Source organism: Hymenobacter artigasi, from assembly GCF_012275535.1.
In the GTDB taxonomy this organism is placed as follows: Bacteria; Bacteroidota; Bacteroidia; order Cytophagales; family Hymenobacteraceae; genus Hymenobacter; species Hymenobacter artigasi.
This window is the reverse complement of the sequence record NZ_JAAVTK010000009.1, coordinates 1-228,689: the sequence shown is the minus strand read 5'-3', so window position 1 is coordinate 228,689 and position 228,689 is coordinate 1. Positions and strand designations below refer to the sequence as shown.

The 228,689-nt window shown below is 61.4% G+C and carries 187 protein-coding genes and 3 tRNA genes; 95 read left to right on the top strand and 95 right to left on the bottom strand.

What is annotated here, in order from left to right; all coding sequences use genetic code 11:
• The first annotated feature begins 98 nt into the window (after positions 1–98).
• Complete coding sequence (locus HBN54_RS15650; RefSeq protein WP_168674154.1) at positions 99–3,782, top strand: C25 family cysteine peptidase; 3,684 nt, start codon at positions 99–101, stop codon at positions 3,780–3,782.
• A gap of 97 nt (positions 3,783–3,879) precedes the next feature.
• Here HBN54_RS15650 and HBN54_RS15645 read toward each other — a convergent pair whose 3' ends face one another.
• From HBN54_RS15645 to HBN54_RS15635, 3 genes are all read right to left on the bottom strand, one after another.
• Positions 3,880–4,368, bottom strand: a complete 489-nt coding sequence (locus tag HBN54_RS15645; RefSeq protein ID WP_168674153.1) for a dihydrofolate reductase — start codon at positions 4,366–4,368, stop codon at positions 3,880–3,882.
• Between the two features lie 181 nt (positions 4,369–4,549).
• Positions 4,550–5,491 (bottom strand): methionyl-tRNA formyltransferase, encoded by a 942-nt coding sequence (fmt, locus tag HBN54_RS15640; protein ID WP_210428079.1) that lies wholly within the window; start codon positions 5,489–5,491, stop codon positions 4,550–4,552.
• A gap of 168 nt (positions 5,492–5,659) precedes the next feature.
• Positions 5,660–6,895 (bottom strand): exo-beta-N-acetylmuramidase NamZ family protein, encoded by a 1,236-nt coding sequence (locus HBN54_RS15635; RefSeq protein WP_168674152.1) that lies wholly within the window; start codon positions 6,893–6,895, stop codon positions 5,660–5,662.
• Positions 6,896–7,004: 109 nt separating this feature from the next.
• On the opposite strand from HBN54_RS15635, the gene HBN54_RS15630 reads away from it, so the two are divergent.
• Positions 7,005–8,228: an ABC transporter permease gene (locus HBN54_RS15630; protein ID WP_168674151.1), complete on the top strand. Its 1,224-nt coding sequence runs from the start codon at positions 7,005–7,007 to the stop codon at positions 8,226–8,228.
• 169 nt (positions 8,229–8,397) lie between these two features.
• On the opposite strand, the gene HBN54_RS15625 is transcribed toward HBN54_RS15630, so the two are convergent.
• Positions 8,398–9,084 carry a peptidoglycan DD-metalloendopeptidase family protein gene (locus HBN54_RS15625; protein WP_168674150.1) on the bottom strand — a complete coding sequence of 229 codons (687 nt, stop codon included), beginning with the start codon at positions 9,082–9,084 and terminating at the stop codon, positions 8,398–8,400.
• A 197-nt stretch (positions 9,085–9,281) separates the two neighbouring features.
• On the opposite strand from HBN54_RS15625, the gene HBN54_RS15620 reads away from it, so the two are divergent.
• On the top strand, positions 9,282–10,382 hold the full coding sequence (locus tag HBN54_RS15620) for a ferredoxin--NADP reductase (protein ID WP_168674149.1): 1,101 nt from the start codon (positions 9,282–9,284) through the stop codon (positions 10,380–10,382).
• Between the two features lie 213 nt (positions 10,383–10,595).
• Positions 10,596–12,338, top strand: a complete 1,743-nt coding sequence (locus HBN54_RS15615; protein WP_235955549.1) for a M3 family oligoendopeptidase — start codon at positions 10,596–10,598, stop codon at positions 12,336–12,338.
• A 77-nt stretch (positions 12,339–12,415) separates the two neighbouring features.
• On the opposite strand, the gene HBN54_RS15610 is transcribed toward HBN54_RS15615, so the two are convergent.
• Positions 12,416–12,583, bottom strand: a complete 168-nt coding sequence (locus tag HBN54_RS15610; protein WP_168674148.1) for a hypothetical protein — start codon at positions 12,581–12,583, stop codon at positions 12,416–12,418.
• 103 nt (positions 12,584–12,686) lie between these two features.
• The gene (locus HBN54_RS15605) at positions 12,687–13,307 is read right to left on the bottom strand and encodes a hypothetical protein (RefSeq protein WP_168674147.1); all 621 of its coding nucleotides are present in this window, start codon (positions 13,305–13,307) and stop codon (positions 12,687–12,689) included.
• Between the two features lie 301 nt (positions 13,308–13,608).
• Here HBN54_RS15605 and HBN54_RS15600 point away from each other — a divergent pair, with 301 nt between their 5' ends.
• From HBN54_RS15600 to HBN54_RS15580, 5 genes are all read left to right on the top strand, one after another.
• Positions 13,609–14,742 (top strand): T9SS type A sorting domain-containing protein, encoded by a 1,134-nt coding sequence (locus HBN54_RS15600; protein ID WP_168674146.1) that lies wholly within the window; start codon positions 13,609–13,611, stop codon positions 14,740–14,742.
• 165 nt (positions 14,743–14,907) lie between these two features.
• Positions 14,908–15,939, top strand: a complete 1,032-nt coding sequence (thiL, locus tag HBN54_RS15595; RefSeq protein ID WP_168674145.1) for a thiamine-phosphate kinase — start codon at positions 14,908–14,910, stop codon at positions 15,937–15,939.
• Positions 15,940–16,172: 233 nt separating this feature from the next.
• On the top strand, positions 16,173–16,694 hold the full coding sequence (locus HBN54_RS15590) for a glycine zipper domain-containing protein (RefSeq protein WP_168674144.1): 522 nt from the start codon (positions 16,173–16,175) through the stop codon (positions 16,692–16,694).
• Positions 16,695–16,816: 122 nt separating this feature from the next.
• Positions 16,817–17,281 (top strand): YybH family protein, encoded by a 465-nt coding sequence (locus HBN54_RS15585; protein ID WP_168674143.1) that lies wholly within the window; start codon positions 16,817–16,819, stop codon positions 17,279–17,281.
• A gap of 229 nt (positions 17,282–17,510) precedes the next feature.
• Positions 17,511–18,548: an LLM class flavin-dependent oxidoreductase gene (locus HBN54_RS15580; RefSeq protein ID WP_168674142.1), complete on the top strand. Its 1,038-nt coding sequence runs from the start codon at positions 17,511–17,513 to the stop codon at positions 18,546–18,548.
• Between the two features lie 170 nt (positions 18,549–18,718).
• Here HBN54_RS15580 and HBN54_RS15575 read toward each other — a convergent pair whose 3' ends face one another.
• From HBN54_RS15575 to HBN54_RS24035, 4 genes are all read right to left on the bottom strand, one after another.
• Positions 18,719–19,093: a hypothetical protein gene (locus tag HBN54_RS15575; RefSeq protein ID WP_168674141.1), complete on the bottom strand. Its 375-nt coding sequence runs from the start codon at positions 19,091–19,093 to the stop codon at positions 18,719–18,721.
• A gap of 628 nt (positions 19,094–19,721) precedes the next feature.
• Positions 19,722–21,134: a 23S rRNA (uracil(1939)-C(5))-methyltransferase RlmD gene (rlmD, locus tag HBN54_RS15570; protein ID WP_168674140.1), complete on the bottom strand. Its 1,413-nt coding sequence runs from the start codon at positions 21,132–21,134 to the stop codon at positions 19,722–19,724.
• 231 nt (positions 21,135–21,365) lie between these two features.
• Positions 21,366–26,912: a T9SS type B sorting domain-containing protein gene (locus tag HBN54_RS15565; RefSeq protein WP_168674139.1), complete on the bottom strand. Its 5,547-nt coding sequence runs from the start codon at positions 26,910–26,912 to the stop codon at positions 21,366–21,368.
• A 111-nt stretch (positions 26,913–27,023) separates the two neighbouring features.
• Positions 27,024–29,225 carry a GEVED domain-containing protein gene (locus tag HBN54_RS24035; RefSeq protein ID WP_168674138.1) on the bottom strand — a complete coding sequence of 734 codons (2,202 nt, stop codon included), beginning with the start codon at positions 29,223–29,225 and terminating at the stop codon, positions 27,024–27,026.
• Between the two features lie 342 nt (positions 29,226–29,567).
• On the opposite strand from HBN54_RS24035, the gene HBN54_RS15555 reads away from it, so the two are divergent.
• Entirely contained in the window at positions 29,568–30,377 is an 810-nt protein-coding gene (locus tag HBN54_RS15555) for an SDR family oxidoreductase (protein ID WP_168674137.1), read from the top strand.
• A gap of 192 nt (positions 30,378–30,569) precedes the next feature.
• Here HBN54_RS15555 and HBN54_RS15550 read toward each other — a convergent pair whose 3' ends face one another.
• Complete coding sequence (locus tag HBN54_RS15550) at positions 30,570–32,225, bottom strand: S8 family peptidase (RefSeq protein ID WP_235955548.1); 1,656 nt, start codon at positions 32,223–32,225, stop codon at positions 30,570–30,572.
• A gap of 354 nt (positions 32,226–32,579) precedes the next feature.
• Here HBN54_RS15550 and HBN54_RS24030 point away from each other — a divergent pair, with 354 nt between their 5' ends.
• The 6 genes from HBN54_RS24030 (at position 32,580) to HBN54_RS15520 (ending at position 41,781) form a co-directional block, all read left to right on the top strand.
• Entirely contained in the window at positions 32,580–35,264 is a 2,685-nt protein-coding gene (locus tag HBN54_RS24030; protein WP_168674136.1) for a PIG-L family deacetylase, read from the top strand.
• 166 nt (positions 35,265–35,430) lie between these two features.
• Positions 35,431–36,807 carry an aspartate kinase gene (locus HBN54_RS15540; protein WP_168674135.1) on the top strand — a complete coding sequence of 459 codons (1,377 nt, stop codon included), beginning with the start codon at positions 35,431–35,433 and terminating at the stop codon, positions 36,805–36,807.
• A 110-nt stretch (positions 36,808–36,917) separates the two neighbouring features.
• Complete coding sequence (locus HBN54_RS15535) at positions 36,918–37,562, top strand: phosphatase PAP2 family protein (protein ID WP_168674134.1); 645 nt, start codon at positions 36,918–36,920, stop codon at positions 37,560–37,562.
• A gap of 84 nt (positions 37,563–37,646) precedes the next feature.
• Entirely contained in the window at positions 37,647–38,537 is an 891-nt protein-coding gene (locus HBN54_RS15530; protein WP_168674133.1) for a glycerophosphodiester phosphodiesterase, read from the top strand.
• A gap of 115 nt (positions 38,538–38,652) precedes the next feature.
• Positions 38,653–40,593: a CocE/NonD family hydrolase gene (locus HBN54_RS15525; protein ID WP_168674132.1), complete on the top strand. Its 1,941-nt coding sequence runs from the start codon at positions 38,653–38,655 to the stop codon at positions 40,591–40,593.
• Between the two features lie 396 nt (positions 40,594–40,989).
• Complete coding sequence (locus HBN54_RS15520; RefSeq protein ID WP_168674131.1) at positions 40,990–41,781, top strand: SDR family NAD(P)-dependent oxidoreductase; 792 nt, start codon at positions 40,990–40,992, stop codon at positions 41,779–41,781.
• Between the two features lie 117 nt (positions 41,782–41,898).
• On the opposite strand, the gene HBN54_RS15515 is transcribed toward HBN54_RS15520, so the two are convergent.
• From HBN54_RS15515 to HBN54_RS15455, 13 genes are all read right to left on the bottom strand, one after another.
• Positions 41,899–42,783, bottom strand: coding sequence for a DUF2911 domain-containing protein (locus HBN54_RS15515; protein ID WP_168674130.1), 885 nt, complete (start codon positions 42,781–42,783; stop codon positions 41,899–41,901).
• Positions 42,784–42,892: 109 nt separating this feature from the next.
• Complete coding sequence (locus HBN54_RS15510; protein WP_168674129.1) at positions 42,893–43,495, bottom strand: hypothetical protein; 603 nt, start codon at positions 43,493–43,495, stop codon at positions 42,893–42,895.
• Positions 43,496–43,547: 52 nt separating this feature from the next.
• On the bottom strand, positions 43,548–43,736 hold the full coding sequence (locus tag HBN54_RS15505) for a type II toxin-antitoxin system HicA family toxin (RefSeq protein ID WP_168674128.1): 189 nt from the start codon (positions 43,734–43,736) through the stop codon (positions 43,548–43,550).
• The gene (locus HBN54_RS15500; protein ID WP_168674127.1) at positions 43,737–43,949 is read right to left on the bottom strand and encodes a type II toxin-antitoxin system HicB family antitoxin; all 213 of its coding nucleotides are present in this window, start codon (positions 43,947–43,949) and stop codon (positions 43,737–43,739) included.
• 32 nt (positions 43,950–43,981) lie between these two features.
• Entirely contained in the window at positions 43,982–45,826 is a 1,845-nt protein-coding gene (locus tag HBN54_RS15495) for an ABC transporter ATP-binding protein (protein ID WP_168674126.1), read from the bottom strand.
• 154 nt (positions 45,827–45,980) lie between these two features.
• The gene (locus HBN54_RS15490; RefSeq protein WP_168674125.1) at positions 45,981–46,472 is read right to left on the bottom strand and encodes an energy transducer TonB; all 492 of its coding nucleotides are present in this window, start codon (positions 46,470–46,472) and stop codon (positions 45,981–45,983) included.
• Between the two features lie 96 nt (positions 46,473–46,568).
• Complete coding sequence (locus HBN54_RS15485) at positions 46,569–48,074, bottom strand: sodium:solute symporter (protein ID WP_168674124.1); 1,506 nt, start codon at positions 48,072–48,074, stop codon at positions 46,569–46,571.
• Between the two features lie 135 nt (positions 48,075–48,209).
• Positions 48,210–49,223 (bottom strand): MBL fold metallo-hydrolase, encoded by a 1,014-nt coding sequence (locus HBN54_RS15480; protein ID WP_168674123.1) that lies wholly within the window; start codon positions 49,221–49,223, stop codon positions 48,210–48,212.
• Between the two features lie 201 nt (positions 49,224–49,424).
• Positions 49,425–50,426: a hypothetical protein gene (locus tag HBN54_RS15475; RefSeq protein ID WP_168674122.1), complete on the bottom strand. Its 1,002-nt coding sequence runs from the start codon at positions 50,424–50,426 to the stop codon at positions 49,425–49,427.
• An 87-nt stretch (positions 50,427–50,513) separates the two neighbouring features.
• Positions 50,514–51,509: a hypothetical protein gene (locus HBN54_RS15470; protein ID WP_168674121.1), complete on the bottom strand. Its 996-nt coding sequence runs from the start codon at positions 51,507–51,509 to the stop codon at positions 50,514–50,516.
• Between the two features lie 99 nt (positions 51,510–51,608).
• The gene (locus tag HBN54_RS15465) at positions 51,609–52,304 is read right to left on the bottom strand and encodes a hypothetical protein (RefSeq protein WP_168674120.1); all 696 of its coding nucleotides are present in this window, start codon (positions 52,302–52,304) and stop codon (positions 51,609–51,611) included.
• 206 nt (positions 52,305–52,510) lie between these two features.
• Positions 52,511–54,559 (bottom strand): M61 family metallopeptidase, encoded by a 2,049-nt coding sequence (locus tag HBN54_RS15460; RefSeq protein ID WP_168674119.1) that lies wholly within the window; start codon positions 54,557–54,559, stop codon positions 52,511–52,513.
• 163 nt (positions 54,560–54,722) lie between these two features.
• Positions 54,723–55,424, bottom strand: coding sequence for a class I SAM-dependent methyltransferase (locus HBN54_RS15455; protein ID WP_168674118.1), 702 nt, complete (start codon positions 55,422–55,424; stop codon positions 54,723–54,725).
• Positions 55,425–55,615: 191 nt separating this feature from the next.
• Here HBN54_RS15455 and HBN54_RS15450 point away from each other — a divergent pair.
• Together HBN54_RS15450 and HBN54_RS15445 are read left to right on the top strand one after the other, a co-directional pair.
• Positions 55,616–55,697: transfer RNA gene (locus HBN54_RS15450), tRNA-Leu, on the top strand.
• A 94-nt stretch (positions 55,698–55,791) separates the two neighbouring features.
• Positions 55,792–56,484, top strand: a complete 693-nt coding sequence (locus tag HBN54_RS15445; protein WP_168674117.1) for a phosphatase PAP2 family protein — start codon at positions 55,792–55,794, stop codon at positions 56,482–56,484.
• Positions 56,485–56,521: 37 nt separating this feature from the next.
• Here HBN54_RS15445 and HBN54_RS15440 read toward each other — a convergent pair whose 3' ends face one another.
• The 5 genes from HBN54_RS15440 to HBN54_RS15420 form a co-directional block, all read right to left on the bottom strand.
• A complete protein-coding gene (locus tag HBN54_RS15440) occupies positions 56,522–58,891 on the bottom strand; it encodes a GAF domain-containing protein (RefSeq protein WP_168674116.1) in 2,370 nt (789 codons plus the stop codon).
• A 74-nt stretch (positions 58,892–58,965) separates the two neighbouring features.
• Entirely contained in the window at positions 58,966–59,544 is a 579-nt protein-coding gene (locus HBN54_RS15435; protein WP_168674115.1) for a hypothetical protein, read from the bottom strand.
• Positions 59,545–59,656: 112 nt separating this feature from the next.
• Complete coding sequence (locus HBN54_RS15430) at positions 59,657–60,316, bottom strand: hypothetical protein (protein WP_168674114.1); 660 nt, start codon at positions 60,314–60,316, stop codon at positions 59,657–59,659.
• 220 nt (positions 60,317–60,536) lie between these two features.
• Positions 60,537–61,946 (bottom strand): dicarboxylate/amino acid:cation symporter, encoded by a 1,410-nt coding sequence (locus HBN54_RS15425; protein ID WP_168674113.1) that lies wholly within the window; start codon positions 61,944–61,946, stop codon positions 60,537–60,539.
• 158 nt (positions 61,947–62,104) lie between these two features.
• Positions 62,105–63,349 carry a DUF6799 domain-containing protein gene (locus HBN54_RS15420; protein WP_168674112.1) on the bottom strand — a complete coding sequence of 415 codons (1,245 nt, stop codon included), beginning with the start codon at positions 63,347–63,349 and terminating at the stop codon, positions 62,105–62,107.
• A 208-nt stretch (positions 63,350–63,557) separates the two neighbouring features.
• On the opposite strand from HBN54_RS15420, the gene HBN54_RS15415 reads away from it, so the two are divergent.
• Entirely contained in the window at positions 63,558–64,562 is a 1,005-nt protein-coding gene (locus HBN54_RS15415; protein WP_168674111.1) for an enolase C-terminal domain-like protein, read from the top strand.
• 88 nt (positions 64,563–64,650) lie between these two features.
• On the opposite strand, the gene HBN54_RS15410 is transcribed toward HBN54_RS15415, so the two are convergent.
• The gene (locus HBN54_RS15410) at positions 64,651–65,226 is read right to left on the bottom strand and encodes a DUF6799 domain-containing protein (RefSeq protein WP_168674110.1); all 576 of its coding nucleotides are present in this window, start codon (positions 65,224–65,226) and stop codon (positions 64,651–64,653) included.
• A 170-nt stretch (positions 65,227–65,396) separates the two neighbouring features.
• Here HBN54_RS15410 and HBN54_RS15405 point away from each other — a divergent pair, with 170 nt between their 5' ends.
• Both HBN54_RS15405 and HBN54_RS15400 read left to right on the top strand, forming a co-directional pair.
• Complete coding sequence (locus HBN54_RS15405) at positions 65,397–65,852, top strand: MarR family winged helix-turn-helix transcriptional regulator (RefSeq protein WP_168674109.1); 456 nt, start codon at positions 65,397–65,399, stop codon at positions 65,850–65,852.
• A 113-nt stretch (positions 65,853–65,965) separates the two neighbouring features.
• The gene (locus HBN54_RS15400; RefSeq protein WP_168674108.1) at positions 65,966–66,604 is read left to right on the top strand and encodes a YceI family protein; all 639 of its coding nucleotides are present in this window, start codon (positions 65,966–65,968) and stop codon (positions 66,602–66,604) included.
• 88 nt (positions 66,605–66,692) lie between these two features.
• Here the strand turns inward: HBN54_RS15400 and HBN54_RS15395 are convergent, their stop codons facing one another.
• Positions 66,693–67,250, bottom strand: a complete 558-nt coding sequence (locus HBN54_RS15395; protein ID WP_168674107.1) for a hypothetical protein — start codon at positions 67,248–67,250, stop codon at positions 66,693–66,695.
• 153 nt (positions 67,251–67,403) lie between these two features.
• On the opposite strand from HBN54_RS15395, the gene HBN54_RS15390 reads away from it, so the two are divergent.
• The 5 genes from HBN54_RS15390 to HBN54_RS15370 all read left to right on the top strand — a co-directional run bounded on the left by HBN54_RS15390 (position 67,404) and on the right by HBN54_RS15370 (position 73,064).
• The gene (locus tag HBN54_RS15390; protein ID WP_168674106.1) at positions 67,404–67,685 is read left to right on the top strand and encodes an ATP-dependent Clp protease adaptor ClpS; all 282 of its coding nucleotides are present in this window, start codon (positions 67,404–67,406) and stop codon (positions 67,683–67,685) included.
• A gap of 100 nt (positions 67,686–67,785) precedes the next feature.
• Positions 67,786–68,400 carry a recombination mediator RecR gene (gene recR / locus HBN54_RS15385; RefSeq protein WP_168674105.1) on the top strand — a complete coding sequence of 205 codons (615 nt, stop codon included), beginning with the start codon at positions 67,786–67,788 and terminating at the stop codon, positions 68,398–68,400.
• 111 nt (positions 68,401–68,511) lie between these two features.
• A complete protein-coding gene (locus HBN54_RS15380; RefSeq protein WP_168674104.1) occupies positions 68,512–70,524 on the top strand; it encodes a glycosyltransferase family 2 protein in 2,013 nt (670 codons plus the stop codon).
• A gap of 189 nt (positions 70,525–70,713) precedes the next feature.
• Entirely contained in the window at positions 70,714–71,934 is a 1,221-nt protein-coding gene (locus HBN54_RS15375) for a pyridoxal phosphate-dependent aminotransferase (protein WP_168674103.1), read from the top strand.
• 128 nt (positions 71,935–72,062) lie between these two features.
• A complete protein-coding gene (locus HBN54_RS15370) occupies positions 72,063–73,064 on the top strand; it encodes a bifunctional heptose 7-phosphate kinase/heptose 1-phosphate adenyltransferase (RefSeq protein ID WP_235955547.1) in 1,002 nt (333 codons plus the stop codon).
• Between the two features lie 611 nt (positions 73,065–73,675).
• Here HBN54_RS15370 and HBN54_RS15365 read toward each other — a convergent pair.
• Genes HBN54_RS15365 through HBN54_RS15350 form a run of 4 tightly spaced genes read right to left on the bottom strand, consistent with a single transcriptional unit; the run spans position 73,676 to position 75,794 of the window.
• Positions 73,676–73,885 carry a zinc ribbon domain-containing protein YjdM gene (locus HBN54_RS15365; RefSeq protein ID WP_035567109.1) on the bottom strand — a complete coding sequence of 70 codons (210 nt, stop codon included), beginning with the start codon at positions 73,883–73,885 and terminating at the stop codon, positions 73,676–73,678.
• Between the two features lie 16 nt (positions 73,886–73,901).
• Entirely contained in the window at positions 73,902–74,096 is a 195-nt protein-coding gene (locus tag HBN54_RS15360) for a hypothetical protein (RefSeq protein WP_168674102.1), read from the bottom strand.
• A 17-nt stretch (positions 74,097–74,113) separates the two neighbouring features.
• On the bottom strand, positions 74,114–75,139 hold the full coding sequence (hemE, locus tag HBN54_RS15355; RefSeq protein WP_168674101.1) for a uroporphyrinogen decarboxylase: 1,026 nt from the start codon (positions 75,137–75,139) through the stop codon (positions 74,114–74,116).
• A 34-nt stretch (positions 75,140–75,173) separates the two neighbouring features.
• Complete coding sequence (locus tag HBN54_RS15350; protein WP_168674100.1) at positions 75,174–75,794, bottom strand: MarC family protein; 621 nt, start codon at positions 75,792–75,794, stop codon at positions 75,174–75,176.
• Between the two features lie 207 nt (positions 75,795–76,001).
• Here HBN54_RS15350 and purE point away from each other — a divergent pair, with 207 nt between their 5' ends.
• Together purE and HBN54_RS15340 are read left to right on the top strand one after the other, a co-directional pair.
• Positions 76,002–76,487 (top strand): 5-(carboxyamino)imidazole ribonucleotide mutase, encoded by a 486-nt coding sequence (purE, locus tag HBN54_RS15345; RefSeq protein WP_235955552.1) that lies wholly within the window; start codon positions 76,002–76,004, stop codon positions 76,485–76,487.
• Positions 76,488–76,662: 175 nt separating this feature from the next.
• The gene (locus HBN54_RS15340; protein ID WP_168674098.1) at positions 76,663–77,781 is read left to right on the top strand and encodes an endonuclease/exonuclease/phosphatase family protein; all 1,119 of its coding nucleotides are present in this window, start codon (positions 76,663–76,665) and stop codon (positions 77,779–77,781) included.
• Positions 77,782–77,963: 182 nt separating this feature from the next.
• Here HBN54_RS15340 and HBN54_RS15335 read toward each other — a convergent pair whose 3' ends face one another.
• From HBN54_RS15335 to HBN54_RS15300, 8 genes are all read right to left on the bottom strand, one after another.
• Positions 77,964–78,629, bottom strand: a complete 666-nt coding sequence (locus HBN54_RS15335) for a hypothetical protein (protein WP_168674097.1) — start codon at positions 78,627–78,629, stop codon at positions 77,964–77,966.
• A 196-nt stretch (positions 78,630–78,825) separates the two neighbouring features.
• Entirely contained in the window at positions 78,826–80,760 is a 1,935-nt protein-coding gene (dnaK, locus tag HBN54_RS15330) for a molecular chaperone DnaK (protein WP_168674096.1), read from the bottom strand.
• A 237-nt stretch (positions 80,761–80,997) separates the two neighbouring features.
• Positions 80,998–81,612 (bottom strand): immunity 53 family protein, encoded by a 615-nt coding sequence (locus HBN54_RS15325; RefSeq protein WP_168674095.1) that lies wholly within the window; start codon positions 81,610–81,612, stop codon positions 80,998–81,000.
• A 27-nt stretch (positions 81,613–81,639) separates the two neighbouring features.
• Positions 81,640–82,620: an alpha/beta hydrolase gene (locus tag HBN54_RS15320; protein ID WP_168674094.1), complete on the bottom strand. Its 981-nt coding sequence runs from the start codon at positions 82,618–82,620 to the stop codon at positions 81,640–81,642.
• A gap of 15 nt (positions 82,621–82,635) precedes the next feature.
• Positions 82,636–83,223 (bottom strand): pseudouridine synthase, encoded by a 588-nt coding sequence (locus tag HBN54_RS15315; protein WP_168674093.1) that lies wholly within the window; start codon positions 83,221–83,223, stop codon positions 82,636–82,638.
• Positions 83,224–83,297: 74 nt separating this feature from the next.
• Positions 83,298–84,425 carry an MBL fold metallo-hydrolase gene (locus tag HBN54_RS15310; RefSeq protein ID WP_168674092.1) on the bottom strand — a complete coding sequence of 376 codons (1,128 nt, stop codon included), beginning with the start codon at positions 84,423–84,425 and terminating at the stop codon, positions 83,298–83,300.
• An 82-nt stretch (positions 84,426–84,507) separates the two neighbouring features.
• Positions 84,508–85,179, bottom strand: a complete 672-nt coding sequence (locus tag HBN54_RS15305) for an NAD-dependent epimerase/dehydratase family protein (RefSeq protein WP_168674091.1) — start codon at positions 85,177–85,179, stop codon at positions 84,508–84,510.
• Between the two features lie 131 nt (positions 85,180–85,310).
• Positions 85,311–87,392 carry a VWA domain-containing protein gene (locus tag HBN54_RS15300; RefSeq protein WP_235955546.1) on the bottom strand — a complete coding sequence of 694 codons (2,082 nt, stop codon included), beginning with the start codon at positions 87,390–87,392 and terminating at the stop codon, positions 85,311–85,313.
• A 912-nt stretch (positions 87,393–88,304) separates the two neighbouring features.
• Between HBN54_RS15300 and HBN54_RS15295 the strand changes: the two genes are divergently transcribed.
• Complete coding sequence (locus tag HBN54_RS15295; RefSeq protein WP_168674090.1) at positions 88,305–91,331, top strand: InlB B-repeat-containing protein; 3,027 nt, start codon at positions 88,305–88,307, stop codon at positions 91,329–91,331.
• Here HBN54_RS15295 and HBN54_RS15290 read toward each other — a convergent pair.
• Genes HBN54_RS15290 through fabG form a run of 3 tightly spaced genes read right to left on the bottom strand, consistent with a single transcriptional unit; the run spans position 91,328 to position 93,945 of the window.
• Entirely contained in the window at positions 91,328–92,002 is a 675-nt protein-coding gene (locus tag HBN54_RS15290) for a YiiX family permuted papain-like enzyme (protein WP_168674089.1), read from the bottom strand. The two genes, HBN54_RS15295 and HBN54_RS15290, sit on opposite strands and share 4 nt — an antisense overlap.
• Positions 91,999–93,135 carry a PD-(D/E)XK nuclease family protein gene (locus HBN54_RS15285; RefSeq protein ID WP_168674088.1) on the bottom strand — a complete coding sequence of 379 codons (1,137 nt, stop codon included), beginning with the start codon at positions 93,133–93,135 and terminating at the stop codon, positions 91,999–92,001. Before HBN54_RS15285 ends, HBN54_RS15290 begins: the two co-directional genes overlap by 4 nt.
• A 60-nt stretch (positions 93,136–93,195) precedes the next feature.
• On the bottom strand, positions 93,196–93,945 hold the full coding sequence (fabG, locus tag HBN54_RS15280; protein WP_168674087.1) for a 3-oxoacyl-[acyl-carrier-protein] reductase: 750 nt from the start codon (positions 93,943–93,945) through the stop codon (positions 93,196–93,198).
• Between the two features lie 94 nt (positions 93,946–94,039).
• Between fabG and HBN54_RS15275 the strand changes: the two genes are divergently transcribed.
• Complete coding sequence (locus tag HBN54_RS15275; RefSeq protein WP_168674086.1) at positions 94,040–95,275, top strand: NAD(P)/FAD-dependent oxidoreductase; 1,236 nt, start codon at positions 94,040–94,042, stop codon at positions 95,273–95,275.
• Between the two features lie 162 nt (positions 95,276–95,437).
• On the opposite strand, the gene HBN54_RS15270 is transcribed toward HBN54_RS15275, so the two are convergent.
• Positions 95,438–96,349 (bottom strand): tetratricopeptide repeat protein, encoded by a 912-nt coding sequence (locus tag HBN54_RS15270; protein ID WP_168674085.1) that lies wholly within the window; start codon positions 96,347–96,349, stop codon positions 95,438–95,440.
• Between the two features lie 219 nt (positions 96,350–96,568).
• Here HBN54_RS15270 and lpdA point away from each other — a divergent pair, with 219 nt between their 5' ends.
• Positions 96,569–97,963 carry a dihydrolipoyl dehydrogenase gene (gene lpdA, locus HBN54_RS15265; RefSeq protein ID WP_168674084.1) on the top strand — a complete coding sequence of 465 codons (1,395 nt, stop codon included), beginning with the start codon at positions 96,569–96,571 and terminating at the stop codon, positions 97,961–97,963.
• Between the two features lie 56 nt (positions 97,964–98,019).
• Here lpdA and HBN54_RS15260 read toward each other — a convergent pair whose 3' ends face one another.
• Positions 98,020–98,418 carry a hypothetical protein gene (locus tag HBN54_RS15260; protein ID WP_168674083.1) on the bottom strand — a complete coding sequence of 133 codons (399 nt, stop codon included), beginning with the start codon at positions 98,416–98,418 and terminating at the stop codon, positions 98,020–98,022.
• Positions 98,419–98,485: 67 nt separating this feature from the next.
• Between HBN54_RS15260 and HBN54_RS15255 the strand changes: the two genes are divergently transcribed.
• The 4 genes from HBN54_RS15255 to HBN54_RS15240 all read left to right on the top strand — a co-directional run bounded on the left by HBN54_RS15255 (position 98,486) and on the right by HBN54_RS15240 (position 104,317).
• Positions 98,486–98,638, top strand: a complete 153-nt coding sequence (locus tag HBN54_RS15255; RefSeq protein ID WP_168674082.1) for a hypothetical protein — start codon at positions 98,486–98,488, stop codon at positions 98,636–98,638.
• Positions 98,639–98,749: 111 nt separating this feature from the next.
• Positions 98,750–100,009, top strand: coding sequence for an exonuclease subunit SbcD (gene sbcD / locus HBN54_RS15250; RefSeq protein ID WP_168674081.1), 1,260 nt, complete (start codon positions 98,750–98,752; stop codon positions 100,007–100,009).
• Positions 100,010–100,063: 54 nt separating this feature from the next.
• On the top strand, positions 100,064–100,525 hold the full coding sequence (locus HBN54_RS15245) for a hypothetical protein (protein WP_168674080.1): 462 nt from the start codon (positions 100,064–100,066) through the stop codon (positions 100,523–100,525).
• A 78-nt stretch (positions 100,526–100,603) separates the two neighbouring features.
• Positions 100,604–104,317 carry an AAA family ATPase gene (locus HBN54_RS15240; protein WP_168674079.1) on the top strand — a complete coding sequence of 1,238 codons (3,714 nt, stop codon included), beginning with the start codon at positions 100,604–100,606 and terminating at the stop codon, positions 104,315–104,317.
• A gap of 61 nt (positions 104,318–104,378) precedes the next feature.
• Here the strand turns inward: HBN54_RS15240 and HBN54_RS15235 are convergent, their stop codons facing one another.
• Entirely contained in the window at positions 104,379–105,437 is a 1,059-nt protein-coding gene (locus HBN54_RS15235; RefSeq protein ID WP_168674078.1) for a DUF6687 family protein, read from the bottom strand.
• Positions 105,438–105,479: 42 nt separating this feature from the next.
• On the bottom strand, positions 105,480–105,764 hold the full coding sequence (locus HBN54_RS15230) for an HNH endonuclease (RefSeq protein ID WP_168674077.1): 285 nt from the start codon (positions 105,762–105,764) through the stop codon (positions 105,480–105,482).
• Between the two features lie 228 nt (positions 105,765–105,992).
• Here HBN54_RS15230 and HBN54_RS15225 point away from each other — a divergent pair, with 228 nt between their 5' ends.
• From HBN54_RS15225 to HBN54_RS15210, 4 genes are all read left to right on the top strand, one after another.
• Entirely contained in the window at positions 105,993–106,442 is a 450-nt protein-coding gene (locus HBN54_RS15225; RefSeq protein ID WP_168674076.1) for a hypothetical protein, read from the top strand.
• Between the two features lie 105 nt (positions 106,443–106,547).
• Complete coding sequence (gene trxA / locus HBN54_RS15220; RefSeq protein WP_168674075.1) at positions 106,548–106,859, top strand: thioredoxin; 312 nt, start codon at positions 106,548–106,550, stop codon at positions 106,857–106,859.
• Positions 106,860–106,945: 86 nt separating this feature from the next.
• Complete coding sequence (locus HBN54_RS15215) at positions 106,946–109,306, top strand: TonB-dependent receptor (protein ID WP_168674074.1); 2,361 nt, start codon at positions 106,946–106,948, stop codon at positions 109,304–109,306.
• A gap of 111 nt (positions 109,307–109,417) precedes the next feature.
• Positions 109,418–110,278: a DUF4249 domain-containing protein gene (locus HBN54_RS15210; RefSeq protein ID WP_168674073.1), complete on the top strand. Its 861-nt coding sequence runs from the start codon at positions 109,418–109,420 to the stop codon at positions 110,276–110,278.
• A gap of 82 nt (positions 110,279–110,360) precedes the next feature.
• Here HBN54_RS15210 and HBN54_RS15205 read toward each other — a convergent pair whose 3' ends face one another.
• Positions 110,361–111,182 (bottom strand): purine-nucleoside phosphorylase, encoded by an 822-nt coding sequence (locus HBN54_RS15205; RefSeq protein ID WP_168674072.1) that lies wholly within the window; start codon positions 111,180–111,182, stop codon positions 110,361–110,363.
• A gap of 185 nt (positions 111,183–111,367) precedes the next feature.
• On the opposite strand from HBN54_RS15205, the gene HBN54_RS15200 reads away from it, so the two are divergent.
• A complete protein-coding gene (locus HBN54_RS15200; RefSeq protein WP_168674071.1) occupies positions 111,368–111,718 on the top strand; it encodes a hypothetical protein in 351 nt (116 codons plus the stop codon).
• Positions 111,719–111,808: 90 nt separating this feature from the next.
• Positions 111,809–113,121, top strand: a protein-coding gene (locus HBN54_RS15195) for an IS3 family transposase (RefSeq protein WP_394353996.1) whose coding sequence is annotated in 2 segments (ribosomal slippage) — positions 111,809–112,195 and positions 112,198–113,121 — 1,311 coding nt in all. Because the reading frame shifts where the segments join, the coding sequence is not laid out codon by codon here.
• A 23-nt stretch (positions 113,122–113,144) separates the two neighbouring features.
• On the opposite strand, the gene sppA is transcribed toward HBN54_RS15195, so the two are convergent.
• The gene (gene sppA / locus HBN54_RS15190) at positions 113,145–114,914 is read right to left on the bottom strand and encodes a signal peptide peptidase SppA (RefSeq protein WP_168674070.1); all 1,770 of its coding nucleotides are present in this window, start codon (positions 114,912–114,914) and stop codon (positions 113,145–113,147) included.
• Positions 114,915–115,221: 307 nt separating this feature from the next.
• Complete coding sequence (locus tag HBN54_RS15185; protein WP_168674069.1) at positions 115,222–116,547, bottom strand: replication-associated recombination protein A; 1,326 nt, start codon at positions 116,545–116,547, stop codon at positions 115,222–115,224.
• 113 nt (positions 116,548–116,660) lie between these two features.
• On the opposite strand from HBN54_RS15185, the gene HBN54_RS15180 reads away from it, so the two are divergent.
• Entirely contained in the window at positions 116,661–117,593 is a 933-nt protein-coding gene (locus HBN54_RS15180) for a DMT family transporter (protein ID WP_168674068.1), read from the top strand.
• Between the two features lie 116 nt (positions 117,594–117,709).
• Here the strand turns inward: HBN54_RS15180 and HBN54_RS15175 are convergent, their stop codons facing one another.
• The 4 genes from HBN54_RS15175 to HBN54_RS15160 all read right to left on the bottom strand — a co-directional run bounded on the left by HBN54_RS15175 (position 117,710) and on the right by HBN54_RS15160 (position 121,844).
• On the bottom strand, positions 117,710–119,089 hold the full coding sequence (locus HBN54_RS15175) for an MBL fold metallo-hydrolase (protein ID WP_210428077.1): 1,380 nt from the start codon (positions 119,087–119,089) through the stop codon (positions 117,710–117,712).
• 97 nt (positions 119,090–119,186) lie between these two features.
• A complete protein-coding gene (locus HBN54_RS15170; RefSeq protein ID WP_168674067.1) occupies positions 119,187–120,602 on the bottom strand; it encodes a hypothetical protein in 1,416 nt (471 codons plus the stop codon).
• A gap of 185 nt (positions 120,603–120,787) precedes the next feature.
• Positions 120,788–121,237 (bottom strand): hypothetical protein, encoded by a 450-nt coding sequence (locus HBN54_RS15165; RefSeq protein ID WP_168674066.1) that lies wholly within the window; start codon positions 121,235–121,237, stop codon positions 120,788–120,790.
• A gap of 172 nt (positions 121,238–121,409) precedes the next feature.
• Positions 121,410–121,844 carry a hypothetical protein gene (locus HBN54_RS15160; protein WP_168674065.1) on the bottom strand — a complete coding sequence of 145 codons (435 nt, stop codon included), beginning with the start codon at positions 121,842–121,844 and terminating at the stop codon, positions 121,410–121,412.
• Positions 121,845–122,115: 271 nt separating this feature from the next.
• Between HBN54_RS15160 and HBN54_RS15155 the strand changes: the two genes are divergently transcribed.
• Entirely contained in the window at positions 122,116–123,696 is a 1,581-nt protein-coding gene (locus HBN54_RS15155) for an amino acid permease (protein ID WP_168674064.1), read from the top strand.
• A gap of 113 nt (positions 123,697–123,809) precedes the next feature.
• On the opposite strand, the gene HBN54_RS15150 is transcribed toward HBN54_RS15155, so the two are convergent.
• The gene (locus HBN54_RS15150; protein ID WP_168674063.1) at positions 123,810–124,037 is read right to left on the bottom strand and encodes a hypervirulence associated TUDOR domain-containing protein; all 228 of its coding nucleotides are present in this window, start codon (positions 124,035–124,037) and stop codon (positions 123,810–123,812) included.
• Between the two features lie 190 nt (positions 124,038–124,227).
• Here HBN54_RS15150 and HBN54_RS15145 point away from each other — a divergent pair, with 190 nt between their 5' ends.
• Positions 124,228–126,273 carry an RICIN domain-containing protein gene (locus HBN54_RS15145; protein ID WP_168674062.1) on the top strand — a complete coding sequence of 682 codons (2,046 nt, stop codon included), beginning with the start codon at positions 124,228–124,230 and terminating at the stop codon, positions 126,271–126,273.
• A 515-nt stretch (positions 126,274–126,788) separates the two neighbouring features.
• The gene (locus HBN54_RS15140; RefSeq protein ID WP_168674061.1) at positions 126,789–127,220 is read left to right on the top strand and encodes a hypothetical protein; all 432 of its coding nucleotides are present in this window, start codon (positions 126,789–126,791) and stop codon (positions 127,218–127,220) included.
• A 75-nt stretch (positions 127,221–127,295) separates the two neighbouring features.
• On the opposite strand, the gene HBN54_RS15135 is transcribed toward HBN54_RS15140, so the two are convergent.
• Together HBN54_RS15135 and HBN54_RS15130 are read right to left on the bottom strand one after the other, a co-directional pair.
• On the bottom strand, positions 127,296–128,447 hold the full coding sequence (locus HBN54_RS15135; RefSeq protein WP_168674060.1) for an AI-2E family transporter: 1,152 nt from the start codon (positions 128,445–128,447) through the stop codon (positions 127,296–127,298).
• A gap of 209 nt (positions 128,448–128,656) precedes the next feature.
• Positions 128,657–129,853: a lactonase family protein gene (locus HBN54_RS15130; protein ID WP_168674059.1), complete on the bottom strand. Its 1,197-nt coding sequence runs from the start codon at positions 129,851–129,853 to the stop codon at positions 128,657–128,659.
• A 270-nt stretch (positions 129,854–130,123) separates the two neighbouring features.
• Here HBN54_RS15130 and HBN54_RS15125 point away from each other — a divergent pair, with 270 nt between their 5' ends.
• Positions 130,124–130,453, top strand: a complete 330-nt coding sequence (locus tag HBN54_RS15125) for a hypothetical protein (protein WP_168674058.1) — start codon at positions 130,124–130,126, stop codon at positions 130,451–130,453.
• 51 nt (positions 130,454–130,504) lie between these two features.
• Complete coding sequence (locus HBN54_RS15120) at positions 130,505–130,708, top strand: hypothetical protein (RefSeq protein ID WP_168674057.1); 204 nt, start codon at positions 130,505–130,507, stop codon at positions 130,706–130,708.
• 157 nt (positions 130,709–130,865) lie between these two features.
• On the opposite strand, the gene HBN54_RS15115 is transcribed toward HBN54_RS15120, so the two are convergent.
• The 3 genes from HBN54_RS15115 to HBN54_RS15105 form a co-directional block, all read right to left on the bottom strand.
• A tRNA-Leu gene (locus tag HBN54_RS15115) sits at positions 130,866–130,947 on the bottom strand.
• A 36-nt stretch (positions 130,948–130,983) separates the two neighbouring features.
• The gene (locus HBN54_RS15110) at positions 130,984–131,523 is read right to left on the bottom strand and encodes an iron-sulfur cluster co-chaperone HscB C-terminal domain-containing protein (protein ID WP_168674056.1); all 540 of its coding nucleotides are present in this window, start codon (positions 131,521–131,523) and stop codon (positions 130,984–130,986) included.
• Positions 131,524–131,555: 32 nt separating this feature from the next.
• Entirely contained in the window at positions 131,556–131,843 is a 288-nt protein-coding gene (locus HBN54_RS15105) for a putative quinol monooxygenase (protein WP_168674055.1), read from the bottom strand.
• A 447-nt stretch (positions 131,844–132,290) separates the two neighbouring features.
• Between HBN54_RS15105 and HBN54_RS15100 the strand changes: the two genes are divergently transcribed.
• Entirely contained in the window at positions 132,291–133,460 is a 1,170-nt protein-coding gene (locus tag HBN54_RS15100) for an alpha/beta hydrolase (RefSeq protein ID WP_168674054.1), read from the top strand.
• 188 nt (positions 133,461–133,648) lie between these two features.
• On the opposite strand, the gene HBN54_RS15095 is transcribed toward HBN54_RS15100, so the two are convergent.
• Entirely contained in the window at positions 133,649–134,419 is a 771-nt protein-coding gene (locus tag HBN54_RS15095; protein WP_168674053.1) for an SAM hydrolase/SAM-dependent halogenase family protein, read from the bottom strand.
• 122 nt (positions 134,420–134,541) lie between these two features.
• Here HBN54_RS15095 and HBN54_RS15090 point away from each other — a divergent pair, with 122 nt between their 5' ends.
• Together HBN54_RS15090 and HBN54_RS15085 are read left to right on the top strand one after the other, a co-directional pair.
• Positions 134,542–135,639, top strand: coding sequence for a PhoH family protein (locus HBN54_RS15090; protein WP_168674052.1), 1,098 nt, complete (start codon positions 134,542–134,544; stop codon positions 135,637–135,639).
• Positions 135,640–135,765: 126 nt separating this feature from the next.
• A complete protein-coding gene (locus HBN54_RS15085; protein WP_168674051.1) occupies positions 135,766–136,200 on the top strand; it encodes a GNAT family N-acetyltransferase in 435 nt (144 codons plus the stop codon).
• Between the two features lie 135 nt (positions 136,201–136,335).
• On the opposite strand, the gene HBN54_RS15080 is transcribed toward HBN54_RS15085, so the two are convergent.
• Entirely contained in the window at positions 136,336–137,271 is a 936-nt protein-coding gene (locus HBN54_RS15080; protein ID WP_210428076.1) for a phytanoyl-CoA dioxygenase family protein, read from the bottom strand.
• A 127-nt stretch (positions 137,272–137,398) separates the two neighbouring features.
• On the opposite strand from HBN54_RS15080, the gene HBN54_RS15075 reads away from it, so the two are divergent.
• From HBN54_RS15075 to HBN54_RS15025, 11 genes are all read left to right on the top strand, one after another.
• Positions 137,399–139,678, top strand: a complete 2,280-nt coding sequence (locus HBN54_RS15075) for a ComEC/Rec2 family competence protein (RefSeq protein WP_168674050.1) — start codon at positions 137,399–137,401, stop codon at positions 139,676–139,678.
• A gap of 229 nt (positions 139,679–139,907) precedes the next feature.
• Positions 139,908–140,714, top strand: a complete 807-nt coding sequence (locus tag HBN54_RS15070) for an enoyl-CoA hydratase/isomerase family protein (RefSeq protein WP_168674049.1) — start codon at positions 139,908–139,910, stop codon at positions 140,712–140,714.
• A 138-nt stretch (positions 140,715–140,852) separates the two neighbouring features.
• Positions 140,853–141,326 carry a sterol desaturase family protein gene (locus HBN54_RS15065; protein ID WP_168674048.1) on the top strand — a complete coding sequence of 158 codons (474 nt, stop codon included), beginning with the start codon at positions 140,853–140,855 and terminating at the stop codon, positions 141,324–141,326.
• 108 nt (positions 141,327–141,434) lie between these two features.
• Complete coding sequence (locus tag HBN54_RS15060; protein ID WP_168674047.1) at positions 141,435–142,334, top strand: MerR family transcriptional regulator; 900 nt, start codon at positions 141,435–141,437, stop codon at positions 142,332–142,334.
• A gap of 225 nt (positions 142,335–142,559) precedes the next feature.
• Complete coding sequence (locus HBN54_RS15055) at positions 142,560–143,114, top strand: sigma-70 family RNA polymerase sigma factor (protein WP_168674046.1); 555 nt, start codon at positions 142,560–142,562, stop codon at positions 143,112–143,114.
• Positions 143,115–143,132: 18 nt separating this feature from the next.
• Positions 143,133–144,722 (top strand): phytoene desaturase family protein, encoded by a 1,590-nt coding sequence (locus HBN54_RS15050; protein WP_168674045.1) that lies wholly within the window; start codon positions 143,133–143,135, stop codon positions 144,720–144,722.
• Positions 144,723–144,809: 87 nt separating this feature from the next.
• Positions 144,810–145,652, top strand: a complete 843-nt coding sequence (locus HBN54_RS15045; protein ID WP_168674044.1) for a phytoene/squalene synthase family protein — start codon at positions 144,810–144,812, stop codon at positions 145,650–145,652.
• A gap of 206 nt (positions 145,653–145,858) precedes the next feature.
• On the top strand, positions 145,859–146,332 hold the full coding sequence (locus tag HBN54_RS15040) for a hypothetical protein (protein ID WP_168674043.1): 474 nt from the start codon (positions 145,859–145,861) through the stop codon (positions 146,330–146,332).
• Positions 146,333–146,558: 226 nt separating this feature from the next.
• Complete coding sequence (locus tag HBN54_RS15035; protein ID WP_168674042.1) at positions 146,559–147,410, top strand: 4-hydroxy-3-methylbut-2-enyl diphosphate reductase; 852 nt, start codon at positions 146,559–146,561, stop codon at positions 147,408–147,410.
• 18 nt (positions 147,411–147,428) lie between these two features.
• Positions 147,429–147,758 (top strand): DHCW motif cupin fold protein, encoded by a 330-nt coding sequence (locus tag HBN54_RS15030; protein WP_168674041.1) that lies wholly within the window; start codon positions 147,429–147,431, stop codon positions 147,756–147,758.
• Complete coding sequence (locus tag HBN54_RS15025) at positions 147,759–148,502, top strand: fatty acid desaturase (protein ID WP_168674040.1); 744 nt, start codon at positions 147,759–147,761, stop codon at positions 148,500–148,502.
• A 156-nt stretch (positions 148,503–148,658) separates the two neighbouring features.
• Here HBN54_RS15025 and HBN54_RS15020 read toward each other — a convergent pair whose 3' ends face one another.
• From HBN54_RS15020 to HBN54_RS15010, 3 genes are all read right to left on the bottom strand, one after another.
• A complete protein-coding gene (locus tag HBN54_RS15020) occupies positions 148,659–149,039 on the bottom strand; it encodes a heavy-metal-associated domain-containing protein (protein ID WP_168674039.1) in 381 nt (126 codons plus the stop codon).
• Between the two features lie 105 nt (positions 149,040–149,144).
• A complete protein-coding gene (locus HBN54_RS15015; protein WP_168674038.1) occupies positions 149,145–151,541 on the bottom strand; it encodes a TonB-dependent receptor in 2,397 nt (798 codons plus the stop codon).
• A 99-nt stretch (positions 151,542–151,640) separates the two neighbouring features.
• Positions 151,641–152,069: a hypothetical protein gene (locus HBN54_RS15010; RefSeq protein ID WP_168674037.1), complete on the bottom strand. Its 429-nt coding sequence runs from the start codon at positions 152,067–152,069 to the stop codon at positions 151,641–151,643.
• A 345-nt stretch (positions 152,070–152,414) separates the two neighbouring features.
• On the opposite strand from HBN54_RS15010, the gene mraZ reads away from it, so the two are divergent.
• From mraZ to ftsZ, 13 genes are all read left to right on the top strand, one after another.
• Positions 152,415–152,888, top strand: a complete 474-nt coding sequence (mraZ, locus tag HBN54_RS15005) for a division/cell wall cluster transcriptional repressor MraZ (RefSeq protein ID WP_168674036.1) — start codon at positions 152,415–152,417, stop codon at positions 152,886–152,888.
• Positions 152,889–152,890: 2 nt separating this feature from the next.
• A complete protein-coding gene (gene rsmH, locus HBN54_RS15000) occupies positions 152,891–153,820 on the top strand; it encodes a 16S rRNA (cytosine(1402)-N(4))-methyltransferase RsmH (RefSeq protein WP_168674157.1) in 930 nt (309 codons plus the stop codon).
• A 92-nt stretch (positions 153,821–153,912) separates the two neighbouring features.
• Positions 153,913–154,776 carry an FtsL-like putative cell division protein gene (locus HBN54_RS23260; RefSeq protein WP_210428075.1) on the top strand — a complete coding sequence of 288 codons (864 nt, stop codon included), beginning with the start codon at positions 153,913–153,915 and terminating at the stop codon, positions 154,774–154,776.
• Complete coding sequence (locus tag HBN54_RS14990) at positions 154,773–157,241, top strand: penicillin-binding protein (RefSeq protein ID WP_168674035.1); 2,469 nt, start codon at positions 154,773–154,775, stop codon at positions 157,239–157,241. Before HBN54_RS23260 ends, HBN54_RS14990 begins: the two co-directional genes overlap by 4 nt.
• Positions 157,242–157,447: 206 nt before the next feature.
• Positions 157,448–158,920, top strand: coding sequence for a UDP-N-acetylmuramoyl-L-alanyl-D-glutamate--2,6-diaminopimelate ligase (locus tag HBN54_RS14985; RefSeq protein WP_210428074.1), 1,473 nt, complete (start codon positions 157,448–157,450; stop codon positions 158,918–158,920).
• Between the two features lie 158 nt (positions 158,921–159,078).
• Entirely contained in the window at positions 159,079–160,299 is a 1,221-nt protein-coding gene (gene mraY, locus HBN54_RS14980) for a phospho-N-acetylmuramoyl-pentapeptide-transferase (RefSeq protein WP_168674034.1), read from the top strand.
• A 110-nt stretch (positions 160,300–160,409) separates the two neighbouring features.
• Positions 160,410–161,771: a UDP-N-acetylmuramoyl-L-alanine--D-glutamate ligase gene (murD, locus tag HBN54_RS14975; protein ID WP_168674033.1), complete on the top strand. Its 1,362-nt coding sequence runs from the start codon at positions 160,410–160,412 to the stop codon at positions 161,769–161,771.
• 97 nt (positions 161,772–161,868) lie between these two features.
• Positions 161,869–163,038, top strand: coding sequence for an FtsW/RodA/SpoVE family cell cycle protein (locus HBN54_RS14970; RefSeq protein ID WP_168674032.1), 1,170 nt, complete (start codon positions 161,869–161,871; stop codon positions 163,036–163,038).
• Positions 163,039–163,250: 212 nt separating this feature from the next.
• Positions 163,251–164,357 carry an undecaprenyldiphospho-muramoylpentapeptide beta-N-acetylglucosaminyltransferase gene (gene murG, locus HBN54_RS14965; RefSeq protein ID WP_168674031.1) on the top strand — a complete coding sequence of 369 codons (1,107 nt, stop codon included), beginning with the start codon at positions 163,251–163,253 and terminating at the stop codon, positions 164,355–164,357.
• A 95-nt stretch (positions 164,358–164,452) separates the two neighbouring features.
• Positions 164,453–165,940: a UDP-N-acetylmuramate--L-alanine ligase gene (locus HBN54_RS14960; protein WP_168674030.1), complete on the top strand. Its 1,488-nt coding sequence runs from the start codon at positions 164,453–164,455 to the stop codon at positions 165,938–165,940.
• A gap of 159 nt (positions 165,941–166,099) precedes the next feature.
• Positions 166,100–166,858, top strand: a complete 759-nt coding sequence (locus tag HBN54_RS14955) for a cell division protein FtsQ/DivIB (RefSeq protein ID WP_168674029.1) — start codon at positions 166,100–166,102, stop codon at positions 166,856–166,858.
• A gap of 84 nt (positions 166,859–166,942) precedes the next feature.
• A complete protein-coding gene (ftsA, locus tag HBN54_RS14950; protein ID WP_168674028.1) occupies positions 166,943–168,346 on the top strand; it encodes a cell division protein FtsA in 1,404 nt (467 codons plus the stop codon).
• 101 nt (positions 168,347–168,447) lie between these two features.
• Entirely contained in the window at positions 168,448–169,950 is a 1,503-nt protein-coding gene (gene ftsZ, locus HBN54_RS14945; RefSeq protein WP_168674027.1) for a cell division protein FtsZ, read from the top strand.
• A 325-nt stretch (positions 169,951–170,275) separates the two neighbouring features.
• On the opposite strand, the gene HBN54_RS14940 is transcribed toward ftsZ, so the two are convergent.
• From HBN54_RS14940 to HBN54_RS14925, 4 genes are all read right to left on the bottom strand, one after another.
• On the bottom strand, positions 170,276–171,109 hold the full coding sequence (locus tag HBN54_RS14940; RefSeq protein WP_168674026.1) for an FkbM family methyltransferase: 834 nt from the start codon (positions 171,107–171,109) through the stop codon (positions 170,276–170,278).
• A gap of 239 nt (positions 171,110–171,348) precedes the next feature.
• Positions 171,349–172,413, bottom strand: coding sequence for an acyltransferase family protein (locus HBN54_RS14935; RefSeq protein WP_168674025.1), 1,065 nt, complete (start codon positions 172,411–172,413; stop codon positions 171,349–171,351).
• A 118-nt stretch (positions 172,414–172,531) separates the two neighbouring features.
• The gene (locus HBN54_RS14930; RefSeq protein WP_168674024.1) at positions 172,532–173,266 is read right to left on the bottom strand and encodes a YebC/PmpR family DNA-binding transcriptional regulator; all 735 of its coding nucleotides are present in this window, start codon (positions 173,264–173,266) and stop codon (positions 172,532–172,534) included.
• A gap of 146 nt (positions 173,267–173,412) precedes the next feature.
• Complete coding sequence (locus HBN54_RS14925) at positions 173,413–173,919, bottom strand: hypothetical protein (protein ID WP_168674023.1); 507 nt, start codon at positions 173,917–173,919, stop codon at positions 173,413–173,415.
• Positions 173,920–174,217: 298 nt separating this feature from the next.
• Between HBN54_RS14925 and HBN54_RS14920 the strand changes: the two genes are divergently transcribed.
• Positions 174,218–175,138, top strand: a complete 921-nt coding sequence (locus HBN54_RS14920; RefSeq protein ID WP_168674022.1) for an arginase family protein — start codon at positions 174,218–174,220, stop codon at positions 175,136–175,138.
• Between the two features lie 68 nt (positions 175,139–175,206).
• Here HBN54_RS14920 and HBN54_RS14915 read toward each other — a convergent pair whose 3' ends face one another.
• From HBN54_RS14915 to HBN54_RS14900, 4 genes are all read right to left on the bottom strand, one after another.
• Positions 175,207–176,223: an MBL fold metallo-hydrolase gene (locus HBN54_RS14915; protein WP_168674021.1), complete on the bottom strand. Its 1,017-nt coding sequence runs from the start codon at positions 176,221–176,223 to the stop codon at positions 175,207–175,209.
• A gap of 60 nt (positions 176,224–176,283) precedes the next feature.
• Positions 176,284–177,660, bottom strand: coding sequence for a serine hydrolase (locus HBN54_RS14910; protein ID WP_168674020.1), 1,377 nt, complete (start codon positions 177,658–177,660; stop codon positions 176,284–176,286).
• A gap of 70 nt (positions 177,661–177,730) precedes the next feature.
• The gene (locus HBN54_RS14905) at positions 177,731–177,967 is read right to left on the bottom strand and encodes a helix-turn-helix domain-containing protein (protein ID WP_168674019.1); all 237 of its coding nucleotides are present in this window, start codon (positions 177,965–177,967) and stop codon (positions 177,731–177,733) included.
• A 35-nt stretch (positions 177,968–178,002) separates the two neighbouring features.
• On the bottom strand, positions 178,003–178,719 hold the full coding sequence (locus tag HBN54_RS14900) for a DUF2975 domain-containing protein (protein ID WP_210428073.1): 717 nt from the start codon (positions 178,717–178,719) through the stop codon (positions 178,003–178,005).
• A gap of 220 nt (positions 178,720–178,939) precedes the next feature.
• On the opposite strand from HBN54_RS14900, the gene HBN54_RS14895 reads away from it, so the two are divergent.
• Positions 178,940–179,755, top strand: a complete 816-nt coding sequence (locus HBN54_RS14895) for a DUF4097 family beta strand repeat-containing protein (protein ID WP_168674017.1) — start codon at positions 178,940–178,942, stop codon at positions 179,753–179,755.
• A gap of 152 nt (positions 179,756–179,907) precedes the next feature.
• Here the strand turns inward: HBN54_RS14895 and HBN54_RS14890 are convergent, their stop codons facing one another.
• Both HBN54_RS14890 and HBN54_RS14885 read right to left on the bottom strand, forming a co-directional pair.
• Entirely contained in the window at positions 179,908–180,180 is a 273-nt protein-coding gene (locus tag HBN54_RS14890) for a hypothetical protein (RefSeq protein WP_168674016.1), read from the bottom strand.
• 42 nt (positions 180,181–180,222) lie between these two features.
• The gene (locus tag HBN54_RS14885; protein ID WP_168674015.1) at positions 180,223–181,275 is read right to left on the bottom strand and encodes an alkane 1-monooxygenase; all 1,053 of its coding nucleotides are present in this window, start codon (positions 181,273–181,275) and stop codon (positions 180,223–180,225) included.
• A gap of 180 nt (positions 181,276–181,455) precedes the next feature.
• Between HBN54_RS14885 and hutU the strand changes: the two genes are divergently transcribed.
• The 5 genes from hutU (at position 181,456) to HBN54_RS14860 (ending at position 186,039) form a co-directional block, all read left to right on the top strand.
• On the top strand, positions 181,456–183,228 hold the full coding sequence (gene hutU / locus HBN54_RS14880) for a urocanate hydratase (protein ID WP_210428072.1): 1,773 nt from the start codon (positions 181,456–181,458) through the stop codon (positions 183,226–183,228).
• Between the two features lie 213 nt (positions 183,229–183,441).
• Entirely contained in the window at positions 183,442–183,654 is a 213-nt protein-coding gene (locus HBN54_RS14875; RefSeq protein ID WP_168674014.1) for a hypothetical protein, read from the top strand.
• Entirely contained in the window at positions 183,636–184,037 is a 402-nt protein-coding gene (locus HBN54_RS14870) for a type II toxin-antitoxin system VapC family toxin (RefSeq protein WP_168674013.1), read from the top strand. The genes HBN54_RS14875 and HBN54_RS14870 overlap by 19 nt, the downstream gene beginning before the upstream one ends.
• 53 nt (positions 184,038–184,090) lie before the next feature.
• Positions 184,091–184,861 (top strand): NADPH-dependent F420 reductase, encoded by a 771-nt coding sequence (locus HBN54_RS14865; RefSeq protein WP_382214519.1) that lies wholly within the window; start codon positions 184,091–184,093, stop codon positions 184,859–184,861.
• 521 nt (positions 184,862–185,382) lie between these two features.
• Complete coding sequence (locus HBN54_RS14860; protein WP_168674011.1) at positions 185,383–186,039, top strand: hypothetical protein; 657 nt, start codon at positions 185,383–185,385, stop codon at positions 186,037–186,039.
• 103 nt (positions 186,040–186,142) lie between these two features.
• Here HBN54_RS14860 and HBN54_RS14855 read toward each other — a convergent pair whose 3' ends face one another.
• Positions 186,143–187,252, bottom strand: a complete 1,110-nt coding sequence (locus tag HBN54_RS14855) for a mechanosensitive ion channel family protein (protein WP_168674010.1) — start codon at positions 187,250–187,252, stop codon at positions 186,143–186,145.
• A gap of 330 nt (positions 187,253–187,582) precedes the next feature.
• Here HBN54_RS14855 and HBN54_RS14850 point away from each other — a divergent pair, with 330 nt between their 5' ends.
• Together HBN54_RS14850 and HBN54_RS14845 are read left to right on the top strand one after the other, a co-directional pair.
• Positions 187,583–188,524: a phosphatase PAP2 family protein gene (locus tag HBN54_RS14850; protein WP_168674009.1), complete on the top strand. Its 942-nt coding sequence runs from the start codon at positions 187,583–187,585 to the stop codon at positions 188,522–188,524.
• Positions 188,525–188,861: 337 nt separating this feature from the next.
• On the top strand, positions 188,862–191,501 hold the full coding sequence (locus HBN54_RS14845; protein ID WP_168674008.1) for an MGH1-like glycoside hydrolase domain-containing protein: 2,640 nt from the start codon (positions 188,862–188,864) through the stop codon (positions 191,499–191,501).
• Positions 191,502–191,903: 402 nt separating this feature from the next.
• Here HBN54_RS14845 and HBN54_RS14840 read toward each other — a convergent pair whose 3' ends face one another.
• On the bottom strand, positions 191,904–193,184 hold the full coding sequence (locus HBN54_RS14840; protein WP_168674007.1) for a zinc dependent phospholipase C family protein: 1,281 nt from the start codon (positions 193,182–193,184) through the stop codon (positions 191,904–191,906).
• 169 nt (positions 193,185–193,353) lie between these two features.
• Between HBN54_RS14840 and HBN54_RS14835 the strand changes: the two genes are divergently transcribed.
• Both HBN54_RS14835 and HBN54_RS14830 read left to right on the top strand, forming a co-directional pair.
• Positions 193,354–194,550: a DUF1624 domain-containing protein gene (locus tag HBN54_RS14835; protein WP_168674006.1), complete on the top strand. Its 1,197-nt coding sequence runs from the start codon at positions 193,354–193,356 to the stop codon at positions 194,548–194,550.
• A gap of 191 nt (positions 194,551–194,741) precedes the next feature.
• Complete coding sequence (locus HBN54_RS14830) at positions 194,742–195,572, top strand: phosphatase PAP2 family protein (protein ID WP_168674005.1); 831 nt, start codon at positions 194,742–194,744, stop codon at positions 195,570–195,572.
• 34 nt (positions 195,573–195,606) lie between these two features.
• Here HBN54_RS14830 and pncA read toward each other — a convergent pair whose 3' ends face one another.
• Positions 195,607–196,227, bottom strand: coding sequence for a bifunctional nicotinamidase/pyrazinamidase (gene pncA, locus HBN54_RS14825; protein WP_168674004.1), 621 nt, complete (start codon positions 196,225–196,227; stop codon positions 195,607–195,609).
• Positions 196,228–196,454: 227 nt separating this feature from the next.
• On the opposite strand from pncA, the gene HBN54_RS14820 reads away from it, so the two are divergent.
• A complete protein-coding gene (locus HBN54_RS14820) occupies positions 196,455–197,327 on the top strand; it encodes an SDR family oxidoreductase (RefSeq protein WP_168674003.1) in 873 nt (290 codons plus the stop codon).
• A 54-nt stretch (positions 197,328–197,381) separates the two neighbouring features.
• Here the strand turns inward: HBN54_RS14820 and HBN54_RS14815 are convergent, their stop codons facing one another.
• On the bottom strand, positions 197,382–197,921 hold the full coding sequence (locus HBN54_RS14815; RefSeq protein WP_168674002.1) for a GNAT family N-acetyltransferase: 540 nt from the start codon (positions 197,919–197,921) through the stop codon (positions 197,382–197,384).
• A 134-nt stretch (positions 197,922–198,055) separates the two neighbouring features.
• Here HBN54_RS14815 and HBN54_RS14810 point away from each other — a divergent pair, with 134 nt between their 5' ends.
• Positions 198,056–198,796, top strand: coding sequence for an SDR family oxidoreductase (locus tag HBN54_RS14810; RefSeq protein ID WP_168674001.1), 741 nt, complete (start codon positions 198,056–198,058; stop codon positions 198,794–198,796).
• Positions 198,797–198,929: 133 nt separating this feature from the next.
• Here HBN54_RS14810 and HBN54_RS14805 read toward each other — a convergent pair whose 3' ends face one another.
• The gene (locus HBN54_RS14805; protein WP_168674000.1) at positions 198,930–202,271 is read right to left on the bottom strand and encodes a S41 family peptidase; all 3,342 of its coding nucleotides are present in this window, start codon (positions 202,269–202,271) and stop codon (positions 198,930–198,932) included.
• A gap of 202 nt (positions 202,272–202,473) precedes the next feature.
• Positions 202,474–203,985, bottom strand: coding sequence for a malate dehydrogenase (quinone) (gene mqo / locus HBN54_RS14800; RefSeq protein ID WP_317170233.1), 1,512 nt, complete (start codon positions 203,983–203,985; stop codon positions 202,474–202,476).
• A 350-nt stretch (positions 203,986–204,335) separates the two neighbouring features.
• Here mqo and HBN54_RS14795 point away from each other — a divergent pair, with 350 nt between their 5' ends.
• The gene (locus tag HBN54_RS14795) at positions 204,336–205,421 is read left to right on the top strand and encodes an asparaginase (protein WP_168673998.1); all 1,086 of its coding nucleotides are present in this window, start codon (positions 204,336–204,338) and stop codon (positions 205,419–205,421) included.
• 117 nt (positions 205,422–205,538) lie between these two features.
• Positions 205,539–205,626 (top strand) — tRNA-Ser (locus HBN54_RS14790).
• A 64-nt stretch (positions 205,627–205,690) separates the two neighbouring features.
• Here the strand turns inward: HBN54_RS14790 and HBN54_RS14785 are convergent.
• The gene (locus HBN54_RS14785; protein WP_168673997.1) at positions 205,691–209,467 is read right to left on the bottom strand and encodes a DUF7948 domain-containing protein; all 3,777 of its coding nucleotides are present in this window, start codon (positions 209,465–209,467) and stop codon (positions 205,691–205,693) included.
• Between the two features lie 370 nt (positions 209,468–209,837).
• Between HBN54_RS14785 and HBN54_RS14780 the strand changes: the two genes are divergently transcribed.
• Positions 209,838–211,187, top strand: a complete 1,350-nt coding sequence (locus tag HBN54_RS14780) for an AAA family ATPase (RefSeq protein ID WP_168673996.1) — start codon at positions 209,838–209,840, stop codon at positions 211,185–211,187.
• A gap of 6 nt (positions 211,188–211,193) precedes the next feature.
• Positions 211,194–212,015, top strand: a complete 822-nt coding sequence (locus HBN54_RS14775; RefSeq protein WP_168673995.1) for an HNH endonuclease family protein — start codon at positions 211,194–211,196, stop codon at positions 212,013–212,015.
• 17 nt (positions 212,016–212,032) lie between these two features.
• Here HBN54_RS14775 and HBN54_RS14770 read toward each other — a convergent pair whose 3' ends face one another.
• The gene (locus tag HBN54_RS14770; protein WP_168673994.1) at positions 212,033–212,851 is read right to left on the bottom strand and encodes a DUF5602 domain-containing protein; all 819 of its coding nucleotides are present in this window, start codon (positions 212,849–212,851) and stop codon (positions 212,033–212,035) included.
• A 227-nt stretch (positions 212,852–213,078) separates the two neighbouring features.
• Here HBN54_RS14770 and HBN54_RS14765 point away from each other — a divergent pair, with 227 nt between their 5' ends.
• Together HBN54_RS14765 and HBN54_RS14760 are read left to right on the top strand one after the other, a co-directional pair.
• Positions 213,079–214,524, top strand: a complete 1,446-nt coding sequence (locus tag HBN54_RS14765; RefSeq protein WP_235955544.1) for an MFS transporter — start codon at positions 213,079–213,081, stop codon at positions 214,522–214,524.
• Between the two features lie 82 nt (positions 214,525–214,606).
• Positions 214,607–215,134 carry a DinB family protein gene (locus tag HBN54_RS14760; protein WP_168673993.1) on the top strand — a complete coding sequence of 176 codons (528 nt, stop codon included), beginning with the start codon at positions 214,607–214,609 and terminating at the stop codon, positions 215,132–215,134.
• Positions 215,135–215,343: 209 nt separating this feature from the next.
• Here HBN54_RS14760 and HBN54_RS14755 read toward each other — a convergent pair whose 3' ends face one another.
• The 3 genes from HBN54_RS14755 to HBN54_RS14745 form a co-directional block, all read right to left on the bottom strand.
• The gene (locus HBN54_RS14755) at positions 215,344–217,011 is read right to left on the bottom strand and encodes an amidohydrolase (protein WP_168673992.1); all 1,668 of its coding nucleotides are present in this window, start codon (positions 217,009–217,011) and stop codon (positions 215,344–215,346) included.
• A gap of 160 nt (positions 217,012–217,171) precedes the next feature.
• Positions 217,172–217,645, bottom strand: a complete 474-nt coding sequence (locus HBN54_RS14750; RefSeq protein ID WP_168673991.1) for a hypothetical protein — start codon at positions 217,643–217,645, stop codon at positions 217,172–217,174.
• A gap of 57 nt (positions 217,646–217,702) precedes the next feature.
• A complete protein-coding gene (locus HBN54_RS14745; RefSeq protein ID WP_168673990.1) occupies positions 217,703–218,473 on the bottom strand; it encodes an AMP nucleosidase in 771 nt (256 codons plus the stop codon).
• A 165-nt stretch (positions 218,474–218,638) separates the two neighbouring features.
• On the opposite strand from HBN54_RS14745, the gene HBN54_RS14740 reads away from it, so the two are divergent.
• Positions 218,639–219,100 (top strand): type I restriction enzyme HsdR N-terminal domain-containing protein, encoded by a 462-nt coding sequence (locus HBN54_RS14740; RefSeq protein ID WP_168673989.1) that lies wholly within the window; start codon positions 218,639–218,641, stop codon positions 219,098–219,100.
• Positions 219,101–220,075: 975 nt separating this feature from the next.
• The gene (locus HBN54_RS24025; protein ID WP_168673988.1) at positions 220,076–221,578 is read left to right on the top strand and encodes a T9SS type A sorting domain-containing protein; all 1,503 of its coding nucleotides are present in this window, start codon (positions 220,076–220,078) and stop codon (positions 221,576–221,578) included.
• A 258-nt stretch (positions 221,579–221,836) separates the two neighbouring features.
• Here the strand turns inward: HBN54_RS24025 and HBN54_RS14730 are convergent, their stop codons facing one another.
• From HBN54_RS14730 to HBN54_RS14705, 6 genes are all read right to left on the bottom strand, one after another.
• On the bottom strand, positions 221,837–222,133 hold the full coding sequence (locus tag HBN54_RS14730) for a hypothetical protein (RefSeq protein ID WP_168673987.1): 297 nt from the start codon (positions 222,131–222,133) through the stop codon (positions 221,837–221,839).
• Positions 222,134–222,299: 166 nt separating this feature from the next.
• Entirely contained in the window at positions 222,300–224,210 is a 1,911-nt protein-coding gene (locus HBN54_RS14725; RefSeq protein WP_168673986.1) for an LTA synthase family protein, read from the bottom strand.
• Positions 224,211–224,322: 112 nt separating this feature from the next.
• Positions 224,323–225,450 carry an alanine dehydrogenase gene (gene ald / locus HBN54_RS14720; RefSeq protein ID WP_168673985.1) on the bottom strand — a complete coding sequence of 376 codons (1,128 nt, stop codon included), beginning with the start codon at positions 225,448–225,450 and terminating at the stop codon, positions 224,323–224,325.
• A gap of 99 nt (positions 225,451–225,549) precedes the next feature.
• Complete coding sequence (locus HBN54_RS14715; RefSeq protein ID WP_168673984.1) at positions 225,550–226,071, bottom strand: VOC family protein; 522 nt, start codon at positions 226,069–226,071, stop codon at positions 225,550–225,552.
• Positions 226,072–226,248: 177 nt separating this feature from the next.
• Positions 226,249–227,331 (bottom strand): hypothetical protein, encoded by a 1,083-nt coding sequence (locus HBN54_RS14710; protein WP_168673983.1) that lies wholly within the window; start codon positions 227,329–227,331, stop codon positions 226,249–226,251.
• 114 nt (positions 227,332–227,445) lie between these two features.
• Positions 227,446–228,435 (bottom strand): sulfatase-like hydrolase/transferase, encoded by a 990-nt coding sequence (locus tag HBN54_RS14705; protein WP_168673982.1) that lies wholly within the window; start codon positions 228,433–228,435, stop codon positions 227,446–227,448.
• Positions 228,436–228,689 lie beyond the last annotated feature (254 nt).

The following is a 228,689-nucleotide window of genomic DNA, read 5'->3' as shown; positions in this document are numbered from 1 at the left end:
CCCAGGGCCGACCGCCATTGACGGGGCGTTTTTAAATCCTGAATGGAGATTTTCATGCGTAAATATCCTGTCTTAATGCCGCTGCAACAAGTCTACTGTTGCTAGGCAAGGGCATTGTGCCCAGCGAGCCGGTGCAAGGCTCATACTTCGCCCGTGGAGGGGAGTTTGGCCTTGACCTGGTACCCACCAGTTCCCGTTCCGTATCGGATAACCTGCTGACGGCTGACTATTTCAACGACGATTTTGTAGCCCGACTGCACACTGGCCGCCTCACCGTGACCACTCCGCAGCAGATAATGAATTACTTGAATAAGGTAATTGACCAGGAAGTGCAGAACCTGGAACCCCTGGGGTCCCAGCCGTGGCGCAAAAACGTGCTACACCTGGTGGGAGCCAAGGATGCCGGTGAAGCAATTGAATACAAGTCTTATATGGATGAAGCGAAGGCTCGGGTCGAGCGGCCACTGTTCGGCGGGCACGTCGAAACGGAGGTCCGGAATACGCCGCTGCCAGTTGCCGTTGATATTTCGTCTCAGCTTAATGCCGGCGTTTCATTAATTTCCTATTTCGGCCACGCAGCTGCCACTTCTTTTACGTTGAATTTTGGTATGCCGTCTAGCATGCCATCTTTTACCAACTACCGCAAGTATCCATTTTTATTTCTGACCGGTTGCTTTGCTAATGCTACCTTTACCCGGGCCCCTACAGTGGTGGAAGACTGGCTGTTTGCCGACCGCAAGGGCGCACTGGGCTCGCTGGCAGAATCGGGTTTCAGCTACGCTACTCCCTTGAGTATTGCCCAGGATACGCTCTATAAGCTCCTGTTCAACGACCCGGCCTGGTACGGTAAGCCTATTACGGTAGTACACGACGAGGTGGTGCGCCGCCTGCAAAGCTCTTTCACACAGGACTACGAAAAAGAGCAGCTGCTATGCACCGGCTGGCAGGGCGACCCTACGCTAAGCCTGTACGCACCGCCACTGCCCGATTTCATTGCCAGCGCGGCCAAGCTGTCCATTGTGCCCGCTCCGGGCCAGACCGTAGTGCGGGCCGACTCGCACGACTTTGTGCTGAACGTGGGCGTAGCCAACCCCGGCAAAATTCCTACCGAGCCGTTGGAAATTCGGGTAACGCGGAAGTTCCCCGCCGCCCTAAACCGGGCTGACTCGGTGTTTAGCTTCACCCGGCGGGCCGCCTGGGGGCCCGATACTACCTACGCCCTGCCCCTGCGCAACAGCGTGGGAGCCAGCGGAAGCAGCACGTTTGTAGTGATGCTGGACCCCAACAACCGGATAGCGGAAGCCAACGAGAACAACAACTCCGCCCAAATCGACTTTACTTTTCTGAGCGGAGGCGTTTCGATACTGAACCCCACTGAGTTTGCCATTGCCGGCTCGAACCAGCCCCGGCTGGTGGTGCAATCGAACAACCTGGTGGGCGCACAGCGCGACTACGATTTCGAGATTGACACCGTGGCCACCTTCAACGGAGCCGTGCAGCGCACCACCATCACGGCGGGCCTGCTGGCGGAGTGGACGCCCACGCTGCCCGCCCGCCTGGGCCAGCGCGACAGCCTGGTGTGGTACTGGCGCGCCCGTTTCCACACCCCCGGGACCGGCGAAAGCGGTGATTGGGCCACGTCCTCGCTGCGCGTAATTCCTGGTAGCCCCGGCGGGTGGTCGCAGAGCCACTACACGCAGTTCCGGCAGGATACGCGCATCGGCGTAGAGGTGAAGGCCCCCACCAAGCGCTGGGAGTTTGCCGCCACGCGGGTGCCGCTGGTGCTGCGCACGCAGGGCGGCGGCCCGCCCCGCAGCTTGCCCAACTTCGTTTCGCTGAGCGGGGCGGGGATTTACATTCGTACGGCGGCGGGGTTGCCCTCCGTGTACGGGTGTGGCGTGCGTTCGCCCAACCTGTTGATTGCCGTGTACAACGGGGCTTCGCTGCTGCCGGTGGCCATGCCGGCCAGCTACCAGCAGTGCGGGCAGGCACCGGATAACTTCTACTACTTCTCGGTGGCCGACCCAGCTAACGGCAACACGCCGGTCGATACCCTCGACAACTTGAACTACAGCGCCGTTCGTCAGCAGCAGCTCAATGCTTTCCTGACGGATATTCCGGCGGGCTCCTACGTGGCGGTAGTATCGGCCAACCGCCTGCGTTACTCCCTGCTTCCGGCGGCCCTCAAGACCCGTCTGCAAACCCTGCTGGGCTCCCAGCTCATCGGCCGGCTGGCCGATGGAGAACCCCTGGCCGTGCTTGGCCAGAAGCTCACGGCCACTACCGGCCGCCTGGTGCATGAAATTGGTCCGGATGCCAGCAGCACCATTGCCAAAAATATTCAGACCATTGTGTTGCGTGACACCTTGCAGCTGGCCAGCTCTTCGGGCCGCATCCTTTCGACGCGCATTGGCCCGGCCAAGCAGTGGACCAATCTTTACAGCACCATTCGTAACCTCACGCCCAATGGCCAGCACACGCTGAGCGTGGTGGGCATCGACTCGCTGGGCCACGAAACGGTGGTGCTACCCAATGTGACGGCCGCCGTGCAGCCGCTGACCACCCTGGTTTCGGCCAAAGCCTATCCCTACCTGCGCCTAGAGTTGGCCCTGTCCGACGCCGTTACCCGAATTCCGCCGCAGCTGGAGCAGTGGCTTGTGACCTCGCAGGGTGTGCCCGAAGGCGTGGTGCGGCGCGACCTAGCCACTGCCGCCGACTACGACCCGGCCAAGTTTGCCCGGCAGGCTGCCGACTCGGCCTACATCAGCTTCCCGGTGAAGTTTGAGAACATCTCGGATGCTCCCTTTGCTTCGCCGCTCATCACCCGCGTCAACCTCCGCTCGACCGGTACGGGCCAGCCGATAGCCAAATCGATAGATGTGACCACGCGTACAGTGCTGCTGCCGGGCCAGACGCTGACCATCCCGGTCAAGTTTGATATGACGAATCAGTTTGGCACCTTCGTGGTGGAGGTAGTGGTGAACCCGCGCCTCCAGCGCGAGCAGAACTACGCCAACAACGAGCTGTCGCTGCCCGCCTTCACGGTAACAGACCGCAACGTGCCCCCGACCCTTGACGTGGCTTTCGATGGTCGCCACATCCTCAACGGCGAGCTAGTGTCGGCGATGCCCGTCATCAATATTCAGCTCAACGATGAGGACAAGTTCCGCCACATCACCGATGCCTCTTTCTTCACCGTGCTGCTGCAGCGCCCCGGCCAGACGGTGCCGGCCGTGTTGGATGTGAACAGCAACAGCTTCCACTTCAGCGTTGATAAAACCAACGGCAGCGTGGCCAAGCTCACCTACGAGCCCGGCAAAACCGGCCCGCTGCCCGATGGCATGTACACCCTGGAAGTGCAGGGCCGCGACGCCAGCAACACCAGCGCCGGGGCTCAGAACTTCCAGGTGAAGTTTGAAGTGGTGAATGCCTCGCAAATCTCCAACGTGTACCCATATCCCAACCCAGTGGTGAGCAAGGCCCGCTTTGTATTCACCCTGACGGGTCAGGAGCTGCCCCGCAACATGAAAATCCAGATTGTGACCCTCACGGGCAAGGTGGTGCGCGAGATTTTCATGAACGAGCTCGGCCCACTGCACATCGGCAACAACATCACCGATTTTGCCTGGGACGGCACCGACACCTACGGCGACCGCCTCGCCAACGGCACCTACCTCTACCGCGTAGCTCTCGACGACCCCGGAGCTCAGTTCGGCCACCGCGCCACGGGCGGCGACAAAGCCTTCAAAAACGACTGGGGCAAGCTTGTGCTCATGCGGTAAGTCGCAAATGAGTAACTGAGTAAGGGTGGGGTTCTGCGGTACGATTTGCGCCGCCGAATCCCACCCTTACTCATTTACTCAATTACGCAGTTACCATTTACCGCCGCCGCAGCGTCACGAAGCTGAAAGCGTAGGCGTGGCGCTCGTCGGCTTCGTGGCGCTCGCGGGTTTCCTCGCGCCACTCGGTGGGGCTGAGGACGGGGAAAAAGGCGTCGCCTTCGAAGCTGTGGTGCACTTCGGTGAGGTAGATGACATCGGCGGCGGGCAGGGCTTCGCGGTAGATTTTGCCGCCGCCAATCACGCATATTTCCTCGTCCAGCTCGCGGGCGCGGGCCAGGGCGGCGGGCACTGAGCCGGCTGTTTCGCAGCCGGGGGCGGCCCAGCCAGGCTGCCGCGTGATGACGATGTTGGGGCGCTTGGGCAGGGCGCGGCCGAGGCTGTCGTAGGTGCGGCGGCCCATCACCACGGGGTGGCCCAGGGTGAGGCGCTTGAAGTGCTGCAGGTCATCGGGCAGGTGGCCCCAGGGCAGCTCACCATCTTTCCCGATGGCATTGTTTTCGGCTACGGCCACGACGAAGGAAACCATTGGCAATGGGGGGGAAGTTAGAATTGAACGGTGTAGGGGCGGAGCGGTGCTCCGCCCGTCGCTGAAGAGAATCGTTGCAATGGAGCGGACGTAGGGGCGGAGCGGTGCTCCGCCCGTCGTTGAAGGGAATCGTTGAAATGGAGCAGACGGCGGGGCGGAGCGCCGCTCCGCCCCTACATACCTATGCCGGCAGCTTAAAGCCGCGCAGCAATTCCTGCACTGGCATCCGCTTCTTGCCCTCCAGCTGCACATCTAACAAATCAAGCCAGGCATCGGCGGCGGCCACGCGCAGGTATTTTTTGCCGTCCGAAGCCCAGGTGCCGGCCGGGGCGGCGGGGTTTTCAGCTTCAAAAGGCAGCGTGGCGGCGCGGAAAATCTTGATTATCCGGCCATCGGCCAGGGCGGCGAAGGCGGTGGGAATGGGGGAGAGGCCGCGCACCCAGTTCACTAGCTCAGCGGCGGGACGATTGAAATCAAGGCGGCCGGTTTCCTTCTGGAGCTTGGGCGCTGGGCGGAGGTCGGCGCTGTAAACCTGCGGGGTGCTGGGCGCGGTGCCGGCCGCGATGGCCTCCACCGAGCGGCGGGCCAGGGCGGCGCCCACCAGTTTGAGCTTGTCGTACACGCTGCCGAAATCGTCCTCCGGCGCGATGGCCATCTTATCCTGAAAAATGAGGTCGCCGGTATCAATCTCGTGGCGCAGGAAGAAGGACGTGACGCCCGTTTCCGTGTCGCCGTGCATCAGGGCCCAGTTGATGGGGGCCGCGCCCCGGTACTGCGGCAGCAGCGAGCCGTGAATGTTAATGGAGCCCAGCCGGGGCATGTTCCACACGGCTTCGGGCAGCATGCGGAAGGCCACCACCACCTGCAAATCGGCGGCGTAGGATTTCAGCTCGGCTTGAAAATCGGGCGATTTCAGGTTGGTGGGCTGAAGCACGGGCAGGCCGTGGGCTTCGGCGGCCTGCTTCACGGCCGAGGCCTGCAGTTGCCGTCCGCGCCCGGCCGGCCGGTCGGGGGCCGTGACGACGGCCACCACCTGCCCGCCGGGCCAGGCCAGCAGGCTTTCGAGGGTGGGCACGGCAAAATCGGGAGTGCCCATGAAAACCAGGCGCAGGGGAGTATTCATGGGGCAAAGAAAACGCCGAATGGCCGTAGCGCCACCGTAGCGCGAACTTTGTAGTTCGCGTCCCCGCGCCATTAGTATCAGTCGAACGGTGCGAGGACGCGAACTGCAAAGTTCGCGCTACTGAAAAAAAATCCGCCTCAGCATCAGAATTCTGAGTATCCGAAGTCTCTATCGCTCCGGGTAAAGCAGGTATTTCTTGCGCAGCGCCTTGAAATTGTTCAGCCCCGGCGCCCACGAGGCGCGGATTTCGGCCTCCGTCTTACCCGCGATAATCTGTTCGCGTAGGGCATTCGTGCCGGACAATTCCTCGAAATACTTTCCGAAAAAATGCGCCTTGTCGGTGCTCTGCTGATAAAAATCGAGCAGGTAGCTCAGCACCAGGCCGCCCGACGCGGCGCGGGTGGGCACACCGGCCAGGTTGAGGCCGTGGCAGGCCTGGCCCTTCAGGGGCGGGCTGGGCGAGCCGACATTGGAGGCGGGCGTGAAGGTGTAGGGCCGCGTGGCGGGCTGCGTGGGGCTGCCAATCACCTCAAACGGGGTGCTGGTGCCGCGCCCCACGCTCACGTTGGTGCCCTCAAACAGGCAGATGCTGGGGTAAAGGGCCACGGCGTGGGCCGTGGGCAGGTTGGGCGAGGGCGCAATGGGCAGGGCATAGGCCGTGGCGTGGGTATAGCCGGCCGCCAGCGGCACCACCGTGAGGGCACATTTGCGGCCCCCGGCCAGCCATTTTTCGCCGTTAATCATCGTGGCCAGCTCGCCCACCGTGAGGCCGTGGGCAATGGGCAGCGGGTCGAGGCCGACGAAGGATTTGTGGGCTGGCTCCAGGATGGGGCCGTCTACGAGGTCGGCGTTGGGGTTGGGTCGGTCGAGCACGATGACGGTTTTGCCCTGCTCGGCGGCCGCCTCCATCACGTAGTGCAGCGTGCTGATGAAGGTGTAGAACCGCGCCCCCACGTCCTGAATATCGAAGATGAGCACGTCCACGTCGGCCAGCATTTCGGGGGTGGGCTTCTTGGTTTTGCCGTACACCGAGCGCACGGGCACGCCGCTGCGGGCATCGCGGCCGTCGGTGATGGTGGCCCCGTCGGCCTCCTCGCCCCGGAAGCCGTGCTCGGGCGCGAAAATGGCCGTCACGGTCACGCCCCGCGCCCGCAGAGTGTCCACGAGGTAGGCGCGGCCCACGCGCGAGGTCTGGTTGATGACCAGGCCCACGCGCTTGCCCTGCAGCTGCGGGAGGTATTTTTCCAGACGCTCGGCCCCTACCACCGGGCGGGCGGCAACGCGGGGCGGGGGGCTCAACGTATGCGGCGCGGCTGGTGCCGCCGGGGCTGCCGGGCGGGCGGTGCCGCAGGCCGGTAAAGCCAGCAGCAGCGACAAGGTGATATTAACAGACAACCCAATCATAGACAGTGATAAAAAGGCGGAAAAAAAGAACCCGGTTTGGGACCGGCCCGGCCCGACAGGGTAGGAGCGTGGCCGGTAGCGGTTCAAAACGTAGCTTTACGGCTGAACAATGAATGTCTCCCGCTACATTTCGCAGAAGATTGACGGGGGAGCCGATTCCGGCTCCTTCACCGCGTCGGTCACAAAAATAGCCATCATCAGCATTGCCATGGGCTTGGCGGTGATGGTGGTGTCGTTTGCCATCCTGCAAGGGTTTCGCAACGAGATTCAGAATAAAATCTTCTCCTTCGGCGCGCACCTCCAGATTTCGCGCTACGACACCAACAACTCGCTCGAAGTAGCCCCCATCGCCGGCCCCAGGCTGGTGAAGCAGCTTCACGAGTTTCCCGAGGTAAAATTCACGCAACCCTACGCCGTCAAAACGGCCATCATCAAAACCAAGGACGAAGTGCTGGGCGTGGTGCTCAAAGGCATTGCCGAAACCGACGGCCTGTCGCCCATGCGCGAGAACCTGGTGGCCGGCAAGTTTCTGAGCTTTCCCGACTCTGCGGCCAGCGATGATGTGCTGATTTCGCGCAAAGTGGCCGATAAGCTGCGCCTCGCGGTGGGTGAAAAAGCGCTGTTCTACTTCATTCAGAATCCGCCCCGCATCCGGCAGTTTCGCGTCAGCGGCATCTATTCCACGGGGCTTGATGAGTTTGATGAGGTGTACGTTATCGGTGATATTCGCCAGATTCGGGAGCTGAACTCGCCGGCCTGGCCCGACTCGCTGGTGGGCGGCATGGAAGTGGTGCTCAAGGACTTCAAAACCCTCGATAAAACCGCCGACAACTTCTACGAGCGCCTGCCCTACGACCTCAAAATCGACAAAATAACGGAGCAGTACGCCCAGCTTTTCGACTGGCTGCAGCTGCTGAACCGCAACGTCATCATCTTCCTGCTCCTGATAATTTTCGTGGCCACGTTCAACATGGTGGCCACCATCTTCATCATGATTCTGGAGCGCACCAACATGATTGGCATCCTCAAAGCCCTGGGCGCGACGGACAACCAGATTCGGCGGATGTTCTTCTTCCGGGGCCTCTCGCTCACGGTGCGCGGCATGCTCATCGGCAATCTTGTGGCCGTGGGCTTCTGCGCCATTCAGTACTACTTCCACGTCATTCCCCTCGACCCCGAGAACTACTACATGGACCGCGTCCCGATTTCCTGGGACCCCAAAATGCTCATCCTGCTGAACGTGGCCACTTTCGCCGCCTCGCTGCTGGCCGTGCTGATTCCCACGTACCTGATTGCGCGGATTAAGCCGGTGGTGGCCATCAAGTTCGACTGACCACGGATTAGCTCGGATTTAAACATATTTCACGGATTTTGTAAACGACACAAAAGCTGCTGCTAATAACAAAAAGGCTGCCCAAAGGCAGCCTTTTTTGGACATGTCGTTTCCCGGATAATCGGCTACAAAATCCGTGAAATCCGTTTAAATCCGTGCCAATCCGTGGTCAGATAGACCGGCTGCGCAGTACCAGGTTCGGGTCGGGGCATAGGGCTGCCCATGCCTCGCGCTCGCTGGGCCGGGCCACGCCGGGAAAGTCGCCCACCCGGCCCTGCATATCGGCCATGAGCTGAAAGTGCAGGTGCGCCGGCCAGTCGCCATTCTCCGGAAATGGGCCGACGGTGGCAAACGCCTCGCCTTTTTGCAGGACCTGGCCCACGCGCAGCGCCTGCCACTCCTGGCGGCTGAGGTGGCCGTAGAGGCTGTAGAAAACCGTCCCTTCCAACTCGTGCTGTAGGATGACGGTGGGGCCGTAGTCGCCGAAATTATCGTTGTCGGCCAGGCTGTGGACCGTGGCGGGTAGCGGGGCCAGTACTGGCGTGCCGGCTGGCAGCCACACATCCACGCCCAGGTGCAGGGAGCGGGGCTCCTCGGCCGCGCCAGGGCCAAAATGAGTGCTGCGGCGGTAGATAACCCGGTTTTCGAGGTAGCCGCCGATGCCGATGGTGGCGTTTTTCTCGGCCAGCATATTATTGACTAAATCATCGAAGGCGGCGGTGTCGCGCAGGTCGGCGCTGGTTACTTGCGGGTTGGCGGCCGTGAAATCGAGGCGGGCGACGGCGGGGTCGTTGAGGTCGACGGGTAGCACGGGGCCAAAGCTGGCCTGGTGGCGTTGGAGCAGGGTGGAGAGCAAGCGCTGAAAGACTAAAAAACGTGAAACAACAAAGGAAAACGGCCCGTCCGCAAACCCGTAATATGGCTGGCAAGTTACCTTTGCCGACGGGCCGGTAGGAATGTTTTTATCATCCGGCCCGCATTTCTGTTACCGCCATACCGCAAACGAGCGCGCCGCCCCGTGGCCCCTCGTTCCCCATTCGCTCATCTCGCTCAATGTACCATACCCTCACCGTCGTTGCCCTCACCCAGGAAACTGTCGATTCTGTCACCATTCACCTGGAGCGGCCCGACCGGGCGCCCATCGCCAGCCGTCCCGGCCAGTTTCTGACGCTCATCGTGCCCTGCGGGCCAGGCGGCAAAAAGGAGCGCCGGGCCTACTCGCTCAGCAGCACGCCCACGGAGGCCCCGCGCCTGTCCGTGACGGTGAAGCGCGTGGTGGGCGGCCTGGTGAGCAACTATTTGCTTGATAACGTGCAAGTAGGCCAGGAAATAGAGGTAATGGAACCGCTCGGCAATTTCACCCTCAGCCCCAGTCCCAAGGCGGCCCGCTCGCTGGTGCTCATCGGGGCCGGCTCGGGCATCACGCCGCTCATGTCGATGCTGAAAGCCGTGGTAGCGGCCGAGCCCCAGAGCTACGTGCTGCTGATTTATGGCAACCGCAACGAGGAATCCGTTATTTTTCAGCAGCAGCTTGCCGACCTCGAAGCCCGTTCCAACGGCCACCTGCAGGTAGAGCACGTGTATAGCCAGCCCCTGCAGCCCATGGCGCCGCACCGCCACACCGGCCGGGTGAACCGCACCATGCTCCTGCGCATTCTGGAGCAGCGCCACCAGTTTCCGGCCGAGCAGGCCGAATACTTTATGTGTGGCCCCGAGGGCCTGATGGCCGAAGCCCAGGCCGCCCTCAGCCTGCTGAATGTGCCCGAGGCCCGCATTCGCCGCGAAAGCTTCGTGGCCAGCGCTGACAACGCTGAGCTGGCCGCCGCCCAGCCCAGCGGCCACGGCGACGTATCGGCTAGCCCCGATGATAAGATAAAGAACACCCGTACCGTTACCATTCAGTACGAAGGCAGCGAGTACCTCATCGAAGTGCCCGCCGGCAAAACCATCCTCGATACTGCGCTCGACCAGGATATTGACCTGCCGTATTCGTGCCAGGCCGGCCTTTGCACCGCCTGCCGGGGCAAGTGCCTGAGCGGCAAAGTGCACCTCGACGAGCGCGAAGGCCTCTCCGACTCGGAGCTGAAGCAGGGCTACGTGCTCACCTGCGTAGGCCACCCGATGACGGATGACGTGGTGATTGAAATAGGGTAGCCGCCTGTCGCGTTTGTCATCCTGAGCTTGCGAAGGACCTTATCACGCCTTTGCCGGTTGAATACTTTAAGCCGTTTATCAGCAATAAGGTCCTTCGCAAGCTCAGGATGACAACTGCGAGCTACTTCCAAAAAAATAGTCCGGCCCGGCTTTTGTTCCCGCAATGAAGGTTACTAGAGCCTATCCTGAATTCCGTCCTACTATACTTGTACTATGATGCTTCTTGCTGAACCTACCGCCGAGTCGGCTACCGATACCAGCCGGCCGCCCCGCCACTATTTGCCCGAGGACTTTATTGTGACCGACTGGGCCACGATTGAGCCCTTCTTCCAGGAATTGCAGGCCCGGCCGGTGCACACGCCCGCCGAGCTGGAGCGCTGGCTGCTCGACCGCTCCGAGCTGGAATCGGCGCTGAGCGAAGACCTCGCCTGGCGCTACATCCACATGACCTGCGACACGCAGGACCCGGCGCGCTCCGAAGCCTTCCAGTATTTCGTGAACGAAGTAGAGCCGCTGGTGGCTCCCTACGACCACGCCCTTAACGAAAAGATGCTGGCCTCGCCGCACCTGGCCGGGCTGGATGAAGGCCGCTACGGCGTGTTTCTGCGCTCGGTACGCCGCGCTTCGGAAATTTATCGGGCCGAAAACATTCCGCTCAAAACCGACATCAGCACCAAGCAGCAGCAGTACGCCGCCACGGTGGGGGCCATGAACGTGACCCTCGACGGCTACGACCTGACCCTACCCCAGGCCGCCGACCGCCTCAAGAACCCCGACCGCGCCGTGCGCGAAACGGCCTGGCGTGCCATTCAGGCCCGCCGCCTGCAGGACGCCAAACCCCTCGACCAGCTCTTCACCGAGCTCATCGGCCTGCGCCACCAGGTGGCGCTGAATGCCGGCTTCGCCAACTTCCGCGACTATATGTTTGCCGCCCTGGGCCGATTCGACTACACGCCGCAGGACTGCTTCAACTTCCACGCCGCTATCCGCGAAACGGTGGTGCCGCTCATCGACGACTTCGACCTGGAGCGCCGCCAGGACCTGAACCTGCCCGCCCTGCGCCCCTGGGACCTCGACGTGGACCCCAGCGGCCAGCCCCCGCTGCGCCCCTTCGGCACCGGTGCGGAGCTGCTGGAAAAGACCATCACCGTCTTCGAAACCCTCGACAGCTACCTTGGCAACTGCCTGCGCACCATGCGCCAGATGGGCCACCTCGACCTAGAAAGCCGCAAGGGCAAGGCCCCCGGCGGCTACAACTACCCGCTGGACGAAACCGGCGTGCCCTTCATCTTCATGAACGCCACGAGCAGCCTGCGCGACGTGGTAACCATGCTGCACGAAGGCGGCCACGCCGTGCACAGCTTCCTCACGCGCGGCCTGCCGCTGGGGGCCGACAAGCACCCGCCGTCCGAAGTAGCCGAGCTGGCCTCGATGAGCATGGAGCTGATGAGCATGGACCAGTGGCACGTTTTCTTCCCCAACCCCGAAGACCTGCGCCGCGCCAAGAAAACCCACCTCGAAAGCGTGCTCGAAACCTTCCCGTGGGTGGCCACCATCGACAAGTTTCAGCACTGGGTGTACGAGCATCCCACGCACACTGAAACTGAGCGCCACCAGCGTTGGGTCGAGATTTTTGACGAGTTCAACCAGCGCACCGTGGACTGGGCCGGCCTCGATGGCTACAAGCCCTACCTCTGGCAGAAGCAGCTGCACCTCTACGAAGTGCCGTTCTACTACATCGAGTACGCCATGGCGCAGCTCGGGGCCATTGCCGTGTGGCGCAACTACCGCCAGAATCCCGCCGAGGGCCTGGCTGCCTACAAGCGTGCCCTGGCGCTGGGCTACACCGCGCCTATCGGCCAGATTTACGCGGCCGCCGGCATCCGCTTCGATTTCAGCACCGAGTACCTGCGCACCCTGGCCGACTTCGTGCGCGAAGAAATGGCCGCGCTGTAATCCAGTTAGCATTTGGTTTAAAACAGAGAAGGCCGGCAATTACGCCGGCCTTCTCTGTTTTAAACCAAATGCTATTCTTACGAATTACCGCCTGGCGTCGTGCCGGAAGTAGTAGCCGGGGTTTTTGAGCCGCACTTGCCTTTGGGGCGTGGGTCGCGGTCTTTGCAGCCCTCGCACGAAGCCAGTGCGAGGCTGGTGAGGAGCAGGGCCGGCAGCAGCCGGCGGAAGAAAGTAGCGGTGTGCATATAGGCGGGGCGTTTGATGAATGACATTGATTGCCTGAGGCTTAAAGATACCTGATTGCCGCGCTATATCAATGCTGCTCCGCTTAAATAGTGGGCCTCCGGCTTACTTGTCCCCGATGGTGAAAAACGACAGCGGCTGCAGGTTGGCATACTTGCCGCCGAGCGACTCCAGCTCGGGGCGGTGCAGCTTGAGGTAGTCGTTGTACTGGTGCACGGCGCGGTCGTACTGCACCCGAAATGCCACCACGCCCGCGTCGAGCTGCTGAATGCCCTCCACAAAGTTGCGGGCATTTTCGGTGGGCGCGTTGCCGTTGGGGGCGGCCACGGGGTACACGGCTTTCAGCAGCGAGTCCTGGGCGGTGTCGTACTGGTCAATCAGGTCGGAGCTGGCCATGGTTTGCTGGGTGTAGCGGCGGGCCTTGAGGTGGGTATTGGCGCGGTCGAGGTCCTGCAGCTGGGTGGCCGTGATGCCGGGCTGGCCCTTCAGCTCGCGCAGCAGCAGGCGGGTGATGCCAATTTTCTGGTCGTCGCTTTCCGTCATGTTGCGCCATTTGATGTCAACGGAATCGCGCAGCACATCGAACTGCGCTTTGGCCGCCGCCGCCGAAGCCGGGTCGAAAGACGCCGTTTTGGCCCCATCGCGCTTGCAGGAAGCCGCGCAGCCCGCAAAAATCAACAGCGAAAGCACGACGGTTTTAACCGGGGAAGAAAAGAAAGTGCGCATAAAAGGAAAGAGCCCGGAAGGAAATAGCCCGGCATAGCAAAGCTACGGGGCCAGGTGAAAAAATACGTGGCCGGGCCAAACGGGGGCAGCCCCGATGCCGCTGGGGCAATGTGCGCTGCAACGCTCAAACAAGGCTATTCGGTATATGCGGCATGCTCACCGGCTCATCGTACTCGGGTTATGTAGAGGAAAAGTGATTTTTGTGTACACAGTATCGTAATCAACTCAGCTACAAAAAGCTTGTATCTTTGCCATTGCACTGACATTACACATTCCAAAAAATATGAAAAAGCAATACTTAATGCTCTCTGCTGCTCTGCTGTTGGCCGGAGCTGCCCATGCCCAAGGTACGGAACTGTTTTTCTCGGAATACAACGAGGGAGCCCACCAGTCGGGCGTAACCTACGGCGGTACGGCCCCCTCGACCGGCAACGAGCGAGCCCTGGAGATTTTCAACCCCACCAATAACACCGTCAGCCTGAACCCTTACTCGGTGCGGCGCTACTCCAACGGCAGTTTGACGGTAGTGGAGGAAGAGAAATTGTTCCGCAGCAACCAGGCGCATGCCGCTGTGGGGACAAACAGTATGAATGCCCGCACAACCTTCGTGCTGGCCTGCGGTCAAGCGACCATTCCGGCTATTGTGAACGTCGCAAACCAGTTCAGCGCCGATTACCTCGTGACTACCCTTCCCACGGTAATCGTTGGTGGCGGCCCTATTTATTTCAACGGCGACGACGCAATGGCCCTGGTGCGCTACCCCAGCGGCACGGCGGGCTCCGGCAATGGCGTGATTGTGGACCTGATTGGCGTGATTGGTGAAAGACCCGTGTTGCAGACCTGCGCAACGGGCGGCAACTGGAGCGGCACCAACCCCCTGGACGGTACCGGCACCAACGCGGTTTTCGTGGCTTCGGCCAACCAATCCATCACCCGTCGGGCTAGCGTATCGCGCGGCCTCCGGGTTAACCCATCTCCTCAGAACGTTGTTCCTGCTACCTGCCCCCCCACCCGTGCCGCAGGCGGCTATAACATTGCCGACGAATGGGTGATGTACTCCACGGCCTTCAACGGCCCGAATGGGACTTCCAACCCCGCCGGCCAGCTCTACGACCAGCTGGGCAGCCACAACGACTACGTAGGTCCTTTCGGCACTTACCAGGCCGTGCTGAGCACGCTGGGCAAGTTCGACAAAAACATCAGCGTGTACCCCAACCCGGCCCACGGCTTTGCTACGGTTGAAATCAAAGATGCCAAAGTGGGCCGCGTTACTGTGCTGAACAACCTGGGCCAGGCCATCAGCGCCGAGGCCAAAGGCCAGGGCCAGGAAAAGCTCCAGCTCGACATCTCGGCTCTGAAGCCCGGCCTGTACTTCGTGCAGATTCTGAGCGCCGACGGCCAGACCAAAATCTACAAAGAGCTGGTGGTTGAATAAACGGCCGGTTATCTGAAAGCGAAAAAGGAGGGAAGCAATTCTCTCCTTTTTTTGTGGGCGTACTTTTGTGAGGTAGTTGTCAGCTGCTCGTGGCCGGTTGTCCGGCTGTTTGGCGGGTGGGCTGATGCTGACAACTGACCCCGAGCAACTGACCACCAACAACCTATGTCCGATAACCTCACGCCCCTCTCCGCCATTGGCGAATTTGCCCTTATCCGTCGCCTGCAGGCCAATATCACGGCCCGCCAGCCCGGCACCGTGCTCGGCATTGGCGACGACGCGGCCATCATCCGGCCCACCGCCGGCACCGATACCGTGATGACCACCGACCTGCTGGTGGAGGGTATCCACTTCGACCTCTCGTTCAGCCCGTTGCGCCACCTGGGCTACAAGGCCGTGGCCGTGAACGTGTCGGACGTGGCGGCCATGAATGCCCTGCCCACGCAGCTGGTGGTGGCCCTCTCGGCCGGCCCGCGCTTCACGGTGGAGGCCATTGAGGAGCTGTATGCCGGCATGCGCCTGGCCTGCGAGGCCTACAACGTAGACCTGGTGGGCGGCGACACCACCGCCAGCCGGGGCGGCCTCACGCTGGCCATCACGGTGTTGGGCGAAGTAGCCACCGGCGAGGCCGTGCGCCGCAGCGGCGGCCAGCCCACCGACCTGCTCTGCGTGACCGGCGACCTGGGCGGCGCTTTTCTGGGCCTGCAGGTACTGGAGCGCGAAAAGCAAGCCTACCTGGCCGACCCCGAAACCCAGCCCGAGCTGGCCAGCTACGAGTACATCGTGCAGCGCCAGCTGCGCCCCGAGGCCCGCCTCGATATCGTGCACGAGCTGCGCGAGCGCGGCATCCGGCCCACCAGTATGATTGATATTTCGGATGGGCTGGCTTCCGAAGTGCTGCACCTGTGCACGGCCAGCGGCACGGGCGCGCGGGTATTCACCGAATTCCTGCCCCTGGCCAACCCCACGCTGGAGGCGGCGGCCGAGTTCAACCTCGACCCGCTCACCTGCGCCCTCAACGGCGGCGAGGACTACGAGTTGCTGTTCACGGTACCGGTTACGGACCACGAAAAAATCAAAAACCACCCCGACATCACCATCATCGGCCACCTTACTGACAAATCCGACGGAACTAACCTGGTGACCAAGGCTGGGCAGGCAGTGCCGTTGCAGGCGCAGGGCTGGACTAGTTTTTAACTAATGCTACGCAGTGGCTAATGCGGCGGCTGTTTCTGATTGCCCGTTGAAACACCGGGCATAATAGCTGCCGGCGCAACGTCCGTTTTTAAATTAGATAACGAGTCCGATAATAAACTTTTAGGGGCCGCTACCGTTTAGCCCGGCAGCTGCCCCTTTCGGAACTGGCACACTCCTTGTCAAGCCGACTCTTACGTTCCGAGTAAATCTCTCATTCCCTAATGACTTCGGCCATGAATAAGCTCCCGTATCTCTTCGCTTTCATTATCCTGCTCACTTCGTTTCATGCTCCTGCTGCCCACGCACAGTGGAGCCCGCAGGCCAAAGGTGCCGTTATCGGTGGCCTGGGCGGGGCTGCTGCCGGAGCCATCATCAACAAGCGCAACCGGGCCGTGGGTGGCGTGGTAGGTGGCGTGGCCGGTGGTGCCATTGGCTACGGTGTTGGTAAGCACATCGACAACAAGAAAAAGCAGCGTGCCGCCGCCGCCGCCCAGCAGCGCGCCGTGGCCGCCCGTGAAGCCAACTACCGCCGCGAGCTGGCCCTGGCCCGCAACCGCCCGACCGTTACCACCACCCGCACCACGCAAACGGCCCTGGTGCCCGCCAATAGCCTGACGGCTTCCAGCACCATGGTGGGCGGCATGCAGCCCGCCGCGCAGCCGGCTCCCTCAAACGCCGCTTACCTGCCCAACCCTGCCTACGGCGATGCTTCGCACCCCTACGGCACTTCCGAGTATCGTCGGAAAAGCTGGTAATTGCCGCTTCGCATTATTTTGCAACCCCTGGGCGCCTGCGCCCGGGGGTTGATTGTTTCTGACCAGTTGCCGCGGTGGGCACAGCTGCCCGCCACTATTTCTTTCACCAATTCCCCGGATGTATGAAATCCCTCGTTTGTAGCCTGTTGCTGGCTGCCGCCGCCCTCACTTCTTCCTGCTCGAAAGCGCCCGCCGACACGGCCAACGTGCAGAACCTGAACCGCGACTTTATCACGGCCTGGAATAGCCGCGACACGGGTAAAATCACCGGCATGATGGCCGACGACATCACCTTCGTGCAGGGCAACGCCCACTGGAAGGGCAAGGACGAAGTAGGCCAGAAATGGGTGAGCGCCACGATTCCAACCATCGCCAACCTGAAAACCAGCGTGAGCAGCAGCAACACCGACGACAACAGCGCCTACGAGGCCGGCACGTTCTCGGTAGATGTGCAGCCCGCCGCTCCCGGCGAGCCCGCCGGTTTCGGCGAAGGCAACTACATTTTCTTCTGGAAAAAAGCCGCCGATAATACCTGGAAGCTGAGCTACGCGCAGTTGGAAGACCTGCCAGTGCAGCGCCGGAATTAAAAATAGCGCGGACTACAAAGTCCGCGCTACTACGCTACCCACTAATTGAAAGCCCCAACGGGCACCCCAGATGTTCGCCAACGTCTGGGGTGCCCGTTGGGGCTTTTTGGCTTTGATAACAGAAGCAAAAGAATCAATTGCCCGCTTGAGGCGTTATACACCGTCCGCCCCGGCCCCTCTGCAGCTTGTAGCTGCTGGCCAGCGGCCTCTTCCTTCTAATTCTCCGTTCATGACAACTGATTCGTTTGCTCCCCTGGCCTACTCCGTGCTGGATTTGGCCCCCATTAATGCCGGCAGCACGCCGGCCGATACCTTCCGCCACAGCCTGAACCTGGCGCAGGAAGTGGAGAAGGCGGGCTATACCCGCTACTGGCTTTCCGAGCACCACAACATGGCCAGCGTGGCCAGCTCGGCCCCGGTGGTGCTGATTGGCTACATCGCGGGCGGCACCAGCACGCTGCGGGTGGGCTCAGGCGGCATCATGCTGCCCAACCACGCGCCGCTGGTAGTTGCCGAGCAGTTGGGCACGCTGGCCTCGCTCTACCCCGGCCGAATTGATTTGGGGCTGGGCCGCGCCCCCGGCTCCGACCAGGTGACGGCGCAGGCTATACGGGGCAGCCGCTTCGGTGGCCCGCAGGATTTCCCCCGCGACATTCAGCAGCTTCAAGCCTATTTCTCGGCGGCCAACAGCACGGCCACGGTGCGCGCCATTCCGGGCGAAGGGCTGGAGGTACCCATCTGGATTCTGGGTTCCAGTACCGATAGCGCCTACCTGGCTGCCGCGCTGGGCCTGCCGTATGCGTTTGCCAGCCACTTCGCGCCGGGCCAGCTATTTGCGGCGTTGGAGATATACCGCCAGAACTTCCGGCCGTCGGCCGCGCTGGCCGCCCCCTACGTCATTGCCTGCGTGAACGTGGTGGCCGCCGATACCGACGCCGAGGCGCAGCACCTAGCCACGTCGCTCAAGCAGTTTATGTTAGGCGTGATTAAGGGCCGGCCGGCGCCGTTGCAGCCGCCCGTCGAGTCGATGGCCGGGTTGTGGGAGCCCGCGCAGCAATACGCCGTGGAGCAGATGCTGGCCTGTGCTTTCATTGGCAGCAAAGCTACCGTTGAGCAAGATTTGCAGGCTTTTGTGAACGAGACACAGGTGAATGAAATCATGGCTGTTACCAATGTTTTCAGCCACGAGGCGCGGGTCTATTCCTATCAATTGCTGGCGGAGGTGCTGCGCGGGATTCCGCAGCCGCAAGGTGAGTTGGTGGGGTAGGGTGCGTACGCAAGCCCCAGCGGGGCGGCATATCGGTAGTAAAAACCGAATGGTTAAAACCACGAAGCCCCAGCGGGGCGACACTCGTTGAACGAATGTCGCCCCGCTGGGGCTTCGAAGTTTCCTGGTAGTGGGAGTTACTACCGATATGTCGCCCCTCCGGGGCTGTTCTAATCCTCCGGGTAGGGCACGAACACAAAATTCGTGAACGTCTCATCAAGCACGAAGAGGCAGCAGAATTCGTCGGCGTCTTTGTAAGTAGCCCGGAAGGCTTCGACGCCATCGACGTCGATGATGCCTTGCTGCACGAATAGCTCCAGGTAGCTGGCGAAGACGTGCCACTCCAGATTCAAATCATCGGCGTTGACGAGGAGGCCGCCGAGGGGCACTTCCTGCTTGGCAAAGACGAAAATGGGGTATTGGCTGAAGTCGCCCTTGCGAATCTGGGAAGAGGCTTCCAGCAGGGTGTCGGACACGACGACGAAATCCTTGGTGATGGTGCCGAGGTATTTGCCGTTGAGTTCAGGGTCGTTGAAGTAATCCATTCTTAGTTAAGATGTTTACAATAGCCCAAATAGAAAGGAACAATGTTTTCTAATGAGTCACTAGTAGTTTTAATTGTTTGTAATTCGCCGTTTTTGATAATTATTAAATGGCCAAATCGAACAGGTTTTTCATTTCTGTAATTGAGTATTAATGTGTCTCCGTTCTGGATGTAATTTCCAGTGTACCAGGAATTAGAGAAAAAAATGCCAGTCCAGTTTAATTCAAAACTTTTGTCTTGACGAAACTTGATTGTTGCTTGGTTTTGAGTGCCCTCATAACAAGCTCTTATTGTTACTGGGCTTTCTAGATTCTCTGAAGAAAACTGGTAGGGGCTGAATAACAAATAACTTGAGGTCAGAAAATATAAAACAGATGGTAGTGCGTTTATTGTGTTTCGCTTCTGCTTGTTTCGGATAATATCAAATAATTCTTTGAAAGCATAGACGACAATAAATAAAAATAAAATTGGGATGCATAGCGTAAGAATAATGAAAATAAGACCAGTTAGGTATTTGTCAAGATGATAGTAAAAACCCGTTAACAGCAGGAATGCAAGGCATATAAAAATTGCCTTAATGAGTCGATTAGCAGGTTTTTTGCTGTCCATCAAGGCTGAACAAATTTGCGTTACTTCAACTCCAGCGCCACCACATTCTCCACGTGGTGGGTGTGGGGGAACATATCCACCGGCTGCACGCGCGTCACGCGATACGCGGCATCTAGTAGCTCTAGGTCGCGGGCCTGGGTGGCGGGGTTGCAACTGATGTAGACGATGCGGGGGGCGCGCAGCTCCAGGAGGCGGGCCACGACGTCGGGGTGCATGCCGGCGCGTGGCGGGTCGGTGATGAGGACGTCGGGGCGGCCGTGGCGGGCGGTGAATTCTGCCGTTAGGATGTCCTTCATGTCGCCGGCGTAGAACTCCATGTTGGTGATGTTGTTGATTTCGGCGTTGACGTGGGCGTCGGCCACGGCCTGCTCCACGTACTCGACGCCGATGACTTTGCGGGCCTGGTGAGCCACGAAGCTGGCGATGGTGCCGGCCCCCGTGTAGAGGTCGTACACGAGCTCATCGCCCTTAAGGTCGGCGAAGTCGCGGGCTACTTTGTAGAGCTGGTGGGCGCCTTCGGAGTTGGTTTGGTAGAAGGACTTGGGGCCGATGCGGAAGCGCAGGCCTTCCATTTCTTCCTCGATGTAGGGCTTGCCTTTGTAGGTCACCACTTCGAGGTCGTGGAAGGTTTCGTTGCCCTTGCTGTTGAGGACGTAGTTGAGGGAGGTGATGCCGGGGAACTTGGCGTAGAGGGCGTCGAGCAGGGGCTCAATGCTCTCGTGGGGGCGGTAGCACTGCAGAATCACCATGATTTCGCCGGTGCTCTGGGCGGTGCGGATGATGAGGTTGCGCAGGTTGCCGGTCTGGCGCACCATGTTGCCAAATTCGAGGCCGTGCTTGCGGCCGTAGTCGCGGATGAAGAGGCGGATTTCGTTGCTGGGCTCGGCCTGGAGGTGGCAGTGCTGCACGTCGATAATCTTATCGAAGCGGGCGGGGGTGTGGAAGCCCAGCACGTTGCGGTCGAAGGTCTGGGTGTCGTCGTTGATTTGCTCGGTGGTCAGCCAGCCGTTGTCCGAGAACGTGTATTCGAGCTTGTTGCGGTAGTAGGTGCGCTGGGGCGAAGCGAGGATGAATGGAATCTCGGGCAACGCCACTTTGCCGATGCGGGTGAGCTGGTCCACCACCTGCTGCTGCTTGAAATGCAGCTGGGTATCGTAGCCGATATGCTGCCACTTGCAGCCGCCGCAGGTACCAAAGTGCTGGCAAAACGGCGTGACGCGCAGGTCGGAATACTGGTGAAACTTCACCGGTACGGCTTCCAGAAACGTCTTCTTGGCTTTGGTGATGTACAAATCCACGACATCGCCGGGGGCGACCTGCGACACGAAAATGACGAGGTTTTCGACGCGCACCAGGCATTTGCCTTCGGCCACCATGTCCTGAATGGTGACGTTGCGGAGTAACTCGGGGGCTATTTTTTTGGCTCGGCTCATAAGAAGACAAAACTACTGCCCGGACCACGGATTGGCTCGGGTTTTAGCGGATTTCCCGGATTTTGTGGCCGATTACCCCGCCAGCCGTGCGGGACGGCGATGGAGGGACGGGGCAGAAAGTCCCGGAAAACAGCAGGCAATAAAAAAGCCTGCCAACCGGCAGGCTTTTTTTAGGTAATCAATCGGCTACAAAATCCGGGAAATCCGCTAAAATTCGAGCCAATCCGTGGTCTACTTCACCACTTCGAACCAGTTCTTCACGCTCGTGCCGTTGGGCAGGGTGAGGATGTAGAAGTAGTTACCGGCGGGCGTGCTGTCATCGCCACCCCAGTTGTTCTGGTAGTTGGTGGTTTTGTACACCTCGCGGCCCCAGCGGTTGAAGATGGTGAAGGTGTTGCCGGGGTAGAGGCCGACGTTGTCGATAACGAGCACATCGTTCTGGCCATCGCGGTTCGGGGTGATGACGTTGTAGGTCTTCACGGCGTTGGCGAAGCTCACGCTGGTTTCGTTCGAGTTCGAGAGCAGCGGCGTCGCGTCGGTGCTGGCGGCCACCACCCGGAAATTCTGGCTGAAGCCCAGGCCGGTGGCGGTGCTGTTGGGGTCGGTGTTGGTGGCCGTGTATTGCAGCGTGGTCGGGCTCACCGTGGCAATAAGCACCGGCGCGCCGGCATCGGTGCGGCGGTAGATGCGGTACTCCTTCACCGCGAAGCCCACGAAGGCGTTCCAGGTGAGGGCCGTGCGGCCCTGGTCGCGGCCGCCGGCGGTGGCGGTAGCAGTGGCTTGCAGGCGGATGGTCTGGGCCACGCCGGTAGTAGTAACCGTGCCGCAGCCGTTGGTGAGGCTGAGCTGGTACTCGTAGGAATTAGCGTTGGCATCCACCGCGCTGTTGTCGGTGAAGGTGGTGGCCGAAGCCGTTGTCGTGCCCACCGGCGCGAAGCTGCCGGAGCCCGCCACGCGGCGCAGCACCTGCACCGGGTTGGGCGTGTTAGCGCTGTTGAGCGTGCCCAGCGAGATGATGACGCGGCTGTTGCTGGCAGCATCTACCGAGGCGTTGGTCAGGGTCAGCGTCGGGCTATCGAAGAGGATGGTGCGGGTGGTGGTGGGGCCGGTGCAGGACGCAGGCGCGGCGCTGATTTCAGCAGCGCTCACCGTGTAAGGTCCGGTGGCATTGAAGCGCACCGTAACCTGGTTGCTGGTGCCGCCCGCCGTGACGGTGCCACCCACAATGGTCCATTGGTAGCTGGCGCCGGCCGTGGGGTTGGCAATGGCGTATTGCTGCGGCGTAGCCACATTGCACACGAAGCCCGAGCCCGAAATGGTAGGCGCGGTGGGCGTAGGCGCCACCGTGAACGGCGTGGTGTACACCGGGCCGGTGCAGCCGGCCGAGGTGGTTTCCTGCACCGTAAGAGTGTAGGTGCCGGGGGCGGGCAGCGTGGCGAGCACGCGGGTATTGCCGGTGCCGGCCAGGGTAGCGCCCGCCAGCTGGAACACGTAGGTTGAGCCAGTGAAGCCGCCGGGCAGGCCGAAGGTCACGGGGCCGTTGGTCTGGCACACGCGCACCGGGGCGGTAATGGCCAGGGTGGGGCGGGGCGAGGGGTTAATGAGCACCTTGAGGGTATCGGAAGTGCCCAGGCAGCGCACGCCGCTGGCGGGGTTGCTGGTTTCCGTCACCACAATCTTGCCGATGGTGGGCACCGTCACCGGAGCCCAGTTCACGGTCACCGTGTTCTGTAGGGTGCTCACCTGCGTACCGCCGATGATGGTCCAGGCGTAGCTGGAACCGTTGGCAAACACGCCGCTCACGTAGCGGTAGGGGCCATCGGCCTGGCACACGGCGCGCGGCAGCGGGGCTATGGCCACAATGTCGCCGGGGCCGGTGGGCCGCACCGTTTGCAGGCGTGGGTTGATGATGATGGGCAGGGTAGTGGTGTCGGACGAGCAACCCTGGGCATTCAGGCTGAATACCTTGAGGTAGCCGCCGGTGCTGGCCACGCCCCAGTCCACGGCGATGGCCGTGGTGCCCTGGCCGCTGGCAATGGTACCGCCGCGAATCAGCCAGGTAAAGGCCGAGCCCACGGGATTAGCTACCGAATAGGCAATGCCCGTCACCGTGGGGCATACCGAGGCCGGCCCCACAATAGCGGAAGGCAGCGGGCGCGGGTTGATGGTCACGACCACGGCACTGGTGCTCACGCAGCCATTGGCGGTGGTGGCCGTCACGGTGTAGGTGCGGGTGATGGGCAGGGCCGTCGTGTTCGAGGCCGTGAGCACGGGCTGGGCGGCAGTGCTGCTGCTCAGGCCCGTAGCCGGGGCCCAGCTATAGGTGTAGCCGGTGCGGGCCGGAGTGCCCAGGGTAATGGTTTTGAGGTCGCAGACGGCGGCGGCGGGGCCGGCATCGGCCACGGCGGCAGGGTTCACGGTCACGGTCACGGGGCTGGTGGCCACGCAGCCGTTGGCGGTGGTGGCAGTCAGCGTGAAGGTGATGGGGTTTGGGGTGGTCGTAGTGTTGGTCAGCGTGAAGGTGGGGTTGGCCACGGTAATGCTGCTCAGGCCGGTGGCCGGGCTCCAGCTATAGGTGTAGCCCGTTACCGGGGCCGCGCCCAGCGTAATGGTCGAACCCGAGCACACGGCCTGGTTGGCCCCGGCCACAGCCACGGCGGCGGGGTTAATGGTCACAACCACGGTATTGGCGGCGGTGCAGCCGTTGGCGGTGGTGGCCGTCAGGGTGTAGGTCTGGGTGATGGGGGCACCGGTCAGGTTGGGCAGGGTCACGGTCGGGTTCAGCACCGAGGCGCTGCTCAGGCCGGTGGCCGGGCTCCAGGCGTAGGTGGTGCCGGCCACGGCCGCGCCGTTGCCGATGGCCACGGGCACGTTCGAGCAGGTCGCCTTGGCCAGGCCGGCATCGGCCACGGCAGCCGGGTTGATGGTTACCACCACGGTGTTGGTGGCGGTGCAGCCGTTGGCGGTAGTAGCCGTCAGGGTGTAGGTCTGGGTGATGGGGGCACCGGTCAGGTTGGGCAGCGTCACGGTCGGGTTCAGCACCGAGGTGCTGCTCAGGCCGGTGGCCGGGCTCCAGGCGTAGGTGGTGCCGGCTACGGCCGCGCCGTTGCCAATGGCCACGGGCACGTTCGAGCAGGTCGCCTTGGCCAGGCCGGCATCGGCCACGGCGGCGGGGTTGATGGTCACCACCACGGTGGCAGGGGCGGAGGGGCAGCCGAGGGGCGAAGTGGTAATCAGGGTATAAGTTCTCACGATGGGCACGCCCGTCGTGTTAATGCCCGTTACCGTGGGGTTGGCAACAGTCGGGTCACTCAGGCCAGTGGCCGGGCTCCAGCTGTAGGTAGTGCCGGCTACGGGCGTAGCCGTGCCGCCCAGCGGGGCCGAAACCGTGCCCGAGCAGAAGCTGATGGCCGGGCCGGGCACGGCCACGGCGGCGGGGTTGATGGTAATGATGACCGTGGAGGTCGCGGTGCAGCCTGTACTGTTAGTAGCCGTCACAGTATAAGTCTGGGTGATGGGCGTGCCGGTCAGGTTGGGCAGCGTTACGGTGGGCTGGGCCACGGTGGCGCTGCTCAGGCCGGTGGCCGGGCTCCAGCTATAAGTGTAGCCGGCCAGTGCGGCAGTGCCAATGGCGGCCGAAGCTACCCCCGAGCAGGTGCTGCGGGCCGGGCCGGCATCGGCCACGGCGGCGGGGCTCACCGTCACCACCACCGAAGAAGTGCTGGAGCAGCTTGGGCCGGAGGATACGGTGAGCGTGTAGGTCTGGGTGATGGCTGCGCCGGTGGTGTTGGGCAGCGTCACGGTGGGCTGGGCCACGGTGGTGCTGCTCAGGCCCAGGGCTGGCGTCCAGGTATAGGTAAAGCCAGTGACAGCTGCCACGCCCAGCGGCGTAGAAGCCACGTTGGGGCAAATGGTGCGGGCCGGGCCGGCATTGGCCACGGGCGGAGGCGTCACGGTCACCGTCACGGTGGCCGTGATGGAGCAGGTGCCGTCGGTGCCGGTCACAGTGTAGGTGGTGGTGGCGGTGGGCGTCACCGTAACGGTGGTGCTGGTGGAGCTGATGCCGCCACCGGACCACACGTAGGTAAGGCCCGCCAGACCGGTCACCGTCAGCGTAGTCGACGTGCCCAGGCAGATGCTGGGCGCGAGGGCCGTGGCTGTGAGAGCCGGCAGCGGCCGGATATCCACGGTTTTAACCACTGAGTCAGACAGGCAGCCGTAGGTCGAAATGCCCTTGAGCGAGAGCGTGCCGGTGGTATTGGCGCTGGCCCAGGTCACCTGCACCGCGTTGGTGCCCTGGCCGCTCGTGATGGTGCCGCCCGTAATGCGCCAGCGGTAGGAAGCCGGCACGGGGCCGGCGGCGGTGTAGGTACGCACCGTGGCGGGGTCGCACACCGTGGTGGGGCCGGTAATGGCGTTGGGGCCGGCGGCGCGCGTCACCGTCACCCGGAAAATATCGGAAGCCAGCTTGCCGCCGCAGCCGTTATCCTTCACGGTCACACCCAGGTCGTAGGGCGTGGTGCGGGCCTGGCCGCAGGCAGAGTTGTAGATGAACGTGCCCGATACTGAGCCGGTGCCGGTGGCGGTGGCCGTGCCGGTCAGGTTGCCGGGCTGCACCGTGCCCGTGCTGCCATTGAAGGTGGTGTTGAACGGCCCGCTACCATCGAGCAGGGCACTGTTCACGGTGAGCACCAGGGGGTGGTTGCCGCTGGCCTGCGTGGCCGTAATCGGAATGGTCAGCGACTGGCCTTCCTCAATGGTATAGCTGCGGGGAGTGAGGGTAGGGGCCGGCAGTACCGGCGCCGTAGTGGGCGGGCAGGTCGATACCACCAGCTGCAAGTCTCGTCGAGTGGTGCCAATCAGCACTTCCACGCCGTTGATGGTGCGGTATTCTGCCACGTCCACCGCTACTACGTAGAGGCCATTGGTGCTGGCCCCGTACTTGGCAATGCCCGTACTGGCGTTGATGGTCGCAAAGTTGCCCGCGCCCGTCCCAAAGGGGTTGGCCGCGCTGTAAGCCGGGTAGTAGGGTACCGGTTGGGGAAATGGCGGGAAAGTGCCGCCGGGGGTTGGGAAGCCGTAGGGCGTGCCGAAGGAGTACACCAGGCGGTCGCCGTCGGGGTCGAAGGCATTGTTGAGCGTGATGGTGGTGTCGTTTTTGCACACGATGGCTACGGCCGTATCCGAAAATACGGGCGAGCGGTTGTAAATCAGCGGCGGCGCCATGCTCACGTACAGCGTCAGCGGTACGTTGCCGCCCGTGCCCCCGCTGGGGTTGTTCACGTTGGTCAGGGTGTTGTTGCGGGCACCCACCGAGTACACGGCGTAGTAGCCATCAAAGGAAACCGGCAGGTTCACCGTCTGCACGTATTTGCACAGGTAAAACGGCTGGCTGGGGCCGCTCACGGCGCAGCCCTGCGGCACGGGCGGGGCAATGGGCGGCGGCAGGTTGGCGTTGGTAGCCGTGGGCGACGTGCGGCTGAAAGTATAGTTGGCAATGCGCACCCCGGTGGTCCGGTTGTAGATTTCAATCGGTGCGCTAACCGGCGGAGCCGCAATGCCATTATTGGGGTTAGCATTGGTATACAGGCCGTTGCTATAAATGGTCAGGGTGATTTCGTAGCGAAAGGGACTGGTAGCGGGCCCGGTGGCGTCGAGGTAGCGGTAGCTCATCTCGCCACCCAATAGGTGCGAGGCCTGCGCCGGGCGCACGCCCAGCACCAGCAGCGCCAGTAGTAGTATCGGCCCCAAAAAACGCCGGAGTAAGGTTGTAGGCATACAATAAAATGAAGGGTAGGAAAGCTGAAAAGCTGCCCCGACTGCCAGAAGGCGGCCGGGGCGGCTGGAAACGGAGGGCAAGCCGGGTTGCGGCTCGCAAGAGATTATGGGTTATTCGCGCACCACGCGGCGCAGGGCGGTCTGGCCTTGCGCGTCGCGCAGGCGCAGCACGTACACGCCGGCCGGCAGGGCGCTCAGGTCCAGCTGGGCATCGGCGGCCGGGCCCAGGCGCAGGGCCGTGCGCAGCACCGTGGCGCCCAGCAGGTTCTGCACCTCGGTGGTGTAGAGGCCGGCGGCGCTGGCATCGGGCAGGCGCAGGCTCACCCGCCCGTCCAGGGTGGGGTTGGGGAAGAGGCTGAGGGTGGGCAGGGCCTGGGCATCGCGGGTGGCCAGGGGCAGTATCCGCAGCTGGTAGTCCTCCACTTCGGCGTTGATGAGATTGGTGGCGCAGGGGTTGGGCGTGCCGCCGGTGGCGTTGGCCACCACCATCACCCGCATGCGGGGCGTGCTGCCTGCCATGCCGGCGGGCACCGTGAAGGGCGCGGTGAAGGTATTGGCGTTAGCCGTGCCATTCACCACCAGCTCGGAGGCATCAAACGTGCCGTTCATGTTCCAGTCTACCCAGGCCGAGGTGCGGTGCTGCGCGGCCAGATTGGTACCCACCGTCAGGCTAAGGGAGTTGCCCACGCTGGCCGATAGGGTCAGGCTCGTGTAGTTGGCGTAGCCACCCGTGGCAACGCTGCTGTTATTGACGAAAGCCGGGGTGGCATTGGCAATGCCCACGGTGGCGATGAAGAACGGACTGGGCAGCTGCTGCCCGCCGGGGCCGGTGCCCCCCGTGCCGTTCGACGCGCAATACGTGAGGCAGGGCACCTGAATGGTTACCGCGTTCAGGCGCGTCACGCTGGCCGAGGCGTTGGCATTGGTGGCCGAGAGGGTGATGTTGTAGGTACCCGAGGCGGTGTAGGTGTGCGTGGGGTTTTGCAGGGTGCTGGTCGTACCATCGCCGAAGCTCCACAGCCAGGAAATGGGCACGTTGGTGGTGAGGTCGGTGAACTGAATGGGATTCACGCAGCCGCCAACCACGTAGTTGGTGCTGAAGTTGATGATGGGCGGCAGCGTATTGGGCCGGGCAATGATGGTGTAGTCTTCCACCTGGCCGCTCACGGGGTTCACGCAGGGCCCGGCCGTGTTGCCAATGGCATCGGCAATCACGCGCAGGCGCAGGGGCTGGTTGAGCACGGTGCCGGTGGGCAGGGTGAAGGTGGTGGTGGCCCCGGGGCTGGCCGTGTTCAGGCCGGTATAAACCAGCTCGGAAGCCGCAAAAACGCCGTTGTTGTTCACGTCCAGGTACACCCGGATGTCGTGCGGGTTCACCCCGCCCGTGGTGATAATCATCGGGTTATTCACGCCCACAATCAAATCGGTGCGCTGCGGGCAGGTGAAATCCTGGTAGCCGGCGCTGCCGTCGGCCGAGGTATTGTCGATGTCGCCCAGCCGGAAGCGGGTGATGCCGTAGTTGGCAAAGTAGTTGGTGGTTTGGGGCGAGCAGCTGGCCGCCAGCGGCACCGAGGCGTTGTAGGTGATGGTGGTGGCGGCACTGGTGGTACTGCCTACGGTATTGGTAGCGCGCAGCGTCACGGCGTAGGTGCCGGCCGTGGTGTAGGTGTGCGAGGGGCTTTGCAGGGTGCTGGTGGTGCCGTCGCCAAAGGTCCAGAGCCAGGAAGTGGGCAGGTTCTGGCTGGCATCGGTGAACTGCACGGTGCCGGAGCAGGTGGTGGTGCCGTTGGTGGTGAACACAGCCACCGGCGCGCTCACGTTCGACGACAGCCGCACGCTGTAGTCTTCCACCTGCGAATACTGGGGCGTGGAGCACGAGGTGGGCACGATGCCCAGCGCGTAGTCCGACGCCACCCGCATGCGCAGGTTGGTGCTGAGCACGGCCGTGGTGGGCGGCGCAAACGTGCCCGTGTGCACAATGCTGTTGGGCCCATCAAACACCAGCTCGCTGTTGCCGGTGAAGGCCCCGTCGTTGTTATAGTCAATCCAGACCTTCACGTTCTCGTTCGTGTTCGGGCCGGTGCGCACGCTGATGGTGTAGGTCTGGCCCACGTTCAGGGCCGCGTTGGAGGTGCAGCCGTAGTCGCGGTAGCCGTCGATGTAGTTGCCCGTAGTGTTGTTAATGAGGTTGTTCCCAACGGTAACGTTGAGGATGCCCATGCCAAAAAGGTTGGCTTGGCCACTGGTGGCGTTGCCCGGCGTGCATACGGCCGCAATGGGGCAGGTGGTTTGGGCGGCGGCCTCTGAGCTCACGCCCAGTCCCAGCAAAACAGCTATAAAACCCGGCGTGAACCGGGACCAGGAACGTAGGTGTGGATGCATACGGTACTTTGAAATAAAGCAATTGAATTCAACGGATAAATGTAAGCAGAAAGCAGGGATGGCCTGCCCACAATCGGCCGTTGCCGACTGTGAGTCGCCCACTCAACCCACCGGTTCGCCTACTGCCCACCCCCGTCCGCCCGGCAACTACCTGACCAGAACCCGGGAAACAGGTTTAATCGGGCGGCGCAAAAATCGCACCAGCCATCCGTAAATTTGCCAATATTATTTGCCCGTCTTCTCCCGGCCCGACCGGGCCATTCCTTTTCGTTTATGGCAACTCCCACTGTTCTCATCACCGGCGGCACTTCGGGCATTGGCCGGGCCTGCGCGCTGGCCTTTGGCCGGGCCGGCTACCAGGTGGCCGTCACTGGCCGCGACGAAGCTAAACTCGCCGATACCGCCGCCGCGCTGGCCGCCGCCGGCGTGGCCCACCTCACCATCCGGGCCGATGTAGGCGACGAGGCCGCCGCCGAGCGCGCCGTGGCCGAAACCGTGGCCCGCTTCGGCGGCCTCAGCGTACTGCTCAACAACGCGGGCATCAGCATGCGCGCCCGCTTTCAGGATGCCGACCTTGAAGTCATCAAGCGCCTGATGCAGACCAACTTCTTCGGCACCGTGTTCACCACCAAGTTTGCCCTGCCGCATTTGCTGGCCAGCAAGGGCAGCATCGTGGGCATCAGCAGCATTGCGGGCTACCGGGGCCTGCCGGGGCGCACGGGCTACTCGGCCTCCAAATTCGCCATGAACGGCTTCCTCGAAGCCCTGCGCACGGAGCTGCTCGACCAGGGCGTGAACGTGCTCACGGCCGCGCCCGGCTTCACCGCCTCCAATATCCGCCAGACCGCGCTGGCCGCCGACGGCTCGTCGCAGGGCGAGTCGCCGCGCGACGAAGGCGCCATGATGAGCAGCGAAGCCGTAGCCCAGGAAATCCTCAAAGCCGTGCAGCAGCGCAAGCGCACCCTAGTGCTCACGGGCCAGGGCAAGCTGGTGGTTTTCCTCAACAAATGGCTGCCCGGCCTGACGGACCGGCTGGTGCTAAGCAGCTTCCAGAAAGAGGAAAAAGGGGTGGATGTGGGGTAGGGGCCTCCCGCCTCACCTCACCCCCTGCCCCTCTCCTTGGGGAGAGGGGAGCCAGTTCCGCGCTGGCGTCAAATAGCTATAAATGAAAAAGAGCCAATTGCGTGCAGCAATTGGCTCTTCTCGTTAAATTTCGTCAGGCTCCCCTCTCCCCAAGGAGAGGGGCAGGGGGTGAGGTGACACTGTCAGGCCGCCCTACAGCGTTGCCTTCTGCGCCAGCTTCACGGCTTCGTACATATCCACCACGCCGCCGGTTACGGACAGCGTCGAGAAATCAACCTGCTTCTCGCCGCCGGGCGTCTGGACTTTGGTGTGGTGCACCTGGGCCGACTGCATGATGATGCGCTTCAAATCGACCGCCGTGAGCTTGGGGAAGTACGATTTCAGGACTGCTGCCACGCCGGCCGTGACGGGCGAGGCCATGCTGGTGCCGCTTTCGTTGCCGTAGGTGCTGCCGGGCAGCGTGCTGTAGATGCCCACGCCGGGCGCGAATACGTCCACGCCCTTCTTGCTGTAGTTCGAGAAATCGGCGGTCAGGTTCACGTTGTCCTTCGGGCCGGATGCGCCCACCGTGAGCAGGTTCGGGATGGTGGTGTTGTTCAGGTAGAACGAGGCCGGGTAGTTGTCGGCCACATCGAGGTTGTGGTTTTCGTTGCCGGCGGCGTGCACCAGCAGTACGCCTTTCTGGGCGGCGTACTTGTAGGCGGCTTCCACGGCGGGGCGCTGGGGCGAGAATTCCTTGCCGAAGCTCATGTTGATAATCTGCGCGCCGTTGTCCACGGCGTAGCGAATGGCGTTGGCAATGTCCTTGTCGCGCTCGTCGCCGTCGGGCACGGCCCGCACCACCATGATGCGCACCGGGTCGGGGGCCAGGCCCATGATGCCGAGGTTGTTGGTCCGCACCGCCGCGATAATGCCCGCAACGTGGGTGCCGTGCATGGGGTCGGGGCCGTGGAGGTCGTTGTTGCCGTAGAAGCGCTGGCTCACGTCCTCGGGGTCGTCCTTGATGATGTCGGCCCGGGGATTAAAGCTCAGGTTCAGCGAATTGTCCAGCATGCTGCGCTCCTGCTTCATGCCCTCGTTCAGTTCCTTGAGCAGAGCATCGGCATCGGCGGCCCCGGTCTGGCGCATCATGTCGAGCATGCCAGCCACGGCGCGTTTCAGGTTGGGGTCGCTGGTATTGGCGTTTTTGAGGGCGGTGGTGTCGAGCTTGTCGGTGCCCAGCGCCTGCTTCATGTTGGTCACCATCATGGTGAGAGGCCCCGACATTTCTTCGACCTGCTTGCTACGCTCGGTTTCCTCCTTGAGGCGGGCCGAATACGCTTTCTCGGCTTTCTGATAGAGCGCGTAGGTAGCCTTGTCGGCCGGCTTCACGGTCTTGGCCGTGATGCCTTTGAAGCGTTTGCGGCCGGCGGCCACAATGCGCGTCATTTCCAGCGTTTCGGCGTTCACGTTGCGGCCGTCGGGGCCGCCGAGGAAGTTCCAGCCGTGCACATCGTCGATGTAGCCGTTCTTGTCGTCGTCGATGCCGTTGCCGGGAATCTCGCCCCGGTTCACCCACAGCACCGGCTTGAGGTCGACGTGGGCCGTATCAATCCCGGAGTCAATCACGGCCACGATAACGGGCGTCGGAACCAGGTTTTTGAGGATTTCCGCGTAGGCGCGGGTGGCCCCCACGCCGGGCACGTTGTCGAGCTGCGGGTCTTTGAGGTACCATTGGGCGGCGCTCATATCGCCGGTGGGCGGGGTGGGTGCGGGCGTAGGGGCATTCACCGCCTGCGCCTGGGCCAGAACCGGCAGCGTCAACAGGGCCAGCGAAAGGGACCAACGGCGGAAAGGAAGAATCGTCATAAGTAAAGTAAAGGGCCGCCATAGGGCAGCCAGTGTGGGTGGTAAACCGATTTGGGCACAAATGAAGTTCAGGCAAGCCAAAGACGTGCCAGCGGAGCGGGATGTTGCGCCGCCCGCCGGTCTGACCGCCCCAAGCGGTCTGACCGGTTGAAGTGAGGAAAGTACGCCCGGTTGTCATGAGAAAGTACGCCCGATTGTCATCCGGAAATAACCCACGAAATATAGCAAGCCCGTGCATTCTCAATCGTTCTTGCTTCAACCGGTCAGACCGCCTAGGGCGGTCAGACCGGCGGGCGGCGCGGGCGACGACCATTCGGCCGGTAACTTCACGCCCTCAAACCCGGTTTCCCGCGCATGATTCGTTCCCTTCGTCCTCTGGCCGTCCTGGCATTCCTAATTATTAATTCTCAATTATTAATTAGCGAAGCCCGAGCCCAAACCCCCAAAACCTACACCTCCTCCGAAATCCTGCTGGGCCTCAAAAAGCTCAACGTCCTCGGCTCGGTGATGTACATCGCCGCCCACCCCGACGACGAAAACACCCGCCTCATCGCCTACATGGCCAACGAGCGCCTGCTCGAAACCAGCTACCTGAGCGCCACCCGCGGCGACGGCGGCCAAAACCTCATCGGCCCCGAGCTGCGCGAGGGCCTCGGCGTGATTCGCACGCAGGAGTTGCTGGCGGCCCGGCGGCTCGACGGCGGCCGGCAGTTCTTCACCCGCGCCAACGACTTCGGATTCTCCAAAACCTCCGACGAAACCTTTCGCATCTGGGACAAGGAGCAGGTGCTCGCGGACATGGTGTGGGTCATCCGTCAGCGCCGGCCCGACGTGCTCATCACCCGCTTCCCGCCCGATGCCCGCGCCGGCCACGGCCACCACCAGGCCAGCGCCATCCTCGCCGCCGAAGCCTTCGACGCCGCCGGCGACCCCAAGCGCTTCCCCGAGCAGCTCCAATACGTGCAAGCCTGGCAGCCCAAGCGGCTCTTCTGGAACACCGGCAGCTTCTTCGTGAAGCCCGGCGAAAACATGGACGGCTACCTCCGGCTCGACGCCGGCGGCTACAACCCCCTGCTGGGCCAGAGCTACGGCGAAATCGCGGCCCGCAGCCGCTCCAACCACCGCAGCCAGGGCTTCGGCTCGGCCGCCCAGCGGGGCGAGGCGCTGGAGTATTTCCAGCCCGTGAAAGGCGACAAAGCCACCAAAGACCTGTTCGAAGGCGTGGATCAGACCTGGAACCGGGTGCCCGGCGGCGCGGCCGTGGGCAAGCTCATCGAGGAGGTGATTCGCAAGTATGACGCGAGCAACCCCAGCGCCAGCGTGGCGGGGCTGCTGAAGGTGCGAGAGCAGTTAAATAAGTTTCATCAAGGAGCTTTCAGTGATTTCCAATCTAAAGAACTGGATAGTGAAGCAAAACTGAGCCATGCTAAAGATGAATTATCAGGAGCACATTTTTGGGTTGCAACCAAGCAAGCTCAGATTGATGAGTTGCTGAAGGCATGCCTTGGTCTTAGCATAGATGCCACAGCAGCTAGTCCAACTACTGATTTCAACATTTCTGGCAAATCTTCCGCCCTTATTACTTATGAAGTTTTGAACCGTTCAAACGTGCCTGTTCAACTAATTGCCAAGGAAGGATATGTGTATTCCTCCGCATCAGCCGCAATGATGGGAATAACAGCTTTGAATGGTATACATGGAAATGAAGGCCAGAAGATAGAGCTAGCTCGTGATAAAAAGGTGACCGATACAATTAGCCTTAAAGGCAAATTTGAAAGCTATTTGGTTTCACAGCCTTATTGGATGCGCGAAAATGCATCGGTTGGAATGTACTCAGTTAAAAACCAGAGTGACCGAGGAAAGCCGGAAAATAGTCCGGTTGGTATGATTCATTTCCGGTTTCTGGTGGGCGGTCAAATGTTGTCCTATAATGTCCCCGTTCAATACAAGCACACCGACCCCGTGCTGGGCGAATTATACCAGCCGCTGGCTGTGGTGCCGCCCGTGCTGGTGAACCTGCCGCCCGCCCGTTCCTACGTCTTCGCCGATGCCCAGCCCAAGACCGTGCCCGTCACGCTGCGGGCCGGGCGCGCCGGGGTGAGCGGCCGCCTGGCCCTGGCCCTGCCCGCCGGCTGGAAGTGCGAGCCCGCCACCGCCGACTTCGCCCTCGCCGCCAAAGACGAGGAGCTGACCGTGAACTTCCAGGTGCAGCCCCTGGCCGGCGCCGCGCCCGGCCGCGCCGAGCTGCGCGCCATTGCCACATTGGCTCCCCCCTCTCCCCAAGGAGAGGGGGGCCGGGGGGGTGAGGTGTTTACCCGCGGCATCCAGAAGATTGAGTACCCGCACATCCCCACGCAGTTCCTCTTCCCCGAAGCCGTGGCCCCGCTGGTGAAGCTCGACCTGAAGCGGCGCGGCCAGAACGTGGCCTACCTCATGGGCGCCGGCGACGAAGTGCCCGACGCCCTGCGCCAAATCGGCTACACCGTCACCCTGCTCAAGCCCGAGGAAATCAGCGCCGCCCGCCTCAAGCCCTTCGATGCCCTCGTGGTCGGCATCCGCGCCTACAACACCGTCGATGCCCTGAAAACCAGGCAGGCTGAAATCCTCAAATACATCGAAGCCGGCGGCAACGTGGTGGTGCAGTACGTGGTGAACCGGGGCACCGTGCTGCCCGAAATCGGCCCCTACCCAATGACGCTCTCCAACGACCGGGTAACGGTGGAAGATGCCCCCGTGACTCTGACGAAGCACCCGCTGCTGGCCGCGCCCAACAAAATCACCGAGCAGGATTTCAAAGGCTGGGTGCAGGAGCAGGGCCTCTATTACCCCTCGAAGTGGGACCCGAAATACCAGACCGTCATTTCCAGCCACGACCCCGGCGAGGCGGCCAAGGAAAGCGCCATTCTGGTGACGGACTACGGCAAGGGCCACTACATCTACACGGGCCTGTCGCTGTTTCGGGAGCTGCCAGCGGGCGTGCCGGGCGCGTACCGGATTATCACGAACATGATTTCCTACGGGAAGGAGCCGGTACAGTAGAAGCAGCAAAAGAACGTCATGCCGAGCGCAGCCGAGGCATCTCGCGTGTGGAAGTAAACCAATCAATTGAATTACTTCCACACGCGAGATGCCTCGGCTGCGCTCGGCATGACGTTCTTTTGTGTTCTGATTACCATTTTCAGGCTTCCGGGCCTCTCGTATACCCGTGCTCACAGTAGAAAAAATCGGCGGCACCTCGATGACCGCCTTCGCCGACGTCCTCGACAACATCATCTTCCACGGCCGCGAGGGCGCGAAGCTGTACAACCGCATTTTTGTGGTGTCGGCCTACGCCAACGTCACCAACTGGCTGCTGGAGAACAAGAAAACCGGCGCGCCCGGCGTCTACCACCACATCACCCAGGGCCAGGAGTTTAGCCAGCCGCTGCAGGACGTGGCTGCCCGGCTCAAGGAGCTGAACAAGAACTACGAGCCGCTGGGCCTCGATTTGACCGTGGCCGATGCCTTCATTCAGCAGCGCATCGACCAGGCCCAGACCTACCTCGAAAGCCTGGTAAACGTGCTGGCCTCCGGCTACGTGAATAGCGTGAACATCCTGCAGGCCGCCCGCGAAATTCTGGCCTCGATAGGGGAGGCCCACTCGGCCTTCAACTCCGTGAACATCCTGCAAAACCGGGGCGTGCACGCCACCCTGGTCGACCTTAGCGGCTTCGACGACGCCCAGCCGCTGACCATTGACGAGCGCATCCGGCAGGCGTTTACGGACATTGATTTTCCGCGCACCATCAGCATTGCCACCGGCTATACCAAGGGCATTGAGGGCATTATGCGCGAGTTCGACAGAGGGTATTCCGAAGTCACCTTCAGCAAGATTGCCGTGGCCGTGCGGCCCCAGGAGGCCATTATTCACAAGGAATACCACCTGAGCTCGGCCGACCCCAACCTGGTGGGCGTGGACCAGTGCCACCCCATCGGCTTCACCAACTACGACGTGGCCGACCAGCTCGCCGACGTGGGCATGGAGGCCATTCACCCCAAAGCCTCGAAGCCGCTGGAGATAAACGCCATCGACCTGCGCATCAAAAACACCTTCGAGCCCGAGCACCCCGGCACGCTCATCACCCGCGACTACATCTCGCCCACCAAGCGCATCGAAGTCATCACGGGCACCGAGAAAGTCACCATTATCGACATTCACGACCCACTAATGGTGGGCGCCGCCGGCTTCGACCTGCACCTGATGCAGGTGTTTTTCGACCTCGGCGTGAGCTACATCTTCAAGGCCACCAGCGCCAACAGCATCTCGCTGCTCATCTGGGAAAAGGACCTCAAACCCCAGCTCGTGGCCGCCCTGGAGGCCAAGTACGAGAACGTGACCGTGCAGCCGGCCGCCCTGGTCTGCCTCATCGGCTCCAACATCGACGAGCCCGGCCTGCTGGCCCGCGCCGCCGGCGCCCTGGCCGATGCGGGCATCAACATCCGCAGCGCCGGCTTCGCGCTGCGCAAGGTGAATATCCAGTTTATCGTGGGCCGCGAGGACTATAAAACGGCCATCATCGCCCTGAATCAGGCGCTGGGGTAAGGTCTTGAGTTAAGAGTTAGGAGTGATGAGTTAAGAGTTGAAAATAATTGCTCGATGATTGCTGCCCGTCAACTCTTAACTCATCACTCCTAACTCTTAACTGACTATCCATGACCCTCCGCCAGTTCCTCGCTTTCACGGCCCTCACGCTACCCGCCTGCGCCCTGCTGATAGCATTCGGCGACCAGCCACTGGCCCGGTTCATCCACGGACATTTCGGCGGCGCGGCCCCGTTTTTCGCCGCCCTCACGGCCACCGCCGATAAAATCCACGATGCGCTGATGATGCACGTTGTGGGCATGCCCATCATCTTTCTGGCGCTGGGGCTGGCCTTCGCGGTGGGCCGCTACGCGTTCAAGAAGAAAGAAGCCACCATCTTCCTTATCCTGCTGCTCACCCACGAGTTCAGCATGGTGCTGGCCAACGTGCTGAAAGGCACGGTGCACCGCCTGCGGCCCGAGGTGCTGTTCGGCACCGGCTACGCGGGCACGGGCCTGTGGGCTACCGGTCCGCACAACGACTCGTTCCCTTCTACGCACACTGCTACTTATTTTAGTCTGTTCTGGCCGCTGGCGGTGGCTTTCCCCAAGTATCGGGGGCCGCTGCTGGTGCTGCCGGGCCTCATTGCGCTGGGCCGGCTGGTGCTGGGCGCGCACTACCTCAGCGACGTATGGTTCTCCATCTGGCTGGTGGTGGCGCTCACGTTTTTGTTCGGCTTGCTGGATAGGCCGCGTCAGGTGGCGGCGGGGTTGTAGCGCCGCGCCCCTTTGCGTCGCTACAACCTGCCAACTTCATTCCCGTTCAGCCCCCAGCCGGCGCGTATCGGCCTACATTTTTGCATGAGAAAATTCCGCTTATTCCCCGCCGCTTCCCTGGCGCTTTTCCTGATAGCAACGCTGGCGGCCTGCACCGCCACCAAACCCGTAGCCAACCCCAAGCTGGTGGTGCTGGGCCACGCCGGCTCCGGCTTCTACACGCCCATCAGCCCGTTCAATTTCCGGCCGCCGAGCAGCTGGCGCGGCATCCGGCGCGCCCTGCTGCGCGGGGCCGATGGCGTAGAAGTTGACCTGCAAATGAGCCGCGACAGCGTGGTAATGCTCTACCACGACCAGCATTTGCAGGACGGCAGCACCGGCACCGGCTGCGTGAGCGAGCGCACGGCCGCCGAAATCACCCAGCTGCGCTACAAAGGCGGCTTTCCCTACGACCTCATCCAGAAGGAGCGGCCCATCACTTTCGATACCCTGCTGGCCCGCCTCAACCGCCGGCCCACGTTCCCCTTCATCCACCTCGACTTGCACGAGGACGACCAGTGCCTGCCCCCCGGCCGCCAGCACGAGCAGGTGCCCCTGCTGGTGCGCCAGATTGCCCGCACCCTCGCCCGCAACCACGTTCCGCTCGATAAAGTCCTGTTTATTACGATGGAAGGGTCCACCGTAAGGCTGGCCCGCGCCGCCATGCCGGGCGTGCGCATCGGCCTCGAAATTGCTTCCGACGAATTTGCCTTCGGCCTGAAAGTGGCTAAAACGGAAAAGGTGCACACTGTGGTGCTAGATGCCGACCGCGTGACGCCCGAGCAAAGCGCCCAGGCCCACGCCGCCGGCCTGAAAGTAGTAGTATTCGGCGGCCGCTCGCCCAAAGACCTGCGCCGCGTGCTCAGAACCCAGCCCGATGAGATTGAGGTAGATAACGTGAAGCGACTGCTGATAATCCAGGGCCGGGGCCAGTAGCAGGGGAGCGTTACAGAAGGCCGGCCATCAACCCGAAAACTGCGCGGATTAAAGCTGTGTATTTGAGTGAGGCTTCTACCTTTACCGGCGTACTCCCATTCAAATCCTGCACTGCATGAAATCAACTCTTCTATTTGCCCTGATGCTTGGCGCGACGGCGGCCATCCCGGCGCTTGCCCAGCAGCCCGGCCCCGCGTACCCGGTGTGGTCCGAGGTCGAAAAGGCCCGCTATGCTACTGTGATGGCCGATACTTCCTACATCAAGGAGCATTACAAAAAGACGGAACACCAGGTGGCCATGCGCGATGGCGTGAAGCTTTACACCATTGTGTACGCGCCCAGCGATGCCGACAAGGTGCGCTACCCCGTTATGCTCAACCGCACGCCCTACGCCATCGGCCCCTACAAGTCGGTCAGCATGAAAAAGAACCTGGGGCCAAGCAGCGAGATGATGCACGAGGGCTACGTCTTTGTGTATCAGGACGTGCGCGGGCGCTATATGAGCGAAGGTGCCTTCGTGGATGTGCGCCCCGAAAAGGAAGTTCACAAGGGCAAAACCGATATCGACGAGGGCACCGACACCTTCGACACCATTGAGTGGCTGCTGAAAAACAAGCAGGCCCCCAAAAACAACGGCCGCGTGGGCCAGTGGGGCATCAGCTACCCCGGCTACTACACCGCCACCGGTCTGCTGGCCCGCCACCCGGCCCTGAAAGCCGCCTCGCCTCAGGCCCCCATCGCCGACTGGTTCTGGGACGATTTCCACCACAACGGCGCATTTTTCCTGCCCCACGCCTTCAACTTCCTGGCTAGTTTTGGCCTGCCCCGGCCCGAGCCCACGCCCACCGGCAACCCCGGCTTCAAGCACGGCACCCCCGACGGCTACGACTTCTTCATGAAGATGGGCCCGCTGAAAAACGCCGATGCCCGCTACTACAAGGGCCAGGTTGCGTTTTGGAATGAGATGATGCAGCACCCCAACTACGACGACTACTGGCAGGCCCGCGACCTGCGGCCCCACCTCAAAAACCTGCAAAAAGGCACGGCCGTGCTCACCGTGGGCGGCTTCAACGATGCCGAGGACCTATTCGGCGCGCTCAACATCTACAAGAGCATCGAGAAGCAGAACCCCAGTATGCGCAACGGCCTCGTGATGGGCCCCTGGGTGCACGGCGGCTGGGCGCGCGGCTCGGGCGAGCTGGTGGGCAACGTGGCCTACGGGGCCGCGCCGTCCATCTATTATCAACAGAATATTGAAGCCCCATTCTTCAAAGCCAATCTGAAAGATGGCAAGCCCGCCAACCTGCCCGAAGCCACCGTATTTGAAAGCGGCACCAACCAGTGGCGCACCTTCGATGCCTGGCCGCCCCGGCAGACGCAGGAGAAAACGCTCTACTTCCAGCCGGGCGGTAAAATCGGCTTCGAGCAGCCCGCCGCCGGCTCCGAGTTCGACCAGTTCCTGAGCGACCCGGCCCACCCCGTGCCCTTCACCGAAGCCACCAACGTGGGCATGACCCGCGAGTATATGACCGACGACCAGCGCTTCGCCAGCCGCCGCCCCGACGTGCTCACCTACCAGACCGATGTGCTCACCGCGCCGCTCACCCTGGCCGGCCCCATCCAGGCGCTGCTGCAAGTGGCCACCACCGGCTCCGATGCCGACTGGGTCGTGAAAATCATCGACGTATACCCCGACAACACCCCCGACAATCCGCGCCTCAACCCCAACGTGCACTTGGGCGGCTACCAGCAGATGGTGCGTTCCGAAGTAATGCGCGGCCGCTTCCGCAACAGCTTCAGCAAGCCCGAGCCCTTCACGCCCGGCCAGGTTACCGCCGTGCCCTTCACCGTGCAGGACCTCATGCACACCTTCCAGCCCGGCCACCGCATGATGGTGCAGGTGCAAAGCACCTGGTTCCCGCTCGTCGACCGCAACCCGCAGAAATACGTCGACAATATCTACAACGCCGAAGAGGCTGATTTTCAGGTTGCCACGCATCAGCTGTATCACTCGCCCGCCCACGCTTCGCAGCTAGTGGTGAAGGTGCTGCCCTAGCGGCACAACGGCCCGAGTCCCTCACGAAGCCAGTACGCGCCGCCAAGGGAGAAGGGAGTCGTTGCTCCGGTCTGACCGCCCTAGGCGGTCTGACCGGTTGAAGTAGGCACGATATCGCAACAACGACAACCGGTCAGACCGCCTAGGGCGGTCAGACCGGCGCAATGACCCAAGGTTTGGAAAAGCCCGATTCCGCATGGAATCGGGCTTTTTGCCTTCTATATCAGCAGGCTACATGCTGCTTTGGGAAAGAAATAAAATCCCTGCGCGAAATCAACGCAATTGCATAGGCCAAACTCTATGAATTGCAACGGTTTGGTTTTCAATAGTATATAATAATAAATATTTAATGATTATATTAACATAGTAAATCAATTTAACCTAACCCCAACTGCTATGAACGCCCAAACCGCCCTGATTACCGGTGCCTCAAGTGGCATCGGTTTCGAACTGGCCCGTTGTTTTGCCCGCGACGATTATCGGGTGGTGCTCGTAGCCCGCCACCTCGCTGAGCTAAAAGAAGCGGCCCGGCTGCTGCACCAGGAGTTTGAAGAAGTAGAAATTGTGCTGCTGCCCTTCGACCTCAGCCACCCCGAAACGCCCGCCCAGCTCTACGCCGAAACCACGGCGCGCGGCCTGCAGATTGATGCGCTGGTAAACGATGCCGGCTTCGGCGAAACCGGCTATTTCACCGATACTGACTTGGCCACGGAGCTCGCCATTATTCAGGTAAACGCGGCGGCCCTCGTGCAGCTCACCAAGCTCTACCTGCGCGATATGGTGGCCCGCAACGACGGCCGGATTCTGCAGGTCGGCTCGTTGGCTTCCTTCACGCCCAGCCCGTGCCAGGCCGTGTATGCCGCCACCAAAGCCTTTGTGCTCAGCTTCACCGAAGCGGTGCAGCACGAGCTTAAGCAGCAGAAATCGGCCGTGACCATGACTGTGCTTTGCCCACCCCCTACCGATACCAATTTCTTCCAGGTGGCGCACGCCGAAAACACCCGCGCTGCCAACCATACCGTATCGGCGCGCACCGTGGCCGAAGAGGGCTACGACGCTTTAATGGAAGGCGACGCCCGCAGCCTGCCCACCATGAGCGCCAAGGTCAACTTCTTCACCAGCCTGGTACTTCCCGATTCCATGCTGGCCACCATCATGAACAGCCAGCTGCACGCGGCGGATAAATAGAAAAAAAGAAGGCCGCAGCACCAGTGCTGCGGCCTTCCATGGCTCGCTGATAGTCAGGCGGCGGCAACTTCCGCAAAAGCTGCCTTCTTGCCCAACTCAGGGTGCGGAGGGGGATGCTTACTTGCCCATTTTCTTAGCCTCGGCCATCAAATCCTCGTTCATCTTCACGTACTCGCCGTTCGGCGGCGTGGCGGCCAGCGCGGCTTTCTTCGAAGCCTCAGCGGCTTTCGTAGCGCCGGCATAGTCCTTCATTTTCAGGCGGATTTTGGCTTCCGTGTTCAGGTTCCAGAACTTGGTGGGTTCGGCGGCGTTGGCCTTTTCCATCCAGGTCAGGGCCTGCTTCAGGTCCTTGTTGTTTTCGTAGTAGTACACGGCAGCGGCGGCGAGGTCCGTCGAGGCGGGGTTGTCGTTTTTAGTGACTTTCTCCTCAATCTGGGCCATCACTTTGCTTTCCACGTCGGCCATTACCTTGAACTTGGCCCCGGTCATTTCCCACTCCATGGCCACATTGGCGGTAGCAGGGGTGAGGTCGGTGAAGTTGATGGTGAACGTTTCGACCTTGCTGCCCAGCTTGTAGGGCTTGATGTTGAAGCGGGCCACATCCTGGTCGTCCTTGAAGCCGTCCACGTCGGCGCCCAGCTTGGTGTTCTTGTTGAGCACCACCATCCATTCGGTCTTGTTCGGGATGGTGTAGATGCCGTACTCGCCGGCAGCCACCTTCTTGCCCTCAATCGTCACATCATCCGAGAACTTGATGCTGGTAGTGGCATTGGCACCCGTGCGCCAGCGCTTGCCAAACGGCACCACCGTGCCGAAAATTTGCCGCGCCTTCACGCCCGGCCGCGAGTAGGTAATGGTAATATCCGTGAGGCCCACGCGCTGCGAAACAGTGCTTTGGGGGCTGGCAGCGGGCGTCTTGATTTGGGCGTAGGCAGCCGGGGTGGCCAGCAGGGTAGCAGCCGCTGCAACAGCGACGGAGAAACTTGTGAAGTGCTTGCTCATCAGTAATAGAAAGAGTGAGGAGAGTTGTTGTGGGCCTAAAAGTACGAAACCCGCGCCGGGGGCGCGGGTTTTGGGAATATTAACCATAACTCTCAAAATGAAAAAGCAGTTATCGGCTGCGAGATAAATTCTGGAATACGGCAAATCCAACCCCCGTAAAATCTCGCTCGATTAACTTTATTGGCACAGTTTCCCAAAAATTATCGACGTATTGAAAATTTGAAATAGAAACATAAATTCGGCCATTGTATTCGCCTATGCTGGAAGAACTACAGAAGTTTCCTGAAATCGGAGTTGCAAAGACCTGAATTTTCTCCTTCTGCCCAGATGCCCAGTTTTTAGTGATAACCTGAATATTTGTGCGATTCTTGAAAATGAGTTTTCGTAGGCTATCTGTGCTTACAAAGTATGATTTGGCAAAATCGTAAGAAGTTTCGGTTGTTACTACAAAAGGGTCGACTGGCTCTCCTTTACAGCATGATTCCAATGTATTTTTAGAAAAACCACTCAATAAAAAGGGCGAAATTCGATTCTGTTGCTTCAGGGAATCGGCGGATATTATCCAGTAGTAAGTATCTGTACCGTGCTGGGATATTTTATATGTATCCTCAAAAGTCAGAATTACATATTGACTCTTCCTGTTTTGAGCAAGGGCACTAAGCGTAGCCGCTAGCAATAGAACGGTTACTATTATTGCTTTGAGAAAAAACATGAAGAGTCAGTTTTTACACCAAGTAAATAACTTGTAAGTCATTCTTGCACAGTTAAGCCAACGGCGGTATTCCCAATTGCTTGCAAATGGTGCGGGCCATCACGTTATCAATTTCGCGGTGCCGGCCCAATACCGTTTGCCGCTTATTGGCCGGGTTGAACAGCGCCGTGTGGTTGCCGCCTTCGCGCAGAATGATGCAGCCGTGGCTCAGAATGTGCTTTACCAGTTCCAGCCGCTTCATCTACGCCACCAACAATTCCTGCGTAAACGTGCGGCCTTCGTATTCCTGCGCGGTTTGTTCGCGCTGCACTTCGAGGTAAAATTCCAGGCCCTGCATCAGGTTCTTTTTTAATTCCTCGACGGTTTTTCCCTGGTCAATAACGGCCGGGAATTCCTGGAGCTGGCCCACCAGCCAGCCATTTTCGCCTTGCTCAATAATTGCGGTGATGGTCATGGCAGCATGAATAGGGTGAAACCAAATATACTTTACGTCAGCTCAAACTGCAGGCGCAGCAGGTTCGCGTATAGCCCGCCTTCGCGCTCGCTCAGCTCGTCGTGCGTGCCGGCTTCCACAATGCGGCCGCCGTCAATTACCAGGATTTTATCGACTTTGCGGATGGTGGAGAGGCGGTGGGCGATGATGAGGCTGGTGCGGTGCTCCATCAACTCATCGAGGGCGCCCTGCACCAGCTTTTCGCTTTCGCTGTCGAGAGAGGACGTGGCTTCGTCGAGGATGAGGATGGCGGGGTTTTTCAAGATGGCGCGGGCAATGGCCACGCGCTGGCGTTGCCCGCCCGAAAGCTTGATGCCGCGGTCGCCCACCACCGTATCGAGCGCCTCGGGGAAGGCCTGGATAAACTGCCAGGCGTTGGCCCGCTGGGCCGATTCAATGATTTCGGCGTCGCTGGCCCCGGGCTTGCCGTAGGCGATGTTCTCGCGAATGGTGCCGCCGAAGAGCAGCGTTTCCTGCGGCACGATGCCGATGTGGCGGCGCAGGCCGGTGAGGTCGTAGTCCTGCACATCGTGGCCGTCCACGATGATGCGGCCGCCGCTGAGGGGGTAAAACTGCATCAGCAGGCCGGCGATGGTGCTTTTGCCCGCGCCGCTGGGGCCCACGAGGGCGATTTTTTCGCCCGCCGCGATGTGGAAGTTGATATCCTTGAGCACCGCGATATCGGGCCGGGTGGGGTAGCGGAAAGCGACGTGCTCGTAGCGAATATCGCCCTGCAGGCGGGCCGGTACCAGCCCCCGGGCCGGCTCAATATGGGTGGGCTCGGGCGTTTCGTCCAGAATTTCGAGGATGCGCTCCGACGCGCCCAGCGTACTCTGCACCTTGCCATACATCTCGCCCAGGCCGGCGATGGACGCGCCGATGAAGGCCGTGTAAAGCAGAAACGTAAGTAGCTGGCTGACTTCAAGATGGTCAGGGCCGGGGTTGTATACCAGCGTGGCGGCGCGCCACAGAATGAGGATGATGCCGCCGGTGAGGCCAATGATGACGAACGACACGAAGCCGCCCCGAAACAGGTTGCTGCGCAACGCCGCCGCCACCACGCGGTCGAGCGCCGAGCCGTAGCGCTGGGCCTCAAACTGCTCGTTGGTAAAGGCTTTCACCGAGTTGATGGCCTGCAGGGTTTCCTCCACGATGGTGTTGGTGGTGGCCAGTTCCTGCTGCGTAGTGCGGGCCAGCGTGCGAATTTTGCGCCCGAACAGCCCCGCCGCCAGAATAATGGGCGGAAACGTGAGCAGCATAAATAACGACAGTTTCACCGACACCACCATGATGGCCGTGATGCCGATAACGAGCGTGAAAATCTGCCGGAACAGCTCAGCGAGCGTCAACGAAAACGTGTCCTGAATCTGGCCCACGTCCGAGGTGATGCGCGAGGTGATGGCCCCCACGCGGTTTTGCTCGAAAAAGGGGATGGGCAGCTGCACGAACTTGGCGTAGAGCGCCTTGCGAATGTCGCGCACCGTGAACTCGCTTACCTGCGTGAAGAACCAGATGCGCCCAAACGAGAAAAAGCCCTGAAACACGATGATGGTGAATAGCAGAATGGCAATCCGGTCGATGCCCAGCTCGATGCCGTTAGGCAGGACGACGGGCTTGTGGTTAGCCGCGTCGATGAGCTTGCCGGCCAGAAACGGAAACGCCATAAACGTGCTGCTGCTGAGCAGCAACATCATCAGGCCCACCGAGAACAGGCCCTTATAAGGCAGCACGTAGCGGAAAATCCGCAGGCTGCGCTTGAGTGATTCCTTGTTTACTTTCGGTTTGGGCAGGTCGGCGGTTGCGTCGTTGCCGCTGGTGTTGAGTCCACTACGGGCCATCGGGTCTTATCTAGTTCTGCTAATTATAACGCGGCAATTTCGGTTGCCGGGCATGAGGCGGGGGTGAACTTGTAGCACATGCTTTAGCTTGTGCCGCGCAAGCGAACCGTATGGCGCTTGCGCGGCACAAGCTAAAGCATGTGCTACGAGGCTACTAACGTTTTCCGTGCACCGGCTGGCGCTTCACCTGCTCCACGTGCATCACGCCGGCCGCGCCGAAGGGCACGGGCAGCTGCACCAGCACCGGTAGCGGGCGGCCACGCCGCATAGCAGGCTGCCAGCTGTTGAGCAGGCTCACCACGCGCAGGGCCTCGGCGTCGCACTCGGGCGAGAGCGACCCGGCCACCACGGGGTTGCTGGTGGTACCATCCTCATTCACCGTGGCATTCACCAGCACTTTGCCGGTGATGCCGGCTGCTTTGGCCGCGGCGGGGTAGTTGATGTGTTCGAGGAAAAACAGGCCCATGGCCTGCTCGCCGCCGGGGTACACCGGGGCGCGGTCGGGCCGGTTGGCGGCGGGGTTGCGCTGCACCTGCATGTTGCCGGGCTTCAGGATGATGGTCTGGCCGGTGGCCGGGGCGGCGGGCGCTTGGGCGTGGGCGGTGAAGGCGGCCAGCAGCGCGAGGGGAACAAATAAAGTCTTCATGAGCGACGAAATGCAAAGACGGGGCCGGATGCGCGGCGGCGCGGCCCGCCGGTGGGGCGATAGACGAATCAACCCCCGAAATACCTCAACCCCGGACTACGCCGTCAGGTTCGCGGGCTGCGGCACGGCATCGGCCGGACGCGAAATCAGCAGCAGGCCGATGTACACCAGCGCGCCGTTCAGCAGCAGGATTTCGAAGCCAAACTTGTAGCCATTCAGCCACTCCACGGAGTGCGACACGATGAGCAGCGTGAGCAGCACGGCCGCCGTGCAGGTGGGCAGCACCAGCCGGTCGCGCAGCTGCCGCCCCGTGAGAATGCCGAAGGCAAATAGCCCCAGAAGTGGCCCGTAAGTGAAGCCCGCAGCCTTATACACCGCATCAATCAGGCTCTGCTCGTTGAGGGCACGGAAGATGAGGATGATGACGATGAGCACCACCGACCAGCCCAGGTGCGTGAGCTGGCGCAGGCGCGTCTGCCGGGCTTCGGGGTACTGCTGAATGTTCAAAAAGTCCACGCAAAACGAGGTGGTAAGGGCCGTCAGGGCCGAATCGGCCGAGGCGTAGGTAACGGCGATGATGCCCAGGATGAAGATGATGCCCGCCGTGAGCGAGAACTGCGTGGTAGCCAGGAAGGGGAACACCTTGTCGGTATCGAGGGTGCCTTTGAGGTTGAGGAGCTGGGGCAGCTCGGTCAGCTTGAGGCCCCGGGCAGCGGCATATTGGTACATGAGCACGCCCAGCGTGAGGAACAGGATGTTGACCCCCACGATGACCGGCGTGAACCAGAACAGGTTCTTCTGGGCCTCGCCGAGGCTGCGGCAGCTCAGGTTTTTCTGCATCAGGTCCTGGTCGAGGCCGGTCATCACGATGGTGATGAACATACCCGAGGCAAACTGCTTCCAGAAGAATTTATCGTCTCGAAAATCAGCGAAATAGACCTGCGACATGGAGCTTTCGCGCACCGACGTGACGAGCTGCTTGAAGGAATAATTCAGCGCATCCGACATGAAGTAGATGCTCAGGGCCACGCAGCTCAGCATGGCCAGGGTCTGGAAGGTGTCGGTCCAGAGAATGGTTTTCAGCCCGCCCTTGAAGGTGTAGAGGTAAATGAACAGGATGCTGACCACCACGGTCACAGCAAAGGGCACGCCCATGGCATCAAATACCGCCAATTGCAGCACGCCCGCCACCAGGTACAGCCGCAGGGCCGAGCCCAGCGACCGGGAAATCAAAAAGTACAGCGCGCCCGTCTTGTAGCTCCAGTAGCCAAAGCGCTGCTCCAGGTACGAATAGATGCTCACCAGCCGCAGCCGGTAGTACAGCGGCAGCAGCACGGTGCCGATAACGACGTAGCCCGCCACAAAGCCCAGGGCCACTGCCAGATAGCTCCAGCTTTTGCCATACACGTTGCCCGGCACCGAGATGAAGGTGACGCCTGACAGCGAGGTGCCAATCATGGCAAAGGCCACCATGTACCACGGCGCGTTGCGGTTGGCCACGAAGAAGCTTTCGCTGGTGGCGCCCCGCGACGTGAGCATGGCAATGACGATGAGGACGAGGAAGTAGCCCGCAACCAGGCTCAGAACTAAAGTTGGCGACATTCGGAAGGGTTGAGTGTTGAATGTTGAGGGTTGATTGAGCTTGCTAAATTCCTCTCAATCCGAAATCAGGGTCAAAGCTACCCCGCAACGAAGCATTCCTCATTCAACCCTCAACATTCAACCCTCAAAACTTCCCTATTCCCACTCCGGCCAGCGCAGCACCTGCCCCACGACGGGGGCGTGCAGCTCGCCGCGCAGCATGCCGCCGGCCGCTACTTCCCGGAGTTGACGCAGGGGTTCGGAAGCCGGCTCATCGGCCAGGGCGAAGGTGCCGTAGTGCATGGGCACGACGTGGCCGGCGCGCAGCACGTTGGCGGCTTTGGCGGCTTCGTGGGGGTTGACGTGGCTTTTTGCCATCATATAGGCCGGCTTGTAGGCCCCGATGGGCATCAGCGCAATATCAATGGGGCCGAACCGGGCTTCGATTTGTTCGAAATGGTCGGCGTAAGACGTATCGCCGGCGAAATAGATGAGCCGGTCCTGCACCCGAATCATGAAGCTGCCCCAGAGCACGCGGTTCACATCGGCCAGGCCCCGGCGGTGCCAGTGGGAGGCCGGCAGGTAGGTAATTTCGAGGGGCGAGGCCGGGCCCAGGTCGTACTGCTGCCACCAGCCGGCCTCCTGCACCGCCAGGCCCGGCACCATGCCGCGTAGCAACGGGGCCATGCGCAGCGAGGAGAGCACCTGCATCTGCGGGTTCTGGGCCGCCAGCAGCTTAATGGATTTCTCGTCGAGGTGGTCGCGGTGGCCGTGCGAGAGCAGCAGGAAGTCGATGCTGCGCAGGGCCTCGGGCGGGCAGGGCAGGGGATGGCGCTGCTTCAGCCCGAGCGACGAAAACAGCACGGGGTCGAAGAGCAGCGACACGCCCGCCACCCGCAGCAGAAAGCAGGAGTGCCCCAGCCACACCAGCATATCCTCGGTCGAGGAGAACGCCGCCGCGCAGTCCATCACTTCCGGGGCCCAGGTGTCGCGCTTCTTTTCCTCTTTCTGGGGATTGGTCGAGAGCTGCCACCTCAGCAGATTTGCAAAGCTGGGCTCAAACAATTCCTCGCCGTTGGCGAATTCGTTGCCAAACAGCTTGTTGCCGGGGTAGCCTGGCCGCACGGTGGGCAGAGCCTCGTTGCGGAGGTAAGAAATGCGTTGGGCCATAAGGCGAGAATCGGAGAAGCGTGAGGAGCCAAAGAAACGGCCGGGCGGCGGAAGTGTTTAAGAAACCGAAAACGTCTGTCATGCTGAGCTTGCGAAGCACCTTATCATGCAGGAACAATACGTTCAGCGGGGATAAGGTGCTTCGCAAGCTCAGCATGACAGACGTTTTCGGGACTTGGCCTATCGGGTAAGATGCCGCCGCTACTTCGGAAGCGTCAGCAGGTAGCCGATGGTAAAGTTGGCATCCCAGTCGAACACAAACTGCTGGCACCCGGTGGCATCGGCAATTGACTTATAGATGTTCAGGCCGGCCTTCGACTTGGCGTTGTCGAGTTGGTAGGCGCTGGGCGCGTCGAGCACGGTGTAGCGCTCCTTGCCTTTGCGCACCTTCTTGGCCATCTCAAACGGCACCCCGCCGATGATGAAGCAGGTGCCGCGCAAATCGGCCGGTACCTGGGTGGCTTTCTGCTTTACTTCGGCCGCTACCGCAGCATCAGCGGTGCCTTTTTCGAAGTATTTGGCCCCGTAGGTTTCCACCGAGCGGGGCTGGTTGCCGTCGAGCCACGAAATCTTGGTGTTGCCCGAGCCGATGTCGGCCACGAAGGCGCGGTCGGCAAAAGAAGCCGGCAGCACCGAGCGCAGGCCCAGCACGCCTTCCTTCTCCGGCGTCACGGTGTTCACCACGTAGCCCAGGCCCTTGAGCACCTTCACGATTTTGCCCGTGCCTTCGGCCTTTAGCGCGCCCGAACTCACCACAAAATGAATGTCGCGCCCGCCCACGCCGAAGTCCAGCATCTGGGCAATATAGGCCTTAAGCCCCCGGCGAATGTCGTCGTCGGTGGCCATGTTTTCCATCACCAGGCTGTTGCCGAAATCGGCTTTTTCCAGCTTCCAGGTGCGGTTCTGGTCGATGCGCACTATGAAGGAGTTGAAGCCGCTGGCCCCCAGCTCCACCACGCCCTTCAGCTTGCCGTCGACGGGCGCAGGGGCTTCGTAAGCAAAGGCCGGGCGGGTGCCAGCAGCTGTTGCGGCTGGCCCAGTGCCATTGTCATGCACGATGGTATCGCCCGGTACCGGGTCGATGGCCGAGCGGCCCGACTGGGCCAGCTCCGGATTAGTCTCGGTGAAGCGGCGGATACCGAAGTACAGGCCGATGAGGATGATGGCCGCGATAATGGCCTTGCTGGCGAAGGTGAGCCGCATGGTGGTTGCAGTTAAGGTGATGAAAAGGGGAGAATATTTAGAGCGTCATGCAGAGCGCAGCATGACCCTGTGTTGTCCGGTGGTCACTTAGTCCAGCAGCTTGCCGTAAGCGTCATCGGTGGCCTGGCGGGTAGTAGCGGCGCTCATTGATACGGGCGGCTCATTGTTCATTATGGCGCTGAACTCGCCCTTCTGGTACTGGTCGAGCAGGTGCTGGCCCTTCTCGCTCATCACCCCGTTCTGGATGTCCATCTCCTTCACGAACTCCTGGCTGTAGCGCATGGCCTGCTTAATCTGGCCCAATTGCTGGGCCATGTCCTCGGCCACGCGGTCAGTGGCCAGGTCGAAGAAATACTTCTTGTCGGGGTCGCCGCGCAGGATGTTCATGGCCGCGCGCATGCCCGAGCTGGTGCGTTTCACCAGGGCGTACTCGTCTTTCAGCAGGTTGACTTTGAACTTGCTGCCGTCAATCTGGCGCAGGGCGGCTTTCAGAATCTGGCGCATCACCAGGCTCACGTTGGCCGTGGTGGTGGCCATGGGCTGCAGGCGGCGGTTGTAGTCCTCCAGCTGGGCGGCGCGGCTGGCGTAGGAGTCGGCCGAGTCTTTTTCGCCCTGGCGCTGGGCCGAGGCGGCCAGCGCCAGGTACTCTTTCATCTGAACAGTATTCGCTACCATCTTGCGCTTCACCAGCTCGTTGGCCCCTTCAATATGGCCCACTTCGGCATCCATGTTGCGGGCTTCTTTCTCGGTGTTTGAGATGTAGGCTTCCATGATGCCAATGGGGTCGGTGTTGACGAAGATGCTGGCGGCCGTCCGGAAAATTCGCTGCCCCATATACCACAGCCCGGTCTGAATCCGCTTGTTGGTGGCCAGCATAAACAGCACGAACAGCACGCCCAGTCCCACGCCCAGCTTCACCGTATCGAAAACGATATCAATCAGAAAAGGCAGGATTTTGCCCCAGTAATAAATGCCAGCCCCCACCAGCGCGGCCACGAAGACCCAGGCGGCGGCTTTCTCAGGTTTTTGCCAGGAGGGCAGGCCATCGGCCGGCGAGGGCGGGCCCAGTAACGGAGTGTTCATCAGCAGAAAAAAGAAAGAGGTGGAAATTTTCGCCTACGCTTTCGCTTGTGCCTACATACGCATCGTTGGCCAGTGTAAGCGGACGCTTGTGCAACGAGTCTATTTTGCGCTGTTCAGGAAGGTTTCGGCGGCCTTGTGGTGGGTCTGCAATTCTGCCATCGCGGCCGCGTTGGCCAACTCGTAGGAGGCCAGCGCGCTCTGGGTTTTCTGGCGCTCCTCGCCCAGCTGCTGCTGGGTTTGCAGCAGCTGTTGCTGCTTGGCCTGTAGCTGACGGGTGAGCTCGGCCAGGTCTTCGGCCAGCTTTTTTTCCTGCACCATGAGCAGCGCTACCGGACCCGGTGCGGCCCCCGGGGCTGCACCTTCGCCCATCTTTTCGCGGTGGCGGGTCAGCACTTTCGCGCGGTCGTCAGCCAATGTCTGCTCAAACTGGGTGGCCGAGGCCAGCAGCGCCGGCACGGTGCCGCCATTCACAGCCGAGAAGGCGTTGAAGGCCGTTTGGTAAAGCATAGGGCCGCTGAGGCCGGCGGCGGCCATGCTCTTCACCATTTTCATGTAGGCAGCGAAGTCCTTGCCATCGCCGGCCAGCAGGCCCACAATGTGGTCGAGGTGGCGCTGCTCAGCCTGGCCGGGAGCCGGGGCAGCATGGGGCGTTGCGTTGGAAGCAGCGGGAGCAGCGGCTGGCTGGGCAGCGGCCCCGTACTGCGCGGTAGGAGGAGTAGGCGGAGCTGGTGCGCCGGCCTCGGGCTCAATAAAAAAGTCCTTGGCAGCGTGGGCAAGCTTATCAAAAATTGCCATGACAAAACGGAAAGAGGGAGTAATAGAAAGGGCCGGGCTGATGCGCTGCCGCCGCCGAAATGGCGTAGAAACGGCCACCAACCGTTCAAAGGTAAAGATATTAGCCAATCAGCCGCCCGTGACCATCGCGCAGCAAAAAGCCCCGGCGACCCGGGCCGCGCTATGCGACTCCGGCCCGCCGGGGCTTTTTTGCTTATTGGTTGGGCTTAGTTGGAGGCCTGGCTGGCCAGCCAGGCTTCGCGGAGGACTTTTTGTGCGGGCGAATACACCATTTTGTCCACCGATTCTGCGGGCTTCACCTGCACGTTGGGGTCTTCGGACAGGATGAGCTGGGTGGTGCGCTCCACGCCGCCCCGGGTTTTAACCTTCACAAATACCACGTCGCTGGGCGAGTGCTTGTGCAGCACGCCGTCGAGGTCGCCGGAGCTCTTAATCGTCTGGCCATCAAGCACTACCAGCTGGTCGCCCCGGTCAATTCCGGCCTTGTACAGGCCCGAGCCAATCTGGGTATTATACGCCACCAGGCAGCGGCCTTCTTCGTCAAACTCTACCTGGCTGGGCAGGGCCGCACCCAGGGCGCGGGTCGGAATCACGGCCAGGCCGGCCACCAGCAGGTTCTCGCTGAAGCGTGGCTGCTCGCGACCGTACACGTACTGCCGGAAGAAGCGGTCGGCAAATACGGTGTCCTTGCTCACCTCGCCCAGCACGCGCTGCAGGTCGCGGGTCGTGTAGGGGTTGGTGGGGGCGAAGCCCGCCTGCTTTTTGCCGTACTGCTGCCACATGGCCTGCATAAACTTGTCGAGCGAGGAGCGGTGGTGCTGGCGCAGCTGCAAATCGAGCACCAGCGCAATGCCCGCGCCCTGGTCGTAGTACGACAGGTTGGTGTTCACCAGGTTCATCGGGGCGGAGGTGCCGGCCCCATCGGTGTAGGCGGCCTGGCGGCTCATGTCGATGGCCGAGGCGTAGCGGGCCCCGGGGCTGTTCTGGCGCAGGTTCACCCAGCGGCTGATGTCGTCGTAAAACTCGTCGTCCTCAATTAGCTTGGCGCGGCGCAGGGCCAGGCGGCCGTAGTACTGCGTGAAGCCTTCGGCAAACCAGAGGTTGTCGCTCATGTTTACCCGCTGGAAATCAAAGGGCTCCAGGTCTTTCGGGCGCAGGCGCTCCACGTTCCAGGCGTGGAAGAATTCGTGGGCCACGGTGCCCAGGTTCTTGGTCGCGTCCTCGTCCTTTAGGGTGCGGGGGCTGGTTACGGAAGTGGAGTTGCGGTGCTCCATGCCGTCGCCGGAAGCCTGGCTCAGGTAGTTGGCCACGAAGGTGTAGCGGGCAAAGTCAAAGGTAGGCAGCTCGCCAAAAATGGCCTTCTCCTCCTTCACCACCTTCTGGATTTTCTTGGCATAGGCATCAATTTCCGACACCGGACCCATGTACAGCGTCGCCAGCTCAATGGTCTGGTCGCCCTCCTGCCACGACAGCACCTGCTGGGCGCCCAACGATACCGGGCTGTCCATCATGTACTGCATGTTGGGGGCGGTGTACACGGCCTTGCCACCGCCCTGGCGCAGCTGCGAGGCCACTTTCCAGGTAGCGGGCAGGTCAAACTTGATTTCGGTGGCGCGGCCCTCCAGGCCGGTGGCGTAGCACAGGGCCGCCGGCAGGTTGAGGTGGGCGTGCTGCTGGTCGATGCCCACGTTGGTGCCATCCGTCTGGTCGCCGTACAGCGTGTAGCTGAAAATCACGGTGCCGTCGGCGGCGGGCATCACGTCCCAGCCGTAGGGGTCGGGGCGATTCAGCGGCAGGGGATGGTTGCTGCCATCGGTAGCCACCACGTAATACACGTTTTTGGCAAAATCATGAATCGAATAGCGGCCGGGCGAGCTGCGGGCCATGCGGACGTGCAGCGGTCCGCCACCGGTCAGTCCCGCAAACGTCGCCGTCACTTTCGCCTCGTGGTGCCCCGCGTTGGGAAACGCCATGGTGTAGCGCACGGCCGGCCCCGTATCGGCCTTGGCCTGAACCGGGGCGGGGGGCGCCGCCACGATGGGGGCCGCTGCCGGAGCCACTGGTGCGGCACTTACCGGGGCAGGCTTGGGGGCCGCCGGTTTGGCAGGCACTGGTTTAATAGGAACGGCTTTGGCGGGCGCGGGCTTGGCCGCGGCTGGAGCAGCCTTGGCCGGTACAGGTTTTACCTGCGCCTGCGCTGAAAAAGCGCCCAGCCCTAATGAGAATAAAATAGCAGTTGTGGCGGTGTGTTTCATGGGCAGAAATAATAAGGAAACAAGTAATGCAATAGAAAGTCGCGAACGATGTGGAATACAAAGTTGCAGAAAATTTACAATAAAATAAGGGTAATCATTGCAAAAAACGGTCTCGGTAATGATAAAATCATGTTTCAACTACGTGAAACAGTGTTAGTAAATATCAAGGTTGGGCCGTAGCCGGGTTTTCCATAAAAATCAGGGCTTCTATCGCTCCACCAAAAAAAAGCTGCGGGTGCCCGGCCACCAGCCCAAGCCGGTCCAGGGCCGTGCGCAGGTCGGGCATCTCCTGAGCGCGCAGCCCGGTCGTGAACCGGAAAAACGTGTACATCAACTGGAGCAGCCAGTGCCGCCAGCCGCGCCGCGCCGGCCTGAAGTCGGCCACCAGCCACGGGGCTCCGGGGCCCTGGGCGGCGCGCAGCTGTGCTACGGCCGCCTCAAGGTCGGCCAGGGGCACGCAGTCCAGCACGAAAAAGGTGATGATGGCCCCAAACCGCTCGGCCGGTTGCAGGGCCGCCTGGGTGCCGTGCCGGAATTCAACCCGGCCCACCGCCTGCGGATGCTCACGTACCAGCCGGGCGCGGGCGCGGGCCAGCATCCGGGGCGATGCTTCCAGGTACAGCACTGTGGCCGCCGGTGCCCGCCGCAGTACTTCGCTCAGCACCCAGCCGGTGCCCCCGCCCAATATGAGAACGTGCGGGGCCCCACCCGGCAGGCCGCGCAGGGCCGCCCGCTGGGCTGCCTGCTGCGAAGTCCCGAACACCAGGGCGGCCAGCGCATCATAAAACCAGGCGGCCCGGTCGAAGCCAACCAGCTTTTCAGGGGCAACGGGGGCTGAAAAAGGGGCTGTGGGGGGTGAAGCCATCCGAAAATAAGGGGTGCAGGAAAATAAATTAGGCCGGCAAGTAACTGAAAAACAATTGCCGGTACCATTTGGCACCCCTGACCAAAGGAAAAAAACGGCCTATGTGTTGCGTGGCGGTAAATCAGCGCTGTATCTTTGCAGCATCAAAAGGCCGCCACCCTTCCAGGATGAGCGGTTTTTTAGCCCAGCTTGCGCTTGTGGCGAAATTGGTAGACGCGCTGTCTTCAGGCGGCAGTTCCGCAAGGTGTGGGAGTTCGAGTCTCCCCGAGCGCACGTTTTAAAAAGCCAGCCCCATCGGGCTGGCTTTTTTTATTTCCCGTACTGGAAGTAGCTGCCGGCTTTTCTGTTATCAGCCTTTTTGCCCGCTATGAATCGGTTTACCTCCCGCTTGCTGGCCCTGGTTGGCCTGCTCACCGTCGAAGTGCTGTTTGGCCTGGTGCTGTTCATCGTGGCATTCGCGGTGTTCTTTTACTTGGCGCGGGTGGTGTTCGTGCATCATTCGGTGGCGCTCGACAACTGGGCTTCGGGCATTGTGGATGGCTGGCGGCAGGCCCACCCGGGCCTGACCGGGCCCGTGCGAATGGTCACGTTTTTCGCGGCGCTGCCGTTTCTGCTGCCGGCCAGCATCATCGCGCCGCTGCTCATCCGCCGGGCCGGGCACCCGCGTGGGGCCTGGGAAATGCTGCTGGCCATGGCCGGCAGCGTGCTGCTCAACCAGCTGCTCAAGCTCTACTTCAACCGCCCCCGGCCTTCCAATGCCCTGCTGCATACCTTCGGGCTGAGCTTCCCCAGCGGCCATGCCATGTTGGGCTTCACGTTTTACGGGTGCCTGGCGTGGCTGCTGGCGCGGCATTTTAAGCGGCCGGTTTGGGTGGCCCCGCTGCTGCTGTGGGCGGGGCTCATTGGCCTCACGCGGGTGTATCTGCACGCACACTACGCCACCGATGTGCTGGCGGGCTTCGCGGGCGGCGCGGCGTGGCTGGTGGCTTTCCGGGCCGGCCTGAAGCTGTTCTGGCGCGAGGAAGAGGCCGTAATGCAGGAGGAAAGGGCATCGTCGTGATGCACTTTTGCTTAGCCCGACGGCGTTGGGTATAGCGTTATTCTACCAGCCGCACCCGCACCCGCAGGGCCAGCAGGCCTTTCACGCCCTGCAGCTCTTCCAACTCCAGCTCCTCCACCTCGGCCTCCAGCATGCCCCGGTCCTGGAGGTAGTCGATGTACTCGTAGTATTCCATGGCCTCCCGGGTCTGGGCGTATACCAGGGCCAGGGTGCCGGGCTGGGTCAGGCGCTCGCCGGTGCCCAGCACGGTGGCTTTGTCAATTCGCTTCTTGATGATTTCGTAGCGAATATTGTAGGCTCCGTCCACGTCGAACTGGCGCTCATCCTGCCGGAAGCGGATGCTCAGCGACTGCCCGTGGATGAGGATGAGCTGCGTGGTTTCGAGCGGCACGGGCAGGGTTGCTTTCAGCACATGGGTGCGGCGCGTGATTTCCACCATCGTCAGCAGCTGCCACAGGCGCAGGTTTTTCAGGAATACCAGGTCAAACGGCTTGTCCTGCACCAGCGTACTGCCCACATAGATGTTGAACTCTACGCCATCGGTCTTATTGCGCTGGAAGTAGTGCGGGAACATCAGCTGCGCCTTATCTTCCTCTTCGTCAAGGTAGTCGCTCACGGCATCGTTGAGCGTCGTCACACTGATTTCGAAGTCCTGACGGCGCTTGTAAAGAATGCCCAGCTTGGGGTCGATGTTGTTCCAGTAGCTGGTGATAACGGGGCGCAGCTCGGGCGTGTGCGTGGCCAGATACTCGAACAGCGGCTCCACTTCGCGCTTCAGCGAATCGTAAATATTTGCCTCGTCGCCGGTGAGCAGGCCTTCGCGCAGGCGCTTCAGGTTTTTGGTCACGTAGAACTTCAGCTCGTCCAGAATGGGAAGCTGCTGGAATTCGGAGGCCTTTTTCAGCACCTTGTTGGCAAGGGTAAGGTGCTCGATAAGGTCACCCTGAATGGCCTCGTTGCGCACCGTGCTGCTGCCCCGAATGTCGCAGGAGCCGTGCAGCGGGTACACGTCCTCAAACACGATGGCTTCCATCTCGGCCGTGCGGTTGCCGGCATCCAGCTGGGTGAGCAGGTTGCGGGCCGCATCGGCGAAGCGCCACTCCATGGTGGGATGAATGGCCGTAAATTTCTGCTGAATCACGGACTGAATGCGGGATTGCAGGTCCTCGGCGTTGCGCTTCACCGCCACCGCAAACAGCGGCACAAACTGCGCCACCTTGTCCATGTCAAACTCATCGAGGCCGTTCACGTCGGGCGTGCCCAACTCCAGCAGGCCCACCGTGTCGGTGCCATAAGGTAGCAGGGCCAGAATGGCCGACTTAATGCCCAGGGTGATAATTTGCTGACGCAGGTCCTTCGGAATGTCCGAATTGGCCACGTCTTTGAGCACCAGCGGCTCGCGCTCGCGCAGCAGGCGCTCGTAAATCTGACGGAAGCTGCTGTTGGCCGACTGGTTCTGCACCTGTTTGGCGAGAAAGCTGTGGTTGATTTTGCGCCCAAAATCCACAAAAGCCCGCTTCTTCTCATCGTAAGCCGCAATGCCCAGCTGCAGCGTTGGCATCGCAAACAGCACCCGCAGCTTCTCCTGAATCTGCTCAAAGCGGGCCGGGGTTTGCAGCACGTCGCGCTCCAGCAGGTCATACTTCAGCTCCGACAGGATTTCCTGGTCGGTCACGTCCACCAGCTGCAGCAGATTGAACCCTTCCAGCTCGAAATTCTCGGGCGGCAGCAGCTCGTGCCAAACCTCCGGCCGGTGGCGGTTATGCACCAGAAATTCAATCTGTTCGGGTGTGAGCACGGGCAGCTCGCCCACCACCCGCACCATCACAAAATCGGAGTTGAAATCGACCCCGTAGTGCCGGTACAGCCCCACTTTATAGTCGGGCACGGTGAACACAATAGTGCCCAGCGACGGCATTTCGGCTCCGTACAGGCGGTGCAGAATCAGGTGGTAGGCCATCAGGCCCATCTGCCGCTCCATGGTTGGCAGGTCGATGTTGAGCGGCTGCTTTACGGTGCGGTCCTTGTTCAGCATCACCTCCTCAAACAGGGGCGTGGAGTAGAAGCTGTGCCGTTGGAAGGGGGCCACCACGCCGCTGATGTCGGTAGCGAACGAGGCCGGCGGAAACACGGCCAGCATCAGCGTTTCCACCAAGTCGCAGTTGCACTCCAGCACCGAATAGTCGGTGAGCAGGCCCCGGCTCCACGCGGCCTGGGCCACCTGCTCGCCAATGGCGCGGGCCAGCAGCGCCACGCCGGCATTGCTGGCGCTTTCGCGCGCATGCCAGTAGGCAATCAGCGGCTCGAGGCTGAGCGTGGACCGAAATGGAAACGCAGAAGCAGGGGCGGCCGGCTGGGGTGCAATGGGCACCGCCGGCGCCACCGTGAGAGTAGGTTCAACAGCCATAGAAACGAAAACAGGAATGCCTGGCCAAACGTTGCAGCCCGGCAGTAGCTATACGCAAGCCAGTGCCCGGCGGGCTACTTGGTGATGATAAAGACGGGTTTGTCTTTGAGATTGGTTGTCTCGGCTGTGGTGGTGCCGGCCGTGCTGTCCTTGCGCGTGGTGATGACCTTTTGCGTATTGGTGTAGCAGGTGCAGCAGCCGTTGCCATCCAGATTGCCTTTCAGCGTCACTCTGTCGATAACCAGCGCAAAGGCCGGGAGCTTACTGCGCGGGGCCGGCAGGGCCGGGAAGTAGCGCACGTAATACTGGTACTGGTCGAGCTTGGCGGTGCTGACCTGGGAAAACGGCGTAGAATTGTTGATAACAATCGTGTCGTAAGCCTGGGCTGCGGAGCGAATCAGGGTCGCGGTTTCGGGCTTGGTGCCCGGGTTAGTACCACTGGCCGGAATGATTACCAACGGATAGCGCTCTATCACAATGCTATCGAGGTCGGTACTCGTGGGGAAGTCTTTGCTTGAAAACACCAGCTTGATGGCATCGGCCTGGGATTCGCCGGGGCAGTCGCACACATTATTGGCGCAGCAGCCGGGCAGCAGCAGCCCAAGGCCCAACAGCAGGATGGCAGAAAACCGGAAAGGCAGGAGATGGGTCATGGCAAGCCCAAAGATAAGGCCCGTAGCGCCCATCTGCCCGGAACCGGGAAGGAGGGGCACTACGGGCCTTTTATAGTAGTCAGAATAAGGGGAAGCTTGCGGTGGTCTTGGATTAGCGGCTGCCCGTGACCACCGACGAGGCCGGTAGGGTGGGGTTCTCTACGGTGCCGCCGGCCATCAGCAGGGGGCGCAGGCGGGTGGTGGCGGTGTCGAGCTGGGGCCGAATCTGGGCCATGGCACCACGCAGGGCGATAACATCGGCCAGGCGGGGCGCGGCCGTCTGCGAATAACCGTGGTACATGGCTACTTTCACCTCCGAAGTACCCGTGCCGAGGTACGAGCCCAGCAGGTTGCCGGCCGCGTCGCTCACCTGCACTTCGGCTTGCAGCGTCGTCTTATACCATTCCAGGGGCACGCCCACCACGGCGGGAATCATAAACGTGAGCACCTGCAGGCCTTGCACGGCGCGGCCGGTGCGCAGGGTGCGTACCTTTTTCACAATGAGCTTGGCGTAGCCGTACGTGGCTGAGTCGGTGGGCTCGGTCAGGTTTATGCGGCACTCCTGCTGAAATAATTTCAGCGGGTCCTCCGGCAGCGCGCCGTCGTTCATGGCCAACGGGCCCTGGTCGGCCAGGATTTCCAGCGGGGGCAGGCGCTTGGAAATGGCGGCCGACGGCGTGCCTTTCATCATGCTCTTGACCGATACACAAGCCGGAGCGAGCAGCAGCATCGGCAAAAGTGCCAGCAATGCGAGGGGACTAGCAATTTTCATAGGAGTAAGGTAGAAATTTATATAGTAAAAACCAAATATTAAAACCAAAAAATGCCTTTTTAAAATCGGTAGCACCAACCTGCCGGGGAGTAGGTGTAAAATTAGATGATTTACATCAACCTATTGGCATGTACTCGGTAAAAAGCCTGAAAAAGCCCTTAAATAGTAGAAAATTAACCGGCAAAGCTTGCTATTCAACTTGGCCGTTATTAAAAAAGTTCTATTGTGCGATAGCCGCCGGGTCGGGGCCCTGGTAGTCGTCCACAAACTCGCCTTCCCAACGGGCTACGACGGCCGAAGCCAAACAGTTGCCGAGCACGTTGACAGCCGTGCGGGCCATATCCATCAGGGCATCAATGCCCAGAATGATGAACACCGGCCAGGCCGGCAGGTTGAACGACGCCACCGTGGCCAGCAAAATGACCAGCGAGGCGCGGGGCACGCCCGCCACGCCCTTGCTGGTGAGCATCAGCGTGAACACCATGAGCAATTGCTGGCCAAAGGTGAGGGGGATGCCAGCGGCCTGCGCCACAAATACGGCGGCCAGGGAGAGGTACAGCGTAGTGCCATCGAGGTTAAAGGAATAGCCGGTGGGCATCACGAATGCCACGATGCGACGCGGCACCCCAATGCTTTCCATGGCTTCCATGGCGCGCGGCAGCGCCGCTTCCGACGAGGTGGTGGCGAAGGCAATGCTAACCGGCTCGGCCACGGCCGCAATGAAGCGGCGCAGCGGCAGGCGCGCCAGCAGCGCCACCGGCAGCAGCACCAGCAGCACGAAGGCAATGAGCGCCCCATAAAGGGTGAGCAGCAGCTGCAAGGCATTGAGCAGCGGCGCAAAGCCCATTTTGCCCACCGTGTAGGCCAGGGCCCCGCCCACGCCCAGCGGCGCGAAATACATCACCACGTTGGTGAACTTGAACATGACTTCCGACAGGCTTTCGCAGAATTCCAGCATCACGCGGCGCGGGCGCTCCGGCGTCATGGCCAGCCCGATGGCGAACAGAATAGCGAAAATAACGACCTGCAGGACCTGGCCCTCGGCTACCGATTTGGCAATGTTTTCGGGGAAGATGTGCAGGATGATGTCGGCGGCGGTTTGGGGGCCGGCCACGGCCAGGGTTTTGGCTTCATCGGAGGTGTTGGCGGCGCGGGCAGCGGCCAGCACATTTGCATCGAGCCGGCCGGCGTGGGTGAAGTTGATGGCCGCCAGGCCGATGAACAACGCAAACGTGGTCACGACTTCAAAGTAAACCAGCGCCTTGAGGCCCATGCGGCCCACCTGCTTGAGGTCGGCGTGGCCGGCGATGCCTACGACCAGCGTAGCAAAAACCAGCGGCGCGATGATGGTTTTCACCAGGCGCAGGAAGGCATCACTCAGTACTTTAAGGCTGATGGCTACGGCGGGTGCATCGTGGCCCAGCTCGATGCCGACCAGCATACTCACCACAATCCAAAGGGTAAGGGAGCGGCGGGGGGCTACGGCGGCGGCAATGGCCAGCAGGGCCAGCCAGCGGGCGGCCACGGGTACGGCGGGCGACAGGACCAGCATTTGGTTGGCGGCGAGCACGGTGAGCACACCAGCCAGCAGCACCATAATAGCAACGAGGAGTAAACGGGATTTTGCCATGCAACTTAAAAAGGCCGTGAATACGGAATGAGGCATCAAAGAACGGCATTATCCGGCCAGCAAGCCCGGTGCTCTGGAAAACGCGTTCGGGGCTGGCCACAAAAAACCGCCCCGTCCCAATGGGCACGAGGCGGTAGAAGTGGGTAGCCGCGGGTGGGCTAGGGCAGCGAAAGCAAGTAGCCGATAGTGAAATTGGCATCGTAGCCGAACACGAACTGCTGGCAGCCAGTAGCCGCCGCCACGGCCTGGTAGATGTTGAGGCCGGACTTGATTTTGGCCCCCGAAAGCTGCGGATAAGCATCAGCAGCTTTCAGTACGGTGTAGGGCTCCTGGCCCTGGCGCACGGCTTTAGCCAGCTCGTAGGGTACGCCGCCGATGACGAAGCAGGTGCTGCGCAACTTGCCCGGCACCTTTGCCGCTTTGGTCTTCACATCGGCGATTACGGTGGCATCGGGCACGTCTTTTTCGTAGTATTTCGAGCCGTAGGTGTCTTCTACGTGGGGCTGGCCGTCCGCCAGCCACGCAATTTTGCTGTTGGCCGAGCCCATGTCGAGCATAAAGGCCTTATCGGCAAAAGGCATTGGCAGGGCGGCTTTGAGGCCCAGGGTGCCTTCGCGCTCGGGCGTCACGGTGTTCACCACGTACTTGAGCGACTCCAGCGACTTCACAATGCGGCGCGTCACGTCCGACATAGCTGCGCCGGAACTCACCATGAAGTGAATATCGCGCCCGGCTACGCCAAAGTCAAGCATTTTGCCGATGTAGCTTTTCAGGCCGTTGCGCACATCCTCCTCCGTGGCCATGTTTTCCATCACCAGGCTGTTGCCGAACTCTGATTTTTCGAGTTTCCAGTTGTGCTGGTTATCGGCCCGAACAATAAACAGGTTAAAGCCGCTGGCCCCGAGCTCTACCACGCCTTTCAGCTTGCCATCAACGGGCGCAGTGGGGCGGTAGGTGAAAGTCGGCGTAGCTGCCGGGGCCGCGGTGGGCACCGGGGCCGAAACCGGGGCCGGGACTGGCGCGGCGGCTGGCGTTGTGGCCGAAGCCGAAAGGGTAGCAGGTGCCGGAGTTGCGGCAACTTCTGGTTCCGGAGCCGCGTTTTTTCGAATAAACTCGCCGTTCAGGCTTAGCATATCGCCTTCCTTGAGCTTTACGCGGTTGCCGTTGGTGAGCACGATGGAGCGCGAGAGATGTTCGACCCGAATTCCGTTCGGCAGCGTTACATCTTTGTCCAGTGTCTTTGCTTTGTCGCCGGTTTGCACCACCATGGTGCTGTTCTTCACCGCGAACCACGGAATGACACTGACGGCTTTGGTTGTTTGGGCTTGTACCGGGGCGTGCTGAAATGGCGAAGCAACCAGCAGGGTACCAAGGAAAAGGGCGGTGATTAACGTTTTTTGCATGAAAAAGATGATGAGTATAGGTAGGACATAATTACGAAGAATTATGACATGACAAAGCTCGACTTATTTTCCATTTATCCCACTGTTTTTAGCCCAATGGACCTAAATTCACGTTGAATTATCATAATTATTCAGGTGGCCCTTATATGCCTGAATCATTCTGCCTGCTTTTATAGCCGGCTTACCCGGGCATTCCGTTATTCTATTCATGCCCATCTGGACCCTCACTCCGTACCTGCTTCCGCTTCGCTACGTGTGGAAAATATCCCGCAATGCTTCGGCTACTAAAACCAACCTGATGCTGCGCATAGCCGGGCACGGCCAGCACGGAACCGGCGAGGCCGCGCCCAATGTGCGCTACGGCGAGTCGCCCGAGCTGCTCTGGCAGCAGTTTAATGGGCTGTTGGACAATGGATTGTCTGAAATAAATACGCTGCCGGAGCTGGATGCGCTATTGGCCGCGCATCCCGTGGCCCACGCCCTGAGCTTTGCCCTTGAAGCCGCCCTCGTGCAGTGGCTGGCCGCCTGCGCCGGGCAGCCGGTGTGGCAATGGCTGGGCGTGCCACCCCCGGCCGCCGCTGTGCCCACGGCTTTTTCCCTGCCCATTATGGAGCCGGGCGCGGTGGCCGGCTTCCTGCGCGAGCAGGATGCTGCCCGCTTTCAGCTCTTGAAAATCAAAGTAAACCAGGCCGAAGGGCTCGAATTGTTGCGCGAAGTATCGCGTGCCCTGCCCGGCCACGCCCTGCTGGTAGATGGCAACGAAGCCTGGCCCAATGCCGACAGCGTGCTACGCTTTCTGGAAGAAACGGCCGCCGTGCCCGGCCTGCACCTGAAGCTGCTGGAGCAGCCCCTGCCCGCCGCCCTGGCCGATGACTACCGCTACCTCCGCCCCCGCAGCAGCGTGCCGCTCATCGCCGATGAATCGGTGACTGACGCGGCCGATTTTGCCGATATCGCCCAACAGTTCCACGGCGTGAATGTGAAGCTGATGAAGGCTGGCGGCTTCCGGCGGGGCATCGACCTGCTGCGCCGTACCCGCGCCCACGGCCTGCTGCCCATGCTGGGCTGCATGGTGGAAACCAGCGTGGGCATCGCGGCCGCCCTCGAAATCAGCGCGCTGGCCGATGTGCTGGACCTCGATGGATTTCTGATTATCAAGGATGAGCCGTTTGGCCTGGTGCAGGAACAGGTGGGGCTGCTGCGGCGAGTGTAGCTGGCCCTGCTCCTGAACCCAAAAGCCCCAGCAAAGCGGCACTCTTCAACCGAGTGCCGCCTTGCTGGGGCTGTTCCGCCGCTTGGGGCTATTTCGGAGCGTTTAGCTGCGCGTCGAGCTGCGTGAGCTGGTCGTCGATGGCCTTAGTGTTGGGCAGGGTAGTCTGGCCCTGGCTGAGCGCCTGGATTTTCTGGTTGAGCAGCTCAATCTTTTTGTTGAGCAATGATACCTGCATGGCGGGGTCGGAGAAGCCGGGGCCGTGCTGCACGTAGGTATCGTACTTGGTGCCGGGGGGCGTGGTGGGGGGCGTGCCTTCGCCCCGGGCGGCGGCGGCACTGGCCGGCGTGGCGAATACTACGCCGCCGTCGGGCCTCACGTAGTCGCCTTCCTGCAGGGTGATTTTTTTGCCCTTGGGGCTTATTTTGTCAGCGGGCATTTCTACGATGCCGTTTTTGTAGTTGATTTTCACACCGCCGGGCAGCTTCACGTTTTGGGTGAGGGGCATGGTTTGGGTACCCTCGCGGCGCACTACTTCGCCGTTGGTCATCACAAACTGGGTGCGGCTGGTGGTTTGCACCGGGAAGCCACCGGCCTGGGCTGCGGCCAAGTGTGGAGCGGTGGCCAGGCAGCCGGCGGCAAATACGAGCAGGAAGAAACGAGTCATGGTAATAAAGAAAATGGTGAATGTGCGGGGATACGGATTTTAAGCCCCGGCGGTAGGGCGGAAGGGGAGGAGCACAGCTTATTTTAAAAATTTCTGGGAACGATGTTGTGACATTAAATGTATGTACATATATTTGCACCCGGTTCCACTACCTGCTACCTATACCTGCTATGCGCATCGAAGACGAAATCAAACAACCCATTTTCCGCAACGAGTACCAGAAAGCCCATATCAACCTGATATACACGGCGGGCTGGTTGCAGCTGCGCCAGGCAGCAGCCTTCAAACCGTTCGGCCTCACCTCGCCGCAGTTCAATATTCTGCGCATTTTGCGCGGGCAGCACCCGCTGCCGGCCACCGTGGCCCTGCTCATCGACCGAATGCTGGACAAAACCAGCAATGCCTCGCGCATCGTGGACCGCCTCGAAGAGAAAAAGCTGGTGACCCGCACCGTATGCCCGGCCAACCGCCGCGCTGTTGATATCCGAATTACCAAAGCCGGCCTGGAATTGCTCGACAGCATTGAGGAAACTGGCATTCTGGACGCTAACGAAAACGCCCCGCTGAACGAGGACGAGATGCGCCAGTTGAACGACCTGCTCGACAAAATGCGAACGGTGGAATAAGCCATTTTCAATCTCTGCTGTTGCCCAGGTTCCGGCACGCTTTTTCGTTACTGCCCGGTCGTAATACTTGCTTCAAATTACACTTCTTACCTTTTTTCTAATACTTGCTTAAGATGAAAAAAATCCTCTTGCCCGCCCTGTTCGCCATTGCCACCATTGGCGCAACTTCCGCTGCTTCGGCCCCTAAAGTGGCTACCGTGGCCGCTCCTGCCCCCGCCTACAAGCTGCAGCCGCAGCTGAGCACCCTGGGCTGGGAAGGCAAAGCCGTAACCCACGGCCACAACGGCACCATGCAATTTTCCGACGGCGAATTGCTCGTGAAGGGCAACTCCATCGTAGGCGGTACCGTGACCGTGAACATGAAAACCATGGTGGCCACCGACATCAAAGATGCCGAAAGCCAGGGCAAATTTGTGGGCCACATGAGCAGCGACGATTTCTTCGGCGTGGAGAAATTCCCCACCTCGACCTTCAAAATCGTCAGCGTAACGCCCATCAAAGGTGCCGCCGCCAATGCCGATAACGCGACCATCGCCGGCGACCTGACCATCAAGGGCGTGACGCAGCGCATCAGCTTCCCGGCCAAAGCCGGCGTGAAAGACGGTGTGGCCGCCGCTACCGGCAAGGTAACCATCGACCGCACCAAGTTTGGCCTGAAATACGGCTCGAAGTCGTTCTTCGACAGCATCGGCGACAAAGCCATCTACGACACGTTCGACTTGACTTTCAACGTCATCGCCAAGAAAGCCTAACTGCTCGCTGGCTCGAATCTCACGAATGCGAGGTTCTGGCTTGACCAGCAATGGATGAAAAAGCCCGCCGGATTCGGCGGGCTTTTTTTTATTCGGGGATTTCAAATTTCCGGGGCAGGTCGAATTTGAGGTTATGGCTCTTTTTGCGGCGGTGCAGCTCGCTCAGCACGTCGTCCAGGTCCGACTGATACTCCACCCACAGGTCTTCGTGCAGGCTTTTGAGGACGAGGGCGGGCAGGCGGGCCGCCAGGCGGGCGGTGGCGTTGTAAAAGCCGTCCCACACGCTGTCGAACTGGCCCGAGTAATTATCGATGCACTGCCGCAGAATGTAGAGCAGCAGGTCGATTTCGAGCTGCTTGTTTTTGGTGATGCGGCGGGCGCGGGCGGCTTCCTGCACGCCGGCGCGCACGGCCTTCACGAGGCTGCGGTTGAGCAGCCGGCCGGTCACGGCCACGGTAAACAGCTCGTGGATGCGGTCGGCGGTTTCTTCCTGAATCTGGCCCAGGGTTATATCGGCCAGCAGCTCGAAGCGGAACGTTTCGTAGAGCTCGGCGTCGCGGCGCACGGCGCGGAGCAGGAGGGCTTCCTTTTCGGGCTCGGAGAGGCGTTTGAGGGCTTTCTTGAAATCGGCGGAGGGAACGGGCATGAGGGGCGGGGGCTAGGAGCAAAGTTCGCGCTACTCGTTCGCATAATGGCGGGGTAAGGTTTGCGTATTTGCAAGGATTCCACGAAACGAAACGGGCGGGTTTGGGGTTATCAGGAGCTGCCTCACACGGGCTTTCCTGCGTAAATTTGCCTTATGAATACCCGTCCGCAAACCGATTATGATGAAGAGGTTCTACTGCTCGAAGAAGAAGCCGAGCTGCGCAACCTCGTCGTGTACAACGATGAAATCAACACCTTCGACCACGTCATTAAAACCCTGATGGACGTGTGTGGCCACCAGCCCGAGCAGGCCGAGCAATGCACTCTGCTCATCCACTACAAGGGCAAGTGCGCCGTCAAAATGGGTACCTACGAGGAGTTGGAGCCCCTTTGCACCGCCATTCACGACCGCGGCATTGCCGCCGATGTCGTCTAATCTCTGGTGCTTGGTTGCTGGTGCATGGTGCTTGGTTACGGGCAGAGTCGCACTTTTTTACCAAGCACCATGCACCAACAACCAAGCACCCATTATCTGAATGGAATTTCCCTCCAAACTGATTGAAAACGCCGTGGGCGAGCTGTCGCGCCTGCCCGGCATCGGCCGTAAAACGGCCCTGCGCCTGGCCCTGCACCTGCTGAAAGCCGAAATGGACACCACGGCCAGTCTGGCCGAGGCGTTGGCCAAGATGCGGTTCGAAATTACCTACTGCAAAACCTGCCACAGCATTTCCGACGCCGAAGAGTGCGGCATTTGTGCCAACAAGCTGCGCGACCACAGCCTGGTCTGCGTAGTGTCGGACGTGCGCGACGTGATTGCCATCGAAAACACGGGCCAGTACAAGGGCGTGTACCACGTACTGGGCGGCGTCATTTCGCCCATTGAAGGCATCGGGCCCTCCGATTTGCACATTGATTCGCTGGTGGAGCGGGCGGCGGGCGAAGAATCAGAAGTGCGCGAGGTTATTCTCGCCATCTCGCCCACCATGGAGGGCGACACCACGGCCTTCTACCTCTCGCGCCGCCTGCGCGATTTGCCCAACGTGCACATCAGCACCATTGCCCGGGGTATTCCGATGGGCGGCGAGCTGGAATACGCCGACGAAATCACCCTCGGCCGCAGCATTGTGGACCGCCTGCGCCAGGCCCGGTAGTGAGGTAAGCTTCAGCTTGCCGTCGCGAAAACGATAAATGCCCCAGCGCAGTAGCTTTGCATGCGCTTTTAATGCTTCCATCACGGCAAGCTAAAGCTTACCGCACAGGTTTTGAAGCTCTCCGTCGTCATTGTTAATTATAACGTCTGCTATTTTCTGGAGCAGGCGCTGCTTTCGGTGCGGCGGGCCGTGGAGAAGCTGGGGCAGCCCGTAGAGGTATTTGTGGTCGATAATAACTCGGCCGACGGCTCGGTGGCCATGGTGCGGGCGCGGTTTCCGGAGGTCATTCTCATTGCCAACCGCGACAACCCCGGCTTCTCGAAAGGCAACAACCAGGCCCTGCGCCGCGCCACCGGCCAGTACCAGCTGCTGCTGAACCCCGATACCGTGGTGGAGGAAGACACCTTCCGCGCCTGCTGCGACTTCATGGACGCGCACCCCGATTGTGGCGGCCTCGGCATCAAGATGCTGGATGGCCAGGGCAAATTCCTGCCCGAAAGCAAGCGCGCCCTGCCCACGCCGGCCGTGGCGTTCTACAAGATGTTCGGGCTGGCGGGCGTGTTTCCGAAGTCGCGCACTTTTGGCCGCTACCACCTGGGCTTTCTCGATAAGGACGAAACCCACGAGATTGAGGTGCTGAGCGGGGCCTTCATGCTGCTGCGCAAGGCCGCGCTGGACCAGGTGGGCCTGCTCGACGAAGACTATTTCATGTACGGCGAGGACATCGACCTCTCGTACCGCCTCACCCAAGGCGGCTGGAAAAACTATTATTTCCCCGGCACCCGCATCATTCACTACAAGGGCGAAAGCACGAAGCGCACCAGCGTAAACTACGTGTTTGTGTTTTATCGGGCGATGGTGATTTTTGCCCAGAAACACTTCGCGCCGGGCCGGGCGGGCCTGTTTTCGCTGCTCATCAACGCGGCCATCTGGCTGCGGGCCGGCGCGGCCGTGGCCGAGCGCCTGGCAGTGCGCGCCGCCCCGCTGCTGCTCGATGCCGGCCTGATTTGGGGCGGCATGTACTTCCTGAAAACCTATTGGGAGCACAACCACAAGTTTGTGCCGGGCGCGTACCCGCCGCAGTACATGGCGGCGGCCGTGCCGGCCTACATCGCGGTCTGGCTCACGTCGGCTTACCTCAGCGGGGGCTACGACCAGCCGGTGCGCACCTCGCGGGTGGTGCGCGGCATTTTCATCGGCACGCTGCTGATTTCGGCCGCCTCGAATTTTCTCGATGCCTGGCGGTTTTCCAAAGCCCTCATTATTCTGGGTGGGGCCTGGGCGGTGGCGGCGCTGGTGGGCCGGCAGCTGGTGGCGCACTTCATCAAGTATAAAAACCTGCACCTGAGCGAGCGCCGGCAGAAAAATATTGCCATCGTGGGCTCGGGGCCCGAAAGCCGCCGCGTGCGCCAGTTGCTCGAAGCCGCTCACGTATCGGCCCGGGTAATTGGCTACGTGAGCGTGGGGGAGGAGGAAACGCCAGAAGCGGCAGCCACCGAAAACCATTCACCCATTCACTCATTCACCCATTCACCCATTGGCGAAGCGCTGGGCGAGCTGCGCCAGCTGGACGATATTATCCGCCTCTACGGGCTGAATGAGCTAATATTCTGCGGTAAAGACCTGCCCGCCAGCCAGATTATTGCCCTCATGCTGGGCCTGCCCGCCGAGCCGCCCGTGGCCTACAAAATCCTGCCCGAAGACAGCCAGTACATCATCGGCAGCAGCAGCAAAGACTCGCCCGGCGACTACTACACCCTCGACATTGCCCTAAACCTCTACCAGCCCCAGCAGGCCCGTGCCAAGCGCCTGCTCGACCTGCTCACCAGTGCCGGCCTGCTGGCGCTGAGCCCGGTGCTGGTCTGGTTTCAGCCGAAAAAAGCCGGTTTCCTGCGCAACTGCGGGGCCGTGCTGCTGGGCCGCCGCACCTGGGTGGGCCTGCGCCACCTCGAAGGCCCGGCCCGCGCCGTGCCCGCCGTGCTCTCGCCCGCCGATGCCGCCCACACGGCCACCCCGCTCAATGAGGTGACGCTGCGGCGGCTGGAGCTGCTTTATGCAAAGGATTATGAACCGGGCACCGACCTGAGCGTGCTCTGGCGCTGCTGGCGGCGGCTGGGACAGTAACCGTTCCAACTGTCAGCTGGTCCACGTCTGTCATCCTGAGCGTGCGAAGGACCTTATCACCGTTGCGTAGTTTGTATTTATGTGGCGTAGCGGTGATAAGGTCCTTCGCACGCTCAGGATGACAGATGCAATGGCAGCCCCGCGTTGACAATTGAATTACCTTTGCCCTCCCATTCACCGTTGCTCGATATGCCCGATACTACCACGCTTGCGCCCGTCTCGCCGCTCTCGCACCGCCTGCTGGCGATGAACGAGTCGGCCACCATCGCCATGGCCAAGAAAGCCCGCGAGCTGATGGCCACGGGCATCGACGTCATTAACCTGAGCTTCGGCGAGCCCGATTTCCAGACCCCGCAGTACATCAAGGATGCCGCCAAGCAGGCGCTGGACGACGGCTACACCTTCTACACGCCCGTGCCCGGCATCCCGGAATTGCGGCAGGCCATCTGCGACAAATTCAAGCGGGATAACCAGCTCGATTTCCAGCCCAACCAGATTGTGGTGAGCACCGGGGCCAAGCAGGCCCTGGCCAACGCCGTGCTCAGCCTGGTAAATCCGGGCGAGGAGGTCATCGTGTTTGCACCCTACTGGGTGAGCTACGAGGAGATGGTGAAGCTGGCCGAGGGCGTGCCCGTGACGCTGGTGGGCACCCTCGAAAACGAGTACAAAGTGACGGCCGCGCAGCTCGAAGCGGCCATCACGCCCCGCACCAAGCTCATCATGTACTCGTCGCCCTGCAACCCCACGGGCGCGGTTTTCAGCCGCGAGGAGCTGGGCGAAATCGCCGAAGTGCTGGCCCGTCACCCGCAGGTGTACGCCCTGGCCGATGAGATTTACGAGTACATCAACTTTGTGGGCGAGCACGCCAGCCTGGCCCATTTCGATGAGATAAAAGACCGGGTCATCACCGTCAACGGCTTCTCGAAGGGCTACGCCATGACGGGCTGGCGGCTGGGCTACCTGGCCGCCCGGGCCGACATCGCCTCGGCCTGCGAGAAGATGCAGAGCCAGATTACGTCGGGCACCTGCTCCATCACCCAGCGGGCGGGGCTGGCGGCCCTGCGCGGTGGCCGCGCCTCCGCCGATGAGATGGTGGCCGCCTACCGCCGCCGCCGCGATTTGGTGCTGGACATCGTGAAGGACATTCCCGGCTTCAACACGCCCACGCCCAGCGGCGCGTTCTACATTTTTCCGGAAGTATCGGCCTATTTTAATCGCCTCGCGCCCGATGGCAGCACCATCCGGGACTCCTCAGACCTGGCCCTGTATCTGCTGCACGACGCGCACGTTTCGGCCGTGTCGGGCGATGCCTTTGGGGCACCGGAGTGCATGCGCTTCAGCACCGCCGCCGCCGATGACAAGCTGGTGGAAGCGTTTCGGCGCATCAAAGCCAGCCTGGCGAAGCTGTAAACGTTACGTTTGTCATCCTGAGCGCAGCGAAGGACCTTATCACTGCTGCGCCGATTGAGTTACTGCAAGCGGTTCTTTAGCGATAAGGTCCTTCGCTGCGCTCAGGATGACAGCTTATTTTCATTGATTTGCCTACTTCCGCAACTTCCCTCGCCGACCTTTTCCAAGACTTCAACAACCTGCGCGTCCTCATCATCGGCGACGTAATGGTGGATGCCTACGTGTGGGGCCGCGCCACGCGCCTCTCGCCCGAGGCCCCCGTGCCCGTGGTGCACGTAGCCCGCACCGAAAACCGCCTCGGCGGGGCCGCCAATGTGGCCCTGAACGTGCAGGCCCTCGGAGCCACGCCGCTGCTGTGCGCCGTGATTGGCACCGACGCGGGCGGCGACCAACTGCTGGACCTGCTACACGCCCACGACCTGCCGGCCGATGGCCTCATCCGCAGCGCGGCACGGCCTACCACGGTGAAGCAACGCATCCTGGCCCACGGCCAGCAGCTGCTGCGCATCGACTCCGAAATTGAAACCGACCTCAACGCCGAGGAATCCGCCCAACTCCTGGCCGCCTACGACGACCTGCTGGCCCGCGCCGATGTGGTAATCTTCGAGGACTACGATAAGGGCGTGCTCACCGAAGATGTTATCACCGAGTGCATTGCCCGCGCCCGGCAGCGCGGCATCCCCACGGTGGTAGACCCCAAGAAGAAGAATTTCCTGGCCTACCGCCACTGCACCCTCTTCAAACCCAACCTAAAGGAGCTGCGCGAGGGCCTGAAATTGGAGTTCGGCGAGCCCAACACCGACCGCGTCGGTTTCGAGGCCGCCGTGACCCGGCTGCGCGAGGTGCTAACGCCCGAAATCGTGCTGGTCACGCTCTCCGAATATGGTGTATTCGCCCAGCAGGAGGCCGAGAAAACCTACCTGCCGGCCCACCTGCGCACCATTTCCGACGTGTCGGGCGCGGGCGATACCGTCATCAGCATTGCGGCGCTTTGTGTGGCCTTGGGCCAGCCGGCGGCCTTTACGGCGGCGCTGGCCAACCTGGGCGGCGGGCTGGTGTGCGAGCAGGTGGGCGTAGTGCCCGTGGAGAAGCAGCGGCTGTTGGAAGAAGCGGAGGAAGCGGGGCTGTAACCCTCGTTGCTGGCGCGAGTTTAGCGCAGCGTAACTCGTGCCTCGCATACGGGGGAGGCTGTGCCTCCCGTGGAACGGTTCCGCCGGCGCGGTTCCAACTTGCCGCTGGCGCGGCAGGGGAGGCACAGCCTCCCCATCATCATTTGTCACGAGTTACGCTGCGCTAAACTCGCGCCAGTGAAGCGTAAATAGCTAACAGCACGGAGTGAAGCCCCGCACTGTTAGCTATTCAATCGCCAAATTAATGTTAGGGCAAGAAGAATTAGCACAATTGCCAAGCACCCGTAAGAGTGTGCTCTCTCGTTACGACCGATTTTAGTCAGGTATGCCTTTGCGTTAAGTTCCGTCAGGAAAAATCCGCGCCAAGCATTATCGGGTTCAGAAAGCTGCCATGTGGTTCCACAGTTCTCACACTTATAGGTCGAAACTGCGTGAAACTTGTCAATCTGGGTCTGCTCTACATAACATAAACCTTTTGCAGCTTGTGATTTCTGAGTCAACTGCAAATCAAATGCTTCAAAAGCCCAATAGCTGGGGAAGGATGAATATTCTTCTTTAAAGCAGTTGCCGCACATTATCAGTGGCTATTCAATGGCTGGCAATTAAGCACGTTAGGCCTTTTTCAGAAACTCGGTCTTCAACACCATGGTGCTGCCGCCGGCGCGGCCTTCAATCTCAGCAGCGCTGTTGGTGAGGCGGATGTTTTTGACCACTGTGCCGCGCTTGAGCGTGAGCGAGGAGCCCTTCACTTTGAGGTCTTTTATGAGGGTGACCGAGTCGCCTTCGGCGAGCAGGGTGCCGTTGCTGTCTTTTACATCCATGAGGAAAGGAGTTTTTTTAACGGATGCTGGTGCCTTGAGCCAGCATCAGGTAGAGTAGGAAAAATACCGGAGAGAGGCTGCCAATCGAAATCAGAACAACCAGAAAGGTTTCCACTTTGCTGCGCTCCGGCCGGCCCAGAAACCAGCGCCACATGAAAAATAGCAGGCCCAGTAGCAGCGCCAGCGTGAGGTAAAAGACGGGACCGAACATAGGAAATTGTTATAAAATTACCCGCGCCAGGCCTTCACCGTTTCCACGAATACGCGGACGTTGTCGGGGTTGGTGTCGGGGTAGACACCGTGGCCGAGGTTGGCGATGTGGGGCCCGCCGGCGAACTGGCGCAGCATGGCTTCGGTAGCGGCTTTCACCTGTTCGGGAGTGCCGTAGAGAGCGCAGGGGTCGAGATTGCCTTGCAGGGTTTTGCCGGCGGCTTGCAGACGCACCTGGGCGGGGTTCTGGTTCCAGTCGAGGCCTATCGTGCGGCAGGGCATGGCGGCGAACTCGGGCACGGCCCACCACGCGCCTTTGGCAAACACGGTGACGGGCACTAGCGGGGCCAGCGCCTCGCAAATCCGGGCGATGTAGCGGGCCGAAAACTCGGTGTACTGCGCGGGCGGCAGAATGCCGGCCCATGAGTCGAACACCTGCACGACCTGCGCGCCGGCCGCCACCTGAGCTTGCAGGTAGGCAATGGTGGTGAGGGTGATTTTCTCCAGTAGCCGATGCGCCAGCACTGGCTCTTTATACAAAAAGCCGCGGGCTTTGCTGAAGGTTTTGGAGCCGTGGCCCTCAATCATGTAGGCCAGAATGGTGAAGGGCGCGCCAGCAAAGCCGATGAGCGGCACGCGGCCGTTGAGGGCTTTTTTGGTGATGCGCAAGGCTTCGAGCACGTAGCCGAGGCCGTCTTCGGGGTCGGGGATGCGGAGCTTGTCGATATCCGCCGCCGACTTGATGGTGGTGGGGAACAGCGGGCCGCGGGCTTCCACCATTTCGTAGGGCAGGCCCATGGCATCGGGCACCACGAGTATGTCGGAGAAGATGATGGCGGCATCCACGTCCAGCGCGTCGATGGGCTGGATGGTGACTTCGGCGGCCAGCGCGGGCGTTTCCACCAGCTCTTTGAAGCCGGAGAGGCGGCCGCGCAGGGCGCGGTATTCGGGCAGGATGCGGCCGGCTTGGCGCATGAGCCAGACGGGGGTGCGCTCGGTGGCTTCGCCCCGGGCGGCACGTAGGAAAAGGTCGTTTTTCAGCATAAGGAAGCGTAAAGGTACGGCTTACGGCCGGTGCTTACCGCGTTAAACCAGGGAACAGCACGCCGATGGCCGAGGCCAGGAAGTTCACCCCAATGGCCAGCGTGATAAAGCCTATAATGCGCGCCATGGCCGCCATGCCGGGCTTGCCGAGCAGGCGCGTGAGCCGCAGCGAGAACAGCAGAATCAAAAATGCCGCCAGCGCCACCAGGGCAAAGCCGGCAATGGTCATGGCCTTATCCACGTAAGTAGGCCGAATCAGGCCGATGCAGATGGCCATCGAGCCCGGCCCGGAGAGCATGGGCATGGCCAGCGGCGTGAAGCTGATGTCGTCCTTCTGCTTGCTTTCTTCGAGGGCGGCGGGGCCCACGCGGTCGCGGTTGGCCCCGGGCGTAAGCAGTTCGAAGGCCGAGCGCATGAGCAGGATGCCGCCCGCGATGCGCAGATGCTGGATATTGATGCCGAAAAAATTCAGAATGTACTGCCCGCCAAAGAAGGCCACGCTCAGAATACACACCATGTATACGCAGGCGCGCAGGGCTGTGCGGGCCCGCTCGGAGGCGCGGTCGTCGGCCGTGAGGGTGAGAAAAACCGGCATCGCCCCGAAGGGGTTGACGATGGAAAACAGGGTGGTAAAGGTGGCGAGTAGAATTTCCATAGGCAACAAAGGTAGGAGAAGGGGCGGACCGGACAGAAAAGCCCTATTTTGCCGCTTCAACGGCGGCCTTCGCTACGCCCGGTGCCGGGGGAGGCCGGCTTTTCGCTCTTCTTGTTCTTTTACTGCATGATTCCTGACGCTACTGCTGCCGCTCCGAGCGGGGCCGACGACCGACCGACCACCGAAACGCCTCTGGTAGGCATTATCATGGGCTCGAAGTCGGATTTGAAGATAATGACGGCCGCCGCTGAAGTACTCCGGCAGTTTGGGGTGCTCTACGAAATTACGCTCGTCTCGCCGCATCGCACGCCGCACCGCATGGTAGAATATGCCGAAAATGCCCGCAAGCGCGGTCTGCGCGTGCTGATTGCCGGCGGGGGCGGGGCGGCGCACCTGCCGGGCATGGTGGCCGCGTTCACCACGCTGCCCGTGATTGGGGTGCCCATCAACAGCACGCTGTCCATTCAGGGGCTCGATTCGATTCTGAGCATGATTCAGATGCCGGCCGGCACGCCCGTGGCTACCGTGGGGCTCGATAATGCGACCAATGCGGCCATTCTGGCCATCCAGATGCTGGCCATCGGCAATGCCCGGCTGGCCGATGCGCTGGAAAAATACCGCACCACCCTTAAGGACCGGGTGATGCGCACGATTGAGGAGCTGCGCAAGGGCGGGTTTCAGGACGATGTGTAGGACGTGTCAATGCGCAATACAGCACGTCATGCAGCGCGCAGCGAAGCATCTTGCCCGCAATAAGTAATCAAACCATAATGATTAGGGGTGGCAGTAAAGATGCTTCGCTGCGCTCTGCATGGCGTTATCTAGATGTCAATTGCCCTTTTACAAATCCCACCCGTCACTTTTTTTAATGCCCACTTTACTTTCTGTAATGCTGACCACCGGCCATTGGGTGGTATGGATAATCGGGGGCGCGGGGCTGCTCGTGACGCTGCTGCCCGTGTTCCGCCAAACCGCGTGGTGGATTCGCATCTGCGACTTTCCACGCCTGCAAATTGTGGCCGCGCTGCTCCTGAGTCTGGGCGCGGCGCTGGCGCTGCCCACGCCGCGCAGCTTCGGCAATAGCCTGTTTGTGGTGAGCCTAGGCGTGGCGGTGATGTACCAGTTCAGCCGCATCTGGCCCTACACGCCGCTGCACCGCAAGCAGGTATCCGATGCCAGCCGCCCAGACGATGATGATGCCCACCACCTAAGCATTATTGTGGCCAATGTGCTGATGTATAACCGCGACGCCTCGCGCCTGCTGGGCCACATTACGCACCAGCGGCCTGATGTGGTACTGGCCGTGGAAACCGACGACTGGTGGCTGAGCCAGCTCAAGCGCATCGAAAAAGACTACCCCTACACCTGCCACGCCCCGCTGCCCAATACCTACGGCATGCTGGTGTTCTCGCGCCTGCCGCTGGTCGAGCCGCAGATTCGCTACATCCTCGACCCCGATATTCCGTCGTTTCACGGTTGCGTGCGGCTGCCCAGCGGCCTCACCGTCAACCTGCATTTTCTGCATCCCAAGCCGCCGGCCCCGCAGGAGTCGAAAACCAGCGCCCGCCGCGATGCCGAGCTGCTGGTGGTGGGCAAGGTTATTCAGCACCATGACGGGCCGACCATTGTGGCCGGCGACCTCAACGACGTGGCCTGGTCGCACACGTCGGAGCTGTTCCGGCGGCTCTCGCGCCTGCTCGACCCGCGCATCGGACGCGGCCTGCTGCCCACCTTCCACGCCGACTACAAGCTGCTGCGCTGGCCCCTCGACCACGTCTTTCACTCGGCCCACTTCCGCCTGCAGGAAATCAAGCGCCTCACCCACATCGGCTCCGACCATTACCCCATCTACATCCGTCTCAGCTACGAGCCCAAGGGCTGGCAGGAGCAGGAAGACGAGCTCGAAGCCGCCGATGCCGACGACCACGACGAGGCCGAGGAAAAAATTGAGGAGGGCGTGGAGGATGTTGCCGCCGGCAATGAGTAGCTGGAACAAGCATCAAGGACAGTAGTAATAGGCAACAAAAAGAACGTCATGCAAAGCGCAGCGAAGCATCTTTACCGCATAAGTAAATCAATTACTCGTGCGGTAAAGATGCTTCGCTGCGCTCTGCATGACGTGCTGTTATAGTTCGTTATCAGCAGTGCACGGTACTTGCGCGTCTCGCGTTACTTAGCCGCCGCTACTTTTTTCTTCGTCACCAACTCTACGGTTTCAAAGTCAGTGGGCAGTACCTGGCGGCCGTTGGCACCCATGTATAGGGGCCGGATGCGCATGGTGAGGCGGCGGTTGGCAGCCGTGAAATCGGTGAGGCCGGCGGCGAAGGCGGCGGGGGTGCTGCCGGCCAGCTGGGCTGCCTTCACGTTGAGGTCCACTGTAACGGGCAGGGTTTCGATGGCACTGAACTCCAGGGCAGTATTGGCACCAGTGGTGCCGGTGGTTAGCTCCTTGCCATCGAGCAGCAGCTGGTAATCGAGGCGCTTGAGCTGGATGCTGGTGGTGGTGCTGGGATTGCGGGCGTACACGCGCATTTTGAGGTGCAGGGGCAGGTTGCCTTTTTGCAGCGCGGTTTGAAGCTGGGCTTGCTGGGGCGAGGCAATGTCGGAAGCCTGGCGCACGAACAGGATATCCTGGCCGCCGAGCGTGGCTTCATCCATGAAATTGAGGCGGTACTGCATCAGGCTGTACGCCTCGTTTTCCATGGCTTCGGCCGATGCTTTTTTGCCGGTGGGCTTATCTTTTACTTGTTCGCTCACGCTGCACGAATTGGCGGCAAGCAGCAATGCGCCCAAAGCCAGAGCGCGGGCGGGAAACAGAAGAGAAGAAACTTTCATAAGAATAAATGGGATGCGAGATAGAAAGCCGCGATAAGAGCAACGACTTTAAGGCAATGCGCTGCTTACGCGAACGGTAACGCAGGGTTAAAGGTAAAACCCCAACAATAAAAAAGGCCGGAAGCTTATGCTTCCGGCCTTTTCCAATCATTCACAAAATCCGCGAAATCCGAAAAAATCGGCGCTAATCCGTGGTCTATTTGCCGTCTACTTCTTCGTAGTCGACGTCGGTGACGTGGTCGCCGGCCGGCTGGCCCTGGCCACCATCAGCCTGGCCGTCGCCGCCGGGGAAGCCCCCGCCGGGCTGGCCACCTTCGGCCCCACCAGCGGCGTACATCTCCTGCGAGGCAGCCTGCCAGGCGGTGTTGATGGCCTCCATGGCGGTGTCGATGCGGGCCAAATCTTTCGACTCGTGGGCCGATTTGAGGTCGGCCAGTGCGCCTTCGATGGCGGTTTTGTTGCCACCGCTCAGCTTCTCACCGTACTCTTTCAGCTGCTTCTCCGTCTGGAAAATCATCGAGTCGGCCGAGTTCATCTTGCTGATGCGCTCGGTTTCGGCTTTGTCCGACTCGGCGTTGGCGGCAGCTTCATCACGCATGCGCTTGATGTCGTCGTCAGTCAGACCCGAGCTGGCTTCGATGCGGATTTTCTGCTCTTTGCCGGTGCCTTTGTCCTTAGCGGTTACGTTCAGGATGCCGTTGGCGTCGATGTCGAAGATTACTTCAATCTGCGGCACGCCACGGGGCGAGGGTGGGATGCTGTCGAGGTGGAACTTGCCGATGGTGCGGTTCTGGCTGGCCAGCGGCCGCTCGCCCTGCAATACGTGGATTTCCACGGAAGGCTGGTTATCCGAGGCCGTCGAGAACGTCTCCGATTTCTTGGTCGGGATGGTCGTGTTCGACTCGATGAGCTTGGTCATTACGCCGCCCATCGTCTCGATGCCGAGCGAAAGGGGAGTCACGTCGAGCAGGAGCACGTCCTTCACTTCGCCGGTCAGTACACCGCCTTGGATAGCAGCACCGATGGCCACTACTTCGTCGGGGTTCACACCTTTCGAAGGCTTCTTGCCGAAGAACTTCTCCACTTCCTCCTGGATGCGGGGAATGCGGGTCGAACCACCCACGAGGATAACCTCGTCGATATCCGAAGTGCTCAGGCCGGCATCCGAAAGGGCTTTTTTCACCGGGGCCATCGAGCGACGCACGAGTTCGTCGGCGAGCTGCTCAAATTTGGCGCGGCTCAGCTTCACCACCAAGTGCTTGGGGCCCGAGGCCGTAGCGGTGATGTAGGGCAGGTTGATTTCGGTTTCGGTCGAGCTGGACAACTCTACTTTGGCTTTCTCAGCAGCTTCCTTGAGGCGCTGGAGGGCCATGGGGTCGTTGCGCAGGTCGAGGCCTTCGTTGTCCGACTTGAACTGGTCGGCCAGGAAATTGATGATAACCTGGTCGAAATCGTCGCCGCCGAGGTGGGTGTCACCGTTGGTGCTCAGTACTTCAAACACGCCATCGCCCAGCTCTAGGATGGAGATGTCGAACGTGCCACCGCCGAGGTCATACACGGCGATTTTCTGGTCCTTGTGCTTCTTATCGAGGCCATAGGCCAGAGCGGCGGCGGTGGGCTCGTTGATGATGCGCTTCACATCGAGGCCGGCGATGGCACCTGCCTCCTTGGTGGCCTGGCGCTGGGCGTCGTTGAAGTAAGCGGGCACCGTGATAACGGCTTCGGTTACGGGCTGGCCGAGGTAATCCTCAGCGGTTTGCTTCATTTTCTGGAGCACCATGGCCGAGATTTCCTGCGGCGTATAGTTGCGGTCGCCAATTTTCACGGCTACGGTGCTGTTGGCACCGGCTCCCAGCGCGTAGGAAACGAGCTTCTGCTCGGCGGACACCTCGCTGAAGTTGCGGCCCATGAAGCGCTTGATGCTGGAGATGGTGTTCTGGGGGTTGGTCACGGCCTGGCGCTTGGCCGGGTCGCCCACTTTGCGCTCGCCCTTGCCCCCGTCGAGGAAAGCGACGATGCTGGGGGTGGTGCGGCGGCCTTCGCTGTTGGGGATGACAACGGGTTCGTTGCCTTCCATTACGGCCACGCACGAGTTGGTGGTGCCGAGGTCAATGCCGATTATTTTGCCCATGAGGAGGGTGTGTTGGTTAAGAAGAGTGGAATATGTCAGGTTCAAAGCCGCTTTACAGCCGCTACCCAGGGATTACAAGCAACGTACCAGCGTCGTTTTGGTGACAGATTGTCACCGATTCGGGGTGGCGCTGGCGGGTTATGCGCCGCAGTGGCTGGGTTTGGTTTGGGCGGGTGTGGTTTTCCTGACAGGGGGGCGGAAGCAGCGGCTGTTGAAGTTTCAGCAGCAACTCAAGCTTCATTTCTTGGCTGGTGAAACTAAGAATGTGCGGAGCATATTGTCGTCTGCTTGGAATATATAAGGTTCTATTCGGTCACCAACCGCAAATTCAGTTTGTAGGTCGGCAAGCGAAATTTCTGATTGAGCCAACAAATCCAACTCTTTATCGGAGCGCCACATTACGGCATTTGTCGATTCTGGATTGGAAATAGAAACAATTTCAACTTTTGACTCTGAAATCATTCTTGTTTCAGCATGTAACCATATTTGCTCTTCATATCCAAGCACAGGCAAATAAACTTCAAGCGTGGAGCTTGGGTCAATATTTTCGGGAATGAATGTATCAAGAAAGTATGCGAGGATTTCGGTAAGATTTTCCGGCCCGCCCACACCTTCGAATTTCTCTTTTTCAACCTTATAACCAAACCAGTTTACTGTGCTGCGTTCGTGCAATACATAAGGGACTGCACTTGCGTCAAGGCAAGTGTCCTTTAAATCAATTGAGACCATCCACCCTGGATTATCTAGCGTCTGAACAGAGATTCCGTGCCAAACGGAAAGGCCATAGGAATGCTCCCAATCACCATTGCAGTTGATAGTGTACCAGCGCTGAATTCGTTGTAATAAGTCCATGCAGCGAATAACGACGAATATGGTGAATCAGCGGCCCAGAAACGCCTGCATCTGCTGTTCCCAATCAGCCGGATAGCGCTTCCAGTACGGCTCGTGGCCCACGCCGGGGAAATCGTGGCGGGCTTTGGGGCCGGCGAGATGGGTGAAAATGGCATCGGTTTCGGCGCGGGTTACGCGCGGGTCGGCGGTGCCCCAGAGCAGGAGGGTGGGCGTGTGGATTTGGCTGGCGTAGTGCTCGGCGTTGAGGCCGAAGGCCCAGAAACCGTTTTGCACGCCGCCCCAGAACACTAGCAAATCGGCCATCGGAAAGCCGGGGACGTGCATGGATTCGAAGCGGTTGTAGGCCGTTTGGCGCATGTTGCCGTAGGGGCATTCCAGGATGTTGGCGGTGGGGTGGATGCCCAGCTCGGCCTCGGCACGGAGGATGGCGACGGCGCCCATGCTCACGCCGTAGAGGATGACGGGTTGGTGCTTGGTGCTCAGTGCCTGGTGCTTGGTTGAATCGGTCAGCCAATGGAATGCTGCTACTACATCGTCGGCCTCGCGGTAGCCTACGGTGGTGCGGAAGCCGGCCGAATTACCGTTACCGGCTTGGTCAACGAGCAGCACGTTGTAGCCGAGGTAGCGGAAGTAGCCGGCCTCGTGGGTGAGGTGCGACTTGCTGCTGGTGTAGCCGTGGAACAGGGCCACCGTGCCGCGTGCCCGGCCGCTATCGGGCCGGGCCAGCCAGGCTTCGAGGGGGCCGTTGGGGCTGGCGATGGTTACGGTTTCGACCGGGAAGCTGGGTTTGGGGCCGTTGTGGGGCTTGGGGTTGCGGATGCCGGTGAGCAGCAGCCACACCTTCCGGCCGGGGCTGAGCTGCTCGGGGTTGGGCGAGTGCAGGCCGGGCTCGTTGGAGAAGTGCGTGAAACGCCAGGCGTGGAAGAAGGCCACGGCATTCATGGCTCCAAAAGCGGCGAAGAGGAACAGGAGCAGCCAGCGGCGGCGGGATGGTTGACGTTGGCTCATAAGCGGAAAAATCGCCTAGTAACGACGCGGCGCACCCGATATTTTACGCAGCTCGGCTACTTCCGCCGCCGTTAGCTCACGCCACTGGCCGGGTTGCAGCCCACCCAAGCCCAGCGGGCCGATGGCGGCCCGTACCAGCCGTAAACACGGCAGGCCCACGGCGGCGCACATCTTGCGCACCTGCCGGTTCATGCCCTGCGAAATGCGGATTTCCAGCCAGCTGGTGGGAATGCTGGCCCGGTAGCGAATAGGAGGGTTGCGGGCCCACAGGCCGGCCGGCTCGGGCATTTCGGCCGCCTCGCCGGGGGCGGTCAGGCCTTCTTTTATCGGCACGCCGCGCCGTAGCTGCTGTAAGGCTTCATCTGCAACGGTGCCTTCGACCTGCGCCCAGTAGGTTTTCGGGACTTTGAATTTGGGGTCGCTGAGGCGGTGCTGGAGCTGCTTGTCGTCGGTGAGCAGGAGCAGGCCCTCGCTGTCGAAATCGAGCCGGCCCACGGGGTACACGTCGGGCACGGGCACGAAATCCTTGAGCGTGGCGCGGCCGTGCTCGTCGGTAAACTGGGTAAGGACTTCGTAGGGCTTGTTGAGGAGGATATAACGCATTTGTGAGGTAAGTTTTAGCTTGCCGTTTGTAGGAAAACGGGGTTTGAGCCGACGGCAAGCTAAAGCTTACCGCACTACTCCCACCACCGCGTCTGCGGCAGTGCAGCCCCCAAAGTTACCGGCTCGCCCAGGTGCGGGGTGGTCATTACCTGGCCCAGGCGCGTGGCCTCGGCGGTGGCGCGGGTTACGGGCTCGTTCCAGGCGTGGAGCGATTCGGTGAATGCGCCCCAGTGCACTGGCAGCATCACGGCGGCGCGCACGTCGCGGGCGGCCTGCACGCTCTGCTCGGGCACCATGTGGATGTCGGCCCAGCTTTCGTTGTACTGTCCGCATTCTACCAGGGCCAAATCGAAGGGGCCGTACTGCCGACCGATGGCGGCAAAGTGCGGCCCGTAGCCGCCATCGCCGGTGTAGAAAACCCGTTTGGCAGGCGTTTGCACCACCCACGAGCACCAGAGCGTGGAATTGCGATTGGTGAGGCCCCGGCCCGAAAAGTGCCGGCTGGGCGTGCAGCGCAGCGTGAGGCCGGGCAGCCGCACGCTGTCGCCCCAATTCATTTCGGTGATGTGCGCCGGGGCTACGCCCCACGCCCGCAGGTGCGGCCCAATGCCGAGCGGCACGTAGAACCGGCCCACCTTGTCCTTGATTTTGCGAATGGTTTCGTAATCGAGGTGGTCGTAGTGGTCGTGCGAAATCAGGACGGCGGCGATGTAGGGCAGCTTCTCGGGCGTAATGGCCAGCGCGGGGTTGTAGCGCTTGGGCGTGGCCCAGCTCACGGGGCCCATTTTCACGCCGAGCATGGGGTCGAGTAGAATGTTCTGGCCCGCTATTTCGAGCAGGCTGGCCGAGTGGCCGAACCACGTCACGCGCACCATGTCCGGCGTTTTTTGGGTGATGGCCAGCGAATCGAGGGGCTGCTGGGGCAGGGGGCCGGGTGGGGCGGCCTGGGGCGACTTGTGAAACAGGAATTTCCACATCACCGCTGGTAGGCTGCTGCCCGTCATTTGCCGGGTCGGAATCAGGTTAACGAATTGGCCCTCCTGCGCATTGTAGTGGCCCGATTTGGCGTAAATGGCCCGGTCAGCTTTGGTAGGCGTGCCGCCCAGCTGCGGGCTGAGGCCCGTGAACGCTACCACTGCCACGAGCAAGGTGCCGAGAATGCCGCCGGTTGTCACAAGGAATTTCTTTAAGGGTTTGGGCATCGGGAAAGCTAAAAGTTAGGAATTAAGCGTGAAAAATTGGGGGAAGCCGCGCCATCCGGTTTCGACCCTTCACTTTCAATCCCTAATGCTTAACTGATTTGGCCCGGGCCAGCGCCACAATGTCGCGCACTTCGAGCACCGGTTTGGAGTAGCCAAAGTCGGCCGCGTTTATCATGGCCCGGCCCACTTCCTGCATAGAGCTCACGAAGTTCGGGGCCAGCTTGCGGGCCACGGGATAGAGCCAAGCAATGGCCCCGTACCATTTCAGAATGTTGCGCTGGCCGGTAGTGGCATTCATGAAGCCCGGCCGGAACATATACGCGGCGCCGAAGGGCAGGGCCAGCAGCTCGGTTTCGGTGCGGCCCTTCACGCGGGCCCAGTGCTGGCGGCTCTGCGCCGAAGTGCCCGAGCCGGACACGTAGATGAACGTCAGCTCCGGGTTCAGGCGGGCCAGGGTTTTGCCCACGGCCAGCGTCATGTCGTGGGTAATGCGCTCGTATTCCTCCTTCGAGAGGCCCACCGCCGACACGCCCGCGCAGAAAAAGCAGGCGTTGTAGCCCGCCAGCTGGCTTTCCACGGCGCTGAGGTTGGCCAGGTCGGGCACCAGCAGCTCGGTCATTTTGGGGTGGGTGCGGCCGGTGGGCTTGCGCGTGAGCACCAGTACGTGCGCCACGGCGGGGTTCTGCAGGCATTCGAGCAGAACGCCCTCGCCCACCATGCCGGTGGCCCCGGTGAGAATAACTCGTAGGTTCATGTTGGTTCGGTGATGTAGGAGGGAGGACGTAGCGGCCGCTGCTTTGCTTTACTGAATGTGCGGTGAGCTTTCGCTTGCCGTCCGTTTCATGCACTCAAACTCGCCACGGCAAGCTAAAGCTTACCGCACAGTTACACGCTCCCCGAATACTTCCGCACGGCCCATTCTACCGTCAGAAAGCCCAGAATCACGAAGAAAATCCACTTCAGATTGATTAAATCCTTCAAATCTTCCTCGGCCGTAATCACCGGCTTGTAGTTGGCCTTGATGATGTCCTGGGCCAGCTTGTCCATTTGCGCCGGGTAGTACAGCTGGGCGCCGCTGCGGCGTGCGAGCTGCGCCAGCAGGTTGTGGTCGGCTTTCGACTCCAGGGCCTCCAGCGGCTGCGCCTGCACCAGCAACTCGCCGGCATCCTGCTGGGGCTGGCCGCCCAGCGTGGCGCGGGCCTGAATGCGGTAGCGGCCGGCGGGCAGCGGCCCCAGGTGCAGGGGCGAGCCGTCTTCCGGGTTGGCGAAGGAGAAGCGGCGGGCCTGCTGCTGGTCGTCGGTCAAAACCAGGTCGATTTGCTGGTTGTAGAGGCGCTCGAAGACGGCGTTGTACGTTTCGGCCCCAAGGGTCACATCGTCCTGGGTGCCGAATACGTCCTGCGTGGGGTACACGTCGAGGCGCTTCTTATTGGCATTCTGGGTGAGGAGCTGCAGCGTGCGGATGATGAGGCGGTCGTAGGCCTCGGGCTTGTTGTCGTGCTCCACGGCTTCCTGCAAGCGCCATTGCCAGCTGCCATCGGTGAGCAGCGTGGCCTGGCGGCGGTCCGTTGGGCCCCCAAAAACCAGCAGGGGCTTTTGAGTGGGCACACGGCCCACGCGCTGCCAGAGCGCGGCTTCGGCCCCGGCCCCGAGGCGGTAGTCGCCAAACGGCACCGGTGCAGGCGGGTACTGCGCAAAGCGGCGGGCCGATTCCTCGTCCGTCGCAAACCGGGCGAAGCCGGGATTGGGCACGGGCGTCACCTCATCGGTTTGCGCCCCGCGCGGCTGAATGGTGAGGCCCGCGCCCAGCTGGTTGTAGGCCGGCAGGTCCGACTGTGCGCCCAAAATGTAGAGCGCGGGCGTTTTGCGGGCCTTCACCTGGGCCAGAATCTCGTTGCCCAGCCCGCCCTGGGCCGGCAGCTGGTGCAGAATGGCCACGTCGAAATCGGCATCGGCTTTCAGCGGCTGCACGCCGGGCAGGGCCAGGGTGAGGTCGAAGTTGTCGTTGGCCAGAATGGCGGCGCGCAGGGCTTTCAGGTCGGGGTGCGGGGCCGCGCCGGCCAGCAGCACGCGCAGCTTACCCTTCACGATTTCGATGAAGGCCGTGCGCTGGTTGTTCAGCTCGGTAAACTCGCCGGGCTGGGGCACAATGCGTACCTCGTAGCGGCGCTTGCCGGGCGCGGGCGCCGTGAGCTGGAAGGTGGTGTGCGCCCGCCGCCGGCCGGCGGGCAGGGCCACGCGGCGGCTATCGAGCACGCGGCGGCCCTCGCGCAGCTCCACCGTAGCCGCGCCGCCGGCGTAGCCTTCGAAACCCAATTCGGCCTCAATGGGGAACTTATTGCCGCTGAAAGCCACCCGGTTGTAGGTGAGGCCGGTCAGGCGCAGGTCGCGCTTGGGCACGGTGTCGCCCACGGCCACGGTGTAAATCGGGAAGTTGAATTCCGAATAAGCGGGGCTGCGGCCCTGGTTCACGAGGCCATCGCTCAGGAGCACTACGCCGGCCAGGTTGCGGCCGTCGTAGGCCTCTCGGGTGCTGCTGAGCAGCTGGTCGAGGTCGGAAGTGGCGGCGGAAAAGCGTAAAGAATCGAGCCGGTCCGGGCGGCCGGGCGCAGGCGTCAGCGTTCGGGTTTCGATGGTGAAGCCTTTGCCTCTTAGGGTTTCGGCCAGCCGGGCGAGGCCGGTGGTGGCCTGGCCCAGCACGTTTTTGGGCGTGAACAGCTCCACCGACTGCGAGTTGTCGATGGCCAGCACCAGCGTGGGCGCTTCGGTGCGCGTGGTGGTAGTTTTGATGAACGGGGCCAGCAGCAGGTAGCACAAAAAGCTCACCACGGCGAAGCGCAGGGCGGCCAGCGCATAATTGCGCTGCTTGCTCCACGGGGCTTTGGCCGAGTACTGCAGGGCCGCGTAGCCCGCGCCCACGGCCAGGCAGAGCAGGATAAACCAGGAAGAATAGGAAGTAGTCAGCAAACGAAAGTCGGATTGAATCAGGGCTAAAGGTCGGCCCGCGCCGCCAAAGTTTCGGCCAGTACCCAGCGCAGCGGAAGCCGCCGGGGGAGGAGGGGCGCAAAATGAGAAAGCTTACCCAACGAAATTACGGGTTTCGGCCCGCTGCGCGGTAAGTGTCGCTTACAAGCATGAATAAAATCGAATAATAAAACATTAATCTATATATATCGTAATTAGCCATTGCTTATGAAAAGCTAATTATTGGACTAATACAATCACCTTGACTATTGCGTGTTATTCGGTTTGCCTGTTGGAAGCAGTCTGGTAAGCACCGCAGTGCGTTCGAGGGTGAAGGCGATTAATAGCTGCTGTTACGCAGTAGCGTTTGGGGCTGCTGTTTTGGGTGCTGCTCAACTGCTAGTTTAACGCTTGCGTGCCGTTTTTTAGGACGAGCAACAACCAGCAGCTAACTGCAACCCCTGGCACAAAAGTTACCGGCGTGACGAGAGTGAATAATGTGATTCCCATTTCGATTGGGAAGGAAAATTGAAGTCTGCATAGATTCAATTTGCTAGTACGCACTGCAACCACCGGCAAAGCACCGGACCAGACTGGCCCGGTGCTTTGCCGGGCAGTCTGACGAATCAACTGTCAAATACTTCTCGGCTGCCCATGGGCGCAGTGGCAGGCGGGCCGTGTGCGGCTACTACAACCCCGCATTTTTCCTGCCGTGGCGATTTGGCCTGATTGCCAGTGCCCGGCTGGCATGGGTATGCTCCTGCGCATCGGGCAGCCGGGTGGGCCACTTGAAGGGTGTCGGGGAATAGCTCGACCGGTCGTGCTCCGGCACGCGTCTGCCAGGCGAAGCAGGATATTTTATTGCTTGCTGAATAGGTGCTTAACTGACTTTTTTACCTGTAACATGTTTTTGCTATGGTAGTCAATTTTCTCTCCCTGCGTTTCAGCAGCCGTTATCTGCTGAAACTATTGCTGGTTGTGGGCCTGCTAATGCCCGCCGCGCCAGCATTGGCCCAAACCCGCATTTTGTTTGTGGGCAACAGCTTTACGCACGGTTACATTGCCCCGGTGCTTAAATACAACGCCGCCGCCCTGACGGACGAAAACTACGGGCTGCCCACCAATTCTCCCCGGCACGAAAGCGACGACTCGGGACCCTGGGGCGGGGTGCCGGGCATTTTCAAGAAGTTCGCCGACGAGGCCGGGCTGGCCTACGAAGTGCACATCGAGGCCATTAACGGGGTAGACCTGACCTACCACTACACCAATGCCCTCACGGTTATCCGGCAGGCCCAATGGGACAAAGTGGTGCTGCAGGAATTAAGTACGGGACCGTTGCCGGCGAACAAAGGCGGCAATCAGGCCGATTTTTCCAATTATTCCACGCAGCTCGAGCAGGCGATTCATTCGGTGAACGCCGCCGCAAAAATCTACCTGTACGAAACCTGGGCGCGCGCCGACCTGACGTATCCGGCCGGCCAGCCGTATTCGGGCCAGCCCATTACGGCCATGGGAACCGACCTGCACAATGCCTATTACCAGGTATTTGCGCAGAATGGGCGTTTCGAAGCGGTGGCTCCCGTGGGTGATGCCTGGCAGTTGGCCATGCAAACGGGCGTGGCCATGTCCAATCCCTACACGCCCACGGCCGGGCAGCTCGACTTGTGGTCCAGCTACTTCCACGCCAGCAAATGGGGCTCATACCTGAGCGCCTGTGTGTTGCTTCAACAAATTACGGGGGTTGACCCACGCTCTCTGGGGGCCGGGGAACTCGCCGCCGCCGACCTGGGCATTGCGCCGGCCGATGCCGTGGCCTTGCAGCAGGTGGCCTATAACCAGGTGAGCGGCAGCACTAATCCGACCACGTACTCGCTCACGGTTGCTGCCACCGGCAGCGGCACGGTGAGTAAGAGCCCGAACCAGGCGGCATATGCCAGCGGCAGCAGTGTGACGGTAACGGCCACCCCAGCGGCCGGTTTTCAGTTCAGCGGCTGGAGTGGCGACGCCTCTGGCACCACCAACCCCCTGACGGTGACGATGACGGCCAACAAGAACATAACCGCCACTTTCACCACTGCCCCGGCTGCCGGCTACACGCTGACCACCAACACTACCGGCAGCGGCACGGTAGTGAAAAACCCGAATCAGGCCACTTATCCCAGTGGCAGTACGGTGAGCCTGACGGCCACGCCCGCCGCCGGCTTCACCTTCGCCGGCTGGAGCGGCGATGCCACGGGCAGCACCAATCCGCTCACGGTGACCATGACGGCTAACAAAAGCATCACGGCCACTTTCACCGCCGCACCGGCCGGGCAAAGCGTGACGAGCTACACCCTGGTGAATGCCGACACGGGGGGCGACATTCAGGCCCTGGCCCCCGGAACCACCCTCAACCTGGCCACCTTGCCTACTACTCGCCTGAACATTCGGGCCAATACCAACCCGGCCACGGTGGGCAGTGTCGTTCTCGTCCTCGGCGGGGCCACTGCCCGGAGCCAGACCGAGTCGGTAGCGCCCTACGTGCTGTTTGGTGACAACGGCGCTGGCGTTTATAATTCCTGGACGCCGGGAGTCGGCAACTATACCCTCACGGCTACGCCTTACACCGCTGGCGGTGGCGGTGGCACGGCTGGCACGCCCCTCAGCATCAGCTTCAGCGTCACAAACCAGACGGCCGCTGCCAGCTACTCCCTCACCATCGGCACGGTGGGCAGTGGCACGGTAGCGAAAAACCCGAATCAGGCCACCTACCCCAGCGGCAGCACGGTGAGCCTGACGGCCACGCCCGCCGCCGGCTACCAATTCAGCGGCTGGAGTGGCGATGCCTCGGGCACAGCCAATCCCTTATCGGTGCCAATGACCGGGAATAAAAACATCACGGCCACCTTTACCGCCACCCCAGCCACGACCTACACGCTGACGGTGACCACGGTGGGCAGTGGCACGGTAACAAAAACCCCGAATCAGGCCACTTACCCCAGCGGTAGCACGGTGAGCCTGACGGCCACAGCCGGGGCGGGCTTCACCTTCGCCGGCTGGAGTGGCGACGCCACGGGCAACACTAATCCGCTCACGGTGACCATGACGGCCAATAGGGCCATTACCGCCACCTTCACGGCTGTTAGCGGCACGGGATTAGCGTTTTACCGGGCCTTAAATATCAACGGCAATGCGCTGGTGCTCGACGGCCAGAATTGGGAAGCCGCCACGGGGGCGGCCAACTTCACCGTCACGGGCACTCGGTTTGCGAATCAAAATATCCCCCTTAATCCGGCTACCGATGCCCCACGGGCCAGCATGATTCGCTCGTCGGTGTACGGCCCCAGCCTCGATGCGACGCTGCGCAATGTGCCGGCGGGCACCTACGCCGTGTATGCCTACGTGTGGGAAGACAACAACCCAGAAATATTCGATGTGCGCGTGCAGGGCCAGCTGGTGCTGTCCAAATACAACAGCGGGCCGGCCGGGAGCTGGAGCCGGCTGGGGCCTTACACCACCACCGTTGCCAGCAATGGCACGTTGGTGGTGAGTACCGCCGGGGGCTATGCCAACCTATCGGGAATTGAAGTGTGGCGTCAGAATACCGCCGGCGCGGCCAGAATCACCCTGGCCACTGATTTCAGCAGCATGGCACAGCCAGACCCGGCAACCGGCAGCAGCCAGGCCGAAAGCCGGTTGAGCGGCCCCGCAGGCATTGCCACGCCTCAGGTATACCCCAACCCCAGCAGCGATGGCCGGTTGTGGGTGCTGCTGCCCGATGATTTTCAGGGTCCGGTGGTGTATTCGCTGGTGTCGGGGGTAGGCGCTACGCTGGCGAGCGGCCAGCTGGCCGGGCCTGCCCAGCAGCTCGATTTCTCCCGCCAGCTAACCGCTTCCGGCCTGTATTACCTGCTGCTAAAGGGCCAGAATCAGCGCGCCCAAATCAAGCTGGTGCGGCCTTAGCGAGTGAGTACCGTCACCAACTCGGGACTATTGAAAATGCTGACCGGCGAAATCACCTTTTCGTTCAGCGGCAAGCTGTTGCCGTAGCGCTCGCGCAGCTTGGCCTGCACGGCAGGGTGGCTCAGGTCGAAGTCGCGCAGATGCTGGAGCTGCCCCAGTCGCCGGCCGAGGCTGCGCTCATACACCTTCCAGATGAGCTCGGAGCAGTAAATCCGGTCGTCGGACCAGCCGAAATACAGGTCGTAATTATGCCCCAGCATGGGCTTCCCTGCCTCCTTCAGGCGGGCCAGCGCGGCGGGTGTGAGCACGGTGGCCGCATTGCGCAGCCGCTTGGTTACGAAGTGGCCGCCCTGGCCCCGCGCCACCCAATCGGCCAGCGGCGTGCGCTTCACCGGCTGCACGGCTTCGAACACCTGCCAGTTTGCGCCATCTTTATACACGATGCCACAGTGGCTCCAGGCCGAGTGCGTGGCCAGCTGAATGGCCCGGCTCTGAGCCGAGAGGGAGGTATGGAAAATCAGGTCGCCGTCGCGGAGCTGGGGCGCGATTTGGGCGGTGGCGGCTTCAGCGGCGCGGTGGCTCTGGTAGCGGAGCAGGCGGCGGTGCAGGCGCGGGTAGGCGGCGATGGCTACGGTGGCCGGAAGCAGAAAGGGGAGGAGCCAGCGGGTCATGTTTCGGGCTGGTTTAACCATAATTTCTCAAGGGGCTGCCAGTCGTCCTTTAAGCTAGTAATAATTATTTCATGCAACGGTTTTGAGCTGCTTGATTGCAACGGGTAAGTTTTAGTTAAGACGTGGTGCGGATTATTGTCATCCACTTCAAAATGCCGGTATTGGGAATGCTCCTCCGTCAGCAGAGTAGCCTGGGTTTTTTGGGCTTCTTCTGCTGGCACCGATGCGCCTACTAGTTGGATTCTGTAAGTAGGAGTTTTCGTGCCTTCGTGAAATAATTCGTAATATGAGAGGACATACTTAAAGCGGTTACTGCCTCGTCGGTAAATAACAAGCCAGCCTTGATTGCTTTCAGACTTACTGCCTGCCATATCATAGCCGGGTAACGATTGCCTCAACGCTTCAGGAAACTGCAAGAAAGCATCTCTTCTGATTTGCTCGGCCTGAAATATTGCGGCTCGGTTCTGCTGGAAGAATTGTAATTGCTGGAAATTCTCAGTTGCACTCATGTGGCGGATGTTTTCTATTAATTCCAATAACAATGTGACATAGCGAGACTCCGCACGATATATGTAGGCACCAAGCCGCTTTTCTATTGCCTGCGCCCACTCAAGATGGGTTACTGCTATCCAATCCTTCTGCCACGGTTCAGGAATGTCTTCTCGCTTTAGGCCTAATACAATCCCAATTCTTGTGCAAGATGGATTTTGCTTCCCCGCAAATTGCCAGTATTCGCCCAAATCATTTGCTAGCCAATGGTACACTTTATTTTCAATGAGCACCAATGTACTTGCGCTCTGCCATTCGTCTTCGTCCGAACCATTATGCAGCAAAATATCCAGCCGCTTATCGTTGTCGGTGCGAAGCTCCCGTCTAGCATGGGTGCGCCGAAACTCATTTTCTGGCCACGGCACAATATTGCTTTGCCCTTGAATTACATCACCAAGCGCGTCCATGCATAAGCTGCCTAAGTCATGCGGACTTTCTGTGCTAAAAAAGAACTGATATACATTGCTCATTACGTTCTCGTAATGCGGAAAGCCCGCAATAGAGAAGAATGTTGGTCGTCGCTCTTGTATTTGCGGCCAATGCGCGTTTTGCAAAAATGCAGCGAGTTCAGGTAGAGACAGCATAAGTCAACGGTGTATTAAAAAGCGGCGGGCAACCATATGATGCCCGCCATTGATTTTTCCCTACGTCAGCATCCCGCCATCCACCTGCAGCACTTGCCCGGTGATGTAGCTCGAATCATCCGAGGCCAGAAACGCCGTGGCCTTCGCCACGTCCTCCGGCCGGCCGCCGCGTTTCAGCGGGATGGCCTTGCGCCACTCGTCTACCTGCTTGGGGTCGAGGGCATCGGTCATTTCGGTTTCGATGAAGCCCGGGGCCACGGCATTGCAGCGGATGTTGCGCGAGCCCAGCTCCAGGGCCACCGACTTGGTGAAGCCGATGATGCCGGCCTTGCTAGCGGCGTAGTTGGCCTGCCCGGCGTTGCCCTTGATGCCCACCACGCTGGTCATGTTGATGATGGAGCCGGATTTGGCGCGCATCATGGGTTTGGTGGCGGCTTTGGTGAGGTTGAAGACGGATTTAAGGTTCACGTTCATCACGTTGTCCCACTGCTGCTCGCTCATGCGCATGAGCAGGCCGTCCTGCGTGATACCGGCGTTGTTGACGAGGATATCGAGCTTGCCGAAATCGGCCACTACGTCTTCAATCAGCTTCTCGGCTTGGGCGTAGTCCGAGGCGTCGGAGCGGTAGCCTTTTACCTTGGTACCATTGGCCGATAGCTCGGTTTCGAGGGCCTGGCCTTTTTCAACCGAGGACAAATACGTGAAGGCGACATCGGCGCCGAGCTGGGCGAAATGCGCCGCGATGGCGCGGCCAATTCCTTTGGAAGCGCCCGTTACGAGGGCTACTTTTCCGGTGAGTGTGTTGGTCATGGGGCGAAGGTAATGTGAGGTAAGCTTTAGCTTGCCGTCCTTTGCCCCAGGAAATAGGCTGCCGGCCCACGGCAAGCTAAAGCTTACCTCACAAATGTTCGACATCTGCATCCTGGGCGCGGGCCCCGGCGGGGCCGCCGCCGCCCTGCACCTCGCCAACGCCGGCCAGCCCTGCCTGCTACTGGACCGTGCCGCTTTCCCGCGCGACAAAACCTGCGGCGATGCCCTCAGTGGCAAGGTCATCAACGAGTTGAAGCGCATTGAGCCCGGCCTGCACGCCAAGCTGGCCGCCTCCCCGCAGCAAATCCCCAGCTGGGGCATCGACTTCATCGCGCCCAACGGCCGCAAGCTCAGCATCCCCTTCAAGCCCAAATTCGACAAAGCCGCCGATGCCACCGCCGGCCACGTCGCCAAGCGCATCGACTTCGATAATTTCCTGGTCGAAGAAGTGCGGCAGCGCCCGGAAATCGACTTCCGCGAAAACGTGGACGTGGCCCGCACCGAGCGCACGCCCACCGGCTGGCAATTATTCAATAAAGCCGGCCAGGAAATCGCCACCTGCCGCCTGCTGCTGGTGGCCAATGGCGCGCAATCGGAGTTTGCCCGCAAAGTGGCCGGCCACGCCCTGGAGCCCGACCACCACTGCGCCGGCCTGCGCACCTACTACGACGGCGTGAGCGGCATGAGCCCTGATAATTTCATCGAGCTGCACTTCATCAAGGATTTCCTGCCCGGCTACCTCTGGGTGTTCCCGCTGCCCAACGGCCAGGCCAACGTGGGCGTGGGCATGCTCTCGAAAACCGTTTCCGATAAGAAAATCAACCTGCGCCAGCGCCTCGACGAGATTCTGGCCAGCCACCCCACGCTGGCTCCGCGCTTCGCAGGGGCCACGCGGCTGGGCCCGGTCAAGGGCTTTGGCCTGCCGCTGGGCTCGAAGCGCCGGTCGCTGTCGGGGGCCGGCTACTGCCTGCTGGGCGATGCCGGCTCGCTCATCGACCCGTTTTCGGGCGAGGGTATTTCGCACGCCATGGTGAGCGGGCGGCACGCCGCCATCTGGGCCGTGGAGGCGGTGAAAAAGCAGGATTTCAGCCCTGAGTTTCTAAAGAATTACGACAAAGCCGTGTACAACCGCTTGTGGCAGGAGCTGCGTATCAGCACCGTTATGCAGCGGCTGCTGAATTTTCCCAGCCTGTTCAATATCGTGGCCAACCGCGCCGCCCGCAACCCCACGCTGGCGGCTACGCTCTCCATGATGTTTATGGATTTGGACCTGCGCGAGCAGCTGCGGAAACCGAGCTTCTACTTCAAGCTGGTATTTGGCGGCAAGTAGGCGAGTGGAGAAAGAACAAAAAAAGAACGTCATGCTGAGCAGAGCCGAAGCATCTCTACCGCGTAAGTAATCCATTCGAAAGGATTTACTAGTGCAGTAGAGATGCTTCGGCTCTGCTCAGCATGACGTCCAGGCTTGGTTCGTTAGCTGATAATAAACTGGCTAGTGCTGGCCGGGCCGGGGGTGGTAGCCCGTGCCGGGGCGCGCCACCGGGGTCGGCTTGATGGGCGCTTTGCCCTCCTCATTGCCCACGTAACGCTTCAGGCTTTTGGCGGCTTCTGGGTTCAGCGTGGCGGCTTTTTCGAGGTCGCGGCGGGCTTCGGAGAGCTTATCGAACGACGAGTAGCTAATGCCCCGGTACTCCCAGGCATCGGCGTAGGTCGAATCGAGCTGAATGGCTTTGGTGAAATCAATTACCGCCGACTTGTACTGGTACATCTGCATCTTGGCCACGCCCCGGCCGAAGTATGATTCCTTGTCATCGGCGCGGTACTTGATGGCGCCCGAAAAGTCGCTGGTCGCCGATTTGTACTGCTTCATCATCAGGCGGTTCACGCCCCGGTTGTAGTAGGCGTCGGGGTTATTGCGCTGGTATTTGATGGCCGTGGCATAGTCGGGCAGCGCCTGCGCGTAGTCCTTGAGGTAGCTTTTGGCCTTGGCCCGCTGCAGGTAGGCGGCCGGGTTTTTGGGCTCTACTTTGATGATGGCATCGGCGTTGGCCAGCATGTTGCGGTAGTCGAGGGCCGTCATTTTCTTCTCCTTTTCACGCTCGGCTGAGGCGGCCGAAGCCGACAGCGCATTCGGGTCGGGCCGGTCGGCGGCCAGCGCGGCGGCCGAGGCTACGGCGGTGGCGGGCGTGGCGGCAATGCCATTGGCCTCGCCGGTGGTGCGGGCATCGGGGGCCGAAGTGGCCGCGCCGGTCGAGTCGGGCCGGCGGGCGTCGGAGGCCGCCGGCATGTTCATCAGCTGGCTGGTGTTAGACGGCTTTTCCTTCTCGGTAACGGTAGTAGCACAGTTGGTGAGGAAAGCCAGCAGCCCGAGCGCCGCCATAGAAGGGCGAAAATGTAGTTTCATAAGATGCGGAATATGTAGCGTCGGCAAGCTGTGCCGTAGCCCGGCATTATACGGGGCAATCAGAAAATTGGCTGCCGGCCCGGCCCGCGCCAAAATCTTGTTGGTAAGATTACCCGCCGGCAACTACAATCCCGACGCGGCGCGGCGGCTATCTTTACGGCTTGTAATGGGTGGGCCCCCCAGCCGGGCCCGGTATACATTTATCTTTCGCAGCATTCTATGGCATTGCAATTTGATTTGGTCGTGGTCGGCAGCGGCCCTGGTGGGTACGTAGCTGCCATTCGGGCGTCGCAACTGGGTTTGAAAGTGGGCGTTATCGAGCGCGAGTCGCTGGGTGGCATTTGCCTCAACTGGGGCTGCATCCCCACCAAAGCCCTGCTCAAATCGGCGCAGGTGTTCGAGTACCTCAACCACGCCGCCGATTACGGCCTGAAGGCTGAGGGCATTGGCTACGACTTCGGAGCCGTTATCGGCCGCAGCCGGGGCGTGGCCGACGGCATGAGCAAGGGCATCACCTTCCTGTTCAAAAAAAATAAAATCGAAACCGTGATGGGCACCGGCAAAGTGCTGGCCCCCGGCAAGGTGGAGGTAACCAAGGCCGACGGCAGCAAGGAAATGGTGGAAGCCAAGTCCATCATTCTGGCCACCGGCACCCGCTCGCGCGAGCTGCCCACCATGCCCGTCGACAACAAGAAAATCATCGGCTACCGCAAGGCCATGACCATGGAGCAGCTGCCCAAGCGCCTCGTGGTGGTAGGTTCGGGTGCCATCGGCGTTGAGTTTGCCTACTTCTACCGCACCATGGGTTCGGAAGTGACCGTGGTAGAGTTCATGCCCCGCATCGTGCCGGTGGAAGACGAGGAGATTTCGCGCCAGATGGAGAAGTCGTTCCGCAAAATTGGCGTGAACGTGCTCACCAGCGCCGAAGTAACCAAAGTGGACACTGCCGGCGAAGGCTGCAAAGTGACCGTGAAAACCGCCAAGGGCGAGCAGGTAATTGAGTGCGACGTGGTGCTGAGCGCCGTGGGCGTGACCACCAACCTCGAGAACATCGGCATCGAGGAGTTGGGTATCAAGGTAGAGCGCGGCCGCGTGCTGGTGGACGATTTCTACCAGACCAACGTGCCCGGCATCTACGCCATCGGCGACATCGTGCCCGGCCCCGCGCTGGCCCACGTGGCCTCGGCCGAAGGCATCATCTGCGTGGAGAAAATCGCCGGCCACCACCCCGAGCCGCTCAACTACCAGAACATCCCCGGCTGCACCTACGCCTCGCCCGAAATTGCCAGCGTGGGCTACACCGAAGCCGAGGCCAAAGCCAAAGGCTACGACGTGCTGGTGGGCAAGTTCCCCTTCTCGGCCTCCGGCAAAGCCAGCGCCGCCGGTGCCAAAGACGGCTTCGTGAAAGTCATTTTCGACAAGAAATACGGTGAGTGGCTCGGTGCCCACATGATTGGCATGAACGTGACCGAGCTGATTGCCGAAGTAGTGGTGGCCCGCAAGCTGGAAACCACCGGCATGGAAATCATCAAGTCCGTGCACCCGCACCCCACCATGTCGGAAGCCATCATGGAAGCCGCTGCGGCCGCGTATGGTGAGGTGATTCACTTGTAGAAATTTGAGCAATAAAAAAGGCCGTTGGAAATATTTCCAACGGCCTTTTTTATTGCTCAAATCTTAGGAAGCTTTATGATTTCAGGTTCGCAATTACTTATCACTGATACACAGTCATCAGAACTGGCTACTAAAAACTCTCTGAACCCAAGTGCTTTAGAGCTAAAGCCGCCGGCAGCATCTTCTGTATCGAGCCAGCCACCGCTTTCTATCTCAAATAACCAGTTATTAATCATTTTAGCATCTTCCCAGTAATTGCACATATCGCCTTCATCTAGCATTTTGAAGCCTCTGGGATTCTCAAAAACTATCTCGTAATCAATGTCTTGTTTTCCATCGCTGTGATAGTAAATAACGAGTTTGTTGGTTTTTGCCACGTAGTTCAAGCCAGCAAGAGCTGGCGAGTGAAAATCATCAATGATAGTCTCAAGGACTTTTGCTTTTACTGACGCCATAGTTGCTGGATTTCCTTGAATACAGGCATGAAAATATAAGGACAACAGTCATGAAATCCTTGACAGTTTGAATTGGCCAGCAGTTTTATGCACTTTTTGCATAAAACTGCTGGCCAATAATGCGCTGGTAGCCCTTACGCTGCTCATCGCCGAAAGCCAGCCCGAAGACAAAGCCACGATGGTAACGCTGGTGGTGAACCTGGTTAATCAGGATAATTAGCCCTCGCCGCGTACGGCGCAAATCCCAAATTCCGGAGGAACTTTGCGGAACCGCTCCAAACGATTTTTATCGGATTGCGGGTTATGCACCTTTCCCCTGTCCTCTATCTCAATGCGCGTTCTTCACACCGCCGACTGGCACCTCGGCCAGCACTTCCTCACCGGCCAGGAGCGCACCACCGAGCAACAGGCCTTCCTCGACTGGCTGCTACTCACGGTGCAGGCCCAGGCCATTGAGGTGCTGGTAGTGGCTGGTGATATTTTCGATACCCAAACGCCTTCCTATACCGCGCAGGAGCTGTATTACACCTTTCTGGTGAAGATGCAGGCCACCGGCTGCCGCGACATTGTGGTGGTGGGCGGCAACCACGACTCGCCCACCATGCTCAACGCCTCGCGGCAGCTGCTGCGGCAGCTGCGCATCCACGTCGTGGGCGGCGTGCCCACCGACCCCGCCGAGCAAATTCTGCATCTCAACGGAGCCGACGGCCGGCCGGGGCTGGTGGTGTGCGCTGTTCCCTTCCTGCGCGACCGCGACATTCGCCTGGCCGTAGCCGGCGAAACCCCCGACGACCGCCAACTCCGCATCCGCCAGAGCATTGCCGACCACTACGCCGCCCTGGCCGACCACGAGTCGGTGATGCGCCAGCGCGAGCAGAACGTGCCCGTGCTGGCCACCGGCCACCTCTACGCCGCCGGCGGCGAGGCCCGCGAAGGGGCCGAGCGCGACGTGCACATCGGCGGGCTTGGGCTGATTGGGGCCGAGCACTTTCCGGCCGCGTTCGATTACGTGGCCCTGGGCCACCTGCACCGCCCGCAGGTGGTGGGCGGCCGGGCGCACATCCGCTACTCGGGCTCGCCGGTGCCACTATCTTTCACCGAGGCCGACGACAAGCAGCAAGTGTTATTGCTGGAATTTAAGGGGGCTGGGGTGCCGGCCATCACCAGTATTCCGGTGCCGGTCACGCGGCGCTTGCAGCGCTTTCATGGTACCCTGGAGGAGGTGGAAGCCGATATTCTGGCCTTTACCAATGAGGCTTTCCAGCATGTGGCCTGGGCCGATGTGCTGGTGCGCTCCGACGAAACCCCCGCCGAAGTGCAGCGCCGCGTGCAGGCTGTGCTGCAGCTGCAAAAAGCCCAGGTGCTGGCCCCGCGCGGTGTGCGCCACCAGCGCGCCACCGATGCCGCCGACCTGGCCGAAAGCACGATACCACTGGCCCTGCTGCACGAATTGACCGTGGATGAGGTGTTTGGCCGCCGCGTAGCCAGTCTGCCGCCCGAGCGGGCCGCCCTGCTCACCGCCACCTTTGGCGAGCTGCGCCAGCTGCTAGCCGAAGCCGACCCGCTGGCCTGGGGCGGCACCGCCGAATAAGGCTGGCGCAGTGACGTTTCGGCGGTACTTTTGGCCTTCACATTCATTCTACTCATGAAAAAGATACTACTGCCTGCCCTCGGCCTCGCTTTCCTGCTGGGTACCACCACGGAAGCCTGTGCCCAGGCCAACCTCGTTCACGGCATTGTGGCGGGCATTAACCTGGCCCGCATGGCGGCCAACAAGAAGAATGCGCCGACGGCTGCGTCGACTACCGCTATGGCTACCTACCGGGGCCAGGCATTTCCGATGCAGCGCACGCCGGCCGACCAGCTGCCCAAAAAAGGGGCCGAGCAGGTGACCGAGGTTGAAACCCAGCTCGACCGCTTTCACACGGCGCTGCTTGCCGATTCGACCAGTGCCCTATGCACCCCCGAGCAGCGCACGGCCATCCAGACGGCGCTGGTGGGCCTGGCCCGCGCCCAGTCGCGCTGGGACCTGCAGCCCTACCAGCAGGAGGCCACATTTTACCTGGCGGAAGACGCCCGCCGCCAAAAAGCGGCCCCCACCAAATAGCCCGGCACTTGCCGGGACCCCGTTTTCCGCCCGCCGGCGCCCGCTTACTGCCGGGGGCGGCGGGCGTAATTTTAGGCTATGAAAATTATCAGCGTCCGCTTCGCTAACCTGAACTCGCTGCCCGGTCCGTTCCTCATTCGCTTCGATGAAACGCCGCTGGCCGACACGGGGCTTTTCGCCATCACCGGCCCCACCGGCGCGGGCAAAAGCACGCTGCTCGATGCCATTGCCGTGGGCCTCTACGGCCGCGTGCCGCGCCACGACCGCCAGGTGGGCGAGATGGTGAGCCGCCACGCCAAGGACGCTTTTTCGGAAGTCGAATTCGAAGTGCACGAAACCAACCCCGATACCGGGGTGGTAGACCGCGTTCGCTACCGCTCGCGCTGGGAGGTGAAGCGCAAAGTGCGCGGCGACGACAAAGGCGCCCTCAATGCCGATGCCATGACGCTGGTAATGAGCCCCTCCAACGTGGCCGTTATCAGCGGCAAGGAGGCGGTTCCGAAGCGGGTAGGGGAGCTGTCGGGGCTGGATTTTGGGCAGTTTGAGCAGTCGGTGCTGCTGAGCCAGGGCAAATTTGCGCGCTTCCTGCACGCACCGGAAAAGGAGCGGAGCGCCCTGTTGGAAAAGATGACCAACGTGGGCATCTACTCGCGGCTGAGTGTGGCGGCATTTGAGAAGGCGAAGGAAGAGGAACTGAAAACCAAGCTGCTGCGCGCCAAGCTGGATGCCACTCGGTTGCTGACGGACGAGGAGCGGGCGGCGCTGGAAACCCAGCTCGATGTGCTGCACCAGCAGGCCGAATGGCACCACCTGGAGCAGCAGGAGCTTACGGTGTGTCTGACCTGGCGCACCATCCTCGACCAGTTGGATAAGCAGCTTTCCGAAACCGAACGCGAAGCCGAGCGCCTGCGCCGCCACGACGAAACCCTGCAATCCGAGTTTGCCCGGCTGGCCGGCCACGTCCGCGCCGCCGCCGTGGATAAGCCGCTGGAACTGGATGCTGCCGCTGAAAAGGAAGTCGCCAGCGACGAAACTCAGCTGAGCGAGCTGGCCGAAGCCCTGCCCCGCCTGCGGCTGGCCGCCGATGCCGCCACCACTGCCCACACCGCCGCCACCGCCGCCCACGCCACCGCGCTGGCTGATGAAAACCGCCTGCGCCCCCTGCTCAGCAAAGCGCAGCAGCAGGATGCTGAGATTGCCGCCGCCCGACATCAACTGAGCTTGAAGCGCGAAGCCCACGACCAAAGCCGGAAAACTTACGACCAAGCCGAAGCTGCCGTAAGCCGCGAGACGCAGCAGATTGAGGCGCTGCGAACCCGGAGCACTGAACTGGACCACTGGTTCAATGAGCACAGCGCTGAGAAATTTCTTGACAAGCAGATAAATCAAATCAGCCGTGAAGTAATCGACCTGCAAGGCGCGCAGAAGGAATTAGCCACCCGCGAAGCCAGCCGCGCCGAGCTGCGCAAAAACCAGGACCAGACGGCCCTCGACCTGCGCCGCCAGCGCGGCCTCGAAACCGAGGCCCAGGCCCGCCAGCAGGCCATTAAGGACGAAGGACAGCCCTGCCGCACCGAGCGCGATGCCCTGCTGGCCGGCACCACGGCCGCCGCCCTGGCCCAGCGCGCCGACGACCTCACCGCCCACCGGCAAGCCCTGCAACAGCTGCTGCCCAAAGCCGAAGCCACCCACGAATACCAGACCCGCGCCGAGGCCCTGACCGCCGAAATTGACCAGCAGGCCCCGGCCCTCGCGACGGCCGAAACGGCCGCCGCTCACCTCGAAACCCGCCGTGCCGACGGCCAGAAGCTGCTCGACAGCTACCGCCGCGAGCTGCGCGCCCAGCAGGCCCTGGCCGACCTCAACGCCCACCGCCAGCACCTGGAGGCTGGCCAGCCCTGCCCGCTGTGCGGCGCGCTGGAACACGCCTTCGCCCCCGATTTTACGGCCGAAGCCGATGCCCAGGAGTTGCGCGTGACCCAGCAGGAGCAGACCCTGGCTGCCCTCGACGAAGAGCTGCGCCACGCCACCACGGCCCTCACCCGCCACCAGACCGAGCAGCGCCAGCGCCAGCGGCTGCACCAGGAGGCCGTCACCGCCGCCGAAACTGCCCGCCAACAAGCCGCAGCGCTCGGGGCGGCGCTGATGCCCGCGCCCGCCCAGCCGGCCGACCCGTCCGCCGTGCGTGCGCTGCTGGAAGCAGCTACTGGTGAGCAGGCTACCGCCGTCGCCGCCCGCCGTCGCCTGGCCGTACTCGATGAAAAGCTGGCCGAGCTGCGCGAGAAATACCAGCAGGCCGGTGAGGCCATCATCGCCGCGCAGCGTGAGATTCCGCGCCTAGTGGACCGGCAGACGACCACCGAGGCGGACTTAACCCGGCTGGCTGATGAGTTGGGATACTGGCAGGAGCAGGCCGAGATTTTTCAAAGCTCGATTCGGGATTTCCTGCAGCCGCACAAGTTGGAGCTGCCCGCCCGGCCGCCCTACGACGGTCTGCTGGCCACGCTGCGGGAGCGAGCCGACCACTACGAAGCCCAGGTTACCACGCTCAGCGAGCTGGGAAAACAGCTGCTGGAAAAAACCAGCCAGCGCAATGCCAATAAGCAGGCCCTTAAGCAGCAGGAAACCCAACTTGCCGCCGCCGCCGCCGTTTTGGCGGCTGACCAAGAGGCCCTGCAACTGCAGCAGCAAGCCCGCCAGCGCACCTACACCGGCCCCAACCCCGCTGCCGAAGCCGAGCAGCTCCGCCAGGCTACCCTGCGCCTGGCCAATGCCCAGCAGCTCAGCCAAAACCAGCTGGCCGACCAGCAGAAAGCCCTCGAAATTCAGCAGAACCGGCGCGATGGTCTGCAAACCCAGCTAGCCACGCACCATGCGGCCCACACGCTGCGCCAGGCCGAACTCACCGCCGCCCTGGCCACCGCCGGCCTCGCCACTGCCGCCGAAGCCCGCGCCCTGCTGCTGCCCCCCGCCGAAGCCCAGCGCCTGCAGCAGGTGCGTCAGGAGCACCTCACCAACCAGACTGCCGCTGCCCGCCGCCTCGCCGACCTCACCGCCGAGCTCAGCCACCACGCCGAGGCGGGCCTCACGCCGCATTCGGCCCCCGAGCTTACGGCCCAGCTCAACACGCTTTCGGCCGCCGATGATATTCTGCAGCAGAAGCTGGGGGCCGTGGGCAACCAGCTGAAACTGGACGACGATGCCCGCGCCCAGCAGGCCGCCGGCTTGCAGGAGCTGTTGCTGCGCCAGCAGGAAGAGCAGCGCTGGCAGGACCTGAGCGAGCAAATCGGTTCGGCGCGGGGCGACAAGTTCAGCCAGTTTGCCCAAGGGCTTACGCTCACGCACCTGGCGCGGCTGGCCAACCTGCGCCTGCGCCAGCTCACCGGCCGCTACACCATCCTCAAAACGCCCAATCGCAACCTGGAGCTGCAAATTATCGACCACGACCAGGCCGATACCGTGCGCCCCATGGCCTCGCTCTCGGGCGGCGAAAGCTTCTTGGTGAGCTTGGCGCTGGCGCTGGGCCTGAGCGAGTTGGCCGGCCACAAGGCCCGCATCGAGTCGTTGTTTATTGACGAGGGCTTCGGCACGCTCGACCCCGAAGCCCTGAACACGGCCCTCGACGCGCTGGAGCGCCTGCAGCATTCGGGCAAGATGATTGGCATCATCTCCCACGTTTCCGACCTCAAGGACCGCATCGGCACCCAGATTCGGGTGCGGCCCGGCGCGGGCGGCAACAGCTCGGTGCACCTGGTAGACGTGCGCGGCGAAGAAACCGACTGCGCGGTGTAGCGCGGACTCTGTAGTCCGCGAGTCAGCATAATTTCCGGACTCGCGGACTACAGAGTCCGCGCTACACCGCGGCCGCCTTCACCTCCGGCCAGGTCCAGTATTTCTTCGCCTCAATCCCGGCGTAACCTTCGCTGAAAAACGCCACTACCTCCCGCTCCAGTACCTCCGGCGCGATGGACGACGGGTAAATCGGCCGGCCGTCGGGGTCGGCGTAGCGCTCGGCTTTGCTGAGCTTTCGGCCGGTGAGGCGCAGCAGCGGGCCGGTATCGGTAATGCCGTCGGCGGCCCAGGTGCGGCCGCTGATTTCCAGCGCGTTGAGGCGGGCTACGAGCGGGGCCAGCGGCAGGCGCGGCAAGGTGGGGCGGCTGGCCAGGTCAATCCAGGTGGTGTACTTGTATTCGAGCTCGTAGCGGTTGTCTTCGTACTGGCTCAGCACGATGTCGCAGCCGGCGGTGGGGCCGAACAGAGCATAATAGGGCAGCGGCGCGGGCGTGCGCACCACGGTTAGGCCGATTTCGGGATATTCCTGCCGCGTGGTTTGGTTGCTTCGAATAATGGCGGCTGCCTGTTGCACCCGGTCGTATTCGGGCTGCCAGGCGACGCGGCCGGCCTCGGGATTTTGCAATATTTCGGCGAAGCGGGGCAGAAACCAGTCGAATTTTTCCGCCGAGGCCTCATCCTCGCGCCGGCGCCGGGCGGGCGCACCGAACGGCTCGTAGAAGCGGGCTTTTTCTTCGGCATTCAGCCAGCACACCAGCTTTAGTGCGTCGTCAGCCAGCAGGTGGGCCAGGTCGATTTCCCGGAAGTCGCCCAGCACGGCCACCATGCGCAGCAGTGCGTCGTGTTGCAGGGCCAGCTCTGGATTAAGTAGGCACCACACGCCGACAAAGCCGTCGATATCAAAATGATTGGCCGTCACAGCCGCTGCCTCCAGGCCGGGCGTGGTGGGCTCGTACAGCGCCCGCAACGCCGAGCCGGCGCTGGTATCGTCGCGCAGGGCCGGGGGCGTGGCCGCCCCGCGCCAGTGCGCCAGCGTGAGCACGGCCCCAAGGCCCACGCTATCCACCACAATAGTAGGCTGCTGCCGAAGCTGCGCGAAAGGCACGAAATAGCGGTTCATCCGGCAAAGCTCCGTCAAAAATGCCGGGCGGCGCAACCCCGCCTACCGCCGCCCGCGCCGGTTGCTGATGCGCTCCACGCGCTGCTTGCGAATCCAGCGCAGGTAGGTTTGCAGCTCTTCGGCCGCCCGCAGCGCTTCCACCGAAGAATATTGCCGGGCCAGGGCGCGGTTGCTCAGAAAGCGGTGCACGCTGCTGTGGCAGGGCTGGCACAGGTCCACGGTGGGGCCGTATTTGCCGCCTTCTTCGCGCGGCACGAGGTGGTGGCGCGAGGTCGATTGCACCTCCCGCTCGCAGAGGCCGCAGCGGTGGCCGGCCGGGGCCGGCATTGAATTATCGGGCGGCCATGAGACGGACCGCGAGCGTGGCCTGGGCATTGCGCAGATAGTAGTCGGGCTTGAATAGTTTGGCTGAGATGCCAACAGTGTTCGCCCGCTGCAAGTTGCGGATTCGTTGTCGGCGTACTATCTTGGCCAGTAATGTGCGGAGGTTTTGCATATTACCACCCGTTCTGTTCAGCCGCGTTTCACCATTTTTCTCCAAATCTTTTAACCGTGATGATAACTGTACCCTCATTTTTACAGCTCAAACAGTGGCCGCTGGCCGGCTGGCTGGGCGGTGCGCTGATGATGTTGCTGCTGCTGGGCCCGGCCCCCGCCGCCCACGCGCAAACCTGGATGGTGAGCACTACCGCCCAAATCAAGCTGGGCATCCTGGATAAATACGGCCAGCTTGGTCCTTACACGGCCAATTTTATTGTGCATAGCGAAAAAACCGGCAAAGACTATCTGCTGGTGAAGGAGTTGGCCAAAGGCCAGACCGGTGTAGACGTGCTTTTCCCCACCGACCCCTCCGACCCCGAATATTTCAAGGCCGAAACGGGGGAAGCGGCCAGCGCCATCCCCGGCCGCTACACCTGGGAATGCCGCGTGAAGGGCCTGAAAGCCGTGGGTGGCCGGTTCACGATTCCCGAAGTGGCCAATGACGTGACGATTATTAACAAGTAGCTGAGCCGGTTCCGACCGCAAAGTTCAAAAGCCCGGCCCCGCGCCGGGCTTTTTGCGTTATAGTCAGGTCAGACGTTCTGAATTTTCGCTTAACCGTCACGCATCATGCCTCGCAAGTCTTTTCCCGAACTCATCAACAGCCCCGGAATGCCGGTGCTGGTCGATTTTTTTGCCACCTGGTGCGGCCCCTGCAAAACCATGGCTCCTATTCTGGAGCAGGTGGCGGCCCAGCATGGCGGCAAAGTGCGCATCATCAAAATTGATGTGGACCGCAACCAGGCTGTAGCTCAGCAATATCGCGTGCAGAGTATTCCCACGCTGATTCTGTTTCATCAGGGGCAGCCGGTGTGGCGGCAGGCGGGCGTGGTGCCGGCCACCCAAATCGCGCAGGCTTTGCAGCCGTTCGTGGGCAAGTAGGCCGGGCGCGCGCGGGCGCTAAACTATCCGGCGGATGCCGGCGTTGGGGAGGACGCTACCTTTGCGTGTTCCTCGATTGCCACCGTATGATTTTTAGCTTTTCCCGACGTTACTACCTATTGCTGTTCATATTGGGACTGGGCTGGCCCCGGGCCGGCTGGTCCCAGACGGCGGCGCGGTTCACCATCAGCGGCACGGTGCGCGGCGGGCGCGGCGAAACCCTGCCCGGCGCCAGCGTGGCCGTGCCCGCCCTCGGAACTGGCGTGGCGGCCGACTCGCTCGGCCACTATTCGCTGAGCCTGCCGGCGGGCCGCCATCAGCTGGTCATCGCCTTCATCGGCTACCAGCAAATCACCCGCGAGGTGACTTTGACTAAAAACCAGCGCCTCAGTCTCAACCTCGAAGAAAGCGGCAACGAGCTGGGCGAAGTGGTGGTGGAGGGCACCGTGACCCTGGCGCAGAAGCTCAAAACCACCCAGATGGGCGTCGAGCACCTCAGTATTAACGAGGCCAAACTGCTGCCGGCCCTGTTTGGCGAGGTCGATATTCTGAAAACGCTGCAGCTGAAGCCCGGGGTGCAGAGTGGGGGCGAGGGCACCAGCGGCCTGTTTGTGCGCGGCGGCTCGGCCGACCAGAACCTGGTGCTGGTTGATAACACGGTGGTATACAACCCCAACCACTTGTTCGGGCTGTTTTCGGTGTTCAATTCCGATGCCGTGCAGAGCGTGGACCTGTACAAGTCGGGCTTCCCGGCGCAGTTTGGCGGACGGCTGTCGTCGGTGGTCGATGTGAAGCTGCGTGAGGGCGACCGGCAGCACTACGTGGCCACCGGCGGCGTGGGCCTGATTTCGTCGCGTCTCACCTACGAGGGGCCGATAAACAAGGGCAAAGGCTCGTTCATCGTGAGTGGGCGGCGCACTTATTTCGACATTTTCACGCGGGCGCTCAACAAGGCCAATGAGGGCAAGGAGGACTACAGCCCCATTCCCGACTACTATTTCTATGACCTCAACGCCAAGGCCAACTACACCCTCGGCGAGAAAGACCAGCTGTTTCTGACCGGCTACCTGGGCCGCGACATCTTCGGCTTCAGCAGCCCGAACGGCTTCAAATTCAGCTTCCAGTGGGGCAATACCCTGGGCTCGCTGCGCTGGAACCATACGTTTTCGCCCAAGCTGTTTGTGAATACTACCGTGTCGGTGTCGGACTACAAATACACGCTTACCAACCAGCTGGCCAACGTGTTCAGCTTCAACCTGGGCTCGCAAATCACGGACTACACCGGCCGCACCGACTTCGAATACACTCCCAACGACCGGCACCAGATTAAGACCGGGGCCACGTTTACGCAGCACCACTTCGGCGTGGGCCGCCTCAGCGCCAGCACCGGCGATGGCCGCCTCGACATCGGCTCCGACGTGCGCTACGACGCCCTCGACGGGGCCGTTTACGCTTCCGATAACTACAAGGCCACCGACAAGCTCCAGCTCGAAGGCGGCCTGCGCCTGACCGGCTTCCGCAGCGGCACCAACCAGTACGCCGGCCTGGAGCCCCGCGCCGCCGCCCGCTACGCCCTGAACGACAAGACGTCGTTCAAGCTCAACTACGCCATGATGTACCAGTACGTGCACCTGGTCACGAATTCGGGCGCGTCGCTGCCCACGGATATCTGGTACCCGTCGCGGCTGTCGGTGAAGCCTCAGCAGTCGCAGCAGGTGAGCGGGGGCGCGAGCTTCCTGCTGGGCGGCGGCAAGTACCTGCTCACCAATGAGCTGTACTACAAGTGGGGCCGCAACCAAGTCGATTTCCGCGATGGTGCGCAGCTGTTCGTGAACCCCGAATTGGACCAGGAATTCATTTTCGGCAAGAGCTGGGCCTACGGCAACGAACTGTACCTGGAAAAGAAAACCGGCAAAACCACCGGCTGGATTGGCTACACGCTGGCCTGGAGCTGGCGCAATTTCCAGCCCCAGAACGGCACCAACGGCGTGAACGGCGGCCAGGATTTCCACCCCAACTATGACCGCCGCCACAACCTGACTGTGGTGGTAATACACAAGCTCAACACCCGTATCAGCCTCACTGCCAGTTTTATTTATACCTCGGGTAACCTCACTACGCTGCCGCAGGGCCGATTTGGCGTGCAGGATATTCCGGGCTCCAGCGTAGGCATCGACCCGCGCCCGGTGCCCGTGTACCCCGACCGCAATTCCTACCGCCTCATCCCATACCACCGCCTCGACCTCGGCGTGGTGTACAAAATCGGGGCCCGGCGCGACCAGGACCTCACCCTGAGCATCTACAACGCCTACAACCGGCGCAACGCCTATTTCGTGTTCTTCGATACGGTGAAGGACAAGGCTAGCGGCCGCACCACCGGCTTCCAGGCTAAGCAGGTATCGCTGTTCCCGGTCATCCCGTCGCTGACGTACAATTTCCGGTTTTAACAGAACGTCATGTCGAGCGTAGCCGAGACATCTCGCATGTGGTAGTAAATATTGACTTGCGCCAGCGAGATGTCTCGGCTGCGCTCGACACGACTGTTTAAGCATTTCCCGATGAATTCCCTGCCTAAAATCTTCGTCCTGTTTTTAACTCTGCTGGCGCTGGCTGGCTGCGGCAAGCTGCAAAACGACATCAACGTGCCGCTGCCGGCTTTCTCATCCGATTTGGTGGTGGAATGCTACCTCCAGCCGGGCAAGGTGCCGGAGCTGGCCGTCACCACGTCGGTGCCCTACATTAGCGCCGTGCTGCCGCAGGTGCCCACCGATGTCACCGTTACGCTCACCATGCCCAACGGCACGCTGGTGCCACTGGCCTTCAACCCAAATTACCGGGCGCTGATTGACACTACTTCGGGCGTGAAATTCCATTCTCACATCGGCCGCGACCCGCTGGTGGCCAAGGCCGGCGACGTATTCAAGCTCGATGTGGTGGACACCAAGGGCCGCCACGCCACCGCCACCACCACCATGCTGGCCCCTGTGCCCATCGACTCGGTGAGCTACCAGTTCAACGACAAAACCGGCTCCGAGCGCAAGGCCCTTTTCCTCACCAGCTTCCGCGACCCGGCCCCGCTCGACGACTGCTACCGCCTGCAGCTGCACAAGGGCAACCCGGCCAAGGGCGCCTTGCTCAAAAGCCCGGAAATGGATATGTCGGTCGAGGACCGGCTGCTCAACGGCCAGGAATTCGTGCTGGGCACCAGTTACCGCTTCTATCCCGGCGATACCGTCACGGCCACGCTCTACCACACCGAGCGGGCCATGTACCGCTTCCGGCAGTCGGTGCGCGATGCGCGCCAAGCCAACGGCAACCCCTTCGCCCAGCCCTCCGCCATTTATGGCAACGTGCAGGGCGGCATCGGCATCTTCGGGGTGCTGAGCGGCACCATGGCTCAGAAGATTATAGGTAAATAAAGGACTTGTAACACATGCTTCAGCTTGTGCCCGTGAGCGACTGGCTGTTCAACGACGCACAAGCTGAAGCATGTGCTACAAGCTACAAGCCCGCCACCACGGCCTTTATCAGCGCCGTGAGGCGGGGCTCGGCCGCGCCGGCGGCGGCGAAAATATCGGCCAGCACCACGGGCTTGAGGTGGCCGGGGGCACACAAATCGGTGATGACTGACACGGCCAGCACCGGCAGGCCCAAGTGGCGGGCCGCAATTACTTCCGGCACCGTGCTCATGCCCACGGCATCGGCCCCGATGGTACGCAGGTAGCGGTATTCGGCGGGGGTTTCGAGCATGGGGCCGGGCACGCTGGCGTACACGCCGCGCCGGGTGGTGCCGGCCTGCCCCAGCGCCTGGGCGGCGGCTTCGGCCCGGCGGAGCAGGTCGGCATCGTAGGGCGCGAACATGTCCGGGAAGCGCGGGCCCATCTCGTCGAGGTTGGCCCCGATGAGCGGGTTGCCGGGTTGCAGGTTGATGTGGTCGTCAATCAGCATCAAATCCGCGAGGTTGAAATCGGGGTTGAGGCCGCCGGCGGCGTTGCTTACCAGCAGGCGGGCAATGCCCAGCAGCTTGAGTACGCGCACGGGCATGGCCACCTGCTGCATGGTGTAGCCCTCGTAGTAATGGAAGCGGCCCTGCAGCACAGCTACTTTTTTGCCGCCCATGCGGCCCAGCAGCAGCCGGCCGGCGTGGCTTTCCACGGTGCTGAGGGGAAAATGTGGGATGTCAGCGTAGTTGATTTCGTATTCAACGTCGACTTCATTGGCCAGCGCGCCCAGCCCGGTACCGAGGATGATGCCCGTTTCGGGCTGGAAGGCCTGGGAACTGGCTTTGATGTAGGCGGCGGCTTCTTGGAGGTGTTGGAGCATGAGGGAGATAATAGCGGGCAGCAAAGTTTGCTATCAATTTTGATACATTTAGTTTATCCTTCCACCACTTTACTGCAATTGCGATGAAATACCGCGTCCTGTTGTTGGCCAGCTTGCTTTTTGCCGGGGCTTGTTCCAAAAAGAGTGAGAGCCCAGACCCAAAACTTTCTCTTGCCGAAACAGCCGTGAATAATGCCGCCGGCTCCTACGCTTGCCGGGCCTATTTCACCAGCTGGACGGGTGGCGCGCTGGCCGTCACCACCCGCCTGCGGGACACCACCATTCAGACAAGCCGGGTGGACACCAATACCGTGCAGACGGGCGCTGCCATGCTGGATTTTAGGCCCAACGTGGCGTGGCGCGGCCACAGTCCGGTGCGCCCCAACGCTGGGTTTGCAGACAACGGCTTTCAAATCTCAACCACCTACAAAGTCCTGCTGCTGGATGCCAGCAGCGACAGCCTGTACTACGAAAACTCCGGCAGCGGCCACTCATTCGGCCAAGTATGGCGCTACTACGGCAAGAAGGTCAGGTAACAAAAAAAGCCCCCCACCAGCAATGGTGAGGGGCTTTTTTTGTTATCAAGTCTCGTCCGGCTATGTGTTGACACTTTTCCAAAAATTGTCATGAAAAACCCCTCTGAGCCGCGCGAGCGGCGTAGTCAGCGCGACTACAGTTTGCCTTTTAAGTTGGCCGTGGTCGGCGAAGTCGGCCGCGGGGAGCTGAGCTACAAACAAGCCCAGCGCCGCTACGGCATCCAGGGCCGCAGCACGGTCCTGACCTGGTGCCGCCGCTATGCCCCTCATTTCGTAACTTCCCAGGCCGCCGGGCCCACTTCCCCCGGCACCGCCCCGGCCGTGGAGCAGACCCCGGAACAGCGCGTCAAGCAGTTGGAAACCGCTTTGCGCGCGCAGAAAAAGCAGTACGAGAAGCAGTTAAAAGACAGCACGGACCTGAATTTGTTATTGCGCACGATGCTGCAAGTGGTGGAGGAGGACCACGGCATCGCCCTGCCAAAAAAGTCTTTTCGCCGGCCGTTTCCCGGCTGGCGAACACCAAAGCCCTAGGTGTCGACCGCAGCTGCCGCCTCTACGGCGTGAGCCGCCAGGGCGTCTACCAGCGCCGCCAGCGCCAGGCCCGGCAAGGCGAACGCGCCGAGGCCGTCCTCGAACAGGTGCGCGTCGTGCGCCGGAAACTGCCCCGGTTGGGCACGCGCAAGCTGGTGCACAAAATCGCGCCGCTGCTGCGCGTGCAGGGCGTGGCCTGCGGGCGCGATGCCTTGTTCACGCTCCTGCGCCGGAAAGGGCTGTTGATTGCGCCTAAACGCAGCTACACCAAGACCACCGACTCCCATCACCGCTTCCACTGCCACCCCAACCTGGTCAAGGACACGCCCAAACCGACCGCTCCGAACCAGCTGTGGGTCAGCGATATCACCTACCTGCCCACCCGGCAGGGCACGGTCTACCTGAGCCTGGTCACCGATGCCTTTTCCCGGCGCATCGTCGGCCACCACGTCCATGCCAGCCTGCACACGGCCGGCTGCCTGGCCGCCCTGGACCGGGCCGTACGCGGCGCTGGCCCCCATGCGACCGGCTGCATCCACCACTCCGACCGGGGCAGCCAGTATGCCTCCGATGCCTACCAGGCGGCCCTGCACAAGGCCACGTTGCGCTGCTCGATGACCGACGGCTACGACTGCTACCAGAACGCGCTGGCCGAACGGGTCAACGGCATCCTCAAGGACGAATTCCTGTTCGTACTACCCGATGACCTGGCCCAGGCCCGTTTGCTCGTCGAGCAGGCCGTACACCTCTACAACGAGGAACGCCCCCACCTGGCCCTGCACTATTTAACCCCTAATCAAGTCCATCTGCAAGGAAAAAGCCCCGCCGGAAAATCCGAGCGGGGCCCTTGCCTTATTGCTGTCAACACATAGCCGGACGAGACATCAAGTCTGCCTTACTGGATATCCAGCGAATACGGCAGGCGGGCCTGCACGCCGCGCATCTGCATCAGCTGCTGGTACTGGGCGTAGGCGGGGTACAGCGGCCCCAGCTCGGCCTTGATGGCGCGGGTTTTGGCCGCATCATCGTCGCTGAACATGGAGATGAAACCTTCCAGCGCCGATTTCTGGCGGGGCAGGCGCTGCACGTAGTAGTCGTCGGCTTTGAGGTGGGCGCGGGCAGCGGCGATGTTCAGCGCTTCCTGGTAGTCGCCGAGCACGTCCACGAGGCCGTTGTTTTTGGCTTCGAGGCCGCTCCAGACGCGGCCCGAGGCCAGGCGGCGCAGGCGCTCCACGGGCATGTGGCGGCCCAGGGCGGCCTTGCTGGTAAAGTCGGCGTAGATGCGGTTCACCTCTTCCTGCAGGGTGCGCTTCTCGAAGTCCGTGAGGGGGCGGGTGATGGTGGGCAGGTCCGAAAACTTGCCCGTCGTCACGCGGTCCACCGTGATACCCAGCTTGTCGGCCAGCAGCGGCTGAATGTTGGGCAGCACGCCAAATACGCCAATGGAGCCCGTAATCGTGTTCGGGTGGGCCACGATGGTATCGCAGGCCATGGCGATGTAGTAGCCGCCGGAGGCCGCCACGTCGCTCATGCTGGCGATAATCGGCTTCACCTTTTTGGTCAGCAGCACTTCGCGGTAGATGATGTCCGAAGCCAGCGAGGAGCCGCCCGGCGAGTTGATGCGCAGTACCACGGCCTTCACTTTCTCATCGAGCCGGGCCTTGCGGATGGCTTCGGCAAACTTGGTGCTGCCGATATTATCGTCGGAGCCCTTACCGGTCACGATGTCGCCCTCGGCATAAATCACGGCAATGCGGTTGTTGCGGGTACTGCTCGCGCGCGCCTCCGCGTCGCCGTTGTCGACGTAGTCGGAGAGGCTTACCAGGCTGGGCTTTTTGTCTTTAGCCACGCCCAGCTTGCCGCGCATGTAGTCCTGCACCTCATCGAAGTAGCCGATTTTGGTGACGAGCTTCAGGCGCAGGGCATCGGGAGCGTTGTGCACCAGCATCGAATCAGAAATTACCTTGAGGCGGGCCGGGGCAATGCCCCGGGTTTTGGCCACCTCGCCAATCATGTAGCCGTTGATGGAATTCAGGAACGATACCGTCTGGTAGCGGGCCGAATCGGAGAAGTTCTCGCGGAAGAACGGCTCGACGGCGCTTTTGAAGGAGCCCACCCGGAAAATGTAGGGCTCGATGCCGGCCTTTTCGAAGAGGCGCTTGTAGAACATCACCTCTGTACTCAGGCCGTTGAATTCGAGCGTGCCCTGGGGGTTGAGGTAGATTTCATTGGCCATCGAAGAGAGATAGAAGCTCTTTTCGGAGGCGATTTCGTGGTAGGCCACTACGAATTTGCCGCTCTTTTTGAAGTCGAGCAGCGCGTTGCGCACTTCCTCCAGCGAAGCCATGCCGCCCTGCACAATGCCCAGGTTCAGCAGAATGCCCTTGATGTCGTCGTCGCCCTTGGCCCGGTTGATGGCCTCCTTCAGCTCAACCAGCCCCGTGCTGCCGCCCCCGCCCAGCCCGCCGAAACGGCCTTCGCGCCCGCGCTCATTGAGCGGGTCGTTTAGCTTGAGCTCCAGCACCGAGTTGGCGGTGGTTTGCTTCGGGCCTTTGGAGCTGTTCACCGTGGCCCCGATGAAGATGGCCACCCCCACAAAACATAAGAACCCAAACGCAGCCAGCCCCACGATGGTAGCCAGCACATATTTCAAAAATTGTCGCATGAGACCACAGATTTAACGAATTGAACGGATTTTTTGTGGTTCCGTGCCACTCAGATTGTCTAATCAGCTGGCAAGTTACACGCGGCTGTATCGTTTGGCCTTCGTGGGCTGGCTGTTGACTGGCGCGAGTTTAGCGCAGCGTAACTCGTGACTGTTATTGTGGGGAGGCTGCGCCTCCCTGCCACGCCAGTGGCAAGCCATGTTCGCACCGTTCAGGCCAGCCGTTCTGATGCGAGGCACAGCCTCGCCCGATAAGCAGTCACGAGTTACGCTGCGCTAAACTCGCGCCAGTAGCGGGCCTATAACGCTAATATCCATATTTCTCGCCCCACCAGCCGCGCAGGCGCTCCTGGATTTTGGCCTCGCTGGCATTCAGGCCGGGGGCATAGAAGCGGGTGCCGCTCAGGGCATCGGGCAGAAACTCCTGGGCCTCAAAATTGCCCTCGCCGTTGTGCGAGTAGGCGTATTCCTGGCCGTAGCCAAGCTGCTTGAGCAGGCGGGTGGGGGCGTTGCGCAGGGGCACCGGCACGGGGTACACGCCATTGGCCTTCACCTCGGCCTGGGCGGCGCGGATGGCCAGGTAGGCCGCGTTGCTCTTGGGCGAGGTGGCGAGGTAGATAACCGTTTGGGCCAGAATTAAATCCGACTCGGGCAGGCCGATGACGGTGCAGGCCTGGAAGCAGCTGGTGGCCAGCATCAGGGCGTTGGGGTTGGCGTTGCCGATGTCCTCGGAAGCCAGGATGAGCATGCGGCGGGCGATGAATTTCACGTCCTCGCCGCCTTCCAGCATCACGGCCAGGTAGTAGAGCGCGGCGTTGGGGTCGGAGCCGCGCATGGATTTGATGAAGGCTGAAATCACGTCGTAGTGCATTTCGCCGCCCTTATCGTAGCGGGCCAGGGGGCGTTGGGCCACGGTTTGCACCACGGCATCGGTGATTTCGATGACGCCTTTTTTGTTGGGCGGCGTGCTTTGCACCACGATTTCCAGGAGGTTGAGCAGCTTGCGGGCATCGCCTCCGCTGAGGGCCAGCAGGGCGTGGTCCTCTTTCAATACTACTTTTTTCTGCTTGAGCGCGGCATCCTCGGTCAGGGCTTTTTGCACCAGCCCGCGCAGGGTATCCGCGCTCAGCGCTTCCAGCACATACACCTGGCAGCGCGAGAGCAAGGCCGGGATAACTTCGAAGGAAGGATTTTCGGTAGTGGCCCCAATCAGCGTGACGGTGCCGTGCTCCACCGCGCCCAGCAGCGCATCCTGCTGCGCCTTGCTGAAGCGGTGGATTTCATCGATAAACAGCACCGTGCCGCGCTGCCGCTTGGCCTTCTCAATCACGTCGCGCACGTCCTTCACGCCGGCATTGATGGCGCTTAGGGCCGAGAATGGCTGTTTCAGCTCCGAGGCCAGCAGGTGGGCCAGGGTGGTTTTGCCCACGCCCGGCGGGCCCCACAGGATGAGGCTGGGCAATCGGCCGGAATTCAAATAGCGGCGCAGCACGCCGGTTTCGCCCACCAGGTGCTGCTGGCCGGCGTAGTCGGCCAGGCGGCGGGGGCGCTGGCGCTCGGCCAGGGGCGCATCGGGCCCGGGCGCGGCGGCGGGGGTGAAGGCGGCGGGTTCGTCGTCGGGGAAGAGGTTCATGGTGCGGTAAGCTTTAGCTTGCCGTATCGGTAACAAGCCCGGCAAAGTTCGGTTGAATCACCGCAGCTTGCTTTGCTTTGTACGAAACGTCAAGCTAAAGCTTACCTCACTTTATGTCCAATCAATTCCGCGTCCACGCGGCCCTTTTCTTCGTCACTGTCATTTACGCGGCCAATTATTCCCTGTCGAAAGACGTGATGCCGCAGTACATGACCCCCTTTGGCATCGTCACGCTGCGGGTGCTGGGCGCGTCGAGCTTCTTCGCCCTCATCAAATACTTCGTGGCCCCGCAGGACAAAATCATCGGCTGGGCCGACAACTGGCGCTCCATTATCTGTGGCGTGTGCGGCATTGGGGTCAATCAGCTGCTGTTTTTTTCGGGGCTGAACCTGACTTCGCCCATCAGCGCCTCGCTGCTGCAAACCATCGCGCCCATCGTGGTGGTCATCGCCTCGGCTGTTTTATTGAGCGAGAAAATTACGGTGCCGCGTGCGCTGGGCATTGCGGTGGGGGCGGTGGGGGCGGCCTCGCTCATTCTCAGCCGCAACGCGCAGGCGGCCATCTACCCGCACGCCACGCTGGGCAACCTGTTCATCTTGGCCAATGCCACGGTTTTTGGCCTCTACCTGGTGCTGGTGCAGCCGCTGATGCGCAAGTATCACGCCTTCACGGTGTTGGCGCGGGTATTTCTGGTGGGGGCCATCGTGGCGGTGCCCTTCGGCTGGCGCGAGGCGCTGGGCACCAATTATGCCAGCTTCCCGCTAAAAATCTGGCTCGAAGTGGGTTACATGGTGGTCTTTCTCACCATTCTGGCCTATCTGCTGAATAACTGGGCCCTGAAATATGCCTCGGCGGCCCTGCTGGGCGTCTACATTTATCTGCAGCCGGTGCTGGCAGTGCTCTTCGCCGTGGCCCTGGGCAAAGACCATCTCACCTGGAGCAAGGCCGGGCAGGCCACGCTCATTTTCGTGGGCGTGTGGCTGGTGAGCCAGAAGCCCAAAGGCGCCCCCGCCGCGGCCGTGCCAGCGGAGGCCGTGATGGACTGAGTGGGGGGGGCGAGCGTTTCACAAAACCCAGAACGTCATGCTTCGGCTCCGCGGACGCCAGATAATCGTGACTGTCTGTTTAATACGTTCCTGCCTGCTCCAAGCCCGCCGCCGCGCTAATGCGTTGCCTGCGGCTGAAACTCCGTAACCGCCTCGCCCAGGTCCAGCACCTTCGCGTCTGGTAATGCCTGCTGCACAATACTGGTCCCTACGGCCGAGCGGTAGCCGCCCGCGCAGTGAATCAGAATGGGCTTATCGGTTGGAATTTCGTGGGCGCGCTCGCGCAGCTCGGGCAGGGGAATGACCAGGGCATTATCAAAAACCGGCGCTTGGGCTTCATTCCGGTTGCGGATATCGACGATGGTATAGGCTTCGGGGTGCTCGCGCACGGCCGCTACGTCTACAGTGGGGGAGGTGGCGGGCAGGTCGGCCGGGGCCATTAGTGCGCCCTTGATGTTGCCCTCGTAGCCAATTTTGGCTGTTTTGCGGATGACCGTGTCCAGCGCGATTTTGGAATCGGCCAGCAGATAAAATGGCTCTTTGGGGCCGACGGTAGTGCCCAGCCAGGTTTCGAACTTGCCGCCGTCCTGCAGGTTGAGGGCTCCCGGCAGATGGCCGGCCCGGAACTGGGCCGCCGGCCGCGTATCGATGAGTAGTACGCCGGGCTCCAGCACCGCGCCGGTGGTCGGGTGCGGCACCGCCCGAATACTGTCCTCAAAGCTGGGTGCGCCCTGCTTGTTCAGGGCCACGTTGTGGCCGAAATACTTGGGTACGAAGGGCTGGTCTTCGAGCAGCACCTTGATGAACTCGTCCTGCGACATGGGTTGCAGGGCGTAGTTGGTTTTCAGCTCTTTGGCGATGGTGGAGTCGAGGTCGGGGCTGGTGGTTTTGCCGCAGAGCGAGCCGGGGCCGTGGGCGGGGTACACCTTGGTGCTGCCGGGCAGGGTCATGAGCTTGTTGCGGGTGCTCTTATATAGCTGCGCGGCCAGCTCCTCGCGCTGGTGGCCGCCCACGGCCTCGTCCTCGCGCAGGTCGGGCCGGCCCACATCGCCCACAAATAGCGTATCGCCGGTGAATACGGCGCGGCTCTGGGCCAGCTCATCCATCAGCAAAATGCTGATGCTGTCCGGCGAGTGGCCGGGGGTGTTGATGGCGTGCAGCTCGTAGCTGCCCACTTTGATGCGGTCGCCGTCGTCGAAATCCTTGTGCGGGTATTTGGCGCCTACCAGCTTGCTGCAGTAGATGGTGGCCTCGGTTTCTTCGGCAATTTCCAGGTGCGACGACACAAAATCGGCGTGCGGGTGCGTTTCAATCACGGCAATGATGCGGGCCTCGTGCTCGTCGGCAAAGTCGTAGTACGGCTGGGGGTCGCGGGCGGGGTCGATGAGGGCGACTTGGCGGCCGCAACGCACGGCGTAGCTGGCGTGGGCCAGGCCCTTGTCGTAAAACTGCTGGATTTGCACGGCCGAGGCCGTGCTACTGGGAAGGGGAGGCATGGATACAGGGGATGGAGGGGGCAATTGTTGGCCAATATGAATGGGCAATAATCCAAATATAAACGCTGGGGGTAAAACCTGTGTCGCTTTGATAGGATTAGGGCATACCGATTTGCTCGAATTCGGAACCGGTATTGGCCAATTTAACCGACCAACTGACAATCACGCGGTCTGCCTCGATATGACGTACCGTGGGAATAGCATTGCGGGCGGGAGTAAGCGGCCGCAGCTGCTGAGTGGCAATAGAATAAGCCAGCACCTGGCGATTGGTGTTCAACATTACATGCTGATAATCAGTGCTAATTCCTCGAAAACGAAAGCTGGTTGGATAGTCTGGGAGTGGGGCTTCAAGGATGGGAGTCAGGCCGGCAGCAGTCATTACTTCCGGAACTGCTAGTTCGTGCACAGCAGCTAACTGGCCCGTGGTACTGAGTTGAGCCACAATCAACCCGACAGGCTGCTTATTGATGTAGCTACTTAGCGGAATCATCCCAGGGCTGCCGGCTCCAATCATGCCCAAACCAGCCAGGCCCAAGGCAATGGGCCCTGCATTTGGTGTATTGCGGTAGGTTTCGCCGATTAACTGGTAGCTGCCATCGGGTAGTTGGCCCGCCGATTGCCACCGATAATGAGAAGGCCGGACTGATAAAGGCCATGCCAGGCCAACCCCGAATAGGCGCTGGCCCACGGGATTTAGCAGCAGTGCAAAGTCGCGCCGATACTCCGACGCTTTGCCTTGCTCGGCAGGTGCCGTGTAAGAAGTGCGGCGGTCTGAAGTGCCCAATAGCAGCAGCCCGGCTGGTACAACCGTGGCAACATCCAGCTCATCGTTGGAGGCCAGCGGCTGGTTGCATTCGGCATCTCCGTTCGACAGGCGGAAGCTCAGCACGCGCGGGCGCTTAGCCAAAGCCAGGTGTTCTCTAAGTACAAGCCATAAGTGGGTGTCGCTGGCCGCTATATGTAGCACGGTAGTTAAGCAGACAGGCGTGAGTTGCTGCTCCCACAGTGGTGCTAATACTGGGCTTAGCATCCGCACCTCAATGTTGGGCCGGCTCGATTTGCCCGAGGGGTAAGTGAGCACGAAGCCCTTGCCATTTGGCAAGCCAAATAAGCTGGGCGGCACTAGCATTTTAGCGTCGCCACCCAGCTGAGGCATGTACTGTCGAGGCTGTTGCAGCGTTCGGCCCACCGAATCAGTGAGCAGCATCATCACCGAATCTTTTCCAATCTTGCGCAGCAAATACAAGTTGCGCGTACCGCTTTGGGCTGCCGCTGCCAACGCAAAACCGTGCGGTATGGCCGTAACGGGGTGCATTGCAGTTCCATCGGTTCCAAGCACTCCTTGTTCCAGTATAAAACCAGTCCCTGGCATTTTCACGGCCTGGTAGCTCATTACGCGAAAGTTCGCAGCCCGCGATGATTGAGCAAATAGCGTCAGATTTGGAGTAGCAGCCAGTAGCAGAAAGGCGCTGATTATCAGCCGGAAAAAACGCGGTAAGTTTTGGCAGAACATGTTTCTAGTAAGGTCTTGAAAGTGGGTAGGAGGGGTTAGATTAATGCGAATTTGGGGCTATATGCCCGGATTGGCCCCACCCGGGCCTCACGAAACAGCGTTTGTTCTGGCATAATGGGGAAAGAGGTGCATAAAAAAAGCTCCCGCCTCAAGGCGGGAGCTTTTTTTATGCGGCGGGCAGGCTATTACGCTTTGGCCTTCATTTTCATCTTGCCGCCATCACGGCCGTGGCCGTGGTGCTCGGCTTTCATCTTGTCCATCTTGGCGTATTGCTCGGGGGTGAGGATGGTCTTTATCTGGGCCTGGTAGCGGTCGTGGGCGGCTTTCATTTCGGGGCGGCCGGCTTTTTTGTCGGTGCCGTACTTGGTTTTGAGGGCCGTCATTTCCTGCTGGCGGGCCAGCATCAGCTGCTCCACTTTGGCTTCCTGGTCGGCGTTGAGGCCGAGCTCTTTGGCCATTTTGCCGGCGCGGTGGTCGGCCATCTTGGCGGGGTCTTTCGGGCCGTGCTGGCCTTTGTTGTAGTGGCGGGCCGTCTGGTTGGCATCGGTGCCGGTGGTTTGCACGGCAGTTTGGGCGAAGCTGGTGCCAGCGGTAGCGAAAGCGAGGGCGGCGAGCAGAAACAGGTTCTTCTTCATGGCGATAATAAGCAAAAATTGGGGTGGGTGAGGAGGAGTGGGCAGCCAGCCATTCCGTGGGTGACTTCGGTGCCTGCCAGGTTAATTACAAGCAGTATGCCAGCATTTCGCCAACCAGCTTCCAAAACCAATTCATCGACGCACAGCCGCTTTTTATTGACGAAGCGCCTGCTTATTCAGACTGGCCGGCCGGGGCATTGGCGTTAGCGGCGCGGTGCTCGCGCATCTTCTCGCGCTGCTCGTCGCGCATCTGGGCGAATTTGGTGAATTGCTCGGGCGTAAGCACGGTTTTAATCTGCTCGTCGGCGCGGGCTTCGCTGGCTTTCAGGTCCTGGGCGGTGCCCAGCTTGCGGCCGCCGGTGGTGCGCTGCTCGCGCAGCAGCTGCAGCTGCTGGCGCTGGGCCATGAGGATGGGGGCCAGGCGGGCCTGCTGGTCGGCGGTGAGGCCGAGCTCTTTGCCGAGGTACTGGGCGCGGCGCTGGGCCAGCTGGTCGGGGGCGGGGGCGGTACCGGTCTGGGCCGGGACGGCAGTGGTAGCGGGAGCCTGCGCAAAGCTGGTACCGGCCGTGGCCGCGCTGACAGCAAAGACAAAAAGGAGCTTTTTCATGGTAGCTAGAGGAGTTGCTGATTAGGGTAACGAAAGTAATAGCGACGCTTGAATGCACGCGGCCAAGCTAGGTCTGGCGCGGGGATTTTGGCCGTGGGCCGGCCCGTAGAACCGCGCTCACGCGGGGGCAGTGCCCCGGCGGTGGGAAAATGCTGCCTATATTTCGGCTCCGCCACCAGCGCCCGGGAGTATTTTCGTTGCTCAACGGGCCGGGCGGGGATTTTTAATTCTTTCATTTATTTCAAACTTCTTCCTTCTTTACATCTAACACATGGCAAGTATTTTCGCCAAAAAACCACTGGCTGTGCTCTTGGGCGAGGCCAACTCGACCGGGCACGGCACCCTGAAACGGACGCTGGGCGCGGGCAACCTCGTGGCGCTGGGCGTGGGCGCCATCATCGGGGCGGGCCTGTTTGTGCGCACCGCCGCCGCCTCTGCTCAAGCCGCCGGGCCGGGCGTGACGCTGGCCTTCATTCTGGCCGCATTCGGCTGCGTGTTCGCGGGCCTGTGCTACGCCGAGTTCGCGGCCATGATTCCCATTGCTGGCTCGGCCTATACCTATGCCTACACCACCATGGGCGAGTTTGTGGCCTGGGTTATCGGCTGGGCCCTGATTATGGAATACGCCCTGGGCGCGGCCACCGTGAGCATTGCCTGGAGCGAGTACCTCAACAAGCTGCTGGAGGTCTTCGGTACCAGTATACCGTACAATCTTTCCCACTCACCTTTCGAGCACGCCATTATCAATGGCGTAGACCAGCACGGGGTTGTCAACCTGCCCGCGTTGTTCATTATCGTGATGCTCAGCTTGCTGCTGGTAAAAGGCACGCAGGAGTCGGCCATGTTCAACGCCGTGATTGTGGTGCTGAAAGTGCTGATTGTGGTCGTGTTCATCGCCGTGGGCTGGCAGTTCATCAACCCCGCCAACCACACGCCCTACCTCATTCCGGCTGATGCCGTGGTGAAAAACGCGGCCGGCGAAGTGGTGCGCACCTACGAAGGATTCTTTAAGCACGGCATTGGCGGCATTATCGGCGGGGCGGGCATTGTGTTCTTTGCCTTCATCGGTTTCGATGCCGTGAGCACGGCGGCGCAGGAAGCCCGCAACCCCAAGCGCGACATGCCCATCGGCATTCTGGGCTCGCTGGCTATTTGCACGGTGCTCTACATCCTGTTCGGACACGTGCTGACGGGCGTGGCCAGCTGGCGCGAATTTGCCGACCCGGCTTTGGGCGGCGAGGCCTCGGTGGCCTATGCCATCCGGGCGCACATGCCCGGCTACGGCTGGCTGGCCACGGGCGTGACGGTGGGCATCCTGCTCGGTTTCACGTCGGTTATCCTGGTGATGCTCATGGGCCAGAGCCGCGTATTCTTCTCGATGGCCAAGGACGGCCTCATGCCCAAGGCGTTTTCGGAGCTGCACCCGCGCTTCAACACGCCCTACAAATCCAACCTGATGCTGATGGTATTCGTGGGCCTGTTCGCGGCCTTCGTGCCCGGCTCGCTGGCCGGTGACCTCACCTCGTTCGGTACGCTGCTGGCCTTCGTGCTCGTGAGCCTGGGCGTGTGGATTATGCGCAAGTCGGACCCCAACCAGCCGCGGCCTTTCCGCGCGCCGCTCTCGTCGCCCAGCTTCCCGCTGGTGCCCATCATGGGCGCGCTGGTGTGCACGCTGCTCATCGTGGGCCTCGATTCTTTCACGCTGCAAGTAGCAGTGGGCTGGATGCTGCTGGGCTTCATCGTGTACTTCCTCTACGGCCAGCGCAACTCCATGCTCCAGAAGGGCGTGGTAGTGGTGCCCTCCGAAATGGAAGAAGAAGCCTTCATCAAGCCCGATAAGAATAACCGGTAGTACTGAGTTAGGAGTTAAAAGTTAGGAGTGATGACTTGAGAGTAGAGAGGACTGACGCTCAACTTTTAACTCCTAACCTTTAACTCTTAACTCAACAAAAAACCCCGCTGGCATTAGCCAGCGGGGTTTTTTGTTGATGCTGCCTTCACTTCGCTTTTGAGCTTGAGCACGCGGTCGCCGTTTTCCTGCACGATGACGAAGGCGGGGTCATCGGCCGAGCCGTTGCGGTGGATGACGCTGCCCTTGATGGTGCGGCTGATGGGCTCTTTGTGCGCCGATTCAATCTTGCCGGTGGCCGTGCCGGTGCCGTATTTCCAGGAGACTTGGGTGCCTTTGCGCATAAAACCAGGGAGAAAGTGCGGGAATTTAGTTGCTAAAATGAGTTGAGAGTACGTGTACTGCCAACGGCAGGCTGTCGTTGCGGGGCGGGTTGGGGCGCGGGGCGTGGGCCATTAGCGGCCCTACTCCGCCGTTTCGCCGTTCTTTTGCGTAGTTCAACCATGCGTGCTGCCATTCTGCGCGCCCCCCATAATGTTTCGATTTCTGTCGCTGCTGCTGTTCCTGCCCTTCTTTGCCTCCGCCCAAACGCCCTTTGTGCCCGATGAGCGGGCCTATTACGGGCTGATTGACCGGGGCAGCGGGCGCTGCCTCGACATTGCCAGCGCCAGCACGGCCAGCGGCGCGGTGGCCGTGCAGTGGGAGTTTACGCACGCCCCCAGCCAGCAGTGGCGCTTTGTGCCGATTCGGCAGGGCAGCGAATATTTCCGCATCGAAGCCCGCCACAGCAGCCAGTGCCTGACCGTGGACAAGCCCGGTGAGGGCCTGGGCCTGGTGCAGCGCCCCTTCCAGGGCAGCGAGCAGCAGCAGTGGCGGCTGGTGCCGGCGGGCCCGGTGGGCAGCTTTCAGCTCGAAAACCGCAGCGAGGCCCGCTGCGCCGCGCTGGCCGCCGCCGATAAATTCAACGGTACGCCCGTGGTGGCCCAGAAGAATAACGGCCGTGCCAGCCAGCAGTGGCGCCTGTTCCGGCTGCGCCTGAACGTGCTGGAAGGGCCGTCGCCATTCGGGGCGCCGTTGCCGCTGGCCGGGGCCGTGAACTCGCCCGGCAACGAGGTGCACCCCGTGCTGAGCCCCGATGGCAAGACATTGTACTTCGCCCGCACCAAGTTTGCCGGCAACACCGAGGGCAACACCGACTCGGGTGATGCCTGGCTGAGCCAGAGCCCCGACCAAGGCAAAACCTGGGGCGCACCCACCCGCCTCGACGGCCTGAACACGCCCCAGAACAACGCCGTGGAAGCCACCACCGGCACCGGCGGCCAGCTCCTGGTGGTGCGCGGTACCTACGAGCGCGACGGCACCTTCCGCGACGAGGGCCTGAGCCGGGTGGCGCAATCCGCCGCCGTGGCCCCCGGCGCTACGCCCAAAACCACCCGGCCCGAGGCCCTGCGCATTGCCAATTTCTACTCGGCCGTGACGGGCACGGGATTTTATATGTCGGCCGATGGGCAAACGCTGCTGCTCTCCCTGGAGCGTGGTGACTCGGAAGGCGGCAACGATATTTACCTGAGCCGGCCCGATGGCAGCGGCGGCTACACCGAGCCTAAAAGCCTGGGACCGGTGCTGAACTCGCCCGGCTTCGACTTCGCGCCCTGGCTCACGCCCGATGGCAAAACGCTGTATTTCGCGTCGTACGGCCACATGGGCTACGGCTCGGCCGATATGTTTGTGAGCCAGCGCCTCGACGACAGCTGGACCCGCTGGAGCGAGCCCCGCAACCTGGGCCCCGCCCTGAACGGCCCCGGTTTCAATGCCTACCTGACGCTCACGCCCGATGGCAAAACGGCCTATTTCTCGTCCTCGGCCACGCCCAATGGCACCAAGGACATCCTGCGCACGGGCCGCGCCACGCCGGCCGATTCACTGCCCAAGCCAGCCGTGGTGGCCGAAGCCAATGAGAACTCGGGCCGCGCCTTCCTGAGCGGCCGCGTGCTGGATGCCCGCACCAAGCAGCCGGTAGCAGGCGCGGTGGTGAAGGCCAACCTGCTGGGCACCAGCAAAACCAGTCCGCAATTCCTGGCCACCAGCACTTCCGACAACCAGGGCAACTACCAGATGTCGCTGCTGCCCGGTACATACTACCTCTCGGCCAACGGCGCGGGCCTGCTCACAATGGGCGACACGCTGGTAGCCGCCGGCTCGCCCCGGCGCGATATCCTGCTGCTGCCTGCCGCCGTGGGGGCCAAAGTAGACCTGCCCAGCATCATCTTCGCCCAGGGCAAAGCTACGCTGCTGGGTTCGGCCTACACCGAGCTGAACCGCCTCGCCATTGCCCTGCAAGCCGCCACCGCCACCGAAGTGCGCCTCGAAGGCCACACCGACAACGTGGGTCCGGCCGACAAAAACCAACAGCTTTCCGAAGACCGGGTAGCCGAAGTAAAGCGCTACCTCGTGGGCCGGGGCGTAGCCGAGAACCGCATTACTACCGTAGGTTTCGGCGGCTCGAAGCCGAAATTCGGCAACGACCGCGAAGAAACCCGCCGTCTCAACCGCCGCGTAGAACTCGTAATTGTGAAGTAGCGCACAAGCTACTTTCCCCAATTAAACGCACATAGGACTTGCGCAAACCCCTGTTTACGAAGCCTTGGGTACAACCCCGCTGGGGCTGGTAAGATGCACCCTTGCGTAAGTGCTATTGCGTAAAGCACCGTGATAATGCCCCACCCAGCGGGCCGGTCAGGCTGCATAAAATCGAACTCGACAAACCAGTTGAAATTAAACCGTTAGGATTTTCTGCTCCGCAGGAGAGGGGGCAGCGTTGATAATTTCTGCGTCAGACCACAACCATCGAGGGGCGCTAGCAAACGCCCAAACGGTTTCTCCGAGAACTAGCGCACGCTAATCCTGCTAACGTGCTGGCATAGATGCAGAAATCGCAACAATGGCTCAGCCTGATGATAATGGCTGCCCGGGATTGATTCAGGCAAGCAGGTATAATTTGTTGGATGGAAGATGAGTAGGCCGTTCCGGGCGTAATTTTGTCTGGTTCCGAAACCGCGCACTATCGTCGCTGGTATTGGATGCCCCTCCCTTTTATGTCATTGCTGTCGCGCGCTCAGGAAACGCTGTTTTTTCAAAATACGGCCGGTAAGGTTTTTTACCAGCCGTCGGGCTTTGTGCGTTTGGTGTGGGCCCCCGAGCGGGCGGCGCTGGAAGCCATTCAGGCCTTCTACGAGCAGGTGATGACGCTGATGCTGCGCACGGCTACCCGCAAGATTCTCTCTGAGCACGGCCAGCGCGCACCCCTCTCCGGCGCGGCCCAGGAGTGGCTCACCGGGCACTGGATTCCGCGGGCCATCAACGAGGCGCGGGCTCAGTACTGCGCCATCGTGGAAGGGGCCGACCCCATGCACCGGCTCTCCACGCAGTCGGTGGTGAGCGGCGCCCCGGCGGGCCTGATTTTTCAGCGCTTCTCCACGATGGGAGATGCTGAGAAATGGCTGCAAGGGGCTGAGCTGAGCCGCTAAGCAGCTGTGCAGAAGAGGTGTTGTTGAAGCAAAGTAGGGAGCAGGAGCAGTTATTCGCGCCGTCTGCACGGCTACTCAGGCCGCTTCAATCTCTGGTGCCATATCCCCTTTTTCGGCGGCTACCACGCTCTTTTTGGCGGGATTAATTTTGCGGCCGCGCGGGGTTTCTTCGTCGCCCAGCACCATGCCCCAGGGCTTGAGCGGCTCGATGCGGTCGAACACGATTTTGAGGATGGCAATGACCGGCAGGGCCAGAAACATGCCCGCCACGCCGCCAATGGCGTTGCCCACCAGCACGCCCACAATGGCCACCAGGGCATTCACCTGAATTTTGGATGCCACGATGCGCGGAATCAGGTAATGGTTGTCGATGAACTGAATGAGCATATAGGCTCCCAGTACCGCCAGCGTGTGGCCGTAGCCATCGTTGGCCACGAAGGCCATGAGCATGGGCAGAGCAATGGCAATGAGCCCGCCGATGTACGGAATAAAATTGAGCAGCGCGCCCATCACGCCCAGCAGCAGGGCGTAGGGCACCCCAATAATGAGCAGGGCCGTGACGTTGAGCGCGGCCACGATGCTGCCCTCAATCAGCAGGCCCACCATGTAGCTCTGAATGGCGGTTTTGCTTTCGCGCAGCACTTCGCTCACGCTGGTATCGCGGCGGCGGCCCGAAAAGGCCTGCACCAGAAAATCGACCAGCCGCTTCTGGTACAGAAACAGCAGGAAAATATAGACCGGAATGAGGGTGAACGTGACGAGCAGTCCCGATACCGCCGAGAGCGTGCCGCCCACCAGGCCCTGGGCCTTGGTGCCGGCCTCGCTCATCCAACCCTGTAGCTTCTGGTCGCTCAGGCCCACGCGCGATTGCAGCCACTCGTGCACCTGGGTTGCGGTTTCGGTGAATTTCTTCTTAAACATCGGCATCTGGTCCGATAGCTGGGCGGCTTCCACGCTGATGAAATACACCAGCCCCAGCACCGCCGCCACGCCCAGCACCACCGTGAGCAGAATGGCCAGCAGCGGCGGCACCCGGTGGCGCAGCAGCCACTGCTCTACCGGATGCAGCATAATGGCGAAAATGGCCGCGAAAAAGAGCGGAAATATGATGTCGCTGGCAATGTGCAGCGTGAACACCAGCAGCGCCAGCCCGAGCAGGATGAGCGGAGCTTTTACATAGAGCGGAAACCGGAGCTCGCGGGGCTGGGAGTCGGAATGGTCGGGCATCGAAGGGGCAAGAAAAGAGCCGGCCCGGGCAATATGCCAGCCGGTTTGCCCGCTTACGGGCCTTTGGCCGCCACGTTGCCGGGTTACGGCGAGTGGAGCGGAATTCTCGTCTAGTGCATCGGTTGTCATTCCGACGAAGGAGGAATCTGAGAAAGTCCATTTGAACGGTTTTCCCCAGATTCCTCCTTCGTCGGAATGACAAGCCTGGCCTACCGCCCGAAATCCTCCGTTACCTGCAGGAACATGGGCGAGGGCACCTCCGTGCTCTGCCCGGTGGGCGTGAGCAGGCCCGATTGCGGGTCGACGCGGTAGCTGAAAATGTTGTTGGAGTTCTGGTTGGCCACCAGCAGCAGGCGGCCGCTGGGGTCGAGGGTGAAGTTGCGGGGCGTTTTGCCCTGCGTGTCCACGTCCTGAATGGGCACCAGTGTGCCGTTGCTGGTATCGATGGCAAACACCGCGATGCTGTTGTGGCCCCGGTTGGAAGCGTACAGAAAAAGCCCATTGCGCGAAACATGAATGTCGGCGCAGGAATTTTCGCCCGTGTAGCCGGCCGGCAGCGCCGACAGCGTCTGGAGCTCGCGGAAGCGCCCGGCGGCCGCGTCATACGCCAGCGCCGTCACGGTCGAGTTCAACTCGTTGATGAGGTAGGCATGCTTGCCATCGGGGTGGAAAACCAGGTGGCGCGGCCCCGCGCCGGGCTTGGCCACGAAAGCTGGCTCGGCCGCGCGGGTGAGTTGGCTCTTGGCGGGGTCGAGGCGGTAGCCGTATACTCGGTCGGTGCCCAGGTTCACGGCGAAGGCAAACTTATTGGCGGGGTCGGGGAGGAGGCAGTGGGCGTGCGGGCTGGTTTGGTTCTTGTGCGGGCCGCTGCCGGTGTGCTGGTCCGTGGTGGGAGCACCCAGCTGGCCGTCAGGCGCCACGGGGAGCGCGCTCACGTTGCCGCTCACGTAGTTGGCCACCAGGGCTGTCTTGCCGGTATGGTCGAGGCTGATGTAGCAGGGCGAGGCCCCGTTGGAAGGTTGCTGGTTGAGCAGGGTCAGGTCGCCGGTGCGCGGGGCCACGGCAAAGGCGCTCACGCCTCCGCCCGGCGCACCCCGAAACGTCTGGGTTTCGCTCACCGCGTACAGGAAGCGGTGGTTGGCCGAGAGGGTGAGGTAGGTGGGGCTGGCACCGCCGTGCTGCGCGCTCACCCGGGTGAAAGCGCCGGTAGCGGCATCCACGCGGTACAGGAAAATGGTGTTTTCCTGCTCATTGCCCACGTTGGTGCCCACGTACAGCCAATAGTCTTTGGCGGCCGCGCTGCTGCCCCCGGCCGGCCGCGCACAGCCCGCCAGCAGCGTGATGGAAAGTAGCCCCAGCCCGCCCAGGAAGCGTAGCCGGCCGCGATATACAGGAAAATCAGTCATAGAGAAGTCAAAACAGAAGGTGCAAAAATGCACAAAACCAGCCACGCCCAGCAGTCCGGCCGTAAAAAACCGGCTCCAACCACGAAAAATACCGATGCATTACCCGAAATAAAAGCCCACCGGGCGGGCTCACCGCTGGAAGCGCCGCGCCGCCGCGCCTCATAAAACATTCACCTGACGCGCCTTAATCTTGCAGAAAAAGCACCGCCGGCCCATCATTCAATGCCGCTTATATCTGCTGCCAATCAGACTGTTGCCCAGTACCACATCATGCCTTTTTTCACCCGCCTCCCCACCGATACCAACCTGATTGAAGCCCACCAGTGGTTTCCGGGACTGCAAGTGGCCGGGGTGGCCGATGAGGTCCCGGCCTTTGCGGGCAGCGACAGCCTGCTGCCCATGTCGCCGCACGCCTATCTCACCAGCCGCAAGGGTCGCCTCACCGTGTTCGCGGGCGACTGGGTCATTACGGAGCCCACCGGCGACCAGCACATTTGCCAGGACCGCCTGTTCCGGATGAGCTATACCCCGGCCGAAAACGAGTTTGCCCGGCTGACACTCCCCGGCCTTGCGCCCGGCGAACCAGCCCCGCCGCGCTAAAACGGCCAATACCGTTGGCCCCGCCGTGCGCCGTAGTCCTACCTTTGCCGCATGGAGTTTCAGAAAAAGAAGTACACGTTTCGCGGCATGGATGGCTACGCTGGTTTCCGCAACGGCCAGGAATACGAGCTCGAACTAGGCCTGAGCCCCGCCGACGATGAGCGCCCGGCTGAAATCATCATCATCAACCCCGTTTCCCGCCTGTGGATGCATTGCAGCAAGCAGGAGTTCGCTGTGCGGTGGGATAAGGGGTAGGGGAGGCGTCCAAGAATCACCCTGTTTCGGTGCTTTTGCATCGGATAAGGCCTTCTTCCTGTTTGCAAGCGACTGGCAATCTTTTGCATAAAAAAATACCAGAAACAGGGCCGACAGCAAGTGTTTGAGCTCTATTTCTGGTATTTATTATCTAATGTACCCGGAGCCGGAGTCGAACCGGCACATCTTGCGATATTGGTGTTTGAGACCAACGCGTCTACCGGTTCCGCCATCCGGGCAGGATGCTTATTCAGAACAATTCCACTCTGCCGGTATCAGGAGCGGGCTGCAAAGGTAGCAACTTGCTGCTGGATGCGCAACAGATACCGCTTTTTTAGGTAGTAGGTGCGGATTTGCTGGAGCGCGGCCGGGTGGTGGTCGGTGGGGAGCTGCTCATAGCCAGCGAGAACGGGCTCGATGCCCGCGTCGAGGGTATCGGCCAGGGCGGTGACTTCGGCGGCTACTTTGGCGATGCCGGCCGGGTCGGCGTCCGTTTCCAGCTCCATCAGTTCCTCGTTGAGGTCCATCATGTCCATCAGGAAATCGGGCGGGAGCTGCTCCTGCTTGCCTTCTTCGAGCAGGCCGTGCGTGCGCAGCAGGTAGGCCATGCGCTTGTCGGGGTCGGAAAGGGTGCGGTAGGCGTCGGTGTTGAGGGTGGCCTGGCGCAACATCTCAGCCTGGTTTTCGGGCGACGTGGTGGCGTGGAAATCGGGGTGCGTTTCGCGGCTTTTGGCGTAGTAGAGGCGCTTGAGGGCGGCCTCATCGGGCCGGAAGGAGTGGGGCAGGCCGTAGAAGGCGAAGTAATCGGGGGACATAGAAAACGGGAATTAGTCAGGAGGGAATACGGCTACAACACCGGATTCACCGAAAAGGCCACGGGCGGCGCGGCAAATAGCCGCTTGGTGGCCGGCCACACCTCGCCAAACAGGCCCGACTTGCGGTAGGCGTTGAGCGCGGCCGCGTCGTCCCAATGGCTGTGGGTGCAGTAAATGGCGGGGTTGTCGGCATCCTGCCACAGCTCCAGGTAGCGGCAGCCGGGCTGCTGCCGGATGCGGTGCTCGGTGGCCCGGAACAGGGCAAGAAACGCCGGCACCTGCGCCGGCTCAAAACTCATACGAACAATACGAATCAGCATTCGGGAAGCGGGAGAGTAAGCGACAAAAGTAAAAGGCCCCGGCTCCGCGAAGCAAAGCCAGGGCCGGGAGGCAATGAAGCGGCTCTCCAAACTGGCATTTGCGCGGGCTGCCGGCTTTTCGCTAGTCGTTGTGCAAGAGCCATTCTAACAACGAGTAGACAGCCGGCAGCACGGCATAAGGCGTGGCGTTTTCTCATTAACGTAAACAGAAACTGAAAAAGAGCTGGGCGGGAAGCACAGCCATAAGGTTGTCGAAACCTTGGCTCACATTAAATGTAATTATTTGATTAACAATAATATATAATCAAAAACAGGCATTGTTTGTGGCGCCGAAATACTGCCATAAACTATAAGTTTCGGGCTTCTATCAACTATGCCAAGTGCCCATCGTAGAACCTGCCGCAAACACTTGTTCTTTATACTGTCATACTTTACCTGTTCTTTTTCATGAAATTTCCCATCTCGCATTCATCGGCCTTTGCGTGGCTCACCGCTCCCGCTTTAGCTGGCGGCCTGTTGCTCAGCAGTTGCAATAGCCAGCCCACCGCTACCGAAACCGACAAAACGGCCACTGTAGTGTCGGAAGCAACCAACGCCGCTTCCGATAGTACGGCTGTAACCGCCACTGGCATGGGTGCCGTGAAGCCCACCGGCCCCAAGCCCGCCTGGGGTCCCGACCTCAAGCCCGAAATGGCTGCTGTTATCGAGCAGCTGATGAGCCTCAACCCCAAGCCGCTACCTACCCTCACCGCCGTGCAGGCCCGCAAGGGGCCCAACTTCGCCGATGCCCTCAAAAAGCAGATGCAGGTGAGCAACATCGCCATGCCCGCCATGAACTGCGACACGATGAGCGCAACGGTGGCCCCCGGCGTGCGGGCCCGCGTGTACACGCCCAAGAATGGCACGGCTCCGTTCCCCGTTATCGTGTACTACCACGGCGGCGGCTGGGTAATTGCCAATAATGACACCTACGCCGCTTCGGCCCAGGCCATGTGCGAGCAGGTGGGTGCCGTGCTGGTGTCGGTGGAGTACCGCAAGGGCCCGGAGCACAAGTTCCCCACCGCCCACGACGATGCCTTCGCTGCCTACCAGTATGTGCTAAAAAACGCTGCTTCGATGAAGGGCGACCCCAAGCGCGTGGCCGTGATGGGCGAGAGCGCCGGTGGCGGCCTGGCCTGCGCCGTGAGCATGATGGCCCGCGACCGCAAGGTGGCCCTCCCCAAGTACCAGGTGCTGGTGTACCCCATCGCCGGCTACGACATGACCACGCCTTCGTACCAGAAATTCACCGACACCGCGCCTCTAAACGCTCCGGCGATGGCCTGGTTCTTCAAAAACTACCTCCGCAGCCCCGCCGATGGCAAGGACCCGCGCGTGAACCTGGTGGCCGCTAACCTGAAAGGACTTGAGCCAACCACCATTATCGGTGCCGAGTATGACCCGCTGATGAGCGAAGGCAAAACCCTGGCCGACAAACTCACCGCCGCTGGCGTAAAAACCAACTACAAGCTCTACAACGGCACCACGCACGAATTCTTCGGCATGGGCGCGGTAGTGCCCGAAGCTAAAGAAGCCGAAGCCCTGGCCGCCAGCGACCTGAAAGGTGCGCTGAAGTAGAACCCGCTATTGCGAGGCCTTAGCAATATGCGCCTTCTAACGCGACTCATTCCGACAAAGCATAAGGCCCCGATATTAAGCAGTATCGGGGCCTTATGCTGTAAAAAAAGTCGTTAGGCTTCCCTCTTTTTTGGAGAGGGGCCGCCCCGTGGGGGGCTCGTGAGGTGCCCCGGGCGCGTAGCCCAAGCTCACTCTGCCTGAAACCGCACGTCTACCTGCGAGTCAAAGTTTAACCCCAGCAGCTCTGAAGCGTTGCCCTGGCAAATACCCAGACACAAAAAATCCTGGCTGTTGAACACCACCACCGCCTCGCCGGGCGGCACGGCCGAGAAGTGCGGGTGCAGGTCGCGCACCACGTCGCGCCCGAAGTGGATGGCCAGCGGGCGGCCGTGGCCCACGGCCTCCACCGCCGTGCGCGAAATGTTGGTGACGAGGTTGCCGTAGTGGTCCACGTGCGCTACGTGGCCCGTAACGCGGTGGTCCTGCAGCCGCAGCTGGCGGTTATTGAGCTGATGCAGCGCGGTAACGGCCGGGCCAAGGTCGCTGAGCATAGCGCCCTGGGCCAGGGCCACGGCGGCGGGCAGCAGCACGTCGCGGGTGGGCGAGGCGGTGATGGCGGCCGGCAGGGCTACCATGTTTTCGGGGATGCCGTTGGCCAACAGGGCCAGAATGCCGTTGTCGCCGGTCACGAAATAGTGGCCTTCCAGCTCGGCGGCCAGCCAGTTGGGCTCGGGGCCCGCGCCGTGGTCGGCCACGCCAATAACGTGGACCGTGCCCAGCGGGAAATCCCGAAACACGCTTTGGAGAACGTGAACGGCGTGTGCGATGTTAAAGGGTTCGACGCCGTGGCTGATGTCGACCACCGGAACTGCCGGGGCCAAGTGCAGCAGCCGCGCTTTCAGGGCCGCCACGTAATGGTCGCGGTAGCCAAAATCTGTGAGCAGCGTTATTAAACCCATGCCTGCGTTCCGTAGTTTTTCGTAGTATTGTTCCAGCGCCCGAACCGGGGCAAAAGTAGCCGGTTTAGGCTAGAAACAGGCCGTTTTCCCCTCTCCCTTTCTCTTTCCCCCTCTCTTCCAACTTGGTCGAAAAAATCATCACCCTCGAAAACATGTCTTTGGTCGATTTCCTCGGCCCCGACAATCAGAATATCCGCCAGCTGGCCGCCGCTTTTCCCGGCTCCAAAATCATCAGCCGCGGCAACGAAATCAAAATCCAGGGTCAGACGGAAGTCATCTCCCGCATCAACGACATCTTTTCCTCGCTCATCGAGCATTACCACCAGTACGGTCAGATTACCGACAAAACGGTAAATCAGTACCTCTCTGCCACCAGCGAGGAGGCCGAGGGCCGGGTGCTGGCCGCCTCGCCCGACGTCATTTTGTTCGGAGCCAAGGGCGGCGTCATCAAGGCCAAAACGCCCAACCAGCAGAAGCTCGTGGACACCGTGATGTCGCATGACCTCACCTTCACCCTGGGCCCGGCCGGTACCGGCAAAACCTACATTTCGGTGGCGCTGGCCGTGCGCGCCCTCAAGAACAAGGAGGTGAAGAAAATCATCATCTCGCGCCCCGTAGTGGAGGCCGGCGAAAGCCTGGGCTTCCTGCCCGGCGACATGAAGGAGAAAGTTGACCCCTACCTGCGTCCGATTTACGATGCCCTGGAAGACATGATTCCGGCCGAAAAGCTGAAGTTTTACCAGGAAAATAAAATCATCGAAATCGCTCCGCTGGCCTATATGCGTGGCCGCACGCTCAACAATGCTTTTGTGCTTCTCGACGAAGCCCAGAACACCACGCCGAGCCAGATTAAGATGTTTCTGACCCGGATGGGCCCCACGGCCAAGGTGATGGTGAACGGCGACCGCAGCCAGATTGACCTGCCCACGCGCCAGAAATCGGGCCTGATGCAGGCCATGGACATTCTCAAAAACGTGCAAGGCATCGGCTACGTCGAGATGACGTCCGAAGACGTGGTGCGCCACCGCCTGGTGAAGGAAATCGTGGAAGCCTACGACAAGTTCGACACCGAAGAAATGACCCGCACGGCCCAGGCCAACGGCACCCCGCGCCGCGACGAGCGCCACGAGCGCCGCCTGCGCGAGCAGGGCCTGGTGGAGGAGGACCAGCCCATTTCGGATGAGCCCGAACTGCCCGTAAACCACGAGCAGCCGCTGTAGTAGCTGCTGTCTGATATTTTTAACACATGTCATCCTGAGCCTGCGAAGGACCTTATCACACTCGGACAGTTTGTTCAGCTGTGATAAGGTCCTTCGCAGGCTCAGGATGACAGTTTTCAGCCCACCATGCCCGCCACCGCCTTCCGCATCACCGACCTGCGCGACCTGGACGCCGCCTTCACCATCCGCGAAAAAGTATTTGTGGAAGGTCAGGGCGTACCTGCCACCCTCGAAAACGACCTCCACGACCGCACTGATGCCCGTCATTACCTCGCCCGTACCGACGATGGTACGCCCGCCGGCGCCGCCCGCTGGCGCGAAACCGAAAACGGCGTGAAGCTGGAGCGCTTCGCCGTGCTCGAAAGCTTCCGCAACCAGGAAGTAGGGGCCACTATTCTCCACGCCGTGCTGGCCGACGTACGCGCCGAATTACCCGATGCCGAAGTGTACCTGAACGCGCAGCTACGGGCGGTGCCGTTTTATGAGCGCCACGGGTTCCGGAAGGAAGGGGAAATGTTTGAGGAGGCGAATATCCAGCACTATAAAATGGTGCTGGAGTAAAGCCGATATTTGAATACGTCATGCTGAGCGCAGCCGAAGCATCTCTACCGCAATAGTAAATCTGATTACTTGGGCGGTAGAGATGCTTCGGCTGCGCTCAGCATGACGTTTTGCGTTTTCAGAATGAACCCGCAACTACAGCAGCGCCGGCCGCTGCGTGATTTCGTGGTAACAGATGTGGGCCTGGCTAAAGTAGTGAAACACCATGCTCTTGCGGGTCTGAGCCGGGTCGCGGTGGGGTTCGCCGCCGTGCATCAGGTTGGCGTGCCAGATGAACACATCGCCCTTACGGGCCAGGAAAACCTGCTTGGGGATTCCAGCTTCGAGGATTTTCTGGTTGATGTAGGCCTCGTACTCCGTGTAGGCCTTGTCGCCGATGAGCCACTCGGTGCCTTCGTTCTGGTAGTCGGCGTTGAGGTAGTAGGGCAGCTGGTGGCTGCCGGGATAGTAGTGCAGCGGCCCGTTGTCGGGCGTGATGTCTTCCAGCGCCACCCAGGCCGCCGCCATGCCGCCCAGCGGAAAGGTGCTCATGTGGATGCTGTCGGAATGCGTGCGCTGCTGGCTGCCGGTGAGGAAGTTGATGCTTTGGAAAAGGGTGGTTTCGTGGCCCAGCAGGGCGGCCACCAGTTCCCGCAGCGCGCCCTCGCCCGCCGCCCGGATGCGGGCCGACTTCCGAAACGCAAACATGAATTTATTGACATAGCGCACGCTGATTTCCCGGCTGGCAATAAGCTGGTGCAGCTCCTGGTTGATGCCATCGACAACCTCACCGCTGAAAAACCCCGGCAGGATGGCAAAGCCGTTGTCCTCGAAGGCCCGCAGGCTGGCTTGGCTGGCGGCCGGCAGCGCCGCGAAGGAGGGAGTAGCTGCCAGACGGGCGGCCAGCGCCGGTACCGGCGGCAGGCCCGCGCCAGCCGGCAGGTGGGCAAAATCGCGGCTGCTGATGGGGGAGTAGTAGCGCTTGCTCAGCCCCAGCTTCTGGTAGATGGGCAGGTTGTGGGCCAGCCGGCGGCGCTGGAAAACGTTGTAGGCGGCGTAGCTGAGCTTGAGGCGGCGTAGCAGGGAAAGCATGGGTGGGGTAGGGGTTTTTCGGCGGCCCAAGATACGGCCGGGGGCAGGCGTGGCCGGGCCGCAGTTGGCGGTTTCGGGCCAAACCGCTACATTGCCAGCCCAATATCCTTCCTTTTTCTACCCGTTGATGATTGCCTGGGCTACCTTTCCCTTCGTGCGCTATACCCCCGCGCTCATTCTCGGCATTGTGGGCTACCTCTACCTCGGCACTGGCTGGCCGGAGCTGTGGCCCGTGGCCGTGGTCCTGGCCGGGCTAAGCATGGGGCTGATTTTCTGGGCCGTGCGGCAGCGCACGCCCGCCGCCGCCGATGCCGCCGGCGTGCTCTCGCTGCTCACCATCGTCGTGCTGGGCGCCACGCTCACCCAGCGCGCCACCGAAAGCCGCCGCGCCGACCACCTCTACCGTTTCGGCGATACAATAGAATGCTACCAGGCCGTGGTGGACGAGGCCACCGTGGTGCGGGCCGCTACCTACGCCACCACCCTGAAAGTGCAGGCCGTGCGCGTGGCCGGCCGCTGGCGCCGGGCCACGGGCGGTGTGCGGGTGTCGTTGCCCCGGGTGGCGGGCATCGCGCAGCCGCAGTACGGCGAGGTCTGGCTCATTCGCGGCCACCCCGACCCCAGCAAGCCCCCGCTCAACCCCGGCGAGTTCGACTACGCCCGCTACCTGGAGTACCGGCAAGTCTATCATCAGCAATACATTCACCCCGACCAATACCGGACGCTGCGGCTGGCTCCGCCCAATATTCTGGTGGCCGTCAGCATGCGGGCGGCCACGCAGCTCGACGGCGTTTTTCGGCACTACATCAAGGCCAAACGCGAGTATGCCATTGCCTCGGCGCTGGTGCTGGGCATCAAGGACGACGTGGATTTGGCCACCAAGCAGGCCTATACCGCCACCGGTACCACGCACATCATGGCCGTGAGCGGCTTGCAGGTGGGCCTGTTGTTTGCGGCCATGTCGTGGGTGTTGCGCAAGCTATTTGGGCGGGTGCGGGGCTTTTTGCTGTGGTCGTCGCTGGTGGGGCTGGCCGTTATCTGGAGCTACGCCTTTCTCACGGGGCTGTCGGCGTCGGTGCTGCGGGCCACGGTCATGTTCACGGTCATCATCATTGGCCGGGCCCTGGGGCGGCAGGATTCCATCTTTAATACGTTGGGCGTGGCCGCGTTTGGCTTGCTGATGTGGAACCCATTTCTGGTGGCCGACGTGGGCTTTCAACTCTCGTTTCTGGCGGTGCTCAGCATTGTGTACGTGCAGCCGCGCATTGCCCGCTGGGTGGATGTTGAAGCATATTTCTACGCCCGTCGGCGGCCCTGGCAGCCCAAATCGGTGCAGTGGGCCTGGCGCGGCAGCGGCTGGTTTCTCGACAAGGTGTGGCAGGCGGTGGCGCTGTCATTGGCGGCGCAGGTGGCCACGTTCGGGCTGGGGCTGTATTACTTCCACCAGTTCCCGTTCAGCTTTTTGCTTTCTAACCTCGTGGCCGTGCCCATTTCCAGCGGGGCGGTGTATGTGGGGCTGGCCTTGCTGGCCGTGAAGGGCATAATGGCCACCATCAGCCTGCTGCTGCCCGCCGGGGCGGCGTGGTGGCTCGATTTGCTGCCCCGTGGCATCGCGCAGCTATTCGAATGGATGGTGTGGGCGTTCAACGAATACATCTTCCTGATAAGCCGCTACTTCTCCGGCTGGGTCGTGCGCGACATTCACGTTTCGGCCCTGCAAACGGTGCTGCTTTTCGGCCTAATCGGGGCCGGCCTGGCCTGGCTGAACACCCGCCGGCTGGGCTGGCTTCGCGGCATGGCGCTGCTATTATTATGCTACGGTGGCAGCCGCGTGGTAGAGGCCCGCGCCGTGGCCCCCACCGAAGAATTCATCGTGTACAGCATTCCGCGCCGCTCGGCGGTGGGGTTCTGGCAGGGCGCGGCGGCCGAGTTTGTCACGCCCGACTCGCTGCCGCTCACTGAGACCGAGCGCACCTACCGCCTGCTGCCGGGCATCATCCGGCGGGCGGCGCGGCGCACGGCCTACCGCGTGGGCTGGCGCGGCTGCACCATCCCCGTGCAGCGCCTGGCCGACCCCGACAGCGCCAACCCAACCCTGTACTTCAAGCCCGGCCCCGTGGTACTGGCCCGCTGGCGCGGCCTGCGGGTGGCCTTCGTTTCCAACCGCATTTCAAGCGCCACCCAGCCCGCGCCCGTCGATGTACTGGTGCTGCGCCGCAACGCCCGCCTGAAGCCCGAAACCGTGGCTGCCGTATTTGGCCCGCAGGTGCAGGTGGTGTTCGATTCGAGCTGCAAAATCTGGTACGTGGCCCGGCAGGATTCCCTGCTGCGCGCTCAGGGCTTCCGCACCTGGGACGTCACGGCGCGGGGGGCTTTCTCCTGTGCGCCGCCGCTGGGGGGGCGGTAGGCGGGGCCCGCGAAATCCTGGCGCACAAAAAAAGTCGCGCCCGCTCCGGGTTGTCCCCAACGCCGCCAACGGACCGGTAGCCAGCGTGTTTCGTCGTTTTGGTCGGGTGTTTAGTCGAGCAGGGCAGTCCATCCATCCATTTTTTGCGTTAATTGCCCCAAGAGATGCCACCATTGCCCCGCCGGCGGCATCTCTGCTGAAACCATCCGTCTGCGCCAAACCCGCCCCTATGGAAAACCTGCTCACGCCCGAACTCGAAGCCCTCCGCTACATTCAGTACAAAGCCCAGGACCGCATTGGCTACATCACCCTCAACCGTCCCGACAAGCGTAACGCCCTGAACGCCGACGTAATAACCGAGCTGAAACAGGCGTTTGAATTCGCTGAAGACGATGAGGAAACCAAGGTTATTGTGCTGCGCTCGGCCGGCGACGTGTTCTGCGCCGGGGCCGATTTGGCCTACATTCAGGAGCTGCAGGGCTACGGCTACACCGACAACCTGGAGGACAGCACGCACCTCATGCAGCTCTTCCACCAGATTTATACCCTCAAAAAAGTGGTGATTGCCCAGGTGCAGGGCCACGCCCTGGCCGGCGGTTGCGGCCTGGCCGCCATCTGCGACCTGAGCTTTGCCGTGCCCGAGGCCAAGTTTGGCTATACTGAAGTGAAAATCGGCTTCCTGCCGGCCATTGTGAGCGTGTTTCTGCTGCGCAAAATCGGCGAGTCGCGCACCAAGCAGCTGCTGCTCACCGGCGACCCCGTTTCGGCCCAGGCGGCCCTCGACATGGGCCTTATCACCTTTCTGGCCCCCAAAGAGGAGTTGGCCGCGAACGTGCACACCTTCGCCCAGCGCCTGTGCCGCGAAAACTCGGGCCAGAGCATGGAAGTAACCAAGGAAATGCTGGCCCACCTGCCCGAGCTCGACCTCGAAGAAGGCCTGCGTTATGCCGCCCAGCGCAACGCCGAAGCCCGGGGCTCGGAGGATTGCCGCAAAGGCATTGCCGCCTTCCTCAGCAAAGAAAAGATTGGCTGGTAGCTTGCTTAAGCTGTTAGCTAATGGCTGTCAGCTAATAGCTTTGCAACAACGCCGTTCCGCCCCGGAATTCATTGGGACACGGAACGGCGTTTCCGCGTCACTTCCAAACAACCCTTTTCCGGTTCCGGTTACTTCCGCATGACAACACTGGCCGCCATTGGCATCACCCTCGCCACCTTCGGATTCATGGAATTCTGGGCGTGGTTTATGCACAAGTTTGTGCAGCACGGGCCGCTGTGGTTTCTGCACCGCTCGCACCATGTGCGGCACCCGCACCCGGTGGAGCGCAACGACTTGTTTTTCCTCATTTACGGGGCCATTTCGGCCGTCCTGTTCATTACCGGCGACAATGGCGGGCACTGGTGGTTCTGGGTGGGCGTGGGCATTGCCTGCTACGGCACGGTGTATTTCTTCGTGCACGACGTGCTGATTCACGGCCGGCTGCGCTTCTGGAAAAAATCGCAGAATACCTACCTGCGGGCCCTCAACATGGCCCACAAAACCCACCACAAAACCACGGGCCGCGACGGCTCGGCCGAGTTCGGCCTGCTGTGGGTTTCGCCAAAATACCTGCAGCTGGCGCGAAGGAAAAAAATAAAGACGGGAAATTAAAACATGACCAATAGAACATTGGTTTTAAACCGGAATAATTATAGGTTTTATCAGCTTTTTTATCAGGTGATTCTCGATTTATAAGGTTATAATTTTTAATTAAAAAAAATGGGCCACTTCTCCATCAGTGACTTAGAGCAGCTTTCGGGCATCAAAGCGCACACTATTCGCATGTGGGAACAGCGCTACGGCCTGCTACATCCGGTACGCACGGCCACCAATATTCGCACGTATTGCGACGATGATTTGCGGCGGTTGCTCAACGTAACCACGCTCTGCGGCCGGGGCCAGCGCATTTCGCAGGTGGCCCGCCTCACGGATGCTGAAATTAGTGAAGCCGTGCTGGCCTGCTGCGATGACTCGCACGACTACCACCGCCAGGTAAACGCCCTGCTGGCCGCCATGCTGGGCTTCGATGAGCCCCGCCTCGACCAATTGTTAAGCGAAGCCACCGCCCGCCTCGGCTTCGAAAATATGATGCTGCGCGTGGCCTATCCACTGCTGCAACGCATTGGGCTGATGTGGCTGGCCGGTACCGTGGACCTGGGCCAGGAGCACATGCTGGCCCACTTGCTGCGCCAGAAGCTGCTGGCCGCCACCGATGCCCTGCCCAAGGTGCCCACCACGGCCCGCCGCTGGGTGCTGTTTTTGCCCGGCGATGAGCTGCACGAGCTGGCCCTGCTCTTTATGAACTACCTGCTGCGCGCCCGGGGCCAGCACACGCTCTACCTGGGCCAGAACCTGCCCACGGTCGGCCTCACCAACGTGAACGCGGCCTACCGGCCCGACGCCGTGGCTACGGTGCTCACTACCCAGCCCGAGCGTGGCCGGGTGGCCGAGTACGCCCGCGAGCTGCGCGCCCTGTTTCCCGAGGCCCAGCTGGTGGTGTATGGCCCGCTGGCCCGGCAGGAGGGGCTGGAGCTGCCCGCCAACTGCGTGTCGCCACTGCTGATGACCGATTTCCTGGCCCTGATTTCCGCCGAAGTGACCGAGCCCGTGGCGGCCTGAGCCGCAATCTGCCGTCCGGCAAATTCCGTAGGTGGGCGCAGCCTTCACAAAACGATAATATTCAAACCGGACCCGAACTGCGGCCAAAATGCTTGCCAGGTGTAATTTGCCCCGCCTACCCGAAAGAAGTAGGCGTGCCGAGTAAAATAATTTTGGCCGGAGCTGGTCGAATCTGCCGTTGGTACGTATATTTGTTTAACAATCGGCCACGAAAAGCTAAACAGTATGACTTCGCTAGAATTCACCTCGCAAGTGCAGAAGATTTCGCTCACCCTCCGGCCCGCCGCCATGAACTTGACGCGAGACGCTGATGATGCTAAAGACTTAGTGCAGGAAACCCTTCTTAAGGCCCTGCTTAACAAGGACAAGTTTAAGGCCGGTACCAACCTGAAGGCGTGGTTGTATACCATCATGCGCAACACCTTCATCAACAACTACAACAAGATTACCAAGCGCAGCTCCAACATTGATTCGACGGAGTATTTCCAGTATTTCAACACCGACCAGAACTACATCACACACAACGGCGCCACGTCGGATTTTGTGGTGCGCGACATCAACGAGGCCATTTCCAGCCTCGGTACCGACTACCGCACGCCGTTTATGATGTACTACATCGGCTACAAGTACATGGAGATTGCCGAGAAGCTGCAAATCCCGATTGGTACCGTTAAAAACCGCATCCACATTGCCCGCAAGGACCTGAAAGCGGCCTTACAGGTGTATGCCCCGGTGGGGGCCTCGGCCGCAACCGAAGCGGCTGAAGTTCTGGAAGACTAGCCGGTTTCTGCCCGTGCGATGGCCGCCGGCTCTGCTGCTGCACTTGCGGCGCTGGGCCGGCGGCTTCTTTTTTGGGCGTACTTCGCCCGTCCGTTCAACCAAATCTGTTCTTACCTGCCTTTGCCCTCCAACCTCACTACCCCGAAAAAGGCCATCGTAATCGGGGCCGGCTTTGCCGGACTGGCGGCCGCTACCACCCTGGCCCAGGCCGGCTGGCGCGTCACCCTCCTCGAAAAAAACGAGGGCCCCGGCGGGCGGGCCCGGGTTTTTCACGCCCAGGGCTTCGTCTTCGACATGGGCCCGAGCTGGTACTGGATGCCCGATGTGTTTGAGAAGTACTTCGCCCGCTTCGGTAAGAAGGTGGCCGATTATTACGAGTTGATACGCCTCGACCCGTCGTATCAGGTTATTTTTAAGGGACCGGAGGCCGTGGATATTCCGGCCAAGATGAGTGAGCTGCGGGCGCTGTTCGAGCACTACGAGCCCGGCAGCGCCGCCCGCCTCGACGAGTTCCTGAAGCAGGCGGCGTATAAGTACGAGGTCGGCATCAACCGGTTGGTGTACGCGCCCAGCCGCTCGGTTTTCGAGTTTGCCGACCCCAAATTGCTGGTTGACATGGTGCGGATGGACGTGTTGCAAAGCATGCACAAGCACGTACGCCGCTTTTTCAAAGACCCGCGCCTGCTGGAACTGGTGGAGTTTCCCATCCTCTTCCTCGGCGCGACTTCGGAAAATACGCCCGCGCTTTACTCGCTGATGAACTACGCCGACCTAGCGCTGGGCACCTGGTACCCCAAAGGCGGCATGCACAAGATTGTAGAAGGCATGGTGCGCTTGGCCCAAGAGCTGGGCGTTGAAATCGAGTACAACCAGGAAGTGACGGAAATTGTGGTCGAAAACGGCCGCAGTACCGGTGTTCGCACGGCCAGCGGCTTTTTCGCGGCCGATACCGTGGTGGCCGGGGCCGACTATCACCACATCGAGCAGCAGGTGCTCAAACCGGAGTTCCGTCACTACGATGCCAAATACTGGGATTCGCGCACCATGGCCCCGTCCAGCCTGCTGTTCTACCTCGGCGTGAACCGCAAGCTCGACAAGCTGCGCCACCACAACCTCTTCTTCGACGAGGACCTGAACCAGCACGCCCGCGAGATTTACGAGCAGCCGCAGTGGCCCACGCGGCCGCTCTACTACGCCTCGGTGCCCAGCAAAACCGACCCCACCGTAGCCCCCGAAGGCCAGGAAAACCTGTTCCTGCTAATACCCGTGGCCCCCGACCTTACCGACGACGAAGCCACCCGCGAGCGCTACTACGACCTGCTGATGGACCGCCTCGAAAAACATTGCGGCCACCCCATCCGCGAGCACGTCGTGTACAAGCGCAGCTACGCCCACCGCGACTTCATCGCCGACTACCACAGCTTCAAGGGCAACGCCTACGGCTTGGCCAACACCCTTAAGCAAACGGCTATTCTAAAGCCCACGCTCAAGAGCAAAAAAGTGGCAAATTTGTATTTCACCGGCCAGCTTACCGTGCCCGGCCCCGGCGTGCCGCCCTCGCTCATCTCCGGGCAGGTAGTGGCGGGGGAAGTACTGAAAGAGAATTAATAATTGATAATTAAGAATTAAAAATTGAGCTTGCCGGCAGGTTTCGGGTGATTCTTAATTAATAATTCTTAATTCTTAATTCATCAAATGGACCACGTTAAACTCTTCACCGACACCAGCCTGGCGTGTAGCAAGCTCATCACGGGGCGCTACAGCACCTCGTTCACGCTGGGCATTCGCACGCTCGACGAGCGGCTGCACCTGCCGGTGTATGCCGTGTATGGCTTCGTGCGCTGGGCCGATGAAATCGTGGATACTTTTCACGACCACGACAAAGCCGCGTTGCTGGCCGACTTCCGCCGCCAGACCTACGAAGCACTGGATACCCGCCTGAGCTTCAATCCGGTATTGCACGCGTTCCAGCACGTAGTGCACCGCTATGGGATTGACCGGGAGTTTATTGAGGCATTTTTGCACAGCATGGCCCTCGATTTGGAGGACCAGAACTACCATCCCGGCCTGTATCAGGAGTACATCTACGGCTCGGCCGAAGTAGTAGGGCTGATGTGCCTGCGCATTTTCTGCGATGGGGATGTGGCCATGTTCGAGCGGCTGCGCGAGCCGGCCCGGCGGCTGGGCTCGGCGTTTCAGAAGGTAAATTTTCTGCGCGATATCCGGTCTGACTACGAGGACCGGGGCCGCGTGTACTTCCCCGGCGTGGTGTATGCCCGCTTCAACGACGCTGCCAAGGCTGACATTGAAGCCGACATCAAAGCCGATTTTGAGGCGGCCTACGCGGGCATTCAGCAGCTGCCGCGCAGCGCCAAGCTGGGCGTGTACCTGGCTTATGTGTACTACCTCAAGCTGTTCTATAAAATCAAAAAGCTGTCGGCGGCCCGCATTCTGGGCGAGCGAGTGCGCGTGCCCGACAACACCAAGCTGCTGTTGCTGCTGGGCTCTTATTTCCGCTACCGGCTCTCGCGCATTTGAGGCAATTTTGGGCCTGGCTTTTGCCTGAGAGAATCTGCATTACGGCCTTACGCCGTAGTTTTGCTGATATGCGAATTCCCAGGTTCTTGTTTCTTGCACTGGTTTTAGGGGTTGGCTCGTCGTCTTCGGCAGCCGGTTTGCGTAGTATTGCCGGGCGGGCCGCCGCAGTCGTTCGCCCCTTTTTCTCCAACTTCCCCATTCCTCCCGTGTCGTCGTCTCCTTACCATCCCGCCAACTTGCGCCGCCATTACGAGCTGGCGGCCGCCGATAAGTCGGCCGGCGAAAAATTCTACCAGCTGCTGGCCGAATACAAAGACCGCGACGGTCTGGTGCTGGCCTATAAAGGTGCATCAGAGGCCATCAGGGCCCGCGATGCCTCGATGTTCAACAAGCTCACCTACGTGCAGGACGCGGCCAAAACGTTCGACCAGGCCGTGAGCATCGACCCGCAAAATCCCGAAATCCGCTTCCTCCGCTTCTCGGTCGAAAGCAACCTGCCCGCTTTCTTGGGCCTGAGCAAGCACGTGGATGAAGATAAGGGGCTGCTGCTCAACGCCGCGCTCAAACATCCCGGCACGGGGCTCGACGCGGAAGCCTTCCGCACGGTGCGCGGCTTTTTGGTGGGGCGTGGGCACGTGAGCGAGGAGGAGGCCCAGCGCCTGAACAAAGTAAAAGAGTAGCCGGCCGGCCTAATCCCTTGTACCATAAGCTTCGGCTTGTGACGAGTACAGCGAGTATTAGCGTTGGCACCGTTCAACAAATACCCCCGCTGCGCGCATAGTCCAAGCTGAGGCATCTGCTTCATTTCGGTCTAAGGCAAACTGAATTAGGTAAGAATTACGTATTTTCGGCCATCCGGCCTTATTTACGCAACCTTGCGGGCAGGTTACCGGTTACCGAGGTCCTATGCCGAACCTGTCGCTCAGCGTCCGAATTGACCCTAACTCCGGCTTTTGCTTTGGTGTTATTTACGCCATTCAAATGGCCGAAGACCTGCTTGATGAGCAAGGTTACCTCTATTGCCTGGGCGACATCGTGCACAACGATGAAGAGGTGCAACGTCTGGAAGCGCGCGGCCTGCGCATTATCTGCCACGAGCAGCTGGCCAAGCTGCGCGACGAGGCCGTGCTCATCCGGGCCCACGGCGAGCCCCCGGCCACCTACCAGATGGCCCTGGAAAACAACCTGACCCTGATTGATGCCAGTTGCCCGGTAGTGCTCAAGCTGCAAAACCGCATCAAAACCAGCTACGATAAAAAAGAGCAGATTTTCATCTACGGCAAGCACGGCCACGCCGAGGTGCTAGGCCTGCTGGGCCAGACCAGCGGCAACGCCGTTGTTTTCGAAAGCCTCGACGAGCTGCTGAGCCATGAGCTGCCCGAGAACATCACCCTCTACAGCCAGACCACCAAGAGCACCAACAGCTTCTACAATATTAAGAACCAGCTGGAAACCCGGGGCTACCAGGTGAATGCCAACGACACCATCTGCCGGCAGGTGAGCAACCGCGACAAGGACCTGCGCCGCTTTGCCGCGCAGTACGACCAGATTGTGTTTGTGTCGGGCACCAAAAGCTCCAACGGCAAGGTGCTCTATCAGGTCTGCAAGGAAACCAACGAGCAAACGCACTTCATCTCCAATGTGGGCGAAATCGACGCGGTCTGGTTTGCGCCGGGGCAGTCGGTGGGCATCTGTGGGGCCACCAGCACCCCCATGTGGCTAATGGAGCAGGTGCGCGACCGGCTGCTGAGCCTATAGGCCCTTAACGGACTAACCATGCAGATACTGGACTTGCCTTTCGGCGTAACAGATTGGTCGACAGTAGCAGGGGAGGAGCATGCCGGCACTACTGGCATGGCTACCTGGCGCACCCGGCAGTTTGGCCCGGTGCGGGTGCGCATGGTGGACTATAGCCCCAACTACCTGGCCGACCATTGGTGCCAGAAAGGTCATTTCCTGCTGGTAGTGGCCGGCGAACTGCTGACCGAGCTGGCCGATGGCCGCACATTCTCCCTCATGCTAGGCATGAGCTATCAGGTGGCCGATGGGGCCGAGGCGCACCGCAGCCGCAGCCTGGGCGGGGCTTCACTTTTTATTGTCGACTGAATGGAGGCGCTGGCAACATCGGCCCCGGTGGCCACCCGGCGGGTAGTCCCCGCGCCCATTGGCACTACCGGGGCGGCCATTGGAGGGCTGATTCTAGTGCTGTGGGCCGCGCTGCTGGGCTTTCTGCTGGCGTGGTACGAGCCCGACTGGCACTCGCCCGCGCCCTACCTGCTGGCCCTGCTGCAAACCCACCTCTACACCGGCCTTTTCATTACCGCACACGATGCCATGCACGGCGTAGTGAGCCCCAACAAGCGCCTCAATAACGCGCTGGGTACGCTGGCCGCCGGCCTGTTTGCCTTCAACTGGTTCCCTGGCATGCTGTCGAAGCACCACGCCCACCACCGCCACGTTGGCACCCAGGACGACCCCGACTTTCACGACGGCCGCCACCCCGGTTTCCTGCCCTGGTTCTTGCGCTTCGCCTGGAACTACGTGACCTGGTGGCAGGTGCTGCTAATGGCCGCGACCTACAATGTGCTGAAGCTATTCTTCCCGCAGGCCAACGTCATCGCCTTCTGGATGATACCAGCGGTGCTGGCCACGCTTCAACTGTTCTTTTTCGGTACCTACCTGCCGCACCGGGGCGAGCACGCGGCCGACAATCTGCACAAGTCGCGCAGCCAGTTTCGACACCACCTATGGGCTTTTGTAAGCTGCTATTTCTTTGGTTATCACTACGAACACCACGACCAGCCCTATTTGCCATGGTGGCGGCTGTGGCGCACCAAGACCACTGATTAGCACGGATTTTAGCGGATTTCACGGATTTTGTGGACGTTCCCCGCCGTCTTGTGTATCAAAAAAGGCTTGCCAATATTTGGCAAGCCTTTTCTTTTAGCCAGCAATTAACGTTCACAAAATCCGTGAAATCCGCTAAAATCCGTGCTAATCAGTGGTCTAGTGAGTTGGGTTGGTTTTCTTGCAGCAGTCGGGCAGGCGGTTGTAGGCGCGGGCATCGGCGGTGAGCTCGTCAGCATCGTAGCCGGTTTTCTGCACGGCGGTGCGCAGGGCGGCCGGAGTGGTTTTGTCAGCTTTGTACGTCACGGTGAGAACTTTGGTGGGCACGTCGAGCACGGCGCTTTGCACGCCTTTTTCATAGGCGAGGCTTTTTTCGATTCTGGCTTTGCACATATCGCACACGGCTGAAGTCTTAAACTGGGCCGTGGCTACGCCGTTGGTGGCGGCTTGCACGGCTGCGGGAGCGGTCTGGGCCTGGGTTTGGGCGGTGGAGGTGAGGCCGAGGAGGGCGAAAAGCGGGAGGGCGAGAAGGGATTTCATATGCAGGAGTGAAGTAAAGTCGGGGTGATGGTCAGCTAACAAAATTGCTGCCGGAAAAATTGACTGTGCGGTAAGCTTTAGCTGGCACCGCAGGGCCGTGCCTCTCTATTCAATGCGATAGCGCAGGCCCGCGTAAGTCACGCGGCCATACACCGGCCCCCACACCATGGCGGCATCAAACGTGGGGCCGAAGGGGTTGGCTGCGCCTTCGATGGGGTTGGGCTGGCGGTAGTTGGTGAGGTTTTCGACGCCCGCGTATACCTCCAGCCGCTTGAAGGCGCGCGTGAGCTGGGTGTTGAGCAGGGCGTAGCGCGGCGCGGTTTCGGGCGCGTATTCCTGGCCCGTGCCGTGGCCGTGCGTGCTGCTGATGTGCGCCACCGGCCGCTGCCCAAACCACTGTACCGTGAAATCCGCCCGCCACTTATCGAAGGCACTGGCGTAGCCCAGGTTCAGGAAAGCGCGGTGGGCCGGGGTGAGGGGCTTGGGCAGCAACACGTTGTCGTAGGTCGTGCGTACGTCGAGGTACTTGTAGGCTCCCTTCACCTGCAGGCCTTTCAGCGGCTCCACCTGCAGCTCGGCCTGCAGGCTGCGGGCCAAGGAGCGGCCGCCCGGCTGCAGGTTGTCGATGATAATGAGGCTGGGCGCAGTGTACATATCGGCCACCACCTGGTTCGAGAATTCGGTGTGGTAGTAGTCGAGGATGAAGGTGGCCGGGCGGCCCAGCGCCGTGAAATACTGCGTGGCGCTACCGCCCATGTTCCAGGCTTTTTCGGGCCGCAGGTTGGGGCCGATGACGAACTCACGGGCGCTGGCCAGCATGGCGGCATTGTCGGCAATGGGGTTGGCCACGCGAAAGCCGCTGCCGGCGGCGGCGCGCAACACCGTGTTCTTCAGTACGTCGTACTTCACGTTGAGGCGGGGCGTGATTTGCCAGCCGTAGAGGTTGTGGCGGTCGGCGCGCAGGCCGGCTACTACGGTCAGGTTGCGGCTGTTCTGGTAGGTGTACTCGGCGAAGGCACCGGGCACCAGCTCGCGGCGCAGGCGGTGCTCGCGGGCCTCGGTTTGGGCCGGCGTTTCGGTGCTGTAGCTACGGCCGGCGGTCAGGCGCTCATCGTAGTTGTCATACAGAAAGCTCAGGCCGGTGCGGTACACGTGCGCCGTATTGCCGAGGGCGCTCTGAAACAGCAGGGTGGCTAGGCCGGTGCGCTGATTTCCATCGTAGGCCCGCGACGTGCGGTTGCCGACGAAGTAGGCCGGAAGACTGGGGTCGTGGCCGGTGTGAAGCGTCTGGTAGCCGTAGGAGTAGCGCGAGGTGAAGTCGTGGTCGGTGCCGGTCAGCAGCAGACCCAGGCTCTGGAAGGGGCGCGCGGGCCAGGTGTAGGACGTTTTGGCGTAGCCGGTGTAGCGGGTAGTCGTCTGCGTGGTGCCGTAATTTTGGGTGAATGCGGCCTCGCCCGTATCGCGGAAACCAAACTGGCCGCCCTGCCGGGTTTCGCGCAGCGCGCCCAGGCCCACCTCACTCACAATGCCGTGGCCCGAGAGGTACTTCCACTTATTGAAGGCGTTGAACTGCGTGGCCAGCGGCAAATCGATGAAGCCGTCCTTGTTCCGGTCCAGGCGGTTGCCGAGGTGGTCGGTGTGCAGCAGCAGCACCGTGCTCCACTTCGGGCTGATGCGGGCCGAGGCGTTCAGGTTGACGTCGAATTTGCCGAGGTCGTTGGCGTAGGCATTGAACAGCAGCTGGTCCGTCTTTTCCGGCTCCTTCAGCTTCACGTTCACCTGGCCCGAAATAGCCTCGTAGCCATTCACCACCGAGCCCGTGCCCTTAATTATTTCGATGTTCTCAATCCACGGCCCGGCCAGGTAGCCCAGGCGGTAGGGGGCGGCCAGCCCGCGCAGGGCCGGCTGGTTGTCCACAGTCAGCAGCGAGTAGCTACCATCGAGCCCGAGCAGCTGAATCTGCTTCGCCCCCGATACCGCATCCGAGGTCGTGACTTCCACCGAGGCGTTGGTTTCGAAGCTCTCGGCCAGGTTGCAGCAAGCCGATTTGGTGAGGTCGCGGCCCGAAATCATCTGCACATTGGCCGGCGTGAGGGACGAGTAGGCCGGGGCGCGGTCCGTCACCACCACTTCGCCCAGTTCGGCCCCGGCGCGCAGGCCCACCCGCAGGTAGGGCGCGCCGGTGGCGGGCACGGCCAGTGTATCGGGCCGGTAGCCCAGGGCCTGCACCACCAGCCGCGAAGCCGCCCGCGCCGGCCGCATCAGCACAAAGTGCCCCGCTCCGTCCGAAGTAGTGGTGATGACCGGCGCACCAGCGTCGGCCGCGTCGTAGAGCCAGCGCAGCACCGCGCCGGGTAGGGGAGTGGCCTTGCCGGCCTCGGTTACCTCGCCGCGCACCGGCGCAATGGCCGACGATTGCGCGGCAGCCTGCCCGGCCGGCAATAGTGCCAGCAACAAGGCTGAAAGCCGCAGATGCGGAATAATACCGCCGATAAATTTCATAATGTCTGGAAGTTAGGTGTTTCTGATGAATCGACGCGACAGGATGCCGCGACACCTCCCTTCGCCACCAAAGCAGCAAGGGAATTGCTCAGAAAAAACCTAGACTTCCAACGTGCAGGCAAAGGCCAGCAGCGCCCGGCCCCCGAGGGGTGGGGGCGAGGTATCGGCGGCAAACCAGCGCGGGCCGGCATTGGCCCGCGCGGCCCCGGCGGCCGGGGCTACCGGCCCGCCCAGGGGCGGCACGATACCCGCCAGCGCCGGAGCCGGCACCAGAATTTTGGCGGCCAGCTCGTGTACCGGGCTGCTCAGCTTATGCTCGTGCTTGCTGAAATCGCAACAGCCATCCTTCACTATGGGCGGGGTGGGGGCCACCTCGCCCAGGCAGCCGCGCAGCTCGTCCCGACCAGCTACGGAAACGGCCACCATGCTCCGGCCGCTCATGCGGCAGGTGAGGCGCTGCACCGTGAGGCCCACCGAGGTGATGAGCACCAGCACGGCCAGCAGAACACTGGCGAGGCGAAGGGACAATGAATGAGGGCGCATAGCTACCCGCAAAGGTACGGTGGGAGCCCGACGACTGGGGCACTGCCTTCAGCTTGTGCATCGTGGCGCGGTCCCGGCACAAGCTGAAGCCAGTGCCCTAGTCGCCGGGCTTCATCTGTTGCCCATAATCGTCCTGCCATTCTGGCAAGCACTCCGCAAACGCAGCCCCACAATGCCGGCAGCACCATCTGAAGTATTCAAAAACTGCATTTAAACGCTCTAAAGGCAGTTTTGCATTTGTGGTAGGAAATGGTAAATCGTGGTTGGTTTTTGAGGGGGTTCCCGTACATTTGCTAATGTCGCCGCTTCTCCACCCGGCCACCCGTGCCCATGAACCTGCTCTCCGGCGAATACGAATGCAAGCTCGACCCGAAGGGGCGACTGGTATTGCCGGCCAAAGTGAAGGGGAATCTGCCCGAGGAATCGGGCAATCAGCTGGTGCTGGTGCGGGGCTTCGAGCCCTGCCTGGTGCTGTATCCGCGGGCCGCCTGGGGCGTGATTCACGAGAAGGTGATGGCACTGGACGAGTTCAACGAGGAATACCGGCAGTTTCAGCGCAACTTTTTCCGGGGCATGACCGAGGTGGAGCTCGACAGCATCAGCCGTTTCATGCTGCCGCGTAGCATGTTGCGCTACGCCGGCATCGAGAAGGAAGCCATTATCGTGGGCCTGGGCAACCGCTGCGAAATCTGGGACCCGGCCCGCTACGACGAGTTCCTCATCAAAGACCAGCAGAGCTTTAGTAAGCTGGCCCAGAAATTTTTATCTGTTGAAACCCCGCCGCTCGCCGGCCTGGCCGCATGAGCATGACCGAATACGATAACGACCAGGCCTACCACCGCCCCGTAATGCTGGCCCAGTGCCTAGCTGCCATGGACTTACAGCCCGATGGGCGCTACGTCGACGTGACCTTTGGCGGTGGCGGCCATTCGGCCCGCATCCTCGAAAAGCTTACTACCGGCCACCTCTTCAGCTTCGACCAGGACGCCGATGCCGAAGCCGAGGCGGCCAAGCTGGCCCGCCCGCAGTTCACGTTTGTGAAAGCTAACTTTCGGGACTTGTTTGCTGAATTACAACAGATTGGCGCGCTGCCCGTCGACAGCCTGCTGGCCGACCTGGGGGTGAGCTCGCACCAGTTCGACACGCCCGAGCGCGGCTTCTCAACCCGCTTCGACGGCCCGCTCGACATGCGGATGGACCCCGACGGCCCGCTCACGGCCGCCGATATCCTCAACGATTATAAGGAAGCCGACCTGCACCGCATTTTTGGCATGTACGGCGAGGTGACCAACGCCCGCACGCTGGCCGCTACCGTGAGCGCGGCCCGGCGCGGCCGCCGCCTCGAAACCATTGCCGAGCTCAAGCAGGCCATTGTGCCCTGCACGCCGCGCGGCAAGGAAAACAAGTACCTGGCCCAGGTTTTTCAGGCCCTGCGCATCGAAGTGAACCAGGAAATGCAGGCCTTGCAGGAAATGCTGCTGCAAACGGCCGACGTGCTGCGCCCCGGTGGCCGACTGGTGGTGATGAGCTACCATTCGCTGGAAGACCGCCTGGTGAAAAACTTCATCGCGAAGGGCAAATTCTTCGGAACCGTCGAAAAAGACTTCTTCGGCAATGAAAGCAAGCCCTTTGAAGCCGTGAACCGCAAACCTGAAGAAGCCGACCCGGCCGAAGTCGCGCTGAATAGCCGCGCCCGAAGTGCTAAATTGCGGGTTGCAATCCGGACGGAGAATTAAAAATTAAAAATGACCAATTAAAAATGGATTCAACCCTAGTCCTGTTGCCCATCAATTTTTAATTTCTAATTCTTCATTTTTAATTGAAGTCAATGGCCGCTAACACACTCCGTCCCACCGATGCCCCGCGCCGCGCCAACGTGCCGCGTCCGGTAGCCGCGCCCGAGCCGGAGGAAGCCCCCGCGCCCCCCTTGGCCGAATACGTGGCCCCCGAGCCGGAGCCAGCCCCGGCCCCCGCTCCCCCGAAGCGCGAGAAGCCCCGCCGCGAGCCCGCCCCCGAAGCGGCCCCGCGCAGCTCGTGGAGCCTGTTTTCGCTGCTCGACCGCGCCACGAGTGTGGACGGGCTGTTCCGCGAGGGCCTGCCGGTGCGCTTCCTGCCGCACCTGCTGTTTATTATGCTCCTGGTGCTGCTATACATCGGCAACACGCACTACGGCAACCGCATGAACCGCAACATTCAGCGACTCAAGCAGGAGACGGAAGACCTGCGGGCCGACTATACTACCCTGAAATCGGACTACATGGAGGCCAGCAAGCAGAGCGAGGTGGCCCGCAAAGTAGCTGCCATCGGGCTGGTCGAAAGCTCGTCGCCGCCCTTTCGCATTACGGTGCCCGCCGGCCACCTCGACGCCGCCGAGCTGGAGTTGATGCCCGTGCTCACGGCCGATACGCTGGCCGCCCGCGCCGACCGCGACTCCACTGCCGCGCTGCGCGCCGACCAGTTGGCCGGCCGCCGTCGGCCGGTCGATGGCAGCGACGAAGACAGTGGCCCCGAAATCATTGCCCCGCCCCAGGCGCTGGACGGCGACTCGGTGCCGGCCCGGGTAGCAGCGCCGCAAGCTTCGCGGCGGGCTACGATTAGTAAGCCCGACCGTAAGAATAAGGTACAAAAAAGCACAAGCTCGCACAAGAAACAATCGGCAGATAAGCAGGCCGTTAAAGCCCGTAACCGATGAAAGGTAGCGTTAAGAAGTCCATAGTTACGCGGGTGCGGCTGGCCTTTCTTGGGGTGGCCGTCTTTTCGAGCGCCATTTTCTGGAAGGCGACCAAAATTCAGTTTCAGGAGGGGGCTAAGTGGCGCGCCCTGGAGCAGGAGCGGCGCATCAGCTACCAGTCGGTGCCAGCCACGCGGGGCAATATTTACTCTGATAATGAGAGTATTATGGCTACTTCGCTGCCATTCTACCGCGTGGCCTGGGACCCGGGCGTGGTGGAGGACGGCGTGTTTCGGGCCGGGATTGACTCGCTGGCCTGGCACCTGTCGCACTTCTTCGGCGACCGTAGCGTGCAGGAATACCGCCGCCGGCTCGTGAACGCGCACTCGGCTAAGCAGCGCTACATCCGCCTCAACTCGCGGCAAATCAACTTTCAGGAGAAGAAGCTGATGGCTACCTGGCCGGTTTTCCGTGAGCGGCGCAACCGGGGTGGGGCCATTTTTGAGAAGGTAGACAAGCGTTTCCGGCCATTTGGTGGACTGGCGCAGCGCACCATCGGCTTTGTGAACGAGGACAAGCACGGGGCGGGCCTGGAGTACACATTTGAGCAGAGCCTGGCCGGGAAGTCGGGCGAGGCGCTGTTTGAGCGGGTGCCGGGTGGCGTGAAGCCGGTATACGATGGCACCGAAATCAAGCCCCTGCCGGGCTACGACGTGAAAACCACGCTCGACATTAACCTGCAGGACGTGGCCGAAAATGCCCTCTACAAGTCGCTGGTCGATAACAATGCCCAATATGGCTGCGTGATTCTGATGGAAGTGGCCACCGGCGAAATCAAGGCCGTGGCTAACCTCGGCAAGGCATCAGACGATACCTATAAGGAGGACTATAACTACGCCTTTGCCGACCAGGGTCGCACCGAGCCGGGCTCTACGTTCAAGCTGGCCTCGATGATGGCCTTGTTTGAGGCGCATCCGGAACTTACGCTCGACGACATCGTGGACACCGGTAACGGCCGCATGTACGTGGGCGGGGCTGTGAAATCGGATTCGCACGGCTACGGCCGCATCACGGTGCAGCAGGTGTTTGAGAAATCGAGCAACATCGGCGTGGCCAAGCTGGTCGATAAATACTTCTCGCGCGACCCCAGCGAGTACACCGATTACCTGAAGAAGTTCGGCCTGGATAAGCCGCTGGGCTTCCAGATGACCGGCGAGGCGCTGCCCTATGTGAAGGATACTAAGGACCGCAGCTGGAGCCGCACCTCGCTCACCACCATGAGCATCGGCTACGAGCTGAAGCTGGCCCCGCTGCAAACGCTGGCGCTCTACAATGCCGTGGCCAACGGCGGCGTGAAGGTACAGCCCATGATTGTGCGCGAAATCAAGCAGGCCGACCAAGTGCTGATGCACAACGAAACCAAGGTGCTGATTCCTAAAATCTGCTCGGACGCTACGCTGATTAAGGTGAAGTCGATGATGGAAGGGGTGGTGACGGCCGGTACGGCCCGCAGCATCCGGCCCAAGGACTACAGCATTGCCGGCAAAACCGGCACGGCCTGGAAATTCAAGAACGGCCAGTACACCAAGACGTACTCGACCAGCTTCGTGGGCTATTTCCCGGCCGATAAGCCGAAGTACAGCTGCATCGTGGTGGTGGACTCGCCCCGCAACGGCCGCATCTACGGGGCCGATGTGGCCGCGCCGGTGTTCCGCGAGGTTGCCGACAAATGCATGGCCCGCGACCTGCTCAGCCAGCGCCCCCTGCTGGCCAAGGCCCGCCTGAATAAGAGCCACGTGCCGCTGGTGCGCGCCGGCATGCAGGACGAGCTGGCCCTCGTGTGTCAGCGGCTGGGCCTGGTGGGCAACACCCAGGCCACCGGCGGCGAGGAGTGGGTGCGCGGCGCTTCCGACACCGCTTTCCACGCCCGCACCGTAACGTTGGTGGTGAACCCCGTGCGCCCCAACCGCGTGCCGCAGGCCCAGGGCCTGAGCCTGCGCGATGCGCTTTTCCTGCTCGAAAACCGGGGCCTGCACGTGCGGGCCGTGGGCTCGGGCCGGGTGCGCGAGCAGTCGCTGGCCCCGGGCTCGCCCATCAAGCGCGGCGACCTGATTACGCTGAAGCTGGAAGAATCCGGCCCCCGCATCGCCGCGCCCGTAGCCCTGCCCGAGCCCGAGCACACCGACCTGGCCGAGAACAAGCTGCTGGTGCCCGTCGATATGGAGCCCGCCAAAGCCCGCCGTTCCTTCTCCGACGGCGAGAAAGCCCACGTGCAGGCCGCCGTGGCCGAACGCTCGGCCGGCGTGAAGCCAAATGCCAAAGCCAGCAAGCCCACGGCCCGGCCCGCCACTGCCTCGCCAGCCGCCCGGCCAGCAGCAACCGGAGGTGCAAAAGCTACCGATAAATCCAAAGATTCCCGCCAGCCCGCTGCGGGCAAAAACCCCAAAAAGCCCGCGCCCGCCAAGCCCGCCGTGCGCCGCGCCTGATTTTTACTTAACCCCACATCGTGATAATGCGGCCGCTTGGTCGCCCTCCGCGTAACCTCACCCCCTAGCCCCCTCTCCCGCGGAGAGGGGGAACTAGCTCTAGTTCTAAATCTTTAATTTTAGAGCTAAAAGACTAGAAACTAGTTCCCCCTCTCCACGGGAGAGGGGGCTAGGGGGTGAGGTGACCCGCCAGAACAAAGTCCCCCATGATTTCCCTGCCGCTCTTTTCCCTGCTTACCGACGTGAACGTGCTCGCCCAGCACGGCCCCACCGACGTGCCCATCACCGGCCTCACCCTCGACTCGCGCGAAGCCGGGCCGGGCGTGGCCTTCTGTGCCCTGCGCGGCACGGCCACCGACGGCCACAAGTTCATCGAAGGCGCGGTGGCGAAGGGGCTGGCCGCCGTTATCTGCGAAGAGTTGCCGGCCGTGCTGAACCCCGCCACGACCTACGTGCTGGTGGCCGACTCGGCCGAAGCGCTGGGCCACGTGGCGGCGGCGTTTCACGGCCACCCCTCGCGCCAGCTCACGCTGATTGGCGTGACCGGCACCAACGGCAAAACCACCTGCGCCACGCTGCTGCACAAGCTGCTGCGTGAGCTGGGCTACCACGCCGGCCTGCTGAGCACGGTGCAGAACCAGATTGACGAGGAAGTCATCCCCAGCACCCACACCACCCCCGATGCCATCCGGCTGAATGCGTTGCTGGCCCGCATGGTAGGCGCAGGCTGCACCCACGCCTGCATGGAGGTGAGCAGCCACGCCGTGGCCCAGCACCGTATCACGGGGCTGCGCTTCGCGGGCGGCGTGTTCACCAACCTCACCCACGACCACCTCGACTACCACGGTACGTTTGATAATTACCTGAAGGCCAAGAAGGGCTTCTTCGATGCGCTGCCCAAAACCGCCTTTGCCCTCACCAACGCCGACGACAAGCGCGGCCCGGTGATGCTGCAAAACACCGTGGCCCGCCGCGCCACCTACTCGCTACGCGGGGCGGCCGATTTCCGCGCCAAGCTGGTGGCCAATGAAGTGCACGGCCTGCACCTCGAAGTCGACGGCCGCGAAATCCTGTTCCGCCTCATTGGCGTGTTCAATGCCTACAATTTGATGGCCGTGTACGGTGCGGCCGTGCTGCTGGGCGAGGACCCCACCGAAGTCCTCACCATCCTCTCGGGCCTGACCACCGCGCCCGGCCGCTTCGAGCCGGTGCTGTCGGGCCAGCAAAGCATCACGGGCATTATCGACTACGCCCACACGCCCGATGCGCTGGAAAACGTGCTGCAAACGCTGCACGAAATTCGTCAGCCCAGCCAGCACATCATCACGGTGGTGGGCTGCGGCGGCAACCGCGACGCGGCCAAGCGCCCCATTATGGCCAATCTGGCCGCCCGGCTTTCCAACAAAGTCGTCCTTACCTCTGATAACCCCCGTTTCGAGGACCCCGCCGAAATCCTGGCCCAGATGGAGGCCGGCGTGACGGCCCCCGATTCGGCCAAAGTCCAGACCGTGCCCGACCGCCGCGCCGCCATCGAAGCCGCCGTGCGCCTGGCCGGTCCGCACGATATTGTGCTGGTCGCCGGCAAGGGCCACGAAAATTATCAGGAGATTAGCGGCGTGAAAATGCCTTTTGATGACAAGCTGATTCTGGCCGAAATTTTTGCTGAACTGAATAAATAACGCGCCGCCTGCCGGTCTGACCGCCCTAGGCGGTCTGACCGATTGAAGCGAGAACAATTCCCGAACGACAACCCCCGGCCATCGTTCGCCCAATAACCGGTCCGACCGCCGAGGGTGGTCGGACCGGCAGACGACATCCGCCAAGAACCGCTTACCGAATGCTTTATTACCTCTTCCGTTACCTGCACGAACATTTCCATCTGGCGGGCACCGGCGTGTTCCAGTACACCACATTCCGCGCCGGGTTGGCGATAGTTATTTCCCTGCTTATCGCCCAGATTTTCGGGCACCGTCTCATCAAAGTTCTACAACGTAAGCAGATTGGGGAGAGCGTGCGCGACCTAGGCCTGCAGGGCCAGAACGAGAAGAAGGGCACGCCCACGATGGGTGGCCTCATCATCATCCTGGCCATTCTGGTGCCGGTTATTTTGCTGTGCCGGCTCCGCAATATCTACATCATCCTCATGATTCTGAGTACGGTGTGGCTGGGGTTGATTGGCTTCCTGGACGACTACATCAAGGTGTTTCGCAAGAACAAGGAGGGGCTGAGCGGCCGCTTCAAAGTGCTGGGCCAAGTGGGCCTGGGTATTACGGTGGGCTGGGTGCTGTTCTATAGCAACGAAATCACGGTGCGCGAATACCTGTTGCCGAACGGCACCTATTCGGCCGTCGATGCCAGTAAAATATTCAAAGACGTGCACCTGATGATTACCACAGTGCCGTTTATGAAGAACAACGAGCTGAATTACGGCGACTTATTCGCCTCGGCGGGCACGATTTTCAACGGCCTCTACGGCTTCCTTTACATCCCCATCGTCATCTTCCTGATTACGGCTATCAGCAACGGGGCCAATCTCACCGATGGGCTCGACGGGCTGGCGGCCGGTACTTCAGCCATTATCGGTATTACCCTGGCCATTTTTGCCTTCGTGAGCGGCAACGCGCTATTGGCTGATTATCTGGATGTCATGTTTATTCCCGACTCTGGTGAGTTGGTTATTTTCTGCACGGCCTTCGTGGGAGCCTGCATCGGGTTTTTGTGGTACAACAGCTACCCGGCGCAGGTTTTCATGGGCGACACGGGCTCCCTCACGCTGGGCGGCATCATTACGGTGCTGGCCCTGGTGGTGCGCAAGGAGCTGCTGATTCCGATTCTGTGCGGGGTGTTTATCATTGAAAATCTGTCGGTTGTGGTGCAGGTGGGCTGGTTTAAGTACACCAAGCGCAAGTACGGCGAGGGCCGCCGCCTGCTGCGCATGTCGCCGTTGCACCACCACTACCAAAAGCTGGGCTACCACGAGTCAAAAATCGTGTCGCGCTTCTGGATTGTCGGCATCATGCTGGCAGTTATTACCCTGGTTACCTTGAAATTGCGCTAATTATCTTTCTCGCTGAGGTTCGCAGAGGATTCCGCTGAGGTTCGCGGAGCTCGTCCACTGCGAACCTCAGCGAAACCCTCTGCGGACCTCAGCGAGAAATTACTTCCCCTATGCACATTGTCATTCTAGGAGCGGCCGAAAGCGGCGTGGGCGCGGCCCTGCTGGCCCAGGCCAAAGGTCACACCGTCTTCGTGTCGGACCGCGGCCCCATCCAGCCCGATTATAAGCAGCAGCTCACCGAAGCCGGCATCGAATTCGAGGAAAACCAGCACTCGCTGGATAAAATTCTGACGGCCGATGAAGTCGTAAAAAGCCCCGGCATTCCGGAGAAAGCGCCGGTTATCCAGGCGTTGCGCGAGAAGAAAACCCCAATTATCTCCGAGATTGAGCTGGCCGGCCGCTATACCAGGGCCCGGTGCATCTGCATCACCGGCACCAACGGCAAAACCACCACCACGCTGCTTATTCATCACCTGCTGAAAAGCGCGGGCCTGAATGTGGGTCTGGCCGGCAACGTGGGCTACTCGCTGGCCGAGCAGGTGATTGAGGATAAGCACGACTACTACGTAGTGGAGCTCAGTAGCTTCCAACTCGATGACACCCACGACTTCCAGCCCTGGATTGCCATCCTGCTCAATATCACCCCCGACCACCTCGACCGCTACGGCTACTCGCTGGAACAGTACGCGCAGGCCAAGTTGCGCATCGTGCGCAATCAGGACAGCGAAGGCACCTTCATCTACAACGCGGATGATGAGAATATTCAGCGGTACTTTAAGTCGGCGCTGCGGCCGGTGCACCAAATGCCGTTCAGCCTGCACCACCGCCCCGATATTCACCTGGCGGCTTACTACGAAACCGCCGACCTGATGTGCGTGGACCTGCTGCCCGGCTACTACAGCAAAACCGAGGAGGTAAGCACCGCCAACTCGCCCCTCATTGGCCAGCACAACCGCCAGAACACGCTGGCTGCCGTGCTCGCCGCCCGCGTGGCCGGCCTTGAAACCGCGCAGATTGAGGCCGCCCTGGCCACCTTCCACAACGCCGACCATCGCCTGCAGTCAGTGGGCGAAATCAACGGTGTGCGCTACATCAACGACAGCAAAGCCACCAACGTGGAGGCCGCCTGGTACGCCCTCGACGGCATTCAGCAGCCCATCGTCTGGATTGCCGGCGGCACCGACAAGGGCAACGATTACAGCAGCCTGCTCAACCTGGCCGAACACCGCGTGAAAGCCCTCGTCTGCCTTGGCGTCGACAACGCCAAGCTCCGCGCCACCTTCGACCCCATCATCCCGCAGGTACTTGAAACCCAGAGCATGGCCGATGCCGTGGCCCGCGCCACCGCCCTCGCCGCCCCCGGCGACGTCGTGCTGCTCTCGCCCTGCTGCGCCAGCTTCGACCTGTTCAAAAACTACGAAGACCGCGGCCAGCAGTTTATTCAATGCGTGAATGAGCGAATGGGTGAATGAGTGAATGCAAAATCACCACCCCCTCATTTGCCCATTCTGCCATTCACCCACCGGATAACATTCACGCATTCGCCCATTCACTCATTCACCCATTGTCATGAAAGACTGGCTGCAACGCAACCTCAAAGGCGACCCCATTCTGTGGGCCATCGTGCTGCTATTCTCCTTCATCAGCATTGCCGTGGTCTATTCGGCCACCGGCACGCTGGCCTACAAGAAGATGAACGGCAATACCGAAGCCTTCCTCCTGAAGCATACGGGCCTGATATTGATGGGACTGCTCTTCATGTGGCTGGCCCATCGCATCGATTACCGGCACTACTCGCGGCTGTCGCTCTACGCCCTGCTGATTTCGGTGCCGCTGCTGCTGTTCACGTTCTTCATGGGCGGCGAAACCAACGGGGCCTCGCGCTGGATGACGATTCCAGTGATTAACCAGACCTTCCAGCCCTCCGATTTGGCCAAGCTGGCGCTGATTTCGCACCTGGCCAGCATGCTCAGCCGTCGCCAGCAGCACCTCGACGACTTCAAATCGACCCTGCTGCCGGTGATGCTGTGGGTGGGCACCATTTGCAGCCTTATTATTCTCAGTAATGCTTCCACAGCGCTGCTGCTGTTTGCCACCTGCATGCTGCTGATGTTCATCGGCCGGGTGCCGCTTCGGCACATGGCCGTGATGGTGGGCATTTTCGTGGTGTTGGGCGGAATTGGCCTGGCGGCGGGCCAGCGCCTGGGCACGGTGATGTCGCGCGTAACCAACTTCACCGACAAGACCAAGAAAACGCCCTTTCAGCTGGAGCACAGCTACATCGCCATTGCCACGGGCGGCATTGTGGGCAAAGGCCCGGGCAAAAGCACCGAGCGCAACATCCTGCCACACCCGTATTCCGACTTTATCTACGCCGTCATCATCGAAGAATATGGCCTGCTGGGCGGCTTCGTTATCCTGTTCCTGTACCTCGCCTTTCTCTATCGAGGGCTGAAAACGGTGATGAACAGCTACGGCGCGTTTGGCGGCCTGCTCTCGGCGGGCCTCAGTTTCAGCCTCGTGCTCCAGGCGCTGGTGAACATGGGCGTGGCCGTGGGCCTGGGCCCCATCACCGGCCTGCCGCTGCCGCTGCTGAGCATGGGTGGCACCTCGCTCATCTTCACCGGCATCAGCATCGGCATCATCCTGGCCGTAAGCCGGGGTGAGCGCGAAATTCGCCCCATGACCGGCGAGCCGGAAGACACGGCCCGCATCCCGAAAGTATCGGTCAGCTACTAATGAAACCTCGGCAAGTGCTGGCCGCCGAGTACGGTGGAATAAGGTTTGAAATTGAGAATGACTCATCAGGGGTAGGGTCTTATTTGTACTGTTACCTCAACGGAAGCACTCAGTTTGATTACCTCCAGGACACCGAATTAGACGCTCAGGAATTTGCGTTGGAAATGTTTGGCGTTCCATTGACGCGCTGGAAACTTGAAGAATCAAATTATATGGCTGTGAATTCAACCGAGCCGTTGCGCATCATCATCAGCGGCGGCGGTACAGGCGGGCACATTTTTCCGGCTGTGGCCATCGCCAACGAAATTCGGTTTCGCTACCCTAATGCCGAAATCCTCTTCGTGGGAGCCAACGGCCGCATGGAAATGACCCGCGTGCCCGAGGCCGGCTACAAAATCGTGGGCCTCGACATCACCGGCCTGCAGCGCCGCCTCACGCCCCAGAACCTGATGTTTCCGTTGCGGGTAATTCGCTCGGTGCGCAAGGCCGGGAGGCTGATTGAAGAGTTCCGGCCCGATGCCGTGGTGGGGGTGGGAGGGTACGCCTCGGCCCCGGTACTGCTGGCCGCTACTTCGCGGGCTATTCCCTCGCTTATTCAGGAACAAAACTCCTACGCCGGCCTCGTGAATAAGCTGCTGGCCAAGCGCGTAAATCGCATCTGCGTGGCCTACGATGGCATGGAGAAGTTCTTTCCCGCCGATAAGCTCGTGCTCACCGGCAACCCCGTCCGCACCGAAATTTCCCACGGCGACCGCGCCGAAGCCCAACACTTCTTCGGCCTCGACCCGAACAGGAAAACCATTTTGGTCGTTGGGGGCAGCCTCGGCGCGCGCACCCTCAACCAGGCTACGGCCGCCGCGCTGCCGCGCCTGCTCGAAGCCGGCGTCCAGCTGCTCTGGCAAACCGGCAAGCTCTACTTCCCCGAAGCCCAGCAGCAGGCCGACCAGGCCGCCGGCCTCCACGCCCTGGAGTTCATCCAACGCATGGACCTGGCCTACGCCGCCGCCGATATCGTCATCAGCCGCGCCGGGGCGCTGTCGGTGTCCGAGCTGTGCCTCACCGGCAAGGCCAGCATCCTGGTGCCCTCGCCCAACGTAGCCGAAGACCACCAGACCAAGAACGCGCTGGCCCTGGTCAGCAAAGGTGCCGCCGTGCTCATCACCGACGAGCACGCCCCCGCCCGCCTCTACGACGAAGCCCTGCGCCTGCTCGCCGACCCTGAGCGTCAGCACCAGCTCAGTAGCCGCGTGCGCGAGCTGGCCCGCCCCGACGCAACTGTGACGATTGTGGACGAGCTGCTTCGATTAATTAAAAATTAAAAATTATGAATTAAAAATGGTGTTCCAAAAAGTACGGCGACAGCATTTTGCCTATTCATTTTTAATTTTTAATTCATAATTTTTAATTCAATCCCTTGAACCAGTTTCCCTACGTTTTCTTCCTCGGCATTGGTGGCATCGGCATGTCGGCCCTGGCTCGCTGGTTCCGCGCCAACGGCCACCAGGTGAGCGGCTACGACAAAACCGAGACGCCCCTCACCCGCGCCCTCACTGCTGAAGGCATCGCCATTCACTACGCCGACGCGGTAGAAAATATTCCCGCCGAAATCCGCGAAAACCGCGCCCAGACGCTGGTCGTCCTCACGCCCGCCATCCCGGCCGATAGCCTGGAGTGGGCCTGGCTGCGGGCCGAAGGCTACGATATCCGCAAGCGCAGCCAGGTGCTGGGCGTGCTTACGCAGGGCCGCTACACCATCGCGGTGGCCGGCACCCACGGCAAAACCACCACCAGCAGCATGGTGGCCCACCTGCTGCACCACGCGGGAGTGGATTGCGGGGCTTTCCTGGGCGGCATCTCGGTGAACCTGGGCAGCAACCTGCTGCTGCCCGGCAGTAGTGCGGTAAGCTTTAGCTTGCCGTCTGATAATCAGAAGGAAGATGCAGAAAACGAAGCATCGGCGGATGACGGCAAGCTAAAGCTTACCGCACAAGTTCCCATCGTGGTCGAAGCCGACGAGTACGACCGCAGCTTCCTGACCTTGTTTCCGGACGTAGCCATTGTGACCAGCACCGACGCTGACCACCTCGACATCTACGGCAACCAGTCGGCCCTCATTGACTCGTTCCGCCAGTTCGTGGCCCAGATTAAGCCCGGCGGCACCCTGCTTCTCAACCATACCGCCGATGCCAGCGTGGCCGCCGCCGTGCCGCCCGGCACCCGCGTCATCCGCTACGGCCTCTCGCCCGAGCAGGGCCCCGAGCTGTACGCCGCCAACATCACTGCCGAGGGCCACCGCTTCCATTTCGACCTGCATCGCCCCGAAAGCACCGTGCCTGGCCTGGAACTTGCCGTTCCCGGCTTCCACAACGTCGAAAACATGCTGGCCGCCGCCGCCGTAGCCCAGCTACAGGGAGTAGGAGAGGAGCCGCTCCGCGCCGGTGTGGCGGCCTATCGGGGCGTGAAGCGCCGGTTTGAATTCGTGGTGACTGCGCCCGAAAACGTTTATTTAGATGATTATGCCCACCACCCACGCGAAATCGAAGCCTTCCTGCGTTCGGTGCGGGCACTCTACCCGACCAAGCGCCTGCGCGTCATTTTTCAACCTCATCTGTTCACCCGAACCCGCGACTTTGCCGCCGGCTTTTCCAAGAGCTTAAGTATTGCAGATGAGGTGTTTTTATTGGATATTTACCCCGCCCGTGAGAAGCCGCTACCCGGCGTAAATTCCGAAATGCTCCTGGCTGAAATCACCGCCCCCACCAAAGCCCTCGTGACCAAAGAACAAGCCCTTGCCGCCGCCCAAACCGACACTTCTTTCGACGTGCTGGCCACGGTAGGCGCAGGGGATATTGATACGCTGGTGCCGCAGCTCAAACTGATACTGACGGAGCGCTGGAAGTAAAACCATAAATCGTCGGTCATCCTGAGCGCAGCGAAGGACCTTATCACCGAAGTACAACTCGCAGTAACTCTGTCGATGCGAACGTGATAAGGTCCTTCGCTGCGCTCAGGATGACAAACGAGAATAACCCACCAACCCACAACCCCACCACTCCACCTTTTGGAACGCACCGTTAGAAACTTACTCGTTGCCGCCGCCTGCCTGCTGGTGCTGGGTGCCCTGGGCGCTTTCGCCGCCGTGCGCCAGTCCAATCGCTCGGTCGATGCCGTGAAGGTGAACATTGCCAACGAGTTCGATAATTATTTTATCTCCGAGCGCGGCGTCACGGCCCTGCTCACCAAGGGTGGCAAGGAGCCCGTGCTGGGCACCCAGCCCGAGGGCCCGCGCCTGCGCGAGCTGGAGGCCCGCCTGAAGGCGCACCCCTTCGTGCGCGACGCCCAGGTGTACCGCGACCTAGCCGGCAATCTGCACGCCGACGTGCGCCAGAACCGCCCCATTGCCCGCCTCACGCACCCCGATACCCGCCTCGATACCTACGTCGATGCGGAAGGGCACGCCCTGCCACTGTCACCGCTGTTCACGGCCCGTGTGGCCATGGTGGCGCGGCCCGGTGGCGGCAGCCTGCCAACTGGATTTTTCCAGGACAGCACCGGGCGCCGCTACCTGGAGTTTTTGCGCTACGTGGATGAGCACGAATTCTGGAAAGCGCAGGTCTCGGAGGTATTTATTGAGCCCGGCGGTAAGATGTCGTTCACGCAGCAAGTGGGCGACCAACGTATTGAATTCGGGCTCCCCGAAAATATTTCGGAGAAATTCGCAAAGCTTATGGTATTTTACCGTCAAATTCCGTCAGTTTTGGGGTGGGACACGTACCACCGCGTAAACGTCGAATATCAAAATCAGATTATTTGCGAATAGCAATTCGCTGAAAAATAGGCCATTAGGTCAAAAAATTTCACTTCCAACCCACCGCTTCTTCACTGCTCGCCAGCACCGCATCCTATGCAACAAGACAAAATCGTCGTCGGGCTCGACATTGGTACCACAAAAATCTGCGCCCTGGTGGGCCGCAAAAATGAGTTCGGCAAACTCGAAATCCTGGGCATGGGCAAAGCCGTGTCCGAAGGGGTTTCGCGGGGCATCGTGCTCAACATCGACAAGACCGTAGACGCCATCAAACGGGCCATTCGGCAGGCCGAAGAACAGTCCGGAATTAGCATTGGAGTGGTAAACGTCGGCATTGCCGGCCAGCACATCAAGAGCCTCCAGCACAACGGCAGCATCACGCGCAACTCGCACGACACCATCGGGCCGGACGACGTGGCGCGCCTTACGCAGGACATGTACCGCCTCGTGACCCAGCCCGGCTCGCAAATCATCCATGTGATGCCGCAGGACTACAAAGTGGACTACGAGGAAGGTATTTCCGACCCCGTGGGCTACGAAGGCGTGCGCCTGGAAGGCAACTTCCACATCATCACGGCCCAGAGCACGGCCATCAACAACATCAACAAGTGCGTGACCAAGGCCGGCCTCGAAATCGCCGACCTGATTCTCGAACCCCTCGCCAGCTCCATGTCCATCCTCTCGGAGGAGGAGAAGGAGGCCGGCGTGGCCCTGATTGACATCGGGGGCGGCACCACCGATTTGGCGGTGTTCAAGGATGGCATCATCCGCCACGCGGCGGTGCTGCCCTTCGGTGGCAACATCATCACGCAGGATATCAAAACCGGCTGCAACGTGGCTCCCGGCCAGGCCGAGCAGCTGAAGGTGAAGTTTGGCAAGGCCATTGCCCAGGAAGCCAGCGACTACGAAATCGTGAGCATCCCCGGCCTGCCCAACCGCCCGCCCAAGGAAGTTTCGCTGAAAAACCTCGCCTACATCATTGAGGCCCGCATGTCGGAAATCATGGAGCTGGTGTACGCCGAAATCTACCGCATGGGCCTGCACGACAAGCTGTCGGCGGGCATCGTACTCACCGGCGGCGGTTCGCAGCTTCAGAACCTGGAGCAGCTCACCGAATACATCACCGGCCTCGATACCCGTATCGGCTACCCCAACCAGCACCTCGGCAAGAGCCGCATTGAAGCCGTAAAATCGCCGATGTACGCTACTACCGTGGGCCTCGTGCTGTCGGGCTACCACTCGCTCGACGAGCGCCAGGTGACGCGCCCCAGCTACGAAGAGGAGCAGGTAGCCGTGCCGTCCTACTACGCCGCCGCCGCTGCGCCCGTAGCCCAGGCCGCGCCCGCGCCGGTAGAAACCCGGGTGGCTGCTACGCCGGCGGCCCCTGCGCCGCAGCCCGCCAAGGCCAAGGAGCCCGGTGCCGCCAGCCGCTTCTTCAAGGACATCATCTCCCGCACCAAAGGGCTGCTGATTGACGATTACGACGATAAATCCTACTAGGAAATAATTATAAATTATGAATTATGAATTATGAATTGGCCGAATGAACCAGGTCAACTCATGATTTATAATTTATAATTTATAATTTATAATTCAAAAATATGAATTACAAATTCGATATTCCCGCCCAGAGCAAGTCCATCATCAAGGTGATTGGGGTTGGCGGCGGTGGCTCCAATGCCGTGAAGCACATGCACAAGCAGGGCATCAAGGACGTGGAGTTTATCATCTGCAACACCGACCACCAGGCGCTGCAAAGCTCCACGGTGCCCAACAAGCTGCAAATTGGCGTGGACCTCACCGAAGGTCTCGGCGCGGGCGCCAAGCCCGAGCGCGGCCGTCAGGCTGCCATCGAGAGCAAGGAGCAAATCCGCGACCTGCTGAACCAGGGCACCAAGATGCTCTTCATCACGGCCGGTATGGGCGGTGGCACCGGTACTGGTGCTGCCCCTGTGATTGCGCAGGTAGCGCAGGAGTTGGGCATCCTTACGGTAGGTATCGTGACGGCCCCGTTCATGTTTGAGGGCAAGAAGAAGCGCCAGCAGGCCGAAGAAGGCATCAAGGCGCTGAGTGAGCATTGTGACACGGTGCTGGTGATTCTCAACGACAAGCTGCCGCAGATTTACGGCAACCTGACGATGGGCGCCGCCTTCGCCAAAGCCGATACTGTGCTGACCACGGCCGCCAAGTCCATCGCCGAAATCATCACCGTAACGGCCGATGTGAACGTGGACTTTGAGGACGTGAAAACGGTGATGAAGGACAGCGGGGCCGCCGTAATGGGCAGCAGCGTGACCGAAGGCGAAAACCGCGCCCGCCGCGCCGCTGAGGAAGCCCTGAACTCGCCGCTGCTCAACAACACCGACATTCACGGCGCGCAGCGCATCCTCCTCTCCATCATGTCGGGCGTCGAGCACGAGCTGGAAATGGACGAGCTGACGGAAATCACGGAGTACATCCAGGAAAAAGCCGGACAGGACGCCGAGATGATTTTCGGCCACGGCATCGACGATACGCTGGGCCAGAGCATTCGCGTGACGGTGATTGCCACGGGTTTTGCCCGCGACGCACACTCCATTACTACGCCCACCATGGGCGCGGCTAGCACCTCGCACGAGCCAATCGTGGCCCCGGCCCCGGTGGCCGAAACGCCTAAGCCGGAGGCTACCTCGAACGCATCGGCTACTTCGGCCCCGTTCGTGCCCAGCTTCGGTGCGCCGGAGCCGGCCCGCGTGCTGCACGATTTGAACGGCCCTTCGGCGCACAACGCGCCGCCGCTGGCTGGCATCCCGGCCAGCGCGCCCACGGAACCCGTGCTCACGTCGAGCGCCGCTGCGCCTGCGCCCGCCGCTGGTCCGGATGCTCACCGTCCCCGCCCGGCCATGGATGCTCAGGCGCTGGAGCGTCGGCGCCGCCTGCAGGAGCTGAGCAACGGCCTGCCGCCCGAGGCGGTGAGCCAATATGATACGCCCGCCTACCTGCGCCGCCAGGTGAAGCTGGAGAACGTGGAGCCCAGCTCGGCCCAGAATATCTCCCGCTTCAACTTATCGGACGATAATGAACTGCTGGGCGATAACCGGTTTCTGCACGATAATGTGGACTAGCTAATTGGTCAAATGTCAATAAAAAGGCCGCCGCTGAAATTTCAGCGGCGGCCTTTTTATTGGTGTTAGAGCAGTTTTCGGATTTGTGTACAGCTCATGTAGCAGGCAGTAGCGCGAACTTTGTAGTTCGCGCTACGTGTACACGAACCTGAAAACTGCTCTAAATAGCCAAGTACAAGTGCCCGTAAGCTCCGGTCTGACCGCCCTATGCGGTCTGACCGGTTGAAGCACCCCCGATTTCGTTCTCACGACAACCGGTCAGACCGCCTAGGGCGGTCAGACCGGAGCTTACGAGTACTTCTGCGCAAGGACTTACCTATTGCTTTTAAGCGTTGGGCGTGGCGTAGAAATCGAAGTGCTTGTATTTCAGCATTTCCTCCTTGCGCTTGATGGGGATAATCTCCGTGGTAGCGACAAAGTCGGTGAAATAGAACAGCGAATATCCCAGGGATTCGAGCAGGTTGAACTGCTCGAATTTTTCCTCATCGGAGTTCTTGCCGAAGCATTCGGAGATGATGACGGGCTTGTATTTGGTGATGAGGCTGGAAATGGAGCGGATAATTTCCTTGTCGTAGCCTTCGGTATCGATTTTAATCAGCGTGAGCTTCTGGAGGAAATCGGGGTATTCTTTTTCCAGAAAGCCTTCGAGATTAACACCTTTTATCTTGGTGCTGAGGGAGTATTTACCGTGTTTGTTGGTCGGCGTTTTGGAAATGCCGCCGTTGTTGAAGGAAGCTTCGGAGGAGTTGTAGTAGAACTCGTCGTCTTGCTCGGAAATGGCCAGGTTGTGCGCCCCGATGCGGACCAGTTCGGGGTTGAGCGCGGCGTTGCGCTGCAGGATTTCGAAGACGTAGGGATTGGGGTCGAAGCCAAGGGTGAGGCCGGTGGGGCCGGTGGCCAGGGCCATCTGCACGGTGGTGTGGCCGATGTTGGCCCCGATGTCGATGGCGAAGTCGCCGGGGTGGAGGAATTTCTTGAAAAAGTCGACCGTCTCTTTGGTGAATATCTTCTTCTCAACCAGCGGATTTTCCCAGTTGGCAAACTGCACCTGCCCGCTGCCGATGCCGGGAATGGTGAACGTATCGAGCACCATGGGGTGCTTTTGGGTGATGCGGCGGGCCATTTTCCGCTTGAAAGAATTGATGAGATAGTTGAGCATAGTAGTAGGAAATGGGCGGTGGAGGCGGAGAATAAGGCCGGGGTGCTGGGTTGGCAGGCCAAATGTAGGAGGTTTTGTCGGGCCTTTTCGGGATGGCAACTGGCCAGAATGGAAGGCCGAAACCGGACAATTGAACGAAATGCCGCCCAAAAAACGCGCGCTGGAGCGCTGGGCTATTAGTGAAGCTGTTTAGAGAGTCGGTCTGGCGATATATAGACGCAACGTGTGTCGCTACGCCTTCAATCGTAAGCCAGCCGGTTTTTCCAATGGTTGAGCGGGGTTTCGAGCCAGTGCCAGGAAGCGGCGGCCAGCAGCAGCATGGCGGGCAGTAGCAGCATCACGGTTGGAATTGGGGCAAGCCAGAGCTTGCGGGTTTCGGGGGCGGCAAACAGGTGATAAATGGCTCGCTGGTAGAATACCGGCAGCATCAGGTGGTAGAGGTAGCAGCCGTAGCTGCGCTGGCCCACCCAGCGCAGGGCGGTGAGCACGGGCTTTTCGTGGGCGGGGCGGGTGGCCTGGTGCACGGCCCAGTTGAGGGTGATTACGGCGGGCACGCAACCGGCGCTGCCATAGATGAGCAGCCAAACGTAGTGCATTTCCGTGAGGTAGAGGATGCCCCAAAGGGCGCTCCAGGCCAGCCAGGACAGCGCTACCCAGCGGAAATGGGCAAACCGCCGCACCACCGGCAGCTGCTCGACGTGGCGCAGAATGGCTCCGGCCGCGAATAAATCGAGGCAGCCGGGAAGCAGCGCAAAAGCCAGCCTGGGCCGTACCCAGGTACTCCAGGCAATGCGAAAAATCAGGCCACAGGCGGCTACCAGCAGCAGCCAGCGCGTTCGCTTGGGCACCACGGCCAGCAGCACCGGCCACAGCAGGTAAAACTGCTCATCGACGGCCATGGTCCAGTAGTGGCCCACGCCTTCGCCCCAGTGCTGCAACCGGTAGAACAGCAGGTTGGAAACCGGCACCAGAAACCAGCCGGGGTATTGGTGCAGCGTGACGAGCGGCAGCGCAAACCCCAGCGCCACCGACATATAGTAGGGGGGCAGGGTGCGTATCAGGCGCCGGAGGAAAAATACGCCCAGCCGCCGCTCCCAGCGCCCGGGCGCGCCCACATACACCTCCTTTTTCCAGACGATACCCGAAATAAAATAGCCGCTCAGCACAAAAAACGTCATGCTGCCCATCAGGCTCATGGGGAAGGACGGCAGCGTCCAGTGGCCCACCACGACCAGCAGAATGGCCACGGCGCGCACGGCATCCAGCCCGGGACGGTAGGCAAGGGGGCGGGCGGGAGAGGACATAGCGGAGGAGGAAGGTTGATGGAGGGGGCCTGTCATGCGGAACGCAGTGAAGTATCCGGTGTAATCGTCCAATGACTTTTACCCAGATGCTTCACTGCGTTCAGCATGACAAACCGCCTTAGCCCACGGTGTGGTACACGGCCTGCACGTCCTCGTCGTCTTCGAATTTCTCGATGATGGTCATGATTTCATCGAGCTGCTCGTCGTTGAGGGCGACGGTGATGTTGGGTACGCGCTGCAGGTTCACGCTTACTGCGTGGCGGCCCTGGGCTTCGAGGGCCTTCTGCATCTGGCCGAAATCGGTGAAGGCCGTCTCGACCACGATAAACTTGTGCTCGGCACCGTGCTCGTCTTCCTCGACGGTTTCGTACACGTCTTCGGCACCGAAGTCAATCAGCTCCAGCTCCAGCTCGTCGCGGTCGAGGCCCTCGGCGGCCAGCTTGAACACGCCCTTGCGGGTGAAGGTGTAGTCGCTGCTGCCGGCGGTGCCCAGGGTGCCGTCGTTGCGGTTGAAGATGAGGCGCACGTTGCTTACCGTGCGGGTCGGGTTGTCGGTGGCGGTTTCGATGACGATGGCCACGCCGTGGGGCAGGTAGCCTTCGTACACCACTTCGGCGTAATCTTTTTCCTCCTTGCTGCTGGCGCGCTTGATGGCGGCTTCTACCCGGTCCTTGGGCATGTTCACGCCCTTGGCGTTTTGCATGGCGGCGCGCAGGCGGGCGTTGGAGTCGGGGTTGGGGCCGTTTTCCTTCACGGCCATCACGATTTCCTTGCCGATGCGGGTAAAGTCCTTCGACATTTTATCCCACCGCTTCATTTTGCGGCCTTTGCGAAATTCGAATGCGCGTCCCATTTGCTGTGACTGAGTAACTGAATGAATGAGTGTTGGGGGTACGAAGCCGGAGCTGCGCGGGCTTCGCCGAAACCTATCCCGGCGATACGGGCCGCAAGTTAGCCAGAAGGCGCGGGGGGAGCCAAATGCGTGGGGTGCGATTGGCTTCAGGGGCGGCGCTTGCCGCGGGCTTTGGGGCGCGGAATGGGGGCGGGGGCAATTGGCTCCGTCGCCTCCAGCTCGTACACGCCCCGGTTGCCGGCCGGGTAGCCGAGGATGGTGATGGTGAGGTGCCGGGTGGCGGGGTCGAAGCGGAAGGTGCCGCGCTGCACGTCGGCCCCCTTTTTATCCTCAAAGGCGAAGCTGATGCTGTCGCCGGCCAGGGCGAAGGTGCCATCCTGGCGGAACAGCATCGGGCCATCGTTTCCGGGAAAGGTCAGGCGCTTTTCGTAGGTGCCGGCCGGTCGCAGGGCAAGCGTGCCGCCCACGCCGCTTACCTGGGTGGGCGGGTCGAGGCTGGTGGTATCGTACACGGTATAAGCCGTGTAGCGGTAGGTGGTGTAGAATGTGGGCGGAGACAATGGGGCGGCCGGGGCCGGAGCCTGCGCCCGCGCTGGCAAAGCCAGGAGCAAACCAGCGACGGCGGACAAAGGCAGCGGAAAACGAAAAAACATAGCGGTAAATAAATAAGCAGCACCCGAAAATGTCCGTCGAAGGTAGTCCCGGGCAGGACTTGGGCCAGTGAAGAGTGGCTGGCTCTGGGGCAAAGACAGTGCCTGGAAAATACAGGTGGAACTGCCGGAGCTTTATCGAAGGATGTACCGGGTAGCACGGTAATGGTTATTCCGGCGCTGGAGGAATCTGGGCGAAATAATCTGTTCCTTACCTAAACCCGGCGCAACGGCTCGCCATTGGACAACAAGCGAAACAATACGGGCCTCCCATTCGGGCGTCTCTGCTACTTTTGGCCCCATGCCTACCTTCCTCCGCGACCTTATTCGCCCCGCCGCCGAACTGCCCGAAGCCGACGTGTGCCTCGTGGGCCTGCCCCTCGATTTCGGTACGGTGCTGGAAGGCGGGCGGGCCGGTGCGGCTGGTGCGCCCGCCGCCATTCGACGCGAGCTGCGCCGCTACCACAAAACTTATAATCTGGAGCACGATATAAGCCTTGATAATCTGCGTATTGCCGATGCCGGCAACCTCGACCTGCGCCACCCCGACCACGTTCAGAACCACGCCCGCATTCGGGAGCGGCTGGGCCAGCTGCTGCGCCAGTATCCGCGCGTGGTGGTGCTGGGTGGCTCGCACGATGGCACCTACTCCACGGTGCGCGGCCTGTTTGATGCCAATGAGGGGCGGCCGGTGGGCGGCATCAACTTCGATGCCCATGCCGATGTGAAGGACAAGCCCGAAATCAGCAGCGGCACGCCGTTTGGGCGGCTGCTGCGCGAAGGGTTTTTATCGGGTGAGCGGTTCACTGAAATCGGCCTGCATTCCAACCTGAATACCCGGGAAGATATTGCGTTTCTGCACCAGCAGCAGGCCCATATTGTGCCGCTGGCCCATGTGCAAGAGGCTGGCATGGAACTGTATGCCAGCCGCGCCCTGGCCCGCGCCACTGCCGCCGGGCCCGCCTTCGTGAGCTTCGATATTGATGGCTGCGCCGAGGCCTTTGCCCCGGCCGTATCGGCCCCGAGCGCCGACGGCTTCACCCCCCGCCAAGCAGTAGAAGCCGCGTTTCTGGCGGGCCAAAAGGAAGCGGTCCGGCTGTTCGAAATCGTCGAGCTAAACCCGCTCTACGACCGCGACAACCAGACCGCCCGCTTAGCCGCCACCATCATCACCGCCTATCTGACAGGAGTGGCGATGGGAAAGTTAAGAGTTAAGGGTTAGGAGTTAAGAGTTGATAGTTAGGAGTTGCAAATGAGCTTTCCTAACTATCAACTCCTAACTCTTAACTATCAACTCCCCACCCCGCTCCGGTAGAGTGGCGGGGGAGTTGGCGGCTGGTGCTTGCCGGATTTTTTGGCTGCTTTGTAGGCCTTTTTGTAAGCTTTCGACTTCTTGATTTTGCGCCGGCCGCCGGTGAGCAGCCACGCCGCTCCGGCTGCCAACAGGCTCCCGCCAATGATGGCGGCCTGGATGGGCAGCTTGTCCTTTGGGGCGGGTGGGAGGTGTTCTACGCCGCTGGAATCGGTGCGGGCGGGCTCGTGCACGTAGCGGCCGTGGGCGGGCACGGGGTAATTATCGGCTAGCTGGTGCAGGCCGGCGGCTGCTTCTGAACCGATGATAACCGGGCCGTGGCCGCAGCCAATGGCCCTGGGCTCCAGCGCGGCCAGGGTTTGAACCGAGGTGCGGGCCGCCTCCCAGTCGTAGTTGAACGGCGTGCCGGCCCGGCTGATTTTGGGAATGCCGAGCAGTACGGCCGGTATCGAGTCGTGGTGCGTGGTGGCGAAGGCATCGGCCCCAATCAGCACGCGGTCGGCTTCGCGGAAGAAGGCCAGCTGGCCGGGGGCGTGGCCGGGCACGTGCAGCCACTGCCAGGCCATGAGGTGGGGTGTGCTGGGGTCGTCGGCGTCGAGGGCCTGCACCCGGTTGCCGAGGTTGGGGAGCTGCGTGGGGAAGAAGCGGCTCATGAAGGCCAGCGAGCCGCCCACGGTGGGGTCGCGGGGCGGGTAGAGGGCCTGGCCGGTCACGTAGGGCAGCTCCAGCGGATGCACGATGATAGGCACATTCCAGTGGTCGGCCAGCTCTTTGGCGGCACCCATATGGTCGAGGTGGCCGTGGGTGAGGATGATGGCCTCGGGGTGGGAGCCCGGGTAGAACAGCTTATCAGCGGCGGCGAGAATGGGTTTCTTGCTGCCGGGCAGGCCGGTATCAATCAGCACCCACTCGCCGGGGGTGCCGGTTTCGACGAAGTAAACATTGACGAAGCGCTGAATGCGCAGCTGCGTGACGCCGGCGGCTAGGGTATCCATAGGGCAGGAAAAGGGTTGGTGGAACAAATCTGTACGCAGATTTGGCCGGCGAGATGCTCTTTATTCCACTTTGGCCCCCGGCGAATCCTGCCCGCCCTGGTGCAGAATCAGCTTTTCGACCGTCCCGCTGGCATTTTTCACGAATTCAACTTCGGCCGGTACGCCTTGTACCGTGAAGCGGGTGGGGGCCGTGGCCACCAGCACAAACGGCTGCTGCCCGGTGGCCTGGGCCGAGAGCTGGCTGCCTTCGGCCTTCACGGTAATAAAAAACGTGGGCGACAGCTGGTATTTACCCACGTAGGGCGCTACCGTGGCGGCGTCCACGGCGATGGGTTTGGGGGCCGGGGGCACCGGTTTGGGGCCGGTGGTGGGGCGGTGGTAGAGGACGCGCAACAGGTCCAGGCTCACTTCCTGCACGGCGGGGCCACCCTCATTATCAAGCACTACCACCAGGTTGTGGTCTTTGGGCGTGCGCAGCAGGTAGGTGCCAAAGCCGTTGACGTGGCCGCTGTGGCCCAGCAGCGTCACCGTGTCCGGGCCGATTACGGCCTTTGAATTGGTCCAGGCGTAGGCGTAGTTGTTTTTGTAGGCTTTGAACATCAGGGCTTTGCCGGCTTCGGACAGCAACTGTTTGGTGTACAGGGCCTTGTCCCACTTATAGAGGTCGAGCACGGTGGAGTAGAGCGAGCCAGCCGCGTAGGGCACTGCCATATCGATGTAGGAAGTATTGTAAACGCCGGTTGGGGTGTGGTCGTAGCCGCTGGCGCGCCTGGGCAGGATGATATCGGACTGGTCGTAGCCGGTGTCCTGCATGTGCAGCGGCTGCAGGATATTTTCAGTGAGCACCTGGGCGTAGGGCTTGCCCGCTACTTTCTCAATAATGGCCCCGAGCAGGAAATAGCCGGAATTACTGTACCGAAATGCCGTGCCCGGCTCAAAATCGAGCGGTAGCCCGGCAAACGTGCGGACGAAAGCTGCCGGTGTAGTAGGCAGAATGCTAATGGCCTCAAAACCAGGCTGGGCCGTGTAGTTCGGGATGCCCGAGGTGTGGGTGAGCAGGTGGTGCAGCGTGATTTTGTCGCCGGTAGCTTTGGGGTAATCGGGCAGGTAGGTGCTAATGGGGGCATCGAGCCGGAGCTGGCCTTTTTCCACCAGCTGCATCACCAGCATTGAGGTAAACTGCTTGGTGAGCGAGCCCAGCCGGAACTTGGTATCGGCGGCGTTGGGCTGGTTCCACTCGCGGTTGGCCAGGCCGTAGCCTTTGGCAAACACCACTTTGCCGTGCTCGGCCACCAGCACTGTGCCGTTGAACTGGCCGGCTTTGGCATATTGCGTGGCCAGCGCATCGAGCTGTTTGGAAACGTTCTGGGCCTGAGTGGCCGGCACCTGGAGCAGCAGCGAAGCCGCGAGAAACGAGCAGAAAAAAGGGGTTTTCATGGAAGGAGGCGGAAATTAGGTGAATGGAGAAATTATGGCACAGCAGCAGTCTGGCGGCGAATTCCTGGCATTAGCCGTCATCGGAGTGGGCGATGGGGCCGTTGCCGGGCACGTATTCCAGCAGGTCGCCGGGCTGGCAGTCCAGGGCCTGGCAAATGGCCTCGAGGGTGGAGAAGCGCATGGCCTTGGCCTTGTCGCTTTTGAGAATGGAGAGGTTGGCCAGGGTGATGTCGACGGCGGCGGCCAGGGCGCTGAGCGACATTTTGCGCCGGGCCAGCATAACGTCGAGGCGGACGATGATGGGCATGGTAATCAGGGGTTAGTAAGAAAATAACAGCGGCCTCAGACCGTGAATTCGGCGTCTTCGGCCAGCTCCACGCCGCGCTGATAGCCGGCGGCTACAATCAGCAGCATCAGCCCAATGAGCCAGTTAGCCACCAGCGAAGCGCCGAAGGGCGACACCGGTTGCAGGCCCGCCAGCCCGGCCGGAGCCACGGCGGCCAGCTGCCGCGTCAGCCACCAGGTCAGGGTCCAGTGGTACACGTCGCAGCCAATCAGCAGCAGGCCCAGCCCGCGCAGTCGGCGCACGTTGGCCGGCGTGAAGGGCACTCCCGGCCGGATATCGCTCAGAATCCGGTACACCAGCAGGCAAAAGAGCATGGTCGCCAGCACGTAAGGCACCGACTGCGGGCGCGAGGAAATGAGGCGCAGCGCCAGGCGGGCTACCGGGTTGGCTTCGCGGTACACCAGCAGGCCCGCGCTGCCCCAGGGCACAAACTGGGTGGGCTGCCCGGCCGCCACGGCCTGCTCGGCGGCACTGGGCTCGCGCGACACGCTTCGCAGCTGGGCAAAGCGCGGGTCGAATTGCCGCACGCTCACGCTCACCGCTTCGCCGGGCTGGGGATGAATGAACAGAATGTCGGCCAGGTAAAACATCAGGGCCAGCGCGCCGGCGATGCTCAACAACAGGAAGGCGTAGCGCAGGAGCTTGAGCAGGAAAATGGTGGAGCGGGTCATTGCCGTAAGAATGGGGCTGTGGTTGGTGGAAGAGTGAGGCAAAGGAATAAGATATTTATCGAATAACAATAAATAATATCTGTTTAAAGGAAAATTATTTTTGCTTATCAATCTAATGTTCCCTTTGGATAGCATCCTCGAAACCACGCCCCTAAAAAAAAATGCAGCGCCGCGTAACGAATCAGCTCCAGCCCGGTAACCCTCCCATGTCTACTCCCGGCATCTGCTCATTCCAATTCCCAAACCTTTAACCCCTTGCCCCATGAAAACCCTGCTTTCCACGCTGGCCCTGCTGGCTGCCGCCCTCAGCACCCAGGCCCAGACGGCCCCCGAGCCCACCTTCAAAACCACCTGCGACAACCATAGCTCCTGGAGCAACGGCAAGGCCCTGAAGCAGTTCTGCGAAACCCGCGACCTGACCATGGCCGCCCCCGCCGGCCAGCCCCTCACCGTGAGCGCCGACCCCAACGGCGGCATCACCGTGCACGGCTGGGACGGGCCCAATGTCCGCATCCGCGCCAAAATCCAAACCTGGTCGAATACCGAAGCCGAGGCTGCCGCCCGGGCCCGCCGCCTGGTTGTGAGCGCCAGCAACAACAGCGTGCGCACCACCGACCCCGAAAAGGAAAACAACTGGAGCGTGAGTTATGAAATCTTCGTGCCCCGCACGACTGCGCTGGCCCTCAATACGGTGAATGGCGGCATCAGCCTCGATAACCTTCAGGCGGCCATCACCTTCGAAACCACCAACGGTGGTGTGAACCTTGCCAATCTGGGCGGCCACGTAAAGGGCGAAACCACCAACGGCGGCGTCAACATCACGCTCAGCGGCAGCAAATGGGAGGGCAAGGGCCTCGACGTGGCCACCACCAACGGCGGCATTCACTGGAAACTGCCCCGGACGTACTCGGCCCAGCTCTTCACCAGTACCAACATGGGGGGCATCCGCACCAGCCTGCCGGTCACAAAATCGGGCATGTTTCACAAGGAAGTGATGGCCAGCCTGGGCCAGGGCGGGGCCACCGTGAAGGCCGTGACCACGAACGGCGGTATTGATGTGAGCCAGGAACGGGATTAGTCGCGGCCGGTTGACCCGTAAAAACCAGAACGTCATGCCGAGCGAAGCCGAGGCATCTTGCATGTGGTAGTAACTCAATTGAATGGGATTACTGGTGCAAGCAAGATGCCTCGGCTCCGCTCGGCATGACGTTCTTTCTTTGTTCTACTGCATCAGCAGCCGCAGCTGAAATCCGGATAATCCGCGTACAGCGGCGCGGGGGTATCATCGAGCCGGATAATGTGGTCGAGCCGGATTTCCTCGCCCGATTTCAGCTGCATAAACTCCACTTTGTCGCGCACGAAAAACGTGTGAATCACACCCGAGCCCAGGCAGAGCTGGCGCAGGTCGTTGAAGTATTGCAAATCGACGCGGCGGCGCTGGGTGGCGGCGGCTTCGAGCAGGTCGTAGAAATGGCAGTCGATGGGCGTGTAGTCGGGGCTCATGGGGGTAGGAACAATTCTGGGTTGAAGGTGACCGGGCGCGGGTCAGGTTGCGGCCGCGACGCGCGGGTTCATCACCCGAAACCAGAGCGGCGGCACGGTTGCCAGCAGCATCATGCCGGGGTAGCCGGTGGGCATTTGGGGGGCGGCGGGCTGGTGGCGCAGGCTGTGGTAGGGGCGGGCGGCCTGGTAATGGTGGTCGGAGTGGCGGGTGAGCTCATAGAGCAGGATGCGGCCCAGCGCGTGCTCCGAGTTCCAGGAATGGTGGGGCTGCACCCGCTCGTAGGTGCCGGGGGCGGTTTGGCGGCGCAGCAGGCCGTAGTGCTCCACGTAGTTCACCAGCTGAAACAGCACGTAGCCCACGGCGGCGGCCGCCAGCCAGGCCAGCAGGCCCGCCGGCCCCACCCAGGCCAGCACCAGCGCGGCCAGTCCCGCCTGCGCTGCCAGCAGCTGCAGCAGCTCGTTGTGGCCCGACCACGGCGACTGCCCCAGGCGGTGCAGGCGCGTGGCTTCCAGGGCCCAGGCCGAGCGCAGCTCGCCGGCCACGGCGCGGGGCAGAAAGCGCCAGAATCCCTCGTGCAGGCGGGCCGTGGCGGGGTCGTGCGGCGTGGCCACGTGGCGGTGGTGGCCACGGTTGTGCTCGATGAAAAAGTGCGGGTACCAGCTGCTCAGCAGCAGCGCCTGCGCCAGCCGCTGCTCCCAACTGCGGCTGCGGTGGCCCAGCTCGTGCGCCACATTGATGCCCAGCGCCCCGCAGCAGATGCCCACGCTGCACACCGCGCCGGCCGTTTCGACCGCCGAAAAGTCGCGGTGGGCCAGCGAGTAGAGAAAGTAGGCCAGCAAGGCAAATTGCAGCGGCACATTGAAGTAGAGCAGGCCGTCGAATAAGGGATGGCGGCGAGCCTCGGAGGCGGCGGACACCCCGGCGGGTATCAGGGCCCGGTTGGGCGGCCGCAGCCATTCGAGTAGCGGTATCAGCCCAAACGCATAGGCCAGGGTGAGCCAGGTCGCGGCTCCGCCCAGCGCCAGGCCCACTGCGGCCGTGAGGGGCAGGCTGTAGGCCACCAGGTAGCGCAAGTCGCGGTAGGTGAAGGACATGAGGCCGGGGCCGGGCGGGGAGAGTACTACCGCCACAAGCGCCCCGTGAAGGTACGGGCTGGCAGGGGCTTGCGTGCTGGTCGGGCTGCGTGCCAGGGCGCAGCCTCGCAGCGACCCTGCCGGGTACGACCACGGTACATTTTCCTATCTTCGCCGCCCACCCAAACTGCTTCCCACCCGATGATGCCCACAACCACGCCCGAGCTTAACCTCGAAGCCAATTCCCTCTCCACGCCCACCGGCGCCGCCCCGCAGAAGACGGCCAGCCAGCGCCCGATGTTCTACGAGTTCAAGCCCGAAGAAACCGTGAAAGCGGCCCACGGCACCACCCTGCGCTGCAAAACCTGGGAAGCCGAAGCCGCCCTGCGGATGCTGGAAAACAACTTGGACCCCGCCGTGAGCCTCGTCTATGATGAGCTGATTGTGTACGGTGGTGCCGGCCGCGCCGCCCGCAACTGGAAGGAGTATCAGGTTATCGTGAAAACCCTGAAGGAGCTGGAGGCCGACGAAACCATGCTGGTGCAGTCGGGCAAGGCCGTGGGCGTGCTCAAAACCTGGCTCCACGCGCCCCGCGTCCTCATCGCCAACAGCAACATCGTGCCCGCCTGGAGTACCCAGGAATACTTCGACGAGCTGGACCGCATGGGCCTGATGATGTACGGCCAGATGACGGCCGGCTCCTGGATTTACATTGCCACCCAGGGCATTTTGCAGGGCACGTATGAAACGTTTGCCGCGATGGCCGACCAGCATTTCGGCGGCACGTTGCGCGGCACCATTACCGTCACGGCGGGCCTGGGCGGCATGAGCGGCGCGCAGCCCCTGGCCGTAACTATGAACGACGGCGTGTGCCTCGTCATCGAGCCGATTGATGAGCGGGTGAAGCAGAAGATGCGCGAAGGCTATGTGGATGAGCAGGCCCGCAACCTCACCCACGCCCTCGAAGTCTGCGAGCAGGCCAAAGCCGCCGGCAAAGCCTGGGCCGTGGGCCTCACCGGCAACGCGGCCACCGTGCTGCCGCAGCTGCTGGCGTTAGGCTTCAACGCCGAAATCGTGACCGACCAGACCTCGGCCCACGACCTGATGGACTATATCCCCGAAGGCGACATAACCGAAGTGCTGGCCCTGCGTGCTGCCAATCCCGAGGCGTTTAAAAAGCAGGCATTGGCATCCATTGTGAAGCACGTTGAAGCCATCTTGGAGATGCAGCGGCACGGCACTATTGCCGTGGACTACGGCAACAACCTGCGCGGCCAGGCCGAAAAAGGCGGCCTCACGGTGCGGGATTCAACCGGCCAGTTCCTGTACCCCGGCTTCGTGCCCGCTTATATCCGCCCATTATTTTGCGAGGGCAAGGGGCCGTTCCGCTGGGCGGCCCTCAGCGGCGACCCGGCCGACATTCTGCGAATCGACCGCGCCCTGCTCGAAACCTTCCCCGACAACAAGCTGCTGGCCCGCTGGATTGAAAAGGCCCAGGCCAAAGTCCCGTTCATCGGCCTGCCGGCCCGCGTGTGCTGGCTGGGCTACGGCGAGCGCGAGCAGTTCGGCTTGGTGATAAACGACCTCGTGGCGCGGGGCGAAGTCTCGGCCCCCATCGTCATCGGCCGCGACCACCTCGACTGCGGCTCGGTGGCCTCGCCCAACCGCGAAACCGAAGGCATGAAGGACGGCTCCGACGCCGTGGCCGACTGGCCCCTGCTCAACGCCCTGGCCAACTGCGCCAGCGGCGCCGATTGGGTGAGCCTGCACAACGGCGGCGGCGTGGGCATCGGCAACTCCACCCACTCCGGCATGGTGATAGTAGCCACCGGCACCCCCGAAAAAGCCGAGCGCCTGAAACGGGTATTAACCACCGACCCCGGCATGGGCATCTTCCGCCACGCCGATGCCGGCTACGAGCTGGCCCAGGACGTGGCGCGGGAGCGCGGCGCGAAGATTCCGGGGCTGAAGTAGGTTAGGATAGAGTCAATAAGAAGCACGTCATGCTCATCTCGCGTCCGCGCAGTCGAAGCATCCCTACCGCATTAGTAATCAATGCAAAGCCAACGAAGCGGTAGAGATGCTTCGGCAAGCTCAGCATGACGTTTCTTTTTCATAATCCTGCGCAATGCTTCCGTCGCTGCGGTTGTTGCCTGCGTATCTTTAGAACACTTAATAATACTCGCCATGGCTCCCATCCTCATTGAACCACTTAGCGAAAAGGCCTACGAGCTGCTCCAGCAGTTGGAGGCTTTGAATATTCTGCGGGTTGTGAAGCCGGTTGCCGAAGCCCCGGCACCAGTCCCGCGCAAATGGGCTGGCAGCATACCTGCTACCTCCGCCGAGGCTTGGGACAAACATTTACAGGAAATTCGGGGCGAATGGGAACGAGATATTTAGCTGATACCAATACCATTATTGATTTGGTAATTGGCCGACTACCAGTGGCTGGTATCGTCTGGCTCGAACAGCAGCTGAGGGAGCAAACCGTGGCTATTTCTGTCATCACACGCATAGAGTTGCTGACAAAGACCGAACCCGCATCTGAATACGCCACGATGCAGGCTTTTGTACAAAGTGTTACAGTACTACCCCTCTATGAGTCCACCATCCAGCATACAATTCGCTTGCGCCAGCAGCACCGCGTGAAGCTGCCCGATGCCATCATTGCCGCCACGGCCCTCGCCCATGGCCTTACGCTCATCACCCGCAACGTCAGCGACTTCAGGGCGCTGGCCGGTTTAGTCGTTCTCAATTTGCACGATGCCGCGCCGCTGCCGTAGGGTAGTATTGCCCGCCGAAAAAAAGCAACTGGCCGCCGTAGCTGTTAAGCTACTTGCGGCAGCGCATCGCCGCCGCGCAAACCCTAAACTTTCCCACTATGAACATTGGAATCATCGGCGCCGGTCACATCGGCAGCGCGCTTGCCGTGCGGCTCACCAGCCTCGGCCATTCGGTAAAAATTGCTAACTCCCGCGGCCCCGAAACGCTGAAGGACGTGGCCCAAAAAACGGGCGCTACCCCCGTTACGGCCCGGGAAGCGGCCCAGCACGGCGACATCATCGTGGTAACAATTCCGCTGAAAAACATTCCCGACCTGCCCAAAGACCTGTTCGAGGGCGTGGCCGCCGACGTGCCCGTTATCGACACGAGCAACTACTACCCGATGCTGCGCGACGGCCACATGCCCGAGCTGGAAACTGGCGACCTCACCGAAAGCGAGTGGGTGCAGCAGCACCTGGGCCGCCCGGTGGTGAAGGTATTCAACAACATCTACGCCGACCACCTCGAAAACAAGGGGCAGGCCGCCGGCACGCCCGGTCGCATTTCGCTACCCGTGGCCGGCGACGATGCCGCCGCCAAGCAGAAAGTAATGGCCCTGGTTGATGAGCTGGGCTTCGACGCCGTGGACGACGGCACCCTGCACGAGTCGTGGCGGCAGCAGCCCGGCACCCTTTCGTACGGGGCCGACCTGCCCGCCGACAAGCTGCGCGAGCACTTCGCCAGCCTGGGCACCAAGCGTACCGAGGCCCAGCACGCCGAGTACCTGGCCAACCACGCCAAGGCGGAACAGCAAATGGCCGACCAGGGCATCCAGCTGAAGTAGCCTGCTGCTGCCGGATAGTAAACGGCCGAAAACCGGCTGAATAAAATGCCCCGCGAAGCGCAGTCAAAACCCACGAGAGGGTTTGGCGGTGGTTCGCGGGGCATTTTTGTTTCCCGTGATATTGGGAAGATGCTACCAAGCGTCGCTGAGAAGCATTTTTTTCTATTTCGGTTAGCCTTTTGGTAGCTACCCGCGAAACGGAGTCGCTTGCATCGCACGTAGCTGGATGAGTAAGGTCGTTTTGGCCTCAACAAGGCCCGTGATATATCGGCCCCAATCCAAACTGCGTATGCAGCGTAGCCCCGCTAGGAAAAGGGGGCAATACCCGAAATGCTATGAGCTATCTGAAAAACGCTGAAATCAATTTGCCGCGGTTCGGCTCGGCGGCAGGACAGGGGGGGCGCACTGCACAGCAGTATAAGGTGGCCGCAAGCCGCTGGGCGCTGGTTTACGGGCTGTTGCTAGGCCTTGGTGGGTTGGCCTCCTGTTCCGATGACCCGCCCCGCCGCGCAAACTCTGAAATGACGGTGGACGCTCCGCCGGCCGCTGGTAGCGAAAATCCGTCAACGAGGGCAGCTAACGATGCCCCCGCTGAAGAGCCCGCCGGCCCGCTGCCAGATGATGGCCGCAAATACCAGGTAATCGTAGAAACGGCTTACTTTTTCGACCAGCCCGTGCAGTCGACTCCCAGCGGCCGCTACTTGCGCCGGGGCGACACTTTTTATGGGCAGGGCGAAAGCAATGGCTTTGTAAAAGCCGGGTTCGTGCAACCAAATGGTGCCAGCGGCATGGCCTGGCTGAAGGCGCAGGGCCTGCGCAAGCTTCCGGCTGGCCCCGCCGGGCGCACCGCGAAAGCAACTGCTACGGCCCGCCCGGCAACGCGCCCGCCTGAAGCCCGCCCCAAGGTTACTGACGAACCTGACGGAACCGAAAGCGCCACTACGGGCCAGCCCAACGCAGCGGCAAGCAGCGGTTCGACCGCAAAAGTTGAAGTCGACCGGGCTTACTTTTATAACTCACCCGACCTCGACCAGCCCCGCAAGGCCTTCTGCCAGCGCGGTGATAAGGTGCGCGTGCTGGCTTCGAGCGGGGATGCCGTGCAAGTCACCTTCACCAACTGGGAAAAAGTGACCACCACCGGCTGGATGCGCAAAGATGCCTTGCGCTTTAGCCGCTAAAAGGCTGTATGGATTAGCTGGAACTGTAACCGGAATACCCCTAATTTTCAATTCGTTCCGTTTGTACTTTTCTGAACAGCTGCTTCTAAGAAACTGGTTTCAGTCAGGTGGTTTCGATACTGGCTGGCCCGAACCCCAGGCGGTTTGGCACGGGGGCGGCTACTTCGGCCCGCACGCGGGGCAGGCTGCCGGGGTAGTCGCGTTGCAGGAAGGCCACCAGCTGCTCCCGGATGTCGCAGCGCAGGTCCCAAGCGTCGCTGCCGTTGCGGGCGCTCACCAGGGCGCGCAGCTCCAGGGTGGTTTCCTTCGAGTCGGTGACGTGGAGCTTGCACACGCGACCATCCCAAAGCGGGTGGTGGGCGGTGATGCGCTCCAGCTCGGCGCGCACCGCGCCCACCGGCACCGAGTAGTCGGCGTGGATAAATACCGAGCCCAGAAGCTCGGCGTTGCTACGCGTCCAGTTCTGGAAAGGCTTCTCTATGAAGTAGTTGAGCGGCAGCACCAACCGGCGCTGGTCCCAGATATTTAGCACCACGTAGGTGAACGTGATTTCCTCCACGCGGCCCCATTCGCCCTCCACCACCAGCACATCATCGATGCGAATGGGCTGGGTGAAGGCAATCTGGAAGCCCGCCAGCAGGTTGCTGATGGAGCGCTGGGCCGCAAAACCCACAATCACACTGGCAATACCGGCCGACGTGAGCAGGCCCGTGCCCAGGCGTCGCACCGTTTCGAAGCTCATCAGCACCAGGCCCACCCCGATGAAGGCAATGAGCGAAACGGCAATTTTTTTGATGAACTGCAGCTGCGTGAACAGCTTGCGTACCCGCAGATTGTCGCTGCCGCTGAGCTGGTAATACTGCTGCACGAGGTCCTGCACCACGTCGAGGGTGCGGATGAGGCCCCAGGCGAAGGAGAGAATAAGGGTGAACTCCACCACGCGGCGCAGCACCTCAAAGGGCTTGGGCGGCAGCGGCACCAGCGGCAGCAGCAGGGAAATGGCCAGCACCGGAAAAAACCAGCTGCTGACGGAGCTCAGGTTGCTGCTCACGGAGCGGGCCAGGGCCGAGTCCTCGCGCCGGTTGTAGGCCCGTAGCAGGGCAAAAACCACGACCCGGGCCACCAGGCCGGCCGCCAGGCCGCCCAGCAACACGGCCAGCGTGGTCAGAATATCAGGAAAGTTTGAGAAGATTGGGGCGAATTTTTCGGTCATAACCAACGGCGGAGCAGCCCGGCGGGCCGCTTCAACATGAGCAAGGTGTACCCTCGTTTAGCCGGAAAGGTTCGTTGGCTTCGGTGCCTGCCCCGGGGGCGTGCAGCGGGCCGTTTGCAAAACGGAACGCCTGTTTATGGGCTAACCCGAAGCTCTGCCGGCGCGGTGCTCCGGTTTGCTTATGGCTGCTGGGGTAACGCCGCAACTATTCCAGGTGCGCCATCAGCCGCTGCCGCAACCGGCCGGGGTAAGCTGCTGAACGACTACCCAGCCCCACTGGCCACGTACCTTGCGGCTACCGGTTGGGTAACTGGTTGATTTCACCGCCTCATGAAGCTTCGTCCTACGCTGTTCCTCGTCGGGGCGCTACTGCTGGGCTGCCGGCCACCCGCCCGGGCCCAGCAGGCCCCTTCGCCCTACACCACCCGCTTCGCCGTGGAGGCGCCCATCACGGCGGGGCTGCTGGGGCTGAGCGCCGCCGGCCTGCTGCTGGTGCAGCACAAGCGCACCGCCACCGAGGCCGACCTGGCCGCTCTGGACCGGGCCAATATCCCCGCCATCGACCGGTTTTCGGCTGGCCGGTTCAGCAACCGGGCCCAGGTCGTGAGCGACGGCTTTTGCTACGGCACCCTGGCGCTGGTGCCCGCGCTGCTGGCCTTCCAGCCCAACGTGCACGGGCGCTACGGGCAGGTGGCCGGCCTCTACCTCGAAACCATGAGCAGTACGGCCGCCTTGTTCACGCTCACGGTGGGGACCGTGTACCGCTACCGGCCCTACCTCTACGGCCCCGAGGGGGGCGAGCTGCGCCACGGCCCGGTGGCCACCGATGCGTTTTTTGGCGGCCACACGGCCCACACGGCCACGGCCACGTTCTTCGCGGCCCAGGTTTTTCACGATTTCAACCCTGGCTCCCCGGCTCAGCCCTACGTGTGGGGCGTGGCCGCTGCCGTGCCCGCCGTGGTGGCCTTCTACCGCATCCGGGCCGGCAAGCACTTCCTCACCGATAATCTGGTGGGCTACGCCGTGGGAGCCACCGTGGGCGTGATGGTGCCGCGCCTGCACCGCAACGACACGGTTTTCGACCCCGCTCTCGTGCCGCCCCAGCGCTTTCGCGATTCGGCGGTGGGCGTAGGGGTGGGGGCGGCTGCTGGTTTGGTGGCCCTGCATTTCTATAAAAAGCTGCACGGCACGGGGGTGTCAATGGTGCCGATGCAGGGGCTGAATCTGAACGGCTACGCGTATGGTGGCGTGCGCTTTGCACGGGCGCTGTAGCGTAAGCTTTGTGCATCCCCGACCAAAACCAAACGGGCGTTGGCCCCTTGCTGGCGCGAGTTTAGCGCAGCGTAACTCGTGCCCGGTTTTGAGTGGAGGTTGTACCTCCACTGCCGCGCCAGCGGCAAGGCGGAGCTGCGCCAGATGGGTCGTTCTATGGGAGGCACAGCCTCCCCCGTAAGGCCGGGCACGAGTTAGGCTGCGCTAAACTCGCGCCAGCAAGGGGCCAGCAAGGGCGCTAAATTTGCGCTACATAGCCGCCGGGTTGCTTAATGCCGTAAGCCCAACTTCCCCTTTACCCCGCCAGCGCCGCGTTTTTCGCGCTGGCCTCCATAATATGCAAGAACAAATACGACTCGCTGAAGCCCGCGAAAAAACCACCGACTGGAAACAATTTGGCCCCTATCTCACCGAGCGTCAGTGGGGTACCGTGCGCGAAGACTACTCGGCCAACGGCGATGCCTGGAACTACATTACCCACGACATGGCCCGCGCCTACGCCTACCGCTGGGGCGAGGAAGGCCTCGGCGGCATCAGCGACGATGAGCAGCGGCTGTGCTTCGGCATCGGCCTCTGGAACGGGGCCGATAACCAGCTCAAGGAGCGCCTCTTCGGCCTCACCAACGGCCAGGGCAACCACGGCGAGGACGTGAAGGAGCACTACTACTACCTCGATAGCACCCCCACGCACTCCTATATGCGGATGCTCTACAAGTACCCGCAGGCCGCTTTTCCTTACGATGAATTGCGGGATGAAAATGCCCGACGCACCCGCCAGGAACCCGAATTTGAGCTGCTCGATACCGGTGTTTTTGCCGAAAGCCGCTACTTTGATGTGTTCATTGAGTATGCAAAAGCGGGCCCGCAGGACCTGCTCATCCAGCTCACCATCCACAACCGGGGCCCCGAGGCTGCGCCGCTCACGGTGCTGCCGCAGCTCTGGTTTCGCAATACCTGGACGCTGGGCTACGACGACCACCGCCCCGAAATCCGGCGCACCCAGGCCGCGGCTATGGAAGCCGAGCACCGCGACCTGGGCCGGTACCAGCTGTATTGCGACCGGGCCGAGGAGTTGCTCTTCTGCGAAAACGAAACCAGCCCCACGCTCTTCGGTAAAAAGCGCAAAAAGAAAAATAAGGCCCACCGCTACTTCAAAGACGGCATCAACGAATACATCGTGCAGGGCCAGGCCACGGCCGTAAACCCCGCCGAAACCGGTACCAAGGCCGCCGCCCGCTACCAGTTCAACATTCCGGCCGGCGAAGCCCGGGTGCTGCGCCTGCGCCTCAGCCAGCCCACGCACGAAGCCCCGTTTGCCGATTTCGACCAGCTTTTCGTCACCCGCCGCGCCGAGGCCGACGAGTTCTACGACTGCATTCAGGAGGGCCTCAGCAACCCTGATGCCCGCAACGTGCAGCGCCAGGCCTTCGCCGGCATGCTCTGGAGCAAGCAGTATTATTACTACGATGTGAGCCAGTGGCTCGACGGTGACCCCGGCCGTCCCACGCCGCCCGCCCAGCGCCTCACGGGCCGCAACGCGGCCTGGCGGCACCTGCACAATGCCGACATCATCTCGATGCCCGACAAGTGGGAATACCCGTGGTACGCGGCCTGGGACCTGGCCTTTCACTGCCTGCCGCTGGCCATGGTGGATACTGATTTTGCCAAGCAGCAGCTCCGCCTGCTGTGCCAGGATGGCTACCTGCACCCCAATGGCCAGATGCCGGCCTATGAATGGCATTTCAGCGACGTGAACGCGCCCGTGCATGCCTGGGCCACCTGGCGCGTGTACCAGATGGACCGCAAGCTGCACGACGGCCAGGGCGATACCGAATTCCTCGAAGCCGTGTTCCAGAAGCTGGTGATGACCTTCACCTGGTGGGTGAACCGCAAGGACCGCGACGAGCGCAACATCTTCGAGGGCGGCTTCCTGGGCATGGATAATATTGGGGTGTTCGACCGCAGCTCGCCGCTGCCCACGGGCGGCAAAATTGAGCAGAGCGACGGCACCAGCTGGATGGCCATGTTCGCCCTCAACCTCATGCGCATGGCCCTGGAGCTGGCCCGCACCACGCCCGTGTATCAGGAAATGGCCAGCAAGTTCTTCGAGCATTTTCTCTATATCGCCGAGGCCATGACGCGCGGCGGCGGCGGCCATTTCAACCTCTGGGACGAGGAGGACCAGTTCTATTACGACGTCCTCCACGCCCCCGACGACTCGCGCACCCGCCTGCGCATCCGCTCCATGGTGGGCCTCATCCCGCTGTTTGCCGTGGAAGTGATTGACGATGAGCTGCTGGCCACCGTGCCCGAGTTCCATGCCCGTGCCCTGGCCCTCATCCAGCGCCGCCCGCGCCTGGCCGAGCTGGTGAGCCGCTGGCAGGAGCCCGGCCAGGGCGCGCGCCACCTCATGGGCCTGCTGCGCCGCAGCCGCCTGCGCAGTGTACTCACCCGCATGCTCGACGAAACCGAATTTCTCTCCGAGTTCGGCATCCGCTCGCTCTCGCGCTACCACCTCGACAACCCCTACTACTACCACATGGGCGAGGCCGACAGCTTCTCCGTTTCCTACGTGGCGGGCGAGGCCGAGTCGGATATGTTCGGCGGCAACTCCAACTGGCGTGGGCCGGTGTGGTTTCCGGTCAACTACCTGATTATCGAGTCATTGCAGCGCTATCATAGCTACTACGGCGATGCCTTCACCATTGAGTACCCCACCGGCTCGGGCCAGTTGCACACGCTGGCGCAGGTAGCCGATGCGCTTTCGGCCCGCCTCGCCCGCCTGTTTCTCAAAGATGAAAATGGCCGCCGCCCCGCGCTGGGCGAAACCGAAATTCACCAGACCGACCCGCACTTTCGCGACAACCTGCTCTTCCACGAATACTTCCACGGCGACGACGGCCACGGCCTCGGCGCCAGCCACCAAACCGGCTGGACCGGCCTGGTCGTGCGCCTGCTGGAAAAGGCGGGCGGGTAGCTCGGGGAAGGCTGAGAGCCTATCCAAATAGGCGCGAAAAAGCACGTCATGCAGAGCAGAGCGAAGCATCTTTACCGCGCAATGCAATCAATACTATTGCGGTAAAGATGCTTTGCCCCCCTGTTTATACGTTTATGTATTAAATTGTTATGCGAAACGCAACTGCAGTAGCTCTCCTGCAGCAGTAGGTAGTCAAGCATAAGTACCCGCATGCTCCGGTCCGACCGCCCTAGGCGGTCGGACCGGTTGAAGTACCCCCGATTTCGTCCTCACGACAACCGGTCAGACCGCCTAGGGCGGTCGGACCGGAGCATACGAGAACCTCGGAACAGGTACTTGAATAATTGCTTATGCAGCAGAGATACTTCTGCTGCGCGGACGCCAGATTCGTCTCTGATTGTTCTACTGCGGCAAGGCCCGCAGCGCCGCCAATGCCTCCTCCGTTTCCGGCCGTTTCTTCTCCACTTCGCGCTCGGTTTTGGCGTCGCCGTGCTCGGTTTCCCGGGCCGGGGTGGGAATGCCCTTGGCGTAGTAGGCCAGCAGGGCCTGGCGCAGGGCGGGGGTGAGGTGCTCGAATTTACGCTTGTGCAGCTCGCGCAACAGCTCGTTGTAGGTTTGGTCGGCCAGGGCATAGGTGGCGGGGCGGGTGGGTTTGCCGGTGTCGAGGTTGGTGTCGGGCAGGGGCCGGGTGCGGGCGGTGTCGGCGGGCTGCTCGCGCACCAGCTCGGCGAAGCGCACCAGCACCGCCCGGTAGCTGGCGCGGAACTTCTTCTCGCCCGCCGCATCGGGCAGCTTGAAGGCATAGGTTTTCAGCGGGCCGATTTTGGGCAGCAGGTTGATGAAGAAGGCCATTACCCGCGCCCCAAAGCCGGGCCGCTCGTACCCATCACCAAATTCCTTGCGGAACGCCCGGGGGCTGGCTTTATAGCGATAGTCGCGCCGTCGGGCCTGGGGGCTCATCTTCCTGATTTCCTTGCGCTGGCTGTGCCAGGCGGCGCGGGCCGTGGCCGGCAGCAGCTGGTTCACGGCGAAGCGGAAGGTGGCAATGCTCACGTCCACGTTCAGAATTACCTGCCCCAGCTCCAGCCCGTAGGTTTGCTGAAAAGCGCGCTCCAGCACCGGCTTGCTCACCCGGAAACCAATGTATTTGTGGTACTCCTGGCTGCGGTAGCGCCCGGCCGCCACCTGCACCACATCGAACGAAAACTCCAGCTCGGTGTGGCGCTTGGTGGCCTGCTCGTAGGTGATGACCGGCCCGAACTGCGCCCGCAAATCGGGGTACACGGTGGGCATAATCTGGTTGGTGCCCTCGGGGTGGCCCACATTGTCGGCGGCGTAGTGGGCCAGCGCGCCCAGGGCGTAGGCATACTCGTTGCGGTTGTGGGCCTGGCCCAGCAGATTGCGCACAAAGTCGCCGGCCCGCACGTAGTGCATCAGGTTGGTGAAGAGCGTGGAGCCCAGCGGGTAATAGCCCATGTCCTGCAAAATGGAGCCGCCGTAGGCGTAGCTTTTTGCTTCTTCGAGTTGCTCGGTGGTGGCCCCGGGGTAGTGGTGGCGCAGCAGCGGCACCAGGCTTTTTTCCCAGGTCGAGTCGATGACGGCCTGATGGGTGAGCACGGAATAGGCGGCGGCCGGGGCCAAAGGTAAGGCTAGCAGCAGCAGGAGGAGTAAGCGAAACATCATAAGAAAGTTGGCGCAGAGCAAGCGCATGCGTGGCAACGGGAAAAGCCCAACAGTCGTTGCGCGGGCCGGGCCGGGCTGCCCACCACTACCTCGCGGTATGAAAGGCAATCAGCTCGGGTGAAATCGAGGCAAATGGCGCTACCTTACCTGCCCTTCAATACGTTCGCCTATGTCCGCCGCTGCTACTTATCCCCATCGCATGGCCGGCCGGGCCACCACGCCCCGTGTGCACGCCATTGATGTGGTGCGCGGCCTGGCCATGGTCATTATGGCCCTCGACCACATCCGCGAGTTCTGGAGCCCCATGGCCGTGCGGGCCGAAGACGTGGCCCACGCCTCGGTGCTGCTGTTTTTTACGCGCTGGGTTACGCACTTCTGCGCGCCCACCTTCGTGTTTCTGGCCGGCACCAGCGTGTTTTTGTATCAGCAGAAGCAGGCCGGCAAGGGCGCGGTAAGCCGGTTTCTGCTCACGCGCGGGCTGTGGCTGGTAGTGCTGGAAATTGTAGTAATCAACTTCCTGCTGCAATGGGGGGCTTTCGATTTGATTCTGCTGCAGGTAATCTGGGCCATTGGCTGGGGGCTGGTGGTGCTGGCGGGTCTTATCTGGCTGCCGCGAGGGGTAGTGGCGGCGCTGGCCCTGCTGGTGATTGCCGGGCACAACGCGTTGCCCAATATTCAGCCCGTAACGGCGGCCACGCTGCTGCCAGCGCTGGTTTATGACAGCCCGTTTCTTTACCAGCTCACGCCCCGCCTGCCGGTGCTGGCCGCCTACACCATGCTGCCGTGGGTGGCGGTATTGGTGGCCGGGTATGCCATTGGGCCCTGGTTTCTGGTCCCGTTGCCCGCGCGCAAACGCCTTTTGCGGCTGGCCGGCGCGGGCGCGCTGCTGCTCTTCGTGCTGCTCCGGCTCAGCAACTGGTACGGCGACCCGCAGCCCTGGTCGGTGCAGCCGCGCGGCCCGCTCTACACCGCGCTGTCGTTCATCAACGTGACCAAATATCCGCCGTCGCTGCTATTTCTCAGCCTCACGCTGGGCACGGCGCTGCTGCTGCTCTCGGTGGCCGAACCCGCGCCCGGTTGGCTGCGCCGATGGCTAAGCACCTTCGGCAAAGTGCCCATGTTCTACTACCTGATGCACCTGGTCCTTATCAGTGGGGGCGCGCTGCTCTGGACGTGGGCAAAGTTCGGCCAGCCCTATAACCTGTCGTTTGCTCCGCCCGGCGTCCCACAGCCCGCCTCGTATCAGCCCAGCTTGCTGCGGGCCTACGTGGTGTGGGCCGTGGTGGTGCTGGCCCTCTACTGGCCCTGCCGCTGGTACCAAGGCTACAAGCAGCGGCATAGCCACTGGTGGCTGTCGTACCTGTAAGGCAAGAAATGGTAACGGGAAAAGCTGCCCGGCCGTTGCTTGGCGGTGGCCGGCCCACGGTTTGGTGAGGTGCCCGGGCAGCAGGCGGCTGGAGCTCCCCAGCGTTTCGGCGCAGTCGCTGTCAGGCGCCACCGGGAGGAAACCCGGGACGCAGAATTTCGTTCTGGGCCACATTACCTATTTGTTTTTCTATGAAATTTCTCTCCGCGCTCGCCCTTGTGGGCTCCCTGCTCGCCGGTGCCGCCCCCGCTGCCCAGGCCCAGCATTCTGCTTCGCCTTACCACACCCGCTTCGCCGTCGATGGCCCCATCATTCTGGGTCTGGGGGCGGCCAGCGCTTTCGGCCTCTACCGCGTGCAGCAGAAAAGCGGCCTGAGTGATGCCCAGCTGGGCGCGCTCAACAAGAATGACATTCCAAAAATCGACCGTTTCTCGGCTGGCTGGTACAGCGACCGCGCCCAAACCGCCAGCGACTTGCTCTGCTACCCCACGCTGGCCATTGCACCCGCTCTGCTGGCCCTCAACGACAACGTGCGCGGCCACTACGGCCAGGTAATAGGCCTGTACATCGAGACTATGCTGGCCACCGATGCCCTGTTTACCACCTCGGTAGGCAATATCTACCGCTACCGGCCCTATCTCTACGGCACCGAGGGGGGCGGTGGGCGCTCGGGCAAAATCGCCACCAATTCCTTCTTCGCCGGGCACACCGGCCACACGGCTACGGCCACCTTCTTCGCCGCCAAAGTCATGCACGATTTCAACCCCGGCTACGCCGGCGAGCCCTTCGTGTGGGGCGCGGCGGCCGTGGTGCCGGCCGCCGTGGCTTACTTCCGCATCGAAGCCGGCAAGCACTTCCTCACCGATAACCTCGTGGGCTACGCCGTGGGCGCGACCATGGGCGTGGTAGTACCACAGCTGCACAAAGTGGCCGGCCGCCGCGGCCTGTCGTTGATGCCCTTGCAGGGGCTGAACGTCAACGGCTATGCCTATTCGGGCATGCTGCTGAGCAAGCGGCTGTAGCTTGACGTACTGCTCGCCGCATAGCAGAGGTTATTTAAACCGCGTCTGATAGCAGGGCCGGGCTCGCCGTAAGGCAAGCCCCTTTGGCTTGCAAATCGGCCTGCGCCGCCGCCCAGCCCTCGGCCGAGATAGCGCGGGTCGCATCGGTGACAACGGTAGTGGCGAAGCCGGCGGCTAAGGCATCGAGGGCCGAGTAGTACACGCAGTAGTCGGCGGCCAGGCCGGCCACAAAAACCTCGGTCACGCCCCGGCCGCGCAGGTAGTCGGCCAGGCCGGTGCTTTTGCGGTGGCCGTTGTCGAAAAACGCGCTGTAGCTGTCAATCTCCGGGTTCATGCCCTTGCGGAAAATGGCTTCGATGCGTTCCGTCTGCAGCGCGGGAGCCAGGGCCGCGCCGTCGCTGGCCTGGGTGCAATGGTCGGGCCAGAGCATCTGGGGCAGGCCGTGCAGGTCAATCTGCTCGAACTGGCTGCGGCCGGCGTGGCTGCTGGCGAAGCTCTCGTGGCCGGCTGGGTGCCAGTCCTGGGTTGCTACCACGAGGTCGAATTGCGCTTGCAACGCATTCGCCAGCGGTATAATGGCGTCGCCCTCGGGCACGGCCAGCCGGCCGCCGGGCAGGAAATCGTTTTGAATATCGATGAGCAGGAGGACTTTCATGGGTAGGGGAGATGGGCAATACGGTTTGAATAGGGAAGGGCACAAAAGAACGTCATGCCGAGCGCGGCCGAGGCATCCCGCTCGGGGTTATTTGGGGTTGTTCAACGACTCACGCGAGATGCCTCGGCTGCGCTCGGCATGACGTTCTTTTTGATTGCGACCGGAAATAAACCAAGCATTCTGGCCGGAGTTACGTTTACCCCAGTACAAACCTACGCTCATCCCTCATGCCCGACCTTCAAAATCAGATAATCCTCGTCACCGGAGCTACGTCCGGTATCGGCAAAGTCACGGCTACCGAGCTGGCCAAAATGGGTGCTCACGTCATCATTCTGGCCCGCAGCGCCGAAAAAGCGGCCGATACCCAACAGGAAATCAAAGCCGCCGCCGGCCACGACCATGTCGACATCCTGCTCGCCGACCTCGCCGACCTCGAACAGGTGCGCCGCGCCGCCGCCGAGTTCAACGCCCGCTACCCGCGCCTCGACGTGCTGGTGAATAATGCCGGGCTGATTTTCGGGGCTGAGCGCCAGCTCTCGCCCGATGGCAACGAGCTGGGCGTGGCCACCAACCACCTCGGCCCGTTCCTGCTCACGGCCCTGCTGTTTGATAAGCTAAAGGCCAGCCCCGCCGCCCGCGTGGTCAACGTAGCCTCCGAAGCCTATCGCATTGCCCGGCCGGATTTGGCTGATTTTCAGTCGGCCAGCGGCTACGGCGGCTTGCGCGTGTACGCCAATACCAAGCTCTACAACATCATGTTCACGCAGGAGCTGGCCCGCCGCCTGCGCACCCACGGCATCGCCAACGTTACCACCAACGTGCTGCACCCCGGCGTGGTGGCCAGTGGCTTCGGCAATAGCTCGGGCGGGCTGATGGGCTTCCTCACGCAGCTGGGCCGCCCCTTCATGATTTCGGTGGAGAAAGGGGCCGAAACCAGCATTTTTCTGGCCTCTGCGCCCGAGGTGGCAACCGTCAGCGGCGGCTATTTCGACAAGAAAAAGGCCGAGCCCGTGAAAAGCTCCTTCAATACACCCGAAAACGCCCAGCGACTCTGGGCGCTGAGCGAGGTGCTCACGGGGGTGGAATTTCCTGTGCGGTAAGCTTTAGCTTGCCGTGCTGGCAAGGGCTGGCTTCGTTTCACGGCAAGCTAAAGCTTACCGCACTTGCAGCGCCCGCCACTCATCCTCCAGCATGCCCATTTCGATGAGCGTCCAATAGCCGTCGCCGTGGCGCACTACGTCGCGCATGCGGCCCTCCTCCTGGAAGCCGCACTTGAGGTAGCAGTTGATGGCCGCGTGGTTGAAATCGTAGACGCCCAGGCTGATGCGGTGCAATTTCAGGTCCTCGAACCCGAGGTGCAGCATGGCCTTCACCATGGCCTGGCAAATACCCCGGCGGCGCTCGGTGGTGTTGCCCACCAGCACGCGGGTGATGCGCCCGGCCCGGTCGCGCTCGCTGATGCCGCCCAGCGAGATGTGCCCGACGGTGACGCCGGTTTTAGAATCCACCGCTTTGTAGATGAATACGTTGGGGTCGTTCACATCATTGGAGCCTTCAATGTACCAGCTCAGGCCGGCTTCGGTGAGCGGGAAGGAGAACATCGAGCCGCTCCACTCTTTCATCAGCCGCTCGTCGTCGACCCATTCCATGAGCTGAGCGAAATCGTCGGACCTGAAGGGTTCCAGTATAATCATATAAAAAAGGGGCGGGGCCGAGGCGATAAGCCCGGCAATAAGCCCGCAAGATAAGGCCCCGCCGAGATGCTTTGCTAACCAACCGGGCGGCTGGCTTGTTAGCCGCCTGCTTCTCAAAACCTCTATTTTTCTCCATGAACTTAGCCACCAACACCATCCTGCTCACGGGCGGGGCCTCGGGCATTGGCCTGGCGCTGGCCGTCCGGTTTCTGCGGGCCGGCAGCACCGTCATCATCGTGGGCCGCCGGGCCGATAAGCTGGCCGAAGCCCAACAGCTATACCCTGGCCTGATTACGCGCCAGGGCGACATCGCTACCGCCGCCGAGCGCATGGAGCTGGTGCGCTGGGCCACCACCGAATACCCCGCCCTCAACGTGCTGGTGAACAACGCCGGCATCCAGAACCGAATTCAGCTGGCCGACGATGCCGCCACCGATTGGGAGCAGCGCCGCCAGGAGTTGGTTATCAACGTGGAAGCGCCCATTCACCTGGCTACGCTGCTGGTGCCGCACCTGCGCCAGCAGCCGGGCGCGGCCATTATCAACGTCACTTCAGGCTTGTCGTTTGCGCCGGCCGCGTTCGTGCCGATTTACAGTGCCACCAAGGCGGCGCTGCATTCGTTCACGCTTTCGCTGCGCCACCAACTGTCTCCCACGGGCATTTCGGTGCTCGAAATCGTGCCTCCGGCCGTGGATACCGACCTCGGCGGGCCGGGCCTGCACACCTTCGGCGTGAACGTGGACGACTTTGCCGATTCGGTGATGGCACGGCTGGCGGCTGGCGAGCAGGAAGTGGGCTACGGCAGCTCCGAGAAGTCGCGCCTGGCCTCGCGGGCCGAGCTGGACGAACAGTTTCGGGCGATGAACAACCGGTAGCAAAGGACAAAAAAGAACGTCATGCTGAGCGCAGTCGAAGCATCTCTACCGCAATAGTAAAATTGATTTACTGCTGCGGTAGAGATGCTTCGACTGCGCTCAGCATGACGTACCGTTTTACAAAAAGCCCGCGCTACTTTACTCCCGACTCCCGGCCGCGTAGCGGGTATTGCGCCGGAATTCCCTGCGACTTGGCCGGCTGCTTAGCCAGGTCCTGTAAAATCACCTCGATGGCTTTGGCCAGCTGCGGGTCGGCGCCGTTCTGGGTGTCGGCGGGGCGCACGTCCACTTCAATGTCGGGGGCCACGCCTTCGTTCTCGATTTCCCACTTGCCATCGGGGCTGTACACGGCAAAGCTGGGCGAGGTTACGCTGCCGCCGTCGATGAGCGGCGGGTAGCCCGAAATGCCCACCAGGCCACCCCAGGTGCGCTTGCCGATGACAGTGCCCAGCCCACGCCGCCGGAAAAAGGCCGGCAGCGCATCGCCGCCGGAGCCGGCAAACTCGTTTACCAGCATCACCTTGGGTCCGTAGATGGACGAGCCCGGCGAGGTAAACGGCCGGCCCTCCCGCGGGGCCCAGTAGCTGAGCAGGGGCCGGTTGAGCAGGTCGAGAATGTAATCGGCCACGAAGCCGCCGCCGTTAAACCGCTCGTCCACAATTACGGCCTGCTTATCGAGTTGGCTGAAATAGTAGCGGTTGAAGAATTCGTAGCCTTCGGCCCCGGTGTTGGGCAGGTACACGTAGGCCACCTTGCCACCTGTGAGCCGGTCTACGGTGCGGCGGTTGTCCTCGACCCAGGCTATGCGGCGCAGGGTGGCTTCGCTGGCCACGGGCACCACGGTTACCTCGCGGGCTCCTTTGGTGCTGGGCTTATCATTCACCAGCAGCGTAATCTGCTTGCCCACGGTGTTCTCGAAGAAGCTGTACACGTTGTCGGTGCCGCGTAGCGGGCGGTTGTTCACGGCCAGGAGGTATTCGCCGGCCCGCACGCCCACGCCGGGGCCGGTGAGGGGCGCACGCAGGCTGGGGTTGAAGCTCTCGCCGTTGAATACCTTTTTGAAGCGGTAAACCCCGTCCACTACCTCGTAGTCGGCTCCGAGCAGGCCCACGGGGTTGGCCGTGAGGCTGGGCATGTCGCCGCCGCTCACATAGTTGTGGCCCACCACCATCTCGCCCATCATCTCGGCGAACAGGTAGTTGAGGTCGGCCCGGTGCGCCACGTAGGGCAGGAAGCCGGCGTACTTCTTTTTAGTCGCCGCCCAGTCGAGCCCGTGCATGCCGGGGTCGTAGAAGTAGTCGCGCTCCAGGCGCCACACTTCGTCGAACATCTGGGCCCACTCGTGGCGCGGGTCTACGTAGGCGTCGAGGCCCGTCAGCGCCATTTTACCGTCGTTGGCCACCGGTTTGCCGGCCGCTTCCACAATGCCGTAGGCATCGCGCGGGGCCATGTAGAGCAGCTTCTTGCCGTCGGCGCTCACGGCGTAGTCGTTCACTTCGGCCAGGTACAGCTCGCTTTTACGCTCTTTCAAATCGTAGCGGTGCAGGCGGTGGGTGGGAGCCGAAGGCGTGGCATCGGGGCCGGCGGCCACGCTGGCGGGCACCTGCTCCAGGTAGAAGATTTTGTCGCCGTCGGCCACCTGCACGTTGCTGAGCTCGCCCACCACCGAGCCGGGCAGGGCCAGAATGCGCTGGCCCAGGCCCACGGTATCAATCACGATTTTGGCGGTGGCAGCGGGTTTGCGCGGCTTCAAATCCTTCACGGCCACTTTGGGCGCGGGGCGGTTGCCCACCGGCTTGCCTACCACAATCGAGTCGGGCTTGCTGATGGCCTCTTTTTCCTCGTCGCTCTGCGGGGCGAAGGGCGAAGCGTCGCGGCGGTTGAGCACGGCCACGTACAGCGTGCGCTTGCTGTTGCGGTCGTAGGACGACATATCCAGCCAGGTGGCGCGCAGGGCCACGTCGTTGCTGGCCGTGAAAAACAGGTACTTGCCGTCGCGGCTGAACGCGGGCGCGGTGGCGTCGCTGCGGCCGTCGCTCACGGCCACGCGGCGGCCGCTGGGCAGGTGGTACATCCACACGGTGCGCATGTGGTTGGGCATCTGCTGGGCGTAGGCCAGCCACTGCCCGTCGGGCGACCAGGCCGGGTCGAGGGCCGGCTCGCCCAGCAGCGGGCCGTAGGTATCGGCGGCCACGCGGGTAGTTTTCTTCGAGGCCAGGTCGAGGTACCACAGGTTCAGCTTCTTGTCGGTGTAGGCAATCTTCTTGCTGTCCGGCGACCACAGGGGGCGGAAGTAGAAGGAGTTCGGCCCCAGCGAATAGGCCTGCGCCGCCTGCAGGCCACGCTGGTCCTGCACCATCAGCTGGTACTCGCCCGAGGCGTCGGACAGGTAGGCGATGTGTGCGCCGTCGGGGGCCCAGGCCGGGTAGCGCTCGTGGGAGGTATCGGAATGGGTCAGGTTGCGGCTTTCGCCTTTTTTGGCGGGCACGGTAAACACATCCCCGCGGGCTTCCACCACGGCGCGCACGCCGGTGGGGGAGATGGCCGCCCCGCGCAGCATGCCGGCCACGCTGCGGTACTGCGGCCGCAGGGCCAGCACCTCGGGGGAGATGCTGATTTTGAGGTCGGTAGTCTGGCCCGAGCCGGTGTTCATTACGTGCAGCCGGCCGGCCTGCTCATACACCAAATCGGTGCCGTTGCCGCTCAGCGCCTTCACGTCATAATCGGTATGGCGGGTCAGCTGCTCCACTTTTTTGGTGGCCGGGTCGTACACAAACACGTTGTTGGTACGGGCCCGGTCGCTGAGGAAATAGACCTTGCCGCCCAGCCACAGCGGGCTGGTGTCGGTGGCGTTCTCGTGCGGAATCTCCTCGGTAGCCAGCGTCTGCAAATCCGTCAGCCAGATGGGGCCGGTCTGGCCGCCGCGGTAGTGCTTCCAGGTAGTAGTAGGGTTGGTGATGTGCGTGTGAGCCAGGGTCTTGCCATCGGCCGAGTAGCTGCCCTTTTCGCCCATTAGCAGGGGCAGGCGGGTGGGCAGCCCCCCGCTCATCGGCACGGTGAAGAGCTGCAACGAGCGCGCATAGGCTTCCTGCGAGCTGCTGAACAGGATGCGCTGCCCGTCGGGGGTCCAGTCGCGCACCACTTCGGCCGAAGGGTGCCACGTCAGGCGGCGTGGCTGCCCGCCGCTCACCGCTACTACATACACATCGGCGTTGCGGTCATAGTCGCCGGTGAAGGCGATGAACTGGCCATCGGGCGAGAAGTGGGGGCTGGTTTCCACGCCCGCGCCCACGGTCAGGCGCTGTGGGTTCGAGCCGTCGCGGTTGGCCAGCCAGATGTCGCCGGCGTAGCTGAAGGCCAGGTGGTCGCGGCTCAGGGCCGGCTCGCGCAGCAGCAGGGTTTCGGGGGGTGGGGTTTGGGCCTGGGCCGCGCCGGCCAGCAGCAGCAGGGGCGCGAAGAAGTAGGTTTTCAGCATGTTTACGCAGGGTTCAGGGACTGCGCAAAGCTAGCCGGATTTTGGGGCTTCCGATGGGATGGGTTGGATGAAAAGAGAACAGTCATGCCGAGCGCAGCCGAGGCATCTCGCGTGCAATAGTAAACCCAGTCGATTGAATTACTACCCCACGCGAGATGCCTCGGCTGCGCTCGGCATGACTTTCTCTTCAAGCCCTCAAAACCTACGCCTCCAGCCGCAGCACCTCGCGGCTATGCTCGCGCACGGCCGCAGCCAGTGCCGCATCATCGGCCAGCTTCTGGCCAAATGAAGGCACCAGCTGCCGGAACCGGACCTGCCACTCAGGCGAGGCGGCGCGGGCGGGGAAGCACTTCTGCACCAGCTCCAGCATGATGGCCACGGCCGTACTGGCCCCCGGCGAAGCACCCAGCAGCGCGGCAATGGAGCCGTCGGCGGCCGTCACCATCTCGGTGCCGAATTCCAGCACGCCGCCCTCTTTCTTGTCTTTTTTGATGACCTGCACGCGCTGGCCGGCCACTTCGAGCTGCCAGTCGGCGGGGTTGGCTTCGGGGTAATACTCGCGCAGGGCGGCGGTGCGCTCCCGGGGCGTTTGCAGCACTTGGCCGATGAGATACTTGGTGAGGCCCAGATTGCGCGCCCCGGCATACAGCAACGGCCGGATGTTGCCCAGCTCGATGGATTTAAACAAATCAGTGTACGAGCCCTGCTTCAAAAACTTGGTGCTGAAACCGGCGTACGGGCCGAACAGCAGCTCTTTGCGGCCGTTTATCTGGCGCGTGTCGAGGTGGGGCATCGACATGGGCGGTGAGCCCACGGCCGGCTTGCCGTACACTTTGGCTTCGTGCCGGGCAATCACGGCCGGGTTCTGGCACTTCAGCCACTGCCCGCTCACGGGAAAGCCGCCGAAACCATTCGCCTCCGGAATACCCGACTTTTCGAGCAGTGGCAGCGAGCCCCCGCCCGCTCCGATGAACACGAACCGCGCCCGCGCAATGTGGCTCTGGCCGGTGGCCAGGTTCCGCACCTTGAGCCGCCAGATGCCGTCGGACTTGTGCCGGAAATCCTCCACTTCGTGGCCCAGGTGCAAATCCACGCCGGGCAGGCTTTTGAGGTGGTCGGACAGCGCCCGGGCGAGCGCGCCGAAATTGACATCGGTGCCCACGGCCATGCGCGTGGCCGCCACGGGTTGGGTGGGGTCGCGGCCGTCCATCACCAGCGGAATCCACTCGGTGATTCTGGCCGGGTCGGTGCTGAATTCCATGCCCTTAAACAACGGCGAGTGCAGCAGTGCGGCGTGGCGCTTGCGCAGGTATTCCACATTCGCATCGCCCCACACAAAGCTCATGTGCGGGATGGTGTGGATGAAGGCCGAGGGGTCGGGCAGCTGGCCTTCCTGCACCAGCGAGGCCCAGAACTGCTTGCTGAGCTCAAACTGCTCGGCAATTTTGTCGGCTTTGGAAATGTCAATTGAGCCATCGGGCCGCTCGGGGGTGTAGTTCAGCTCGCAGAAGGCCGAATGGCCGGTGCCGGCGTTGTTCCAGGCGTCGGAGCTTTCGGCGGCCACGGCGTCGAGGCGCTCGTAGCCGCTGATGGTGAGGCTGGGGTCGAGGGCCTTGAGCAGCACGCCGAGCGTGGCGCTCATAATGCCCGCGCCGATGACGATAACATCGGAAACCGGCTTGGCAGGGGAGGAGTCGGGTGAATTCATGAAAATGGGTAATAGTGCCGCAGGCAATACGGCGGACAGGGAAGCAGGGCTGTTTGTTGGAGCAAAAAGGTGGGTGAACGGGGAAAACTCCCCTCCTTACCAACCGCAGGTCAGCGAAGCTAAGGAGGGGATGTTTGCGCTTCAGCGCAAACTGGGGTGGTTGTGGGCGTTGAACGGCCGCCCGAACAAGTTCACCGCGAAACTTTGTGTTGATGCCCGTGTCGGCCCATTTCGTCCCAACTTTGTGCAACGCCTACAACCACCCCAGCTGGCGCTTCGCACCAGCGTCCCCTCCTTAGCTTCGCTGACCTGCGGTTGGTAAGGAGGGGAGTTTTCCCGTCCATCCCACCCACCCCATGCCCGACCTCAACCTGCCGCTGCTGCCCCTGCCCACCCGCGCCGACGCGGCCGATACCACGGCCCCGCGCCTGCTCATCATCTACACCGGCGGCACGGTGGGCATGGCCCTGAGCCGCGCCGGCGACCTGGTGCCCATGCAGTTTGGCCGGCTCGACCGCAAGATGCCCGAGCTCACGCGTCTGCCCTTCCGGCTGGAACTGCTGAGCCTGCCCGAACCCATCGACAGCAGCAACGTGACGCCCGCCGACTGGCTCTTTCTGGCCCAGCTCATCGGCCGGCATTATGCTGATTTCGACGGGTTTGTAATCCTGCACGGCACCGATACTATGGCTTATTCGGCGGCGGCGCTGAGCTATATTCTGGAGCATCTGGGCAAGCCGGTGGTATTCACCGGGGCGCAGGTGCCGGTGGGGGCCAACCGCTCCGACGCCCAGCGCAATCTCATTACGGCCCTGGAAATAGCGGCCGCCCGATACCCCCGCACCCACACCGTGCGCGTGCCCGAGGTGTGCGTGTTCTTCAACGATGTGCTCATTCGCGGTACGCGGGCCAAGAAGGTTGAAAGCCAGCAGTTTGCTGCTTTCAAAAGCGAGAATTACCCGCCCCTGGCCCGTGCCGGCATCAGCCTGGAATTCGACGACAGAAGCATCCGCCTGCTGCCCGGCGCCCGCCTCAAGGTGCACGGCCAGTTCGAAACCAGTGTGGCCGTGCTACGCCTTTTTCCGGGCATCACGGAGGCGGTGGTTACGGCCATTCTGGGCGTGCCGGGCCTGCGCGGCTGCGTGCTCGAAACCTATGGCTCGGGCAATGCGCCCACCGCGCCGTGGTTTCTGGCCTGCCTGGCCGACGCCCGCCAACGCGGCGTGTGGCTCCTCAACGTGAGCCAGTGTGAAGAAGGCCGCGTGGTGCAGGGCAAGTACGAAACCAGCGCCCGCTTCGCGGAAATGGGCATCGTGGGCGGCGACGACATTACCACCGAGGCGGCCGTGACCAAAGTCATGTTTGTGCTGGGCCTGGGCGTGAGCGAGGCTCGCACCCGCGAGCTGTTGGCCACCGACCTGCGCGGCGAGATAACCATCTGATAATGAATTATAAATTATAAATTATGAATTATAAATTGGCAAATTGGCGACTCATAACTCATAATTTATAATTCATAATTCGATTCCGCCCTATCTTTGCGCCACGAACCGCAACCTTGAGGGGTGTCCGAGTGGTCGAAGGAGCACGCCTGGAAAGTGTGTATGGGTCTCAAGCTCATCGTGGGTTCGAATCCCATCCCCTCAACATAAGCAAACAAAAAGCCCGTTTCCAATATGGAAACGGGCTTTTTGTTTGCCTTGATGCGAAGCTATTTCACTACTTCGAGCCAGCCTTTCCAGGTTTGGCCGGCGGCGGTGCGCAGCTGGTAGTAGTAAATGCCGGCGGCCACGTCGGGGGCGCTGCCCCAGCCCTGGGTGTAGTTGGCCTGCTCGAATACCTTGCGGCCCCAGCGGGTGAAGATTTGCAGCGTTACGGGCTCGGCGCTCACGTAGGGGCGGAAATCGTCGTTCTGGTTGTCGCCGTTGGGGGTGATGACGTTGGGGAAAGCAAAGTCGCGGGCGGGGATTACCACGATGGTCGACCGGGTGATGAGGGCGCAGCTGCCGCCGGCCGAAGCGGCCGACAACAGCACGGTATAAGTGCCCGGTGCCGCGTAGGTATGCGTGGGGTTGCGGCCAGTCACGATGGTGCCGTCGCCAAATTCCCAGCGGCGCACCAGGTCCGGCCGCACGCCGGCCAGCGTGTCGCTGAATGTAATCAGCTCGCCAGCTTTGGGCAGGGCGGGCGCGAAGTGGATGGGTAGCTGCAGGGTACTTTCCACGTTCACCACGATGGTGTCGCGGGCCGGGCAGCCGCCGGGGCGGGTGGCCGTCACAATGTACTGGGTGGTGGCGGTGGGGCGGGCCGTCACGGCCGGACCAGTGGTGGTGTTGAGGCCGGTGGCGGGCGTCCAGGTGTAGGTGGTGGCCGCGTCGGGCGCACTCACCCGCAGCTGAGCCACGCCGGTTGCGCCGCAAAAAGACACATCGGGACCGAGGCTGACCGTCAGGCGGTCCAGCACCGTTACGGTAACGGTGGCGGTGCCGGTGCAGCCGGTGGCGTTGGTCACGCGCACGGTGTAGGTGGTGGTGGCGGTGGGGGTAGCCGTTACGGTGCGGCCGGTGGTAGTGCTCAGGCCGGTGGCGGGGCTCCACACGTAGGTTGCGCCCGCGCCGGCATCGGCGGTGGTGAGGGTGCCCGTGGTGCCGGGGCAGAGCGCCGCCACGGGCGGAATGGCCACGGTGAGTGCGCTGCGCACGTTTACAACGATGGTATCGCGGCTTTCACATATGCCTCCAAACGGGACTACCGTTACGATGTACTGTGTCGTAACAGCGGGCGAGGCTATTACTTGTGTGCCGTTGGTGGTATTTAGACCGGTAGCAGGACGCCAGAGGTAGTAAGCCTGGGATGCCGACCCACCCGCTACCGTGAGCGTGGCCGATGAGCCGGGGCAAATGGTTTGGTCGGGGCCGAGGGCGGCAGGAAGTGGGCCGAGCACCGTCACGGTATCGCGGCCCACCACGGCGGCCTGGCAGCTGGTGGAGTCGTAGGCGGTGAGCGTGATGGGGTAGCGGCCGGGGGCGGTGTAGGTCACGCGCACGTTGTTGGGCTGGGTCGAGGTCTGGCCGTTGCCGAAGCTCCAGGTGGTGCCGTTGTTGGAGGGCGTGGCGCGGGTGAAGAGCACCGTGAGCGGCGCGCAGCCCACGCGGGTGTTGGCCACGCCGTTGGCGGCCGGCACGAAGCTGGCATCGAGGCGGGCAATGTCCATCTTGAAGGCCGCGCTGGTGGTTTGGGCGCTGGTGCGGGTCTGGGTGCGGGCGTAGGCGTTGGGCGTGGTGATGATGGCCGGGGCAATGTTGCTGCCGGTTTGCTGAAAGCGCACGCACATGGCCTGGTAGATGATGCCCTTCTTATCGAACCGCGAAGTGCCGCCATCGACGTGGGTGGTGCCGGTGCCGAAATACGTGCCGTACACCAGCCGCCGGGCATTGGCCGAAAGCTGCATCACGTAGAGGTAGCCGTAGGTGTTGAGGTTGGCATCGGCCGCCGCGCCGGAGGTGCTGTTGGAGGCGGTGGGTTGCAGGGCATCGGGCGTGGTGGGCATACCCGCGATGCTGCTCGCGCCGTAGCCCGACAGCAGCAGCTGCCCGCAGTTATCGACCAGAAAGGCCGTGGGGGCCAGGTTGGTGGGGTAGGGGTTGGCCGTGGTAGCGGTGCCGGCCCCGTTGCCAACCACCGTGGAGTAGCCCGTGGTGCGCAGGTCCGCGCCAAGCTTGTGGATAAACTGCCGGCTGCCGGCGTTGCGGTAGGTGCCCGTGGTTACGGGGTAGGCCCCATTGGTCTGGCCCAGCACGTACACCGCGCTCTTGCGGTCGAGCTGCACGAAAAAGGCCTGGTCGTAGCTGCTGGTGCCCAGGTAGGTAGTTTGCTGAATGGCCACGCCCGCCGAGGTCAGGTTTTGCTGAAGACGGCTCACGAAGCCGTCCGCCGGACCGCCCCGGTAGCTGGCATTCAGGCCCCCGGCCGCGCTGGGGAAGTTGGTGCTGGTGGTGCCGCCGGCCACGAATACGTTGTTCACGCTATCGAGCTGAATGCTGTAGCCGGCATCGTCGCCGGTCCCACCCAGGTAGGTGCTCCACAGCATGGTGCTCAGGCCAGGGCTGAGCTTCATCACCACGGCATCGTGCCCGCCCTGGTAGGTGCGGCCCCCGCTGGTGGGGAAGTTGGTTGAGCGCGTGACCGATGTGAAATACACATTGTTCTGGCGGTCGGTAATCACATCGCCCCGGAAGTCATCGCCGAAGTTGGCGTAGAGATTGGAGGTCGTCAGCATCCGGCCATCATTTGCCGAGCCGCCCACGTAGGTAGCGCCCAGCAGGCTGCTGCCGTTGGCCGAGAGCTTGGCCAGCACCAAATCGGTGCCCCCGGCCAGGCTGGTGCGGTAGCCACCGGGCGTGGGGAAGTTGGTTGAGTTGGTGGAGCCCAGCAGCACCAGCTCGTTGGCGCGGTTCACCACCAGGCTGTGGGGGTAGTCCTCCTGGTTGCCGCCTAGGTAGGTGGCATACACCAGGCTGCTGGCCCCGGTGGTGGCGCTGGGGTTGTATTTGCTGATGACGATGTCGGTGTTGCCGTTGTTGAAGTTCGTATCGTAGGCCCCCAGGGTGGTGGGGTAGCCGGCCGTGAAGTTGATGCTGGCCGCGTAGAGGTTGCCCAGCGAATCGGGGCAGGCCGTATAGCCCCAGTTCAGGGCGGCCGTGGCCCCGGAGTATGTGGAGTACACCAGCACGGGGTCGATGACGAGCGGGCGGCTATGGTCGTAGCCCTTCGGCAGGCCGAAGCTCACCGTGTGCTGCGGCCCCAGCACGTAGCGGCAGGCCACGGCCACGCGCCGGCCCTCAACTACCTGATACGCATAGGGCTGCTGCTCCGTGACGCGGCCCACGCTGGTGCCGATGTGCAGGGCGCCCTCTACCACGCTCAGCGACTCCTGGCCCTCGTAGCGCAGCTTTATGCGGCCGGCATCGGCCCCGGCGGCCAGCTCGAAATCGTACTCCATCACGGCCCCGCGCGAGTAAAAGCGCAGGTCGGTGCCGGGGTAGAGCTGCTGGTAGCGCACGTCGGTGAAGGCGGGCACGTTGGTGGCCCAGCGGGCTTCGTCGTTGCCGAGGAAGTAGTTGAGGTGCTCGCCGGTGGGCTGCTCGCCGCGCACTTCGGCCTGGGCGTTGGCGTCCACGAAGCGCACGGCGTAGGCGTGGTTGGCAATGCGCTGGGGGGCGGCGCTGGGCGCGGCGTGGTGCCGGCGGTCTATGGCCGGGGCATCGTAGCGGGCCACCAGCAGGCGGTCGCGCTCCAGAAAGAGCCGCCCGGCCGGAATATCGGCCGCAAATAGGATGGGGCTTTGCCACTGCCGCTGGTTGGGCACGAAGCGCAGCGGGTGGGCATCGGTGGGCACGGGGGCTACGGGTGGCGTGCCGGCCAGGGCATTAGAAAAGGTAACCAAAGCACTGCCCAGGCAGAGCCAACGCGTAAGAGTACGACGCATGTAACGGGGTGGAGGTGAGGGGAAAAGAACTATAAGCGGACAGCAAAAGACCCTGCTGGGGGCAGGGCCTGACTTTCCGAGGGTGAAGTTCCGGCGAAATGCCGGGTTTATCGTCCTGCTTAGTAATTTGATAATCAACTGAGGCAGTGATTGTATTCTGTCCCCCTTCAAAAACCATCCGTAAGCTAAGTGGCTGCCTGGTTTCGCCGTCTGGTCCGGCACTACTTCCGTTCAATTAGTAAGCCGACTTCAAACGCGCTGAGCAATGAGGCCCGGCTGTTGCGGCACTGCTCATTCTAGGCCCCGTCCGCTCAAACCCGGCGGGCCTGCTACTTTTGGCATCTTCGTGCTTCGCCCGCTACTTCTCGTCATGACTGACCAAACCACTTCGCCGCCCCCCGCCTACTTCTTGTCCCTTAGCCTGGAAAACGTGCGCAGCTTCGGGGAGAAGCAGACCATTTCCTTCGCCCGGCCCGATGGCAGACCCGCGCAGTGGACGATTATTCTCGGGGATAATGGGGTGGGGAAGACGACGGTGTTGAAAGCATTGGCGGGGATGAGACCTAGCCCACTTCCAGCATCGTATGAAGAAAAAACCAAATCCTATTCGCCAATTTTCTTTAAGCTTTCCTACGCAAACTTGCTACTTAGTAGAGTTAATTCTGCACTGGCTTACATAAGAGTTTCTACCAGATTTAATGCTGGTCTTGATGAGTACCCATCAAAAGGAAAAATTACAATCAGAGACAATTTTGTGACTTATAACACAGATAATGATGGCACCTATCTAGGTGGAGCAGTTGTGTCTTTGTTTGAAGAACAAGAGTTGAGTCTTATTTGCTATGGCTATGGTGCAGGCCGTACAATTGGAAATTCTACTCTTAGTGAAGCACCAGAGGGTGTTGATACTTGTATCAGTCTCTTTAATGACCGTGCTGATTTACTTAATCCTGAAGAGTGGTTCTTACAAATGGAATACAGCTCGCTTAAACAGGATAAGCAAGCAGCAAAATCATTGGAACAAGTGCGTCAAGTATTGTTAAAAGTTTTACCAGATGTCACTGATATCCGCATTTCCAGCAAAAGCCACCAACAGTACCTAGAACTAGAAACCCCCTACGGCTGGGTGCGCCTGCGCGACATGAGTCTGGGCTACCAAACGCTGGTGGTCTGGCTCACCGATTTCGCCAGCAAGCTCTTCATCCGCTACCCCGACAGCCCAAACCCGCTGGAAGAGCCGGCCATCGTGCTAATCGATGAAATTGACCTGCACCTGCATCCCAGTTGGCAGCGTAAGTTGCTCAAGTTTCTGAGCGACATCTTCGTCAATACCCAGTTCATTGCCACGGCGCACAGCCCGCTGGTAGTACAGGCGGCCGGCGATATGGGGGCGAATGTGGTGTTGCTAAAGCGAGAGGACGACCAGACCATCGTACATCAAAACCCGGAAGACGTGCGGGGCTGGCGCGTCGACCAGATTCTGAACAGTGAGCTGTTTGAGGATACATCTACGCTGTCGGTGCAAACCGAGGACGAGTTGGCGCTTCGCAATAAGCTATTGCTCAAAAAACGCCTCACCACCAAGGACAAGACCCAATTGGCTGAGTTGAATGCGCAGGTTGCCGCCCAGCCAATCGGCGATACGCCGGCTGAGCGTAAAGTAGAAAGCCTGCTGGCCCGGTTGGCGCAGAACCTGAAGCCCGGCGACCTGCTCGAATAACCAGCGATGATTCAGGTAACCAAAAGTCCGTCGGCTCCCGCGCCGTTGCTCACTCGCGGGGCAAAACATCGGCAGCAACTCGAAACCCTACACGAACGGGACCCCGACGCCTGCGAAAAATCGGAAAACACGATTTTGCATTCGCGGGATGGTATATACAACAGCACCAGTGTAAAGGACCGGCTCCGGGCCGACCAGCACGACAAATGCTGCTACTGCGAGTCGTTATTTATAGCCACTAGCTATGGTGATGTAGAGCACTTCCGGCCAAAAGCGGGGTATCAGCAACTATGGGAGGGCCCTTTGCACAAGCCGGGTTACTACTGGCTGGCGTACGAGTGGAGCAATTTGCTTTTTTCCTGCCAGCGCTGCAACCAAGAGTTTAAGGGCAACTACTTCCCGCTTGCCAACGATGCGGCGCGGGCCAAAACGCATCACGACGATATTGCGTGGGAACAGCCGTTACTGCTACACCCGGTTTTCGACAACCCCGAGCAACACCTGAATTTTGTGCAGGATGCCATTGGACAACTCGACGACCGAGGGCAGGCGAGCATCAGAGGATATGGCCTCGACCGACCGGAACTGTTGAAAAGCCGTGCTGACCATTTGAAAGGACTATTTTATGCCCGCCTCGTCGGAGCCTTTAAATTTGATTCACCGCTTGAGCCGCGCGAGCAGGAGTTTTTAGCCGAGCTTAACATTACCATTGCGCAGGGAAAAGCCATTGCTGAAGATGCCAAGCAAAAGTGGCGGCAGGCGGCCTTCGATAACGCCGAATACGCCGGCATGGTCCGCGCCAATTTTCCGCACCTGCTGCATCATTAAAGTCCGAGTGCCCTACCTCAGCGCATCATCATATCCTTCAGCGAAATGATGTATTCCTTGGTGCCGGCATCGTAGCGGATAGTGTAATTCGTGGGGAAGTACTTGCCCGTTACCTCATACACCGTGGGCTGCGGAATGGCCTTCACCACGTTCACGCTGGGTACCAGCATGGCCTTGGTGAGCATGGGCTCGATGAAGGTGACGTGGCCATCGTAGGTGCCGTAGACGAAGGTGTGAGTGAAGGCCGTGCCCGGCGTGTATTCGGGGCTGGTGGGGTCTATCCAGTGGCGGCCCATCATGGGCACGGTGCGGCCGGGCACCACGTTGGGCGGCGTGCTGTAGCCAGCGGGCAGCTTGTTGGTGGCCGGGAAAATATCGCCCTTGGGGTCGTCGAGGGTGATGGTATGCTGCGCGGCCATGGGCTGCATGTAGAAGTGCGCGTCGAAGTGCGGCACCCCGTAGATGGGGATGGGGTCGTGGCCGTTGGGGTTCCAGCCGAAGGAGAGGTGGTCGAACGGCATTTGCGTGGCGGCGTTGCTGTTGCCGGGTAGGGCCATGTCGTACATCGTGCCCGTGGCCGGCGTGGCGGGCAGGCCGGTCAGGGCAGTTTCGGTGAGCGCCATGCCGATTTCCGTGGGCTTGCCACTGGCATCGGCCGAGATAAAGCTGCGGGCCGAGCCGCTGCCCACCTGCACGGTGGGGCCGTAGGTGGTGGAGGGCTGGGCGGCAGGGCTGTCGCTGTCTTTGCTGCAAGCCAGCAGCAGCGGCAGGCCAAAGGCCAGCAGGGCCGCCGAGCGACACCAGCCGCTAAAGGAGATACAAGGGAGGTTTGCCATAGCCAGAGGAGTTGAGCAGGAGCGGAGTTGCCCGGGCTATGTAAATATAGTAAAAAGTAAATATCTATCATCGCTCACCAAAATGCCCCTTCCGGACAGGGGTAAGTCCGGCCTGCCGGTGGCTGGCGAAGCCCCGCCGGCCGCCGGCATTGCCGCCCGGCCCAACCCGAACCCTAAAAACCCGTTACCTTCCCCGGCGCAATCCCTCATCTTCCCGGCGCTCACTTATGACCCCAACTCCGACGCTTCCCGCTGCCGCCGCTGGCGCGGTCGAAAAAGACAACAAGCGCATCACCACCGGCTGGACGTTCTACGACTGGGCCAACTCGGTGTACCCGCTGGTGATTACCAGCTCGATTTTCCCGATTTACTGGGGCAGCATCACCAAGGCCATCAACCCCACCGACGTGGTCGATTTCCTGGGGTTCAAGGTGCCGGGCTCGTCGCTGCTCACCTACGCCATCTCGTTCGCCTTCCTGCTCATTGCCCTGGTCAGCCCGTTTCTCACGTCGCTGGCCGACTACTCGGGGCGCAAAAAGCTTTTCCTGCAGGTCTTTTGCTACATCGGGGCATTCAGCTGTGCCGCGCTGTACTTCTTCACCGAGGACAACCTCACGCTGAGCACCTTCATTTTTATTGCGGCCACGGTGGGCTTCAGCGGTAGCATCGTGTTCTATAATTCCTACCTGCCCGAAATAAGCTCCGAGGCAAAGTTTGACTCGCTCTCGGCGCGGGGCTTCTCCATGGGCTACATCGGCTCGGTGCTGCTGCTGGTTATCTGCCTGGGCATCATCATGGGCCCGCACATTGCGGGCGGCCCCGAGGGCGTGGCCTTGTTTGGCATGAGCACCGGCAAGGCCACGCGGCTTAGCTTCCTGCTCACGGGCATCTGGTGGGTGGGCTTTGCCCAAATCCCGTTCTTCACCCTGCCGGCCGATGCCGGCCGCCCCGCCGATGCGCCCGTCAGCCAGGACGGCTGGCTGCTCAACGGCTTCCGCGAGCTGGGCAAGGTGTGGGACGAACTCAAGCGGCAGCCCAACCTCAAGCGCTTCCTGCTGGCCTACTTCACCTACAACATGGGCGTGCAAACGGTGATGTACGTGGCCACCATCTTCGGCGATAAGGTGCTGAAGCTCGATAGCACCTCGCTCATCGTCACCATTTTGCTGCTTCAGATTGTGGGCATTCTCGGGGCCTGGATGTTTGCTAAAATATCGGACCGCATCGGCAACACGCGGGCGTTGAGCATCGCGGTGTTCATCTGGATGCTGATTTGTGTGGCCGGCTATTTCGTGCAGGCCGGCTGGAGCTTCTATTTGCTGGCCTCCGTCATTGGCCTCACCATGGGGGCCGTGCAAAGTCTGTCGCGCAGCACCTATTCCAAGATTATGCCTGAAAACACCCCGAATTCGGCCGCCTATTTCAGCTTTTTCGATGTGGTGGAGAAGCTCGGCATCGTTATCGGCACACTTTCCTTCGGCCTGATTGCGCAAATCACGGGCTCGATGCGCAACAGCATTCTTTCGCTGATTGTGTTCTTCATTTTCGGCCTGGGCTTCCTGCTGACCCTGCGCGGCAAGAAGCTGCGCGAAGATTCCCTGGGGCCCATTTCGCTGCCACCGCCGCCGCCCGCCTCAGCCGGGGCCGAAATGGGCGCGCCCATGTCCCGGTAAAGTATTTCCGTAGCTGCCGCGTCCTGCTTTGCGTGAGGGCCGTGCCCTCATCCGTTTCCCTTCCATCTTCTCATCTTTCTTTATGAGCGATACCACCACCACCGCCAATCCTTCCATGCAAGCCCTTCTCAGCCAAGAGCTGAAGCGCGAGCTGGCCATCACCCGCCGCCTGCTGGAGCGGGTGCCCACCGAGCAGTTTGGCTGGCAGCCGCACGCCAAGAGCATGAAGCTCGGGACGCTGGCCTCGCACATGGCCAACCTCATTGGCTTCCTGCAAATGTCCCTCAGCGCCGATGCCACGGACATGGCCACCATGAAAATGCCCGAGTCGCCCACCACCACCGACGAAGTGCTCCGGCGATTCGACGTGAACGCCGAGAACATCCACAAAGCCCTGGCCGATGTGGACGATGCCACCTTCAACGCCATGTGGACCATGCGCCGCGGCGAGCAAACCCTCATGGCCATGCCCCGCACCACGGTGGCTCGCGTGCTGGTCCTCAACCACCTCATCCACCACCGTGGCCAGATGAGCGTGTACCTGCGTCTGCTCGACATCCCAGTGCCCGCCATCTACGGCGGCTCGGCCGACGAGGCCCCGCAGCGGTAGGCGTGGCCAACTCCTATGAAGCTGTTTAACCGCTGGAACGGTGTAGAGACGCATCTTTGCGTCTTGTCGTTGAAGGAAATCGCCCAACGACAAGACGCAAAGATGCGTCTCTACACCGTTTAAAATCAGAAGAGTTAACTCAAACCACTTTTAAGCCAGAAAGGCCTGCTGAACATTGTTCAGCAGGCCTTTCTAGGTTATTGCAATGGCTATTTTCGGTCAAAAACCAGTTGCCCGCCAATCCAGGTTTGCAGCACGGCGGCCCCGCGCAGCTGCTCATTGGGCGCGGTCAGCAGGTCCGTGCCCAGCACCACGAAATCGGCCAGCATGCCGGGTTTGATTTGCCCTTTGCGCTTCTCCTCGAAGCCGGCGTGAGCGGCCCAGGTGGTCATGCCGCGCAGGGCCTGCTCGCGCGAAATGGCGTTTTCCATCTGGAAGCCGCCTTTGGGGAAGTTCTTGGCATCCTGCCGGGCCACGGCCGAGTGAAAGCCGAACAGCGGGTTGATGTCCTCCACCGGGAAGTCGGAGCCCAGGGCCAGCTGGCCGTACTGCTTCAGTAATTCGGCGTAGGCGTAGGCCGTTTTCAGGCGCTCGGCCCCGAGGCGCTCGCCGGCCCAGTACATATCCGACGTGGCGTGGGTGGGCTGCACCGAAGGCACGATGCCGAACTGCCCGAACTTGGGCATGTCGGCCGGGGTGATGACCTGGGCGTGCTCGATGCGCCAGCGGCGGTCCTTTTGCCCCTTCAGCGCCTCGCCGTAGATGTTGAGGATGATGCGGTTGGCCGAGTCGCCGATGGCGTGGGTATTCATCTGGAATTTCGAGGCGGCCAGCTCCTTGGCCAGGTCGCGGAACTGCTTTTCAGTGGACAGCAAAAAGCCCGTTTCCTTGGGTTTGTCGGCATACGGCTTCACCAGGCAGGCCCCGCGCGAGCCCAGCGCCCCATCGGCATACACCTTGAAGGAGTTGATGGTGAGCTGGTCGGTGAAGACCGGCCCGTTTTTAAGGTAGTACGCCCGGTTTTCTGGGGTGGGGGCCAGCATGGCGTAGAGGCGCAGCTTCAGCTTTTTCTGCTGCTGCAGGGCGGCCATCTGGTCGATGTCGGCTTTGTCGAGGCCGGCATCGGCGAGGCTGGTGAGGCCCACGGCCAGGCAGTTTTGCTGGGCCTGCAGCAGGAGCTGGGCGGATTCGGCCGGAGCCGGGTCGGGAATTTTGCTGCTCACCAGGCGGGTGGCGTTGTCCACGAGCAGACCGGTGAGGCGGCCCTGCGCGTCGCGCGTAATGGTGCCGCCGCTGATGGGCGTGCGGGCCGTGACGCCGGCCAAATCCAGCGCCTTCTGGTTCACGAGGGCGGCGTGGCCGTCTACGCGGGTGAGGAGCACGGGCACGTCGGGAAACAGCCGGTCAAGCGTGTCTTTGGTGGGGAACTGCTTGGTGGGCCAGTCGTTCTGGTCCCAGCCGCGCCCCGTGAGCCAGGCGGCCTGCGGGTATTTCTTCCGGTTCTCCTGCAGCTTCTCAATCACCTCTTTCCACGAGTTGGTGCCCACTAAATCGGCGCTGGGCAGTGCCAGTGCGTAGCGGTAGAAGTGGCAGTGCGCGTCGTAAAAGCCGGGGTAGATGAACTTGCCGCCCGCGTCCACTTCCTGCGCCGCCTGGTACTTGGCCTTGAGCTCGGCCGCCGAACCCACGGCCACGAATTTGCCATCCTTCACCGCAAAGGCCTCGGCTTTCGAGAAGGTAGAATCGACGGTGTAAACCGTGGCGTTGGTGACGAGCAAATCAACAGATTCGCGGGGCGACTGGCAGCCGCTGAGCAGCGCGAGCAGCAGCAGGGGGGCGAAGAAATGGTGGAACGAAGAATGGTTGGAACGAGACATTAATGAGTGAAGTGGGATGAAAAGAAAACGTCATGCTCAGCTTGTCGAAGCATCTCGCGTGCAATAGTAGTCAATTCGTTTGGGCGATTGAATTACTATTACACGCGAGCGACTTCGGCAGCGCTCAACATGACGTTCTTTTCGTTGTGGACTTTCGGGCTTATTCCACCACCACCTGCGTGCCCAGCTCAAAATGCAGGTGCGGATTGAAGCGAACCGGAAATGGCTGGGCCTCATGGGTCTTGCCCTGCAGGAGCACGCGGCTACGGCCGTATTCCACGCCATTGTTATCCAGCAGGCGCACCCGCACGGTATCACGGAAAGCCCGCTCGAAAATGACGTAGAGCGACAGCTGCGGCCGGCCGGCGCGCACACTATCGTCGCCCGCCACAAACGACTTGCCCAGCCGCAGGCCCCGCGCCCGCAAGGCCGGACTGAGGCTGGTTTGGGCCGTTTCGCGCTGGGCACCGGTGGCCAGCCCATCGGCCACCGCCGTGGCCGATGGGCTGGCCGTTTCACTGGGTTTGCGCAATGTTTCTGTGGCCTCGTGCTTCGTCCGGTCGCAGCCCATGAGGCCGAGCGCCAGCATAAAAACTACCCCGCCCCGCATCCGAAAATCAGTAAAGCTCCACATACGAAAGGGTCAGTTTGAATCTGCGAAATCCGTCAAATCCGTTAAAATCTGCGGTCCTTAGTCGAAGCGCATGTGCTTCACCGACTCGCCCGAGAACTGCAGCTCCTGTAGCGACTCGATGCCGATTTGCAGGTGGCGCTTCACGAAATCGGTGGTTACTTTCGAGTCCGACTCCGAGGTTTTCACGCCCTCGGGCGTCATCGGGTTGTCGCTCACCAGCAGCAGCGCGCCGTGCGGGATGTCGTTCATGAAGCCGCAGACGAAAATGGTGGCCGTTTCCATGTCCACGGCCAGGGCGCGCACGCGGCGCAGGTAGTCCTTAAACTCGGTATCGTGCTCCCACACGCGGCGGTTGGTGGTGTACACCGTGCCGGTGTAGTAGTCCATCTCGTGCTTCTTAATCATCGACGACACGGCGCGCTGCAGGCGGAACGAGGGCAGGGCCGGAATTTCCTTGGGCAGGTAGTCGTCGGAAGTTCCTTCGCCGCGAATGGCCGCGATGGGCAGCACCAAATCGCCGAGCTTGGTCTTTTTCAGGCCACCGCACTTGCCCAGAAACAGGGCTGCCTTGGGCTTGATGGCCGACAGCAAATCCATGACCGTGGCCGCCATCGGCGAGCCCATGCCGAAGTTGATGATGGTGATGCCGTTGGCCGTGGCCGACTGCATGGGCTTGTCTTTGCCGCGCACTTCGGTGTCAAACTGCTCAGCAAACATGTACACGTAGTTGCTGAAGTTGGTCAGCAGGATGTACTGCCCAAATTCGTCCAGCGCAACACCCGTGTAGCGTGGCAGCCAGTTATTTACAATCTCTTCTTTGGTCTTCATAAGTAAGTGCTTGGTTATTGGTGCTTAGTGCTTGGCTGTTTTGTACAGCAGACCTCCGTCCGCCGGTGCTTGGCTGGTGAGAATCCCGGCTTTTGAAACCCATTGGCACGAGGCGAAGGACACCAAGCACCAGGCACAAAGCACCAAGCACTATTTTTGGAGGTGATGCAAGCCCTGGACCTGCCGCCTTTCGAGGCCAAACTTACGCAATCGGCCACAAATCAGCCGCTCATCTGGGATGGGCTGCGGCGCAAACACGTCGTGCTCACCCCCGAAGAGTGGGTGCGGCAGCACGTTGTTCATTATCTGATAACCCACCTGGGCTACCCGCGCGGCCTGCTGGCCCTGGAGCGCGGCCTGCGCTACAACCAGCGCCAAAAGCGCACCGACCTCCTGGCCCTCGACCCCACCGGCCAGCCGCTGCTGCTGGTGGAGTGCAAAGCCCCCTCCGTGGCCATCGACGCGGCCGTGGCCCGGCAGGCCACCACCTATAACCAAACCATTGGTGCGCCGCTGCTGCTGCTCACCAACGGCTTGGTGCACTACTGCTGGCGGGTCGATTTCGCGACGCGAACCAATGAGCGGCTGGAGGATATACCAGCGTTTGCGGATGCGGTGGGGCGGTAAGGTTCGTCCTGTGCCTGGAGCCATTTGTCCGGCGAGTCAATGAGTGCTTCGGGGTAGGTCAGGCGGGGTAGTCCATGGCGTTTTGTTAATGCGGGCGTGTGAGTAATGTCATTAATATATAAAATATAATATATTATGTTTGGCTTACTGCCGAAGCATCACTTCAATGCATCTGAAACAGCCTGAAGGAGGGGAAGCTGCGCGGTAGAAGGATTTTTATTTCACTTCAAAACATACTTTCTATGCCACCTTAACTACGTTTTTTAGCCCATAGATTACATAATCAAGGATGGATGGCCAAGCTTTTCATTCCCTGATGCGGCCGGTTTTGCCGGCCCCGAAAGCGGTTGGGTATTTCCTGCATTCCCTTGGAATACCGCCGAGTAGCACCCGCCAGCGCGTACGCTGAATAACCAGGCGTTGAAGCGGCGCGCGCACCGCCTTGAGCATCGAAGCGCCACTCCCGGCTACCGAATGATAGCCGGGCACCTTCCAGCTGCTGTGCTGTAAGTGCAGCTCCCCACGCGTTTGTACCCGTCAACCGCGTTGCGGGCCGCGCCGCGCATTGCGCCCAAGCAGGGGCGCACCCAATGATTCCGCATTTTAGAAAGGCGTGCCGTGCCCGGCCGACGCCTGGGCTGTGCTGCGCCTCCTCGGTGGCGCAACGGATGCCGGCCTTTCTATCCTATCCACCATTTTTTGCTGCCTGTTATGAAAAAGCATGAACCATGTACTCCGTGTGCCAAAGTGCCCGAAAAGTCGCGGGGTGCCGCCCCATCATTGCTGCGTAAGTATGAGCCGATAGATTACGGACACTGGCTGAAACACACAGCTGGTTGGCAACGTCTGTTTTGGGCGGTGCTGGTCGCCGTATTATTTTTTCCACAGGTCAGTTTTGGTTATGGGTTGCCTTTAGGAGGCAGCAGTGCCACCGCTTGCCCCTCGCCGCCGGTTCTTTCGAGCGCCAATGTCACGGTGACGCAACCGACCTGTGACAATCCGACCGGCACGATTAGGATACTGAATGCCCCGTTTAACAGCGTTGCCCAGCTCACGCCGAACGCGCCCCGGCCCGCCGGGGGCAATCCCTACCTGTTCGTATCCCTGGTGCCCGGTACCTACCGCCTCACCCTAACGGTGAACGGCTGCACCTCGGCCCCGCGCACCATCGTCATCAATCCGGCCCCTGCACCGGTGCTCACGCTGGCCAATGTGGTGGTGACGCAGCCTACCTGCACCACCACTACCGGCTATATTCAGGTGCTGAATCCGCCGGCGGGCGCTACGGCCCAGCTCACGCCGAATGCGCCCAGACCGTCCGGGGGCAACTCTTTTCTGTTCTCGTTCCTGCCGCCGGGCACCTACCGCCTCACCCTGACGGCGGCGAACGGCTGCACCTCCGCCCCGCTGACGATAGTTATCAATCAGGCGGCACAAGTCATTACCAGCTTCACCCTGGTCAATGCCGATACCGATACCGACATCGGGCCCCTCGCCAACGGGATGACGCTCAACCTGGCCACGCTGCCCACCCAGAACATCAACGTGCGGGCCAACACTGGCCCGGGCAGTATCGACAGGGTCGTATTCAGCCTGAACGGCCCCACCAGCCATGGCCAAACCGAGCGGGTGGCCCCGTACACGCTGTTCGGCGACGATGGTGCCGGCGACTACTTCGGCCACACCCTGGCCCTGGGACGCTACGTTTCCTTATCGGCCCAGCCGTACTCCGATACCGGCTGCGCGGGCACGCCGCTGGAAATCACCTTCACCGTAATTAATGAGCCCGTTACGCCAGGCACTATCACCTATACCCTGGTTAATGCCAATACCGGCTTCGAGTTTATGGCGCTCACAAATGGGGCCGTGCTCGACCTAGCCACCCTGCCCACGCGCAACCTGAACATCCGGGCCAACACCAACCCGGCTACGGTGGGCCGGGTCGAATTTGCCCTCAGCGGCGCCCAGACCTGGAGCCAGACCGAAATGGTGCCTCCATACGCACTGTTCGGCGACGATGGTGCAGGCAACTATTTCGCCTGGACTCCCACGGCCGGTGGCTATACCCTGACCGCGACATCCTACACGCCCGGCGGCATCGCGGGCACGCCGCGCACCATCGCCTTCAGCGTGACCGATGGCGCGGCCCGCACCACCCTGGCTTCTGCGGCTGCCAGTCCGGCCGCCGCTGCCCGCAAAGCAGCGGTCGGAACGGAGTTTACGGCGCTGGTGAAGGCGTATCCAAACCCCTCCGACGGGCAGGTAAGCCTGCTGTTGCCGGAGGCGTTGCAGGGCGAGGTTTCCTACACGCTGGTATCGGCGCTCGGGGCAAAAGTGAGCAGCGGCACCCTTCAGGCCGCCAACGGGGCCACGGCCCTGCGGCTCGATTTTTCCCGGCAAATGCAGGCCAGCGGCGTTTACATGCTGCACCTAACCAGCGGGCACACCCAGGCGCACCTCAAATTGCTGCGCCGATAGGGGTAGTGTCTGACACGGTAATTACCGGCGCAATGCCGGCAACTACATCGAAAGCTGTTTAACAAGTCGCGCTGCCGGTGTAGAGACGCATCTTTGCGTCTTGTCGTTGAACGAAACATGCCTTTGTTGTTCAACGACAAGACGCAAAGATGCGTCTCCACACCAGAGGCCCGGCTTTCTGAATCGCCTTATTGCAAAAAGCCCGGCCGCAACTGCTTGCGGACGGGCTTTTCAAGCTAAAAACGAGGGCTGAAAGCCTTAGTTTTTGGGTTTGATTTTCGTTTTGTTGCGCTTCTCCTTCACCTTAGTGTCGGCAGGAATAACGGTTTCGGCCGGGGCGGCCTGGATTACGGTGGTAGAGGCCGGGTCAGTCGTGGTCGTGGTCGACTCTGTGGTGGTTGAAGTAGCCGGGGCCGGCGTAGCGGTCGGATACGTGGCCGGGGCGGGCGTCACCGTGGTCTGGCGCGTGGTGGTGGTGCTGGTGCTGCTCTGGGCATTGGCCGAGAAACCGCACACGGTGAGGAACAAGGCGAGAATGAGGGGTTGCTTTTTCATAGGACTAAAGGAATGAGTGAAACAAATGGCCCGCGCTGGCTAGAGCACGGCCAATTGAGGTGGCTTTAACGAGGAAAAGCAATTCCGGGTTCTGATAAAGCGCAAATAGGTGGTATGAAATCCTCCGAGCAAGCATTTGCGCTCGTCGTTGTAATCCGCTCAGCTACTATTTATAAAGCCGGTTATCCAGCAGCCCGTTCACGTAGAACTGCACGTTGGCCCGCAACTCATCGCCGTATTTCTTCACCAGGACCGGGTCAGGGTTGGCAACGGGTTCATTGGGAATAAAATGGGTCTGGTAGGGGTAGAGGCGCACTTCGTTCTTGTTGGTGAGCTCGGTCACGAAGTCGGAATGCACGAGGAAGTACGAGTCGCCGTCGCGGAATATGGCGCGGCCCGGGCTGGCCGTGTCGAACACCGACGCACCGAAGGGCAGCAGCGCCGGCTGCTCCTGCGCCAGGCCCAGCACGTCGAGCACCGAGGCGGGCACATCCACCTGCTGCGTGATGCGGTGCGGGTTGGCCGCCGGCAGTGGCTGGCCGGGGCGGAAGAACAGCAGCGGCGTTTTGTGCACGCCCAACGGGTTCTGGTAGCCGGCGCGGTCCGACTGCGAGGTGTGGTCGGCCGTGAGCACGAACAGCGTGTGCGCATACCACGGCTCGCGGCGGGCTGCCGCAAAAAAGCGCCGCAACGCCATATCCGCGTAGGCAATGGTGGGGTGAATGGGCTGCGTGCCCACCGGAAACTTGCCCTTGTACCTGGCGGGCAGCGAGAACGGCTCGTGCGCGCTGAGCGTGAACACCGTGGCCATAAACGGCTGTTTGGTGGCTGTGAGCCGGCGGTTGAGATACTGCAGGTAGGGCTCATCAAAAATGCCCCAGTGGCCGTCGTAGTCGGGACTGCCGGCCCCGCCGGGGTATTCGTTCAGGCCGTAGTAGTGCTGCATGCCGGCAATGCCGGCAAACATATCGAAGCCCATGGTGCCGTTGGAGCCGGCGTGGTACATGGCCGTGTTATAGCCGTGGCGGCCCAGAATTTCGCCCAGCCCGTGCAGCTCCGCCGTCTGAAAGCTGGAGGTGATAAACGGCTCATCCATGAGCGAAGGCAGGCCCGAGAGCACAGCCGGCAGCGCCTCGATGGAGCGGCGGCCGTTGGCGTAGTTCTCCCGCATCAGCCGCGCCCCGGGAGCCACCGCCAACGAATCGAAAAAGGGCGTGAAGCTGCCCTGGCCCCCATTTTCCACGCCGGTGTATTCCGAGCCGAAGCTTTCCAGCAGCAGCAGCACCACGTTGTCGGGCGGGGTGGGGGCGGCGGTGCGGGCGGGTAGCGGGGCGGCATTCAGGGCCGGCCGCAGCACCGTGGTGGTGGGGAAATAGCTCACCCGGTCAATCTGAACTTCATCAAATGACTTCAGCACCGTAAACGTACTGTTGAGGGCCAGGTGGCCGAGCACGGCGGGCTGCTGCTCGAAAGCAATGCCGGTGCGCAGGGGCTTCAGCTGCCAGCCGCCGCGCAGGCCCAGCACCACCAGGCCCACCACCAGCAGAAACTCCACGCCGCGCTGCACCCAGCGCCCACGGCCGGCCGGGGCCGCCAGTTCGGCCCGCGTGGGCATGGGGCACAGCCGCCACAGCAAATACACCAGCCCCGCGAGCGGAATGGCCAGGTACCAGTAGTGCAGGCCAATCTGCCCGGCCTGCTGGGCAATGTCGTGGCCAATGGTGCTCCACTCGTTGCTCAGCCGCCGGCCAATGAACTTAAAATATTCCCAGTCAATGATGTTGAGCAGGATGCCTGGCACATTCAGCACTACAAACAGCCCGCGCAGCCACTGCTGCCCGCGCCGCGATTGCACCGGCACCAGCAGCGACAGCAGCACCAGCAGCAGGTTCAGCCACAGCAGCGCGGCCACGTCGAACCGCAGCCCGTGCACGAACGCCCGCGCCACCGCTCCCGCCCCAATGCCCCGGAACGTGACCAGATTGAGGACGTAAAAACCCAGGCGGAGCAGCGTATAAACGGCCAGCAGCAGCGCAAAGCGGCGCAGCAGCAGGCGAATGGCGGGAGAAGGAAGCAAGGGCAATTAAAAATTAAGAATTAAGAATTAAAAATTGGGAATTAAGAATTAAAAATGCCTCCCCGGCAATGAAGCGGGAAGGCATTTTTAATTCTTAATTCTTAATTTTTAATTACACCGCCGCCAGTTCCAGCACGGTTTCCACGTTCACCAGGGGCAGGCCCCAGGCATCGGCTACGCCTTTGTAGACTACCTCGCCGTGCACTACGTTCAGGCCGAGGCGCAGGGCCTCGTCGCGGCGGCAGGCTTCCTGCCAGCCCTGGTTGGCCAGTTTCACGGCGTAGGGCAGGGTGGCATTGGTCAGGGCCAGGGTGCTGGTGTAGGGCACCGCGCCGGGCATGTTGGCCACGCAGTAATGCACCACGTCGTCGATGATGAAGGTGGGGTTCTCGTGGGTGGTGGGGTGGCAGGTTTCAATGCAGCCGCCCTGGTCCACGGCCACGTCTACCACCACGGTGCCGGGGCGCATGGTCTTCAGCATGTCGCGGGTGATGAGGTGCGGGGCCTTCGCGCCGGGAATCAGCACCGCGCCCACAATCAGGTCCGACGTTTTGATGGCTTCGCGGATGTTGTACTCGTTGGAGTACTGCGTCACCACGTTTTTGGGCATGAAGTCGTCGAGCTCGCGCAGACGGTTCAGGCTCACATCCATGATGGTTACCTGCGCGCCGAGGCCGGCGGCCACTTTCGCGGCCTGGGTGCCTACCACGCCGCCGCCCAGAATGAGCACATTGGCGGGCTTCACGCCGGGTACGCCGCCCAGCAGAATGCCCCGGCCTTTCAGGGGCTTCTCGAGGTACTTGGCGCCTTCCTGCGGGGCCATGCGGCCTGCCACTTCGCTCATCGGAATGAGCAGGGGCAAGGCACGGTTGCTGAGCTCCACCGTCTCATAAGCCAGGCAAATGGCCTTGCGCTCAATCATGGCGTGGGTCAGCTCCTCGCCGCTGGCGAAGTGGAAGTACGTGAACAGCAGCTGGTTCTCCTTGATGAGGGGGTATTCCTCCGCAATCGGCTCCTTTACCTTAATAATCATCTCGGCCTGTCCGTACACCTCGGCAATGGTGGCCAGAATGGTCGCGCCGGCCGTCTGGTACTCCTCGTCCGAGAAGCCCGAGCCTTCGCCAGCGGTGTGCTGCACCAGCAGGGTGTGGCCGTGCTTGCGCAGCTCGGCTACGCCGGCGGGCGTAAGGCCCACGCGGTTTTCATTATTTTTAATCTCCTTAGGAACGCCAATAATCATGAGCGAAGGTGGGAATAAGAGGGATGAGGTGAGGTTAGACTTCGAGCCGCAAAGATAGGGCGCGGGGCTACTACCCGGCGCGTCAAGATTTGGTTCAGCCTACACTTCCGCCAGCAGGCCGTTCAGGTCCAGGGCGCGGGTATACATCTGCACCTCGCCATCGGGGGCCAGGGGCCACTGCGCGCGCGGCCGGTCCCAGTACAGCTCCACGCCGTTGCCGTCGGGGTCGTCCAGGTAAATGGCTTCCGACACGCCGTGGTCGGCCGAGCCCGTAATGGGGTAACTGGCCGCCACCAGCTGCCGGAACGCGCCCGCCAGCTCGGCCCGCGTGGCGTAGATAATGGCGGCGTGGTACAGCCCCGCGCCGTGCTTGCGGGCGGGCGGCCCGCCCAGGCTGTTCCAGGTATTGAGCCCAATGTGGTGGTGGTAGCCCCCGGCCGAGATAAACGCCGCCTGATTGCCAAAGCGCTGCATCACCTGGAAGCCCAGAATGTCGCGGTAAAACCCCAGCGCCTTGTCAATGTCTGTCACCTGCAGGTGAACATGCCCGATGCGCGTCTGCGCCGGGGCTTCGTAAGGGGCGCTGGCTGCGGGAGCAGCGCTGTTAGCTTCGGTTGCCATGATGAAACGGAGGAGTATTAAATCAATGTACCAACATTAATCCAAAATCGCTCCAAAAAAAGCTCCGCCAAATTGGCAGAGCTTCCGGGCAATTCGCGTCAGGGGCTGAGGCCGTCCGAATCTGTATAATCCGTTAAACCCATTACACTAACCGAGTACCCTTACGCTCCGCAGCAGTCAGTCAAAGCCCCGCACCTGGGTGTACTTCTTCTCATTTTGCCGCCCCACCCGCACAATGCGACGCTCAAAATCTTTGGGGTCGTTGAGGGTTTTATAAAACCCATCTAAAAAGTGAGTGGCAAAGTCCTGCTCATCCCGGCCGAGGTAAGGACAGGCCAGATACACGTTGTAGAGCGCGGCGCGCCGGGTATTGAAAAGGTCCCGAATGGCGGCATGCGTTTCCGGCGGAAAGCCAAAGCCGCGAAACAGGCGCTGCCGCACCGACGTGATGCCCAATTGTTCGGGCGGCACGGCATACGGGGCCATCACCAGCCCGCTGTAGTCGAAATCGAAGGCCACCGGTATTGGCGGGGTATTCCGGCTGCGGGTCAGCAGCCGGATGTTGTGCCGGTAGGGCACCGACCAATCCGTGTTGCCAATCATGAATTGGAACATGACCATGGTGGCCGTGGCCGGTCGGTCCAGGTTGTCCATCGTGATGAACAAGGGTTTCGGTATTACCGTGGTCTGGTTGCGCCGCGCCAGGGCTTCGGTATTTTCCAGAAAGAAGCCGTAGTGCACCGACGTACTGGCCCGGCCGTTGTTATCCCGATAGGTGATGCGGCACAGCCGGACCCGGTAGCTCAGGTCCGTCAGTACATTGTAGAGCTTATACACCAGGTATTCCCGCAGGGTATAGTTGTCGGACAGGCAGTGGGTAGTCAGTTTCAACTCGGCTACCGGCCCGAAAAGGGTACTTTGCCCGTTGGGCGGCGGAAATTTCACCAGCAGCGGCGGGAAGCCGCACACGGTGGGGTCTTTGCGCCGGTTGCCGCGCACCTGTACCTGCACGGCCAGCGTTTGCATGCTGCCATTGCCCGCGCGATAGGAGAGCAGGGCCGGGTGCAGGCCGGGGCGGGCGCCCCGGTCCCTCATCACCTGGTCCAGCGGCAGCGAGAGGGTGAGCTCAACGATTTCTTCGCTGGCAAAGAAGGGGTTATCGGCGGCGTATACCTTTCCCTGCGCAGGCCAGCCCGCCGGAGCCAATGCCGGCTGGCAAAGCAGCAGGCCGTAACATACCAGAACCAACAGCGAAATCATCACAGCAGCGGGCCGGCACAATGCGGCCCTTTAAAGGACAACCGGCCCGGCGAAGCACGCAACCCGGGGCAATGACGGCTCAACCTGGAAAATCAGGCGAAATTCACATGGGTATCAGTGTTTAAACAACGCTTCAATCGACTTGCCCTGGCCCTGGGCGAAGGGAATGCCCAGCATGTAGGCCACGGTGGACGGCACGTCGACCAGGGTGCAGGTGTCCTTCACCGTCCGGCCTTTTCTGAAATCAGGCCCCAGGGCCAGTAGGCTAATGTGGCGGCAGCCCTCGCAGCCATCGCCGTGCTCGGTCCACCCCGGGGGCACACTGTCGAGGTGGCGGCCGTGGTCGTTGGTCACGAACAGCGCCGTGTTGTTGCGGTAAGCTTTGCTCTTCTGCAGGAACTCATAAAGCTGCATCACATACCGGTCATCGCGCGCAATACCCCGGATGTAATTGGGCCAGTTGCCGGCGTGGGCAAAGCCGTCGGGTTCCATAAAATTGATGAGCACCAGGTTGGGCTGGTACTGCGTCAAGATGCGCTTGACGGCTATCAGCGTCAGGGAATCGGCCCGGTAGCCGGTGCCCGGGCCGCTGATGCCGCAGTCGACGGAAGGCGGGTACTGGTCCTTCCATTCGGGGTTGAGGGTATTGGCCAGAATGTAGAGTTTGTCTTTGCTGGTAATGAGCCAGGCGGCAGTGGCGGGCTTGCCGGTGGCCTTGCGCCACAGCTGAAAGATGGAGGGCTGCTGCGGAAACTCCTTGTCGTAGTTATCAATGGGCTGGTTGATGCCCGTGGTCAGGGCGGCGTGCCCGGAGTTGGTGTAGGTGTACCCGTTGTTATAAAAAGTGGAAAAAAACACGCCCCGCGACTTGAGGAGGGTCGACATATTGGGAATGTTGCCTGGGGTATTGCCCCACGTTTCGGAGTAGCGCGGGCCGTCGATGACTACGATGATGACATTTTTGGTGCGCAGCCCTTTTTTGGGCGGTGCCGGTGCCCCACCCGCCCCGAGTAGCAGCAGCAGCACCACGCCCAGCACGTACTTCAGCCAGCCAGGGGCTGTGAGAAAGGGGCTTCGCCGCCCAACAGGTGCAAAGAAAGCCATGGCGCTTGACGGAATAAATGCGGTTTCTGCAGCAGCCTAAGTAAGTCGGTATCGGTAGCTAAAATTAATTAATAAATATACATTATTTAATATTTATAAAAAATGATTTGTTAAAAGTTGCCTCGGAAAGAGCAACGGGCTCCGGCGTGGGGGCCGCCCAAAAATTTGGGTGGCCCACCCCCGAGCCCCGTGGCGGCGGGGAAAACAAAAACCCCCGTTAATTAAAGCGTACGGCGCGCCCCGCGACATCCCCC

What these genes read in the sequence shown, in the direction of transcription:
- HBN54_RS15415 (WP_168674111.1), top strand. Translation starts at nt 63,558, where the DNA reads ATGCCCATCTGGACCCTCACTCCGTACCTGCTTCCGCTTCGCTACGTG.
- HBN54_RS15320 (WP_168674094.1), bottom strand. Translation starts at nt 82,620, where the DNA reads ATGAGCCAACGTCAACCATCCCGCCGCCGCTGGCTGCTCCTGTTCCTC.
- HBN54_RS15365 (WP_035567109.1), bottom strand. Translation starts at nt 73,885, where the DNA reads ATGGATGTAAAAGACAGCAACGGCACCCTGCTCGCCGAAGGCGACTCG.
- dnaK (WP_168674096.1), bottom strand. Translation starts at nt 80,760, where the DNA reads ATGGGCAAAATAATCGGCATTGACCTCGGCACCACCAACTCGTGCGTG.
- HBN54_RS15610 (WP_168674148.1), bottom strand. Translation starts at nt 12,583, where the DNA reads ATGCACACCGCTACTTTCTTCCGCCGGCTGCTGCCGGCCCTGCTCCTC.
- fabG (WP_168674087.1), bottom strand. Translation starts at nt 93,945, where the DNA reads ATGACCAACACACTCACCGGAAAAGTAGCCCTCGTAACGGGCGCTTCC.
- HBN54_RS14710 (WP_168673983.1), bottom strand. Translation starts at nt 227,331, where the DNA reads ATGATTTCGCTGTTGGTTCTGGTATGTTACGGCCTGCTGCTTTGCCAG.
- HBN54_RS14750 (WP_168673991.1), bottom strand. Translation starts at nt 217,645, where the DNA reads ATGTGGAGCTTTACTGATTTTCGGATGCGGGGCGGGGTAGTTTTTATG.
- HBN54_RS14835 (WP_168674006.1), top strand. Translation starts at nt 193,354, where the DNA reads ATGTCCGCCGCTGCTACTTATCCCCATCGCATGGCCGGCCGGGCCACC.
- murD (WP_168674033.1), top strand. Translation starts at nt 160,410, where the DNA reads ATGCACATTGTCATTCTAGGAGCGGCCGAAAGCGGCGTGGGCGCGGCC.
- HBN54_RS15435 (WP_168674115.1), bottom strand. Translation starts at nt 59,544, where the DNA reads ATGACCCATCTCCTGCCTTTCCGGTTTTCTGCCATCCTGCTGTTGGGC.
- HBN54_RS15430 (WP_168674114.1), bottom strand. Translation starts at nt 60,316, where the DNA reads ATGAAAATTGCTAGTCCCCTCGCATTGCTGGCACTTTTGCCGATGCTG.
- HBN54_RS15500 (WP_168674127.1), bottom strand. Translation starts at nt 43,949, where the DNA reads ATGACCATCACCGCAATTATTGAGCAAGGCGAAAATGGCTGGCTGGTG.
- HBN54_RS14715 (WP_168673984.1), bottom strand. Translation starts at nt 226,071, where the DNA reads ATGGCAACCGAAGCTAACAGCGCTGCTCCCGCAGCCAGCGCCCCTTAC.
- HBN54_RS15460 (WP_168674119.1), bottom strand. Translation starts at nt 54,559, where the DNA reads ATGAAACACACCGCCACAACTGCTATTTTATTCTCATTAGGGCTGGGC.
- HBN54_RS15425 (WP_168674113.1), bottom strand. Translation starts at nt 61,946, where the DNA reads ATGGCAAAATCCCGTTTACTCCTCGTTGCTATTATGGTGCTGCTGGCT.
- HBN54_RS15270 (WP_168674085.1), bottom strand. Translation starts at nt 96,349, where the DNA reads ATGAAACTACATTTTCGCCCTTCTATGGCGGCGCTCGGGCTGCTGGCT.
- HBN54_RS15085 (WP_168674051.1), top strand. Translation starts at nt 135,766, where the DNA reads ATGCCCGCCACCGCCTTCCGCATCACCGACCTGCGCGACCTGGACGCC.
- HBN54_RS15080 (WP_210428076.1), bottom strand. Translation starts at nt 137,271, where the DNA reads ATGCTTTCCCTGCTACGCCGCCTCAAGCTCAGCTACGCCGCCTACAAC.
- HBN54_RS14805 (WP_168674000.1), bottom strand. Translation starts at nt 202,271, where the DNA reads ATGCTGAAAACCTACTTCTTCGCGCCCCTGCTGCTGCTGGCCGGCGCG.
- HBN54_RS15335 (WP_168674097.1), bottom strand. Translation starts at nt 78,629, where the DNA reads ATGAAAGTTTCTTCTCTTCTGTTTCCCGCCCGCGCTCTGGCTTTGGGC.
- ald (WP_168673985.1), bottom strand. Translation starts at nt 225,450, where the DNA reads ATGATTATTGGCGTTCCTAAGGAGATTAAAAATAATGAAAACCGCGTG.
- HBN54_RS14705 (WP_168673982.1), bottom strand. Translation starts at nt 228,435, where the DNA reads ATGGCTTTCTTTGCACCTGTTGGGCGGCGAAGCCCCTTTCTCACAGCC.
- HBN54_RS14795 (WP_168673998.1), top strand. Translation starts at nt 204,336, where the DNA reads ATGCCCGACCTCAACCTGCCGCTGCTGCCCCTGCCCACCCGCGCCGAC.
- HBN54_RS14860 (WP_168674011.1), top strand. Translation starts at nt 185,383, where the DNA reads ATGACGGTGGACGCTCCGCCGGCCGCTGGTAGCGAAAATCCGTCAACG.
- hemE (WP_168674101.1), bottom strand. Translation starts at nt 75,139, where the DNA reads ATGCTGAAAAACGACCTTTTCCTACGTGCCGCCCGGGGCGAAGCCACC.
- HBN54_RS15555 (WP_168674137.1), top strand. Translation starts at nt 29,568, where the DNA reads ATGGCAACTCCCACTGTTCTCATCACCGGCGGCACTTCGGGCATTGGC.
- HBN54_RS15055 (WP_168674046.1), top strand. Translation starts at nt 142,560, where the DNA reads ATGACTTCGCTAGAATTCACCTCGCAAGTGCAGAAGATTTCGCTCACC.
- HBN54_RS14770 (WP_168673994.1), bottom strand. Translation starts at nt 212,851, where the DNA reads ATGGCAAACCTCCCTTGTATCTCCTTTAGCGGCTGGTGTCGCTCGGCG.
- HBN54_RS15285 (WP_168674088.1), bottom strand. Translation starts at nt 93,135, where the DNA reads ATGCTGTCTCTACCTGAACTCGCTGCATTTTTGCAAAACGCGCATTGG.
- HBN54_RS15235 (WP_168674078.1), bottom strand. Translation starts at nt 105,437, where the DNA reads ATGAACCGCTATTTCGTGCCTTTCGCGCAGCTTCGGCAGCAGCCTACT.
- mraY (WP_168674034.1), top strand. Translation starts at nt 159,079, where the DNA reads ATGCTTTATTACCTCTTCCGTTACCTGCACGAACATTTCCATCTGGCG.
- HBN54_RS15315 (WP_168674093.1), bottom strand. Translation starts at nt 83,223, where the DNA reads ATGCGTTATATCCTCCTCAACAAGCCCTACGAAGTCCTTACCCAGTTT.
- HBN54_RS15590 (WP_168674144.1), top strand. Translation starts at nt 16,173, where the DNA reads ATGAATAAGCTCCCGTATCTCTTCGCTTTCATTATCCTGCTCACTTCG.
- HBN54_RS15580 (WP_168674142.1), top strand. Translation starts at nt 17,511, where the DNA reads ATGACAACTGATTCGTTTGCTCCCCTGGCCTACTCCGTGCTGGATTTG.
- HBN54_RS15210 (WP_168674073.1), top strand. Translation starts at nt 109,418, where the DNA reads ATGAATTCCCTGCCTAAAATCTTCGTCCTGTTTTTAACTCTGCTGGCG.
- HBN54_RS14745 (WP_168673990.1), bottom strand. Translation starts at nt 218,473, where the DNA reads ATGAAGACCAAAGAAGAGATTGTAAATAACTGGCTGCCACGCTACACG.
- HBN54_RS15100 (WP_168674054.1), top strand. Translation starts at nt 132,291, where the DNA reads ATGAAATTTCCCATCTCGCATTCATCGGCCTTTGCGTGGCTCACCGCT.
- thiL (WP_168674145.1), top strand. Translation starts at nt 14,908, where the DNA reads ATGTCCGATAACCTCACGCCCCTCTCCGCCATTGGCGAATTTGCCCTT.
- HBN54_RS14850 (WP_168674009.1), top strand. Translation starts at nt 187,583, where the DNA reads ATGAAGCTTCGTCCTACGCTGTTCCTCGTCGGGGCGCTACTGCTGGGC.
- HBN54_RS15495 (WP_168674126.1), bottom strand. Translation starts at nt 45,826, where the DNA reads ATGGCCCGTAGTGGACTCAACACCAGCGGCAACGACGCAACCGCCGAC.
- murG (WP_168674031.1), top strand. Translation starts at nt 163,251, where the DNA reads ATGGCTGTGAATTCAACCGAGCCGTTGCGCATCATCATCAGCGGCGGC.
- HBN54_RS15160 (WP_168674065.1), bottom strand. Translation starts at nt 121,844, where the DNA reads ATGAAAAAGCTCCTTTTTGTCTTTGCTGTCAGCGCGGCCACGGCCGGT.
- HBN54_RS14910 (WP_168674020.1), bottom strand. Translation starts at nt 177,660, where the DNA reads ATGAAAACCCCTTTTTTCTGCTCGTTTCTCGCGGCTTCGCTGCTGCTC.
- HBN54_RS15410 (WP_168674110.1), bottom strand. Translation starts at nt 65,226, where the DNA reads ATGACTCGTTTCTTCCTGCTCGTATTTGCCGCCGGCTGCCTGGCCACC.
- lpdA (WP_168674084.1), top strand. Translation starts at nt 96,569, where the DNA reads ATGGCATTGCAATTTGATTTGGTCGTGGTCGGCAGCGGCCCTGGTGGG.
- HBN54_RS15305 (WP_168674091.1), bottom strand. Translation starts at nt 85,179, where the DNA reads ATGAACCTACGAGTTATTCTCACCGGGGCCACCGGCATGGTGGGCGAG.
- HBN54_RS15485 (WP_168674124.1), bottom strand. Translation starts at nt 48,074, where the DNA reads ATGTCGCCAACTTTAGTTCTGAGCCTGGTTGCGGGCTACTTCCTCGTC.
- HBN54_RS15145 (WP_168674062.1), top strand. Translation starts at nt 124,228, where the DNA reads ATGTTTCGATTTCTGTCGCTGCTGCTGTTCCTGCCCTTCTTTGCCTCC.
- HBN54_RS14855 (WP_168674010.1), bottom strand. Translation starts at nt 187,252, where the DNA reads ATGACCGAAAAATTCGCCCCAATCTTCTCAAACTTTCCTGATATTCTG.
- HBN54_RS15605 (WP_168674147.1), bottom strand. Translation starts at nt 13,307, where the DNA reads ATGCGCACTTTCTTTTCTTCCCCGGTTAAAACCGTCGTGCTTTCGCTG.
- HBN54_RS15520 (WP_168674131.1), top strand. Translation starts at nt 40,990, where the DNA reads ATGAACGCCCAAACCGCCCTGATTACCGGTGCCTCAAGTGGCATCGGT.
- HBN54_RS15535 (WP_168674134.1), top strand. Translation starts at nt 36,918, where the DNA reads ATGACCCTCCGCCAGTTCCTCGCTTTCACGGCCCTCACGCTACCCGCC.
- HBN54_RS15290 (WP_168674089.1), bottom strand. Translation starts at nt 92,002, where the DNA reads ATGACCCGCTGGCTCCTCCCCTTTCTGCTTCCGGCCACCGTAGCCATC.
- HBN54_RS15275 (WP_168674086.1), top strand. Translation starts at nt 94,040, where the DNA reads ATGTTCGACATCTGCATCCTGGGCGCGGGCCCCGGCGGGGCCGCCGCC.
- sbcD (WP_168674081.1), top strand. Translation starts at nt 98,750, where the DNA reads ATGCGCGTTCTTCACACCGCCGACTGGCACCTCGGCCAGCACTTCCTC.
- HBN54_RS15180 (WP_168674068.1), top strand. Translation starts at nt 116,661, where the DNA reads ATGTCCAATCAATTCCGCGTCCACGCGGCCCTTTTCTTCGTCACTGTC.
- HBN54_RS14845 (WP_168674008.1), top strand. Translation starts at nt 188,862, where the DNA reads ATGCAAGAACAAATACGACTCGCTGAAGCCCGCGAAAAAACCACCGAC.
- HBN54_RS15505 (WP_168674128.1), bottom strand. Translation starts at nt 43,736, where the DNA reads ATGAAGCGGCTGGAACTGGTAAAGCACATTCTGAGCCACGGCTGCATC.
- HBN54_RS15110 (WP_168674056.1), bottom strand. Translation starts at nt 131,523, where the DNA reads ATGTCCCCCGATTACTTCGCCTTCTACGGCCTGCCCCACTCCTTCCGG.
- rsmH (WP_168674157.1), top strand. Translation starts at nt 152,891, where the DNA reads ATGACCGAATACGATAACGACCAGGCCTACCACCGCCCCGTAATGCTG.
- HBN54_RS15615 (WP_235955549.1), top strand. Translation starts at nt 10,596, where the DNA reads ATGATGCTTCTTGCTGAACCTACCGCCGAGTCGGCTACCGATACCAGC.
- hutU (WP_210428072.1), top strand. Translation starts at nt 181,456, where the DNA reads ATGATGCCCACAACCACGCCCGAGCTTAACCTCGAAGCCAATTCCCTC.
- HBN54_RS15480 (WP_168674123.1), bottom strand. Translation starts at nt 49,223, where the DNA reads ATGGCCCAACGCATTTCTTACCTCCGCAACGAGGCTCTGCCCACCGTG.
- HBN54_RS15515 (WP_168674130.1), bottom strand. Translation starts at nt 42,783, where the DNA reads ATGAGCAAGCACTTCACAAGTTTCTCCGTCGCTGTTGCAGCGGCTGCT.
- HBN54_RS15310 (WP_168674092.1), bottom strand. Translation starts at nt 84,425, where the DNA reads ATGCCCAAACCCTTAAAGAAATTCCTTGTGACAACCGGCGGCATTCTC.
- HBN54_RS14740 (WP_168673989.1), top strand. Translation starts at nt 218,639, where the DNA reads ATGCAAGCCCTGGACCTGCCGCCTTTCGAGGCCAAACTTACGCAATCG.
- HBN54_RS15465 (WP_168674120.1), bottom strand. Translation starts at nt 52,304, where the DNA reads ATGGCAATTTTTGATAAGCTTGCCCACGCTGCCAAGGACTTTTTTATT.
- HBN54_RS15120 (WP_168674057.1), top strand. Translation starts at nt 130,505, where the DNA reads ATGGAGTTTCAGAAAAAGAAGTACACGTTTCGCGGCATGGATGGCTAC.
- HBN54_RS14985 (WP_210428074.1), top strand. Translation starts at nt 157,448, where the DNA reads ATGATTTCCCTGCCGCTCTTTTCCCTGCTTACCGACGTGAACGTGCTC.
- HBN54_RS15630 (WP_168674151.1), top strand. Translation starts at nt 7,005, where the DNA reads ATGAATGTCTCCCGCTACATTTCGCAGAAGATTGACGGGGGAGCCGAT.
- HBN54_RS15530 (WP_168674133.1), top strand. Translation starts at nt 37,647, where the DNA reads ATGAGAAAATTCCGCTTATTCCCCGCCGCTTCCCTGGCGCTTTTCCTG.
- HBN54_RS15575 (WP_168674141.1), bottom strand. Translation starts at nt 19,093, where the DNA reads ATGGATTACTTCAACGACCCTGAACTCAACGGCAAATACCTCGGCACC.
- HBN54_RS14970 (WP_168674032.1), top strand. Translation starts at nt 161,869, where the DNA reads ATGAAAGACTGGCTGCAACGCAACCTCAAAGGCGACCCCATTCTGTGG.
- HBN54_RS14915 (WP_168674021.1), bottom strand. Translation starts at nt 176,223, where the DNA reads ATGGATACCCTAGCCGCCGGCGTCACGCAGCTGCGCATTCAGCGCTTC.
- HBN54_RS14840 (WP_168674007.1), bottom strand. Translation starts at nt 193,184, where the DNA reads ATGATGTTTCGCTTACTCCTCCTGCTGCTGCTAGCCTTACCTTTGGCC.
- HBN54_RS15095 (WP_168674053.1), bottom strand. Translation starts at nt 134,419, where the DNA reads ATGGGTTTAATAACGCTGCTCACAGATTTTGGCTACCGCGACCATTAC.
- HBN54_RS15065 (WP_168674048.1), top strand. Translation starts at nt 140,853, where the DNA reads ATGACAACACTGGCCGCCATTGGCATCACCCTCGCCACCTTCGGATTC.
- HBN54_RS15400 (WP_168674108.1), top strand. Translation starts at nt 65,966, where the DNA reads ATGAAAAAAATCCTCTTGCCCGCCCTGTTCGCCATTGCCACCATTGGC.
- HBN54_RS15525 (WP_168674132.1), top strand. Translation starts at nt 38,653, where the DNA reads ATGAAATCAACTCTTCTATTTGCCCTGATGCTTGGCGCGACGGCGGCC.
- HBN54_RS14730 (WP_168673987.1), bottom strand. Translation starts at nt 222,133, where the DNA reads ATGAAAAAGCAACCCCTCATTCTCGCCTTGTTCCTCACCGTGTGCGGT.
- HBN54_RS15395 (WP_168674107.1), bottom strand. Translation starts at nt 67,250, where the DNA reads ATGCCCGTTCCCTCCGCCGATTTCAAGAAAGCCCTCAAACGCCTCTCC.
- ftsZ (WP_168674027.1), top strand. Translation starts at nt 168,448, where the DNA reads ATGAATTACAAATTCGATATTCCCGCCCAGAGCAAGTCCATCATCAAG.
- ftsA (WP_168674028.1), top strand. Translation starts at nt 166,943, where the DNA reads ATGCAACAAGACAAAATCGTCGTCGGGCTCGACATTGGTACCACAAAA.
- HBN54_RS15135 (WP_168674060.1), bottom strand. Translation starts at nt 128,447, where the DNA reads ATGCCCGACCATTCCGACTCCCAGCCCCGCGAGCTCCGGTTTCCGCTC.
- rlmD (WP_168674140.1), bottom strand. Translation starts at nt 21,134, where the DNA reads ATGAGCCGAGCCAAAAAAATAGCCCCCGAGTTACTCCGCAACGTCACC.
- HBN54_RS15350 (WP_168674100.1), bottom strand. Translation starts at nt 75,794, where the DNA reads ATGGAAATTCTACTCGCCACCTTTACCACCCTGTTTTCCATCGTCAAC.
- HBN54_RS14780 (WP_168673996.1), top strand. Translation starts at nt 209,838, where the DNA reads ATGACTGACCAAACCACTTCGCCGCCCCCCGCCTACTTCTTGTCCCTT.
- HBN54_RS14905 (WP_168674019.1), bottom strand. Translation starts at nt 177,967, where the DNA reads ATGCCCATCATCGTCCGCCTCGACGTTATGCTGGCCCGGCGCAAAATG.
- HBN54_RS14810 (WP_168674001.1), top strand. Translation starts at nt 198,056, where the DNA reads ATGAACTTAGCCACCAACACCATCCTGCTCACGGGCGGGGCCTCGGGC.
- HBN54_RS15015 (WP_168674038.1), bottom strand. Translation starts at nt 151,541, where the DNA reads ATGAAATTTATCGGCGGTATTATTCCGCATCTGCGGCTTTCAGCCTTG.
- HBN54_RS14885 (WP_168674015.1), bottom strand. Translation starts at nt 181,275, where the DNA reads ATGTCCTTCACCTACCGCGACTTGCGCTACCTGGTGGCCTACAGCCTG.
- HBN54_RS14760 (WP_168673993.1), top strand. Translation starts at nt 214,607, where the DNA reads ATGAGCGATACCACCACCACCGCCAATCCTTCCATGCAAGCCCTTCTC.
- HBN54_RS15045 (WP_168674044.1), top strand. Translation starts at nt 144,810, where the DNA reads ATGGACCACGTTAAACTCTTCACCGACACCAGCCTGGCGTGTAGCAAG.
- HBN54_RS15150 (WP_168674063.1), bottom strand. Translation starts at nt 124,037, where the DNA reads ATGCGCAAAGGCACCCAAGTCTCCTGGAAATACGGCACCGGCACGGCC.
- HBN54_RS15035 (WP_168674042.1), top strand. Translation starts at nt 146,559, where the DNA reads ATGCCGAACCTGTCGCTCAGCGTCCGAATTGACCCTAACTCCGGCTTT.
- HBN54_RS15405 (WP_168674109.1), top strand. Translation starts at nt 65,397, where the DNA reads ATGCGCATCGAAGACGAAATCAAACAACCCATTTTCCGCAACGAGTAC.
- HBN54_RS15105 (WP_168674055.1), bottom strand. Translation starts at nt 131,843, where the DNA reads ATGCTGATTCGTATTGTTCGTATGAGTTTTGAGCCGGCGCAGGTGCCG.
- HBN54_RS14820 (WP_168674003.1), top strand. Translation starts at nt 196,455, where the DNA reads ATGCCCGACCTTCAAAATCAGATAATCCTCGTCACCGGAGCTACGTCC.
- HBN54_RS14890 (WP_168674016.1), bottom strand. Translation starts at nt 180,180, where the DNA reads ATGAGCCCCGACTACACGCCCATCGACTGCCATTTCTACGACCTGCTC.
- HBN54_RS15490 (WP_168674125.1), bottom strand. Translation starts at nt 46,472, where the DNA reads ATGAAGACTTTATTTGTTCCCCTCGCGCTGCTGGCCGCCTTCACCGCC.
- HBN54_RS14830 (WP_168674005.1), top strand. Translation starts at nt 194,742, where the DNA reads ATGAAATTTCTCTCCGCGCTCGCCCTTGTGGGCTCCCTGCTCGCCGGT.
- HBN54_RS15475 (WP_168674122.1), bottom strand. Translation starts at nt 50,426, where the DNA reads ATGCGGCTCACCTTCGCCAGCAAGGCCATTATCGCGGCCATCATCCTC.
- HBN54_RS14930 (WP_168674024.1), bottom strand. Translation starts at nt 173,266, where the DNA reads ATGGGACGCGCATTCGAATTTCGCAAAGGCCGCAAAATGAAGCGGTGG.
- HBN54_RS15125 (WP_168674058.1), top strand. Translation starts at nt 130,124, where the DNA reads ATGCCTTTTTTCACCCGCCTCCCCACCGATACCAACCTGATTGAAGCC.
- HBN54_RS14935 (WP_168674025.1), bottom strand. Translation starts at nt 172,413, where the DNA reads ATGTCCTCTCCCGCCCGCCCCCTTGCCTACCGTCCCGGGCTGGATGCC.
- HBN54_RS15245 (WP_168674080.1), top strand. Translation starts at nt 100,064, where the DNA reads ATGAAAAAGATACTACTGCCTGCCCTCGGCCTCGCTTTCCTGCTGGGT.
- HBN54_RS15175 (WP_210428077.1), bottom strand. Translation starts at nt 119,089, where the DNA reads ATGCCTCCCCTTCCCAGTAGCACGGCCTCGGCCGTGCAAATCCAGCAG.
- HBN54_RS15420 (WP_168674112.1), bottom strand. Translation starts at nt 63,349, where the DNA reads ATGCAAAAAACGTTAATCACCGCCCTTTTCCTTGGTACCCTGCTGGTT.
- trxA (WP_168674075.1), top strand. Translation starts at nt 106,548, where the DNA reads ATGCCTCGCAAGTCTTTTCCCGAACTCATCAACAGCCCCGGAATGCCG.
- HBN54_RS15185 (WP_168674069.1), bottom strand. Translation starts at nt 116,547, where the DNA reads ATGAACCTCTTCCCCGACGACGAACCCGCCGCCTTCACCCCCGCCGCC.
- HBN54_RS15070 (WP_168674049.1), top strand. Translation starts at nt 139,908, where the DNA reads ATGGAAAACCTGCTCACGCCCGAACTCGAAGCCCTCCGCTACATTCAG.
- HBN54_RS15230 (WP_168674077.1), bottom strand. Translation starts at nt 105,764, where the DNA reads ATGCCGGCCCCGGCCGGCCACCGCTGCGGCCTCTGCGAGCGGGAGGTG.
- HBN54_RS15645 (WP_168674153.1), bottom strand. Translation starts at nt 4,368, where the DNA reads ATGGTTTCCTTCGTCGTGGCCGTAGCCGAAAACAATGCCATCGGGAAA.
- HBN54_RS15205 (WP_168674072.1), bottom strand. Translation starts at nt 111,182, where the DNA reads ATGCTCCAACACCTCCAAGAAGCCGCCGCCTACATCAAAGCCAGTTCC.
- HBN54_RS14755 (WP_168673992.1), bottom strand. Translation starts at nt 217,011, where the DNA reads ATGTCTCGTTCCAACCATTCTTCGTTCCACCATTTCTTCGCCCCCCTG.
- HBN54_RS15550 (WP_235955548.1), bottom strand. Translation starts at nt 32,225, where the DNA reads ATGACGATTCTTCCTTTCCGCCGTTGGTCCCTTTCGCTGGCCCTGTTG.
- HBN54_RS15050 (WP_168674045.1), top strand. Translation starts at nt 143,133, where the DNA reads ATGGCCGCCGGCTCTGCTGCTGCACTTGCGGCGCTGGGCCGGCGGCTT.
- HBN54_RS15445 (WP_168674117.1), top strand. Translation starts at nt 55,792, where the DNA reads ATGAATCGGTTTACCTCCCGCTTGCTGGCCCTGGTTGGCCTGCTCACC.
- HBN54_RS15130 (WP_168674059.1), bottom strand. Translation starts at nt 129,853, where the DNA reads ATGACTGATTTTCCTGTATATCGCGGCCGGCTACGCTTCCTGGGCGGG.
- HBN54_RS15620 (WP_168674149.1), top strand. Translation starts at nt 9,282, where the DNA reads ATGTACCATACCCTCACCGTCGTTGCCCTCACCCAGGAAACTGTCGAT.
- HBN54_RS15565 (WP_168674139.1), bottom strand. Translation starts at nt 26,912, where the DNA reads ATGCCTACAACCTTACTCCGGCGTTTTTTGGGGCCGATACTACTACTG.
- HBN54_RS14895 (WP_168674017.1), top strand. Translation starts at nt 178,940, where the DNA reads ATGAAAACCCTGCTTTCCACGCTGGCCCTGCTGGCTGCCGCCCTCAGC.
- HBN54_RS15075 (WP_168674050.1), top strand. Translation starts at nt 137,399, where the DNA reads ATGATTGCCTGGGCTACCTTTCCCTTCGTGCGCTATACCCCCGCGCTC.
- HBN54_RS15635 (WP_168674152.1), bottom strand. Translation starts at nt 6,895, where the DNA reads ATGATTGGGTTGTCTGTTAATATCACCTTGTCGCTGCTGCTGGCTTTA.
- HBN54_RS14815 (WP_168674002.1), bottom strand. Translation starts at nt 197,921, where the DNA reads ATGATTATACTGGAACCCTTCAGGTCCGACGATTTCGCTCAGCTCATG.
- HBN54_RS15455 (WP_168674118.1), bottom strand. Translation starts at nt 55,424, where the DNA reads ATGGCTTCACCCCCCACAGCCCCTTTTTCAGCCCCCGTTGCCCCTGAA.
- HBN54_RS15325 (WP_168674095.1), bottom strand. Translation starts at nt 81,612, where the DNA reads ATGGACTTATTACAACGAATTCAGCGCTGGTACACTATCAACTGCAAT.
- HBN54_RS15025 (WP_168674040.1), top strand. Translation starts at nt 147,759, where the DNA reads ATGGAGGCGCTGGCAACATCGGCCCCGGTGGCCACCCGGCGGGTAGTC.
- HBN54_RS14775 (WP_168673995.1), top strand. Translation starts at nt 211,194, where the DNA reads ATGATTCAGGTAACCAAAAGTCCGTCGGCTCCCGCGCCGTTGCTCACT.
- HBN54_RS15060 (WP_168674047.1), top strand. Translation starts at nt 141,435, where the DNA reads ATGGGCCACTTCTCCATCAGTGACTTAGAGCAGCTTTCGGGCATCAAA.
- HBN54_RS15360 (WP_168674102.1), bottom strand. Translation starts at nt 74,096, where the DNA reads ATGTTCGGTCCCGTCTTTTACCTCACGCTGGCGCTGCTACTGGGCCTG.
- HBN54_RS24030 (WP_168674136.1), top strand. Translation starts at nt 32,580, where the DNA reads ATGATTCGTTCCCTTCGTCCTCTGGCCGTCCTGGCATTCCTAATTATT.
- purE (WP_235955552.1), top strand. Translation starts at nt 76,002, where the DNA reads ATGGGCTCGAAGTCGGATTTGAAGATAATGACGGCCGCCGCTGAAGTA.
- HBN54_RS15585 (WP_168674143.1), top strand. Translation starts at nt 16,817, where the DNA reads ATGAAATCCCTCGTTTGTAGCCTGTTGCTGGCTGCCGCCGCCCTCACT.
- HBN54_RS23260 (WP_210428075.1), top strand. Translation starts at nt 153,913, where the DNA reads ATGGCCGCTAACACACTCCGTCCCACCGATGCCCCGCGCCGCGCCAAC.
- sppA (WP_168674070.1), bottom strand. Translation starts at nt 114,914, where the DNA reads ATGCGACAATTTTTGAAATATGTGCTGGCTACCATCGTGGGGCTGGCT.
- HBN54_RS14990 (WP_168674035.1), top strand. Translation starts at nt 154,773, where the DNA reads ATGAAAGGTAGCGTTAAGAAGTCCATAGTTACGCGGGTGCGGCTGGCC.
- recR (WP_168674105.1), top strand. Translation starts at nt 67,786, where the DNA reads ATGGAATTTCCCTCCAAACTGATTGAAAACGCCGTGGGCGAGCTGTCG.
- HBN54_RS14875 (WP_168674014.1), top strand. Translation starts at nt 183,442, where the DNA reads ATGGCTCCCATCCTCATTGAACCACTTAGCGAAAAGGCCTACGAGCTG.
- fmt (WP_210428079.1), bottom strand. Translation starts at nt 5,491, where the DNA reads ATGAATACTCCCCTGCGCCTGGTTTTCATGGGCACTCCCGATTTTGCC.
- HBN54_RS15225 (WP_168674076.1), top strand. Translation starts at nt 105,993, where the DNA reads ATGATAACTGTACCCTCATTTTTACAGCTCAAACAGTGGCCGCTGGCC.
- HBN54_RS15440 (WP_168674116.1), bottom strand. Translation starts at nt 58,891, where the DNA reads ATGGCTGTTGAACCTACTCTCACGGTGGCGCCGGCGGTGCCCATTGCA.
- HBN54_RS14940 (WP_168674026.1), bottom strand. Translation starts at nt 171,109, where the DNA reads ATGCTCAACTATCTCATCAATTCTTTCAAGCGGAAAATGGCCCGCCGC.
- HBN54_RS15155 (WP_168674064.1), top strand. Translation starts at nt 122,116, where the DNA reads ATGGCAAGTATTTTCGCCAAAAAACCACTGGCTGTGCTCTTGGGCGAG.
- HBN54_RS15510 (WP_168674129.1), bottom strand. Translation starts at nt 43,495, where the DNA reads ATGTTTTTTCTCAAAGCAATAATAGTAACCGTTCTATTGCTAGCGGCT.
- pncA (WP_168674004.1), bottom strand. Translation starts at nt 196,227, where the DNA reads ATGAAAGTCCTCCTGCTCATCGATATTCAAAACGATTTCCTGCCCGGC.
- HBN54_RS15295 (WP_168674090.1), top strand. Translation starts at nt 88,305, where the DNA reads ATGGTAGTCAATTTTCTCTCCCTGCGTTTCAGCAGCCGTTATCTGCTG.
- HBN54_RS15390 (WP_168674106.1), top strand. Translation starts at nt 67,404, where the DNA reads ATGAATACCCGTCCGCAAACCGATTATGATGAAGAGGTTCTACTGCTC.
- HBN54_RS15030 (WP_168674041.1), top strand. Translation starts at nt 147,429, where the DNA reads ATGCAGATACTGGACTTGCCTTTCGGCGTAACAGATTGGTCGACAGTA.
- HBN54_RS14920 (WP_168674022.1), top strand. Translation starts at nt 174,218, where the DNA reads ATGCCTACCTTCCTCCGCGACCTTATTCGCCCCGCCGCCGAACTGCCC.
- HBN54_RS15140 (WP_168674061.1), top strand. Translation starts at nt 126,789, where the DNA reads ATGTCATTGCTGTCGCGCGCTCAGGAAACGCTGTTTTTTCAAAATACG.
- HBN54_RS15170 (WP_168674067.1), bottom strand. Translation starts at nt 120,602, where the DNA reads ATGTTCTGCCAAAACTTACCGCGTTTTTTCCGGCTGATAATCAGCGCC.
- HBN54_RS15165 (WP_168674066.1), bottom strand. Translation starts at nt 121,237, where the DNA reads ATGAAGAAGAACCTGTTTCTGCTCGCCGCCCTCGCTTTCGCTACCGCT.
- HBN54_RS15240 (WP_168674079.1), top strand. Translation starts at nt 100,604, where the DNA reads ATGAAAATTATCAGCGTCCGCTTCGCTAACCTGAACTCGCTGCCCGGT.
- HBN54_RS15020 (WP_168674039.1), bottom strand. Translation starts at nt 149,039, where the DNA reads ATGAAATCCCTTCTCGCCCTCCCGCTTTTCGCCCTCCTCGGCCTCACC.
- HBN54_RS15215 (WP_168674074.1), top strand. Translation starts at nt 106,946, where the DNA reads ATGATTTTTAGCTTTTCCCGACGTTACTACCTATTGCTGTTCATATTG.
- HBN54_RS15260 (WP_168674083.1), bottom strand. Translation starts at nt 98,418, where the DNA reads ATGGCGTCAGTAAAAGCAAAAGTCCTTGAGACTATCATTGATGATTTT.
- HBN54_RS15375 (WP_168674103.1), top strand. Translation starts at nt 70,714, where the DNA reads ATGCCCGATACTACCACGCTTGCGCCCGTCTCGCCGCTCTCGCACCGC.
- HBN54_RS15600 (WP_168674146.1), top strand. Translation starts at nt 13,609, where the DNA reads ATGCTCTCTGCTGCTCTGCTGTTGGCCGGAGCTGCCCATGCCCAAGGT.
- mraZ (WP_168674036.1), top strand. Translation starts at nt 152,415, where the DNA reads ATGAACCTGCTCTCCGGCGAATACGAATGCAAGCTCGACCCGAAGGGG.
- HBN54_RS14765 (WP_235955544.1), top strand. Translation starts at nt 213,079, where the DNA reads ATGACCCCAACTCCGACGCTTCCCGCTGCCGCCGCTGGCGCGGTCGAA.
- HBN54_RS14925 (WP_168674023.1), bottom strand. Translation starts at nt 173,919, where the DNA reads ATGTTTTTTCGTTTTCCGCTGCCTTTGTCCGCCGTCGCTGGTTTGCTC.
- HBN54_RS14785 (WP_168673997.1), bottom strand. Translation starts at nt 209,467, where the DNA reads ATGCGTCGTACTCTTACGCGTTGGCTCTGCCTGGGCAGTGCTTTGGTT.
- HBN54_RS15470 (WP_168674121.1), bottom strand. Translation starts at nt 51,509, where the DNA reads ATGAACACTCCGTTACTGGGCCCGCCCTCGCCGGCCGATGGCCTGCCC.
- HBN54_RS15340 (WP_168674098.1), top strand. Translation starts at nt 76,663, where the DNA reads ATGCCCACTTTACTTTCTGTAATGCTGACCACCGGCCATTGGGTGGTA.
- HBN54_RS14870 (WP_168674013.1), top strand. Translation starts at nt 183,636, where the DNA reads ATGGGAACGAGATATTTAGCTGATACCAATACCATTATTGATTTGGTA.